This window comes from Haloarcula sp. H-GB5 (genome assembly GCF_054850705.1).
Window position 1 is genome coordinate 115,344 of record NZ_JBTWBG010000003.1, and the last position, 230,686, is coordinate 346,029.

At 60.8% G+C, this 230,686-nt stretch carries 202 protein-coding genes, 1 rRNA gene and 5 pseudogenes (2 of these 208 only partly in view); 98 read left to right on the forward strand and 110 right to left on the reverse strand.

What is annotated here, in order from left to right; translation table 11 throughout:
* The 5 genes from ACYJ11_RS16000 to ACYJ11_RS16020 all read left to right on the forward strand — a co-directional run.
* Nucleotides 1-1,088, forward strand: the 3' portion of a protein-coding gene (locus ACYJ11_RS16000; RefSeq protein WP_461648516.1) for an archaea-specific SMC-related protein. It extends 703 nt beyond the left edge of the window; only the last 1,088 of its 1,791 coding nucleotides appear in the window; the start codon falls outside the window, past its left edge; it ends in the stop codon at nucleotides 1,086-1,088.
* A gap of 157 nt (nucleotides 1,089-1,245) precedes the next feature.
* The gene (locus ACYJ11_RS16005; RefSeq protein WP_461648517.1) at nucleotides 1,246-2,070 is read left to right on the forward strand and encodes a hypothetical protein; all 825 of its coding nucleotides are present in this window, start codon (nucleotides 1,246-1,248) and stop codon (nucleotides 2,068-2,070) included.
* Nucleotides 2,071-2,475: 405 nt separating this feature from the next.
* The gene (gene nadE, locus ACYJ11_RS16010) at nucleotides 2,476-3,324 is read left to right on the forward strand and encodes an NAD(+) synthase (RefSeq protein WP_461648518.1); all 849 of its coding nucleotides are present in this window, start codon (nucleotides 2,476-2,478) and stop codon (nucleotides 3,322-3,324) included.
* A 143-nt stretch (nucleotides 3,325-3,467) separates the two neighbouring features.
* On the forward strand, nucleotides 3,468-3,665 hold the full coding sequence (locus ACYJ11_RS16015; RefSeq protein ID WP_005533432.1) for a hypothetical protein: 198 nt from the start codon (nucleotides 3,468-3,470) through the stop codon (nucleotides 3,663-3,665).
* A gap of 119 nt (nucleotides 3,666-3,784) precedes the next feature.
* The gene (locus tag ACYJ11_RS16020; protein WP_461648519.1) at nucleotides 3,785-5,119 is read left to right on the forward strand and encodes a 5'-deoxyadenosine deaminase; all 1,335 of its coding nucleotides are present in this window, start codon (nucleotides 3,785-3,787) and stop codon (nucleotides 5,117-5,119) included.
* 28 nt (nucleotides 5,120-5,147) lie between these two features.
* Here the strand turns inward: ACYJ11_RS16020 and phnE are convergent, their stop codons facing one another.
* From phnE to yqeC, 6 genes are all read right to left on the reverse strand, one after another.
* Nucleotides 5,148-6,026, reverse strand: a complete 879-nt coding sequence (gene phnE / locus ACYJ11_RS16025) for a phosphonate ABC transporter, permease protein PhnE (protein WP_461648520.1) — start codon at nucleotides 6,024-6,026, stop codon at nucleotides 5,148-5,150.
* Nucleotides 6,019-6,840 (reverse strand): phosphonate ABC transporter ATP-binding protein, encoded by an 822-nt coding sequence (locus tag ACYJ11_RS16030; RefSeq protein WP_461648521.1) that lies wholly within the window; start codon nucleotides 6,838-6,840, stop codon nucleotides 6,019-6,021. Before ACYJ11_RS16030 ends, phnE begins: the two co-directional genes overlap by 8 nt.
* Nucleotides 6,837-7,712 carry a phosphate/phosphite/phosphonate ABC transporter substrate-binding protein gene (phnD, locus tag ACYJ11_RS16035; protein ID WP_461648522.1) on the reverse strand — a complete coding sequence of 292 codons (876 nt, stop codon included), beginning with the start codon at nucleotides 7,710-7,712 and terminating at the stop codon, nucleotides 6,837-6,839. Before phnD ends, ACYJ11_RS16030 begins: the two co-directional genes overlap by 4 nt.
* 89 nt (nucleotides 7,713-7,801) lie before the next feature.
* Nucleotides 7,802-8,182 carry a Rid family detoxifying hydrolase gene (locus ACYJ11_RS16040; protein WP_461648523.1) on the reverse strand — a complete coding sequence of 127 codons (381 nt, stop codon included), beginning with the start codon at nucleotides 8,180-8,182 and terminating at the stop codon, nucleotides 7,802-7,804.
* A gap of 32 nt (nucleotides 8,183-8,214) precedes the next feature.
* A complete protein-coding gene (locus tag ACYJ11_RS16045) occupies nucleotides 8,215-8,832 on the reverse strand; it encodes a nucleotidyltransferase family protein (RefSeq protein WP_461648524.1) in 618 nt (205 codons plus the stop codon).
* Between the two features lie 46 nt (nucleotides 8,833-8,878).
* Entirely contained in the window at nucleotides 8,879-9,661 is a 783-nt protein-coding gene (yqeC, locus tag ACYJ11_RS16050) for a selenium cofactor biosynthesis protein YqeC (protein ID WP_461648525.1), read from the reverse strand.
* Between the two features lie 94 nt (nucleotides 9,662-9,755).
* Here yqeC and ACYJ11_RS16055 point away from each other — a divergent pair, with 94 nt between their 5' ends.
* Nucleotides 9,756-10,004: a sulfurtransferase TusA family protein gene (locus tag ACYJ11_RS16055; protein ID WP_011222658.1), complete on the forward strand. Its 249-nt coding sequence runs from the start codon at nucleotides 9,756-9,758 to the stop codon at nucleotides 10,002-10,004.
* A gap of 2 nt (nucleotides 10,005-10,006) precedes the next feature.
* Complete coding sequence (gene selD, locus ACYJ11_RS16060) at nucleotides 10,007-11,047, forward strand: selenide, water dikinase SelD (protein ID WP_461648526.1); 1,041 nt, start codon at nucleotides 10,007-10,009, stop codon at nucleotides 11,045-11,047.
* Between the two features lie 17 nt (nucleotides 11,048-11,064).
* Here selD and yqeB read toward each other — a convergent pair whose 3' ends face one another.
* The 9 genes from yqeB to ACYJ11_RS16105 form a co-directional block, all read right to left on the reverse strand.
* Entirely contained in the window at nucleotides 11,065-12,645 is a 1,581-nt protein-coding gene (gene yqeB, locus ACYJ11_RS16065; RefSeq protein ID WP_461648527.1) for a selenium-dependent molybdenum cofactor biosynthesis protein YqeB, read from the reverse strand.
* Nucleotides 12,642-12,887: a hypothetical protein gene (locus ACYJ11_RS16070; RefSeq protein ID WP_461648528.1), complete on the reverse strand. Its 246-nt coding sequence runs from the start codon at nucleotides 12,885-12,887 to the stop codon at nucleotides 12,642-12,644. The genes yqeB and ACYJ11_RS16070 overlap by 4 nt, the downstream gene beginning before the upstream one ends.
* Before the next feature lie 2 nt (nucleotides 12,888-12,889).
* Entirely contained in the window at nucleotides 12,890-13,243 is a 354-nt protein-coding gene (locus ACYJ11_RS16075; RefSeq protein ID WP_461648529.1) for a DsrE family protein, read from the reverse strand.
* On the reverse strand, nucleotides 13,240-13,611 hold the full coding sequence (locus tag ACYJ11_RS16080) for a DsrE/DsrF/TusD sulfur relay family protein (RefSeq protein WP_188978785.1): 372 nt from the start codon (nucleotides 13,609-13,611) through the stop codon (nucleotides 13,240-13,242). The genes ACYJ11_RS16075 and ACYJ11_RS16080 overlap by 4 nt, the downstream gene beginning before the upstream one ends.
* A 103-nt stretch (nucleotides 13,612-13,714) precedes the next feature.
* A complete protein-coding gene (locus ACYJ11_RS16085; protein WP_461648530.1) occupies nucleotides 13,715-16,192 on the reverse strand; it encodes a xanthine dehydrogenase family protein molybdopterin-binding subunit in 2,478 nt (825 codons plus the stop codon).
* Entirely contained in the window at nucleotides 16,189-16,758 is a 570-nt protein-coding gene (locus ACYJ11_RS16090) for a (2Fe-2S)-binding protein (RefSeq protein WP_461648531.1), read from the reverse strand. Before ACYJ11_RS16090 ends, ACYJ11_RS16085 begins: the two co-directional genes overlap by 4 nt.
* A 126-nt stretch (nucleotides 16,759-16,884) precedes the next feature.
* Complete coding sequence (locus tag ACYJ11_RS16095; protein WP_461648532.1) at nucleotides 16,885-19,335, reverse strand: xanthine dehydrogenase family protein molybdopterin-binding subunit; 2,451 nt, start codon at nucleotides 19,333-19,335, stop codon at nucleotides 16,885-16,887.
* On the reverse strand, nucleotides 19,328-19,906 hold the full coding sequence (locus ACYJ11_RS16100) for a (2Fe-2S)-binding protein (RefSeq protein ID WP_461648533.1): 579 nt from the start codon (nucleotides 19,904-19,906) through the stop codon (nucleotides 19,328-19,330). Before ACYJ11_RS16100 ends, ACYJ11_RS16095 begins: the two co-directional genes overlap by 8 nt.
* A 209-nt stretch (nucleotides 19,907-20,115) precedes the next feature.
* Nucleotides 20,116-21,348 (reverse strand): allantoate amidohydrolase, encoded by a 1,233-nt coding sequence (locus tag ACYJ11_RS16105; protein WP_461648534.1) that lies wholly within the window; start codon nucleotides 21,346-21,348, stop codon nucleotides 20,116-20,118.
* A 148-nt stretch (nucleotides 21,349-21,496) separates the two neighbouring features.
* On the opposite strand from ACYJ11_RS16105, the gene ACYJ11_RS16110 reads away from it, so the two are divergent.
* Nucleotides 21,497-23,212: an N-acyl-D-amino-acid deacylase family protein gene (locus tag ACYJ11_RS16110; RefSeq protein WP_461648535.1), complete on the forward strand. Its 1,716-nt coding sequence runs from the start codon at nucleotides 21,497-21,499 to the stop codon at nucleotides 23,210-23,212.
* A 103-nt stretch (nucleotides 23,213-23,315) separates the two neighbouring features.
* On the opposite strand, the gene ACYJ11_RS16115 is transcribed toward ACYJ11_RS16110, so the two are convergent.
* Together ACYJ11_RS16115 and ACYJ11_RS16120 are read right to left on the reverse strand one after the other, a co-directional pair.
* The gene (locus tag ACYJ11_RS16115) at nucleotides 23,316-24,431 is read right to left on the reverse strand and encodes a BMP family ABC transporter substrate-binding protein (RefSeq protein WP_461648536.1); all 1,116 of its coding nucleotides are present in this window, start codon (nucleotides 24,429-24,431) and stop codon (nucleotides 23,316-23,318) included.
* 372 nt (nucleotides 24,432-24,803) lie between these two features.
* Nucleotides 24,804-25,775 (reverse strand): annotated as a pseudogene (locus tag ACYJ11_RS16120) (BMP family ABC transporter substrate-binding protein); the annotation flags it as partial.
* Nucleotides 25,776-26,083: 308 nt separating this feature from the next.
* Between ACYJ11_RS16120 and ACYJ11_RS16125 the strand changes: the two are divergent.
* From ACYJ11_RS16125 to ACYJ11_RS16140, 4 genes are all read left to right on the forward strand, one after another.
* The gene (locus tag ACYJ11_RS16125; RefSeq protein ID WP_461648537.1) at nucleotides 26,084-27,733 is read left to right on the forward strand and encodes an ABC transporter ATP-binding protein; all 1,650 of its coding nucleotides are present in this window, start codon (nucleotides 26,084-26,086) and stop codon (nucleotides 27,731-27,733) included.
* A complete protein-coding gene (locus tag ACYJ11_RS16130) occupies nucleotides 27,733-28,833 on the forward strand; it encodes an ABC transporter permease (RefSeq protein ID WP_461648538.1) in 1,101 nt (366 codons plus the stop codon). Before ACYJ11_RS16125 ends, ACYJ11_RS16130 begins: the two co-directional genes overlap by 1 nt.
* Entirely contained in the window at nucleotides 28,833-29,825 is a 993-nt protein-coding gene (locus tag ACYJ11_RS16135; protein ID WP_461648539.1) for an ABC transporter permease, read from the forward strand. The genes ACYJ11_RS16130 and ACYJ11_RS16135 overlap by 1 nt, the downstream gene beginning before the upstream one ends.
* 99 nt (nucleotides 29,826-29,924) lie before the next feature.
* Entirely contained in the window at nucleotides 29,925-30,959 is a 1,035-nt protein-coding gene (locus ACYJ11_RS16140) for an LLM class flavin-dependent oxidoreductase (protein ID WP_461648540.1), read from the forward strand.
* A 16-nt stretch (nucleotides 30,960-30,975) separates the two neighbouring features.
* Here ACYJ11_RS16140 and ACYJ11_RS16145 read toward each other — a convergent pair whose 3' ends face one another.
* The 3 genes from ACYJ11_RS16145 to ACYJ11_RS16155 form a co-directional block, all read right to left on the reverse strand.
* Nucleotides 30,976-32,382 (reverse strand): uracil-xanthine permease family protein, encoded by a 1,407-nt coding sequence (locus tag ACYJ11_RS16145; RefSeq protein WP_461648541.1) that lies wholly within the window; start codon nucleotides 32,380-32,382, stop codon nucleotides 30,976-30,978.
* A 231-nt stretch (nucleotides 32,383-32,613) separates the two neighbouring features.
* Entirely contained in the window at nucleotides 32,614-33,873 is a 1,260-nt protein-coding gene (gene thrC, locus ACYJ11_RS16150; protein ID WP_461648542.1) for a threonine synthase, read from the reverse strand.
* 160 nt (nucleotides 33,874-34,033) lie between these two features.
* On the reverse strand, nucleotides 34,034-35,377 hold the full coding sequence (locus ACYJ11_RS16155) for a dihydroorotase (protein WP_461648543.1): 1,344 nt from the start codon (nucleotides 35,375-35,377) through the stop codon (nucleotides 34,034-34,036).
* A 142-nt stretch (nucleotides 35,378-35,519) separates the two neighbouring features.
* Here ACYJ11_RS16155 and ACYJ11_RS16160 point away from each other — a divergent pair, with 142 nt between their 5' ends.
* The 3 genes from ACYJ11_RS16160 (at nucleotide 35,520) to ACYJ11_RS16170 (ending at nucleotide 38,984) form a co-directional block, all read left to right on the forward strand.
* Complete coding sequence (locus ACYJ11_RS16160) at nucleotides 35,520-36,818, forward strand: amidohydrolase family protein (RefSeq protein ID WP_461648544.1); 1,299 nt, start codon at nucleotides 35,520-35,522, stop codon at nucleotides 36,816-36,818.
* 303 nt (nucleotides 36,819-37,121) lie between these two features.
* Nucleotides 37,122-38,048, forward strand: coding sequence for a hypothetical protein (locus ACYJ11_RS16165; protein ID WP_461648545.1), 927 nt, complete (start codon nucleotides 37,122-37,124; stop codon nucleotides 38,046-38,048).
* 87 nt (nucleotides 38,049-38,135) lie between these two features.
* A complete protein-coding gene (locus ACYJ11_RS16170; protein WP_461648546.1) occupies nucleotides 38,136-38,984 on the forward strand; it encodes a hypothetical protein in 849 nt (282 codons plus the stop codon).
* A 215-nt stretch (nucleotides 38,985-39,199) separates the two neighbouring features.
* Here the strand turns inward: ACYJ11_RS16170 and ACYJ11_RS16175 are convergent, their stop codons facing one another.
* Nucleotides 39,200-39,970 (reverse strand): hypothetical protein, encoded by a 771-nt coding sequence (locus ACYJ11_RS16175; RefSeq protein ID WP_461648547.1) that lies wholly within the window; start codon nucleotides 39,968-39,970, stop codon nucleotides 39,200-39,202.
* A gap of 106 nt (nucleotides 39,971-40,076) precedes the next feature.
* On the opposite strand from ACYJ11_RS16175, the gene ACYJ11_RS16180 reads away from it, so the two are divergent.
* Nucleotides 40,077-40,550, forward strand: coding sequence for a hypothetical protein (locus ACYJ11_RS16180; protein ID WP_461648548.1), 474 nt, complete (start codon nucleotides 40,077-40,079; stop codon nucleotides 40,548-40,550).
* 60 nt (nucleotides 40,551-40,610) lie between these two features.
* Here ACYJ11_RS16180 and ACYJ11_RS16185 read toward each other — a convergent pair whose 3' ends face one another.
* Nucleotides 40,611-42,446, reverse strand: coding sequence for a bacteriohemerythrin (locus ACYJ11_RS16185; RefSeq protein WP_461648549.1), 1,836 nt, complete (start codon nucleotides 42,444-42,446; stop codon nucleotides 40,611-40,613).
* 102 nt (nucleotides 42,447-42,548) lie between these two features.
* Between ACYJ11_RS16185 and ACYJ11_RS16190 the strand changes: the two genes are divergently transcribed.
* From ACYJ11_RS16190 to ACYJ11_RS16245, 12 genes and pseudogenes are all read left to right on the forward strand, one after another.
* Entirely contained in the window at nucleotides 42,549-42,983 is a 435-nt protein-coding gene (locus tag ACYJ11_RS16190; protein ID WP_461648550.1) for a pyridoxamine 5'-phosphate oxidase family protein, read from the forward strand.
* Between the two features lie 153 nt (nucleotides 42,984-43,136).
* Nucleotides 43,137-43,415 (forward strand): SHOCT domain-containing protein, encoded by a 279-nt coding sequence (locus tag ACYJ11_RS16195; RefSeq protein WP_229775319.1) that lies wholly within the window; start codon nucleotides 43,137-43,139, stop codon nucleotides 43,413-43,415.
* Between the two features lie 142 nt (nucleotides 43,416-43,557).
* A complete protein-coding gene (locus ACYJ11_RS16200; protein WP_421642578.1) occupies nucleotides 43,558-44,175 on the forward strand; it encodes a class I SAM-dependent methyltransferase in 618 nt (205 codons plus the stop codon).
* Between the two features lie 126 nt (nucleotides 44,176-44,301).
* Nucleotides 44,302-44,571: a DUF7571 family protein gene (locus ACYJ11_RS16205; protein ID WP_058991563.1), complete on the forward strand. Its 270-nt coding sequence runs from the start codon at nucleotides 44,302-44,304 to the stop codon at nucleotides 44,569-44,571.
* 306 nt (nucleotides 44,572-44,877) lie between these two features.
* Nucleotides 44,878-45,867, forward strand: a complete 990-nt coding sequence (locus ACYJ11_RS16210; protein WP_461648551.1) for a DMT family transporter — start codon at nucleotides 44,878-44,880, stop codon at nucleotides 45,865-45,867.
* A gap of 53 nt (nucleotides 45,868-45,920) precedes the next feature.
* On the forward strand, nucleotides 45,921-47,381 hold the full coding sequence (locus tag ACYJ11_RS16215) for a carotenoid oxygenase family protein (RefSeq protein ID WP_461648552.1): 1,461 nt from the start codon (nucleotides 45,921-45,923) through the stop codon (nucleotides 47,379-47,381).
* Nucleotides 47,382-47,498: 117 nt separating this feature from the next.
* Nucleotides 47,499-47,699: a DUF7557 family protein gene (locus ACYJ11_RS16220; RefSeq protein ID WP_229775318.1), complete on the forward strand. Its 201-nt coding sequence runs from the start codon at nucleotides 47,499-47,501 to the stop codon at nucleotides 47,697-47,699.
* Nucleotides 47,677-47,850: pseudogene (locus ACYJ11_RS16225) on the forward strand (type II toxin-antitoxin system VapC family toxin); the annotation flags it as partial. The gene ACYJ11_RS16220 and the pseudogene ACYJ11_RS16225, both read left to right, overlap by 23 nt.
* A 231-nt stretch (nucleotides 47,851-48,081) precedes the next feature.
* On the forward strand, nucleotides 48,082-49,062 hold the full coding sequence (locus ACYJ11_RS16230; RefSeq protein WP_461648553.1) for an FAD-dependent oxidoreductase: 981 nt from the start codon (nucleotides 48,082-48,084) through the stop codon (nucleotides 49,060-49,062).
* Nucleotides 49,062-50,177: a FecCD family ABC transporter permease gene (locus ACYJ11_RS16235; protein ID WP_461648554.1), complete on the forward strand. Its 1,116-nt coding sequence runs from the start codon at nucleotides 49,062-49,064 to the stop codon at nucleotides 50,175-50,177. The genes ACYJ11_RS16230 and ACYJ11_RS16235 overlap by 1 nt, the downstream gene beginning before the upstream one ends.
* Nucleotides 50,177-51,109 carry an ABC transporter ATP-binding protein gene (locus ACYJ11_RS16240; protein ID WP_461648555.1) on the forward strand — a complete coding sequence of 311 codons (933 nt, stop codon included), beginning with the start codon at nucleotides 50,177-50,179 and terminating at the stop codon, nucleotides 51,107-51,109. Before ACYJ11_RS16235 ends, ACYJ11_RS16240 begins: the two co-directional genes overlap by 1 nt.
* A 137-nt stretch (nucleotides 51,110-51,246) precedes the next feature.
* Complete coding sequence (locus ACYJ11_RS16245; RefSeq protein ID WP_461648556.1) at nucleotides 51,247-52,452, forward strand: ABC transporter substrate-binding protein; 1,206 nt, start codon at nucleotides 51,247-51,249, stop codon at nucleotides 52,450-52,452.
* Between the two features lie 458 nt (nucleotides 52,453-52,910).
* Here the strand turns inward: ACYJ11_RS16245 and ACYJ11_RS16250 are convergent, their stop codons facing one another.
* Nucleotides 52,911-53,951: a zinc-dependent alcohol dehydrogenase family protein gene (locus tag ACYJ11_RS16250; RefSeq protein ID WP_461648557.1), complete on the reverse strand. Its 1,041-nt coding sequence runs from the start codon at nucleotides 53,949-53,951 to the stop codon at nucleotides 52,911-52,913.
* Between the two features lie 111 nt (nucleotides 53,952-54,062).
* Here ACYJ11_RS16250 and ACYJ11_RS16255 point away from each other — a divergent pair, with 111 nt between their 5' ends.
* Both ACYJ11_RS16255 and ACYJ11_RS16260 read left to right on the forward strand, forming a co-directional pair.
* Complete coding sequence (locus ACYJ11_RS16255; RefSeq protein ID WP_461648558.1) at nucleotides 54,063-54,641, forward strand: NAD(P)/FAD-dependent oxidoreductase; 579 nt, start codon at nucleotides 54,063-54,065, stop codon at nucleotides 54,639-54,641.
* A 218-nt stretch (nucleotides 54,642-54,859) separates the two neighbouring features.
* Complete coding sequence (locus ACYJ11_RS16260) at nucleotides 54,860-55,429, forward strand: hypothetical protein (protein WP_461648559.1); 570 nt, start codon at nucleotides 54,860-54,862, stop codon at nucleotides 55,427-55,429.
* A 92-nt stretch (nucleotides 55,430-55,521) separates the two neighbouring features.
* Here ACYJ11_RS16260 and ACYJ11_RS16265 read toward each other — a convergent pair whose 3' ends face one another.
* A complete protein-coding gene (locus ACYJ11_RS16265; protein ID WP_461648560.1) occupies nucleotides 55,522-56,262 on the reverse strand; it encodes a ThuA domain-containing protein in 741 nt (246 codons plus the stop codon).
* 671 nt (nucleotides 56,263-56,933) lie between these two features.
* Here ACYJ11_RS16265 and ACYJ11_RS16270 point away from each other — a divergent pair.
* Complete coding sequence (locus tag ACYJ11_RS16270) at nucleotides 56,934-58,712, forward strand: L-lactate permease (protein WP_461648561.1); 1,779 nt, start codon at nucleotides 56,934-56,936, stop codon at nucleotides 58,710-58,712.
* Between the two features lie 42 nt (nucleotides 58,713-58,754).
* Nucleotides 58,755-61,799, forward strand: a complete 3,045-nt coding sequence (locus ACYJ11_RS16275; RefSeq protein ID WP_461648562.1) for an FAD-binding and (Fe-S)-binding domain-containing protein — start codon at nucleotides 58,755-58,757, stop codon at nucleotides 61,797-61,799.
* A 29-nt stretch (nucleotides 61,800-61,828) separates the two neighbouring features.
* Here the strand turns inward: ACYJ11_RS16275 and ACYJ11_RS16280 are convergent, their stop codons facing one another.
* The 7 genes from ACYJ11_RS16280 to ACYJ11_RS16310 form a co-directional block, all read right to left on the reverse strand.
* Nucleotides 61,829-62,275, reverse strand: coding sequence for a hypothetical protein (locus tag ACYJ11_RS16280; protein WP_461648563.1), 447 nt, complete (start codon nucleotides 62,273-62,275; stop codon nucleotides 61,829-61,831).
* Complete coding sequence (locus ACYJ11_RS16285) at nucleotides 62,263-64,017, reverse strand: Nramp family divalent metal transporter (RefSeq protein ID WP_461648564.1); 1,755 nt, start codon at nucleotides 64,015-64,017, stop codon at nucleotides 62,263-62,265. The genes ACYJ11_RS16280 and ACYJ11_RS16285 overlap by 13 nt, the downstream gene beginning before the upstream one ends.
* Before the next feature lie 8 nt (nucleotides 64,018-64,025).
* On the reverse strand, nucleotides 64,026-64,598 hold the full coding sequence (locus tag ACYJ11_RS16290) for an ArsR family transcriptional regulator (RefSeq protein WP_461648565.1): 573 nt from the start codon (nucleotides 64,596-64,598) through the stop codon (nucleotides 64,026-64,028).
* A 204-nt stretch (nucleotides 64,599-64,802) separates the two neighbouring features.
* A complete protein-coding gene (locus tag ACYJ11_RS16295; protein WP_461648566.1) occupies nucleotides 64,803-66,149 on the reverse strand; it encodes a metallophosphoesterase in 1,347 nt (448 codons plus the stop codon).
* 124 nt (nucleotides 66,150-66,273) lie between these two features.
* A complete protein-coding gene (locus ACYJ11_RS16300; RefSeq protein WP_461648724.1) occupies nucleotides 66,274-67,278 on the reverse strand; it encodes an alcohol dehydrogenase in 1,005 nt (334 codons plus the stop codon).
* A 117-nt stretch (nucleotides 67,279-67,395) separates the two neighbouring features.
* The gene (locus ACYJ11_RS16305; protein ID WP_461648567.1) at nucleotides 67,396-68,220 is read right to left on the reverse strand and encodes a M48 family metallopeptidase; all 825 of its coding nucleotides are present in this window, start codon (nucleotides 68,218-68,220) and stop codon (nucleotides 67,396-67,398) included.
* 82 nt (nucleotides 68,221-68,302) lie between these two features.
* Nucleotides 68,303-68,977, reverse strand: a complete 675-nt coding sequence (locus ACYJ11_RS16310) for a class I SAM-dependent methyltransferase (RefSeq protein ID WP_461648568.1) — start codon at nucleotides 68,975-68,977, stop codon at nucleotides 68,303-68,305.
* Nucleotides 68,978-69,077: 100 nt separating this feature from the next.
* On the opposite strand from ACYJ11_RS16310, the gene ACYJ11_RS16315 reads away from it, so the two are divergent.
* The 6 genes from ACYJ11_RS16315 (at nucleotide 69,078) to ACYJ11_RS16340 (ending at nucleotide 73,930) form a co-directional block, all read left to right on the forward strand.
* Nucleotides 69,078-69,698, forward strand: a complete 621-nt coding sequence (locus ACYJ11_RS16315; RefSeq protein ID WP_461648569.1) for a hypothetical protein — start codon at nucleotides 69,078-69,080, stop codon at nucleotides 69,696-69,698.
* A 156-nt stretch (nucleotides 69,699-69,854) separates the two neighbouring features.
* On the forward strand, nucleotides 69,855-70,646 hold the full coding sequence (locus ACYJ11_RS16320) for an aldo/keto reductase (protein ID WP_461648725.1): 792 nt from the start codon (nucleotides 69,855-69,857) through the stop codon (nucleotides 70,644-70,646).
* A gap of 146 nt (nucleotides 70,647-70,792) precedes the next feature.
* A complete protein-coding gene (locus ACYJ11_RS16325; protein ID WP_461648570.1) occupies nucleotides 70,793-71,791 on the forward strand; it encodes a DMT family transporter in 999 nt (332 codons plus the stop codon).
* A 54-nt stretch (nucleotides 71,792-71,845) separates the two neighbouring features.
* Nucleotides 71,846-72,592, forward strand: coding sequence for an NAD(P)-binding oxidoreductase (locus ACYJ11_RS16330; protein ID WP_461648571.1), 747 nt, complete (start codon nucleotides 71,846-71,848; stop codon nucleotides 72,590-72,592).
* A gap of 48 nt (nucleotides 72,593-72,640) precedes the next feature.
* Nucleotides 72,641-73,564 carry an LLM class oxidoreductase gene (locus ACYJ11_RS16335; RefSeq protein WP_461648572.1) on the forward strand — a complete coding sequence of 308 codons (924 nt, stop codon included), beginning with the start codon at nucleotides 72,641-72,643 and terminating at the stop codon, nucleotides 73,562-73,564.
* A gap of 60 nt (nucleotides 73,565-73,624) precedes the next feature.
* On the forward strand, nucleotides 73,625-73,930 hold the full coding sequence (locus tag ACYJ11_RS16340) for a hypothetical protein (protein ID WP_461648573.1): 306 nt from the start codon (nucleotides 73,625-73,627) through the stop codon (nucleotides 73,928-73,930).
* Nucleotides 73,931-73,973: 43 nt separating this feature from the next.
* Here ACYJ11_RS16340 and ACYJ11_RS16345 read toward each other — a convergent pair whose 3' ends face one another.
* Nucleotides 73,974-74,345, reverse strand: coding sequence for a cupin domain-containing protein (locus ACYJ11_RS16345; protein ID WP_461648574.1), 372 nt, complete (start codon nucleotides 74,343-74,345; stop codon nucleotides 73,974-73,976).
* A 211-nt stretch (nucleotides 74,346-74,556) separates the two neighbouring features.
* Nucleotides 74,557-75,159 (reverse strand): class I SAM-dependent methyltransferase, encoded by a 603-nt coding sequence (locus ACYJ11_RS16350; protein WP_461648575.1) that lies wholly within the window; start codon nucleotides 75,157-75,159, stop codon nucleotides 74,557-74,559.
* A gap of 134 nt (nucleotides 75,160-75,293) precedes the next feature.
* Here ACYJ11_RS16350 and ACYJ11_RS16355 point away from each other — a divergent pair, with 134 nt between their 5' ends.
* The 3 genes from ACYJ11_RS16355 to ACYJ11_RS16365 all read left to right on the forward strand — a co-directional run bounded on the left by ACYJ11_RS16355 (nucleotide 75,294) and on the right by ACYJ11_RS16365 (nucleotide 77,674).
* The gene (locus ACYJ11_RS16355) at nucleotides 75,294-76,139 is read left to right on the forward strand and encodes a DUF726 domain-containing protein (RefSeq protein ID WP_461648576.1); all 846 of its coding nucleotides are present in this window, start codon (nucleotides 75,294-75,296) and stop codon (nucleotides 76,137-76,139) included.
* A 105-nt stretch (nucleotides 76,140-76,244) separates the two neighbouring features.
* Nucleotides 76,245-76,490: a hypothetical protein gene (locus tag ACYJ11_RS16360; protein ID WP_188978670.1), complete on the forward strand. Its 246-nt coding sequence runs from the start codon at nucleotides 76,245-76,247 to the stop codon at nucleotides 76,488-76,490.
* Between the two features lie 512 nt (nucleotides 76,491-77,002).
* The gene (locus ACYJ11_RS16365; protein ID WP_461648577.1) at nucleotides 77,003-77,674 is read left to right on the forward strand and encodes an AIM24 family protein; all 672 of its coding nucleotides are present in this window, start codon (nucleotides 77,003-77,005) and stop codon (nucleotides 77,672-77,674) included.
* Here ACYJ11_RS16365 and ACYJ11_RS16370 read toward each other — a convergent pair.
* The 3 genes from ACYJ11_RS16370 to ACYJ11_RS16380 form a co-directional block, all read right to left on the reverse strand.
* Entirely contained in the window at nucleotides 77,671-78,354 is a 684-nt protein-coding gene (locus tag ACYJ11_RS16370) for a class I SAM-dependent methyltransferase (RefSeq protein ID WP_461648578.1), read from the reverse strand. The two genes, ACYJ11_RS16365 and ACYJ11_RS16370, sit on opposite strands and share 4 nt — an antisense overlap.
* Before the next feature lie 76 nt (nucleotides 78,355-78,430).
* Nucleotides 78,431-79,900, reverse strand: a complete 1,470-nt coding sequence (locus tag ACYJ11_RS16375; RefSeq protein ID WP_188978666.1) for an MATE family efflux transporter — start codon at nucleotides 79,898-79,900, stop codon at nucleotides 78,431-78,433.
* Nucleotides 79,900-80,499 (reverse strand): TetR/AcrR family transcriptional regulator, encoded by a 600-nt coding sequence (locus tag ACYJ11_RS16380; protein WP_170098884.1) that lies wholly within the window; start codon nucleotides 80,497-80,499, stop codon nucleotides 79,900-79,902. Before ACYJ11_RS16380 ends, ACYJ11_RS16375 begins: the two co-directional genes overlap by 1 nt.
* A gap of 177 nt (nucleotides 80,500-80,676) precedes the next feature.
* Between ACYJ11_RS16380 and ACYJ11_RS16385 the strand changes: the two genes are divergently transcribed.
* Nucleotides 80,677-81,267: a TetR/AcrR family transcriptional regulator gene (locus ACYJ11_RS16385; protein ID WP_461648579.1), complete on the forward strand. Its 591-nt coding sequence runs from the start codon at nucleotides 80,677-80,679 to the stop codon at nucleotides 81,265-81,267.
* Nucleotides 81,268-81,581: 314 nt separating this feature from the next.
* On the opposite strand, the gene ACYJ11_RS16390 is transcribed toward ACYJ11_RS16385, so the two are convergent.
* Nucleotides 81,582-81,974: a DUF5684 domain-containing protein gene (locus ACYJ11_RS16390; RefSeq protein WP_461648580.1), complete on the reverse strand. Its 393-nt coding sequence runs from the start codon at nucleotides 81,972-81,974 to the stop codon at nucleotides 81,582-81,584.
* Nucleotides 81,975-82,100: 126 nt separating this feature from the next.
* A complete protein-coding gene (locus ACYJ11_RS16395) occupies nucleotides 82,101-82,379 on the reverse strand; it encodes a PRC-barrel domain-containing protein (protein WP_170098562.1) in 279 nt (92 codons plus the stop codon).
* Between the two features lie 335 nt (nucleotides 82,380-82,714).
* Between ACYJ11_RS16395 and ACYJ11_RS16400 the strand changes: the two genes are divergently transcribed.
* Nucleotides 82,715-84,400, forward strand: coding sequence for a BGTF surface domain-containing protein (locus ACYJ11_RS16400; RefSeq protein ID WP_461648581.1), 1,686 nt, complete (start codon nucleotides 82,715-82,717; stop codon nucleotides 84,398-84,400).
* A 188-nt stretch (nucleotides 84,401-84,588) separates the two neighbouring features.
* Here the strand turns inward: ACYJ11_RS16400 and ACYJ11_RS16405 are convergent, their stop codons facing one another.
* Nucleotides 84,589-85,200: an ArsR/SmtB family transcription factor gene (locus ACYJ11_RS16405; protein ID WP_170098563.1), complete on the reverse strand. Its 612-nt coding sequence runs from the start codon at nucleotides 85,198-85,200 to the stop codon at nucleotides 84,589-84,591.
* 64 nt (nucleotides 85,201-85,264) lie between these two features.
* Nucleotides 85,265-86,566 (reverse strand): S8 family serine peptidase, encoded by a 1,302-nt coding sequence (locus ACYJ11_RS16410; protein ID WP_461648582.1) that lies wholly within the window; start codon nucleotides 86,564-86,566, stop codon nucleotides 85,265-85,267.
* 566 nt (nucleotides 86,567-87,132) lie between these two features.
* Between ACYJ11_RS16410 and ACYJ11_RS16415 the strand changes: the two genes are divergently transcribed.
* Nucleotides 87,133-87,984: a CPBP family glutamic-type intramembrane protease gene (locus ACYJ11_RS16415; RefSeq protein ID WP_461648583.1), complete on the forward strand. Its 852-nt coding sequence runs from the start codon at nucleotides 87,133-87,135 to the stop codon at nucleotides 87,982-87,984.
* A gap of 128 nt (nucleotides 87,985-88,112) precedes the next feature.
* Nucleotides 88,113-88,844 (forward strand): creatininase family protein, encoded by a 732-nt coding sequence (locus tag ACYJ11_RS16420; protein WP_461648584.1) that lies wholly within the window; start codon nucleotides 88,113-88,115, stop codon nucleotides 88,842-88,844.
* A gap of 240 nt (nucleotides 88,845-89,084) precedes the next feature.
* Here the strand turns inward: ACYJ11_RS16420 and fdhF are convergent, their stop codons facing one another.
* Together fdhF and ACYJ11_RS16430 are read right to left on the reverse strand one after the other, a co-directional pair.
* Nucleotides 89,085-92,396: a formate dehydrogenase subunit alpha gene (fdhF, locus tag ACYJ11_RS16425; RefSeq protein ID WP_461648585.1), complete on the reverse strand. Its 3,312-nt coding sequence runs from the start codon at nucleotides 92,394-92,396 to the stop codon at nucleotides 89,085-89,087.
* Complete coding sequence (locus ACYJ11_RS16430; RefSeq protein ID WP_461648586.1) at nucleotides 92,393-93,916, reverse strand: NADH-ubiquinone oxidoreductase-F iron-sulfur binding region domain-containing protein; 1,524 nt, start codon at nucleotides 93,914-93,916, stop codon at nucleotides 92,393-92,395. Before ACYJ11_RS16430 ends, fdhF begins: the two co-directional genes overlap by 4 nt.
* A 167-nt stretch (nucleotides 93,917-94,083) precedes the next feature.
* Here ACYJ11_RS16430 and ACYJ11_RS16435 point away from each other — a divergent pair, with 167 nt between their 5' ends.
* On the forward strand, nucleotides 94,084-94,353 hold the full coding sequence (locus ACYJ11_RS16435) for a hypothetical protein (protein ID WP_461648726.1): 270 nt from the start codon (nucleotides 94,084-94,086) through the stop codon (nucleotides 94,351-94,353).
* Between the two features lie 21 nt (nucleotides 94,354-94,374).
* On the opposite strand, the gene ACYJ11_RS16440 is transcribed toward ACYJ11_RS16435, so the two are convergent.
* Entirely contained in the window at nucleotides 94,375-94,755 is a 381-nt protein-coding gene (locus ACYJ11_RS16440) for a Rid family detoxifying hydrolase (RefSeq protein ID WP_188978646.1), read from the reverse strand.
* A 90-nt stretch (nucleotides 94,756-94,845) separates the two neighbouring features.
* Complete coding sequence (locus ACYJ11_RS16445; RefSeq protein ID WP_004966000.1) at nucleotides 94,846-95,256, reverse strand: EamA family transporter; 411 nt, start codon at nucleotides 95,254-95,256, stop codon at nucleotides 94,846-94,848.
* A 172-nt stretch (nucleotides 95,257-95,428) separates the two neighbouring features.
* Here ACYJ11_RS16445 and ACYJ11_RS16450 point away from each other — a divergent pair, with 172 nt between their 5' ends.
* Both ACYJ11_RS16450 and ACYJ11_RS16455 read left to right on the forward strand, forming a co-directional pair.
* Nucleotides 95,429-96,676 (forward strand): NAD-binding protein, encoded by a 1,248-nt coding sequence (locus tag ACYJ11_RS16450; RefSeq protein ID WP_461648587.1) that lies wholly within the window; start codon nucleotides 95,429-95,431, stop codon nucleotides 96,674-96,676.
* Nucleotides 96,677-96,776: 100 nt separating this feature from the next.
* Complete coding sequence (locus ACYJ11_RS16455; RefSeq protein ID WP_461648588.1) at nucleotides 96,777-98,633, forward strand: BCCT family transporter; 1,857 nt, start codon at nucleotides 96,777-96,779, stop codon at nucleotides 98,631-98,633.
* A 20-nt stretch (nucleotides 98,634-98,653) separates the two neighbouring features.
* Here ACYJ11_RS16455 and ACYJ11_RS16460 read toward each other — a convergent pair whose 3' ends face one another.
* Together ACYJ11_RS16460 and ACYJ11_RS16465 are read right to left on the reverse strand one after the other, a co-directional pair.
* Nucleotides 98,654-99,226, reverse strand: a complete 573-nt coding sequence (locus tag ACYJ11_RS16460; protein WP_461648589.1) for an anthranilate synthase component II — start codon at nucleotides 99,224-99,226, stop codon at nucleotides 98,654-98,656.
* On the reverse strand, nucleotides 99,223-100,734 hold the full coding sequence (locus tag ACYJ11_RS16465; RefSeq protein WP_461648590.1) for an anthranilate synthase component I family protein: 1,512 nt from the start codon (nucleotides 100,732-100,734) through the stop codon (nucleotides 99,223-99,225). Before ACYJ11_RS16465 ends, ACYJ11_RS16460 begins: the two co-directional genes overlap by 4 nt.
* A gap of 317 nt (nucleotides 100,735-101,051) precedes the next feature.
* Between ACYJ11_RS16465 and ACYJ11_RS16470 the strand changes: the two genes are divergently transcribed.
* Entirely contained in the window at nucleotides 101,052-101,945 is an 894-nt protein-coding gene (locus ACYJ11_RS16470) for a bifunctional methylenetetrahydrofolate dehydrogenase/methenyltetrahydrofolate cyclohydrolase (RefSeq protein ID WP_461648591.1), read from the forward strand.
* Between the two features lie 42 nt (nucleotides 101,946-101,987).
* Here ACYJ11_RS16470 and ACYJ11_RS16475 read toward each other — a convergent pair whose 3' ends face one another.
* Nucleotides 101,988-102,188 carry a hypothetical protein gene (locus ACYJ11_RS16475; protein WP_188978636.1) on the reverse strand — a complete coding sequence of 67 codons (201 nt, stop codon included), beginning with the start codon at nucleotides 102,186-102,188 and terminating at the stop codon, nucleotides 101,988-101,990.
* Nucleotides 102,189-102,339: 151 nt separating this feature from the next.
* Here ACYJ11_RS16475 and epsC point away from each other — a divergent pair, with 151 nt between their 5' ends.
* Nucleotides 102,340-103,203, forward strand: coding sequence for a serine O-acetyltransferase EpsC (gene epsC / locus ACYJ11_RS16480; RefSeq protein WP_188978634.1), 864 nt, complete (start codon nucleotides 102,340-102,342; stop codon nucleotides 103,201-103,203).
* A gap of 195 nt (nucleotides 103,204-103,398) precedes the next feature.
* Here the strand turns inward: epsC and ACYJ11_RS16485 are convergent, their stop codons facing one another.
* The 12 genes from ACYJ11_RS16485 to ACYJ11_RS16540 form a co-directional block, all read right to left on the reverse strand.
* On the reverse strand, nucleotides 103,399-104,703 hold the full coding sequence (locus ACYJ11_RS16485; RefSeq protein ID WP_188978632.1) for a dicarboxylate/amino acid:cation symporter: 1,305 nt from the start codon (nucleotides 104,701-104,703) through the stop codon (nucleotides 103,399-103,401).
* A 304-nt stretch (nucleotides 104,704-105,007) separates the two neighbouring features.
* Nucleotides 105,008-105,940 (reverse strand): DMT family transporter, encoded by a 933-nt coding sequence (locus tag ACYJ11_RS16490; protein WP_461648592.1) that lies wholly within the window; start codon nucleotides 105,938-105,940, stop codon nucleotides 105,008-105,010.
* Nucleotides 105,941-106,279: 339 nt separating this feature from the next.
* Nucleotides 106,280-106,909 (reverse strand): HAD family hydrolase, encoded by a 630-nt coding sequence (locus tag ACYJ11_RS16495; protein WP_461648593.1) that lies wholly within the window; start codon nucleotides 106,907-106,909, stop codon nucleotides 106,280-106,282.
* Nucleotide 106,910: 1 nt separating this feature from the next.
* Nucleotides 106,911-107,285, reverse strand: coding sequence for a Rid family detoxifying hydrolase (locus ACYJ11_RS16500; protein ID WP_461648594.1), 375 nt, complete (start codon nucleotides 107,283-107,285; stop codon nucleotides 106,911-106,913).
* Nucleotides 107,286-107,295: 10 nt separating this feature from the next.
* On the reverse strand, nucleotides 107,296-108,138 hold the full coding sequence (locus ACYJ11_RS16505) for an SDR family NAD(P)-dependent oxidoreductase (RefSeq protein WP_461648595.1): 843 nt from the start codon (nucleotides 108,136-108,138) through the stop codon (nucleotides 107,296-107,298).
* Nucleotides 108,139-108,187: 49 nt separating this feature from the next.
* The gene (locus ACYJ11_RS16510; protein ID WP_461648596.1) at nucleotides 108,188-109,357 is read right to left on the reverse strand and encodes a mandelate racemase/muconate lactonizing enzyme family protein; all 1,170 of its coding nucleotides are present in this window, start codon (nucleotides 109,355-109,357) and stop codon (nucleotides 108,188-108,190) included.
* Nucleotides 109,358-109,484: 127 nt separating this feature from the next.
* The gene (locus tag ACYJ11_RS16515) at nucleotides 109,485-110,633 is read right to left on the reverse strand and encodes a hypothetical protein (RefSeq protein ID WP_461648597.1); all 1,149 of its coding nucleotides are present in this window, start codon (nucleotides 110,631-110,633) and stop codon (nucleotides 109,485-109,487) included.
* Nucleotides 110,634-110,673: 40 nt separating this feature from the next.
* On the reverse strand, nucleotides 110,674-111,519 hold the full coding sequence (locus tag ACYJ11_RS16520) for a carbohydrate ABC transporter permease (protein ID WP_461648598.1): 846 nt from the start codon (nucleotides 111,517-111,519) through the stop codon (nucleotides 110,674-110,676).
* On the reverse strand, nucleotides 111,516-112,454 hold the full coding sequence (locus ACYJ11_RS16525; RefSeq protein WP_461648599.1) for a carbohydrate ABC transporter permease: 939 nt from the start codon (nucleotides 112,452-112,454) through the stop codon (nucleotides 111,516-111,518). The genes ACYJ11_RS16520 and ACYJ11_RS16525 overlap by 4 nt, the downstream gene beginning before the upstream one ends.
* Before the next feature lie 9 nt (nucleotides 112,455-112,463).
* Complete coding sequence (locus tag ACYJ11_RS16530) at nucleotides 112,464-113,822, reverse strand: ABC transporter substrate-binding protein (RefSeq protein WP_461648727.1); 1,359 nt, start codon at nucleotides 113,820-113,822, stop codon at nucleotides 112,464-112,466.
* 55 nt (nucleotides 113,823-113,877) lie between these two features.
* Entirely contained in the window at nucleotides 113,878-114,678 is an 801-nt protein-coding gene (locus tag ACYJ11_RS16535) for a creatininase family protein (protein WP_461648600.1), read from the reverse strand.
* A gap of 1 nt (nucleotide 114,679) precedes the next feature.
* Nucleotides 114,680-115,777, reverse strand: a complete 1,098-nt coding sequence (locus ACYJ11_RS16540; RefSeq protein ID WP_461648601.1) for an ABC transporter ATP-binding protein — start codon at nucleotides 115,775-115,777, stop codon at nucleotides 114,680-114,682.
* Between the two features lie 529 nt (nucleotides 115,778-116,306).
* Here ACYJ11_RS16540 and ACYJ11_RS16545 point away from each other — a divergent pair.
* Both ACYJ11_RS16545 and ACYJ11_RS16550 read left to right on the forward strand, forming a co-directional pair.
* Nucleotides 116,307-117,089 carry an IclR family transcriptional regulator gene (locus ACYJ11_RS16545; protein ID WP_005532992.1) on the forward strand — a complete coding sequence of 261 codons (783 nt, stop codon included), beginning with the start codon at nucleotides 116,307-116,309 and terminating at the stop codon, nucleotides 117,087-117,089.
* A gap of 551 nt (nucleotides 117,090-117,640) precedes the next feature.
* Nucleotides 117,641-117,877: pseudogene (locus ACYJ11_RS16550) on the forward strand (MFS transporter); the annotation flags it as partial.
* Between the two features lie 186 nt (nucleotides 117,878-118,063).
* Here the strand turns inward: ACYJ11_RS16550 and ACYJ11_RS16555 are convergent.
* Complete coding sequence (locus ACYJ11_RS16555; RefSeq protein WP_461648602.1) at nucleotides 118,064-118,231, reverse strand: hypothetical protein; 168 nt, start codon at nucleotides 118,229-118,231, stop codon at nucleotides 118,064-118,066.
* 407 nt (nucleotides 118,232-118,638) lie between these two features.
* On the opposite strand from ACYJ11_RS16555, the gene ACYJ11_RS16560 reads away from it, so the two are divergent.
* Nucleotides 118,639-119,292: a helix-turn-helix domain-containing protein gene (locus tag ACYJ11_RS16560; protein WP_461648603.1), complete on the forward strand. Its 654-nt coding sequence runs from the start codon at nucleotides 118,639-118,641 to the stop codon at nucleotides 119,290-119,292.
* Nucleotides 119,293-119,463: 171 nt separating this feature from the next.
* On the opposite strand, the gene ACYJ11_RS16565 is transcribed toward ACYJ11_RS16560, so the two are convergent.
* Complete coding sequence (locus ACYJ11_RS16565) at nucleotides 119,464-119,739, reverse strand: hypothetical protein (RefSeq protein WP_461648604.1); 276 nt, start codon at nucleotides 119,737-119,739, stop codon at nucleotides 119,464-119,466.
* Between the two features lie 251 nt (nucleotides 119,740-119,990).
* Here ACYJ11_RS16565 and ACYJ11_RS16570 point away from each other — a divergent pair, with 251 nt between their 5' ends.
* The gene (locus ACYJ11_RS16570) at nucleotides 119,991-120,488 is read left to right on the forward strand and encodes a dihydrofolate reductase (protein WP_461648605.1); all 498 of its coding nucleotides are present in this window, start codon (nucleotides 119,991-119,993) and stop codon (nucleotides 120,486-120,488) included.
* Between the two features lie 235 nt (nucleotides 120,489-120,723).
* Complete coding sequence (locus tag ACYJ11_RS16575; protein WP_461648606.1) at nucleotides 120,724-122,100, forward strand: aminomethyltransferase family protein; 1,377 nt, start codon at nucleotides 120,724-120,726, stop codon at nucleotides 122,098-122,100.
* A gap of 296 nt (nucleotides 122,101-122,396) precedes the next feature.
* Here the strand turns inward: ACYJ11_RS16575 and ACYJ11_RS16580 are convergent, their stop codons facing one another.
* The 3 genes from ACYJ11_RS16580 to ACYJ11_RS16590 form a co-directional block, all read right to left on the reverse strand.
* Complete coding sequence (locus ACYJ11_RS16580) at nucleotides 122,397-123,257, reverse strand: methylenetetrahydrofolate reductase (protein WP_461648607.1); 861 nt, start codon at nucleotides 123,255-123,257, stop codon at nucleotides 122,397-122,399.
* Nucleotides 123,258-123,335: 78 nt separating this feature from the next.
* Nucleotides 123,336-124,523, reverse strand: a complete 1,188-nt coding sequence (locus ACYJ11_RS16585) for a hypothetical protein (protein ID WP_461648608.1) — start codon at nucleotides 124,521-124,523, stop codon at nucleotides 123,336-123,338.
* 138 nt (nucleotides 124,524-124,661) lie between these two features.
* Nucleotides 124,662-125,618 carry a succinylglutamate desuccinylase/aspartoacylase family protein gene (locus ACYJ11_RS16590; RefSeq protein WP_461648609.1) on the reverse strand — a complete coding sequence of 319 codons (957 nt, stop codon included), beginning with the start codon at nucleotides 125,616-125,618 and terminating at the stop codon, nucleotides 124,662-124,664.
* 361 nt (nucleotides 125,619-125,979) lie between these two features.
* Here ACYJ11_RS16590 and ACYJ11_RS16595 point away from each other — a divergent pair, with 361 nt between their 5' ends.
* The 4 genes from ACYJ11_RS16595 to ACYJ11_RS16610 all read left to right on the forward strand — a co-directional run bounded on the left by ACYJ11_RS16595 (nucleotide 125,980) and on the right by ACYJ11_RS16610 (nucleotide 133,171).
* Nucleotides 125,980-128,550 (forward strand): GcvT family protein, encoded by a 2,571-nt coding sequence (locus tag ACYJ11_RS16595; RefSeq protein WP_461648610.1) that lies wholly within the window; start codon nucleotides 125,980-125,982, stop codon nucleotides 128,548-128,550.
* A 216-nt stretch (nucleotides 128,551-128,766) separates the two neighbouring features.
* Nucleotides 128,767-131,319, forward strand: a complete 2,553-nt coding sequence (locus tag ACYJ11_RS16600; RefSeq protein ID WP_461648611.1) for a GcvT family protein — start codon at nucleotides 128,767-128,769, stop codon at nucleotides 131,317-131,319.
* 55 nt (nucleotides 131,320-131,374) lie between these two features.
* Nucleotides 131,375-132,637 (forward strand): threonine ammonia-lyase, encoded by a 1,263-nt coding sequence (gene ilvA / locus ACYJ11_RS16605; protein ID WP_461648612.1) that lies wholly within the window; start codon nucleotides 131,375-131,377, stop codon nucleotides 132,635-132,637.
* A gap of 90 nt (nucleotides 132,638-132,727) precedes the next feature.
* Nucleotides 132,728-133,171: a universal stress protein gene (locus ACYJ11_RS16610; RefSeq protein WP_461648613.1), complete on the forward strand. Its 444-nt coding sequence runs from the start codon at nucleotides 132,728-132,730 to the stop codon at nucleotides 133,169-133,171.
* Nucleotides 133,172-133,177: 6 nt separating this feature from the next.
* On the opposite strand, the gene ACYJ11_RS16615 is transcribed toward ACYJ11_RS16610, so the two are convergent.
* Complete coding sequence (locus ACYJ11_RS16615; protein WP_461648614.1) at nucleotides 133,178-133,339, reverse strand: hypothetical protein; 162 nt, start codon at nucleotides 133,337-133,339, stop codon at nucleotides 133,178-133,180.
* Between the two features lie 407 nt (nucleotides 133,340-133,746).
* Here ACYJ11_RS16615 and ACYJ11_RS16620 point away from each other — a divergent pair, with 407 nt between their 5' ends.
* Nucleotides 133,747-135,507, forward strand: coding sequence for a BCCT family transporter (locus ACYJ11_RS16620; RefSeq protein WP_188978587.1), 1,761 nt, complete (start codon nucleotides 133,747-133,749; stop codon nucleotides 135,505-135,507).
* Nucleotides 135,508-135,585: 78 nt separating this feature from the next.
* Here ACYJ11_RS16620 and ACYJ11_RS16625 read toward each other — a convergent pair whose 3' ends face one another.
* Nucleotides 135,586-136,194 carry a hypothetical protein gene (locus ACYJ11_RS16625; protein WP_461648615.1) on the reverse strand — a complete coding sequence of 203 codons (609 nt, stop codon included), beginning with the start codon at nucleotides 136,192-136,194 and terminating at the stop codon, nucleotides 135,586-135,588.
* 105 nt (nucleotides 136,195-136,299) lie between these two features.
* On the opposite strand from ACYJ11_RS16625, the gene ACYJ11_RS16630 reads away from it, so the two are divergent.
* A complete protein-coding gene (locus ACYJ11_RS16630; protein ID WP_461648616.1) occupies nucleotides 136,300-136,731 on the forward strand; it encodes a hypothetical protein in 432 nt (143 codons plus the stop codon).
* 111 nt (nucleotides 136,732-136,842) lie between these two features.
* Here the strand turns inward: ACYJ11_RS16630 and ACYJ11_RS16635 are convergent, their stop codons facing one another.
* Both ACYJ11_RS16635 and folP read right to left on the reverse strand, forming a co-directional pair.
* Entirely contained in the window at nucleotides 136,843-137,076 is a 234-nt protein-coding gene (locus ACYJ11_RS16635; RefSeq protein ID WP_461648617.1) for a hypothetical protein, read from the reverse strand.
* Between the two features lie 25 nt (nucleotides 137,077-137,101).
* Nucleotides 137,102-139,501 (reverse strand): dihydropteroate synthase, encoded by a 2,400-nt coding sequence (folP, locus tag ACYJ11_RS16640; protein ID WP_461648618.1) that lies wholly within the window; start codon nucleotides 139,499-139,501, stop codon nucleotides 137,102-137,104.
* Between the two features lie 315 nt (nucleotides 139,502-139,816).
* Between folP and ACYJ11_RS16645 the strand changes: the two genes are divergently transcribed.
* On the forward strand, nucleotides 139,817-141,562 hold the full coding sequence (locus ACYJ11_RS16645; protein ID WP_461648619.1) for a formate--tetrahydrofolate ligase: 1,746 nt from the start codon (nucleotides 139,817-139,819) through the stop codon (nucleotides 141,560-141,562).
* Between the two features lie 85 nt (nucleotides 141,563-141,647).
* Here ACYJ11_RS16645 and ACYJ11_RS16650 read toward each other — a convergent pair whose 3' ends face one another.
* Nucleotides 141,648-142,241: a cyclodeaminase/cyclohydrolase family protein gene (locus tag ACYJ11_RS16650; RefSeq protein ID WP_461648620.1), complete on the reverse strand. Its 594-nt coding sequence runs from the start codon at nucleotides 142,239-142,241 to the stop codon at nucleotides 141,648-141,650.
* Nucleotides 142,242-142,393: 152 nt separating this feature from the next.
* Between ACYJ11_RS16650 and ACYJ11_RS16655 the strand changes: the two genes are divergently transcribed.
* The gene (locus ACYJ11_RS16655) at nucleotides 142,394-142,774 is read left to right on the forward strand and encodes a cupin domain-containing protein (protein WP_461648621.1); all 381 of its coding nucleotides are present in this window, start codon (nucleotides 142,394-142,396) and stop codon (nucleotides 142,772-142,774) included.
* A gap of 262 nt (nucleotides 142,775-143,036) precedes the next feature.
* Here ACYJ11_RS16655 and folE read toward each other — a convergent pair whose 3' ends face one another.
* The 3 genes from folE to ACYJ11_RS16670 all read right to left on the reverse strand — a co-directional run bounded on the left by folE (nucleotide 143,037) and on the right by ACYJ11_RS16670 (nucleotide 145,621).
* Nucleotides 143,037-143,654 carry a GTP cyclohydrolase I gene (folE, locus tag ACYJ11_RS16660; RefSeq protein ID WP_005533039.1) on the reverse strand — a complete coding sequence of 206 codons (618 nt, stop codon included), beginning with the start codon at nucleotides 143,652-143,654 and terminating at the stop codon, nucleotides 143,037-143,039.
* Between the two features lie 216 nt (nucleotides 143,655-143,870).
* Nucleotides 143,871-145,181: a hypothetical protein gene (locus tag ACYJ11_RS16665; protein WP_461648622.1), complete on the reverse strand. Its 1,311-nt coding sequence runs from the start codon at nucleotides 145,179-145,181 to the stop codon at nucleotides 143,871-143,873.
* A complete protein-coding gene (locus tag ACYJ11_RS16670) occupies nucleotides 145,178-145,621 on the reverse strand; it encodes a hypothetical protein (protein WP_461648623.1) in 444 nt (147 codons plus the stop codon). Before ACYJ11_RS16670 ends, ACYJ11_RS16665 begins: the two co-directional genes overlap by 4 nt.
* Nucleotides 145,622-146,176: 555 nt before the next feature.
* On the opposite strand from ACYJ11_RS16670, the gene rdfA reads away from it, so the two are divergent.
* Entirely contained in the window at nucleotides 146,177-146,773 is a 597-nt protein-coding gene (gene rdfA / locus ACYJ11_RS16675) for a rod-determining factor RdfA (RefSeq protein ID WP_461648624.1), read from the forward strand.
* Nucleotides 146,774-146,811: 38 nt separating this feature from the next.
* Here the strand turns inward: rdfA and ACYJ11_RS16680 are convergent, their stop codons facing one another.
* Nucleotides 146,812-148,770, reverse strand: coding sequence for an archaea-specific SMC-related protein (locus ACYJ11_RS16680; protein ID WP_461648625.1), 1,959 nt, complete (start codon nucleotides 148,768-148,770; stop codon nucleotides 146,812-146,814).
* Between the two features lie 244 nt (nucleotides 148,771-149,014).
* Here ACYJ11_RS16680 and ACYJ11_RS16685 point away from each other — a divergent pair, with 244 nt between their 5' ends.
* Genes ACYJ11_RS16685 through ACYJ11_RS16705 form a run of 5 tightly spaced genes read left to right on the forward strand, consistent with a single transcriptional unit; the run spans nucleotide 149,015 to nucleotide 153,038 of the window.
* Nucleotides 149,015-150,154 (forward strand): PTS fructose transporter subunit IIC, encoded by a 1,140-nt coding sequence (locus ACYJ11_RS16685; protein ID WP_461648626.1) that lies wholly within the window; start codon nucleotides 149,015-149,017, stop codon nucleotides 150,152-150,154.
* Nucleotides 150,155-150,168: 14 nt separating this feature from the next.
* Nucleotides 150,169-150,645 (forward strand): PTS sugar transporter subunit IIA, encoded by a 477-nt coding sequence (locus tag ACYJ11_RS16690; RefSeq protein ID WP_461648627.1) that lies wholly within the window; start codon nucleotides 150,169-150,171, stop codon nucleotides 150,643-150,645.
* Nucleotides 150,642-150,929, forward strand: coding sequence for an HPr family phosphocarrier protein (locus ACYJ11_RS16695; protein ID WP_461648628.1), 288 nt, complete (start codon nucleotides 150,642-150,644; stop codon nucleotides 150,927-150,929). Before ACYJ11_RS16690 ends, ACYJ11_RS16695 begins: the two co-directional genes overlap by 4 nt.
* A complete protein-coding gene (gene ptsP, locus ACYJ11_RS16700) occupies nucleotides 150,922-152,607 on the forward strand; it encodes a phosphoenolpyruvate--protein phosphotransferase (protein ID WP_461648629.1) in 1,686 nt (561 codons plus the stop codon). The genes ACYJ11_RS16695 and ptsP overlap by 8 nt, the downstream gene beginning before the upstream one ends.
* A complete protein-coding gene (locus tag ACYJ11_RS16705) occupies nucleotides 152,604-153,038 on the forward strand; it encodes a PTS fructose transporter subunit IIB (RefSeq protein WP_461648630.1) in 435 nt (144 codons plus the stop codon). Before ptsP ends, ACYJ11_RS16705 begins: the two co-directional genes overlap by 4 nt.
* Before the next feature lie 96 nt (nucleotides 153,039-153,134).
* On the opposite strand, the gene ACYJ11_RS16710 is transcribed toward ACYJ11_RS16705, so the two are convergent.
* Nucleotides 153,135-155,006: a heparinase II/III family protein gene (locus ACYJ11_RS16710; RefSeq protein WP_461648631.1), complete on the reverse strand. Its 1,872-nt coding sequence runs from the start codon at nucleotides 155,004-155,006 to the stop codon at nucleotides 153,135-153,137.
* Nucleotides 154,999-156,249, reverse strand: coding sequence for a glycosyltransferase family 4 protein (locus ACYJ11_RS16715; protein ID WP_188978570.1), 1,251 nt, complete (start codon nucleotides 156,247-156,249; stop codon nucleotides 154,999-155,001). The genes ACYJ11_RS16710 and ACYJ11_RS16715 overlap by 8 nt, the downstream gene beginning before the upstream one ends.
* A gap of 468 nt (nucleotides 156,250-156,717) precedes the next feature.
* Between ACYJ11_RS16715 and ACYJ11_RS16720 the strand changes: the two genes are divergently transcribed.
* Together ACYJ11_RS16720 and ACYJ11_RS16725 are read left to right on the forward strand one after the other, a co-directional pair.
* Nucleotides 156,718-156,939, forward strand: coding sequence for a hypothetical protein (locus tag ACYJ11_RS16720; RefSeq protein WP_461648632.1), 222 nt, complete (start codon nucleotides 156,718-156,720; stop codon nucleotides 156,937-156,939).
* Nucleotides 156,940-157,369: 430 nt separating this feature from the next.
* On the forward strand, nucleotides 157,370-158,332 hold the full coding sequence (locus ACYJ11_RS16725; RefSeq protein ID WP_461648633.1) for a DUF1616 domain-containing protein: 963 nt from the start codon (nucleotides 157,370-157,372) through the stop codon (nucleotides 158,330-158,332).
* A gap of 188 nt (nucleotides 158,333-158,520) precedes the next feature.
* Here the strand turns inward: ACYJ11_RS16725 and ACYJ11_RS16730 are convergent, their stop codons facing one another.
* The gene (locus tag ACYJ11_RS16730; protein WP_461648634.1) at nucleotides 158,521-158,823 is read right to left on the reverse strand and encodes a hypothetical protein; all 303 of its coding nucleotides are present in this window, start codon (nucleotides 158,821-158,823) and stop codon (nucleotides 158,521-158,523) included.
* A gap of 439 nt (nucleotides 158,824-159,262) precedes the next feature.
* On the opposite strand from ACYJ11_RS16730, the gene ACYJ11_RS16735 reads away from it, so the two are divergent.
* Nucleotides 159,263-161,080, forward strand: coding sequence for a hypothetical protein (locus ACYJ11_RS16735; RefSeq protein ID WP_461648635.1), 1,818 nt, complete (start codon nucleotides 159,263-159,265; stop codon nucleotides 161,078-161,080).
* Here ACYJ11_RS16735 and ACYJ11_RS16740 read toward each other — a convergent pair.
* The 4 genes from ACYJ11_RS16740 to ACYJ11_RS16755 form a co-directional block, all read right to left on the reverse strand.
* A complete protein-coding gene (locus tag ACYJ11_RS16740) occupies nucleotides 161,067-161,267 on the reverse strand; it encodes a hypothetical protein (protein WP_461648636.1) in 201 nt (66 codons plus the stop codon). The genes ACYJ11_RS16735 and ACYJ11_RS16740 overlap by 14 nt on opposite strands.
* Entirely contained in the window at nucleotides 161,264-161,554 is a 291-nt protein-coding gene (locus ACYJ11_RS16745) for a hypothetical protein (protein ID WP_461648637.1), read from the reverse strand. The genes ACYJ11_RS16740 and ACYJ11_RS16745 overlap by 4 nt, the downstream gene beginning before the upstream one ends.
* A 426-nt stretch (nucleotides 161,555-161,980) precedes the next feature.
* A complete protein-coding gene (locus ACYJ11_RS16750; protein WP_461648638.1) occupies nucleotides 161,981-164,992 on the reverse strand; it encodes an Ig-like domain-containing protein in 3,012 nt (1,003 codons plus the stop codon).
* A complete protein-coding gene (locus tag ACYJ11_RS16755; RefSeq protein WP_461648639.1) occupies nucleotides 164,989-165,210 on the reverse strand; it encodes a hypothetical protein in 222 nt (73 codons plus the stop codon). The genes ACYJ11_RS16750 and ACYJ11_RS16755 overlap by 4 nt, the downstream gene beginning before the upstream one ends.
* A gap of 386 nt (nucleotides 165,211-165,596) precedes the next feature.
* Here ACYJ11_RS16755 and ACYJ11_RS16760 point away from each other — a divergent pair, with 386 nt between their 5' ends.
* A complete protein-coding gene (locus tag ACYJ11_RS16760) occupies nucleotides 165,597-166,997 on the forward strand; it encodes a sulfatase (RefSeq protein ID WP_461648640.1) in 1,401 nt (466 codons plus the stop codon).
* Nucleotides 166,998-167,757: 760 nt separating this feature from the next.
* Here the strand turns inward: ACYJ11_RS16760 and ACYJ11_RS16765 are convergent.
* From ACYJ11_RS16765 to ACYJ11_RS16785, 5 genes are all read right to left on the reverse strand, one after another.
* Nucleotides 167,758-169,011 carry a glycosyltransferase gene (locus ACYJ11_RS16765; protein ID WP_461648641.1) on the reverse strand — a complete coding sequence of 418 codons (1,254 nt, stop codon included), beginning with the start codon at nucleotides 169,009-169,011 and terminating at the stop codon, nucleotides 167,758-167,760.
* A 50-nt stretch (nucleotides 169,012-169,061) separates the two neighbouring features.
* On the reverse strand, nucleotides 169,062-170,471 hold the full coding sequence (locus ACYJ11_RS16770) for a sulfatase (protein WP_461648642.1): 1,410 nt from the start codon (nucleotides 170,469-170,471) through the stop codon (nucleotides 169,062-169,064).
* A gap of 66 nt (nucleotides 170,472-170,537) precedes the next feature.
* Nucleotides 170,538-171,479 carry a glycosyltransferase family 2 protein gene (locus ACYJ11_RS16775; RefSeq protein ID WP_229775303.1) on the reverse strand — a complete coding sequence of 314 codons (942 nt, stop codon included), beginning with the start codon at nucleotides 171,477-171,479 and terminating at the stop codon, nucleotides 170,538-170,540.
* A 90-nt stretch (nucleotides 171,480-171,569) separates the two neighbouring features.
* Nucleotides 171,570-173,084, reverse strand: coding sequence for a hypothetical protein (locus tag ACYJ11_RS16780; RefSeq protein ID WP_461648643.1), 1,515 nt, complete (start codon nucleotides 173,082-173,084; stop codon nucleotides 171,570-171,572).
* A gap of 104 nt (nucleotides 173,085-173,188) precedes the next feature.
* Nucleotides 173,189-174,418 carry a glycosyltransferase family 4 protein gene (locus ACYJ11_RS16785; RefSeq protein WP_461648644.1) on the reverse strand — a complete coding sequence of 410 codons (1,230 nt, stop codon included), beginning with the start codon at nucleotides 174,416-174,418 and terminating at the stop codon, nucleotides 173,189-173,191.
* A gap of 187 nt (nucleotides 174,419-174,605) precedes the next feature.
* On the opposite strand from ACYJ11_RS16785, the gene ACYJ11_RS16790 reads away from it, so the two are divergent.
* Nucleotides 174,606-174,803 (forward strand): hypothetical protein, encoded by a 198-nt coding sequence (locus ACYJ11_RS16790; protein WP_461648645.1) that lies wholly within the window; start codon nucleotides 174,606-174,608, stop codon nucleotides 174,801-174,803.
* A gap of 669 nt (nucleotides 174,804-175,472) precedes the next feature.
* Nucleotides 175,473-176,654 (forward strand): glycosyltransferase, encoded by a 1,182-nt coding sequence (locus ACYJ11_RS16795; RefSeq protein WP_461648646.1) that lies wholly within the window; start codon nucleotides 175,473-175,475, stop codon nucleotides 176,652-176,654.
* 41 nt (nucleotides 176,655-176,695) lie between these two features.
* Here ACYJ11_RS16795 and ACYJ11_RS16800 read toward each other — a convergent pair whose 3' ends face one another.
* Nucleotides 176,696-178,198, reverse strand: coding sequence for a lipopolysaccharide biosynthesis protein (locus ACYJ11_RS16800; protein ID WP_461648647.1), 1,503 nt, complete (start codon nucleotides 178,196-178,198; stop codon nucleotides 176,696-176,698).
* Nucleotides 178,199-178,429: 231 nt separating this feature from the next.
* On the opposite strand from ACYJ11_RS16800, the pseudogene ACYJ11_RS16805 reads away from it, so the two are divergent.
* Nucleotides 178,430-178,603 (forward strand): annotated as a pseudogene (locus ACYJ11_RS16805) (IS5/IS1182 family transposase); the annotation flags it as partial.
* Between the two features lie 57 nt (nucleotides 178,604-178,660).
* Here ACYJ11_RS16805 and ACYJ11_RS16810 read toward each other — a convergent pair.
* The 4 genes and pseudogenes from ACYJ11_RS16810 to ACYJ11_RS16825 all read right to left on the reverse strand — a co-directional run.
* Nucleotides 178,661-178,924, reverse strand: a pseudogene (locus ACYJ11_RS16810) (DUF1616 domain-containing protein); the annotation flags it as partial.
* Nucleotides 178,925-179,140: 216 nt separating this feature from the next.
* Nucleotides 179,141-180,256 (reverse strand): non-hydrolyzing UDP-N-acetylglucosamine 2-epimerase, encoded by a 1,116-nt coding sequence (gene wecB / locus ACYJ11_RS16815; protein WP_461648648.1) that lies wholly within the window; start codon nucleotides 180,254-180,256, stop codon nucleotides 179,141-179,143.
* Nucleotides 180,257-180,408: 152 nt separating this feature from the next.
* The gene (locus tag ACYJ11_RS16820; RefSeq protein WP_461648649.1) at nucleotides 180,409-181,689 is read right to left on the reverse strand and encodes a nucleotide sugar dehydrogenase; all 1,281 of its coding nucleotides are present in this window, start codon (nucleotides 181,687-181,689) and stop codon (nucleotides 180,409-180,411) included.
* Between the two features lie 216 nt (nucleotides 181,690-181,905).
* Nucleotides 181,906-183,222: a glycosyltransferase family 2 protein gene (locus ACYJ11_RS16825; protein WP_461648650.1), complete on the reverse strand. Its 1,317-nt coding sequence runs from the start codon at nucleotides 183,220-183,222 to the stop codon at nucleotides 181,906-181,908.
* Nucleotides 183,223-183,572: 350 nt separating this feature from the next.
* Between ACYJ11_RS16825 and ACYJ11_RS16830 the strand changes: the two genes are divergently transcribed.
* The 3 genes from ACYJ11_RS16830 (at nucleotide 183,573) to ACYJ11_RS16840 (ending at nucleotide 187,896) form a co-directional block, all read left to right on the forward strand.
* Entirely contained in the window at nucleotides 183,573-184,502 is a 930-nt protein-coding gene (locus tag ACYJ11_RS16830) for an NAD-dependent epimerase/dehydratase family protein (RefSeq protein WP_461648651.1), read from the forward strand.
* 582 nt (nucleotides 184,503-185,084) lie between these two features.
* Nucleotides 185,085-186,419, forward strand: coding sequence for a glycerate kinase type-2 family protein (locus ACYJ11_RS16835; RefSeq protein WP_461648652.1), 1,335 nt, complete (start codon nucleotides 185,085-185,087; stop codon nucleotides 186,417-186,419).
* Between the two features lie 127 nt (nucleotides 186,420-186,546).
* Complete coding sequence (locus ACYJ11_RS16840; RefSeq protein ID WP_461648653.1) at nucleotides 186,547-187,896, forward strand: nickel pincer cofactor-dependent isomerase, group 22; 1,350 nt, start codon at nucleotides 186,547-186,549, stop codon at nucleotides 187,894-187,896.
* Nucleotides 187,897-188,101: 205 nt separating this feature from the next.
* On the opposite strand, the gene ACYJ11_RS16845 is transcribed toward ACYJ11_RS16840, so the two are convergent.
* Nucleotides 188,102-190,282, reverse strand: coding sequence for an LUD domain-containing protein (locus ACYJ11_RS16845; protein WP_461648654.1), 2,181 nt, complete (start codon nucleotides 190,280-190,282; stop codon nucleotides 188,102-188,104).
* A 2-nt stretch (nucleotides 190,283-190,284) separates the two neighbouring features.
* The gene (locus tag ACYJ11_RS16850) at nucleotides 190,285-190,806 is read right to left on the reverse strand and encodes an LUD domain-containing protein (RefSeq protein ID WP_461648655.1); all 522 of its coding nucleotides are present in this window, start codon (nucleotides 190,804-190,806) and stop codon (nucleotides 190,285-190,287) included.
* 451 nt (nucleotides 190,807-191,257) lie between these two features.
* On the opposite strand from ACYJ11_RS16850, the gene ACYJ11_RS16855 reads away from it, so the two are divergent.
* On the forward strand, nucleotides 191,258-192,262 hold the full coding sequence (locus tag ACYJ11_RS16855) for a HEAT repeat domain-containing protein (protein ID WP_461648656.1): 1,005 nt from the start codon (nucleotides 191,258-191,260) through the stop codon (nucleotides 192,260-192,262).
* A 602-nt stretch (nucleotides 192,263-192,864) separates the two neighbouring features.
* Here the strand turns inward: ACYJ11_RS16855 and ACYJ11_RS16860 are convergent.
* The 3 genes from ACYJ11_RS16860 to ACYJ11_RS16870 all read right to left on the reverse strand — a co-directional run bounded on the left by ACYJ11_RS16860 (nucleotide 192,865) and on the right by ACYJ11_RS16870 (nucleotide 195,099).
* Nucleotides 192,865-193,632, reverse strand: coding sequence for an IclR family transcriptional regulator (locus ACYJ11_RS16860; RefSeq protein WP_461648657.1), 768 nt, complete (start codon nucleotides 193,630-193,632; stop codon nucleotides 192,865-192,867).
* A 211-nt stretch (nucleotides 193,633-193,843) separates the two neighbouring features.
* On the reverse strand, nucleotides 193,844-194,068 hold the full coding sequence (locus tag ACYJ11_RS16865; protein ID WP_461648658.1) for a hypothetical protein: 225 nt from the start codon (nucleotides 194,066-194,068) through the stop codon (nucleotides 193,844-193,846).
* A complete protein-coding gene (locus ACYJ11_RS16870; RefSeq protein WP_461648659.1) occupies nucleotides 194,065-195,099 on the reverse strand; it encodes a galactitol-1-phosphate 5-dehydrogenase in 1,035 nt (344 codons plus the stop codon). The genes ACYJ11_RS16865 and ACYJ11_RS16870 overlap by 4 nt, the downstream gene beginning before the upstream one ends.
* A gap of 342 nt (nucleotides 195,100-195,441) precedes the next feature.
* On the opposite strand from ACYJ11_RS16870, the gene ACYJ11_RS16875 reads away from it, so the two are divergent.
* From ACYJ11_RS16875 to ACYJ11_RS16900, 6 genes are all read left to right on the forward strand, one after another.
* Nucleotides 195,442-196,884: an ABC transporter substrate-binding protein gene (locus ACYJ11_RS16875; protein WP_461648660.1), complete on the forward strand. Its 1,443-nt coding sequence runs from the start codon at nucleotides 195,442-195,444 to the stop codon at nucleotides 196,882-196,884.
* Nucleotides 196,885-196,920: 36 nt separating this feature from the next.
* Nucleotides 196,921-197,853 carry a carbohydrate ABC transporter permease gene (locus ACYJ11_RS16880; RefSeq protein WP_461648661.1) on the forward strand — a complete coding sequence of 311 codons (933 nt, stop codon included), beginning with the start codon at nucleotides 196,921-196,923 and terminating at the stop codon, nucleotides 197,851-197,853.
* Complete coding sequence (locus ACYJ11_RS16885) at nucleotides 197,853-198,731, forward strand: carbohydrate ABC transporter permease (protein ID WP_421642472.1); 879 nt, start codon at nucleotides 197,853-197,855, stop codon at nucleotides 198,729-198,731. Before ACYJ11_RS16880 ends, ACYJ11_RS16885 begins: the two co-directional genes overlap by 1 nt.
* A 91-nt stretch (nucleotides 198,732-198,822) precedes the next feature.
* Nucleotides 198,823-199,983, forward strand: a complete 1,161-nt coding sequence (locus ACYJ11_RS16890; protein ID WP_461648662.1) for an ABC transporter ATP-binding protein — start codon at nucleotides 198,823-198,825, stop codon at nucleotides 199,981-199,983.
* 58 nt (nucleotides 199,984-200,041) lie between these two features.
* The gene (locus tag ACYJ11_RS16895; RefSeq protein WP_461648663.1) at nucleotides 200,042-200,695 is read left to right on the forward strand and encodes a class II aldolase/adducin family protein; all 654 of its coding nucleotides are present in this window, start codon (nucleotides 200,042-200,044) and stop codon (nucleotides 200,693-200,695) included.
* 25 nt (nucleotides 200,696-200,720) lie between these two features.
* Nucleotides 200,721-202,196, forward strand: coding sequence for a rhamnulokinase (locus tag ACYJ11_RS16900; protein WP_461648664.1), 1,476 nt, complete (start codon nucleotides 200,721-200,723; stop codon nucleotides 202,194-202,196).
* 5 nt (nucleotides 202,197-202,201) lie between these two features.
* On the opposite strand, the gene ACYJ11_RS16905 is transcribed toward ACYJ11_RS16900, so the two are convergent.
* Entirely contained in the window at nucleotides 202,202-202,975 is a 774-nt protein-coding gene (locus ACYJ11_RS16905; protein WP_461648665.1) for an SDR family NAD(P)-dependent oxidoreductase, read from the reverse strand.
* A gap of 119 nt (nucleotides 202,976-203,094) precedes the next feature.
* Between ACYJ11_RS16905 and dgoD the strand changes: the two genes are divergently transcribed.
* The 3 genes from dgoD to ACYJ11_RS16920 all read left to right on the forward strand — a co-directional run bounded on the left by dgoD (nucleotide 203,095) and on the right by ACYJ11_RS16920 (nucleotide 206,804).
* Nucleotides 203,095-204,246: a galactonate dehydratase gene (dgoD, locus tag ACYJ11_RS16910; RefSeq protein WP_170098651.1), complete on the forward strand. Its 1,152-nt coding sequence runs from the start codon at nucleotides 203,095-203,097 to the stop codon at nucleotides 204,244-204,246.
* Nucleotides 204,247-204,313: 67 nt separating this feature from the next.
* Nucleotides 204,314-205,345, forward strand: a complete 1,032-nt coding sequence (locus tag ACYJ11_RS16915) for an NAD(P)-dependent alcohol dehydrogenase (RefSeq protein ID WP_461648666.1) — start codon at nucleotides 204,314-204,316, stop codon at nucleotides 205,343-205,345.
* Nucleotides 205,346-205,775: 430 nt separating this feature from the next.
* On the forward strand, nucleotides 205,776-206,804 hold the full coding sequence (locus ACYJ11_RS16920; protein WP_461648667.1) for an LLM class flavin-dependent oxidoreductase: 1,029 nt from the start codon (nucleotides 205,776-205,778) through the stop codon (nucleotides 206,802-206,804).
* A gap of 286 nt (nucleotides 206,805-207,090) precedes the next feature.
* Here the strand turns inward: ACYJ11_RS16920 and ACYJ11_RS16925 are convergent, their stop codons facing one another.
* The 3 genes from ACYJ11_RS16925 to ACYJ11_RS16935 all read right to left on the reverse strand — a co-directional run bounded on the left by ACYJ11_RS16925 (nucleotide 207,091) and on the right by ACYJ11_RS16935 (nucleotide 211,875).
* A complete protein-coding gene (locus ACYJ11_RS16925; protein WP_461648668.1) occupies nucleotides 207,091-209,496 on the reverse strand; it encodes a DUF2309 domain-containing protein in 2,406 nt (801 codons plus the stop codon).
* Nucleotides 209,486-210,973, reverse strand: a complete 1,488-nt coding sequence (locus ACYJ11_RS16930; RefSeq protein ID WP_461648669.1) for a proton-conducting transporter transmembrane domain-containing protein — start codon at nucleotides 210,971-210,973, stop codon at nucleotides 209,486-209,488. Before ACYJ11_RS16930 ends, ACYJ11_RS16925 begins: the two co-directional genes overlap by 11 nt.
* A 428-nt stretch (nucleotides 210,974-211,401) precedes the next feature.
* Nucleotides 211,402-211,875: an Lrp/AsnC family transcriptional regulator gene (locus ACYJ11_RS16935; protein ID WP_004594717.1), complete on the reverse strand. Its 474-nt coding sequence runs from the start codon at nucleotides 211,873-211,875 to the stop codon at nucleotides 211,402-211,404.
* Nucleotides 211,876-212,381: 506 nt separating this feature from the next.
* Between ACYJ11_RS16935 and ACYJ11_RS16940 the strand changes: the two genes are divergently transcribed.
* The 3 genes from ACYJ11_RS16940 (at nucleotide 212,382) to ACYJ11_RS16950 (ending at nucleotide 216,230) form a co-directional block, all read left to right on the forward strand.
* Nucleotides 212,382-213,422, forward strand: a complete 1,041-nt coding sequence (locus tag ACYJ11_RS16940; protein WP_461648728.1) for an ABC transporter substrate-binding protein — start codon at nucleotides 212,382-212,384, stop codon at nucleotides 213,420-213,422.
* Nucleotides 213,419-214,600 (forward strand): ABC transporter substrate-binding protein, encoded by a 1,182-nt coding sequence (locus ACYJ11_RS16945; protein ID WP_461648670.1) that lies wholly within the window; start codon nucleotides 213,419-213,421, stop codon nucleotides 214,598-214,600. Before ACYJ11_RS16940 ends, ACYJ11_RS16945 begins: the two co-directional genes overlap by 4 nt.
* 250 nt (nucleotides 214,601-214,850) lie before the next feature.
* The gene (locus ACYJ11_RS16950) at nucleotides 214,851-216,230 is read left to right on the forward strand and encodes a sugar porter family MFS transporter (protein WP_188978484.1); all 1,380 of its coding nucleotides are present in this window, start codon (nucleotides 214,851-214,853) and stop codon (nucleotides 216,228-216,230) included.
* 42 nt (nucleotides 216,231-216,272) lie between these two features.
* Here the strand turns inward: ACYJ11_RS16950 and ACYJ11_RS16955 are convergent, their stop codons facing one another.
* Together ACYJ11_RS16955 and ACYJ11_RS16960 are read right to left on the reverse strand one after the other, a co-directional pair.
* Nucleotides 216,273-217,148 carry a fructosamine kinase family protein gene (locus ACYJ11_RS16955; protein ID WP_461648671.1) on the reverse strand — a complete coding sequence of 292 codons (876 nt, stop codon included), beginning with the start codon at nucleotides 217,146-217,148 and terminating at the stop codon, nucleotides 216,273-216,275.
* A 120-nt stretch (nucleotides 217,149-217,268) separates the two neighbouring features.
* Nucleotides 217,269-217,622, reverse strand: a complete 354-nt coding sequence (locus ACYJ11_RS16960; RefSeq protein WP_461648672.1) for an ArsR/SmtB family transcription factor — start codon at nucleotides 217,620-217,622, stop codon at nucleotides 217,269-217,271.
* A 136-nt stretch (nucleotides 217,623-217,758) separates the two neighbouring features.
* Here ACYJ11_RS16960 and ACYJ11_RS16965 point away from each other — a divergent pair, with 136 nt between their 5' ends.
* Nucleotides 217,759-218,262, forward strand: a complete 504-nt coding sequence (locus tag ACYJ11_RS16965; protein ID WP_461648673.1) for a GbsR/MarR family transcriptional regulator — start codon at nucleotides 217,759-217,761, stop codon at nucleotides 218,260-218,262.
* A gap of 8 nt (nucleotides 218,263-218,270) precedes the next feature.
* On the opposite strand, the gene ACYJ11_RS16970 is transcribed toward ACYJ11_RS16965, so the two are convergent.
* The 6 genes from ACYJ11_RS16970 to ACYJ11_RS16995 form a co-directional block, all read right to left on the reverse strand.
* Complete coding sequence (locus tag ACYJ11_RS16970) at nucleotides 218,271-218,822, reverse strand: hypothetical protein (RefSeq protein ID WP_461648674.1); 552 nt, start codon at nucleotides 218,820-218,822, stop codon at nucleotides 218,271-218,273.
* 385 nt (nucleotides 218,823-219,207) lie between these two features.
* Nucleotides 219,208-219,861, reverse strand: coding sequence for a hypothetical protein (locus tag ACYJ11_RS16975; protein ID WP_461648675.1), 654 nt, complete (start codon nucleotides 219,859-219,861; stop codon nucleotides 219,208-219,210).
* A 70-nt stretch (nucleotides 219,862-219,931) separates the two neighbouring features.
* A complete protein-coding gene (locus tag ACYJ11_RS16980; protein ID WP_461648676.1) occupies nucleotides 219,932-220,807 on the reverse strand; it encodes a hypothetical protein in 876 nt (291 codons plus the stop codon).
* Between the two features lie 103 nt (nucleotides 220,808-220,910).
* The gene (locus tag ACYJ11_RS16985) at nucleotides 220,911-221,144 is read right to left on the reverse strand and encodes a DUF2249 domain-containing protein (protein ID WP_005533117.1); all 234 of its coding nucleotides are present in this window, start codon (nucleotides 221,142-221,144) and stop codon (nucleotides 220,911-220,913) included.
* A 168-nt stretch (nucleotides 221,145-221,312) separates the two neighbouring features.
* Nucleotides 221,313-222,746 (reverse strand): hypothetical protein, encoded by a 1,434-nt coding sequence (locus ACYJ11_RS16990; protein ID WP_461648677.1) that lies wholly within the window; start codon nucleotides 222,744-222,746, stop codon nucleotides 221,313-221,315.
* Complete coding sequence (locus ACYJ11_RS16995; RefSeq protein ID WP_461648678.1) at nucleotides 222,739-223,488, reverse strand: ABC transporter ATP-binding protein; 750 nt, start codon at nucleotides 223,486-223,488, stop codon at nucleotides 222,739-222,741. Before ACYJ11_RS16995 ends, ACYJ11_RS16990 begins: the two co-directional genes overlap by 8 nt.
* Before the next feature lie 367 nt (nucleotides 223,489-223,855).
* On the opposite strand from ACYJ11_RS16995, the gene ACYJ11_RS17000 reads away from it, so the two are divergent.
* From ACYJ11_RS17000 to rrf, 3 genes are all read left to right on the forward strand, one after another.
* Nucleotides 223,856-225,181 (forward strand): hypothetical protein, encoded by a 1,326-nt coding sequence (locus ACYJ11_RS17000; RefSeq protein WP_461648679.1) that lies wholly within the window; start codon nucleotides 223,856-223,858, stop codon nucleotides 225,179-225,181.
* 241 nt (nucleotides 225,182-225,422) lie between these two features.
* Nucleotides 225,423-226,040, forward strand: coding sequence for a nitroreductase family protein (locus tag ACYJ11_RS17005; RefSeq protein WP_461648680.1), 618 nt, complete (start codon nucleotides 225,423-225,425; stop codon nucleotides 226,038-226,040).
* Between the two features lie 220 nt (nucleotides 226,041-226,260).
* A 5S ribosomal RNA gene (gene rrf, locus ACYJ11_RS17010) occupies nucleotides 226,261-226,383 on the forward strand.
* 202 nt (nucleotides 226,384-226,585) lie between these two features.
* On the opposite strand, the gene ACYJ11_RS17015 is transcribed toward rrf, so the two are convergent.
* From ACYJ11_RS17015 to ACYJ11_RS17025, 3 genes are read right to left on the reverse strand one after another with little or no spacing between them, the layout of a single operon-like run.
* A complete protein-coding gene (locus ACYJ11_RS17015; protein WP_461648681.1) occupies nucleotides 226,586-227,245 on the reverse strand; it encodes a cytochrome C biogenesis protein in 660 nt (219 codons plus the stop codon).
* Between the two features lies 1 nt (nucleotide 227,246).
* A complete protein-coding gene (locus ACYJ11_RS17020; protein ID WP_461648682.1) occupies nucleotides 227,247-227,774 on the reverse strand; it encodes a TlpA family protein disulfide reductase in 528 nt (175 codons plus the stop codon).
* On the reverse strand, nucleotides 227,771-228,448 hold the full coding sequence (locus ACYJ11_RS17025) for an SCO family protein (RefSeq protein WP_461648683.1): 678 nt from the start codon (nucleotides 228,446-228,448) through the stop codon (nucleotides 227,771-227,773). The genes ACYJ11_RS17020 and ACYJ11_RS17025 overlap by 4 nt, the downstream gene beginning before the upstream one ends.
* A gap of 443 nt (nucleotides 228,449-228,891) precedes the next feature.
* Here ACYJ11_RS17025 and fmdA point away from each other — a divergent pair, with 443 nt between their 5' ends.
* Together fmdA and ACYJ11_RS17035 are read left to right on the forward strand one after the other, a co-directional pair.
* Entirely contained in the window at nucleotides 228,892-230,163 is a 1,272-nt protein-coding gene (fmdA, locus tag ACYJ11_RS17030; RefSeq protein WP_461648684.1) for a formamidase, read from the forward strand.
* Between the two features lie 34 nt (nucleotides 230,164-230,197).
* Nucleotides 230,198-230,686, forward strand: the start of a protein-coding gene (locus ACYJ11_RS17035) for a TCP-1/cpn60 chaperonin family protein (protein ID WP_461648685.1). It continues 1,128 nt past the right edge of the window; 489 of the gene's 1,617 nt are visible here — the first part of the coding sequence; the start codon lies at nucleotides 230,198-230,200; the stop codon falls past the right edge of the window.

The window sequence follows — 230,686 nt, forward strand, 5'->3', positions numbered from 1 at the left end:
ACGCTCTCGATGCTCTCGAAATTCCGGAGTACGATGCTGTTGAAGACAAGCTCTCTGAGGCACGGGAGAGACTCTCACAAGTAGAGCGAGACGCCGAAGTACTGCAGTCCGTCTACTCCGCCACCGAGATGGTACTCAGCGAGGACCGGATTGACCTGCTTACCGAGGTGAAGCGCGATATCGACGAGGACACTGTCACCTGCTGGACCTGCGGCAGTGAGACCACACGAGCAGATTTGGCCGACCAACTGGACGCACTCGGCAGCGAACTCACGACACTTCGTGCCCAGAAGGAGACCTACCGAGATACCGTCGAGGAACTTGAAACACAGCGCGAGGAAATCAGTCAGGCTCGCCGGCGCAAGACCGATTTAGAGGAAGACATCGCTGAGTTGGAGGCGACGCTGGCCGACCGGAGACAGAGCCTCGACGCAGCCAGAAACAGGCTCGAACAAGCGCAGGCCGACGTGGAGCGGCTTTCCGACCGCGTTGATGCGACCGTGGCGGAACTTTCGGACGTCGAAAGTGAGATCAAGTACCGCGAGGCCGAACTCGAAGACACCGCCGACGAACTGGCGCAACTTGAAACGAGAGCGGCCCGTGTCGACACGCTCGAAACCGACCTCGAATCCCTCCGTGACGATCTCGCCGAACTTCGGAACCGGAAAGACCGGATCAAGCGTGAGGCACGGGATGCGTTCGACACGGCGATGCAGGACATTCTCTCCCGATTCGGGACGGGGTTCGAAACGGCTCGACTCACCGCTGACTTTGATATCGTGGTCGCCCGCGACGGTCAGGAAGCAAGCTTAGATGCCCTCAGCGAGGGGGAACTCGAACTCATCGGCTTTGTGGCAGCGCTGGCCGGCCGCCAGTCGTTCGATGTTGGCGACGCTGTCCCGCTCTTGCTTGTTGACGGTTTAGGCGGCCTCGATGACGACAATCTGCACACCCTTATCGAGTACTTACAGCAGGGAACTGAGTATCTGGTATTTACTGCGTACCCGGAATACACTGCATTCGACGGACGCGAGATCGACCCGGCTCAGTGGACTGTTGCAAACGAGAAAGCGGCCTCGGCTGACTGACCTCCTCTCAAACCGTACTCCCAGTATTGACGGCGAGTCCTTCGTACGACTGCAGATCTCTGTTGTCTGAGATCTGAACAGAATTTCATAGGTGTAATTCCAATTTTAGGACAATTATACGAAGGTATTATTAGTGATCTGGCTTCTTTCCAATCAGATGGCGAGCATACGAGTCAAAGACTGGACGAAAGAAAAACTGAGAAAGATACGGAACGCGGAGTCACATTCGTCGTACGATTCGGTCGTCAAAACACTACTAAAAGACCGTAAAATTGCGAAGTACGCGGACGACGCGTCCAATACCTCGATAGATGAGTCCGTCCAGTCACAGGATGCCGACATCGACAAGGCGTTCGACGATCTGACTGTGCTGGCGGAACTGACTGGGAGCCACGACGACGTGTTGTTCCTGTGGTGTCCAAACTGCGGGAACGAACTCGTCCATCTCACAGTCGATCAGCCGCTTGGCATCTCCGTGTTTGAGATGGAGTGCCAGCGATGTCTTACCCATCTCGACAGCCAGGCCATCGTCGCTATCGAACTGCGGTATCCAATCGAACAAAAGATGATTGAGGGACAACTCCAGGCGGACCTCAAATCCTGTGTGATGGACTACTGGGATCGAACACTGGAGGCGGCAGCTACTGAGTCGGTCGAAACAGAGCCTTCTGCCGCCCGTCTCGTGTGGCAGTTCGACCAGTACCACAAGCAGTTCGACTGGGACTGGCCGACTGATGTCCCGACTGTCAGCTTCGTCCCCGGCGTCACGTATTACAACACGGTGACTGACGAGCGAATCGAAGCTGTCGAAGCTGTCTCAGAGAGCCGGAATACGATGGATTCCTACAAAATCAGACGCCACACTGCAGACGGCGGTGTCATCTTGGACCAGCTTGACAGCAGTACGATCGTCGACTGGATTGTCAATCGTGAACTGGTCGTCACTGAGCAGTCCATGGGAACGACCAAACTCGCGACATAACGAATCGCGATGCCAACTGTCCTGGCTTATTGCTGGTGACGCGGTCTGACCTTCGGAACATGATTTGCTGGGTGCCGAGATAAGCGGCCAAGTAGCTCTCTGAAAGTGTCTTTCTGCCCGACTACGATTCTAAAGAATAGACAATATACTGTGTATAGCGAAATATATTTCATATTATCTGCCCGAATAGGGTTGACATTGATTATATACTCCCGAGATAATTTTGAATAACCATTGGTAATGTATAAGGTGTATCGAGGCTACCGAAGACACCCATGACGTTTGTCGACAACAGTTATACCGCACCAGTGACCTACGTAACAGTATGATTAGGCCGGTTGTGTGCACGCGTTTGGTTAGTCGCATCTCCGAGCGTGCCGTGGGTAGCGGGGGAGGAGAGAAGCTGTGAGTAAAGCGACGCACCCTCACACGCTCAAACTCCCGCGTGAGGAACACGGATTGGCGACGTCGACGGCAGCGACCAGACGGATACAGAGACTCCTTCCGGTGTTTCTGGAGAACAAGATCACGGAGGCGGAGGCCAACGGACTGGTCGTTCCACTCGACGGCAGCATCGAATCGACAGTTGCGGCGGCGCTGGCCGTCGACGGCATCGGGGCCGACTACGTGACTGGATTGGTGATGCCGGTACAGCTAAGCGACGAGGGGCCTGCTCGGACGGCTGAAACCGTTGCGTCGCTACTCGACATCGACTGCCACCGGCTCAATCTGCAGCCAGTACTGACGGCGTTCCAGCGAGTCGTCGGTGAGACCGGTGGGCCGACCGACGACCTCGTGGCGATGCAAAACGCCGGCGAACGCTTCCGGATGGCGTGTAAGTACTACGTCGCAAACACCAGGAACGAACTCGTCGTCGGGACCGTTTCCCGGACTGATCGACTGCTGGGCTCCGTTGCGAAACACGGCGAGAACGGCGTTGACCTGTCGCTGTTTGGCGACCTCTATAGAACTGAGATCGAGGCTCTAGCTGATGCACTTGCAGTTCCATCGGATCTCCTCGACCAGTCATCACACCCAATGGAGCACACTGGTGCAACTGATGCGGCGGAACTGGGTATCGACCAGCGGGACCTCGACAGCATCCTCCACTTCGCGATTGATAGGGGCTGTTCCGCGTCGACAGTGGCCGACAAAGTCGCTGTAGGCGAACCTGTGGTTGAGCGAACGATTCAGTGGTGTGCCAGTACGCGCCACAAGCGACACACGCCACCAAAGCCATCGATGGATAACTGACACTTTCGGCTGTTCGTCTGTGGGATATTCGCCACCCCGGCGGCGCAAATCTCTCGCAACGGGTATGGCCAACGGTATGAGACAAGCCGTGGTGTTTCTGTGAGCAAAGCAGTTAACAGCCAGACTCCGCGATTCTCACATCCATGCAGGCCGACCCTCAGGAGATAATCGACATCGGCGACAGGCTACTGTCGGAGTACCCCGAACTGTTTACCGAGCAGTACGAGACAAACACCCGTCTCGTTCAGCGACTTGCCAGCGTGGATTCGTTTCGTACCCAAACGCGACTCACCAGATACATCACCCGGGAAAAACGGACACGGAACGGACCGCAAAGATGAGGCTACTGCGAAGCACACGCGCCACACGGAGTGCCACACGTCTGTGGCGGTATTGCCTGCGCTCGGCGGCCGTCCCGATATGAGGACCTTCTTTATGTAGAGACCGTCTTGCAGGACGTATGCTACTCACTGGGACTGTCGTTGCGGATTCCGAGACCGTCCTGCAGGACGGGGCGGTCGTCGTCTCCGGGGACCGTATCGAGGCTGTGGGTCCACGTGCCGAACTCGAATCGCAGTATGCCGACCACGAACACCAGTCCTACGACGTACTGTTGCCGGGACTCGTCGGCGGCCATATCCACTCTGTGCAGAGCCTCGGCCGTGGCATCGCCGACGATACGGAACTACTCGATTGGCTATTCGACTATATTCTGCCGATGGAAGCCTCCCTGACCGCCGAGGAGATGGAAGTCGCGGCGAAACTGGGCTATCTGGAGATGATCGAAAGCGGGACCACGACCTGTATCGACCACCTCTCGGTCGCTCACGCGGACCGCGCCTTTGAGGCGGCAGGCGAAATCGGCATACGGGGCGTGCTCGGGAAGGTGCTGATGGACCAGCGCTCGCCCGACGGCCTGCTAGAGGACACACAGGCCGCACTGGACGAATCTGAGCGGCTGATTCAGCAGTATCACGGTGCCTACAACGACCGGATCCGGTATGCTGTCACACCCCGTTTTGCTGTCTCCTGTAGCGAGGCCTGTCTCCGGGGAGTGCGCGACCTTGCGGACAAGTACGACGGTGTCCGCATCCACACCCACGCCAGTGAGAACCAGAGCGAGATCGAGACGGTCAAAGAGGATACTGGGATGCGCAACATCCACTGGCTCGACGAGGTGGGTCTCACTGGGGAGGATGTCGTCCTCGCGCACTGTGTCTGGACCGACGAGAGCGAGCGCGAAGTCCTCGCAGAGACGGGGACCCACGTCACCCACTGCCCGTCCTCGAACATGAAACTCGCCAGCGGTATCGCACCGATCTGGGACTACCGTGACCGCGGCATCAACGTCGCAATCGGCAACGACGGACCGCCCTGTAACAACACGCTCGACGCCTTTACCGAGATGCGACAGGCAAGTCTCCTCCAGAAGGTCGACCAGCTGGACCCGACGGTGACACCGGCAGCCGAAATCTTCGAGATGGCGACCCGCAACGGTGCTAAGGCCGCTGGCTTTGAGGAACTCGGCGCAATCCGTGAGGGATGGCGCGCTGACATCGTCGGCCTCGATACGGACCTCACCCGGGCGACGCCGCTGCACGACGTGCTCTCGCATCTGGTGTTTGCGGCCCACGGCGACGACGTTCGCTTCACGATGGTCGACGGGAACGTCCTCATGGAACACGGCGAGGTAACCACCATCGATGCCGAGGCCGTCCGCTCTCAGGCCTCGACGATGGGCCTTGAGATGGACCTCGAAGACGCACGCAAGTCCGCACAGGAACAGAAGCCCTGACGCGAACCTGCTGTCTCTCGCCTGACCGTCAGCCGAGCCGCGTCCGCAACCGAGATCCGAGCCAATCGCTCGTGACGACCAGCGCAAACACGGCGAGGATGGCGGTCGAGAGTTTCCCGTACTGCAACCGTTGAATGGTGATGACGAGATAGTACCCGACCCCGCCTGCACCCACGAACCCGAGGATGGCGGCCGACCGGATGGTACACTCCCAGCGGTACAGTGTGTACGAGGCGATTGTAGGCGTCACCTGCGGGACCATCCCGTGACAGACCGCCTGCAGGCGTGTTGCGCCACTTCCGGCAACTGCCTCGGTCGTCATCGGGTCCGTGTCTTCAAGGAAATCGGCGTACAGTTTTCCCAGGACACCGGCGTTGTGAACTGCAAGCGCGAGCACACCCGCAAACGGGCCGAGGCCGATAGCGGTAACGAACAGGAACCCCCAGACGATACCGGGGACGGAGCGCAGAAAGCTGAGCACGGTTCGGCTGGCGTGATAGAGACCGCGTCCGACGGCGATACGGCCGGCTGAAGCGTTTCTGTACAGCGGGCCACGATGGGTGACAGTGGCGGCACTGGTCAGACCGAGTGGGACGGCGAGCGCGACGGCAAGCGTGGTTCCGACGACGCTGATAGCCAGGGTTTCGACGACAGCCCACAGCAGGCCGTCTCGAAGGCTTCGTCCCAGCAGGTATTCACGGCTAGTCTCCGGTGGGATGCCCTCGGCGACGAACGCGGCCATCTGCTCACGAGCACCGGCGGCGAGCAGGGCCACCGGGTCCACTTCGGCGATCCACGCCGCGGCCGCCAGGATGACACAGCCGCCGAGTAGTGTCGTGAGCTGGCGTTTCGATGGTCCGGAGGCAGCACGCTGGGTAGCGTCTGAACCGCCATATTTCTCAGACATACCGTGGAACCGGGACATCGCTCTCTTTCTCCGTTCCCGTTCGTTCGGTGTCGGTACCCGGCGTGGATGCCCCCGCCGCAAAGAGCGCATCCAGTTGGCCGTCGGTCACCGCCGGTGCGGGCATATCGAACTTGACTCGGCCATCCGCCATGCCGACGATTCGGTCGAAGTGCTCCAGCGCCAGGTCGACCTCGTGGAGAACGGTGACCAGCAGTTCCCCGTCGAGGGCGGCGTCGAGTACGTCGATAACGTTCCGGCGGGAGCTGGGGTCGAGGTTCGCTGTCGGCTCGTCGGCCAACACGACCTCGGCATCCTGCATGAGGGCCCGTGCGAAGGCGACCCGCTGGCGTTCGCCGGCACTCAACGATTTCACGGGGACATCGGCCTGGTCGGCCAACCCGACGGTATCGAGTCGTTCGAGGGCTGGCTCTGGATGCTGGGGCAGCAGTGGCTCGATGAAGCCATGGAGCCAGGACAGGGCTCCAAGGCGCCCAGTGAGGACGTTCGACAGTGCGGTCCGCCGGTCCACGAGCGTCTCCCCCTGATACGCAAGCGTCGCGGTCGAACCCGTAATGCTGCTCCCGTCGAAGCGCACTGTCCCGACATCAGGCTGTAACGCGCCAGCTGCCAGCCTGAGAAGCGTGGTCTTGCCGGCGCCCGACGGACCGATGACGGCGACCCGTTCACCAGCAGCCAGACTGAGTGAGACATCTCGTACCGCGACTTTCCCGCCGAATCGCTTGGTGACACTGTCGAACACAAGTCCCTGTCCTGATTGTTTGCTCTCTGGCTGCGCCGTGTGCTTGTTCCTCACCCGTCGCCTCCCCGTTCGATGCCAGCCATCTCGACGGCCGTTTCCAGCGAGGTGAACGCGTCGTGGCTCACCCCGACGTACTGGTCGACAGCCTGCTGGTCGAGAATGTCCGTTCGCCCTTTCGAATCGAGGGTCGTGAACGCCGTCTGCACAGCGTCCGCTGTCGTTGCCTCTAGCGACGGGGCAACGGCCCACGGGTAATCAGGGAAACCGGGGGTCCGCCAGAGCTCTTGTACCCCATCAACAGCGTCCTCTGCGCGTAGTCTGTCGTAGATGCGGGCGTTCAGCGCCCCGACGACACCGCTCGTCCGGCCGACTGTTTCTGCCGTTGCGTCGTGGGCACCGACGTGTGTGACCTGTGCGAACGCGTCGGTGTGTAGGCTGTATTCCGTCTGAAGGTGGTACGTCGGCATCACGGTCCCACTGGTCGAGAGTGGGTCGCCAAACACCAGTTCGGTCTCGCTTGCGGCCTCGACTACAGCTGCCATCTCTGTCAGGTCACTGCCTGACGGGGCGATGAACGCAGAGTGCCACTCCGTCTGTCCGTTCCGTGACCCGACGGCGACTGGCTTTGCGCCTGCTCGATGATGCGCCAGAATGTACGACACACCGCCGTAGTAGGCAATATCGACTTGCCCCGCGACCATCGCCTGTACCATACCGGCATAGTCAGCCGCTGTGCGTAGCTCAGTCTCGACGTCGAGTTCTGTCGCCAGATACGTCGCGAGTTCGGTGTTCTGTTCAATGGCGGTATCCGGGTCCACGTCGGGCACGACACCGACCGTCAGCGTCGGCGTCGCCGTCCTTCCGAGACAGCCCGACAGCGAGAGCGCTGCCGCTGTACCCAGGAATTCACGCCTCGTAGGTCGCATTACGCTGTGATGCGAGTCGCCGGGCTTGAAAGTTGTGTGCGCCACATCCCGGCTGTGTGGCCCACGACAGCAGTGCGTGTCTGTCGGCCTCAGTCGCTCGTTGCGATTGCTTCGATTTCGACTCCCACGCCCTTTGGCAGGTTTGCGACCTCGACTGCGCTCCGGGCCGGCGGCTCTTCGTCGAAAAAGCCGGCATAGGTGTCGTTCATCGACTCGAAATCGTCGATGTCGTCCAGATAGACGGTCACTTTCAAGACGTCACTCATCTCCAGCCCCTCAGCTGCTAGTACCGCTTCGACGTTCGATAGCGCCTGTTCCGCCTGCGTCGCTATCGGTTCGTCGTCCAGCAGGTCGCCGTCGGGCGTCATCGGAATCTGGCCCGCGGTGAACACGAGCGAGCCGTTTGTCGTCGCCTGGCTGTACGCGCCAACCGCATCGGGTGCATCGGTCGTGCTGATGGTCCGTTTCATCAGCCGAGTGTTCCGCCATCAGTGTCTTAAATTTACAGGCTGTCGCGGCGGTCCGCGAACTCGGTGAGATCAGAGTCGGTGTCGATATCCCAGTGGACACCGGGGTCCTCAACCTCGATGAACGCTGTCTGCTCGGTGGTCTCGATGATATCTCGACCGCCTCGGTCGCCGGAGACTGAGGCGAGCGCATCGAAATGGCAGTCGTCGAAAAGCACCGGATTACCCCGCGTCCCCTCGTGTTCGGGAACGACAATTGTTGCCGATTCTGTACGGTACGTTTCGATAAGCGCCTCGATAGTTTCGACGCGTACGAACGGCATATCGCCCAGCAGGAACAGGGCGGCGTCCCAGTCAGATTCCTGTGCATAGTCGACTCCATGTCGAACCGACGCACTCTGGCCGGTTGCGTACTCGTCGTTATGCTGAACCGAGAGCGAGAGACCCTCCAGCGCCTCAGCGACGGCCACGCCCTCGTATCCGAGAACGGCGACAACGTCCGATAGCGATGACTCACAGGCGGTTTCGGCTACGTGTCGAACGACTGCCGTCCCGCCGACAGTCGCTAGCAGTTTGTTACCCGACTCGTACCGCGAACTCTGCCCAGCGGCGAGGATAACGCCGCCGATTTTAGTCCGGCGCTGGCTGCTCATGCTTCCCCTCGTCTCGCAACAATACCGGCCGTTTCCCCGGATTCAGTCATCGCTGGTCCTCCTCTTGCACATCCGCTGTTGAGACCACCTCACAGACATCCGACGCAAACGATGTAATGACGCCCCGAGAACACCGCTCTGTCTGTGAAAGCGCGTGGGTGAGCACATCCGTAGCGATACGCCGCTGTGGTTCGGTATCCGCCTTGTTGACTAGCGGTATCACAGATGCCTCGGCTGGTGCGTTTCGGAGGCCGCCGTCGGGATGTGTGAGCACTGTTCCGACAGCTGTCGCAGTGATCGTGTCGCCCACACGAAGGCCGGTGATATCCGCGACCCGCTTCGGTCGATGGACCACGTCCGTCGTCAGCGCTTCACCGACTGCGGCAACCGAGGCAACCGGGACGACGTGGCTGGCTGTACTCGGAACGACTGGTTCCCCATCGCTAGGCGCTTTGAACTCCCGCTTACGTGCGCCGTCAGCCTTGATAAGGAGCCAGTCGAACAGTCCGGCATCGGATAGCTCTTCCACCACACTCGTCTCGAACCCGCGAACTTTCCGGTCGACTCGCGCCGGATCGGCTACCTCCTCGCGAGCAACGGCAACTGGCGGGTCGTGGGCTTCGAGGTCGGCCCGCCACTCGTCCGGGCCCGTGAGCGTCAGCGGCAGGTCAGGCGGCGGTGGCATCGCTGTCGTTGTCGTGTAACCCACGTCGTACCCCTGGTCAGTTCCCTCGACCGTCAACTGTCCCATCGCGGTTTTCTTCCCGCCGGCCCCGACAAAGGCGACAGCGGCGCTGGAACCCAGGCCCAGCGCAGCAGCTAGATCCATATGGTCGCTCCGCCCAAGACACACAAATAGCTTCCCGGGGCAACGACGTGTGGCGGCGATAGCGTTTTTGTGACCTAGTAACACACGTATCGGTATGGCCCGTGTAGACGTTCGTGGTGAAATCTGCCCCCGGCCGGCGCTTATCGTCCGGCAGGCGCTTTCGGACCTCGATACCGGCGAGACACTCGTCGTTCGAGGCGATTACCCGCCGGCCGAAGAGAACCTTCGGCGGATGTGTACGACGCACGGCATCGACGTGACGACCGCGGAGACCGCTGGCGAGTCTGACGAGTTCGAACTCGAACTCCGGGTGACCGAGATGGCGTCGCTATCGGAGGCTTGAGTGTGGGAACCGACGTGGCGACTGACGATGACGACGAGACGACTCGCCTGACGGAGTACACTGAACTCCACGGCTGTTCCTGTAAAGTCGGCCAGAGCGAGCTTGATTCGCTGCTCGCTGATGCCGACCTCTCCGGTGAGAGTGACGCGTTGCTGTTCGGCATTGGCGAGGACGCCGCTGCGCGGAAACTTACCGACGACCTCGCGCTGGTCTCGACGGTGGATTTCTTCACACCCATCGTCGACGACCCGTACGACTTCGGCCGTATCGCCGCCTGTAACGCGGCTAGCGATGCCTTCGCCACGGGTGCGGTCGAGAACGTCGATTGCCTGGTCGTCCTCGGGCTTCCGCGAGAGCTAACTGAGAGCGCAGCGCCGATCCTCGCCGGTATGGCCGACGCGCTGGACGCGATGGACGGCGTCATTGCCGGTGGCCACACCATCATGAGTCCGTGGCCCTTCGCCGGCGGCGCTATCTCGGCGACATCGCGTCCCGACGCTTTGCTCACTTCGCAAGGGGCTAGCGTCGGCGACCGACTCTACCTGACCAAACCGCTCGGCACACAGCCGGCGATGGGGGCGACCCGCGTGACCGACAACCAGTTCGTCGAGACGGTCACCGACGCCACTGAGCGCCCGCTCGACCAAATCGAGTCGGAGGCCATCGCGTGGATGACGACACCGAACCGGGACGCGGCGCTCGCGTGCCGCGAACACGCGACAGCCGCCACCGATATTACCGGCTTCGGCCTCGCCGGCCAGAGCCGCGTGGTGGCCGCCCGCTCCAATGTCGGTATCGAACTGACGCACCTCCCGGTCATCGCGGGAACGCCCGCCCTCTCGACGCTTTTCGGATACGGACTGACTGAGGGTGAGAGCGCAGAGACCAGCGGGGGCCTGTTCGTCTCCGTCCCGCCGGCTTCGGCTGACGCCGTCGAATCGGCATTCGACAACGCCGGCGTGTTCTATCGGGCTGTCGGCCGTGTTACGGCCGGACGCGGTGTCACGATCGACGACCCGGCCATCGAAGAAGTTCGTCGCTAACGTCGGTTAGGTGCTTTCTACCGCAACCGGAGCACTGCCTCTAGCACGCCACCGCCGAGACACAACGCTTTGTCGGAGATTTTCGTTGGGTCGACAGACTCGCCACGAGGGTCGACATCGCCGAGTTTGGTGCTCTCACTGACGCCGAGGCCGCCGTGAACTAGGCCGCGAACCAGTCCGTCTATCTCGGTTTCGACCGGCCTGTCACCGACAGTGCCGACCACGTCGCCGGCTGTGACACTATCGCCGATGGCGACCGCCGGGGTCCACTCGCCATCGGTCGGGGCACGAAGCACCCGCTCGTGGGTGTAGCCGCGCCGCTCGCCGGGCTCGCCGTCGTACTCGCTCGCTGTCCCCTCGTAGAACACCCGGCCGAGCTCGTGCCCGCGGTCGGTCTCGACGACCGCGTCCACGTCGTCGCCGGCCTCGAAACCGGGCCCCATCCCGACCACCACGTCGGCATCTCCCCGACGCGTGCCGGTGTCGAACGCCCCTTTCGCCATGATGGCGTCGACGAGGACTGCGGCGTCGAGTTCGTCGGCGACGGTCGCCTCGGGGTCGACGAGTACCGGCACGACATCGTCGGCGAGCAGTCCGAGCGCCTCGTCGATGTCCGCCGCTGCCCGGCCAGTGACTCCTTCAACCGTCACCTCGTTTCTGTACAATGCAGAACCGAAGGCGACTGCCCGCCGGACCACCGTTGGCTGATCGACCTCTGTGACGATGACCGAGAAGCCGGCCTGCTGCAGACGATAGACGACGCCGCTACCGAGGTCGCCGCCGCCGCGAACGACGACCACGTCGTCGAGGTTCAGCCGTGTCGCCCGCTCACCGGTTGCGTCGTGTCGGTCCATGGTGACCTCGGACAGAATCGAGAGCGCGACGGCGGCCGGCCCGCTCCCGCCGAGGTCGAGTCCTACCGGCGTCCGGACTCGGCTGAGGTCCCGACGGGCGTAGCCCGACTCGGCGAGCGAATCGAGGACGTGGTCGGCTTTCGTCTTGCTTGCGACGAGTCCAATGTAGCCAGCCGCACCGTCCAGCGCTGCAGCGACAGCGTCTTGGTCGAACGTCCCGCTCCGCGTCGCGACGGCCACCGCTGTCTCAGTTCCCATCGGCAGATCACCGAGCGCGTCGCCGTAATCGCCGTGAATCACGTCGGTGTCGTCGGGGAACTGCGCCGGGTCGGCGTACGCCTCGCGGTCGTCGACCACGGTAACGGCGTAGCCCAGTCGCTCCGCCAGTGGGGCCAATTCGGCGCTGATGTGGCCGCCGCCGGCGATGTAGAGCTGTGCCTGCCCGCGGACGCGGTCGATGAACACGTCCATCTCGCCGCCACAGACCATGCCCGTGTTGCCGCCGCGTTCGAGTTCGTACGTCCGGACGCCAGAATCGTCGGCCCCGGCGAGCACCGACCGGGCGTCCTGGACGGCGAGATGCTCGACCGTGCCGCCGCCGATAGTCCCGTACTCGTCGTCAGCCGTGACGACCATCTTGTCCCCCACGTCCCGCGGTGCGCTGCCGTCCTTGCGGACGATAGTCAGGAGCGCCGCCGGCTCTCCTTGGGCAGCCAGCTCGTCGAGTCGTTCGAACAGGCTCATACGAAGCTCTTCACCTCTCGTTCGACGAGCCGCTCGACGACGGCATCGTAGGATATCTTGTCGATATCCGGCGGTAGCGAGACGCCACGCACGTCCACGTCCCTCGCAACTGCTGAGACGGGTGCGTCGATATCCGGTGTGAGGTAGACGCCGTCCTGAATCAGAACGACGTGTGCTTCGGGATCCCCGGCGGCGGTACGCAGTCCGATTTCGGCCATCGGTTTGTCGATCAGATACAGCATTGTCAGAAATCCAGTGTTCGGTCGGCGTCGCGAATACGGGCGGTGACACGGTCGTTCGACCAGACCATCACGTCGTCGGCGATTTCGGCTTCGTCAACGTCGCGCTCTGCCATCGCCGCCCCGTCCGCAACCATCTGTCCGCCCTGTTCTGCCAAGTCGGCGACGTGTCCGCTCATGTTGAGCGCGTCGCGGTCGACAGCATCTCGGGCGCCGTACACGCCGTCCTGCGTGAATATCACGGTCACGTTGTGCATATCGAAACCGGCTGCGACCCCACGGGCCGCTCGCAGCCCTTCCGGGATGTGGACTCGGCCGTACGGCGCGCGGGTGAGCAGGACGACGACATCTCGCTTCATAGCGAAACCACCCGGTCGGCCTCGCCGATGATGTCCGCTAGGTCCGGGAGCAGCCCGACTTCGACGCCCTCAGGGTAGTCGGCTGGTGCGTCGATTCCGCGTGCGTCGACACAGAGCCCACAGCAGATGACTTCCGCGCCGTCCGCGATGAGTTCCTGGAACTTCGCGGTCGGCATCTCGTCGTACAGCCCGTTGTCCGAACAGCCGGGCAGGGTCTGGTCCGCGACGGGGACGAGCGCGCCGTCGAGGTAGTGGAAGTAGCTCACCTCGTGCCCCTGATCCAGCGCCGCCCGCCCCAGCTCGTAGGCGGTGCGCCACCGCTCACTGTCGAAGGGACCCCCTGTCAGCAGAAAGCCGATGTACGCCATACTGTCGAAATTTTCCCGAACAGCTCTTAATAGTTTGCTCGACACAACCGAAAACACTCCGTGTGTGATATTAACCAGAACAAAACTGCTCGAAACCAACCAGTCAATCGGCAGTAGACTGCTCGTCAAGTGCCGCCTTCACGTCCTCTGCAGTGAACGGTAGTTCGGTCAGCCGAACGCCAACGGCGTCGCGGATGGCGTTCGAGAGCGCCGGCGGCACGCCGTTCGTCGGGAGTTCCGCGATAGACTTCGCGCCGAACGGACCCGTTGGCTCGTGCGTCTCAACGAGAACCGTCTCCATTTCGGGGTGGTCCGTCGTCCGCGGCATCCCGTACTGGCGAAAGCCCAGTACCTCCGGGTTCCCCTCCTCGTCGAAGGTCAGGTCGCCGCTCGTGGCGTATTCGAGGCTCATGTGCTCGCCGCCCTCTATCTGGCCTTCGACCAACGCAGGATTGATAGCGACGCCACAGTCCGCCGCAAACACCAGCTTGTTGAGTTCGTACTCGCCGGTCTCCGTATCGACAGTCACGTCGACGAACTGCGCGCCGTATGGCGGTGGGCTCTCGTCGGTCGAGTGGTTGCCGTCTCCGAGGATGTGTTCGCGCTCGTCGTCGCCGTACGTCGCCTTGTAGCCGATTTCCTCCAGCGAGACGAGGTTCCCGGTCAGCTCGCTATACACGCCGCCGTCGCCGGTGTCGAGCGCTTCCGGCGGCTCATCGAGCAGTTTCGACCCCCACTCCAGCAACCGCTCTTTGGCGTCCTCGGCGGCGTTCTTTACCGCGCGGCCGCTGATGTATGTCGTCGAGGAGGCGTACGCGCCGTAGTCGAACGGCGTCAGGTCGGTGTCGGCGGCGATGACGACGACATCTTCCGGCGTACAACCGAGTACCTCGGCGGCAATCTGGGAGAACATCGTGTCCGCGCCGGTCCCGGTGTCGACGCCGCCGACCTGCAGGTAGAAGCTCCCGTCCTCGTTCATTTGCACCTGTGCCGCACCGAGTTCCTTCCCCGCAACGCCGCTGCCTTGGGCGATGAGCGCCATTCCGACCCCGCGCTTGCGGTGGTCTTCGTCGGGCTGTTCGAGATCGTGGTAACCGATGGCTTCCTTCCCGCGTTCGACGCATTCGCGGATACCACACGAGCGAATCTTCCGGGTGAACCGGTCACCGTCTTTCAGAATCGCGACGCTCCGGTCGAGGTCACCCTCGCGGACCACGTTCTGCAGTCGGAACTCGATTGGGTCGAGACCGAGGCGGCGGGCTACCTCGTCCATGTGCGCTTCGACGGCGAAATGTCCCTGTGGCGCGCCGTAGCCCCGCATAGCCGCCCCCATTGGGAGGTTCGTGTGGACCACATCTCCGGAAAAGCGGACGTTCGGAACCCGGGGATAGAGGGGAAGCGGCTTCGTTCCGACGTTGTTCGCGACGGTCATGCCGTGGGTGCCGTAGGCCCCCGAGTTCGACAGCGTGTAGAGGTCCATTGCCTCGATGTCGCCGTCGTCCGTCACTGCGGTCTGCATCTGCATCTGCATCGGATGTCGAAAGCGAAGCGCGGTGAACTCTTCCTGACGACTCATCTCTAGTTTGACCGGCCGGTCGGCCGCCAAGTGCAGCGCGAACGTTATCGGCTCGATGGCCATCTCCTGTTTCGACCCGAATCCCGCGCCGATACGCGGTTTCTTCACCCGCACGTCGCGGATGGGCACGTCGAACAGGTGCGCTATCTGGCGGCGAGTGTGAAAGGGGACCTGCGTCGCCGTGATGAACGTGTGCCGGTCGTCCTCGTCCGTGTAGGCGATGGTCGTGTGCGGTTCCGGGACGCAGTGGGACTGGTACGGCGTTTCCCACTCCGTCTCGATGACGTGTCGCTCCTCGTCGTCGCTCGTCTGTTCAAATTCCGCGTCCACGTCACCGAGTTCCCCCTCGAAGTGTGATTCGAGGTTTCGGCTGTAGTCCGCGCCCGACTGCTTGTTCTCCACGTCGTCGGCCTCGAACAGTTGTGGCGCGTCCTCGTCGAGAGCTTCTTCCGGATCGAAGACGGCGTCCAGTTCCCGGTACTCGATCTCGATTTTCCGTGCGGCGCGGTCGGCCGTTTCCGGGTCGTCAGCCGCCACAGCGGCGACCGGGTCGCCGACGAAACGGACGTGTTCGCGCAACACCTTCAGATCCCACGGGCTCGGCTCGGGGTAGGACTGGCCCGAACTGGAGTACAGTTTGTCCGGAACCACGTCGTCGAACGGCGTGATGACGGCATTGACGCCATCCATCGCCTCGGCGGCGCTCGTGTCGACCGATTCGACGTAGCCGTGGGCGATGTCGCTGCGAACCACCTTCCCGTGGGCGAGGTCCGGGAATCGGTCACGGTAGTCCGCCGTGTAGCGGGCTTGCCCGGTGACGATTTTCCGTGCGTCGTCTTTCTCTTCGTCCACGGTAATGGCGTCGCGCTCGGATTTGGGCTTGCGGTCGGGTTCGCGTGCCACATCCGCCTCTGCCTCCCGCTCGCTTTCGGCTGGGTCCGATTCATTCCTCTCTGTCTCCTCTGGTTGCTTGCTCGTCTCCCGCACCCGGTCGGAATCGCTCACTGATTGCCCTCCATGCAGCCGCAGTCGTTGACTGAACACTCGGTCACAGCGGCGGCCCCGCCGTCGTTATCGACTGCTTGCCCACCGTCGGCGGCGACGGCTGTGTCGCTGTTCATCCGTTCGGCGGCGTCTAGCACTGCTTCAACGATTTTCTTATACCCAGTACACCGACAGAGATTGTCCGACAGGGCTTCCCGGACCTCCTGTTCGGTCGGGTCCGAATTCTCCGCCAGGAGCGCCGTTGAGCGCATAATCATCCCCGGAATACAAAACCCACACTGCAGCGCGGTGTTGTCGACGAAGGCCTGTTGCACCGGATGCAGGTCGTCCTGTTCGCCCAGGCCTTCGATTGTCCTGACGGATGCGTCCCGTACTTTCGTCACTGGTTCGACGCAAGACTTCACTGGCTCGCCGTCGACGTGCACCGTACAGAAGCCGCACGCGCCAGTGTCGCATCCCCGCTTCGCGCCGGTGTACCCGTTCCGTCGAAGGACATCGAGAAGCGAATCGGATTTCGACGCGTCAACAGTCCGTTCCACATCGTTAATTTCCAGTTCGATTTCCATATGGCTCATCAGCTCGCTGGCTATGTCAGGTACATGACGAACAGAACGGTAAATAGCTATCGCGGATTTGTGATATGGCACGCCGACACACCGGCACTGTAGCCGTGACTGTCCACGCGCTCCGATTCAGATTTCACGTCCGTCCAGTTTTGACCTGATTTTCTCGGCGGTGATGGGCATCTCCCGGATGCGGACGCCGACGGCATCCCGGACGGCGTTTGACAGTGCCGGCGGGACTGTGTTCGTCGGGACTTCGGCGACCGATTTTGCGCCAAACGGACCGGTCGGTTCGTGTGTCTCGACCAGAATCGACTCGATGGGCGGCGTCTCGGTCGCCGACGGCAGTCCGTACTCGTCGAAGTCAGCTATCTCCGCCCGTCCCTCGTCATCGAGTGTGATACCCTCGCTGACGGCCATCTCGTAGCTCATGTGGTTCGCCCCCTCGATCTGCCCCTCGGCCATGCCGGGGTTGATGGCGACGCCGCAGTCGACCGCGACGACCAGTTCGTGGACCTCGAACTCGCCGGTTGTCTCGTCGACCGTTACGTCAGCGAACTGGGCAGCGAACGGCGGGGGACTCTCCTCGGTGCAGTGGGTCCCCTTCCCCAGGATGTGTTCGCGCTCGTCGTCGCCGTACGCGGCCTCATAGCCGATGTCTTCGAGCGTGACCGAATCGCCGCTGGTCTCGCTGTACACCGTTCCGTCGCCGGTTTCCAGATCACCGACCGGCTCGTCTAATAGCTTTGCTCCCCAGTCGAGAATCCGCGCCTTTGCGTCTTCTGCAGCCTTCTTGACCGCCATGCCGCTGATGTACGTCGTCGAGGAGGCGTATGCGCCGTAGTCGAAGGGCGTTACATCCGTATCGGAGGATTTGACGATTATGTCGTCCTCGTCACAGCCCAGTACTTCGGCGGCGATCTGGAGGAACGCCGTGTCAGCGCCTGTCCCAATGTCGACGCCGCCGACCTGCAGGTGGAAGCTCCCGTCCTCGTTCATCATTATCTGGGCGGCCCCAAGTTCGTCGCCGGCGACGCCGGTCCCCTGTGCGGACAGCGCCATCCCGATGCCGCGGTGCAGGTGGTCCTCGTCGGGCTGTTCGAGGTCGTCGTAGCCGATGGCGTCCTTTCCGCGCTCGATGCACTCGTCGAGGCCACACGAGCGGATACGGCGGTTCGCCCCCTCCCCGCCCATCATCCCCGCGATCTCGTCGAGGTCGCCGACTTCCATGTGGTGTCGCCGCCGGAATTCGATGGGATCGAGACCAAGGTCGCGAGCGACCTCATCGAGATGTCCCTCCAGTGCGAGCGTGCCCTGTGGCGCGCCGTACCCCCGCATCGCACCGGTCTGTGGCGTGTTCGTGTGGACGATATCGGCCTCGAAGCGGGCGTTGGGAACCTTCGAGTACAGCGGCATCGGCTTGCTCCCGACGTTGCCCGCGACAGTCATGCCGTGGCTGCCGTACGCGCCGGTGTTCGACAGCGCGTAGATGTCGATGGCCTCGATGTCGCCGTCGTCGGTGACGGCTGTCCTCGCTTTGACCTTCATCGGATGGCGCGAGCGCATCGCGTAGAATTCCTCCTCGCGGCTGGCCTCGTACAGGACCGGGCGGTCGGTGGCGAGCGAGAGCGCGAGCGGAATCGGCTCGACGACCATCGCCTGTTTCCCGCCGAAACCGCCGCCAACGCGGGGCTTGGTCACACGGATGTCGCGGATCGGGATATCGAACAGGTGGGCAAGCTGTCTCCGGGTGTGGTTGGGCACCTGCGTGCTGGTAATGAGGACGTGGCGGTCGTCCTCGTTCGTGTAGGCCAGCGACGTGTGTTTCTCGACGTTGGCGTGGGACTGCCGGATCGTCTCCCATTCGGTCTCGTGGACGTGAGTGTCGCCGTCGAGCGCCGCGTCCACGTCGCCCAGTTCGCCCCCGATGTGGGCCATCCGGTTGCGGTCGTAGTCGTGGCCGACGATCTCGTTCTCGACCTCGCTGCCCTCGAACAACTGCGGCGCGTCTTCGTCGAAGGCGTCCTCCGGGTCGGTGACGTAGTCGTACTCCTCGTACGACACCTCGATGGCCTCGACAGCGGCGGTCGCGGTCGCCCGGTCTTCGGCTGCGACGGCGGCAATCGGGTCGCCGATGTAGCGGACGTGCTTGTTCAGCACGTGCATGTCCCACGGGCTCGGTTCGGGATAGGACTGCCCGGCGCTGGTGTATTTTGCGTCCGGCACTGCGTCGGATTCGGGTGTCAGGACCGTGTCGACGCCATCCATCGCCTCGGCCGCGCTCGTGTTGATGTCGGTAACGCGGCCGTGTGGGATGTCGCTCCGGACGACTGCCGCGTACGCGAGGTCGGGATACCGTTCCTCGTAGTCGGCGGTGTACTTCGCTTGCCCGGTGACGAGCTTTCTGTCGTCGTACTTCTCCGTCCGGTGGGAGACGCTGTCGCGTTCATCGGGGGCCTTGTCGTTGTTCTCAGGCTCGTCCCATTCGAGCGGGTGTTCCTCGGAGCGTCCGTCTTCGACAGTCTCTGACTGCGAGGCCGTACCCCCATCGGCCTTGGGTGTCTCGTCATCGTTACTCATCGCAGCCACCTCCACAACAACTGGTCGACTCGTCCCCATGCGGCGGCACAGTGACCGAGTGGCCGCCGTCCGCGGCGACCGACTGCTCGCCCCGCATTCGTTCTGCCGCGTCGAGCACCGCTTCAACGGGCTTCTGATAGCCGGTGCAGCGACAGACGTTGTCGTCCAGCGCCTCCCGGACCTCCCGCTCGGTCGGGTCGGGGTTCGAATCCAGCAGTGCCACCGCCTGGATCACCATCCCCGGGATACAGAACCCGCACTGGACGGCGAAGTTGTCCACGAACGCCTGCTGGACCGGGTGCAGGTCGTCCTGCGTCCCGAGCGCTGCGACGGTTTGTATCTCACTCCCGTCGGCGTCTGTCGCCTCCATCCCGCAAGCCATCCGAACTTCACCGTCGACGAACACCTTCGATGCGCCGCAGGTTCCGCCGTCGCAGCCACATTTCACGCCGATGTAGCCGTGCTGTCTCAATACCGTCGCCAGGTCGTCCGCCGACCCGGCTTCGACTGTCGTCCGCTCGCCGTTGATCGTGAGTTCGATATCCACAGCGTTCCCTCCAGTTTCCGGCATGCGATACGCACACACGCCTCTTAGTGAACAACTGTACAGCACTCTCTGATATATGTATGCTTCACAGGTGTCTGATCGCAATGTTGCCAGCGAAAGTCACGGGCACGTCCCACCACACGACAACCGGCTGACACAGCCACGACAGACGTACCAGTCGATGTGTGGCGTGTGCCAAATCTGTGACAGATACTCCCTGCGAACGAGCCTGGTTACTCGGCGGCTTTCTCCTGCACCGCGTTCAGCAGTACCTCAGTCCCGGTGACGATGTCGTCCCACTCAGTGAACTCGCTTTCCCGATGGCTGATCCCGTCGACGCTCGGGACGAAAATCATGCTCGTGGGGGCTATCTTGTTAAGATAGTTCGCGTCGTGGCCCGCGCCGCTGACCAGCCGTGTGTACTCACAGCCGACCGTCTCGGCGGCTTCGACAACCGTGTCTATGCAGTCCTGATCGAACGGGTCCGCGTCGACTCGCATTATCTCCTCGATCTCGTATTCGAGCCCTTCGCGCTCGGCTGCGTGGGCAACCTCTTCCCTGATCTGTTCGACGGCTGCATCGACCACGGCGTCGTCGTACGAGCGGAAATCGAGCGTGAACTCCACCGTCTCGGGGATGACGTTGATAGCGTTTGGCCACACGTCGACACTGCCGACCGTCCCGACGAGGTCCGTTCCTTCTGTCGCTGTGATCCGACGGACCGCGCGCGTTACGTCCGCCGTCGCCACGAAGGCGTCGTGACGCATATCCATCGGCGTCGGCCCGGCATGGTTCGCTTGGCCCTCGAAGGTGACGTTCAGCCAGGAAAAGCCGAACACGCCTTCGACAGCGGCGACTGGGATGTCCTGCTGTTCGAGAAACGGCCCCTGCTCGACGTGCATCTCGAAGTAGCAGTGGATGTCGTCGGCTTCGCAGGGAACATCCCCCTTGTAGCCGATGCGTTCGAGTTCGTCGCCGAACCGCCTGTCCTCCTTGTCCTCGCGCTCGTACGCGTAGTCGAGGTCGAAAATATCACAGTAGACACCGCTGCCGAGCATATCCGGCTGAAAACGGACGCCCTCCTCGTTGCTCCAGGCGACGACCTCCAGCGGTCGTTCGGTCGTCACGCCGGCGTCGTTGAACGCCTCGATCACTTCCAATCCACCAAGGACGCCGATAACGCCGTCGTACCGACCGCCGTTGTACTGGCTGTCGATGTGTGACCCGAACAGCACCGGCGCGGCGTCGCCCTCTGTCCCGTCTCGGCGACCGAAGATATTGCCCATCGTGTCGATACGGACCTCCAGCCCGGCCTCGCGGAACCACTCGACCAGTGTGTCGCGGGCTGCCTTGTTCTCGTCGGACAGGCTCGGCCTGTTGACGCCGCCCCGTTCCGTCGCGCCGATCTTGTTGAACGTATCGAAACGCCGTCTGAACCGCTCGCTATCGAGACTGACGGATGGCATTGGGTAGCTGTTCCGCGGTGTCGTCTTGAAGATTGCGTCGGGGTAGCGCCACACAGGCTGACAGACATGTGTGGCACGCGCTCGCCCGCTGTCACACACGGTTGAGACCACCGAAAGAGCCAAACGACCGTTCCGCGAGTCGGCAGACATGACTGAGCCGAGTGCCGCGTCCATCGCGTTCAGAGACGCGCGGGTGCTGGACGGGAGCGGTCGTCCGCCGTTCACTGCGAGCGTGCGTGTCGCTGACGGTCGAATCGATGCCATCAGCGAGGCCCCGCTCGACGCCGACCGCGTTATCGATCTCGACGGGTCGTATCTCGCGCCGGGATTCATCGATATGCATGCGCATTCGGAGCTGCGGCTTTTCGAGAATCCCAGTGCCAAGGAGAAACTGACGCAGGGAATCACGACGGAAGTCCTCGGCCAGGACGGGGTCAGCGTCGCCCCGGTGCCGCCGAACCTCACTGACGAGTGGGCGGAACGGGTCAAATCACTCGATGGCACGCTCGGCGAAACGTGGCCGTGGCACACCGTTTCCGGCTATCTCGAGGCGCTTGAATCCGCTGACCCAGCTGTCAACTGCGCGTACTACGCCCCACACGGCAACATCAGGTCGATGCTGGCCGGGTTCGAGGACCGCCCACTCAGCGGCGAACACGTCGTCGCCGCCGGGCCAGTCACCGGTCAACGACTGGACAGACCAACGTCCGACCACGACACAGCGCCCGGTGAACTCGACGCGATCCGACAGGAACTCGAAGTAGCGCTGGAAGAAGGCGCGTTCGGTATGTCGAAGGGAATGATATATCCGCCGAGTTCGTACGCTCGCGACGATGAACTGGTGGCGCTTGCGGACACCCTCGCCAAGCGCGACTCGTTCATGATCTCGCACGTCTGGAACGAGACGGATCGCGTGGTCGAATCCATCGACCGGTACCTCGACATCTGTCAGCGTGGCGGCTGTCACGCCCACGTCTCGCACCTCAAAGTTGGCGGTCAACAGAACTGGGGAGATTCCGAGGCCGTGCTCGACCTGTTCGACGACGCCGTCGACAGGGGGCAACGGGTCACCTTCGACCAGTATCCGTACACAGCCGGGTCGACGATGCTCACCGCGCTGTTGCCGCCGTGGGCACGGCAGGGCGACTCGGAAGCCATCCGTCACCGCCTCAACTCCGCAGCGGTTCGCGACCGCATCGCCACTGACATTTCTCAGCCGGGCGACTGGGAGAACCTCGCGTACGCCGCCGGATCGTGGGACAATATCCTCATCACGCGGACGGGGAGTGGCCGCTATCAGGGCGACACCATCGCGGACATCGCCGCCGAGATGGGCCGCGAGCCGGTCGACGCGATGTGTGAACTGCTCGTCGCGGAGGAACTGGACGTGACGATGGCCGACTTCGTGATGGCCGAGGAAGACATCGAGCGGTTTCTCGCGGACGACCGCGGCACGTTCTGTACGGACGGCATCTTCGGCGGAAAGCCCCATCCGCGGGCTATCGGCGCGTTCAGCCGCATTCTCGAACGCTACGTCCGAGAACGGAACGTGCTCTCGCCGGAACTGCTGGCGTACAAAGCCGCAGGCAACCCGGCTGATATCCTCGGCCTCAGGGACCGCGGCTACGTCCACGAGGGATACATCGCGGACCTCGTGACCTTCGACCTCAATTCGGTGTCGGCGAACGCGACCTACGAGAACCCGTTCCAGTTCTCCGACGGGATGGAGTACGTCCTCGTCGGCGGCGAGATAGCTGTTCGGGACGGCGAACTGACCGGCGAGCGAAACGGCGACGTGCTTCGCTCGTACGAGGAGTGGGGCGGTGCGACCCGTCCCGAACTGGACCGCGCTGCCACCGGCTGATTGGCTGATCTGCCCGCTCTGACCAACTATTCGGGGACTCTCCGACTGCTCGCTACCGGCGGGACAGTATCGGGGCGGAAACGAACGGCGAACCTGGGCCGCTCTACTTCGATATTTCGGCGTCGACGGCGTCGACGAAACTGTTCATCTCTTGGAACAGGAACTCGTCGCTCTTGTCCTCGAACATCGAACCGGCCCAGACGTCGAGTTCGCCGTTGACGATTTTCTCTTCCGTCTCGGCGACGGTGTCCTTGACCTCCTGCGGGACCTCCGGCCCCCACTCGTCGAGCGTTGGGAGGTTCGTCTCCATGCCGCCCCAGAAGGCATCGGATTCCCAGGTCCCGTCCCGAACCGCCGAAATGGTCGGGTCGTACACCTCTTCCCAGTTCCACACCGGGGAGATGAGGTAGTTGTCGCCGCCGAACTTGCCCATCGGCGCGTTGTAGCCGGAGGCCCACACGTCTGCCTCGTTTGCAGCCTTGACCGGTGCAGGGGAGTCCTGCTCCTGTGAGATAACGTCACAGCCATCATCAATGAGTGAGTTGGCTGCCTGCTTCGAGGTCGGTGGGTCGAACCACGCGTTGACCCACCGGATTTTGAACGTCGCGTCCGGGTTCACCGACCGCGCGCCGAGTGCCATGGCGTTGATCGAGCGGATAACTTCGGGGATTGGGAAGGCGGCGACGTAGCCAATCGTGTTGTTCTCGGTCACCATCCCAGCTGCCTGGCCGGCGAGATACCGGGGCTGGTAGATCCGACCCATGTACCGGCCCATGTTCTCCCGGGTCCGATAGCCGGTCGCGTGCTCGAAGTACGTGTCTGGGTACTGTTCCGCAATGTTGAACAGCGGGTCCTGGTAGTTGAACGTCGTCCCGAAGACGATGTCGGCGTCACCCTGTGCGTACTGCTCGAACACGCGTTCCGAGTCCTCCGGCGCGACAGCTTCCGTGTACTCGGTTTCCAGCCAGTCGTACTTTTTGTCGACCGCCTTTCGTCCCTCGTCGTGGGCGTGGGACCACCCGAGGTCGCCCACCTCTGAGATGTACACCCAGGCAGCGGTGACGGAGTTGGACCCGGAGCCACTCTCGCCGGTCGTCGTGCCGTCAGCCGTGTTTGTGTCGTCGCTCCCGCCACTACAGCCGGCTAGTGCGGTTACTCCTGTCGCCCCAAGCGCACCCAGCATCTCCCGCCGCGATATCGTTCGGTTGGTATTCACCATTACTGAACTGGGTAGAGGTAGCGGAAACTCCTACTTAAGCGATACCATTCTTGACCTTGCAGCGAAGGAATACATTGGAACAAAATTGGTCGAAATTCCCATTTATATCTCAATAATACTACGAACGTTGTTATATTCTCCCGGGAGCCACAGCAACACACAGGCGATTACTGTAGTCGAAGACCGGTGGCGGGGTCAGCTCGGGACCTCGCCCTCGACGGCGTCGACGTAGCTACTCATCTCCTGGAAGAGGAACTCGTCGCCCTCGCCCTCAAACGCCGAACCGGTCCAGACATCGAGGTCGCCGTCGAGCATCGCCGACCGCGCCTCCGAAACGGTGTCTTTTGCTTCCTGGGGGACTTCAGGCCCCCAGTCGTCCAGACTACAGATGCCCGACTCGATGCCTCCCCAGTACGCGTCGGATTCCCAGGTGCCGTCCCTGACAGATTCGATAGTCGGCCCATAGAACTCCTCCCAGTGCCAGATCGGCGACGTGAGATAGTTCTCGCCGGCAATGTCGCCCATCGGCGCGTCGTAGCCGGTCGCCCAGATACCCGCATCGGCGGCTGCACGGAGTGCGGCGGGGGAGTCCTGATGCTGGGCCATCACGTCGACATCCTCGTCCAGCAGGGCGTTCGCCGCCTCGCTCTCGGTCGGCGGGTCGAACCAGGAGTTCGTCCATCTGACTTTCAGCGTCGCGCTGTCGTTGACAGACGCGGCCCCGAGCGCGTAGGCGTTGATGCCACGGATGACTTCCGGGATCGGGAAGGCCGCTACGTATCCTAGCGTGTCTGTCTCCGTTACGGTCCCGGCTGCTTGCCCGGCGAGGTACCGGGGCTGATAGATCCGCCCCATGTATCGCCCCATGTTCTCCATCGTCAGGTAGCCGGTGTTGTGTTCGAAGTACGTATCGGGGTACTGCTCCGCCACCGACGCCATCGGGTCCTGATACTCGAACGTACAGCCGAAGATGATATCGGCGTCTCCCTGCGCGTACTGTTCGAACACCCGCTCGGAATCAGCGGGGGCGACAGCCTCTGTGTACTCCGTCTCCAGCCAGTCGTACTCCGCTGCGACCGCCTTCCGCCCTTCGTTGTGGGCCCAGGACCAACCGAGGTCGCCGACCTCCGAATTGTACACCCAGGCAGCGGTGACGGAATCCGTTCCGGACCCGCCATCACTGCCGGTCGCAGTACCGTCGGCAGCCCCGCCATCGGCGGTGTCGGTGGCCGCCTCGCCACCACTCCCGTCACCACCACTACAACCCGCGAGCCCGGTAATTCCTGCTGCCCCAAGTGCTGTCAGTAGCTCCCGTCTCGATTTGGTATGTTTCTTGTCAACCATTAACTAACCGGGTAGTCATTGCAGAAACAATAACTTAAATAGTTCTGTTCACGCAGCTTTCTCTATAATATTGTCCAAATATATGCTATAGATGTGGGTCAATATCATAACTTATGGCAACTACTTGGATCATATGTCCATACTATTGTTGGTGTAGACAGACGGAACCCAGATCGCCAACGGACGCTAGCACACGACAACTGATACTTGGCAAATGTCCGCCATTTCCCGTTCTGGACGGCGAATATAGCTACCTTTGAAAACAATTATGCCACTACATTGTTGATACCCGCTCAAGATCAGAGAGCATGTCCGAAGACACCACGCTCAGGATGGAGGGGATTCTGAAGGAGTTCCCCGGGGTCGTCGCCAACGACCACGTCGACCTCTCCGTCGAGCGCGGGGAAATACACGGCCTCCTCGGTGAAAACGGTGCGGGAAAAAGTACGCTGATGAAGATTCTGTACGGGCTCTACTCGCAGGACGACGGCGAGATCTATCTCGACGGCGAGCGACTCGACCTCGGGTCGCCACAGGACGCCATCGACGCCGGTATCGGGATGGTTCACCAGCACTTCATGCTGATACCGCGCCTGACCGTCGCGGAGAACGTTGTACTCGGCGAACGTGAACCGGCCACAGCGTTTCGCAGCGATGCGGCGGATAGCTGGCTTCCGGCGGCGGTCCGGAACAACAGCCTCGTCCAGTCGCTCGCCGGCCAGTTCTCGCTCGGTCTCGATGTGCCCGAACAGCGGATTCAGGATCTAGCGGACCAGTACGGATTCGACATCGACGTGAGCGCGAAGATCTGGGAGCTCGATGTCGGCCAGCAACAGCGCGTCGAGATACTCAAAGCGCTGTACCGGGATGTCGACCTCCTGATTCTCGACGAACCGACGGCGGTCCTCACACCGACGGAAGCCGAGCGGCTCTTCGACTCGCTCGAACGGCTGACAGACGAGGGGCTTTCGATAATTTTCATTACGCACAAGCTCACCGAGGTCGACGCTATCGTCGACCGGGTAACGGTACTCCGGGAGGGGCAAAACGTCGGCACCGCCGAGGTGTCGTCAGTCTCCCGGGCGGACCTCGCGGAGATGATGGTCGGCCGTGAGGTGCTGTTCGACATCGACAGAGAAGCGGTCGACCTTGGTGAGCCAGTCCTGCGCGCACGCGGAGTCGAGGCCACAGACAACCGAAATATCGAAGCCCTTTCGGGCATCGACCTGACGGTTCGGCAAGGCGAAATCGTCGGTATCGCGGGCGTAAGCGGCAACGGCCAGAAGGAACTCGCCGAGGTCATGGCCGGCATCCGAGACGTGACTGCCGGCGAGCTCGTCGTCAACGGCGAGGACATCACCGGCGCGAAACCGAAGACGTTTGTCGATAGCGGCGTCTCGTTCGTCCCCGAGGACCGGCTTCAGTACGGCTGTGCCGAGGACCTCTCGGTGATGCACAACGCCACGATGAAGGATTTCAGGGACGGCCGGTTCGGCGACCGACCGTTCCTTGACTACGGGGAACTCCGTGAATATGCAGAGACGCTGGTCGAGGAGTTCGATGTCCGCGGTGTCAGCGACGTGACCGAGACCAAGGCCGGCGACCTCTCCGGAGGGAACCTCCAGAAGCTCATTCTGGCGCGGGAAATCTACCGCAACCCGGACCTGCTCATCGCGAATCAACCGACCCGCGGTGTCGATGTCGGAGCGATCGAGTTCATCAGGGAGACGCTGCTCGAACAGCGGAAAGCGGGAACCGGCATAATCCTCCTCTCGGAAGACCTCGACGAGATATTCGACCTGAGCGACAGGATTCTCGTCGTGTACGAGGGCGAGTTCGTTTACGAGACGACACCGGCCGAAGCCGACCGGGAACGGATCGGGCTGGAGATGACTGGTGGTGGCGAGACGGCTGCATCGCCGGTCAAGTCTGGGGCCACCCAGGGGAGTGAGAGCTGATGAACGTCGCAGTAACCGTCGACGCACGCGAGGACAGTCCGGCCTGGCTGGCCTACGGGACGCCCGTGTTCACGGTTCTCGCTGCGCTGGCAGTGAGCGCCATCGCACTGGTCGTCCTCGACGTGAACCCTGTCGCGGCGTACAGGACGATGTTCGTCGAGACGCTCGTGACCGAGTTCGGTCTCAGCGAGACGCTGACGAAGGCGATCCCGCTGATTCTTACGGGCCTGGCAGTGTATCTCCCACTGAAAGCGGGCCTGTTCAACATCGGTGCCGAGGGGCAACTCGTTGCCGGCGCGCTCGCGGGGACGTGGATCGGGCTGAACGTCTCGCTGCCGGGGCTCGCACTGGTCCCGCTGATGTTCGTCGCCGCAGCCGTGGCCGGCGGTATCTGGGCTGGTATCCCGGCGTACCTGCGTGCGAAGTGGGACGTCAACGAGATCATCACGTCGCTCCTGCTGACGTTCGTCGCGCTCGAAATCCAGAGCTACTTGCTCCGCGGACCGATGCAGGGCGGAGCCGGAAACTTCCCGCAGTCGGACCGGTTCTCTGAGGCCGCGACGATTCCGGAACTGTTCGGCGGCGTCCACGCTGGGCTGCTCGCTGCCCTCTGCATGGTGATAGCGACGTACGTCCTGATGACGAAAACCCGGCTCGGGTTCGAAATCACGTTCGTCGGCTCGAACGACGAGGCCGCCCAGCAGGCGGGTATGAGCAAGTTCTACGTGTACCTCCTCGTGTTCGTGGTCGGGGGCGCGTTCGCGGCCATGGGCGGCATCAGCGAGATCGCTGGCGCGCAAGGTCGATACCGCGCGGGGTTCGAACCCGGATACGGCTTCACGGCCATTCCGATCGCATTACTTGGTCGCAACAGCGCGTTTAAAGTGATGCTCGCGGGCCTGTTCTTCGCCGTCCTGTTCGTCGGCGGATCGAGTATGGAAGTGGCGTTCGGCGTGCCCGCGGCGTTGGTCGAGATCATTCAGGCGCTGGTCATTCTCTTCCTGATTACGGCGGAGTTCTTCAAGAGCTACCGTGTCGGTATCGATCTAAAACGCGGGCCAGCGGAGACACCAGCCCAGCCACAGCGAGGTGACGACTGATGGTGAGCTTCATCGCCGGCCTGCTCGATGCGACCGTTCAGGCGGCGACGGTGCTACTCCTCGCTGGGATGGGTGAACTAATCAGCGAGCGGGCGGGCGTCCTCAACCTCGGCGTCGAGGGGATGATGCTCGTCGGCGCACTCGGCGGATTCATTACGACCGTCCTCACGGGGAGCCACTGGCTTGGATTCGGCGTCGGCATCCTCCTTGGAATGGTGCTGGCGCTGGTCCACGCCTTCCTCTGTATCACGCTGAAGTCGAACCAGGTCATCAGCGGCGTCATGCTGACGCTGCTTGGGACCGGACTCACGACGTTTTTCGGCTCCGGCTGGGTCGAAGAGTCGATCAGCGGCTTCCCGCAGATAACGTTCCCGCTCGTCGGCCAGTACCTCGTCGGGATCCCGGTCATCGGCGAGGCCCTCTTCCGGAGCACGGCGACGGACTACCTCGCGCTCGGCTTGCTGGTCGTGGTCTGGTACTTCCTGTACCACTCGAACCTCGGTCTGGAGATGATAGCCGTCGGTGAGGACCCTGAGATGGCGGACACGATGGGCGTGTCCGTGTTCAGACTGCGGTATCTTGCGGTGCTCATCGGCGGCGGGTTCGCTGGCGCGGCCGGGGCTCACCTCTCGCTGGCCTTCTCGCAACTCTGGGTCCCCGGCATGACTGCGGGCCGGGGCTGGATCGCCGTCGCACTGGTCATCTTCGCACAGTGGCGGCCCCGCCGGATGCTGGTTGGAGCCTACCTGTTCGGCCTGCTGGATGCGCTGCGCATTCGCTCGCAGTCCATCTCACTGACGCTGGGCCCGGATGCGCCTCTTGCTGGGGTTATCAACCCAATCGTCGAGTTCCTCATGACACCACAGATCATGGGGACGTACCCGTACTTGGCGACGATTATCGTGCTGGCGTACGCCGTCATCCGGACAAAGGGCGACCAGCTCGCGGTCCCCTCGGCGCTGTTGCAGTCCTACAGCCGGGAGACGGACTGAACCGTCCGCGCCGCGTGACAATACCGGCGGCCACACCTTCCACAGACCGTGTGTGTGGCCAAATCTATTTATCCGTATTCGGAGAACCCAACATGTCTCATGAGCGCCAATCAGGTCTTCGAGAGAGGCGACCGTGTCGGTATCTACTTACAGGACAAACACTCGCTGGAAGCGAACGTAGACCTCGTGCAGTACGCGGAGGAGCAGGGTATCGATGAGATCTGGCAGGCCGAATCGCGCCTCGCACGCGACGCCGTTTCCCCGCTCGGTGCGTACGCCGCAGTCACCGATGACATCAAACTCGGTACCGGCGTCATCAACAACTGGACGCGCAACGCGGCGCTGATAGCACAGTCGATGAGCACGCTGGAGGAACTCGCCGGGCCGGACCGAATCATGTGCGGCATCGGGGCCTGGTGGGACCCGCTGGCCGAGAAAGTCGGTATCGACCGCAGCGGCGCACTGCGGGCGATGCGTGAGTGCGTCGAAGTAACTCAGGATCTGCTGGACATGGAGAACGTCACCTACGACGGTGAGTTCGTCCAGATGCGGGACGTGGAACTGGACGTGGTCCACGGCGACGACGGGCCCCGAACCGTCCCGGTGTACGTCGGTGGGACCGGGTTCAAGATGCTGGAACTCACCGGCCACTTCGCCGACGGGGCGCTGCTGAACTACCTCGTCAGCCCGGAGTACAACGAGAAGGCCCTCGACGCACTGGCAACCGGTGCGGAGCGCGGTGATCGCTCGCTTGACGACATCGACCGGCCACAACTGGTCGTCTGCTCGATGGATCACGACGAAGAGAAGGCGCTGGACAACGCCCGCGAACTCATCACACAGTACCTCGGGCAACAGCCCCACATCATGAAAGCCAGCGGCGTCAGTCAGGACCTCATCGACGAGGTGGGCGAGACCATCGGCGGGTGGCCGGCCGACAAGGACGACATCAAGGAGGGGATGCATCTCATCCCGGACGACGTGGTTCACAAACTCACCGCCAGCGGCACGCCCGAACAGTGCCGCGAGAAGGTCCGAGAGTACGCAGAGACGGGCTGTCAGTGTCCGATCCTCTATCCGCTTGGCGACGACCGGCGGCTGATGATTGACGAGTTCGCGGACGGCTACCTGTAGTCTGTCGGCTCGACTCTCAATCGTCGTCGACCGGTGGCGCGCCTGCTCCGGATTCGGTCGGACTCGGTTCTAGCCCGGCGGTGTACTCGGTCGGTCCCGTTCCGACGCTCCCGCCGGGGAACACGACGTTGAGAACGAGGGCGGCCATCCCGCCGGTGACGAGTGCGGACCCGAACAGCGTCTGTACCTCGGACGGGAAGTTCTGGAGGATTTCGGGGCGGAACGCGACGCCGAGGCCGAGCGCCATCGACATCGCGAGGATGGTCGAATTGCGGTGGTCTAGTTCGACGTTTTGCGTGATGAGTCGTGCACCGGAGGAGAATATCATCGCGAACAGGATGAGCGCACCGCCGCCCAGCACGGCGTCAGGCATTGCTGAGACGACTGCCCCGACTTTCGGGACGAACCCGAGTGCGAGCAGCACAACGCCGCCGATGCCGGCGACGTAGCGACTGGCGACCCCGGTGAAGTTCACTAGACCGACGTTCTGCGAGAACGACGTGTTCGGGAGCGCGTTGAACACCGCGCCGAAGACGCTCATCACGCCGTCGGCGAGGAGACCGCCGCGGACTTCTTCGCGGGTAGCGTCCCGACCGGTTGCGGATACCGTCCCCGAGATATCCCCGATAGTCTCCATGCCAGTGATGATGTAGAGGAAGGCCACGGTGACGACGGCGCTTGGCTCGAAGGCGAGGCCGTATTTGAGCGGGACTGGGACCGTCACCCACCCGGCGGAGGCAACAGCCGAGAGGTCGACAACACCCAGCGCGAGTGCGGCGAGGTAGCCGACGATGATGCCCACGAACACGCTGATGACGCGGAGAAAGCCCTCGAAGAACTGGTTCAATCCGACAGTGACGACTAGAACGAGCCCGGCGAGGCCGAGGTTGACGAAGGAGCCGTATCCCTCCGCTGACGGGCCGGCCGAGGCCCCTGCGGCGTAGTTCATTCCCGTGGGGATGAGCGTCAGTCCGATGAGCATCACGACGATGCCGGTGACCAGTGGCGGGAAGAACCGCCGGAACCGGTCGAACGAAATCCCCATGACGATTTCGACCGGCGCAGCGAGCAGTGACGCGCCGAAGACGGCGGCGATACCGAACTGATTGCCGATGCCGATGAGTGGGCCGAGAAACGCGAAACTAGTCCCCATGACGACCGGGAGCCGCGCGCCGACGGGGCCGACCGGGTACGCCTGAACGATGGTCGCGACGCCGGCGACGATGAGTGCCATCTGGACGAGAAACGTCGTCTCTCCTGTGACCGAACCGATAGCCCCAGCGAGGATGAGCGGGGGCGCGACGTTGCCCAGAAACATCGCGAGGACGTGCTGGATGCCGAGTGGGATCGCTTTCCCCAGCGGCGGTTTGTCTTCGATGTCGTACAGTACGACTGACTGCTGTTCTGCCTCTGGACCGCTCATGGGAGGCCATCCATCCCCCTATCTTTTCAATCCACCTACTAGATTCCTTATACCAATATATGTGTTTAACTCTGTCCGAGATACCTATCCGTATGTCTCATTAAAATCTGATACTCGTTGGATGTGCGACCGGCTATGGTTTCAAACTGCAACAGCCTGACTCGACAGTGTGTCGAAACTGATCGCAAAAAGACAGTGTGCTGGCCCGTGTCGCGCAAATGTCCGATAGCGTCAGTCGTCGGCTGCGGCTTCCTCGGCCGTGCCGTACAGACCTTCGACCTCCGTGATTTCGGGGTCGATTCGATCCACTCCACCGGTCGCCCTCTCGGCGCTTTTCGTGTCCTTCAGGCCGAAGCCGGTAGACACTACGACGACGGTTTCGTCCTGCTCGATGATCCCCTGATCGAGCGCGGTCTGAACGCCGGCAATAGGTGCTGCTCCAGCCGGCTCGGAATAGATGCCCTCGGTGCCGCCAAGCAGCTTCTCGGCCTCCAGAATCTCGTCGTCGGAGACCAGCACGCTCGTCCCCCCGCTCTGTTCCAGCGCGCGGGAGGCTTTGATCGTGTTCCGCGGCCGACCGACCGCGATTGAGTCAGCCAGCGTTTCGGCGATATCGTCGATGTCTTTGTGATCGTGAAAGGCGTCGTGGATGGCCGACGCCCCCTCGGCCTGCACGCCGAGCATCTTCGGGTGGTCGTCGACGTAGCCGAGATCGTAAAACTCCTTGAACCCTTTCCAGGCCCCGGCGATAGTACAGCCATCACCCATCGAGAACACGACCCAGTCCGGGACGTGTCCGCGAGCGATAGACTGGTCGGCGAGTTCGTGGCCGACGGTGCGCTTGCCCTCGACCTGGAACGGATTGATCGCCGCGTTGCGGTTGTACCAGCCGTACTTTTCGGTGACTTCGACGCTGAGGTCGTAGGCTTCGTCGTAGCTGCCGTTGACAGCCAGAACGTCCGCACCGTAGACGAGCGGCTGTGCGAGCTTCCCCGTCGGGGCGTCGCCGGGGACGAAAATACGGCAGTCCATCCCCCCGCGGGCGGCATACCCTGACAGCGACGCGGCGGCGTTCCCGGTCGAGGCGCAGGTGATGATGTCGCGACCGGCGTGTCTGGCTTTCGTGACAGCGATAGCGCTGGCGCGGTCCTTGAAACAGCCGGTCGGATTACGTCCGTCGTCTTTGACCAGTGTCTCGACGCCCAGCGCGTCGCTGAGATTCGGCGCGTCGAAGAGGTCCGTCCCGCCCTCGTTGAGCGTCACGACATCAGCGTCCGTTGCGACTGGCAGGAACGCCTCGTATTTCCACTGACTCGCAATCGGTCCGCCGAGGTCGCCGTCGAACGCGTCGTCGATAGCGTCGTAGTCGTACGTTACTTCGAGAATTCCCTTCACGCCCTCGTGTTCGGGACAGGTGTAGATTATCTGTCTCGGGTCGTACTCCGCTCCACAGAGTGTGCACTCGAGGGTCGTCACTTGCGTCATGCCCATACTACATTCTGAGTACAACCGGGTATAAAACCGTACTGCGGCTTTAGCTCGATTGTGAGGTGACCCTCCTCTGTCGTGGCTGCCACACCTTCACACACAGACAGCACACGCCACACATCTATTTGTGGTTTAACTATCAGATCAACGGCTGTGAAAACTGCTACAGCGGGCGATCTAGGAACTGGCCACGGCCAGCCGCCGATTGGACCTCGTGATCCTTTGCGACAATCTCCCCGCCGGCAATGACCGTGTTCACGCGCGCGCTCCAGTCCTGTCCTTCGTATGGCGTCCAGCCACCGATGAACGTGTGGTCGTCGGCGGTGACCTCGTACTCCTCGGTCTGGACGAGCATCACGTCCGCATCCGTTCCGACCTGCAGCGACCCTTTCCGTGGATAGATTCCGGCGTTCCGTGCCGGAGCTGTACACACGAGTTCGCGGAGCCGCGGCCAGGATATCCGATCCTCGTGGACGCCCTCGCTGATGAGGAACTCGACCATCGTTTCGACGCCCGGGAGGCCGGCGTAGGGTTTCCAGATGTCCTCCCAGCCGGCTTCCCGTGTCTCACGGTAGGTTGGGAAGTGATCCGTGCCGATGAGGTCGATCGTCCCGTCCTGCACTGCATCCCAGAGCCGCTCCCGTTCAGCGTCCGATTTGAGGCTGGGATTGACTTTCAGGTACGGGCCCTTGTCGGCAACGTCACCCTTCGAGAAGGCCAGATACTGCGGACAGGTTTCGAGCGTGACCGGAACGTTGGCTCGTGACTTGAAGCGCCCGGCCTCGCGTGCGCCGCTCCCGCTAGAGATGTGGACGACGTGTAGCGGACAGTCGGCGTATTCCGCGAAGTAGCCCGCGCGGGATATCGCGTCAAGTTCGGCTTCGAGCGGTCGTGAGTCCATGTACACGTTGGGCTCGTCGCCGTCGATAGTCGACCGCGCGTCGTCAAGCAGTCCCTGAGTCTCGCAGTGAACGCGAACCGTCCCCCCGGCATTGCCGACACGCCGCATGAGCGCCGCGATCGATGCGTCACTCGCGAGGTACGGGTCTGCGGTAAATGTCTTGAAATCCGCTGTTCCGGCGTCCATGATGCCAGCTACGTCGATGTCGGGATCTTGAATATTACCTGCGACGAGGCCGAAATCGACGTGTGCGAGCGCCGAGCACGTCTCTGCTTTCTCCTGCAGTGCGTCGGGAGTTGTGACGGGCGTCTGCGTCGGTAGCTCGATGACCGTCGTCACCCCACCGGCGACCGCACTCGCGGTCTGGGACGCGAAATCGATCCCATCCGGAAACAGTTCGTCGTCGTGCATGTGGGTGTGTACGTCGATAGCGCCCGGGAGCGCGACCATACCGTCTGCGTCGATGACGGTGTCTGGGTCACTGGGGGCTGGGATCGAGGCTGCCGGACCAACGGCGTCTATTGCCCCGCCAGAAATCGCGATTTCACCGCGCTGGACACCCGATGCCATCACCACCTGTGTGTCTTTGATGTGAATATCTGTCATACCAGTACGGCCAGGGCGAACGACGAAAACAGTTGGTGTGTGAGACGCCACATCCGTCGCACACCGTGGTTGTGATAGAGTGGCTGGTAAGGCCGTTCTGGGGCGGAGTAGCTTTTAGTCGGTTGACGGTTTCCCCCAACCTGTGATACTGAATGCAGGGACGCTCATCACGATGGACGATGAGCGCACGGTCCGGTCGGAGGTACACGTCGTGGTCGAGGACGGTGAAATCGTCGCTATCGAGGACGGCTACGCGTCCGGTCCTGACGCGATCGACGCCACTGACGAAGTCGTCATCCCGGGACTGGTAAACTGCCACACCCACATGTACGCGCTCCCGATTCGCGGCGCGCCGCTCGCTGCGTCACCCGAGAGTTTCTACGAATCGCTCGTCGACATCTGGTGGAACGTCGACGAGGCGTTTACCGAGCGCGACGCTCGCCTGTCCGCGCTGGGGTCCTGCGCCGAAATGCTTCAGAGTGGCGTCACCACCTTCTGTGACAACTACTCCGGACCGAACACGCTGCCGGGCGGACTCGACGCCGTTGCCGAGGGGGTGGCACAGACGCCAATCCGTGGGATGATTACTTTCGAGACGACAGCCAGAAACTCCGAATCTCAGGCCAGAGACGGAATCGCTGAGAATCAGCGATTCATCGACGAAGCGGAAGACCGGTACGACACCGTATCCGGCCACTACTGCCTCCACACACTGTTTACCAACACCGAAGACATCGTCGAGGAGTGCGTCGACCGGGCTATCGACGACGACCGCCCGATCCAGATACACCTCGAAGAGGGACTGGTCGACGTGCACGAATCCATCGCCGACTACGGGAAACGACCGGTTCCAGCGCTCCAAGACATGGGCTTTTTCGACGCCGAGGTCATCGCAGCCCACTGCGTCCATTCCACTGAGTCCGAAATCGAAATCCTCGCAGATAACGATGTCAGCGTCGCCCACAACCCCTATTCAAACATCAACAACGCCGTCGGTATCGCCGATGTCGAAACGATGCAAGCCCACGAGATGACGATCGGACTCGGTGACGACGGATGGGACCCGGATATGTTCGAGACTATGCGCTCGGCCGTCGGTATCCACAAACTCAAGCAACGCAACCCCAGCGGCTTCGACATGGCGACTGCCCTCGAATGGGCGACAATCGGCAGTGCAGCGGTGCTGGGGATGGACGACGCTGTCGGCAGCATTGAGGTCGGCAAACGCGGTGATTTCGTCACGCTGGATCTGGGGCCGAATCCGGTGTTGGACGGGAGCGCGCCCTACTACGTCGTCAGCGCCGCAAGCCGTGCGGACGTAACCCGGACGATTATCGATGGGCAACCTGTGTACGACCAGAATTCGGGTGTCACCGGAGTTGACGATTCGGACATGACCGCTGTCGGCGATGCGAGTGCCGAACTTTGGGATCGGTTGTAGGTCAGTTTCCCACAGGTCTCCTCCTCATCCGTGGCAATGGGGCTGTACAAATAACACCCTAAGTGCGTAAATTTTCTTTGCCGGCAACCCCCCACTGCACCCTCTTCAGACAGGATCTAAAATTACGACCTAAGTGTGTATAATATTGGTTGAAATTCTGATATCGGCGGTAATGTACACATTCTGTACACACACTAATACGACTGCAGCGTAGCCGAGGGGCCAAATTTGTCTATCCCGTATCTTGTAGCAAATATTTCTGGTTCCCATATGTAATAGTGGGTCTGTGTTCGTGGGTGTGGTATGGTAGTTAGTGACGCCTTTGAGACGTTCACGCAGGTACTCGAATGCCTGGATTCGTCCGACACTGAGGTCAAATCGGTCTCAGTCAGGGGCCAGACGACCGCGGATAACGACGAAATCAGTGCCGACCTGACGCTCGCAACGCCGGTATTCGGTGGCGTATCGATACACGATGACGTCTCTGTTGGTGCTGAAGAGTTCGATGTGACTGATAAGCGGATTGAGATTGATGTGACGGTTACCGTCCCTGTCGGAACTGACATACCGGTACCATCAGACGATCAGGGGGACGCGTCCAATGAACTGGCAGAGAGCCTCTCGCAATCGGATTCCGTGCCAGCATACAAGGACCCCGAGGCACTTCAGGCGGCCTACGAGGCCTGCGATACGTTCCCGGAGATGACCGAAGCGCTTGACGCCGACGTAACCTCCGAAACTGTGCGTCGGTATATGGTGGAGTACGATATCCACGACCCGACTGACACGACGCCACAGGCAGGCGGACTCAGCCTTGCCGACGTGCAGACGGATTCCGAGACCGACACCGACGCAGGCTCCTCGGCCGAATCGGATTCTTCTGACGACAGGGCGGGTGACAACAGCCAACCCGACGAAGCGGACGGACTGGGGGCCAGATCTGTCGCTGACCTGCTCGCCGAGGCGGACTCGCAGGACAGCGACGACAATCTCGTTGCGGATGGACTCGGTATCTCTCAGGACGTGACTGTGGCCGACCTCGCACAAACTGTTACCCAGTCCACTTCTCTGGACGAGGTGACCCAGCGTCTCGATTTGAACCAGACACACGCCCGGAGGCTACTGTCGGAGTTAGATCTCCTCGACCTCGTCACCCATCGGCTGGCAGCCACCCAGATACGTGTCTCGAACGCGGAAATAAAGCGCCGTATTACTGCTGTCAGTCATTAAGTGCTCTCTACGTGGTGGTCGTGCGCGAAGACAATCCTTCATTATAAAAGGAAACTGTTTTTGTAGCCCGGTTTGAATGTGTGACAAATGGCAACTATACGCGTACGTGATTGGACGAAAGAACAGATAGAGAAAATACGTGATACGGAGTCTCACTCCTCGCACGATTCGGTTATTAAGTCGCTACTGAAAGACCGAAAGCTGGCCAAATACGCCGACGATGCCCCAGAGGCCATACCGGAGCCTGAATCCGACTCCCTGACGAACGATCCTGACACCCCGTTCGATGACCTGACTGTACTCGGCGAGCTGTCCGGTGCGGATAACGGGGTGTTGTTTCTCTGGTGTCCCAGTTGCGGGAACGAACTGGCCCACCTGACCGCTGATAACCCACTCGGCCTGTCCGTGTTCGAGATCGAATGCCAACGCTGTCTCACCCATCTCGACCGACACGCCATCGTTGCCATCGAAATCGGCTATCCGATCGAGCAGAAACTGGTCGAGGACTGTCTGCAAGACGACCTCAAGGAATGCGTCGTCGACTACTGGGACCGCACACTCGACGACGCTGCTGTGGGAGCACTTGACGACGATCTCGACCCAGCGCATCTCGTCTGGCAGTTCGACCAGTATCTCCGGCAGTTCTCGTGGGAGTGGCCTGCAGATGTCCCTGTTGTCGGCTTTGCCACGGGCGAAACCTATCGTAACACCACCACTGACCAGTACCTCGACGTTATCGAACCGGTCTCGGAGAACCGGAACGCGATGGATTCGTTCAAGATACGGCGGTACGCCGGCGACCCAGAGACTCACGACGGTGAGACGGAAATTCTCGACAGTACGACTGTCGTCGATCACATTGTTAACCGGCGACTGCTGATCGAAGCACGCACTGACTCGGCTTCACTGCCAGAGTCGACCGAACCAACGACGTGAGCAGTACAGCCAGTCCGTATAGTTCTCTACTCTCTCCCATCCGTAGCTCTTACCGGGTTTATAAATACATAATTGACTAAGATAGGGGCAATTATATTGTAATAGATGGGAAAATACGACAGGTATATATCTATGAGAAAATCTGGTAGCGGATATCCGACATCTGAACATATAATTCCCGTATCTTACTACACTGCAAAAATAGGCGCTACGTATTAGCTCGTCTCGGCTGTCGGACGAGAACATCGCAGGCAGACAACGCTCTCTGCGACCCAGTTCACATCTGCCGAGCCACAGTGCGGGCAGCGGTGGTGGTCGGTGTCGTACTCCGTCGTCCCGCGGGGAGTGGCGAGGAAGCCATCGTCGATCACCTGCTCGATGAGACTTGGGAACCGCTGGCGTTTGACGACGGCCCGCTGTGCGAGGAAGCTCCCGGGGTCGCCCGGGTCCGCGCCGTGGAGGTCTTCCCAGGGAATAGCGATTTCGCCGTTCGCGGGGCCACGGGCGACCTGCTGGAGAAGCGTCGCAGCAGCCTCGAACAGCGGCGTCGTCCCCCACGCCTGCGGGCTGTCAACGGCACTACCGGCGTCGTTGTATGCCGCCTCAGCCTCGCGGTACGCCGACTCGACTCCGTCGAGTCCCCCGACAGCTCGGAAGTCTGCAACGAATTCCTTGAGACAGGCGTGTTGAACTGGGTGTTCGAGCCCGTTGGTCAAATCCTTGGCCACGGCGACGCCCTCGACGCCGCGACGGGTAGCGCGCGTATCTTTTCCAGCGACGCGGTAACAGACCGCACTCGTCGCGAGGTACTGGAGCCCGTCACCGACCCAGCCCTTCTCGTCGGCCGCGAACGGCTCGATACCCTCTCGTGGGTCCGCAAGAACACGCCACCCTGCCCGCGTGTATTCGTCGCCTGCTCGCCGATACTCACGGTCAGCAATGGCGGCGATCGCCGCCGCTCGGTGTCCCGCATCCTGTGTGCGCATGCATTTTTTATGAAGTACGGCCTTACAGCCTTTCTCACCCAACAGATCGGTATCATTGTTGACTCGAACCGTCAGACAGAATACGGGTCCGCCCTCTCTGTGTTGCATGGAGTTGGTACCCCTCGTTACGGCGCTTACAGTGTCACTCCGGTTCGTTATCGGCGTGGCCGCCGGTGTCGTCGCGACGGCTGTGATGGACCTGGTGATGGCCAGACTACCGGAAGGCGAAACACCACCGTTCATTGCCTCCGGTGTATTGACCGGCAGTGCCCCGCAGAACGCCCCCGGACGGCTCGCGAGCGTGGTCCACTACATCGCCGGCTGGCTGACTGGCCCGCTGTTCGTCTGGGTACTTTTCACCAGCGAAGGGCTGCTGAGCGGGCCATCGATACTCGCGGCGGTCCTCGCTGCCGTTGTCCTGTACACGCTGATGATCGGTTTCTTCGTCTTCGTCGTGCTCCCGCGATCCCGACTGCCGTCGGCCCGGATTCCGGATATCCGACGTGACTGGGCTATCTCGGCAGCTGCGTATCTGCTCGTTCTCGTGCCGCTCGTGGCACTCGGGTTTCGGTTCGTCTGACTCGGCCTAGCCGCGATACCGTTTGATTACGCGACAATCGAGTCTGCTTACCGCCAGCGCTCACTCGGCGAGCGACAGTTTGCCGTCTGGGCCAACCTCACCGACTTCGCCGGTATGGTACCAGTCGTCCCGGAGCGTCTGTGTGCCAGTCCGCTCGTCGTTGAGGAACCCGCCAAGGACGGTCGGCCCGCGGACCAGTAGTTCCCTGTTTTCGGAGACGCCGATCTCAACACCTGGCATCGGGTCGCCGATGGACTCCTCGACGTAGGAATCCGCCGGGTTCAGTGCGCCGACACCGGTTGTTCCGACGGAGCCGTACAGCTCGCATACCGGAACGCCCAGCCCCCGGAAGAAATACAGCAGATGATCGTCGAGCTGTCCTGTCCCAGACAGCGCGTAAGTGAGGTTTGACAACCCCATTTCCTGCCGCAGCGGCTTGTACACGAGCCGATTGGCGGCTCTGTATTTCAGCGGCGTTCCCCGTCCCTCGACGATCCCCTCCCCGTAGGACGCCACCCGACCGCCAACCTTCCGTTTCATCCAGCCCATGTCGCCGAGACGGTCCTGGATCTCCCCGTAGAGCTGCTGGTACATCTTCGGGACACCGACGAGCACATCCGGCTCAACAGCCGCGAGTTGGTCGACGAACTCCTCGGCTCCGAGGTAGGCGACGGCGCTCCCGGTCGCCCAGAGATAGTACGTCGAGACGCGCTGATAGATATGCGCAAGCGGGAGCGAACACGTCCCGGTCGCCCCAGGGCCGGTGGGAAGTCCCTCCCGCAGGCTCTCTGCTGCCGCCAGCAGATTTCGGTGTGTCAGCGCACAGCCGGCCTTCTCTGCGGGGGAAGCCACGTCGAACGCGACTGTCGCTACCTCGTCACCGTCAGTCTGCAGGCCGGGGAGCACTCTGGCCTCAGCAGTCGGGAGGCCCTCGAAATCAAGCACGGTTTCGACGGCCATCGCGAGGTCTTCTGCTACGTCTCCCGCTGCCACGAGGCCGGTCGCGCCGGTCCGCTCGATAATCTGGGCTGCCCGGTCGTCGCTTGCAGACGGGTAAAGCGCGACCGGGACCAGTCCGGCGAAGTGACAGGCCAGGTCGAGGACGGACCACTCGTACTGGGACTGCGCCCTGATTGCTAGTCGGTCTCCGGGGCGCAGTTCCGTCGAGAGGAGCCCGCCCGCGACTGCCTTCGCTCGCTCTGCCAGTTCTTCGAAACTCCGTTCGACGAACTCGCCGTCATCCCGTACGAGCGCTGCGGTCCGCTCTCCGTGGTCCGAAACGATGTCCTCGAACCAGGCTGCTACTGACCCGTCCGGGACCGAAATCGAGCCGCCGTCGTAGATGTCGCTGTCGAGGCGCACGCCGGCGGCTTCGCTCTGGCGGTCAACTGGAACGGGGTCGTCCGAAGCCGTGCGGTCCTGATAAAGTTGCCCAGGTTCGTACTCGTAGTCGTCGCTGACCTCGGTCTGGAAGTAGTCCGCGTAATTCTGGTCTTCGTCGCCAGCGGCGATGTGTGCATCGAGCCAGTCCCGGGCAACTGTCAGGACCTCCATCGTGACGTACTCCCCGTTCTCGTGTTTCTCGCGGAGTTCTCGCACCTTGTCGGCGAACTCCTCGTGCATCTCACGGTGGTTGTAGAAACAGTCACTGCAGTCCATGGCGTAGCCACAGTTCTGCATGAACTCCTCTTCGTCACCGAAGTGGTACTCTGTGTAGCGTTCCAGTTCCCGGAGAATGTCGCCGACCTCCTCCTCGGAATGCCCCTCGTTCATCGCCGTATGGAGGTCGTTCAGTAGCCCGAACAGGCGCTTGTGCTGTTCGTCGAACCGCTCGATGTTTGTGCTGTACCGTTCGTCATCCCACTCGGCGAACTCCCCCGTCGAATCTGTGCCCATACCAGTTCTGTTACCCATTATTTGAAAAGTAACTCTCACGTTCTCACCGAGTGAAAATGCGGTCTGCTTCCCAAGTAGTTACCAGGTAACGTTGCATTCGGGATGCGAGAATTAAATGACGAAGCGGTCGTCGATGTCCTTACTGACAACGGAATCGGTGTGCTAGCGCTGTCCAGCCCGACAGGCGCGGCTCCATACCCATTCCCGGTCGCGTTCGGGTACGACCCGGCGACGGATAGTCTGGCGTTTCATCTCTCGGAGAGCGATGACAGTCAAAAACACCGCTATCTCACGGCGGACAGCACCGTCGGGTTCACGGTGTACGAGGAGACCGAACCGAAAACCGTCTGGCGAAGTGTGGTAGTCACGGGTGAGCTAGTAGAGGCGACCTACGACGAGGTAGAGCCAGCCCTTGCCTCGCTGGCCAGCAACACACAGTTCGCCCCCAACCCAGTCAGCTGGGACGACACATCGACCACGACACCGTACGAACTTCGAATCGACGACTGGGACGGACGTGAATTCCGAGTCGGATGAAACCGGTGCCACAAGCCACTCGCAGTGGCGTCCATCGAACCCCTTGTAGCGCTGTGTTCGCTGCTCTCCATCGTGGTTTGCGTTCTCAGTCTGCGGGAACCAGCGACCGTAATTATGCCGTGAGGGCCGTATCTACAAACAGAGGTGTCCCAGATGCTTTCGCCAACAACTGCGCTACTCCAGCACGGACCGATGGGGCCCCACGGTGGGGCAACGGGTATGGGCATGGCCCCCGGCGGCTGGTGGCTACTGCTCGTAGCGTTCACCATCGCTGTTGTGGCGGTCGGTGCTTTGCTGTACGTGCAGCTACAGGGCGAGGCGACCGCCGAGCCGGATTCGCTGGAGACGCTCAAACAACAGTACGCCTCGGGCGAGATCGACGAGACGGAGCTTGAAACGCGGGCTGACCGATTGCTCCAGTACGAGTCATAGCCCGACACTGGCAGTTCTATCCGCTGACAGTCTGAGAGGAGCGTCACCTGCAGAACTGTACACTGTGATTTCCCGCGTGCGCTCACCGATTGTCCGGCACGCACTTCGTGGTGCATTTATTCTGCAACGGTGTACGGTGGGTATGGACCCGGACGACGTTCGCGACGACTGGGCCTCCCGTTCCGGGAAGTTCTCGCCGGCGTACTACGCTGAGATCGGACCGAACGAGGTGAGCGAGACGCTGGCCAACGTGCTCGACCACTACGTCCACGACGATGCCCGGATCATCGAACTGGGCTGTGGCTCGGGCCGCCATCTGGCACACCTGCAGACTAACGGATACGGGAATCTCACTGGTATCGACATCAATGAGGAATCCTTCGACGTGATGGCCGAGCACTACCCGCGGCTCGCGGATTCGGGGACGTTCCACACCGGTGCCCTCGAAGACATCGTCACCGAGTTCGAAGACGACGCCTTCGATGTCGTCTACTCGGTCGAGACGCTCCAGCACATCCACCCCGATGACGCGTGGGTGTTCGAAGAGATTGCCCGTATCGCCAGCGACCTCCTCGTCATCGCTGAAAACGAGGGCAACAGCCCCGAACGCGGACGTGAAGACACAGACGTGAGTTACGTCAACGACGAGTTCCCGCTGTATCACCGCAACTGGAAGCAGGTGTTCTCGGAACTCGGGTTCGCGCAGCTAATCCGCGAACCCACGTCCCGGGACACCATTCGCGTGTTCCGCGCACCCTAGCCCACCACCTGTCTCTGTCACTTCTCGGTGGTGCCGTCATCGAACAGCTAGCCGTCGGTACATTCACAATCGATAACCGGGCAGCAACTATTTGTGTCACGGTATCATGGGTCAAGTTGGATCGCTATGCAACTGTGCCAAAACTGTCAGGCGGCTATCGACGAGTACATCTTGGACAAACAACTCGAACCCCTGCGAGACCTCACAGTCGACGACTTCAATCTCTGTGCGGACTGCGTGACAGTCGTCGCGGACGCCTGTGTGGAGTGTGACGGCGCGGTGTACGTTCCCCGGTCTGAAACTGCTGTCCCTGACTGCTGTCCGGCGTGCCGGTCCGAGCACATCGACGAAACCGGGACCGACCCGGGCTGGCATTTCGACACGATGTCGACCTGACTCGGGTCATACACTTGGATGCTGGCCGGGAGCAGTCGCCCAGGGCTGCCGACGTGGGCATCATTCTCGTTTTTGACGCTATTGGCAGTGAGCTGATAGACTGTTCGGCGACCGAATGAGAACTCCGTGGTATGTAGTCGAGGAGAACAATACGTCTTGGCACAAGTGGCATCGATAGCACCGCGGACACACACTCTTTTCAGGAATTTTTGAACGGCAGACGTGGCCGTAGAGGCCGTGCGTGTGCGTCACAGTGGCGATAGAAGCTTCATACTCCTCCAGCACATATAGTTGATCTCTACTGGAATGACACGCTCGACACGACATATTGGCTTGCTGTTTGCTGCGCTTGCACTCATCTGGGGACTTTCCTTTGTGGCGATCAAGACTGGTCTCGAAAGCGTCCCGCCGGTGCTGCTGGCAGCTGTCCGACACGATATTGCTGCAGTCGTCCTGCTTGGCTATGCCCTCTGGCGCGGCCGGTCACTGCGCCCACAGACCCGCGATGACTGGTCGCTGATTCTCATCGGCGGCACTGTCCTCATCGGCGCACACTTCGCGCTCCTGTTTCTCGGCCAGCAGTACGTCCCGAGTTCCTTCGGCGCAATCCTGCTCAGTCTCACGCCGGTTGTGACGCCGGCGTTCGCATCGACGCTGATACCGAGCTACAGGGCTCGACCGCACGAACTCATCGGCACTGTCTGTGGATTCATCGGCGTGGTTATCATCGCGAACCCCACACCGGGAGCAGTCGGCGGCCGACTGCTCGGCGTCGCCCTGCTCATCAGTTCGGCTGTCGCCTTCGCCGTCGGTGCAGTTCTGACCGAACGCTACACCAGTTCGCTTCCACTCGTGAGCCTGCAGGCCTGGATGACGCTGCTCGGTGCGGGCATCCTGCACGCCGTCAGTGCAGGGCTGCCCTCGGAGCAGCTCGGAACCGTCACGGTTGGTCTCGAACAGATCGCGGCAATCGCGTATCTCGGTATCGTCGCCAGCGCAATCGGGTTCCTCCTCTACTTCCGCCTGATCAGCACGGTCGGGGCCGCTGAAACCAGCCTGGTTTCCTACGTGGTTCCGGCAGTGACGGCTATCAGCGGCTGGCTCCTGCTCGGGGAGACACTCGGTCCAGTGACCGTCGCCGGCTTCGCTGTCATCGTGGTCGGCTTCGCGTGGGTGAAAGCCGACGTGCTCCGGTCGCTACGCCGCCGCCGGACAAACTCGCCGTCGTACCGACCGTACGGGCCACAGGACGACTGCGTCGTCGTCAGCGGGAACGCGTACACGACTCGGGAGTGATACCCTGATATCATGGGCGTCAGGGCTTAGCCCCTGTCACCCATTGTAACGGTATGTCTTCTCACCCCGGGTTCCACTCGCTCCACGACGAGACGGCGGCATCCATCTCCGTGACCGGTGACCTCCCGGACTGGCTCCGTGGCAGTCTCATCCGGAACGGACCCGGCGCGTTCTCCCTTCCGAACGGTAGCAGTGTCGACCACTGGTTCGACGGCTTCGCGATGCTGTACCGGTTCACTTTCGACCCCGACAGTGACGCCGTACACTATCGGAACCGCTTCCTCAGGACGGACGCGTATGAGGCGGCGACGGGCGGTGAGTTCGAGGGGGGCTTCGCGACCGGCGAGACGACGCTTCGCTCGCGGCTGGCGACGTTTCTGACTGACCCCTACGACAACACGAACATCACCGCCGAACGGTTCGGTGGCGAGTACCTCGCCCTGACCGAATCGCCCCGGAAGGTGCGTTTCGACCCGAACACACTCGAAACGACAGGCCACCTCGAACACGACGACGATGTGCCGACAGGGCAACTCTCCTGTGCCCACCTCAAACGCGACCCGACGAGTGGCGTCCTCGTAAACGTCGACACGGCGTTCGGACGGACCAGCCAGTACCACGTCAGTGCTATGTCGCCCGATGGGACCCGGCGACACGTCGGGAGCGTCGACACCGACCAGCCGGCGTACATGCACAGTTTCGCGCTGACGCCCCGGTACGTCGTCTTGACCGAGTTCCCGCTTCGACTCGACCCGCGACGGTTTCTCAAACCCGGGCGACAGGCACCCTTCATCGAGCAGTTCGAGTGGGAACCAGACCGCGGGACCCGAATCATCGTCATGGACCGCACTACTGGAACCGTCGTCGCTGAACCGGTTATCGACGCCGTGTTCGGCTTCCACCACGTCAACGCGTTCGAACGAGCCGGCGGCAGGGAACTGGTGTTCGACCTCGAAACAGTACCAGACGCGACGACCATCGACTCGCTGTATCTGGACAACCTCCGTGCAGGCGAGATGGGCGCTATCGTCGGCCGCATTGAGCGGTTCACCCTTGACCTCGGTACCGAGAGCGGTGTAACTCGCTACGGCGATGCCGATGTGACGGTCTCACGCGAGATGCTGTACCCTGACGGCAGCGCGCTCCCGACTGTCTCACCGGCTCGGTGGTGTCGCCCGCACCGCTACGTCTACGCGATGGGGATGGACACACCAGTCACCGAGTGGGCCCGTCGCGTTCTGAAACTCGACACGGACACGGGTGCTGTCGAGACATTCGACGATGGCGGGGACTACTTCGGTGAGCCGGTGTTTGTCCCCGCACCCGACGGCGACGCCGAAGACGACGGCGTGGTGGTAGTCGTCGCGCTGGACGCGGACGACGACCGGTCCCGGCTACTCGTCCTCGACGGTCAGACGTTCGAGGAGCGCGCCAGCGCATCGCTCCCCCACGCAGCTCCGTTCGATTTCCACGGTCGATACTTCCCCGAGCTTCGAGCGGCGGCCGGTAACTGAGTCTGTGGGCGTTTAGTTCTGCCCTCGCTGCGGATCGCCGTTCGAGAAATAACCCTATTCGTGGGCAGGAACGGGCAGTGCAAACCCTGATGTCCGAGAAATTCATTAGAAATTCATATGAGTCGAACGTCCATTCCCATCGACACTGATACGAAAGACAGACTGGACGAAGCGAAACGAGATGACGAAACGTGGGACGAGTTCTTACTCCGAATCGTTGCATCGACTGGCGACGGGATGTCTCCGGGGACACTGTCAGATGAAGAAGCCGAGGAAGCAATGGAGATTGTACGGGAAGGCCGCTCGTCTCCAAGATGAACTTCTGACAGATGGAGAGCGACTGGCAACAGCCATTATGCTCATCGCGGCCACCGCTCGCTCAACAGGTGACGAACTTGTTGTCGCGGATAGCGACTTTGAGACTGCCATTCTTCAGACTGTGATGGATGTCACGAATCTTCGTAACTGAGCCGTCGGAACGCTTCTCAATACGCGTCTTCACTTTCCAAACTCGCCCGAGCAATCGGTGCCGTTCTGACAGAAATAACGAACCACTTACATGATGTTCGGTCTGCCTAAACTTCGAAAACGCTTTATCCATTTAGGCTGGCCTAAATAGTATGTTGAACGACTCGATGGACACCACTGAACCGTCACACCTGCTGTCGGTGCCACGGACACTGAACGGAGCGTCGTGAGTATGGTGGCAGTGGGGAACCGAACGGGGACGACGTTCGACCGTGATGTCATCATCGTTGGCGGCGGTCCGGCCGGTTGTGCGGCGGGTGTGTTCACGGCCAGAGCGGACCTCGATACGGCCATCTACGACCGCGGCCGCTCGTCGCTCAAACGCTGTGCCTACCTCGAAAACTACCTCGGTTTCCCGGCCGGTATCGACATTGAGACGCTGTACGACCGCATTCAGGACCACGCCGAAACCGCCGGCTGTACCATCGTCTCCGAGCTGGTCGACTCGCTCGACAGAACCGATGATGGGGAGGGGTTTGTCGTCGAGACGCAGGATGGGGAGACGGCCACAACTCGCCGCGTTATCGCCGCGACCCGCTACGACGGCGAGTATATGCGGGGTCTGGACGACGATGCGGCGATGTTCGAGACGGACGAACACGACGGCGAGGAACGCGAAACCTTCGACCGCGGGTATGCCGACGCGGACGGAACAACACCGGTTCCGGGTCTCTACGTTGCGTCACCGTCCGAAGCGGCGGATATGCAAGCGATTATTGCGGCCGGCCGGGGCGCACGAGTCGCACGTCGGGTGATTGCGGACGCGAGAATTGACGACGGGTGGTGGGAGGCTGTCGCTGACGGCGTGGACTGGGTCCGTCGCGAAGCCGAGCTAGACGATGAATGGACTGAACGAGCAACCTGGGTCGAATATTTCGACGACCGGTACGCTGAGGACGCGCCCGTCGAGCCGGACTCGGATCGGTTCCAGCGGGTCCGTGAGGCGGTCATCGACGAACGGCGCTCGTCGTATCTCACGTCCGACGAGATAGCTGATCGAACAGAAACAGGGCAAGAAGCACTGGCAGGCTATCTGGACCCCGCGGCGGTCGTTTCGGGGCTCGATCAGACCGCTGTTCTCGATGCGATGGATGACAAAACGATCCGGAACTACCTCGGCACGAGCGACGGATGCGCGGAGGTGAGCGAGTAATGGCCAGCGAGACACGCGGAGCCACCGATGCATGGTCGCAAGCCAGAGCCTGGCTCGACACTCTCGACGGGTCCCTGTTCGGGTTGTGTGTTGCGAGCGTTGCCGTCGCCTTCGGGGCTGGTCTGCTTCAGGTGAGCTTCGGAGCGTACTCGATGACGATCCTCGAGGCGTGGCAGGCCGTGTTCGACCCGAAAGTGTGGTTCAGTGTGCAGGCATGGCAGTCGTTTTTCTTCGGGACCGAACTCCCTGAACTACCGAAACGGACGCTCATCGTCTGGAACATCCGGATGCCGCGGGTAATCGTCGCCGTACTTGCGGGGATATGTCTCGCCGTCTCCGGGGCGATATTCCAGGCTGTGACGCGAAACGAACTGGCGAGTCCGTTCGTGCTGGGCGTGAGCTCCGGGGCGGGACTGGCCGTACTGCTGACTCTCGTTCTGTTCAGCAGTCTCGCCCCGTTCCTCCCGCTGTTTGCTGCGGTCGGTGGCTCCATCGCCTTCTTACTCGTGTACATGATCGCGTGGAAGGGAGGCACGAGTCCGGTTAGACTGGTCCTGGCCGGTGTCATCGTCAACATGGTGTTTACTTCCCTCCAACGGGGACTGTTCTTCTTCGCCGACGATCTCGGCGTTGTCCAGTCAGCACTGGCCTGGATTACCGGGTCGCTCACGGGCGTCGGCTGGGAGGAGTTCCGCATCGCTATCATCCCGACGCTTGCGGCGACGCTACTCGCGCTGGCCGGTGCACGACAACTGAACCTCCTCCTGCTCGGCGAAGAGACCGCGAGCTCGCTCGGGATGAGCGTCGAGCGGGTCCGGTTCATGCTGTCCGCGGTCGCCATTTTGGCGGCCAGCACGGCGATCTCCGTTGCGGGGATCATCGGGTTCTTCGGCCTCGTAGTTCCACACATCGTTCGCCTCATCGTCGGGAGCGACTACCGCCGACTCCTCATCGGCTGCGTGTTCGTCGGTCCGGCGCTGATGGTCGTCGCGGACGTTGGTGCACGGCTGGCCCTGAATCCCGCGCAGGTTCCGGTCGGCGTCGTCACCGGCGTCGTCGGTGGCCCGTACTTCCTCTACCTGATGCGGCGACAGGAACAGATGGGTGAGATCTAATGTCACAGAACAACACTAACTCGGATGGTATCGCTACGGCCAACGACACCGCTGCTGGGTCCCAGTCCGGTCGCCGGGACCGGCCGCTGGTCGGCGACGATGTGGTGCTTTCGTACTCGGGGACGGATGACCCGGTCATCGACGGTGAATCGATCACCGCCGAACCCGGGGCCGTGACTGCACTCATCGGCCCGAACGGGTCGGGCAAGAGCACGCTGCTGAAAGGCCTCGCCAATCAGCTCGAACCGGACGCGGGATCGGTACTGTTGGACGGGCAAGACATCCAGACGATGGAGACCAAAGCGATCGCTCGAAAGCTCGGCCTGCTCTCTCAGGAAAGTACGTCGCCAAACAGCATCTCGGTCGAGGATCTGGTGTATCACGGTCGGTACCCACACCGGGGGTTCTTCGACAGCGTCACCGAGGAAGACGAGGCAGCCGTCGAACGGGCGATTGACTTGGCCGGCTGTGGACACATCCGTGAACGTGAGGTCGGTAGCCTCAGTGGCGGCCAGAAACAGCTCGTCTGGATCGCTATGGTTCTCGCACAGGACACCGACGTGCTGTTGCTCGATGAACCGACGACGTTCCTTGACCTGCACCACCAGCTTGAGGTGATGGAAATAATCGAAACGCTCCGCGATGAGAGCGAGATTACCATCGTGGTCGTCCTGCACGACATCGAGCAGGCGGCTCGCCTCGCCGACCGGATGGTCGCCCTCAAAGACGGCGAGATACAGGCTCGGGGACCACCCGAAGCTGTCGTGACGGAGCAACTCCTCGCGGACGTTTTCGAAATCGAGGCGGAGGTCTCGGCCACGCCACACGGACCGCGTGTGAACCCAATCCGTGCCCGCCACGATGGCGATGAACACACTACTGGTGACGATACTGCCGAACCGGACCGCGCCGAGGAAGTCGTGGCCGAATAGGGGCCGTAAGACCACCGCGAAATCGCGCTCTGCCCCACGAACTCTTGATACAGACGCCCGATTCAGCGCTTGATACTGGCTTGTTCCGGGTCAGTGAACCGGAACATCTATATAATTTTTAGGCTAGCCTAAAAATAATGGCTGACGACACTACTGACAGCGAGTCACCGACGCGGAGAGAGTACGTCAAGTACGGGGGAACGGTTCTCAGCGCTGGGCTACTTGCGGGATGCACCAGTGACGCTGAGGGGGAAGCCGGGGCCACACGGACGGAGTCCGGGTCGGAGACAGACACACCCACTGGGAACGGTTCGTACTCCGTGTCGATGTCGCCGATGGGAGCGGTGACGTTCGACTCGCCGCCGGAGACCGTCTTTACGCGGCTCACACACCACGCCGACATGGCGTTCGCCCTGGGTCGCGGGGACACTGTCACGGCAATGCACGCACCGGACTATTACAGTGGGCTGTGGAATCAGTTCGTCGAACGGCTGCCGGGGGTGTCGCTGGATTGGACCGGGCTCTATTCCTCGTGGGAACCGAGCAAGGAGAAACTGTACGAACTGGATAGCGATATCCATCTCGCTGACCCGGCCTGGATCGCCAAACAGGACAACTGGGGCCGGGAGGACTTCGAGGAGATCGCTACCAACGTCTCGCCTTGGTTCGGCAATTCATTGAGTGACCGACACGCCGAACCGCCGTCCGGATGGACGGACTACGAGTACTACTCTCTCTGGGAACAGTTCGAACTCGTCGCCGAAGCGTTTCAGGAACAGGCTCGCTACGAGGCGCTCGCGGCTATCCACGATGAAATGCGCTCGACCATCGACGGGAACCTGCCGCCCGAGTCGGAACGCCCGTCGGCAGTGATGCTCGCCGCGGCTGACATAGACGAGATCTATGCGTACACACTCGACAATCCCGGGTTCCTGACCGCGCATACTCGCCCATTCGGCGCACGGGACGCCTTCGAGGGGTCGGTCGAGACGAACTCAGTGGTCGACTTCGAAACGCTACTCGAGGCTGACCCGGACGTAATCCTGCACCTCGGTGGGTTCGAACCGAGTACGAGCCTTCCGGAACGGCGGGACGCGTTCAAATCCCACCCAGTTGGGTCGGAAATCACGGCCGTACAGAACAACCGGATCTATCCGCAGGGAGCGAGGTACCAGGGACCGATCCTCCATCTCTTCCAACTGGAGATGACCGCAAAGCAACTGTATCCCGACCAGTTCGGCGAGTGGCCGACGTACACTGAGGGTCCGTATCCTGAAATCCCGACCGAGGAACAACTGTTCGACCGCCAGCGGGTCGCAGACATCGTCAACGGAGAAATCTAACCACTGTCTGCCCACTCTCACAATAGGTTACGTAGCAGTATTGAGATATCAAGCTCTATATCTGGATGAACGATCCAATCCTATAGCAGTCATTGCTCGTATATATGGTATATAAGGGTATAACAGTCTGTTTGTCCAGAAAGAATTTATACTACCATGCCATCAACTCACATATGTTAGTACACGAAGGGAACACGCACTCTTACACCACTGGCTCCGACCGATATTGCCGTCACTGCAACGACGTTGCGCTAGCGTACGACCCGTCAGCTGACCGGCCTCGTTGTCGGTCGTGCGGAAAGCTAGTATAGCAGCACCTGTAGATTATAACTGGCTCTTCACAGGACGGCGCACTGAACGCTCCAGCGCTTGGTCCGTACAGATTGCTTCAGCACCAGTCGCATAACGTATAGCGAGTTCTTTCGCGGTTTGCGTGGGTGACAGCCAGCGCAGACCGACTACAGCTTGACGAGAACTTTGATCGCTTCGCGCTCGTCCATTGCCCGATAGCCCTCGGGTACGCCGTCGAGGTCGACGGTTTTCGTGAATATCGGTGACGGATCGAGTGTGCCCTGCAACACGTCGGCCAAGAGTTCGTCGGCGTAGGAACGAACCGGTGCGACGCCGCCGTTGAGCGCGATGTTGTCGCCGAACAGCGAGAACACATCCAGTCCGGAGTCGTCGACGCCATGCGGGACACCGACGTAGCCGACAGTCCCGCCCGGCCGACAGACGTCGATAGCGGTCTCCATCGCCGAGGCCGCACCGACACATTCCAGAACGTGGTTTGCACCGCCGTTCGTCAGGTCGTCTGCGGCGTCCACGGCCTCTTGGCCGCGAGCGGCGATGGTCTCTGTCGCACCAAACGACTCTGCGAGTTCGAGACGATCCTCGTGATGTCCCATCGCGATAATGCGTTCCGCCCCAAGACGGCGGGCCGCGAGCACGCCACACAGTCCGACGGCACCATCGCCGACAACGATACAGGTGTCGCCTTCACCGACACCGGCACTCACCGCCGCGTGGTGGCCGGTTCCCATCACATCTGTCAGCGGGAGAATCGCCTCGAGCGTATCCTCGTCGTTGGCGTGACGGTCAGGAACGCGGACGAGCGTGCCGTCGGCTTCCGTCGCTCGGACGTACTCGCCCTGGCCGCCGCCGTTGTCGCCGCCCCAAGAGTCGCCGTTGACACAGGATGTGTGCAATCCTTTCCGGCAGAACTCACACCGGCCGCAGCTGATGACGAACGGGGCGAACACCCGGTCACCGGGCTCGACTGAGCGCACGTCGTCGCCGACTTCCTCGACGATACCCATCGGTTCGTGGCCGACGCGGGACCCCCCCTCACGGTCGCTCTGGCCGCGATAGAACCACAGATCGGAGCCACAGACAGCGGTGTGGGTCACGCGTACGATCGCGTCGGTGGGCGATTCGATTTCCGGCCGCGGGACCTCTTCGACGGTGATCTCACCGGGGCCGCGATAGATGGCTGCGCGCATATGATCGCTTCGGGGCGGCTGTGGAAAACCGTTCTCATGCCTTTGCCACATCCGACTGACTGTTTTATTGGATGGAAACAATTACCAGCGATGGAATATAATTGCAGAAACATGACGGATGTTCTCATCGTCGGGGGCGGCCCCGCCGGCCTGAGCGCGGCACTGTTTGCACAGAAAAACGGGCTGGAAACGACAGTCTTCGACACTGATGGGACCTGGATGCACAAAGCTCACCTGTTCAACTACCTCGGGGTCGGCTCTCAGGATGGGTCTGCGTTCATGGAGACAGCCCGGTCGCAGGTGGATAGCTTCGGCGTCGACCGAAAACAGGGCACAGAAGTGACCGACGTGGAGCAAACCGACGGCGGGTTCGAGGTTGTAACCGAGGATGACACGTACGAAGCCTCCTATCTCATCCTCGCGACCGGGGCTAACCGTGACCTCGCTGAGACACTGGGCTGTGACATGACTGATGAAGATGTCGTTGACGTGGATGTGACGATGGAGACGAGTGTCGACCACGCCTACGCGACGGGTGGGATGGTCCGAGCCGAGGAGTGGCAGGCCGTCATCTCCGCCGGCGACGGCGCGGCGGCGGCCCTGAACATTCTCACGAAGGAGAAAGGGGAGCACTTCCACGACTTCGATACGCCCGCTGACGCGGATGCGCTGTTCGGTCCCGAGGAGTAGATCCCGAACCGGCTCTGGAAGCGCCTATCCTATTGCTAACCACTAAACACGGTTTTACTGGCCACTGAGTGGCGAGTACAGGCTGGGTCCGCTGTCGGAGCGTTCTGGCCGGTCGATGCTAAGCAGGTACGTAATTCGAAGCGTCAGTGCCCTTTTCGCGTCACTGTGACCGTTTCGGCGTTCGAAAGCCGGCTGACTGTATTATCGTCTGATTCACTATGGCATCACAGCCGAATCTGTTCTCTGTGAAGGAGTTCGCGTTCACCCTCCGGTTCACTGCAGGGGCCGACCCGGTAATGGACCTGTTTCACGAGTACCCGACGCTACGACTCCGGAACGGCATGTGTACCGTGACCGAAAACGCTATGTGGCGTATCGACCACGTAGACGGTCCCGCTGACGCCATCTCTGCGCTCGATGAGGTGTTTCTCGACGAAGAACGCTGTAACGAGTGTCTCGACGAGCACCGCTGTTCCGGGACGCGGGAATACCAGGTTCTTGACCGGCGACCGGCCGCCAGAACTGTATATACGTATCACGCACACATCGACCGGTGTTGTGCAGTACCTGCTATCGTCACCGACTACATCGGGGACGGTGTCGTCTTCCAATCGGAACGCACCAGCGGTACGTATCGGTGGCGGGTGTTGTCGCCGGTCGAAACGTCGCTCGATCCGTTGGTCGATCGTCTCGAATCAACACTCCGTACTGGGGTACAGCTCGATGTTGACCATCTGGGAAACGGTGAACGACGGCGGCACAAGACACAGCCCGTGTTCCCACAGTGACTGTGTAGGGTCCACGGCAGTGCGTATTCGTTGTAATAGAATGTAAAACCCAACTCGATTAACTACGATGCCGCTAAACCACCACGCCGAAATCAGTGGACCGACCGCTCGTCGCTTTCGTCAATAGCCTCAATCGGGTCGGCGTTGCCAAACGATGGCTCCGGACCGTCCCCAGCAGCGGCCCACTCACAGGCATTGGCGAGGACCTGCTGGACCGCGTCGTTGTGGTAAATCGGATAGGTCTCGTGGCCCGGGCGGAAATAGAATATTCGGCCCGAACCACGGCGGTAGCAACACCCTGACCGGAACACCTCGCCGCCTTCAAACCAAGAGTTGAACACGAGCGTGTCCGGCGCGGGGATGTCGAAGCGCTCGCCGTACATCTCGGTCTCCGGGAGTTCGATGTACTCGTCCATACCATCGGCGATGGGATGGCCTGGTTCGACGACCCACAACCGCTCGGTTTCGGCGGCTTCGCGCCATTTCAGACTGCAGGTCGTCCCCATCAATTCGCGGAAAATCTTCGAGTAATGGCCCGAATGGAGGACAATAAGCCCCATCCCGTCGAGGACCCGGTCTTTCACCCGGGCGACCACCTCGTCGGCGACCTGATCGTGGGCGGCGTGGCCCCACCAAGTCAGAACGTCAGTTTCTGCCAGTACCTCTTCAGTGAGGCCGTGTTCGGGCTCCTGAAGCGTCGCGGTTTCCGTGTCGAAGCCGCGCTCCTCCAGTGCCGAGGCGATCGCGCCGTGAATCCCGTCGGGATACAGGTCTGCCACCGCTTCGTGTTCCTGCTCGTGGACGTATTCGTTCCAGACTGTGACGCGTGTCATACTCGTGGTTTCAACTTCCGCCGTAACGGCGTTCGCCAAGCGGCAATCCGTACGACGAGAGAGTGCGACACGTTTTCCTATCCGGGGGTGTTTGCCGGGTATTCATTCACAATACCCTCATCTGTCTCAGATACCCTTTTGTGTGATGTAGCTCCGAATGGTCCGGCTTGGTCCACCGCGCGCCAGCGTCGCTGCACAGTGGCTATGACAGCCGCAACGCTGAACGCCGATACGCCCCGATATCCAGCCGTATCCACAAGGCCGTGAATACTGCCCTGACACTGTGGAATACAGACGACTGTAACCCTCTTCAGTGGGAGTACAGTCGAGTGAAATCGCCGCGTAAAGAACTGCTATACCGGTTACACACGACTGTATCCCGTTCCGTTGGTTCGTACAAAATAATCCCTGATTTTTGTTGTATCAACGCTTCTCGCTCCCGTCCAGCCGTTATTCTGGGCAGATGATAATGTAAACAGTAGATAGGTATAAATACTCCCTGCCAGACGACGTGACTGATGCACCCTACCAGAAACCGCCGTATCGGATGGTTTCGAGCGATAGAGCCACGTACCGAGGTGGTTACGAAATGAGAGCACGACACCGTTTCCCGGAGCGGATCATCGGTGAAAGTGCGACCTGTCCGGACAGGACCTCAGAGGTGAGTCCCGATGTCTGAGCACACACTGGTGCTTATGGCACTGCTCCCGCTGGCGACGATTGCGGTCTTGATGGTCGGGCTGTACCAGCCGGCAACACGGACAATGCCTATTGCGTGGGCGGTGGCGGCTATCGCCGCCTTCATCGGTTGGCAGATGTCCCCTCGGCTGATCGCCGCCGCATCGATACGCGGTGCGCTGACAGCGACCAGAATCCTTGTCATCGTCTTCGGGGCGATACTCCTGCTGTACACGCTGAAACAGTCCGGCGCGTTCGAGGTCATCAACGCAGGGTTCTCGTCGATCAGCGACGACCGGCGTGTGCAGGTCATTCTGCTCGTGTTCCTCATGGGATCGTTCATCGAGGGCGCGGCCGGCTTCGGGACGCCTGCGGCCATCGTCGGCCCGCTGCTGGTCGGCCTGGGCTTCCCGCCGCTTGCCGCTGTTGTCGTCGCCCTCACGGGGAACATCCTCGCCATCACCTTCGGGGCGGTCGGAACACCGCTGATCATCGGGCTGCGTGACGTGGTGTTCGCAGAGGGTACGGGCGCCTCACAGCAGGTGCTGCAACAGGGTGGCTTTGAGAGCGTCGGTGCGTACGTCGCCCAGATTGGTCTGTGGGCGGCGCTCATCCATGCTATCGTCGGCATCGCCATCCCGTTCATCGGCGTGGCGATGATGACGCGTTTCTTCGGCGAAGAGCGGTCCATCAAGCCGGCGCTCGAAGTCCTGCCGCTGTGCCTCTTCGCGTGGGCTTCCTTCGCAATCCCATACGTCGCGACTGCGTACTTCCTCGGTCCGACGTTCCCGGCACTGCTGGGTGCGATGGTCGGGCTGCTCGTCGTCACGACGACGCTCCGGGCCGGCTACTTCCTCCCTGACGACGAATGGGACTTTGGTCCGGAGGACCAGTGGCCGGACCACTGGATCGGTAGCATCGAGCCCGGAGAGGGTGTCGGAACCGGGTCCAGCGGGAGCCGCGAGGGCACGGTTGCGGCCGACGGCGGCACGGCATCGTTCGCCGAATCCCATTCGCAGGATATGTCGCTGGGTATGGCCTGGCTGCCGTACCTCCTCGTCGCCGCGTTGCTCGTCGTGACCCGCGTTGTCACTCCGGTTCAGGACTTCCTGGCAACCAACGGCGTTCTCATGTGGAACAACATCCTTGGCACGCCGTTCTCGGAGGGCGTCGAGATGTTCTACCTCCCGGGGAGCCTCTTCGTGCTGGTTGCCGTGATTACCTACGCGCTTCACGGGATGTCCACCGACGAAATCAAGGCCTCGTGGAGCGAGGCGCTCCGAAACATTGCGCCGGCTGTTGTGGCGCTGTGGTTCGCTGTCGCGACGGTCATGATCATGCAACGGACCGGCAGTACCGTCGTGCTGGAGGCCGCGCCGATCAACTCCGGAATGCTCGGCTTGCTGTCAGAGATCACGGCGAGTGGGACCGGCCAGATGTTCCCGTTCTTCTCGGGCTTCATCGGCGCGTTCGGTGCCTTCATCGCCGGTTCGAACACGGTCAGCGATATCCTGTTCGGCCTGTTCCAGTTCCAGGCCGCCCAGCAGATCGGTGCCCCGACCCAGATTGTCGTTGCCGCACAGGCGGTCGGCGGCGCAATCGGCAACCTCATCGCCATTCACAACGTGGTCGCCGCCCTCACGGTGGTCGGCCTCATCGGCGAGGAGGGACGCGTCATCCGCCTCGAACTGATTCCGGTGCTGTACTACGGCGTGTTCACGGGCATACTGACGCTTATCCTGGCCTACGTCGTGGCCCCGGCCGCGTTCTAACCCGACTCACCTACCCACCTACCCTCCACCTACTCCCTATTCATGGCATACGATTCCCGACTCCCCGAGCAACGTGACCCGGCGACAGACCCGAACGCGAACTACGACTATCAGGGCGACAACATCAATCGGCCAGATCTCGTGTCGGCTCTGGAGCGCCGTGTAGACGGTGATGTACGCTTCGACACGTACACCCGTGAGCTGTTTGCTACCGACGCGAGCGCGTACGAGCAGCTCCCGATCGGCGTCGTTTCTCCGGTCTCGACCGAGGACGTGGTCGCGGTGATGGAGTACTGCGCCGAGGAGGGCATTCCAGTCCTCCCACGGGGCGGCGGGACTAGCCTCGCCGGACAAGCCGTCAACGAGGCGGTCGTCCTCGATTTCAAACGGCACATGGACCAGGCGCTGTCGGTCGACCCCGAGGCCAGGCAGGCCCGCGCCCAAGCTGGCATCACCATTGCTCGCCTCAACGACCGGCTCGAACCTCACGGGCTGAAGTTCGCGCCGGACCCGGCCTGGGGCGACAAGAGCGTTCTCGGCGGTGCAATCGGGAACAATACGACCGGTGCACACTCGCTGAAATACGGGAAAACAGACGCCTATATCGAGGAGTGTGAGGTCGTCCTCGCGGACGGAACCCGGACGACATTCGGCTGGGTAGACGTTGATGATCTCGAAGCGCGAGCGGCCGAAGCCGGCCCGGACGCCGACCTCGAAACCCGGATTTACGCCGAAGTCTCGAAAATCCTCTCAGAAGACGCCGCGGAGATTGACGACAAATATCCGGAGCTCAAACGAAACGTCTCCGGGTACAATCTGGACGAACTGGTTGATACCGCCAGGGAGCGCGGCGAAGTCAACCTCGCACGCCTGCTCGCCGGGAGCGAGGGAACGTTGGCCGTCGTGACGGAGGCGACGGTTTCGCTCGAACCTGTTCCCGAGGCCACGGCTGTCGCCATGCTGACCTACGACGACATCATCTCGGCGATGCGGGACGTCGCTCCGATTCTCGATCACGACCCCTCGGCCGTCGAAGTGATGGACGACGTGCTTCTGGACCTCGCCGCGGAGACGCCGGAGTTCGCCGACGTCGTCGGCATGCTCCCCGAGGAGACGGACTCGACGCTCCTCGTCGAGTTCTACGCCGAATCGGCCGAGGAGGGCGCTCAGAAGGTCGCCGATCTGCTCGCCGACCGACTCCCAGGATACGACGCCAGAGAGTCCCCGAGCGAGGGGGCGGCGTCGCTCACTGATGCCCCCGTCCACGCCGTCGACGCGCTGGAGGCTTACGACGCAGACCGGCAGGCGAAGTTCTGGAAGATGCGCAAGGCCGGGCTGCCGATACTCCTGTCGCGGACGGGCGACGACAAGCACTGGCCGTTCGTCGAAGACACGGCTATCCCGGCTGAGAACCTCCCGGAGTACATCGCCGACATCCGGGAGTTGTTCGACGAGCACGACACCTTCGCCTCCTACTACGCCCACGCCGGCCCCGGCGTCCTGCATATCAGACCGCTGTTGAACCTGAAATCCGGGGACGGCATCGAGACGATGGAAACCATCTCCGACGCTATTACGGATCTCGTCGTCCAGTACGACGGGTCCGTGTCGGGCGAACACGGCGACGGTCGCGCCCGAACCCAGTGGAACCGCAAGCTCTACGGCGACGACCTCTGGGAGACGTTCCGCGACCTGAAGTCGGCGTTCGACCCCGACTGGCGGCTGAACCCGGGGAACATCTGTGGCGAGCATGACCCGGCCGAGAGCCTCCGGTACGACCCGGAATACGAATTCAACGCTGGCTTCGAACCGACACTCGACTGGGACAACGAGAACGGGTTCCAGGGGATGGTCGAACTCTGTCACGGCTGTGCGGGCTGTACCGGCCATCAGGAAACGACTGGCGGCGTCATGTGTCCGACCTACCGCGCGGCCGAAGAGGAAATCACGAGCACTCGCGGCCGGGCGAACATGCTCCGGTCGGCGATGGACGGTGATCTCCCGGATAATCCCTTTGAGGAGGAGTTCGTCACGGAGGTTCTCGACCTCTGTATCGGCTGTAAAGGCTGTAAAAAGGACTGCCCGAGCGGCGTCGACATGGCGAAGCTCAAGGCCGAGGTGGTTCACGAGCACCACCAGCGCGAGGGCATCTCGTTGCGGGACCGACTGTTCGCCAACGTCGAGACCGTGCTTTCGCTTGGAAGTACGTTCGCTCCAGTGTCGAACTGGCTGATGGACCTGCCGGGGTCGGGACTGCTCATGGAGAAAACGGTCGGTATCACGGAAGAGCGGACGCTACCCGGCTTCCACCGGACCACGTTCCGGGACTGGTGGGCCGACCGCGGCGGCGCAATGGTCGCGGCGAGCAAAGCTGACCGGAAGGCGCTCTTGCTTGCCGACCCCTACACAAACTATAGCCACCCGGATGTCGGGAAAGCGGCTGTAGAAGTGCTGGAGGCGGCGGGCGTCCACATCGTCGTGCCCGACGATGTGACAGACAGCGGCCGTCCTGCGTTCTCGAAGAGTATGCTAAACCACGCTCGTGAGACAGCTCAGGCGAACGTGGACGCGCTCGCACCGCGAATCCGCGACGGCTGGGACGTGGTCACCATCGAACCCTCGGACGCGGTCATGTATCAGGTCGACTACTGTGACCTGCTCTCCGGCGATGATGTCGATACCGTCGCGGAGAACACGTACGGCATCTGCGAGTATCTCGACACGTACCGGCTGGGAGAGACGATCCCCTTCGACGAGCCGGGCGACTCGCTGGCGTACCACGGCCACTGTCACCAGAAGGCGACGAAGAAGGACCACCACGCCGTCGGCGTCCTCCGTCGGGCCGGCTACGAAGTCGACCCGCTCGATTCGGGCTGTTGTGGCATGGCCGGGAGTTTCGGCTACGAGGCCGAACACTACTCGATGAGCGAGGGCATCGCGGACCTCCTGCTGGGACAGATAGATGACTCCCCTGCTGAGCAAGTCGTCGCACCCGGCGCGTCCTGCCGGTCCCAGATCGACGATTTCGGCGATGGCGAGACTGAGCCGCCACATCCCATCGAGATGGTCGCGGCGGCGATACGGTAATCGGGTCGGGCGACACCTCCCGGCAGTGGTCAGAACCCAAATCCGTCTCTTTGTCTGACCGTGACGTCGTGTCCGTCAACTGTTGACCGAAGCGCCTGTGTGAACGGTTCGGGGTCGAACTGGCCGTGGACGCGAACCGTCGTCGCGGAGTCTGTCCGGGGCTGTGCGGTGATTTTCGGCCGACCGACTCGACCACCAGTGTGGACATCCACGCTGTCGAGCGTGTCGTATGACTGTGTCTCGACCTGTTCGGCCATCTCGATGGCCGCGGGGACGCCCTCCTCGACCACCCGTGAGGCGAATGTGGCGGCCCGCTGATCCGGCGACCCGAACAACAGGTCGACAGGTGTCAGATAGTCGTATTCCACGAAGTACGCCCGCTCCGTACAGAACAACACGTCGACCAGCCGGAGCGGGTACGAGCCACGCATCGTGTAATGCAAGTGGACGCGGAGTTCGTCGGTCACGAGAACCACCCTTTCGCAGTGGCGGCGTCAGCGACTGTTCCGTCCGCTGCAACCTTCGCACGTCCTACCCGATACATCGTGTACACCTGGACGAGCAGGAAGACCGCCCAGAGGGCGTACCCGCCCGGTGCACTGCCGAGTACGGTCGTTTGGACGGCGAACGCCCGTAATCCCAGCCGTGTCGTCAGCCCCGTTCCGATCAAGAGGACACTGAAGTAGCCGAAAAACGCGGCGGCGACCCACATTGCGGCGATCCGACCCCAGCCCGGCATCGTGTGCTCTGGCAGCCGGACCGTGTTGACGAGCTGGACGATGATGATGTACGGCCACATCAACAGCCCGGACATCGCCGCTCCGACGACTAGGAGCCCGAAAGGATCGGATATTGATATCGGAAGGGTGAGAATGAGCACGCCCCAGCCACAGAAGACGGTCAGCAATCCCCAGAACAGTCGCGGCAGGCTCCAGCCCGCCTCCCGCCCGTACAGCTCGTAGATGATGTCGGAGCTGTTCCGGACGAACGATTCGATGATTGCGTATTCAGTCGTGAACAGGGCGAGAAACAGCGTGACGTAGATGACACCCGTCGTGAACCCGCCGACCGACGGTGCAATCTCGATGAGCCACATATCGACCGCGTCGCTCGTCGCGCCCGGTGCCTGCGACACCGCGATGACGACCAGCATCGTCGTGACGAGGAGAAGTCCCAGCAGGAATGTCAACAGGTGTTCGAGCTGTGTCACGCGCCACCAGCCGCGCCAACGCTTGAGGTTTTGTGTGTCAGGAGTGAAGGTGAACCCGTCCTCGTGGACCGTCTCGGGGTCGTCACCGGCAAAGGGGTTCTTGATCCGGCCCTGATACCGGCCCATCCCATATCCTTTTTCCCGTATCCAGAGGCTCTGTGAGAGGTTGAGGTAGCCGCCCGCGCCGGCGTAGGCTAGCGCCCCGACCAGCACGGCGATGGTTCCGACCGGCGAGTAGTCACCAACCTCCGTCAGACTTCCCGGGACGCCGACCAGCACGTCCACCGACCCAATGAGAACGAACAGCAGCAGTGAAAACGCAATAGACAGCGCCACCAGAACGAGCTGGAGGCTCTCGACGACGTTGTACATCAGCGGTGTCACCTGATAGGTCACCCAGATGAACACCATGAGCCCGATGCCGAACAGTCGCCAGCCGACGATGTCGACACCGCCGAAGTCATACGTTCCGAGTCCAAGACCCTGTGCGCCGATCTGCGCGGCGCTCGCAGCCCACCCCGGCCAGCCGAGACTGATGAACCCGCCGACCAGCATAGCCAGCGGGAGGACCGGATGGACCCGTTCGAACGCTCGAAACACGCTCTCACCGGTCGCCAGTGTCCACCGCTGTATCTCCGTGTTGATGACAAAGTGGAGACAGACAGCCGTGAGGAACAGCCAGTACAGTCCCCACCCGTAACTGGCGACCAGATTCGGCCAGAACAGGGTCTCACCGCTACCGAGCGACGCCCCCAGCATGATCGCGCTGGGACCGACAACGTGGCGGAGTTTCGGCACTTTCGGCAACGAGAGTTCTCTGAACCGCCCGCCCGACCCCGTGTCCGGATGGGCATCGCTCTCCGGTGCTACCTCGAGGTTGTCGTACGCGACCGGGGTGTACGATGAGATCGGATACCGCTGCTCTTTGCGAGAGGCGTACACCTCTGCTGTCTCTGACTCCGTCTCTTCCGCTACCTCCGACTGTTCCGTCGGCTTTTCCTCTGGCATCGATGAACTCACCCACCGACGTAGTGCCAGACGTGCTCGTGGTCGGCAGCCAGATCGACCTGCGGGAGGTCCTCGAGGGCGGGCCCGATAGCGTCCCACCACTCGTCAGCGGTCTTGTAGCCCGCCGGGTGCTCCTGAAACACCTCGGTGATGAGTTTCCCGGCATCGGTATCAGGGTTCTCACGAAGATAATCGTACGCGGCCCGTAGCGCCGCACGCCGGTCGTCGAGTACGTCCCCCGTCCCCGGCAGGTCAGCGTCGGCGATACTGTGCTCGACCGGGGGCTCTCGTTCCTGTTGCGAGTCCGCGTCCGAGCCGACGAGCTGGGAGAACGGGATCCACCAGACCCGACTCCGTGCCCCGACCTTTCGCGTTTCCAGATCCCCTCGTTCCACGAGTACATCGAGCTTGTTATGTGCCGTCTTCCGTGAACAGCCGAGTGCGTCCATCACATCGGTTGCCGTCAACGGCTTCGCTTGGTCTGCCCGATCTTGAAACACCGAGAGCACTCGCTCCGGTGTGAACTCTGCCGTGGACGGTGGTGACCCGTCAGCCCGACCATCGTCCGCGGTATTGCTCATACGTAGCCATTACAGTCGTATGTAATAGACTTTTCTGCACTACTCTCCGTTTCGGGAGCAAACGCTTTCCTTCCGTCTGACGCTCGATAGACATCAATCACACACGAAGGCACGAAAATACCCTCTCAGCGGACACATCAGCAACGGGATGCCGAAAACTCTCTTTCTATTGGTCCCCTCAGCCAGCGACCGCGCTCTGTTGTATCAGTCTAATTCTCGCTCAGCCGGTTCCGGTGCAGGCACCGACTGCTCGGTTTCCACGACCGCACGCTCTGGCAGTTCGATGTCGGGTTTTCGACCGACCGTCAGCAGGCGCTCGGTAAGTGTCAACTCTTCTGGACTAGGGCTCGGTTTCTGGACTTCTTCGTAGTCGACGACTACTTGCCGGTCTTCGGCCGTAATGCGCACTGCACAGAGCTGGTAGGAGGGATAAAACACTGGGGGTAGCAGCCCGATGACACCGTCCCGCCGGTGGAGCCGTTTGAGCCAGGTCCCGGTGTTGACGACCAGGCCACCGTCGACTGACTGCACACTCGGCCGGTGCGTGTGACCGTAGCAGAAGACGACCACGTCGTCTTCCTGTTCGAATACTTCCTGCGCGGCTTCCGTGTACGTCGTCTGGGTGTCGACCGTAAGGTCGGTCTCGAAGACGCCAAAGCGGTTGATCGTCTTCTTGATATCCCGCCGCAGGAGATACAACGGGATGCCCACGAGCAACAGGAGTCCGGCCAGCGACGCGTTCACCACCAGCAATACCCAGATGGCGGTCCCGACAGTGCCGAACTGACCAAGAAACGATGTCGTCGTTTCCACCGGTGCGGACCAGACACCGAGCAGATTCAGCGCCGCCAGAATCGCCAGAATCGCGCTGATGTTGAACAGCAAGAGGAACGGGACCAGTGCGTACCGCAGCAAGGGGTTCATCTCTCGATAAAAGTACTTCGAGAGCATCCACACCGGGACCCGTTCCGTCGGCGTCACCGCCTGCACGTCCTTGAGCCAGTTGTACCGGCCCCGGTCCGAGAGCTGGCCGGCTCGACTCGTCACGAGCGTGTTGTAGTAGTAGCCAAGCGGCGTCACGTTGGTGTCGCCCCAATCCTCGATGCGGTTGTTGGGGTCCTGCTGATTGCCGTGTTCGAAGTGGATGGCCGCGTCTCCAACCGGGCGGGTAATCGATTTCGACTGGACGAGAGTGACGTTGTATGCCGCGAACCGCTCCACGTACTCGTCGTAGGCCGCGAGTTCGTGGTCGTGGTTCCCCGGAATCAGGGTGATTTCGATGTTCTCGCCGGTCTTTCGCAACTGCTCGAACAGCGTCGGGTAGGTTTCTTCGAGGGCGTCGAACTTCTCCAGTCCCGACATCCCGGTAAACTCCCACAGCCCGAACGCGTCACCGTTAATGAGCAACTCGGCGTCCTCGTCGGTGGTTTCTAACCGAGCCAGAAAATCGAGCAGTTCGTCGAGGAACTCTACCTCCTCTAGCTGCTCGTCGCCGCCGATGTGAAGATCGCTGATGACATAGTAGACGCGGTCCTCGGCGGGGCCGTCCATTGAATACGGGTTCTTGACCCACAGACAAAGGCGTTGCTCTCCGTGGTATCAAAGCGGGAGAGTGTAGTTTCGACTGTGACTGTCACTTACAGACAGGCTTTTGCCGGTATCGTGGCCGGCCCGACTACAGTTCGAGCACGGCTCGGAACCGCGCTTCGTTCTCGATCATCTGGCCGTAGGCTTCGTCAACGTCTTCGAGCGGGTACGTCTCTATCTCCGGCGCGATATCGCGGAGCGAACTGAACTCCAGCGTGTCCTGTGAGTCGCGTGCGTGTCCGGAGGCCCAGCCCTCGACAGCGCCACGGTTCTGGACGAGCTGCTGTGCGCTCACTTCAACTGGCTCGCCGGGGACGCCGACGACGACGACAGAGCCATCGACACCGATGCCGCTGACGATGGAACTGATGGCGTCACTCGACGGTGCTGTCGCCAACACGACGTCGGCCCCACCGAGTTCCTGCAGTCGCTGACCGGCATCTGTCTCCGCCGCGTTGATGAAGTGATCGGCTCCCAGCTCTTTCGCCAGCGATTCCTTCTCCGGCGTTCGGGAAATGGCGGCTGTCTCGAAGCCGGCCGCGTGAGCGTACTGGATGCCGAGGTGACCGAGGCCGCCGACGCCCTGTACGGCGACCAGATCCCCGACGTTCGCATCGCTGTTCCGTAGCGCGTTGAACGTCGTCACGCCCGCACAGAGCAACGGCGCTGCGGCCGCCGCATCAAGTGACTCCGGAATCTTCGCGAGCGCTTCCGACGGAGCGGTCATGTACTCGGCGTACCCGCCGTCGTAGCTCAGTCCGGTGATTTCGCCGTTCTCACACTGGAGGAAGTTCCCCTGTCGACACTGGTCACACGTCGAACAGTGGCCGCCATGCCAGCCGACGCCGACTCTGTCACCCACCTCCCAGGCGTCGACAGCGTCGCCGACGGCGTCCACATGGCCTGCCACCTCATGGCCGGGGACCCGCGGATAGGAGACGACCGGGTTGGTCCCTTCTTTCGCGTACACGTCGCTGTGACAGATGCCACAGGCGTCGACCGAGATCCGTACCTCACCGGGGTCCGGCTCGGGGACCTCTCGTTCGACGACTTCGAAGTCTGCCCCTGCCTCAGGCACGACCGCCGCTTGCATTGTGTCTGACATACCGATACTTCCGGCTCGACGCGGATAAGCGGCCAGTTAGCAGAGAGCTGTACGGGGTGTCTGTTGGGACATATCTGTACAGAGCGGGTCGAAACGACTTTCGATTCAGGACCGGAGCCGCTGGATGCGCTTCTCCGTCGGTGGGTGGGTCGAGAACAGCTTCTCGAACAGCCCCTTGTCGGCGTTGAAAATACAGAGGGCGTTCATGCTATCATCGACTGCTGATTCCCGCCCCTCCGCACCGCGTGAGATTTTCTCCAGCGCTCGGGCCAGCGGCTCGCCGGTACCGATAGCTCGGCGAGCGTCAGCGTCGGCGACGTACTCACGATACCGCGAGATAGCCAGCACGAACACCATGACCAGCGCGTTCGCGAGCGAGGAAGCAACCATTGCCATGAGCCACGAGCCGATGTTCCGTTCGCCGCCGAACAGCACCGCGAAGTAGGCGACGTAGCCGACGAGCATCCCGATGGACTGCCCGACGACCATCGTGATGACGTCCCGGTTCTTGATGTGGGCCAGTTCGTGCGCGACGACTCCCTCCAGTTCGTCATCCTCCAGAAGCTGCATCAGTTCGCTCGACACGACGACGACACCTGCACCCTTCCGGCCGACCGCAAAGGCATTGGGCACGCCCATGTCCATCACCATCAGTCGCGGCTCCTCGATATTCATATCTCTGCAGAGTCGCCGAACCATCTGGTGAACGTAGCCGAACCGCTGATCGTCCGGCATATCCTCCGCACCGCGGAGTGCCAGCCACTTCCCGAGTTTGTACTGGATCGCCGGAACGACGAGGATTCCGACGAGGAGCACCGGGACGAGCGGCAGGCCTAACAGCACCGACAGGGCCGTGCCGGCGAACACGTAGAACGCGAACAGAATCGCGCCGACGACAAGCATCCGCACCTGTAATCCGAAGTCTGCCATACAGGGTCAACTCCGTCCGGCCGTATAAACCGTCTGGCCGACGATGCCGCTCGCGTCACTGGATTTCGTGCCGGATACGGGCTCAGGGCTTGCGGAGCGCGTAACTCCATCTCCCATGGGTTTCGAGCGTGAGATACGCCAGCCGCCAGTCGCTCTCCGAACAGAACTGGTGGACGGCAGGGATGACGCCGTTCACGATTTTGTAGTCGTCGCCCGTGATGTACCCGTCATCTGCGACTGCCCGCTGGCTCTCTCTGAGTTCGGCCAGCGTGGCCTCGTACTCGTGGGAACTGTTGATGTACACCCAGTCGAGCGAGCCAGTGTCGGTCTCACGGAGCACGGTAATCGGCTCAGCGTCCCGCAGACGAACAGTGTCTCCCTGCCCGCTGAAGCGTCGCTTGACAGCCTGTCGATCTTCGTCGCTTTCCCACCGGTCGACCAGAGAGAGCGTTTCCGGCCGCGTGATCCTGTTGATTGACTCGGCGAACGACCCGTCTCCAGTACCGAACTCGGCGACAGTCCCGCTGGTTGGCAACTGTTCGAGGAGATGCGTCCGATGGGGAAGGACTTGCACGTGTTCAAGCTCTGCTGCCGGGAGCGACTCCGGGACAGCTTGCTTCCGGTCTAGAATGGTCGCCGCTGCGGCTCCCTCTGTCGTGTCGGGCGGAAACGCGGTCTGATAGAGTCCGGTAATTAGCGGGTAGAGGCGGTCCGGACAGGACTCGGTGATAGCGCGTTTCGCCCGCGATAATGACATCTTATTGCCACGATACAACAACGGAGAGTAAAAACATGCCGACTCCGGTTCTCATTGGGGAGGCGAAAACCTATCCGCTTGGGTCCGAAACGACATCAGCATGTCTTTGTCCCGTTTTGTTGGACGGTTCCGGCCCTACTCTGTCCCGATCTGTCTGTTTACTGCGGTAGTTGCCGCCGTGCTGTTTGTGCCAGCACTGGTTCTCGGGGGCCCGACCGGACGCACATATGCCCTGACCGTGGCGGTTCTCATCGTCGCGATTTCGTCGGTCCTTCCGTATGCCGCCGCCGTCGGCGTTCTAACTGTTCCGTTCTTTTACACCGGACTCGGCAGCTATGCAGCCCCATCGGTCCTGCCAGCAGATGGGGAGCCGCTCGCACTGACTGGAGTACTCCGGCACGTCGTCGCCGGGATCTCGTATGTCGTCGCAGCCACCGCCGTCGGCGCTGTCGGCATCGGTCTCGATTTCGCGGCTTCGAGTGGTTCGGAGCCGTTTCCGGCGGTGGGCCTCCCGTCGTTTCCAGCACTCGGGTTTCCACCGTTCTTGTTGCTCGGCGGGGTAGTCATCGCCGGTGTCTACGTCATCGCTCAACTGTGGCGGTACGAGAAACCGATTCGGGAGCTGGGTTTGAAGACAGTTTCTGGGACGGTTGTCCTTGGCGCGTTCCTCGCTGTGTCGCCTTTGATTGCGCTCTGGATTTTCGGGTCATACGGCTTCTGACTGTCTCTGTCCTGCTACTGATCGCTAGCGTCTCTGCAGACCATCCGATAGTCGGCGCTACCCGCCGCCTCCCAAACGGCTTAAAGTCACAAGCTCTGGTATCCGATAATGACTCAGAAACAGTCCTCGACAGATGGTGGTCCACGAGCGAGCGGTATGCCGATGCTCGGTCTCGGTACCTGGCAGAATGAAGACGCAGAACAGTGTGCCGAGAGCGTTCGGACGGCACTGGAAGCCGGCTACCGACATATCGACACCGCACAGGCCTACGACAACGAAAGCGCCGTCGGTGACGGTATCGCCGCGGCTGACGTCGACCGCGACGATATCTTCCTGGCGACGAAGGTGTGGATCTCGAATCTCTCACACGACGACGTGATCGAGACGACCGAGGAGAGCCTCGACAAACTCGGCGTCGATTCGGTGGACCTGCTGTACGTCCACTGGGCGGCGGGCGAGTACGAGCCCGAGGAGACGCTCCCGGCGTTCGACAAACTCGTCGACCGCGGCCTGATCGACAACGTCGGCGTCTCGAACTTCGAACCGCACCACGTCGAAACGGCGATGGACGTGCTCGATGCTCCGGTGTTCGCAAATCAGGTCGAGACGCACCCGTTCCTCCAGCAGTCGGAACTCCGCGAGCACGCGGCCGAACAGGACTACGAACTGGTCGCGTACTCCCCGCTGGCACGCGGTGAGGTGTTCGGTCACGATGTCATCGAAGCCATCGCCGACGACCACGACGCGAGCGAAGCGCAGGTCAGCCTCGCATGGCTCCGCGAGAAGGGCGTGACGGCGATCCCGAAAGCCACGAGTGAAGCCCACATCACCGATAACCTGGCGAGCCTCGACCTGTCCCTGACGGACGCCGAAATCGACCGTATCGACGGGATCGAGACCGTCGACCGACGCGTCGATCCGGACTGGTCGCCCGCCGCCTGGGACTGAGTCGCTTTCGAGCTTTCCCGGTGGGATTTGCCGATACGACTGTCGGTCCGTGACACCACGTCTCCCACAGCCCTCTTCACATTTCGACCCGTTGAACAGGTAATGAGATATTTTCGCTCTAACTGGTGGTCAAACTGACTTGGCCTATGTTGCCCTCCACGTTCACTGATCGTCCCTCACTCCCGGCTCGGTACCGAGACAGCGCGCTGTTTGTCCTGCTCGCAATGTTATTCGGTGGTTCGTTCGTCGCCATCAAAACCGGGCTCCGTGAGCTTCCACCGGTGCTGTTTGCCGGTCTCCGGTTCGACCTTGCGGCGGTGACGCTGCTTGGCTACATCGTCGTTACTCGGCCCCGGTCGACGTGGCTACCCCGGACTCGCGGCGACTTTTTGGGCATCGGGATGGCGGCGCTGTTCCTCATCGCGCTCAACAACGGGCTGTTGTTCCTCGGTCAGGGCACGACCACGCCCGCAGCGGCGTCCGTGATGTACGGTCTGAACCCAATACTCGCCCCTGTGTTCGCCTGGTGGCTGCTGGGCGACCGCCTATCGTGGCTCGGTGCGGTCGGTATCGGTATCGCACTGAGCGGCGTTATCATCATCGTGCAGCCGTCTCCGTCGACGTTCACCGACGCGAGCGCTATCGGGCAACTGCTGGTCCTCGGCGCGGCCGCGGCCGTCGCACTCGGCAGTGTACTCCTCCAGCGTGTCGGCCCGCAGATGGACAGTACGCCACTGACTGCCTGGGCGATGGCCGTCGGTGCGGTTCTCCTCCACGTCGCGAGCCTGCTGGTCGGGGAGCCACCAACAGCCGTGATCGGCATCGGCCCTGAAACGATTGCCAGCATCATCGCTGTGGGCATCCCGTCCACGGCGGTCGCGTACGCCATCTACTTCGGCCTCATCAATCGCATCGGCCCGGTTCGTGCGAACTTGGTCGCGTACGTCGTGCCGATTTTCGCCGCGCTCATGGGCTGGGTACTGCTCGGCTCGTCGGTGTCACTGTGGACGCTCGTCGGCTTCCTCGTCGTCGTTGCGGGCTTCGCTCTCATCGAGCGTGTGACCATCCGCATGGAACTGCGTCGGCTCTATCGACGGTTCAACCAGCCATCGTCGTCCCAGCAGACGCCCCCGTGTGATGACTGAGCCAGTCGCGACATAGGCCCGGCCAATCATGTACTGGCAGCCCCATGCTATCTTATGGACCCTTCTGACGTGGAGACTGTGTTTGTCGCCGGAGCCAGCGGCGGGACCGGGCGAGCGACGCTCCGACTGCTCAGTTCGCGCGTGCCGACGGTCCGGGCACTGACCAGCACACCGGCAAAAACAGACGACCTCCAGGCGGCCGGCGCTGACGAGGTTGTCGTCGACGACCTGTTGAATCCGACTGCGTTGACAGAGGCGTTGTCAGATGTCGATGTCGTCCTGAGCGCCGTCGGCTCGAATATCACGGACGTCTGGTCTCGGGACAAGTACGTCGACGGCGCGGGGACGATCAACCTACTCGATGCGGCTGTCGACGCCGGCGTCGAGGCGTTCGTCATGGAATCCGCTATCGGCGTCGGTGACGAGCCAGCCAGTCCGCTCGCAGCGGCCTTCGACGTCGTCATCCAGCCGATACAGCGGGCTAAAGCAGAAGCCGAGGCCGCGATCCGCGAGGCTCCGGTTCGGCATACGATTCTCCGACCGGGCGTCCTCACGAACGGGCCGCGGACTGACACCGTCTCCGTCGCCGAGCCCGGTGCGAAACTCTGGGGGAGTGTTTCGCGGGCTGACGTGGCCCGACTGATGATTGCCTCACCTGTCACGCCGGCGGCCGAGGATCGGACCCTGGAAGTCGTTGCTAAGCCATCGTTCCCGAACCGAGCGCTGGATATCGATTGGCAACTCCCGCGAAACGAGCGGGCAGGAACCGTGTCGGTCGATACCCCGGACGACGGTCCGTAGCGGCAGTCCATCCGTGCGCAAATACGGCTCCAGCGTGAAAGGATCCTGATGACTGCTGTGGACCACGCGAACGCCGGCTATCGGCAACTGTACGGGGAGGATGGCCTCTCGTTCGGTCTCGGATTTCCGCTCACAGGCGAGCAGGAATCGACGCCGGATATCGACACGGAACTCCGGTTCGCAAGCCACGCCGAGGATGTCGGATTCGACGCGCTCTGGGCGCGCGACGTCCCGACGTACTGGCCGCGGTTCGGGGACGCCGGCGGGGCCTTCGACCCGTGGTCGCTGCTGTCCCACGTCGCCGCCCACACCGAGTCAGTCGCACTCGGTACTGCAAGCATCGTTCTCCCGTTGCGCCATCCCATCCACGTGGCGAAGTCGGCCGCAACCGTCGACCGGCTCTCCGACGGCAGACTCGTGCTGGGTGTCGCCTCCGGTGACCGCGACCCGGAGTATCCGGCGTTCGATGTCGACCCCGAGAACCGGGGGCAACTCGTTCGCGAAAGCGTCGACGCGCTCCGCGCGCTCTGGCGAGAGGAGTACCCGACCCTCGATGGCTCCTGGGGCCAGATTGACGGAGAACTGGATGTGCTCCCAAAGCCGACGACAGACACGCTCCCGCTCTTTCCGACCGGGAACGCCAGACAGTCGACAGAGTGGATCGCCGAGAACGGCGACGGCTGGATTTTCTATCACCTCCCCGAGTCGACGCTTGAGTCGTACCTCGACACGTGGAGGAGTCACGCTCCCGAGAAACCGTTCACGATTGCCCTTCAAGTCGAGTTCGCTGCTGATCCCACAGCCGAACCCGAACCGCTCCATCAGGGGTATCGGGCCGGTGTCGAGTGGTTCCGGGAGTACTTCCGACGGCTCGAAGACTACGGCCTTGATCACGTCATCGTCGGCCTACGCGCCGCGGAGCCAGCGGCGGCGATGACGACCTTCGCCAACGAAATCATCGACGAGCTGTGACGGTCGGTGGGAAGATGTTCGCACGGACAGCTTTCGGTGCGGCTGAGCTATTAGATACCGATGACCGACCGGCAGGCGGCCCTCCGCGCTTTAGCTGGGGAGCTTACCGATTACGAGCCGATCACCGACGCGTTTCTCGCAAAAAGCTTCACGGACCAGTTACTCATCGTCGACGTCCGGGACGGCGCATCCCTCCCCGCTGCCGTCACCGACAAGCTAGCTGACCGCGACCTGCGCCCGGCCGAGAGCGTGTACGGTGACAACGAGACACCCCACTCCGCCGTCGGTAACGTGGGCGATGCGACACGCCACCATTTCGTCGACGTGCGAACCCGCGGCTCACACCGCTCGTACGTCGTCGAGTGACTCCGGTCCTGTTGCCTGGGTGGGAGACGAACCCGGCCGGACGTTAGGGGTCGAACTTGCCCTTTTTGAGCCCTTTCCGGACCGGTTCGTGTTCCGCATCGGTCGGCGGCGGTGCGGTCACCAGTAACGTCTCTAGTCGACTGTCCGCGCCCGCTTTGACACCGCGGTCGGTGTTGGCCTCGACGACCACCACGTCGCCCGGCTTGACCGTTCGCTTCGTCTCCCCATCACGGACGACACCGGTCCCGGACTGGACGTGTATCGCGACGTCGCTCGCAGGTGCGTGTACCGGAATAAACTGTCCGGGTTCGAAATAGCCACAGACGACTTTCATCCGGTCGCTGCGGAACACTTCGACAGCCGAGAACTGGTCGTCGTCGTATTCCCGGACGGCGTCGAAATCGGTCGCTGTCATCGCTCAGTCCCTCCAAGTTGCGGTATCAACGACCGTGGGCGCATCGTCACACTAAGTCGATACAATTCGCGCCAACTGAGCGGTCCTACTTCTCCTCGCTGTTGATTCATACGAGTGAGTTTGCCCGCACCACGGAAAGTGCCGGTCCCGAACGGCTTCGTCCGCAGTGAGACCGTGCCCTGTGGTCGACGGGGATAGCTCGCTTCCCAACTCACTCTGCGATGTTGGGATACGACTGGTGGTTACCCTGCGACTTTCTGGCGACCAGTTGGGCGGTTGCGGCGGTTGTGCCGTCCGTCGTCGTGGTCCGCTCGTCGTAATGCAATACTGTCAGCCCGAGCCCGGCTCTGAGCAGTTCGTTTGAGGCAAACCGGTACCGGTCCCCGGAGGGGCCGCCGTCCACGTCGTCGGTCGTCCTGAGGTGGTGCTGGATGAACAGACAGCCGCCGTCGGCCAGCGCCTCGATGATATCGGGGAGGCGGTCAACGGGGCGATAGAAGCTGATCGTAATGAGGTCGTACGTCGACGTTGGGTACGCAAACGAGTCGAGGTCCGCCTGTATCCAATCGATGTCGTCTTCGACACCCGCTGCGCGTGCGTTCTCGCGGGCAATCTGAAGTCCCGCACGCGACTGGTCGACTGCATCGACGTGGTATCCGGCCGCTGCGACCGGCAGTGCGTTCCGCCCAGTCCCGGTTGCGACGTCAAGCGCTCGACCCGGCGGGAAGGTCGGCAGGTATCGTTCTAACACCGGATGTGGGTCCGGACGCTGTGGGTACGTGCCCGCTCGGTATCGCTCGTCCCAGGTCGTCATACCTGCGTTAACCGCCCGCCGAGATATGAAGGCTATGGGCTGTGACACCGCTCTTGCGTTGCTTCCCGTTTCCGAGCGTGACAATCTCAATTGACTTATGCCTTCGCCTGTGACCCACATACAAGCTACAAGCTATGGCCAGTCAAACCGGTGTGACCAGACGGCGGCTGCTCATCGGTCTTGGAAGCGGCCTCGGTCTGCTTGGGGGTGGTGGTGCCTACGTGTACTGGTCGTTGCAGGGCGACTCTGGCGGGTACACCGCACCGGACTCACACCCTGTCGTTACCACGCGTGGGCTCCTCAACACAGCCGAGGGGCCAGCCTTCGAGACTAGTGGTACGTGGGCGTTCGACGATGCGTCGGCGGTGTTCCTGTTCGTCCACGGATTCAGTACCGACGCCGAGAGGGCGCGCGACAACGCCTATACGGCTCAGGTAGCGCTTGACGGAACACGGCCCACACCGGTCGTCGCGTACAGTTGGGAGTCCGACGTCGAATGGGAGCAGGCGAAGACCAACGCCGCGGCGAACAGTACTCCCCTCGCCCAGTGGTTAGTCGAGTGGGCCGAAACCGACGGGCGACCCGTCCACTTGCTCGCGCATTCGCTCGGCGCACGGGTTACCGGTGAAACACTTCGCGTGCTTGCAGAGCAAGGGGCGACAGACGCGCTTGCCTCGGTGTCACTGCTCGGTGGCGCTATTCCCTACGATAGTGTGATTCCGGGTGGCAGATACGGCGACGCTATCGGGGCTGTTGACGCCCCGGTGTCGAACTTCTACAGCCACAACGACAAGGTCCTCTCGTGGGTGTACCGAGCGTCGGACCGGACCCACGCCGTCGGCCACGCTGGGACTCGTGATGCGGGGCCGCTTCCCGACGGCTATCAAGACGTGAACGTCTCTGATCTCGTTGCCGATCACTACTCGTACTTCGAACCAGGTGAGGGCTGTCTGGCGCGTGTCGTCGCCGAAATCGAGTGACGTGGCTCTGTTTTCTGCTGCTAATAGAATTATATACGGCGGAAGTGTTGTGCTCCCTATGGGAACCGCTGGCAGGCCAACGGCTGCGACACGCTGGAGCGAGATATGACCCTCTTCACTGCCGTTGTCGTCTTCGTGGTGGGATTGCTCTCGGGTATCGTCGTCCGGTGGGTCGCCGGTCTCGCTGCCGCGTTCGCGCTCGTTCTGGTACTGTTGGGAGCGACCACACCGGATATCGGTCTGATAAACTTCGTACTCGAACAGTACTACCAGGGTAACGAACTGCTGTTTCTCGCCGGACTGTTGTTCGGGCTGGACGCTGAACATACGAGAGATGCCGTTGAGGGTTGACGCCTCGCTCTCGGAGTCGTATTGAACTGCAATCTACCGGTTGAATACCTACCGCAGACGATTGCCTTCCGTCGATTGCGTGTGACATCGTCGTTGTCCCGGACAGGACGCGGCTACGCTTCTGGATACCACAGATATACGAATGGTGGATATCGCTATCGCACATGAGTGAGTCGGTGGGCGTTCTGAGTAGTGTCTCGACCATCGAAGCCATAGACGGCGGAAAGCCCGAAGAAATTCGACCCACACATAGCGACCGGGGTACGTCCCGGGCAGTGTCGTGTACGACTCCGCTGTCCGGATGTCTGGCGGGGAACGGCGCTATCTCAAAACCAAAGCCGGCGTCACCTAACATATAGCTATTTGGAATAGCTATTCGACTATATCGATATCTCGCTTCCTCTCTATCACCAGCTGTATGGCCAAAGCAATGTGTGGGTCCGTCGCACAAACTGTGTTTTAATCCTTCACGAAGTCTATGACGGTGGCCTCTCGAGTATCTCGATGTACCTATGGACTTACAGGAATTTGTCCGCTCCAACGCCCCCGAGGACGGTGGCGATGGCTTCCAGAAAGAGAACAACAGGCTGCTCGACATCCCGCTCGACGGAACGGTGATGGTCAAAGCCGGGTCGATGGTCGCATACACCGGCGAGGTCACGTTCACTGGCAAGTCCTCGGCGGAAGGCGGCATCACGGGCTTTGTCAAGGAGGCCGTGAGCGGCGAAGGGACGCCAGTCATGGAGGCTGAAGGAAACGGCCATCTCTACGTGGCCGAGAACGGCAAGAAGGTACAGGTGCTGACTCTCGCTGACGGGGAATCGATATCGGTCAACGGCACTGACGTGCTCGCGTTCGAATCAAGCATCGACTACGAAATCAACACCGTTGGCAGTCTCTCCGGTATGGCCGCCGGTGGGCTGACGAACGTCTACCTCACCGGCCCCGGCGAAGTCGCACTGACGACACACGGCGACCCGCTGGTGATGACGCCGCCGGTGTTCACCGACCCGGATGCCACCGTTGCGTGGAGTTCGAACCTCTCACCGTCTATCGAGGTGAACAAGACGTTCGAGATCGGCCAGACCTCCGGTGAGTCGATACAGATGGAGTTCACCGGCGACGACGGGTTCGTCGTCATCCAGCCGAACGAGGAAGGGTCTGTCACACAGAGCCAGAGTTAATCGCCGCTGAGTTGTCGCGGCGGAGACACCGAGCGCTTTCGGAGCCGTCCCCGAACGAACGGACGGATCGGTGTGACGCCGAGGTTGAGTCGCTCGATTTCGACGACGTCGAACGACCGGTCCGCGACGAGTCGCGTCCCCGTCTGCCGGGTGAGATGACAACCGCCGGCAAGGCGTTTCCAGAGCGGTGCGAGCGCTGACTGTAGCCCAGCGCGCCATCCGTCGTCGATGACGTGCTCGAAGAAACGCAGTTCGCCGCCGGGTTTGAGCACGCGGGCAACCTCACTCATCGCGGACTCGATGTCCGGAATCGTACAGAACACCATCGAGGCGACGACGACGTCGAAGGCTTCGTCGTCGTACGGGAGAGCTTCCGCCGGTGACGACTGGATATGGATCGGCGTGGTCTGTGCGTTCGCCTTTTCTGTTGCCTGCCGCCGCATGTGCGGGTCCGGCTCGACAGCGTGAAACTCCGTTGAGGCGGTCGCCACGCTATCGAAATACCGAAACATCGCGCCGGTTCCAGCGCCGAGGTCCAGCACCGTTCCATCCAGATCCGCTACCAGATACTCACGATGTGGCCGTAGGAGGGTCCGTTCGATGAGCGTCGTTGCCGGATCGTAGATAGCTGCAAACAGCGGCGACGAGGGATTCTGACTGGCGTTCGGCTCTGTGGGCATAGCAGTAGTACCGGTGGCTCCCCTGAAAGCATTGGTTCACTCGAATGGTATCACACGCGCTCGCCACCCACTGCTGTCAGTCACCATCCGCCGACATCTCGACGCCCGCTTCGTCAATATCGACTTTGGCTTCGGTGAGGTTGCTGTCTCGCCACGTCCCGCGTCGATACCAGCCGTAGGCAATGAGCGCCCCTGCGACGTTCGAGATGGCGAACGATATCCAGATTCCGGTTTCGCCGAGCGGCACAGCGGCGAACCACGCAATCGGGAAGCGGATGATCCCGAGCATCAACACCGAGATTGCCGCGGCGGTGAGCGTTTTCCCGGCACCACGGAAGCTCCCGGTGTAGGCTCGCATGATGCCGATGAAGCCGAAGGAAAGCGCGACGTAACGGAGGAACTGCGTCGTGATTTCGACAACCTCGGGGTCCGTCGTGAACAGGTCGGCTATCGGTGCAGCGGTGAACCAGACGAGGACTCCAGCCAGGGTGAGTACGCCGAAAAGCACCTTCGCCGCGAGGCCGGCCGCTTTCGCTGCTCGGTCCGGTTTGTCGGCCCCCATGTTCTGACCGGTCATCGTCTCGACGCCACGCGCAACTGCGATGGCTGGCAGGAAGACGACCGAGAACACGCGCGTGCCGATCCCGTAGGCGGCGACGACTGTGTCCGGGAACATCGCGACGATGACCAGCAGCAGATTCATCGACAGTGCACGGCCCGTCCCCTCGACGGAGGCGGGCAGGCCAATGCGAACGAGACGGCGGAGATACGACAGGTCTGGAGCCATATCGCGGAGGTGAATCTGGACGCCGCGGTTCCCTCGGAACATGATCGCCAGCCCGACGATCAGCGCCAGCGCCCGCGAAAAGACGGTCGCGATGGCGGCCCCTTCGATCCCGAGTTCGGGGAACGAGACTGTCCCGACGAGCGGCGCGTTCTCGACGACCGTCCAGCCAAATATCAGGAACGGGTCGATGATGATGTTGAGGACTACTGAGCCGAACATGACGAGCATCGGCGTGATCGTGTCACCGTAGCCCCGCATGAGCGCGACGAAGACGAAGAAGCCGAACATGAACAGTAGGCCGAGCGAGATGACCTCCATGTAGCTGGTCGCCATGGGCAGGACATCTTCTGACGCGCCCATCAGGCTGAGAAACGTATCGACGCCGAGATAGCCCGCAATGCCGAGAACGAACGAGACGATGACGGCGAACGTCACCGTCTGTGAGGCGGCGTACTCGGCGTCGCGCTCCTCGCCCGCACCGGTAAACTGCGCGACGAGGACGCTACCGGCGACCGATATCCCCATTCCGAGCGAAATGAGGAGGAATACCATTGGGAACGCGAAGCTGATTGCCGCCAGCGCATCCGTGCTGTACTGGCCGAGCCAGAACGTGTCCGCGAGGTTGTACGCGGTCTGGAAGAGATTTGTGATGACAATCGGCATCGAGAGGAAGAACAGCGGCTTCCCGATGCCACCCGACGTGAGGTCGAACTCTTCGGGACCCTTGAACAGAGCACCAACGCGACTTCGAATCCCCATCAGCGGGTCGCCTCCACTGGCGTGTCCGTCAGGAGATGGGTCTCAGCGTATCGCGTAATCGTTTCGTTGAATCTGTCTATCGAACGGTCTGTGGCGACGTGTCGGGTATGGGCTCCTGTGATCGCCGTCACGAGGAACTCCGCTGCGACGGCCGGCTCGACCGCGCTATCGAACTCCCCGGTTTCGACGCCGGCCGCGATAATTTCCCGCAACTGGTCAAAGAGAGCAGCATCGAACTTGGCCAGTTGTGTCCGGAAAGCGTCGTTGTACGGGGCCTGTGCCTTTATTTCGAGTAACGCTGTTCTGAACTCCTGGCCGGGCGTCCGTCGCCCATCGGTGAGCACTGTATCCAACAGCGAATCGAGTTCTTCCCGCGGCGTGTTCCCCTCTACTCCCGCTATTTTTGCAGTGTATCGTTCGTACAAGAAGTCCAGAAACTCCGCAAAGAGGTTCTCTTTACTGTCGTAGTAGTAGTGAATAGACGCTTTGCTCCGGTCTGCCTCGTCAGCGATGTCCTTGACCGTGAGCGCGGCGTACCCGTGCTGGCAGAGGGCGCGGTACGTCGCCTCGAGAATTTCGGTAGCTGTATCGTCATCCATGGCGGCTGTGACAAAACTTACTAACCGATTAGTCAAAAACGCTTTGAAGTCCACAATCTGGGCTACCGACGATAATTAGATCTATTCGGCCGAATTTAGACTAACTAACTAATAATTCAGTCCGTAATAGCATACAGGTCACAATGGTTATCCAACCATGGGCGAAACTGTTAGCCAATGGGTGGACCATCGGACCGCACCTTCTCGGAACAGACCGAGGAGATAATGCAGGCAACCTACCGGGCGTTGCGCGAACACGGGTACGCTGATCTCACAATAAAACGAATCGCGGACGAGTACGGCAAATCGACGGCTGCAGTGCACTACTACTACGACACGAAGGACGACCTTCTTGCGGCCTTTCTCGATTATCTGCTGGAGCGGTTCGTCGATTCGATTCACGACGTCGAGACAACGGACCCCGAAGCCCGACTGGAAATATTACTCGATGAACTGCTCGTCAAACCACAGGAAAACCCCGATCTCTCGGTCGCCTTGCTAGAGATGCGGAGTCAAGCACCGTACAAGGAGGCGTTCAGCGACCGATTCCGCCAGAACGACGAGTACATTCGCTATCTGCTCAAGGCGGTCATCAATCACGGGATCGACGAGAGTGTATTCACCGACGTCGATGCGGATCACGTTACTCGTTCGCTGCTGACGATCATCGACGGTGCCCGAACCCGTGCCGTAATGCTGGACGACACCGAGGAACTCGAAACGGCCCGGCAGACGGCGAGTGAGTACGTTGACGCGATGTTACAGTAATCGTCCAGTGGTCGACTACCTTGTAAATTCAGGCCGTTCCGATAACACCAACTGTGGGTTGTCTGAACCTGGGTCCCACAGCCAACACAACCTATTAATCGGAGTCCAACCACCGCCACAATAGCCGGGACGTTTGCGAGTACCTGCAAGGCGAACAGTCTGACTCAAGTAAACTCCTAGAATGCTGGCGCTGTCTCACCTTTGAAGTGGGGATACAGCGGCTTCGGGCCGTGGTTGTGGTGATGAATCAACTCCCGATGTTCGGCTCGTCTACGTCTCGAAGGTTGGCCCGTGTCGCTGCGCGCCGCCCACTCTCAGACGAGACTACCGGACTGGCGGTATTGGTAATCGCCAAAGCCCAGCAGTGGGAAAAAGAGGGGTCCAATGAACGTGAGTCCAAGCCCGAACCCGATACCCCGACCGAACGTTCTAGCTACGCCAGCGTGAATCTTGTACAACACGTAAATGTTCAGTATAGGGATCAGCAACAACACTAGCCACCACCACGCATTACCGCCGATCTGGAGCATGACGTAGAGGTTGTATATCGGAACGATAGCCTTCCAACCTGCGCGGTCGGCTTTCTCGAACACCATCCACATCCCAGCGATCTGAATACCGGCAATTAACAGGTTGAACAGGAGCAGTACCATATTACCTGCGCCGCTGTTCTGGAGGGGAGCAGCTATCACTGCAAGCGGGGCCATATCGGTATCTAGCCTGCATACTTTCAAAAGAATGACAACTTATCGCCGCGGTGGAACCGAACTCTGCCGCTGCAAACGCACAGCTGGCAATTGCATCTCGACCGGCCCGTTTGAACAGCCGACGAGTTACGAGTCCACAGTATCGCCGCCTGTAACACTCTGTTCTGCAGGCGGCTGAATGGTCAGGTGGTCCCGCATCGATTCGATGAGGGACGCCGGCAATCGAATGTCGCCGTCGGAATCCCGCTCAACGCCGAATATTTCCTGAACCTCGCTGCTAATGACAATTGTCTGAAGTTCGCCCGTCGCTGTATCGATCGTAATGTTTTGCAGTGTGCCGACTTCGCGGCCATCGGTACTCACGACCCGGACATTGGAGAGCTGGTTTGCGAGGACCGTTCGCATACTGGTCAATAATCCCGAAATTACCATAAAATTACTGCATCTTCCTGCGGTATATCGTCTCTTACTACAAACTGGGTGCGTACATGGATGCCATGTGGTCGGCGCCGAAACGGTGTCACAGATATAACCGGTACATTATGACGGACTCGCCGGCGCACTGATCGGATCAACATTACCGGGTTCAAGACGGCTTTAAGCTATCGCTGATGCTTTTTCAGTCCCGGCGTAACCGCTGACTGTATGCCAGCGAATTGCCCTCCATCTGCGACGCGGTACTGTTGGCAGCATCGCTCTCAAACGCACGGACAGTTGCCTGCACCAGAGGAGGTGATTCTGTGAGCGTTCGGTCGGTGGCACTGGCCGCAGTGCTTATCGCCGCAGCGGCGACGGGTCCGGGGCTTGCCGCTGCGGAGCAGCAGGCCACGGTCTCAGAGGACAGCCTCCCGCTGCACGCCGACGAACAACAGGTGGTCACTGGGGAGACCACACTGGAACCTGGGACGGAGATGACGGTCACAATCGTGTCAGAGAACTCGTCGAACCCATTCGTTTACCGAAGGGAACCCATAGTACAGCCCAATGGGACGTTCGCCGCCCAGTTCGATTTGTCGCGCCCTCCAGCGAACACATCCTACAACCTGTCCGGGTATGTCGACGGCGATATGCTGTTTAACCGTACTGAGACCATCGCCCCGTGCGACGGCAACTGCACTAGCTCGGAGGTTGGCGCTACGGAGCAGCAAGCCACGGTCTCAGAGGACAGCCTCCCGCTGCACGCCGACGAACAACAGGTGGTCACTGGAGAGACCACGCTGGACCCCGGGACGGAGATGACGGTCGAAATCATCTCAGAAAACTCGTCGAACCCGTTCCTTTACCAAAGTGAGGTCATAGTACAGCCCAATGGGACGTTCGTCGCCCAGTTTGATCTGTCGCGCCCCCCAGCGAACACATCCTACGAACTGTCCGCTCATGTTGACGGCGACACACTGTTTGAACGTACTGAGACCGTCGCCCAGTGTGACGGAAACTGTACTGATCCGGTACCTGAGATAGTGACCCCGGAACCGACTGATGATGGCGAAAACGTCGTCGAGGTCTCCCAGGGCGACACCACAATAATTCCGGTCTCAATGACTGATGGAGGAACCAAAACGCTCTCCATTGGCAGCGAGGCGACTAACTACCGGATCAACGCGACCGTCAGTGACGATGACGGTGACGGCGAGGTGACAGTCCTCTTCGATACTGCGGTGGCCGGCACGGACGGAGCGACGCTCAGAGTGCCGGATCCCGATGACTCGCTGACCGTGACCGAATCGGAGCCGGACCTCTCGTCCACGCTCGCCGCCGGTACGTACTCGTACCGCATGTTCGATGGGCAGTCGACTGACGGGAGACCGACTGTCGGAACGATCGTCATCGAAGCCAACGGGACGACAAGCGAGCAATTCGAGGTCGGGGAGTCGGCCGACTTTGGGCTGGAGGAATCAGTAGTCACAGGGCGGCAGGGAGAGACTGCTCGAATTCAGATAGCTCTCGCGACCGCTGACGCGGCCACCATTTCTATCGGGAGCCCGGACGTTAACTACGAGATCAATGCGACCGTTCATGACGGGAACGGCGATGATAGTGTCGCCCTCCTGTTTGATACCACGGCGGCCGGCCACGACGAACCCACCCTCGAAACCGCCGCGGACGCCGATGCCGTGTCAGTCGAATCCGGTTCGGAGGTCGCCCTCGATTCGCAACTCGCTGCGGGCACCTACGAGCTGTCGCTGTACCGTGGGACTGAGGTGGCCGAGGGGCAGCCCGATACGGTCGGCTCGTTGCGCATCACAGATGTGACTCCAACGTCCACAGACGCGTCTTCCAACGATGTCGATTCAGTTACCGGCGAAACGCCGGCCGCGCAGCAGTCACAGGCTGGGGACTTCGGGGTTGGTGTCGGCGCTCTCGCTGTCGGCGGGGTGCTCGCCATCGTTGGCGTAGGCATCGGTCTTCGGTCCGTGATGGACTGACGCCGCGACAGTGGGCTATACCCACGGTTTTTGAAACCATCTCGGGCTTGGCGATCGGTCTACCCCCGTCTGAGACCTGATCTCGCTGCCTTACCCACGGCTGTCACGTTGCGATCTGAGATCGTGTGGGTTTTGTCCTCAAATTGCCACGGCAGAGCGGCCCTTCCTATGACAGCGGTTCGCCAGAGTCACTCGTCAGTCAGTAGCGCAGCGATACCGAGAACGGTGATGCAGAGACAGAAAAACAGCACGCCCGGCTCGACGACTTCGAACACGAACCATGCGAGCGTGCTGGTTCCACTGACCGGCCCTGCATGCGGACTCGCAGGAGCCAAGACCTCGGATCCGGCGGTTGCGTCCGCCAGTCTCTCTGCGCCCCACTGGACGAAGAGACTCGCAAAGCCGATGAGTCCTATCCCCGTAATAACGTTGCTCATCGATTGCTGGATGCGCGGCGCAAGGTCGTGGTCGCCGACCAGCACAATTGGGTCGCTCGCCGGGCCGTACACGGTCATCTCGTTGCCCTTCGAGGAGTACACCGTCTCGACCGGCTCGATGAGGTCTGCGTCTTTGAGGTTCGAAACGTGGTAGTGGACGTTCTGGACCGACGTGTCACATCGGTCCGCTATCTCGGACGGCGTTCCGGGCTCGTCGTACAGCGTACGGAACAGGGACCGACTGGTGTCCGAGGCGAGCGCATCGAGCACGTCGTCGGTTTCGTTCTCCGCAACATCGAGTACCCGCGGCGATTCGTCCGCTGTCCCGGTCCGCTCTTGTATCGTTTCGATGAGACTCGACATAGCGTCACTGTCGGATATATGATACGGGACCCATCAAAGCCCTGTGGCTGGCTTAAAACTAGATTTAACCGTCGGTGCGGTTCTGTGCACTCCGGACTGCATGGACTGGACGGACCGCCCCGTGGCCGGTCTCGTTGTTGAGTCCCGGCCGCCCCACGTCTCTCGTGGTCTGTTCCAGCAGGCGTTCTGTTTCGCGGGGCGATAGCGACTCGTTCGCCTCTAGCATCAGGGCCGCGGTTCCACCGACGTACGGGACTGCAGCCGAAGAGCCGACGAAGCCGTCAGGTGTGGCAGCGGCGAACTGCCTGTCCGGGGCCACGATGTCAACACCGGTCCGTCCATCGACTGTCGGGCCACGGGAACTGAACGGTTCGAGCTGCTTGACACGGCTGTTGTATGCCCCGACAGTAATAACTCCGCGGGCCGTCCCTGGAGCGACAATGCTGTTTCGAGCTGATGTGTGCTGGAGGTCGTGTGTCGGTGAGACAAGCCGTAACCGTGCACCAGTCGGCGACGCGGGCCCACGAATCACGAGATAGTAGTCGCCGGGCCTGACGTCGGCAACGATTCGCTCGTTTGGTACATCGTCACCGCGATAGGGCTGTGAGCGGGCGACAAGTCGGGAGTCGGTTCCGTTCGTTCGATACAGTTCGACTGTGTACTCCTCGTCTGTATGGCCCCGGTCCCACGAGAGCCAGACCGCGATTTCGGTCCCGCCCCGGATGTAATTCTGCCTGCTCCTGTTGGTAAACTCGATTGTCCGGTTTTGGACGGTTTCGGTGGTGTACTGTCCTGACCAGTGGGATTGTGCGAGATTCCCGGCTGGGGCGACGAACACTGACCCACTCTCCGTCGCTCGCGTCGCACTCCGGGCGACTGGCCCGGTTCCATCGCCCGGCTGTCCGTAGAAGGAAACGGGTGCGACGATCACGTCGACGTTTTCCCGGACTAGCCAGTCGACTGCCTGTCTGTAACTGTCGACGCTGTCGACCCGGGCGAGATAGAGGGCGGCGTCCGGTGCGGTCCGTGACACGACGGCGGCCGTCGCGGTTCCATGTGTTTCCCGGGTGTCGTCTACGGACCCACCGCCGAATCTTCGTGTTTCGGTGATCTGTCCGCCAATCATCTCCGAATCAGTATCGAATCCGGTCGGATCGACGATGCCGACCGAGACGTTCGAACCTGTAACCCCGGCCGCGTGGAGACGTTCGAACCGGCCGGCTGATCCGTCTGACACTGAGACTGATGCGGTATCGGCCCTATTCGAGCGGGGGTCCGTCGGCCCCGTCACTGCGAGGAGTGCGATGCTACCGGTTAGTAACACGATTGCGACGACGGCCAGTAACAGTATAGTCCGATCACGCACTGTTGACCACCTGCCGCGATACGACCACCGGAACGTAGAGCGACGGGCTCTCAACGAACACTGGGTGAGTATCGAACGCTGTACCGAGATGTTCGGCTACTCGGGCACACGCAGCGCGGAATACGTCGTCCGTGAAAACCGACACACGTACATTCACATAGGAACAGTCTACCCAGCGGACACGTCGTTTCATCGTTACTTTCAGTCTGTGTGGTGTGGCAAGATCCGACTGTCGGACCAACGTACTCTGATTCGAGCAATCGACAACGGGGAGGACGGGTTGTGCCCGTTGTCGTGTGGACAACCGGACCGGGATGGATTCCGATTCGGGGAAACCGGCGGCACATGGGGAGGGCGCTGGCAGCCGGGAACCGTCTCAGGCGGTCGCCGGCGTTTGAACCGTCGGACGGGAGCATACTAAAACTATCAAAGACTAAAAACTGGTTTTAAATCTCAATGCATCTGGGTTGTAGCCAACTCACACATCTCGGTACGCGTCGCCGACGGGTTTGTACCGGACTGCGAGATGAAAGATAATTTTGGGTCGCCCATCGGATTCCAACTGGATGTTGCGCCCTGACATTGGCCTGCCGAGATTCAGCGGCGGGCCGTTGGTTCCCGTTGTAACGTACCTCCTGGTAATTGTTGTCCTCTCCGGACTGGTGACCATCTCCCCCGGCGCATCGCCGCCGCCCGTCCTGGGAATGATCTGGGGTGTCTTCCTCGTCGCACTCACGGTTGGGACGCTCAGAATAGAGACCGTCTCACCGCGTTCTCTGCTCCCGTCTGTTCGCACACTGGGCCCCGTGATCGGGGTGGTCACCGTGTTCTGGGGCCTATACAACCTTGTTGCGGTCGCTCTCGCGATGGGTGGCATCTCCGGGTTCGAAGCCTCGCTGTCGAGAACCGCTGCCCACCCGCTGCTGTATCTCGCGGCGCTTTTCAGTTCACTTCTGTTCACTGCGATCCCGGAAGAGTTCCTCTTCCGTACGTACCTCCAGCAGAAATTCACGCGGTTGGCCGGTGAGACGACTCGTCGCGCAGTGCTGTCCGGTATCAGTCTTGCCGCGGTCCTGTTCGCCCTGTTCCATCTCCCGCGGTGGTTTCTCGCATCGGGGCACGGCGTTAGCTCCGGGCTGGCAGTCAGGCTCCTCGGACTGGCGCTCATGGGTCTTGCCTACGGGAGTGTGTACGCGCTCTCGGGGAACCTCTGGCTCGTCGCGCTGTTCCATGCATCGATGAATCACCCGCCGTTCCTCGTCAAGGTGACCGTCCCATCTGAGCTACATCTGGTGGTCAGCGTGCTCAAATACACTGTGATGGTTACGCTGGTCTACCTGACCGTTCGGGTGGTAGAACCTGTTGAGACGCCGCTTATCTGGTCACAAGGTAACAACCACGCCTCAACCGGGGACTGACTACTCTCTCTGTCTGTGAGGATGGGCCGGATCGTACGTACGTGTCCGATTCTGTGGCTAAGTGGAAACCAACGGTGACAGGTGGGGAGAAACTGGGCTTTATTTTCGCTTCGGACAGAGACGTACCCATGGATCTACAGACGGAAACTTGGACTGATATGGCGGACGTGGAGACGAATCTGGCGCTCCTTCCCGTCGGGAGCACGGAGCAACATGGGCCACACGCGCCGCTCGGAACGGACACGCTCGACGCCGAGGCGGTCGCCGAACGTGGTGCCGAACGCTACGACGACCCCGTCGTCGTCGCACCGCCGGTCCCCGTCGGCGTCGCCGAGGAGCACCGGGCTTTTTCCGGGACGCTGTGGACCTCCGAATCGACGTTTCGGTCCTACGTCCGTGACATCGTCGGTAGTCTCGCCAGCCACAGCTGGGACCATGTGGTGCTGGTCAATGGCCACGGCGGTAACATCGACGCGTTGCGTGAAGTGTCGGGCACGATAACCAGACACGACGAGGCTTTCGCCGTCCCGTTCACGTGGTTCAACGCGGTTGGCGACCACAGCGCCGACATGGGCCACGGCGGGCCGCTGGAGACTTCGCTCCTCCAGCACACGAACCCTGAGACTGTCCACGAGGACCGACTGGACGAGGCCGCTGACGGTGGCAGCGACAGCTGGGGGGAGTGGCAAAGCGGTGTCAATCTCGCGTTCGATTCCGACGAGTTCACCGAGAACGGCGTCGTCGGCGACCCACGCGAGGGAAGTGCCGAACGCGGGGAGACGCTGCTGGAGCTGGCGACCGAGTCGCTTGTTGACCTCCTTGATGAAATCGCTGACCGACCGGCTGGGCCTCGTGAGTGAGAGTTGAGGCGAAAGCAGATAGTTTCTATTGAGACCACAGTATTTGACTACCTTTCGAGATTGTTTGCGTCTATTCCTTCAGTAAATATACTTATATGATTTGAAATGGGCTGAACAACAGTCAAAGATGAGAGTTAAGACTAAATAACAATTACTTATACTTGTCTATGACGTAACTGTCTGGCTCTGTTATGACACTGCTTGCGATTCCGTGTACTGGCTGGAAGCGGCCGCGCCGACTCAGTCGTCGCCAGCGCCTCGCTTCCGGATCTGTTTCCCACCAGCGTCTGGCGTCCGGAGCACCTGTTCGTCTGTCTCCGGCCCCAGCACTTCCACACGGACGCTCGACACTTTGTACTCGGGGATGCCGGCGGTCGGGTCGAACGTCTCGCCGGTGAGTTTGTTGACCGCGCCGGCGGCGAAGTGCATCGGAATGAACAGCGTCCCCGGGCCGACGCGCTCGGTCACTTGCGCCTTGACAACGATGTCGCCCCGGCGGGACTCGACGCGGACGTACTCCTCATCGGCGATGCCGAGCTTCTCGGCCGTCTCGGGATGGACCTCGACGAAGCTCTCGCCCACGTGGCTCATCAGTCCCTCGACGCGGCGGGTGATCTGACCCGTGTGCCAGTGATACAGCACGCGCCCCGAAGTGAGCGTCAGCGGATACTCCTCGTCGGGAATCTCGCCGGGGTGTCCGCCATCGGCGGGAACGAAGCGGGCCTTCCCGTCTTCGAAATTGAAGTTCCCCTCCTCGTAGTCGTAGAGGTACGGTGTGCCCGCGTGGTCCTCGTCCCAGCAGGGCCACTGCAGGCCGTGCTCCTCGCCGGATTCGAGTCGGTCGTAGGTGACACCGCCGTAGATGGGCGCGAGCGAGTTGATTTCATCCATGACTTCTCGTGGGTGGTCGTAGTCCCAGTCGTAGCCGAGTCGGCGGGCCAACGCCTGCGTGATCTCCCAGTCCTGGCGGGCCTTGCCCGGCGGCTCGGACGTGGGGCGGACCCGCTGGATGCGCCGCTCCGTATTGGTGAACGTGCCATGCTTCTCCGGCGAAGTGGCCGCAGGGAGCACCACGTCGGCGTACTCCGCTGTCTCGGTCATGAAGATGTCCTGGACGACGAGGAACTCCATGTCTTCCAGCGCCTCGGCGGCGTGCTGGATGTCTGGCTCTGAAAGGGCCGGGTTCTCGCCGACGACGTACATCCCGCGGAGGTTCCCCGCGTGGGCCTCGGCGAGCATCTCCGGCACTTTGAGTCCGGGTTCCTCGGGCGGTCGCTCGCCCCACGCGTCGGCGAACTTCTCGCCGACCTCGTCGTCTGCCGGGTTCTGATAGCCCGGCAGGCTTCCCGGAAGCGTCCCCATGTCGCCACCGCCGCCCTGCACGTTGTTCTGCCCGCGGAACGGCGAGAGGCCGGCACCGGGCTTGCCGACCTGCCCGAGGACGAGCGCGAGGTCGGCCATCGCGATGAGGTTCTCCGTGCCGTGGCTCTGCTGGGTCATGCCCATCGCCCAGCCGAACACGACGCTGTCAGCCTCGGCGAGCGTCTCGGCGGCCGAGGCGAGTTCTTCGGGCGACACGCCCGCCAGTTCCTCGACTTTCTCGGGCGTGAAGGCCTGGACCTTCTCCCTGACTTCCTCGAAGTTCTTCGTGTTGCGCTCGATGAAGTCCTCGTCGTGGAGGTCGTGCTCGATGATGTACCGAATCAGGCCGTTGAGCCAGGCCACGTCGTAGCCGGGGTTGGTCCGGGTGTACTGGTCGGCGTGTTCGGCGATGCCGACCTTCCGCGGGTCGAACACGACGAGGTCGGCTCCGTCCCGGACGTTCTGCTTGATTCGCGTGGCAAGCACCGGATGTGACTCCGTCGTGTTGGAGCCGCTGATGAGGTAGGCGTCGGCCTCGCCGATGTCCTCGTTGATGCGGTTGGTCATCGCACCATAGCCGAGCGTCTGCTGGAGCGCCGCCACCGTTGAGGAGTGACAGAGCCGGGCGCAGTTGTCGATGTTCTTCGTGCCCAGCACCTGTCGGGCAAACTTCTGGACGAGGTACGCCTCCTCGTTACTGCCCTTCGAAGAGGCGAGACAGCCAAGCGAGTCGATGCCGTGGGCGTCCTGAATCTCTGTGAAGCGCTCGGCGACATAGTCAAGTGCCTCGTCCCAAGTGGTCGGTTCGAGTTCGCCGTCGTCGTTTCGGATTAGCGGTTCAGTAATCCGCTGTTCGCTGTTGGCGAACTCGTGACCGAACTTCCCTTTCACGCAGGTCGAGAAGTTATTCGCGGGCGCGTCGTCGGGGTCGTCGACCGGAACGACGCCGAGCGAGTCGCCGTCTTTGCCCCACATCTCGAACCGACAGCCGACGGCACAGAACCCGCAGGTCGTCTCCTGCTTGTCGATCTTCGAGAGCCGGTAGTCACTGACTACGCTGGCGATGTCGAACAGCCGGCCTTCGGGCATCGTGTTCGCCGCGATGCTCTCGGCGGTGTGTTCGCCGGCGAGGAACGCCTTCTTCCCGTAGTCCTTTGCGATGTCGCCGGCTCGACGCTTGGCTTGCGACGCGAATCTGGCGAGGCCTTGCTTCCCCTTCGCCGCTCTCGGGTCGTTGGGCTCGAACCCGCGATTCGGGGCGGTGGTGTCGTCGATGGTCTCGGCGTCCTCGTGTTCGATGACTTTCCCGATGGAGTTTCGCTGTGTAAAGCCCGGGAGCGGGAGCGTCGCCGCGCCGTCGATACCTTTCTCGGTCAGCGAGCCGGTGGGGCAGACGGTAGCGCAGTGGCCACAGGAGACACACTCCGAGTCGTGCATGGTCTCGGCATCGGACTGGAAGCCGATGCGAGTGTCCTCGCCGTGGCCCTCGATTCGGAGGACGCCTTCCACCTGCACGTCGTTGCAGGCGTCGACACAGCGGTTACAGAGGATGCACTTGTTGCGGTCGATCTGGATGAACGAGGAGGTGTCGTCGATGGGTTCGTACTGGTCGCGCTCGTCGAAGACGCCGTAGCGGGGGTGGTCGACGCCCTCGCTGATAGCGGCGTCCTGCAGTTCACAGCGGCCGTTGCCGTTGCAGGTGGTACACCGGAGGTTGTGGTTCGAGAGGACGAGGTCGAGGTTGACGCTGCGGGCTTCCTCGGCATCGGGCGTGTCCGTCGAGACGGAGAGGCCGTCTTCAGCGGGGAACGAACACGACGGGACGAGGCCGTGTTCCTCGGTCTCGACCATACAGGTGCGACACTCGCTGCGTGGGCCAATCTCGTCGCTACAGTCCCCGTCGCGGTCGTAGTAACACAGCGCCGGAACATCGGCGTCGCTTTCGACGCCCTCGGCACCGGGGTCGACGCTAACGATATGATCGTCGAGGTCCTGTAAGGCGTCGATGATAGTCGACCCCGGGGCGACTGTGACCCGCTCGCCGTCGACGGTCAGCGTTGTCGGGTCGTCCGTGTCGGTCCCCACGTCAGGGTCGTTGGCGGTGCCGGTCTCGAACTCGCTGGTGACTGGCGTCTCCGGCTGTGGGTCGTCTAGGTCTGGAACTCGTGGAATCGATCTGTCTGTGCTCATAGTTTCTCCGTACAGGTACCGCTTGGACAGCGGCCGTTCGTGTGGGCGCGGAACTCGGGTTCGAACTCGTCGATAGCTGTGGTCACCGGCCGCGGCGCGTGTGCGCCGGTCTGGCAGTTACTCGACTGGCGCATCACCCGGGACAATTCGCGTATCTTGTCGCTCTCGAACGAGCCGTCGTATATATCGCGTAGGAGTTCAGCGAGCTGTTTCGTCCCCTCGCGACCGGGGACGCATCGGCCGCTGTTCTCCATCGACGCGAACCGGGCCCGCTTTCCGACCGTCTCGACGGCACATCGGTCGGTGTCGAACAGTTCGACGACGCCGTCGGTACCGAGACCGGCTGCTCGAAGCGATTGGGCGGTCGGTGTCATGTCGAGGCTGCGCGTGACACCGCCGAGGACGCCGCCGACGCAGGCCATTTTGAACGACCCGTCCATCTCGATCGCCTCGCGGGCCGCCGCGAGGCTTGCGTTAGACCCGAGTTCGACGGTCGCCGAGTCCACAACGTCGCCGGTGACAGCGACGATTCGCGTTCCGGGGTCCGCCGCGTCAGCGTCGACGCTATTGGGCTCGGCGACGGCCCGCTGAACCTGCGCGAACGTTCGCGGGGTGTGGATGACTGTCGGGCGGCCGTACAGGCCACGTTTGGCCGGTGCGGGCGGCTGGAGTCGCGGCTCGATGCGGTCGGCTCCTTCCAGTGCTTCGAGCGCCGCCGTCGGTTCGCCGGCGCGGAACTCGTCCGGACCGGCCACCAGTTGCGGCACGACGGGCAGGGTGTCGACGGCTGCGTCTATCGCCTTGCGAAGGTCCGCTTGCAGGTCTGTCTGCGACTCGCTCACATAGATGACAGCATCGCCGGCGTCCACGTGCTCGGCGACCGCCGCAATCCCGTCGAGGACTGCCATCGGTGCGCCAGAGAGGAGCGTGTCGTCGCCCGTTGGGAGGTCGGTGGCGTCGTTGGCGTTGCAGACGACCACCGGGTCACCGTCGGTTGTACTGGCCGTTTCCCACGTCTCGGCGACCGGTTCGTCAGCGGCGGCGTCCCCGCGGCCCCGGCCCAGCAGCCCGGCTGCTGCTGCAGCGTCGGCAGTCTGCTCAGGCGAGACGAACGACCAGTCGGCCGGTTCGAGCGGGGCCACCCAGCCGCAGGGACCCAGTACGTCGCGGCGACCGATCGAGAGCGGTCCGCGCTCCGGGACGGGAAGCGACGCCGTCTCGGGGTCGTGTTCAGCGACGGCGTCTGCGTCGGCTGTCGGTACTGTCCCAGCTTCTAGTTCGTCGACGAGGTCACGGACGGTCGCCGGTGACGGGTCGCCGTAGAAGGCTGTCCGCCCGTTACTCGTAATCATCACCAGTGGTGTGGTCGCTGTGATGCCTGTCGGCCCCGTCCTGACGACCGGGACTGAGTCCGCCGCTGCCCGTGCCGCGGAGCGGACCCGGTCCCCGCGCTGTGACCGTCCGTCCGTCGACACCCGGACGACGGTCGAATGAGCGAGGGCCGTGGTTTCCTGTGGCATACTCTGTGCGTCGTGCTGAACGATTAAAAACCCCGGCCGAGTGGTCCCGGTTGCAGTGGGATCCGCTCCCCCACAAAAGATCACTTATTTATGGACTGATGGGTGAGCGCTGGCCGGCTCGTTCCGTCGAAACAATGAGGCAGCGGGACGTTACCACAATCGAAACGATGAACCCACGATTCGAGGAAGTCAAGAGGGGGGCGTCGGCCGCGATAACCGAGGACGACCTGCGCTCGGTGTATACAGGCATCATCCACGAAGACGGCCGCCACGAGTACTACTTCGGCAACGACACCGAGGAGGCCGCTGAACTCCGCGAGGCGGCGGCCATACAGCTCGGAATGTTGCTTCGCGTCCTCGCGGACCGCTCGGACAGTAGCGTCGACGAATTGACGGCCCTCGCTGCGGAGCGGGCCGAACAGATGGAGCTACGGTAGGAGACGGAACGGCTGCCTTCGCTAGTCGGTGGTGGCGATAGCTTCGATTTCGACCGCTGCACCTTTCGGGACCGCACCCACGCCGACGGCGCTCCGCGCCGGTGGGTCAGCTTCGAAGAACTCGCTGTAGGCCTCGTTGAACGCGTCGAAGTCGTCGATGTCGTCGAGGTAGACAGTCGTCTTTAGCACATCGTCGAGCGAGAGCCCGTCGGACTCCAGAATCGCCTCGACGTTGTGGAGACACTGTCGCGTCTGGTCGGCGACTGGTTCGTCGTCGAGCAGCTCGCCGTCTGTCGTTAGCGGGAGCTGTCCGGCGGTGATGAGGAGGTCGCCGTTCGACGTGGCCTGACTGTACGCGCCGACCGCGGCCGGAGCTTCATCGGTGCCGATCACGCGCTTCATGATCGAAGTCACCCAGCCTCGCTGTATAAATCCCAGCCGTAGCGGGTCATACTCACACAACGTTCTCGAAAGCCAACCAGTTGTGTCCAGTCACTGATTGATGACGACAATTGCTATCAGCGCCAGCCCGATGCCGGCGGCTTTCGTCAGCGTCATCGACTCCCCGAACGCGATGACGCCGATGACTGCGGCAGTGATAAAGTACATTCCACCGATAGTGGACACGATCGACGTGGGGCCCACAGTCACACCGACGAACGTCGAGACCACGCCGACGGCCGCCGCGACGCCCGCCGCGCCGGCGAACATCATTCCCCGGTTTGTGACGACGAACGATGCGTCTGAGACGACGACGTATATCCCGGTGACGACCGTCGCGGCTGCATACGACACGAACGCTGCGGTTTCCGGGTCCATTGTACTCGACGCGACGTTCCCAAACGCGATCCAGAACCCCCAGGCTATCATCGTTCCCAGTCCGAACAGGACGGCGGCGTTCATCCGTCCGGCCTCCGCGTGAATCGGTTCCAGTTCTTTCTGAGCGCTCTTGGCGAACAGCGACATCTGGCATCGTGCAATCGACGCATTGATCCGATCGTACGGGCCCCGCTGTCTTGAGTTCGGTGTCCGCTCGCCGCGTGTTTTTTATATCGACTCCGACAAGAGTGTGACAATGGCTAACGTCCCGGGAGACTCGTCGGAACGGACACTCGAGGACGTGTTCTATCCTGCCGACAGGATTCCGTTCGTCGAGTGGGACGAGCTATCCGGTGCGAAGCCGACGGTCGTCTTGACCGGCGTGGTCGCACTCTTGGCGTTCGTGACCGGCCTTTCGAATCTCAGCCAGGCGTCGCTTGCACTCAATGGTCCACTGACCGCAGTGGTTGACCTTCCGTTACCTTTCGTCCGATTTGGCGGAGTGCTGTTCGCGTTCGTTCTCGGTATCGTGACGGTCGGGCTCCAGCGACGCAAACGGCTCGCCTGGCGTGTGGCAGCCGTCGTCTTTCTCGGTCTGGCACTGCTGCCACTTGCCACCTTTCAGCCCACGGATATCCCCCTGCTGGTGATGACGCTGGTCACGTACCCGTTGGTAGTCCGAAACCGACACCGGTTCGACCAGTCGCTCGACCTCTCGCCGATCCAGATCGCGTCGCTGTCGGCGATTTTCGGCGTCGTTCTCTACGGAACCGTGGGTGCGTACGGACTTCGGGGCCAGTTCCTCGAACTCGACAGCTGGAGTGATGCCGTGTACTACGTCGTCGTCACCATTGCCACGGTCGGCTACGGCGATATCACACCTGTGACGGCGGAGGCACGGTGGTTTTCGCTCTCGATCATCCTGTTCGGGACCGGCGCGTTCACTGTCGCCGTGGGCGCGCTCATCGGGCCGGCTATCGAATCCAGAATGGCAACAGCGTTCGGAGTCATGACTGCATCAGAACTCACACTCCTCGAGGACCACGTCGTGGTTCTGGGGTACGGAGACGTTACGGCATCGCTGCTTGAGGAACTGGGCGACGAGACGGAGGTCGTCGTCGTCACGCCCGACGAAGAAACGGTCGCGTCGCTGCAGGGCGAGGGCGTGAATCTGCTCACCGGTGACCCTACCGACGAAGACATCCTCAGGGACGCACGCGTTGGGGCTGCAAACGGGGTTGTGGTGGGGAGCAACGACGACGCACGCGACGTGCTGGCCGTCATCGCGACGAAAAACGTTAATCCGGACATCCGCACAGTCGCGGCGGCGACTGACCAGAAGCACGTCGAAAAGTTCCGCGCGGTCGGAGCGGACGAGGTTATCAACCCCCGCTCTATCGGCGGCCGGCTCCTCGGGCAGTCGGTACTAGGTCGCGGGCCGACCGAGTCGCTACTAACCGAAATCGAGACCGACGACGGGAGCGACCCTGCTGACTCCGAGTGACCCGCCCACCTTTAGCGACGCCGCTCTCGACCGCTATAGTCGCCAGTTTCAGTGGCGTTCTGGGATAGTAATATATGTATTCGATACTGAATATCAACGTATGTCCACCTCGGACGCCAGTGGCATTGCGGAGATCGTCGGCCGGCTACTGGTGCCACTGTGCGCCGCGTCCGGGGCGCTCGTACTCGCGGGATTCTTTTTTCCGACGCTCGTTGGCGAAGCCGTGACCGGGCCGGCATGGCTGACTGTCGCGCTCGTGTTTTTCAGCTCGGGGCTGTGTTACATCGCGCTGCTTCCGTACTCCGAAGATACTACCGCGCCAGCCGCGGCCGACGTCTTCCTGCGTGTCCGACAGACTGATGTCCGGCAGGCCGTTCGGGGATTTCTCACCCAGCACGAACCGGCTGTCCTCGTGTTCCCGGTGCTCGTGTTCGCTGGGTTCTTCGGGCTACAGGTGGCGTTCCCGACACGGACGACGGGCACTGTCGATGCTGCAGCGGCCACGGTGCTGCGTACCGGTGGTCCGCTGTTTCTCGCTGCCGTCTTCCTCGCTGTCTGTTACTGCCTGTTCCTGCTGGTGGGGCCGTGGGGCGACATCAAACTCGGCGGTCCGGACACGGAGCCCAGCTACACGTACCCGACCTATTTCACGCTTGTTTTCACCGCCGGCATCGCGGCCGGACTGGTGTTCTGGGGACCCACGGAGGCTCTGTTTCATTACGATCAGCCGCCGCCGTACATCGGGGCTGCCGCCGGGTCGCCGGACGCTATCACCGGCGCGCTGGTGTACACCCTCTTTCACTGGGGTGTCTCTGCTTGGAGCGCGTACGCCGTCATCGGCGTCCCGATAGCGTACTTCGCGTTCACACGGGGCGCGCCGCTCCGAGTCTCGACGGTGCTGGCACCGATTCTCGGCGTTGACGGGCTAGATTCGGCTTGGGCCAAACTAGTCGATACACTTGCTGTCTTCGCCACTGTCGGCGGTATCGCCACTTCGGTCGCGCTCGTGAGCGAGCAGTTCCTCGCTGGCATCAATTACCAGTGGGGGGTGGCGGCCGGTGAAGTCGGACCGGTCCTGTTCGTCGGCGGACTGACGCTGATATTCGTCGTCTCCAGTGCGACCGGGATTCACCGCGGTATCCGTCGCATCGCCGGTCTGAACATCGTCCTGTTCGGCCTGTTCGCGCTCCTCGTCGTCGCCGTCGGGCCACGGTCGTTCATCCTCCAGCGCGGGACGCAGGCACTCGGGACATACGTGGTAGAGTTCGTGCCGCTGAGCCTTCACACCGGCGGGCAGTGGGTCGCGGAGTGGACCGTCTGGAACTGGTCGTGGTGGTTCTCCTGGGCTCCCTTCGCCGGGCTGTTCATCGCCGCCCTCTCCCGCGGTCGCCGGGTCAGGACCGTCGTGTTCACGAGCGTCGTTGCAACCTCGGCGGCGACGATGGTCTGGTTCCTCTTGCTCGGTGGCACGTCGCTGTTCGTCCAGCAGACGGGCCGGGCCGATATTCTCGCCGCTATCGCACAACGCGGTGGTTCGGAGGCTGTCGCCGGGTTCCCGCTGCTGTCATCGTTGCCGCTGGGAAAGCTCCTCATGTTCCTGTTTCTCGCGCTCATCATCGTGTTCATGACCACGTCGGCGGACACCTCGACGCTCGTTGTTTCAGTTCTGGCGACGCGACGGGAAATCGCGCCGTCGGCGACGCATATCGTCTTCTGGGGCATTTTCCAGGGCGCGGTGGCCGTTTCAGTGTTGCTCCTCGGAGGTGCTGAGACGTTACAGGCACTGGCCGTCCTGACAGGTGGCCCATTCGCCGTGATATCGCTCGTCGCGGTCGGCGGGCTGACCGTGACCTGGTACCGGAACGAGCGGGACCATACGTCACTCGTCAGGCGCGCCGTCAGGAAACTGCCGGACATCCAGACCCATCACGATGTGGACCCACCAGAAGAAAAGTAGGCCCTACTCGCGCGGTGTGGTCAGGCCTCGGCGATCCCGGTACAGAAGTTCTCGACCAGCTGTCTCCCGGCGTTGGTGAGAATGCTCTCCGGATGGAACTGGACGCCGATGTGTGGTTTTTCGGCGTGCTGGACGCCCATCACGACCCCCTGCTCGTCGTTGGTGTGGGCCGTTTCCTCTAACTCGTCCGGGAGCGCGGTCGCCTCGACGGCCAGCGAGTGGTACCGCCCCACTTCGAACGGATCGTCGACCCCGTCGTACAGCTCCGTCCCGTCGTGGCGGACTTCCGAGGGCTTCCCGTGGACCACGCTCGGTGCGTGGCCGACAGGGGTCCCGTGGGCTGCACAGAGCGCCTGATGGCCCAGACAGACGCCAAGCGCCGGGTACTCCGTCTCGGCGAAAACGTCGATCGATACGCCGGCCTCCGCTGGCGTTCCGGGGCCAGGAGAGACGACGATGCCGTCCGGGTCGAGTTCGCGGATGTCCGCCACGTCGATAGCGTCGTTCCGGCGAACCGTGACATCGTCGAACTCGCCGACGTACTGGACCAGATTGTATGCGAAGGAGTCGTAGTTGTCGATGATGAGTATCATCGGATTCCCTCCATCGGTTCGGTCCCCGATTCGACCGTGAACGACCCCTGTTCGCCCAAGGCTTCGTCGACAGCAGTGACCAGCGCACGGGCCTTGTCCAGTGTCTCCCGGTACTCCGCCTCTGGAACGGAGTCGTGTACGATACCGCTCCCGACGCGGAGCCGGTATTCGCCGTCGTAGTGGACTAGCGTCCTGATGGTGATGTTTAGTGTCGCCCGGTCGTCGAAGCCAAACACCCCGATACTGCCGGTGTAGGGCCCTCGACGCGTCGTCTCCACCTCGTCGATAATCCCCATCGTCCGCGGTTTCGGCGCACCAGTGATGGTGCCGCCGGGGAACACCGCGGCGACTGCGTCGGCGATGCTCACGTCGTCGCGCAACTCCCCTTCGATGAGAGAGACGAGGTGCATCACCTCCGAATAGCGGTCGACGCGGCGGTACTCGGCGACATCGACGGACCCGTACTCGCTGACCTTTCCGAGGTCGTTGCGTTCGAGGTCGACCAGCATCGCGTGTTCGGCTCGCTCCTTCTCGTCGCTGCAGAGGTCCGCCTCTAGTTCCTCGTCTTCCGCCGGTGTATCACCTCGCGGCCGCGTCCCGGCAATCGGTTCCGTGAGCAACTGGTCGCCATCGACATCCAGCAAGAGTTCCGGGCTGGCGCTGATGAGGTCGACGCCGGGGAACTCAAGCAGGGCCGAGTACGGGGCCGGATTCACCCGACGGACGGCGTCGAATGTGTCGACCGGGTGGACGGCCGCCGGGGCGGTCAGCCGGTGTGAGACGTTCGTCTGGAACGTGTCGCCGTCCCTGACGTACTGTTTTATTTGCCGGACGCGGTCAGCAAACGCCGCTTCGCCGCACTCGCTCTCGAACGTGGCCTGCGTCGCAGCAGTCGGCTGGGTTTCGATGTGTCGCTCGCCGTGGACGGCGTCCTTTGCCAGTTCGCGGGCCAGCTCCCGGCCGCGTTCGAATGCCGCTTCAGGTGACCCATCAACGATGGGGCACGCCGTCACGTGCAGTTCGACCTCTCCATCGTGTGGCTCCTCCCACGCGGCGACGCAGTCGAATACACCCAACTGGAGCCGTGGAAGGCCATCCGAAATGGTCGTCTCCGGGATGTCTTCCAGTTCCCGTGCTACGTCGTAGGAAAGCCAGCCGAACGCGCCACACGGGTATGGAACCGTACAGTCGCCCCGTTCCAGGTGTTCGCGGTCGAGTAGCTCGTCGATAGTTTCGATACTCGGACTCCCGCCGTCCTGTGCGGGCGTCGCCCCCGCAACGACCTCGATTTGCTCGACCGGATCGACGCCGAAGTACCCCCAGCCGGATTGCCCGCCGGTCGTTTCGAGATAGAAGCCGTCTGTGTTCCCGTCGCGGGCGCGGCGATACGCTTCGAACGGGTCGGCAACGGTGACGCGCGCCTCGACCGGCACACGGGTGCCGTCTGCTGCTGCCCTCGCAGTTTCGATGAACGATTCTTTGTCGGTGCTGAACCGGATATCAGTCATAGTGCAGTTGCTCCCGGACGAGAGGCCCATGCCTCTCGGTGTGGTTGTGTAGACCAAGCATGGGTCATGACAAAAACTTTCGGTCCCTTGCCCCTGAAGCCGATATACTGTCGAATTGTCTACCGCTTGTGGTTGCTCACTGGACGAATAGCCGGTGGGATTTCAACGGTTGGACTATTCCACATCACCCACTATACCTGCGGGGTTTGAGACGGCTATCGAACGCTTGCCCGGCCCCGACAGCCGACCGTCCAGCAGCGGTTCCCGGTCTGGACGCATGATCGGGGACTCCCGGGCTGATGGCGAACACAGCAATAATGACTACAATAATCGACGGTAACGAGATCGGCGACCAGATCACCGACGGCGTCGCGGCCTGTACAGACACACTCATCAGCGAGGGCGTCACACCGGGGCTGGCGACGGTGCTGATGAGCGATGACGGCGCGAGTGAGACGTACGTCTCGATGAAACAACAGGCCTGTGAGGAGATCGGCATCGAGGGGTTCCATTACGAAATCAGCGCGGACGAACCGGCCGAGACGCTGTTTGGGACCATCGACGAACTGAACGCGGACCCGGCTGTTCACGGAATCCTCGTCCAGATGCCGGTCCCCGACCACGTGAACAAGCGTGACGTGCTGGATCGCATCGACCCGATGAAAGATGTCGATGGGTTCCACCCCGAAAACGTGGGCCGGCTCGTCGCGGGGAACGCGCGATACAAACCTTGCACGCCCCACGGAATACAGAAAATACTGGCCGAAACTGGTGTCGAGACGGCGGGGAAAGACGCCGTCGTGGTCGGCCGCTCGGACATCGTCGGCAAACCGATGGCGAACCTGCTTATCCAGTACGGGACGGGTGGCAACGCGACGACGACTGTGTGTCACTCGCGAACTGACGATCTTGCCGAAAAGACTCGTAACGCCGACATCGTGATCGCTGCCGCCGGGGTGCCGGAAATGATAGACGGGTCGATGCTCTCGGAGGGCACGACGGTCATCGACGTCGGAATTAACCGGGTCGACGCTGACACGGACAAGGGGTACGAACTCGTCGGGGACGTGGATTTCGAGAGCGCCAAAGCAAAAGCGGACGCCATCACCCCAGTCCCTGGCGGTGTTGGCCCGCTCACCATTGCGATGCTGATGTACAACACGGTGAAAGCGGCTAGCCTGCAGTCCGGCGTCGATATTACACTCCCGTAGGTCGGGACTGCTGCCCGTTCGCAGAACTACCCGCGTGGGCTGTTACACTGTTTCGACTTCGCCACACTCCGGGCACGTAATCAGGAGTTCACCCGCCGGGTTCTGTCCCCCTTCGATGACGTTGTGTCCGCTGGCACACTGTTCGTGCATGTACACCTCGTGGCTGTCGTGTTCACGCAGCCAGATGTGGCCGTCCTCCGGTGCTGAAACGATGCCGTGACAGAAGTAGCACTCGCCGTTCATACTGACTCGATGACAAGCCAGTATCAAATAGCTACCTCTCACTGTGAGATTCTGCTCGTTTTCAGGGCTACTCTGCTCGCGAGAACACAACATGTGGTCGAAAAGACAACTGTTGTTTCAATACTAAGATGCTTCGGCCCGATAATCCGATATGGACTACTGTTACACAGGCGACACACACGAGAGACTGTTCGCGGCGTATCAGGCTGACGAAGCGCCGTTCCCTACCCAGACTCAGATGGAATTCCCGCGGCGAGAACACCGCCGAGCGGAGGTCGACATCCTCAAGCGACTGTTCTTTCCGACCTGCTGGAACGCTGCCGCACTGGTCCGGGACGAACTCGCTGTTCTGGATCAGCTTGATACCCTCGGCGGGCTCTTCTATTCGGGTATCAGACCGTACTCGGGGTCGGACCCGGCAGAGACAGTCGCCACGGTCATCGACCAACTCCCGACTGTTCGCGCTCGACTCAAAAAAGACGTCGAGGCCGCGTTCAAAGGCGACCCGGCGGCGAAGACGTACATGGAGATCATCCGGTCCTATCCGGGGTTTATGGCGATACTCGTCCAACGAGTCGCACACACCCTCTACGAAGCTGGGGCGTCCGAGTACGCTCGCGAACTCACCGAATACGCCAAGACTGAGACCGGCATCGACATCCACCCCGGCGCCGAAATTGGCGACCACTTCTTCATCGACCACGGAACCGGTGTCGTCATTGGCGAAACCACCACTGTCGGGGAGTGGGTCCGTCTCTATCAGGACGTGACGCTTGGCGCACTACACTTCGAAGCCGACGAGAGCGACGAACACAGACTCAAGAAGGGATACAAACGGCATCCGGATATCGGCGATCACGTCGTCATCGGCGCGGGCACGAAAGTCTTGGGCGCTATTAGTGTCGGCGACCACGTTAGCATCGGAGCGAACTCCTGGGTCACCGACGACGTTCCGGACGATACGAAAGTGTACGTCACGGACCACCCGACGCAGGAACGGAAACGAACGAAATAACGTTGAAACTGGTACTGCGCGGTTTCTGAGACTGTAGCGATCCGACGAATTGGCCGGAAAAACGCTTCTAACTGGTGTGATCGTCCCAGATCCCCTCATACTGGCGTTATCAGTCCAGCCACGAGACGTGGTTCTGTTCTTATAGATTAGAATAACAACTGTACCAGCATTAGGGTCTGTTTCTACCGCTGCCCTCTAGTCATCACCGGGAACGAACTCGGCGACTCCGCTCAGATTTCGTGACCAGACGCCCTCACCAAGGTCGAGTCCGTCGTTCCACTTCCCTACAACGGTCGAAACCGCGAGGTCGCCAGTAACGTTGTTCATCGTCGCAATCCGTCCGAGGATCGGGTCAACGCCGGCGACGAACCCAACGACCTCCAGCGGGAGGCCGACCTGCGTGAGAATTACAGTGAGCATGACAATGCCCGCTCCCGGAACGCCAGCGGTGCCGATGCTGATGAGGACAGCCACGATCAACACGAAAACCTGTTCAGTAAGCACCAGTGGCTGTCCGACGACGTTCGCGGCGAACATCACGGTGATTGCCTGCCGAATCGCGGCCCCGTCCATGTTCGCCGTTGCCCCGACTGGAAGTGTGAACGAATACACGCGTTCGGCGATCTGCAGGTCTTCGTCCGCATTACGCATCGTGACGGGGAGCGTTCCGCTCGACGACCGAGTCGCGAACGCAGTCACCATCGCATCTCTTGCCCCGCTGAGGAACGCAATCGGGGAGACATCGGCAACCACGCCCATCAGGAAAACGAGATAAGTGAAGCCGATGTGAATGACGATTGCAATAGTGACTGCCAACACGAGCTCGCCCAGTGAGGAGAACAGGCCGATACCTTCAGTGCCGATGCCGGACGCCATCAGCGCGAACACGCCGAGTACACCGAATTCAAGGACCCCTCGAACGATGACGAACATCGCTTCAGCACCCACTTCGAAGGCCTCGAACACTGAATCGACACTCTCTGCGAGCGCGTCCTGCTGGGCGCGGACGTATGTCAGCGCGATTCCGAAGACGATGACGAAAAACACCGTCGCCAGCAGATTCCCCTCTGCGAGCGCCGCGACGGGATTGTTCGGCACGATTCCGAGAACCACATCCAGCAACGACGGCGGTGCTTGCGATTGCGCTTCACCGCCGCCGAATTCGAGCCCACGGCCCGGCTGGAGAACGTTTGCAACCGCGAGACCAATAATACCTGCGAGAGTCGTCGTCAGGGCGTAGAGACCGACTGTCGCACCGCCGATCTTTCCGAGCTTTGCGGGCGAAAGCTGCCGAATCCCGGTCAGCAGTGTGAAGACGATAATCGGGATGACCAGCATATTGAGCAGACGAAGGAAGAGGTCGCCCACTGGTCTGACTACAGCCATCTGTTCCCCGAATGCGATACCGGCACCTGCGCCCAGTACGAAGGCGACAAAGATGCGCCAGATGAGCGGGATAGATCGATACCGGCTCCATAGCGTGCGAATGGGTTGTATCATATTACACAGCAACGGGTAGTCTTATAAAAACCCGTTAGCCCCGCCAGTATGTGCACGCGGCTATGATGCGGTCTGCTCTTACAAGATTCCGTTTGGAGCCGGGTTTATTATCAAATGCCAAGTACTGCCCGTGATCCCCTGAAAAGATAGCAAAATAGCGGTTGCAATTCAGTTGTCTCCAGAAGCGCGACGCCGTTGCCACTCCGGTCTGGCGGTCATTCTTACCGCCTTTCGATCCACTGTCGATTTCTTTGAATCCGGCAGCATCGGCCACCAACTGATAGCCTGCAGGCTCTGTTCCCGATCAGTCAGCCGGTGGACTGGTTTTCGGCTCGACGACCCGACGCAGTTCCGCTCGCAACGCCGTCCACTTCGCCGCGATGAATCCCAGCAGGATACACGCGAACCCACCGACAGTGGCGAGCGTGACCTGCTGGTCGAGCACGAGCCAGCCGGCAAGCGCGGCGAACAGCGGAATCACGTACTCGATGAAGCTCATCTCGATAGGACCCAGCTGGTCAAGTAGCCGGAAGTACAGCAGGAAGCCGCCGATACCGGCGACGACAGCCAAATACAACAGCGCCGCAACCGCAGACGGTGTCCACGATGCGTCTGCAAACGACTGTCCGGGGAGCGCGAGCACGGTAACATGGAGGACAACGGCCCCGATAGCCATCAACCATGCTTGCGTGGCCAGAAACGATATCGACGGGCTGGTGTCGTGCGTCACGACGGCCGGGACGGCAAACGCCAGCGCTGCCGCAAACACGAGCCCGATTCCAATAGTACTGCTGATGAGATTCGCTGGGTCAGGATCAGCAATGACGACAACGCCGACGAACCCGAGTACTACGCCGACGCCAGTATTCGCGGTGAACGTGTCATCGCTGGATGCGAGCTTCGTGAGCGCGGGCGTCACGACGGGAACGAGACCGAGCAGGACGGCGGCGACGGCTCCGGTGACGTACTGTTGCCCGGTGAACAGGAATACGTGATGCACGCCAATCATAAGTGTCCCACCAGCGAGGACATACACGTAGTCATCGCGGGTCTGTGGCCGTTCTAGTGAACCTGTGATGGCCAACGCGGCAAACAGGAGGACGGAGGCGATGTCAAAGCGGACGGCAGCGAACGGTACCGGCGGCAGGTCGGCGAGGCCGACATCTGTCGCCATGAATGCAGTACCCCAGATTGCAGCCAGGAGGAGAAAGCAACCTGTCGTTCTATAGCGACTCATTCAGTTGTCGATCACCGCCCGACGCTAAAATGGCCGTCGAATCCGGTTACAAATTGCTAGACGTTGCCACTGCGCCAGCGACCACCTGACGTGGTGTTGATGATCGGGCTGCATTTGTCCGTGTAATCCACGGTCGGGATCAGTACACCAGTGAGTAACGTCGATAGCGATCCAGTTCCCACATTGAAAGCCAGGCCTTCCTAAGAACAGATATTTGGATATACTCTATGCTATATGGACTAGTATATTAGGTTTATGATAACATATATTGCAAAAGCAAGTGAAGAAGGGACACATTTGAGCGTATATATCTCCATCAGTTGGTATTGGGATACACTATTAGAATGTAGTCCGTACCTCTCTTATATTCGCACTTTCGATTATTGTATCCGCTGCATCGATTGCTGTTTCAGGAACGCGCTCATCCGGGTCGAACAACACCGCGGTATCTGCCTCGACGAACGCCTCCGTATCTGTGTGTGAGTCGCCGATATAGGTGATCGATGGGGGGTTCTGCTGTATTCGAATCTTTCTCAGTAATTCTCCCTTCTCGTCTGGACCGACACCGACATCGATACCCGAAACACGTCCATCCTCGAACCGAAGCCAGTTTCCACGAATAAACGCCGGTTCGTACGGTTCGAACTGTGTCGCAAGGTTTGCCACGCCGGCACTGAGGATGCCGAATCGGACATCCGTTCCCTGGAGGTGTTTGAGGAGGTCGACAGCACCTGCTTTCGGCTTGACAGCACTGGTCGCGCGCTCGATGTCCGACTTGGTGACATCGTTCGCACGCCACACATCGACCGCTCCTCGACACCACTCTGCAAACGTAATTTCTCCAGCCTCGAACCGGTCCATCAGCGTCTCAGCTTCCGGCGTCGTTCCATAGAGGGTGTGCAATAGCTCGAACCCACCGCGCTGTCGAGTGAGCGTCCCGTCGAGGTCGAACACTACCAGATGCGACATGCTACCGTTCTGCAATAACTTCTATCTCAACCTCGATATCCACTGGCAACCTAACGACTTCCACGGCGCTGCGAGCGGGATAGGGGGGAGACATGAGTTCACCGTACACCTCATTCACCTCGTCGTAGTACCGCATATCCTTCACGAACACCGTCGATTTCACCACATCGTCGAGCGAAGCGCCACCGGCCTGCAGTACGGCAGCGACGTTCTGGAGTGTGCGTCGGGTCTGTTCACCAGGTGTGCCCTTGATCACCTCGCCGGTGTCTGGGTCGACTGGCCCCTGTCCGGAAACATAAATACGGTCACCGCTGGCGATTCCTTGCGAGTACGGGCCGATACTATCGGGTGCGTCGTCAGTTGTTAGTTCTTCCATGGATGTTGTCTCAATTTGTTGTCGGCTGATCGTCCGCGTCGTAGACTTCGTTGATGAACGATGTCGGCAGGCTCGTCGTCAATCCGCCGTCGAGTACCAGGTTCTCACCGGTAACAAAGCTCGACATTTCGGAGGCAAGGAACAGCGTCGTATCAGCGACTTCCCGCGGTGTGCCGAACCGACCGAGTGGATACTGGTCGAGCCAGCGCTCCCGGGCGCTCGTTTCACCGGTCCGTTCCTCCGTGTTTTTCATCTCTGCCCGCCTGTTCGCTGTTTCGATGGTCGCCGCTGAAATAACGTTCGAGCGAATCCCGTGCTGCCCGTAGTGGGCAGCGATATTTCGTGAGAGCGCCAGGAGTCCGCTTTTCGCCTCGGAGTAGCCGGAGAGACCGATACCGAACAGGCCGTTGACCGAGCCCATGTGGATTATCGAGCCGCCGCCAGCGGCGACCATTGCTGGCAGTACCTCTTTGCTCAGGAGGAACTGGCTCTTCAGATTCAAGTCGACCATCGATTCGAAGGTCTCCTCGTCACACCGGTGCAACAGGTTGGCGGACTCGTCTGCCCCGCCAGCGTTGTTCACAAGCACGCGGATGTCCCCGAATTCTTCGATGGCCGTGTCGACGAGATTCCGCACTGCCTTCGGGTCTGTAACGTCACACTCGACCGGGACGACGCGGCCCTCGTGTGTGTCGGTTAGCTCCGTCGCAACCGCTTCCACATCCTCGTAGGTGCGCGAGCAGACGACGACGTCGCCACCCGCTTCGGCGAACCGGGCTGCGATTTCGCGCCCGATACCCCGCGACGCGCCAGTCACAATGGCCGGCCGGTCCGCTAATGATAGCTCTACCATGACAGGGCCACCCACGTAAGCTGCCCTCTTGAAAGTTGCTCTTGGCCGCTCATGTGACTCGATACTCCTCGATGGCAGTCATATCCACAGTGATACCGAGGCCGGGTCCCTCAGGGGCTGGGAGGCAGCCGTCGCTGACCTCGAACGGTGCCTCGATGACGTCCGCTTCCCAGCCGTAGTACGTCGAATCCGGGGGCAGTGAAAAGCCCGGGATGCCGGTGACCCCGTGGAGGATCGCCGCAGTCCGAATCCCCAAATCGAACGCACAGTGGTGGGTAAAGGGAACTCCAGCGTCTTCGAGGATAGCGGCCTGCTGTCGAATCCCACTGATGCCGCCGGCCGGGGTCAGGTCGATAACGCCGACATCCATCGCACCAGCTTCCACGAGCGACTGCAGATTATGCGAAATATAAGTGTCCTCGTTCGGCGCGATCGGTTGACGGAGCCGCTGACGGAGCCGAGCTAGCGACGTGTGTGAATCGACCCGAATCGGCTGTTCCATGTACTGTAAGTAGATACCCTCGTCTTCGAGCATCGCGCCGACCCGAACCGCCTGATCGAGCGTCCAGCCCTGGTTCGGGTCGAGTCGGAACTCCAGTTGCCCGTCGACCTCATCGTGCATCGCTTTGATTCGCTCGACGTCCTGTCGCCAGTCCCGCCCAGCCTTCGTTTTGAGGACAGTGAAGCCAGCTTCGAGCGCTTCTCGCGCCTTGATACGGGACTCCTCGGGTGAGAGGATGCCGAGACAGAAGGCAACGGGGACGTCAGCGGGTGCAGTACTGTTGCCATCGACGCTTTGACGGTGTTGCTGAGCCCCCTGTGTCGGTGCTGTCCATCCGCCGAGCAGTTCGTACACCGGTTTATCGAGGGCTTTCCCAACAATATCCCAGCAGGCTGTTTCGACGGCGGCAAAGAACATATCGACGTTCGTGTACTCGACGAACACCTGTCGACGGAGTCGCTCGATTTCGAACGGTGACTGGCCCTGAATCATCGGTCCGACGCCGTCTTCGATAATCGACTCGGTGGCCGATGGTGACAGGAAGACGCGCATCTCGCCCCAGCCGCTGATCCCCTCATCTGTGTCGACACGGACGAGGACGCGTTCCATCGAGTGTAGTTTCCCGTGGTTGGTCACGTACGGCCCGATGCCGAGATGCTCATCCAAGTCAGCCAACGGTACATCTACAGTTACCGCTGACACGCCGGTTATCTCCATGCACTTCTGTCGTTCGGGAACCGATATCAAAGTACCGCTTCCCCCGCTCGTACTGCTGGGTGTAACCGCGTGAGGATATCGCTACGCCGTGGCAGCACCGCTCTTGACGGGATATCACCCGACAATATCAGGCCACTGTCTCGATGGCTGTTTCGACCCACTCCAGTGACTGCTCCGGAAGCAGTCCGTAATTATAGAACGAGAGGCGCGGCACTCCCTTCGAGTCGAGCGTTTCGACGATATCGACCACGGTAGCCTCGTCGTCGATAGCCGGATGGCCCGGCAGGAGACCGACGTGGAGTGGCACGTCATCGATCACTGTCTCAACGGCGTTATAGGCATCTATGACTGCGTCACTTGATGACTCGTAAGCTGGCAGGCAGTAGTAATCGACGTGGTCCGAGAGCGCTTGCAGGTCAGCCCCGACGATCCACTCGCGGCCGGGTTCCGGTGCGCCGACGTAGTAGCCAAGCGGTGTCTTTCCCGCGGCGTCAGCCAGCGAGGCGTACAGTGACGCCAGCGTCCGTTCGCGGACATCGACGTATGCAGCGACAGTACTGTGGTCCGCAAGCCAAGCCTCCGGTGAGCGGTCATGTGACACATCGCCGGCGACGATAGCGTCCAGTGTATTGGCTACTGTTTCGCGTGCCCGTTCAGTATCGACACCCGCGGCTGTCGCATTCTCCTGACAGTGTGGACAGAAACACACTCCGAGTAGGAACTCTCCGAGTACGCCCAACTGCGCGTGAATCTTCTGGTGGTGCCAGCCAAAGCCCGTTCCGTAGAAGTAATCGAACGTTTCCAGTTCGATCCGAGCGAACTCATCGCGGGACGACAGATCCGAGACCAGTGCCGAGAGATACGTCTGGACTGCGGGCTGGGACGGACACAGGCCAAAGATCAGGTCGTCACCGTGTGCAGATTCCAGTGTGTACTCCGGGTTGGCCATCCCGAGCCGGGAGTTGTGGCAGCCGACTGTCCAGGAATTGAGTGTCATCTCCGATAAGCTGGTGGCGACGTCCGCGACCCAGTCCCCGTCCATCCGCTCGTACGGAACCGGTTCGAGGTCCCCGTACTCCGGGCCTGGCTCGAAATACGAACTCGCGCGGGCAAACAGCGTTCGCCGCTCCGGATTGTGTGGCGTAAACGCCTGCACAGTGTGATAGTTCGTCGCGAGGTTCAGCTCGTCGATGCCGATGTCACGCAGTCGCGTCTCTACTTCGGCTGGCCCCTCGTCGAGCAGGTCCCACGGGTACGCCCACATCGCGAATTCCATACGTGAACCACTGTCGCGGTGATAATAAAGGTAGAGGCGGTTACTCCTTGACCGCGCCAGCTGTCATGCCAGCCACGATATACTCCTCCAAGAAGGCGAAGAGGATCAATAGCGGGATAATACCGATGACAGAGACGGTGAGCATCATCCGCCAGTCGGTCTGCAACGCACCGACCATCGAGAAGACACCGCGTGGGATGTTGTACTTCGCACTGTCAGTGAGGAAGGTGAGCACGAACAGCAGCCGATTCCACGCGTAGAGGAACGTGTAGGTGATACTGGCGACAAGCGCTGGCTTCGTCAGCGGGAGTACGATCTTCGTCAGGATCTGCAGTTGGCTCGCACCGTCGATACGGGCTGATTCCTCGAGCGCGACGGGGATGGTCTTGAAGTACCCGTACAGCATCCAGACGTTGAACGGCAGCGTGAACGCCGCTGCTGGAACGATCACAGCCAGATAGGTGTTGAACAGCCCCAGTTGCGTGATAACGTCGAAGAGACCGACGATCAACACGACCGGTGCGAACATCTGAACGACCAGCACGGCGAGGAGGAAGGTTCGCTTCCCCACGAAGTCGTTCCGGGCACACGAGTAGGCGGCTGGTATCGCCAGCAGAAGCGTCAACACGACCGTCCCTACCGAGATGATGAAGCTGTTCCCGACCCAGAGCAACACGTCGGTCTGTGTCCAGACCTGCAGGTACGCCTGGAGGCTGGGGTCGCTGGGGACCAGTGTCGCCGGCGCAGCGAATATCTCCGACTCCGGCTTGAGCGTACTCGAGAACATCGCGTAGAACGGCAACATCATGAGCCCGAGCAGTCCGATCAACACGCCGTAGAGCCGGACTTTGCGGAGACTGCTCCGGTCGTGGCCTGCCATCGTCATAGTTCGTCACCTCCGCGCGTGTAGATGCGCAGGTAGATGATGGCAAAGACGAACAGGAACAGGAACCCGATGACACTGTAGGCGGCTCCGCGCCCGAGATTTCCGTTCTGGAGGCCCACCTGATAGATGTGGATGACGAGCGTCGCCGTCGAACTGATCGGTCCGCCGCCGGTCATCGTCCAGATGACGTCGAAGCTGACGAACGTCCATATCGTCGACAGCAGCGTGGCGATCAGGACGACGCTTTTCAGCTGTGGGAGCGTGATGTACCGGAACTGGTGCCACTTCTCGGCACCGTCGATGGCGGCAGCCTCGTACAACTCCTGTGGTATCGACTGCAACCCCGCAAGGAAGATGATCGCCATGAACGGCGTCCCGATCCAGATATCAGCCACGACGACGCCGAGCCACGCCAGACTCGGGTTTCCGAGGATCCCGATACCCTGTTCGATGATGCCGAGTTTCAGCAATATCGCGTTGAGGTAGCCGAACTGCGGGTGCTCTATCCACCGGAACACCACAGCGGAGATCGCGTAGGGAATCCCCCACGGGATGAGAAACGCCGTGCGGAAGAACTTCCGACCGCGGATGTCTCCCTTGATGTGAACGGCGATAAGCAGCCCCAGCAGTGTCTTGCCCGCGACGCCAACGACGACCCAGCGGCCGGTCTGCCAGAGCAGCCGGTAGAAGATGTCGCTATTGAATATCTCGACGTAGTGTTGCAGTCCAACGAACGTCTCGATGTTGGAGTCGGCGGGTGACTGGTACAGCGACAGCCGGAACGTCTCGATGATCGGATACCCGACGACAGCCAGCAGGAACACCGCTGCGGGAGCGATGAGGAGGTACGCGCGGCTGTTGCGCTGGACGTACGCAAGCCCTCGTTCGAGACGTGAGTCATCGGACGTTTCCGTGTATTCCTCTGCCAGACTCATCCCTGTCTGTCACTCCATAGCATCTTCGAGATCACTCTGGGCATCGTTGAGCGCTTTCTGTGGCGACTTCCGGTCCGCCAGTGCTTCCTGAATCGCCTGGACCATCCGGTCGTTGAACTCGCTGAAATTGCCGAGCTTCGGTCTGGCACGGGCGTACTGCCCCGCCTCGACGAACGGTCCCCAGTTCTTCGATTCCGAGAAGTACGAGCGCTCGCCGACGGCTTCGACGACGGGGAGGAACCCTTTCTGCTTCGAGTACTGGAACCGCCGCTCCTCGTCGAAGTAGAACCGAATCAGGTCCCGGGCGAGGTCCTTGTGTTCGCTCTGACTCAGGATGGCGAGTGTGTCGATAGTGAACAGGCTGTACCGGCCCTCTGGACCACGCGGCACCTGCACGATACCGTAGTCGAAGTCGACCTCACCGTTTTCCTTCGCGGCGGTGATGTTGAGTCCCGTATACACGTGCCCGATGACCATCCCGAGGTCACCGTTCTCGAACAGTTGCCGGATGTCCTGCCGCGTCGAGGAGAGCGGTGACGACTGTGTGACGTTGTGTTCGAGGTGGAGGTCGGTGTACAACGAGAGGGCATCGACAGCCTCACTGGAGTTTACGACCGGCATTCCCTCGTCGTCGATGAGGTCCGCGCCGTGTGACCAGTGGTAGTGGTAGTACTGCGACCCGGTTTCGATCGCGTCGGCCCCCGCAAGGCCCAGTGCAGGGACGCTCGCGTCACTGTCACGGATCTGCGTTGCGGCATCCAGCATATCCTGCCACGAATCGAGCGATGGGTCCTCGGGGTTGAGTCCCGCTGTCTCGAAGACATCTTTGTTGTAGTAGAGACACTTGTTCGAGGCAGCCCACGGCACGCCGTAGTGGGAGCCGTTGTACATCGTCCCTTCGGCCACGCCGTCGTAGAACTGTTCACCGAACTCCCCGTCCATCATGTCGTCAAGTGGCTCCAGCGCGTCCTTACCCACGAGTTGGGGGATCCAGCGCGCCGGCCACCGACTGACATCGGGCGCTTCGCCGCCGTCGACACGGTTGTTCACGGTTTGCCGTGCGTTGTCCCACGTAACGCTGGTGAACTCGACGTCGACGTCGTGCTCGTCTTCGAAGGCTGTGTTGTTCTCCTCGAAGAACTGCTTGATGTTGTCCCCGACGCCCATCGTGAGGAACTGCACGCTCTGCGTACCGCCGTCGCCGCCATCACCGCCGCTCCCACTGTCACCATCTCCACCGTCACCGCCGCTTCCACCGTCGCCGCTACACCCCGCGATGGCGATAGCGCCGCCTGCCCCAAGTGCTTGGAGGAGCCGCCGGCGGTCGATACTATCCTCGACAGACCTGTCGTTGTTATCGGGCTGCATCATTAATGTCACCTATTTCCATGTACATAGTTCTTTGTGTTGTGTCGCTCATTGGTCACGCATTGTGCTCGTGAATCGCACTCATGAGGACCGCGAGTTCTTCGCCGATAACCGAGCGGATTCGTTCACCCGTCTCCGCGCTCGCCTGCTTCGGCGTCCCGATGGCTCCAGACGAGGAATACTCGTCGAACGAGCGATAGACGGCGACATTGCCCCCGTCAAGCAAGTCCTGCCCACCCCATCTGTAGTGTTCGTCCATCGGTTCGCCGTCGCGGACCGCCGGATCGCCAACGAGGTCCGGTCGGAGCGTGAGCATGAGGGACGTCTCGAACTCGCCGCCGTGGGCCATCCCGCCTGTCTCGGTCGTTCGGATCTCCTCGATTCTATCCGATGCCAGCTGGAAGTACGTCGTCCCGAGTACTTCCGCATCCGTGTCGGCCCCCACGGTACTCACGACAGCATCGATGAGAGAACTGTTCCCGCCATGGCCGTTGACGAACAGCACCGCATCGAATCCGTTCTGGATGCCAGCGTGGGCGATATCCTCGAGTGTAGCCCGCAGATGTGCGAATTCGAGAGATAGAGTCCCACCGAACGACAGGTGGTGTGGTGAGAACCCACTCCAGACTGGCGGTGTCACGACGACAGGAACGTCGTCCAGTCGCTCGATAGCAGTGTCGACCATCGCCTCAACCAGAAGTGTGTCGGTGACGACCGGGAGGTGGTCCCCGTGCTGTTCGACGCTTCCAACGGGAATAACGAGGACAGAGCCCGACTGTTCGCCGACTCCACGGATCTGACTCGCAGTCATTCCAGCCCACTCGCTCTCTTTCCGACCGATAGTATCGTACAACATATTACACTGATTCTGTCCGCTGTGGCTGATTCAGTTCCACTCGCTCGCCATCGGGACCAAACAGATGCATATCCTCTGTATGAAACCCGAGCGCGATTTCGTCGCCCCGCTCCGGACGGTATTCGCTATCGACCCGGGCTACGACTTCGCTCGATCCGCCTGCAGTCTCCAGATAGAGGAAGTTGTCAGAGCCCATGGGCTCTACGACATCGACGACTGTCTCGATGTACTCCCCAGCGTCTCCGGCGACGAAATCCTCCGGCCGTACGCCCAGCGTGTACTCCCCGTCCGGAATATCAAGGTCGACCGTGAACTCGACAGTCGCCGAGTGCAGCGTCGCGCGCCCACCGCTGTTAGTCACACTCACTTCGAAGAAGTTCATCGACGGTGATCCGATGAACCCCGCAACGAATTTGTTGTTGGGCTTATCGTAGCAGCGTTCCGGTGGCGCAACCTGCTGGAGTTCGCCTTGATTGAGGATCACGATCCGGTCGGCCATCGTCATCGCTTCCGTCTGATCGTGCGTGACGTAAATTGTCGTCACGTCCAGTTCCTCCTGGATCCGCTGGATCTCCGTGCGCATCTGGGTTCGCAGCTTCGCGTCGAGGTTCGACAGCGGTTCATCCATCAGAAACACCTCCGGGTCACGGACGATAGCCCGCCCAAGCGCGACGCGCTGTTGCTGGCCACCCGAGAGTTGCTTCGGGAGGTCATCCATGAGATCTGAAATCTCCAGTAGTTCGGCGGCTTCAGTCACGCGTTGCTCGATCTGATCATCGTACTCGCCTGATAGCTCCAGCCCGAAGGACATGTTCTCCCGCACGGTCATATGCGGATACAGGGCGTAACTCTGGAACACCATCGCAATGTTCCGGTCCTGTGGGCGAACGTCGTTGACTACGGCCCCACCGATGGCGATCTCGCCGTCGGTGACTGTTTCGAGGCCGGCGATCATCCGAAGCGTGGTCGACTTCCCGCACCCGGATGGTCCGACAACGACGACGAACTCCCCATCCTCGACGGCCAGAGAAAGGTCTTCGACTGCAAGGACGTTGTCGTCGTATACCTTGCTGACGTTTGATAGTGTAACTTCGCTCATACCGAGTAGAAGAAGCATCGCAATCATCATTAATAAATGTTGGTAGTACTGGCACAGCCGGGCAGACCAATCACATCGAAACCCGCAGGGCGACTGTCGGGTAACGCCCGGTATGACTGTGCAGCTAGCGGTTCTGAACTGAGGATAAAAATCAAACCGATAGGTACGATCCCATACCGTGTTGCAGAATACGGAGCAGAGACCTACTACTTTGTAGAAAACGGGCTATCAGGGCGCCTCCAATCTCTTTCAATGAGATTGAAAGTCGCTCGTCGAGCTCTCGCAAGACACACGAATGACTCAAACCGACGCTAGAGTGCCTGTGACTGCTGATTCTGGTGTCGGATACTGGACTCCACAGATTCATGTGGTATGTTGTCACCCAACTCGAAGTGCGAGATTGACGAAAATAACATCCGTACCCTTGTTAGGACGGGGCAGCTCAGACTACAACGCCTGCTTCCAACGTGATTGGAAACATTTTGTCTCTTGGAGGAATCTATTTTACTCTGCAGAAAAAAGCGCACCCATGCCCTCACAGAACAACAAAACAATCAGCGCGGTTGAGACGACGCTGGATATCCTTGCTGCCCTCGGAAAACTCGAACCAATCGGTCTTTCAGATCTTGCGTCTCATCTTGACATCCCTACAAGTACCGTCTTTATTCATCTCAATACCCTTGTCCAGCGGGACTACGTTGTCAAGGAATCCGGGCAGTATCGCCGGTCGTTCCGCTTTCTGGAGCTCGGTGGCAGTGTTCGGCAACGACTAGATATCGGCCGATTGCTTCGCAATAAAGTTGAAGAACTCAGCAGAGAAACCGGCGAGATTGCCGGTGCCGGCATCGAGGAGAACGGACAGCGGGTCATCCTCTACAGGAGTTCGGGCGGAAAAGCTGCGGGCGACGAAATCCCGATCGGTAATCATACCGAGATGCACTGGACATCGCTGGGCAAGGTTATTCTGGCGCATCTTCCAGTGGAGAAACGAAACGAAATCGTTGCCGACCATGGGCTTCCGAAGGGGACTGATACCACGTTGTCATCCCGGTCCGATCTCGAAGCGGCCCTCGAGCGAATCCGTGACCAGGGCTATGCGATAGACGACGAAGAGCATCTCAGGGGCGTTCGAGGTGTTGCTGTTCCGATATTCAACGACGAACAGGAAGTCATGGTCTCGCTTGGTATCACTGGCCCCAGAGATAGATTCACCTCTAGGTATATGGCAAACCTGTTAGAGATGCTTCGATATACGAAAAACGAAATCGAAGTTCGAAGCCAGTACTACGAATACAGTACGATAGATGGATAGCCTGGAATACGATATTGAAGCGCTAGATACCACAAATAAAACAGAGAAGTACCGTCGATCTAGCTGAGGCTTTGAATCTAAAATTCGGCTAGTAGTTGTTGAATCTCGCAGGTTTCACGCCTCAATCACGCGACCCGATTACAGTTCAGCCAAATACGGATCAGGTTCTGTCTAGGTGGCGGCCCAATAAGAAAAATAAAGCGTAAATAAGAACGTATCGGCCCAGAGTCAATCCCTTGTATCTATAATTTGGAAACATGGATTTGTTCTTTGCCCTGTTTGTATGCTGGTGTCGTGCGGATTCTACACTCATAGTACGCCGCGCTTGGTAGCACTGCACCGGCCGCTTCAGGTCATGTGGTTTCAATACGCCCTGTTATCTCATCTGTACATAGTGAGTCTCCGTCGGTACTGCTCCACACAGCACAGTTCTTCCCGTGTGGTTCGGGAACCGCCTGCCACACGGTCGCTACTCGAAGTGACCGAGTTTTTCACTGCCAGTTCCGATACCAGCACTATACTGCGATGACAAAACACGCCCCGCCGACAGAATGACACCACAGGCTACTGATTCCGATATTTCGGATACCGCTGCTGAGACATCTGTCCGCACAGCCAACTTGACGTGGTGGCTCGTGGCTGGTGCGAGCCTGATTTAGATGGGACTGGCAGCCTACGAGATCGTTCCCGCAAGCGTCACACCGCTTATTCAGGACTCGATACAGGTCGGTCCAACAGCTGCCGGTCTCTTGGTTGGAGTCATGTTCGGGACCGCTGTCGTCGTCACAGCCTCGAGAACCCAGCAAAAATACAGTCGCTGGAAACGGATCACTCTCGGCAGCACAGGCACAAGCGGTCGCCGACGAGTACGACGTTCCTGTTGACGCTGTCGAAGCGGTCGCGGATAAACTGACAGACTAACCTCGATCAGTCAGACGGATTTCAAATAGACTATACAATGCTACGCGGCTGAATTACTTGTTGTAACTCTCCGGAATCAGCACGACGCCGTGGAAGTCGAAGAGGTCGGAAACAGCCGCCTCGATACGACTGAAATTCGGTGGTAGTGCAACTGCTGGTAAATAGAAATCGTAGCTTGAGAACTTACTATCGGCGGTGGAATGGTTTTGTGGTTTACTCATATCAATACAATATACTGGGTACAGCCTTCTAAGCTCATCGTGGGATAATTACGGGTGTTTATTACGGATAATTATAAACGATTGTTAATTCAGATTCCGAGAGAGACGTGTGCTGTTCGCCGAATTGAGTATTTCAATGAGACAAGTGTTCTAAGTTGTTTCACGTCTCTTCGTCGCTCCGACTGTATCCGTCGAATCGGTCTCATTAGTGAAAATACAGTTGGCTAAAACGACAGGCACTATCTGCGACTGCAGTCAGCTTTTTATTTTACCCTCGTGAGTGCACCTGTGTATGTAAACATTGACGTGGAGACCCCGCATACATACAGCAGTTCACAGATGATGACGCTCCGTTGTCGAACTAGTATTCGTCTTTGACGCCTCGATTGTAATCTCCGTCCCACAAAATGTCAATAACAACGAAAATACACATCGAACACGAACGCCTCGCTCTGGTTCCAACGTTACAGAACCTCGAAGACATAGCGATCCGTGTCATCACGCAGGGGAATACCGATCCGGGCTCCACTGTGTTTCCGTTCCTCATCGAGTATCGGGACAGAGACCGACTCGAAGAGATGCTCGATGCTGATCCGACAGTCCAGAGCTACGAACTCGTCGACTGGACCGACCAGACGGGTATATACTACATCGAACACACTCCAGAAACGAAACTCATCAGTTCTGTCGTCACGGATGTCAACGGATTTCTCGTCCATACAGAGACGAAGGGCAACGGGTGGCTCGTCCGACTCTTGCTCCCTGACCGCGAAGCGCTCAATACGATCTGGGAGTATGCCAACGAGAACGACATCTCGCTTGATATCATCGAAATCTACGGAAACACGGACACCGGCGGTGAGTCATCGTACGGGTTGACCGATGAACAGCGGATCGCGCTGACAACCGCATACGAAAACGGCTATTTCGGAGAACCCAGAGATATTTCCTTGAACGAAGTCGCCGATGAAATCGGACTGTCCTCGACAGCAATGAGCGGCCGGCTCCGGCGGGGAATGCGAAACCTCATTGCAGCAACAATAATTGACAGAGAGGAATGAGTTCACAGATCAACCACTGGAAGCGCTCGGAAGGCACTTCCAATCTTTTGCCGATTTAAGCCAACTCCCATGACATCGAACCGCGTTTGAAAGTGGATTCTAGAGTATGTGCATAAAATCGTCCAAAGGAGAGTCACCGGGACAGATGTTGGTCCTATCTGATGGTGGTGTTCACTCGGATCGTCCGCCCGAATCTTTTTGCCGGTAGACCGGTCGTAATGCTGTCGCGTCTTTGTTGTATCCCAACCAGACGCTCAACGCTGTTGCAGCGAAGACCAGATACACGGGGAACAGAAGAATGAGTGCGTATCCAGCAAACACCAGTGTCAGGATGTCTAGCCAGTACAGCGTCGCGATCCCGGCAAGTCCACCGACTGCGCTCGCGATGATTCCCAGGCGAAACGCCTGAGCGGCGGCGGGACCGGGCGACAGGTGAATCGTATCCATACGGCATTTTATATGGCTGAACCTCATAAGTCGCGCGCGAGATACGCTATCAAGGTCCGGGCTGGAATTGGTACAGCGACATCCCACTGATTCAGATCCAAACGGCAGGATTACAGTACCCGAACACGACCTGCTGTCGCTTGGAACCGTGTCCTCAGATCGGGCAGCAGGGCTGATACGTCAGTTTCGTGCGGTGGCCTCGCTCATCGGTGGGACGGACTTATTACCAGCAGCCCGACAAAGGGGTACGTATGAAACTCTCGCTGATTGCCGCCGTCGCGGCTAACGGCGTGATCGGTGCTGGCGGCGATATTCCGTGGCAGTATCCCGAGGATCTAAAACATTTCAAACGGACGACCATCGATCATCCCGTGATTATGGGGCGGCGGACCTTCGAGAGCATCCGCCGTGATCTCGACGGCCCACTGCCGGAGCGAGTAAACATTGTTCTGACTACGACGCCGCATCACCTTCCTGACAGCGTCACAGCTGTCACCTCGACGACGGCGGCGTTGACCGAAGCGGCCGACAGCGGCGCATCTACGACCTACGTCATTGGTGGCGCTACTGTGTACGAGCAGTTTCTCCCACAGGCCGACGAGCTAATCCTCACCGAGCTAACGGCAGCTTTCGACGGCGATACGGCCTTCCCGACGGTCGACTGGTCGCGCTGGTCCGAGACGGACCGAACGACACACAGCGACTTCGACATCGTCACATACACCCGAACCAGCAGTGACTCGGAATGACGTCTGTCCGAACAGTCACAGCAGCCGCTCGGTCGTGTTCTGTGCCGGTCGTTTCGTACTACAGCTACCAGTCTCATCCGAGTAACACGACACGTATTCTGCTGAATATTCATGCTATGGGCTGCTAAACAACGGTTCAGCGTATCGTCGCTGTCCGCAACGTTTCCCCCGTATATAAACACCAGAAGCAAGTAACAATTCCCTTTATTAGTATTTCACATCTTCTTTCATAGGCATGACCGGTAACGAGGAACATCCTAACCATCCCAGTGTCGACCAGTCAGACCGGACCGTCCCCCGTAACCTCCGCCAGACTGGTGACCCCAACATCGAGATGTTGGTGTCGACGCGCGTTCGAAAGTCCCCCTTCTTCCACAAGTCCTTCAACGAAGAGGGTGCCTGGCGGGCAACCGTCTACAACCGCCTCTATCACCCGCGCGGCCTCATCGAGCCAGAGGACGGCGGTGTGATGAAGGAGTACGATGCACTGACAAACACCGTCACCCTCTGGGATGTCGCCGTAGAGCGACAGATTCGGGTCAAAGGGCCCGACGCCGAGGCGCTGACGAACTACGTGGTCACTCGGGACGTGACGGGCATGGACGCCATGGACGGGAAATACGTCATCCTCTGCAACGAAGACGGTGGCGTCCTGAACGACCCAGTGTTGCTCCGTCCCGAGGAAGACGAGTTCTGGTTCTCTATCTCGGACTCGACGCTGATGCAGTGGCTGCAGGGCGTCAACGTCGACAACGACTTCGACGTCGAAATCGACGAAATCGACGTCGCGCCGATGCAGATCCAGGGCCCGAGGGCGCTCGACGTGATGGTCGATGTCGTCGGCGACGAAGTCAAAGACGTGCCCTACTACGGGCTGATGGAGGCCGAGATCGACGGCTGTGACGTACTTATCAGCCAGACCGGCTTCTCGGGCGAGAAGGGCTTCGAAATCTACGTCAAAGACGCGATGGAAAACGCCGAACGGGTCTGGGACCCCGTCATGGAGTCCGTCAAAGACCACGACGGTCGCCAGATCGCACCCGGTCACCACCGCCGGATCGCCGCCGGCATCATGTCCTGGGGGCAGGACCTCGATCACGAGACCTCGCCGTTCCAAGTCAACCTGGGCTATCACGTCCCTGACGACAAGGAGGCCGACTACATCGGCAAAGAGGTTCTCGAAGAACAGAAAGAACAGATCGAGAACGGCAACTATCCGTTCGAACACAAACTCATCGGCCTGAAGATCGCTGGCGAACCGATCCGTGACTACGCCCCCGACTTCTGGCTCATCTCCGACCCGGACACGGGCGAGGAATGTGGCTACCTCACCTCTCCATGGTGGAACCCGGACTTGGAGACCAACATCGGCATGGGCTTTGTCCCGGCTGAGAAGATTCAGGAAGTCACTGACACGCCGCTCAACGACGAGATATACGATGAGGAGCTGGACTTAGAGTTCCAGGTCCATCTCCCCGATGAGTACGCCGACGAACCCGGCGAACCGGTGTTCGCCACCGCCGCAAAGGTGCCGTTCAAGGAGTCCGTCAACCCGAGCGCCCGTGAGCAGGCGAAGCTCAACGCCCGGAAAGAGGCCGAAAGCGACGACTAATCCTCACTCCTGCTGTCCCAGCAACGCACCCCCTCTTTCGTTCGCTGCTGTTTTACGGTCCCGATTGCCGCTTTCGGCTTTCACTGATACAGTTGTAGCCCTATGCCGCTCTCTCCTATAGTTGCGCGGCCGTATAGGCGCTGCTGCCCGGAAACTATCAATTCACGTTTTGTGCTGCACTGCGCTAGGGATCTCTGGCCACAGTATTGCTCGCTGGCAGTCTCTGGCAGTGAGACGGTCGAAAACAGGCTACTTGTAGCTGGGTGTCCCGAGTCTGGACAGTAAGCAGATCGGTGTCAGGAGTCGAGACGATCGTGCCGCCATTTCTCCGTGTCGGGCGTCTGATTGAAGGTGTAGATGTGGACGCCGCGGATGTTGTACTCGTCGTCCCCGACGTAGGGCGCGAGGCCATCGATGAGTTCATCGGGTTCGTAGGTCCCGCGGGAGCCGACCAGTTGCTTGACGAACCCGAGGATGCCCGTCGTCTTCCTGAGGAACTTTATCGAGTCGCCGACGCCGACTTTCTGAGATATCTGCATCAGGCGCTGGTAGTTCATCACGCCCGGGATACCGACTTCGACCGGGAGTTCGATACCGCGAGCACGGATGTCTTCCACCCACTCTAACACGGCGTCCGGGTCGTAACACAACTGCGTGACGATGTACGTCGCGTACGGTGCTTTCTGTGTCATCGACTCCGCCAGCGTTTCGTCGTCGATGAAGTCGTGACCCTCGGGGTAGCCCGTGATTCCTACTTCCTCAAAGGAGTACGCGGTCTCTGCGAGCGCTTCAAGCATGTCGAGCGCTGACTCGTACTCACCGGCCGGTTCCTCCCGGTCACCACCGGGAACGAAGATGTCCGTGATGCCTGCCTGCTCCAGTCGCTCGGCGATCGATTCGAGTTGCGCCTGGTCTTCCACGTAGCGGGCTGCAATGTGTGGTACAACGTCGTACCCCATTGCAGCGGCTTCTTCCGTTTTTTCGACGGTCTTCTCGATGCCGAGTTGTGGCGAGGTCGTGATCGCGATAGTCGCGTCGTCGGGGAGGTGGGTAATCTCCTCGTCGAAGCTCTCGAACGGCATCAGTTCGAACCGGGCGCTCGTCAGCAGCGTCCGGACACCCTGACTGTCTGAGACAGCACGTGTTCCGAGGGCCATGAGTTGCCAGAGATAAGGCGTACCTGTACTTTTCTCTGTGGGTGGGGCATCGAACCCGTTTATAAGATATCGCTTCTATCACGCGCTGTGAGGCGCACACTGCTGGATCCGACTGGCAACAGTCCCGTAGGAGACAGCGTGGTCCGGTTCGTCTGCGAGCCGGCACAGGACGAGATCTAACAGATTGAGTTCCTCCAGTAGGTCCCGAGTCTGGCCACGGTCGAGACTCAGGCGTCGCTGGACCTCGTACACCGTGTCTGATTCGACGACTGCGTCCGCAACGTCTTGCAGTTGGACAGCAGCCGGGAGTCCAATCCCGTCGGTGACCAGTTGCTCGTCGGGGAGCTCTCCGACCGACTCTTCGACGGACGTGGCTGATTCTGCTGAGACAGGCTCGGCCACAGTGACCTGCTCGCCTTCATCCATGGCTCCGGACTGGTTCGTGTCCTCGTCCGAGGCACCTGATTCGGTCGACGGTTCTTCCTCGTCATCACTGGAGGTGTCGTACGTGTTCGGGACGTGGATGTCCGCTTCTATCATGTACCGTCGGACTGTCTCGGAGGAGACGTCCATCTGGATCTGCTCGGCGATTTCTCTGAAGTTGTCGCACTCGTCGTACAGTGCTTGTAGGTAGTCGGTGTCCTCGTACGGTGGCACGGAGTCGTCGCGGACGGCGGCGAACGGGTCGGATCCAGAGTCGTTCCCGCGACCAGACTGAGTAGCCGCACCGTCTGACTGTGGATCTTCCTGTGAACTGTCGCCCCCCTCACTAACAGGTTCTGAATCCGCGATATCAGTATCGGTGAGTGAGGGCCCACCGTCGGTACCAGCCGAACTCACTGCACTAGCTGTCGCTGTGTCGCTAGAGTCACCCTGGTCAGGCTCACAGTCGACGCTGGCTGCCTCGTCTGGCGTACCTGTGGCGTCGATCGTCAGCTGTACCGTCAGGAGCAAGCCGTCGTCAGTGACCGTAGCTGAGGCATCACCTATCGACAGTGCGGCACCAGCGGTCGACTGGAGTTCTGTGGCCGACGGTGAGAACGTGACTTCGAGGTCCCCACTCCCGGTTAGCCTCGCTGTCTCCGGCGTGAGATCCTCGTCAGCGCCGCCGCCGGAACGCAGCGAGACCGGCATCGCCACCGTCACATCAAGGACTGCATCACCGGTGTCGGCCGGCGAGGCTTCGACGGTCTTGATAGACCGTCCGCGGGATTCGTACGCATCGATGACCTCCGCGAGCGCCGTGAAAGCGGTGTGAAGTCCCATGTCATTGAGTGACTATGACACGTTATGGTGTAGAGATAGGTGTGGAATACCGAACCCATTTATAAACTCCCACAAAACTGCGGCTGGCGACACACATCTGAAACAGTGCCCGCGGGCAGCTTCGCGGATACATCTCGGTTATTGTGGTGTTGCGATGCCTGCGAGACGTTCTCCTTTCACGACGACAGACTCCCTGGCAAGCGAGAATATCACTCCTCGTTCTGTCGCTGAAACGACCTGTTGTTGCTCGAACGAGGAAGGTTCGTAGACAGTTCCCAGTCGCTCCCCGGCGTCGACGGTGTCGCCGACGGCGATGTCCGGCCGACACTCGAACAGTCCCGATCCCGATGCAGTGACCGGCTCCGCATCGTTTCGAAGTACCGTCTGTGTCGCCTTCGACTCCGGCTCAGCCGGGAGGACTGCCTGCTTGCGCAGGAGGTTCTGTATCCCGTCGACACCGGCCGCAACCGCGTCCTGTGCTATCCGGCGGCTGTTCGATAGTTCTGCAGTAATAACTGGAATCCCAGCTTCTGCAGCCGCAGCACGGAACGTCCCGCCAGAGCCGTCGTCGCCTGTGTCCTCGAACCCGTCGATAAGCCTGTAGGAGGTCCCGAACGCTTCGGCGAGGTGCTCGGCGGCCGGGTCGCCCGCCCGACATCTGACGTGTTCCAGCATATCTGCCGTGCCGGTGTGGAGGTCCACCGCTGCGTCCGCATCCTTCACGAGTTCCCACAGCCGAGCGGCAAACTGCTCCTGTAGGCTTCCACGCTCGTCGCCCGGCCACACGCGGTTCAGGTTCGGGTTCATTACGTCGTACTCGCCGGGGGTCATGTACGACCGATGGTCGAATGCGAGCTGGTTCACTACCGGGACGACGAGTACCGTCCCAGCGATGGCCGCGTCGGTAAGACGGGCGTGCAGTCGCCGTAGCGCGGCTGGGCCGTTGAGTTCGATACCGTGTTGCGCCGCCTGAATGTACACTGTCGGTCCGGTGCCGCCGACGTACTGGTGGACAGTCACGGACACGTCTCGTCCTGACGGGAGTCTCCCGAGCCGTCGGTCAGTCGTCGTGTGCGTGACGGCGGTATAGTCCATAGCAGTATCTGGCGGTGCGCAGACAAAAAACGCTAGGAGCAGGAGCGCCGCTGTGCCGCATGAAACGATGCTGTGATGCTCTTTCGGAATAGCAGCACTGCCCGATACAGCGGTGTGAAAGCATCGTGTTGAAACCGCTATAGGCATCTGTTAACACATAAACTGACAGTACAATCAGACAGTTGCGAGAAATTAGACGGATTCGAATAGAACTGACAATCACCACAGGGGGCCCCAAATCTATTAACAATGGTACTCCTGTTATTCTGAAACACTATGTGATAATGCGATGTCAGTTTGAAAAGGAGGCGGACCAGGCGGTAACTATATTGCCACGCCATAGCACGTTCTACGCAGAGTTATGGAGCCTACCGATAGCCTGCCGACCGAGGCCGATACCGTCATCGTCGGTGCTGGAATCGTCGGCTGTAACATCGCCTATCAGCTGACAGAACTCGGGCGCAAGGACGTGGTCGTGGTCGATCAGGGGCCGATGCCGACCACGGGTGGATCGTCGACGCACGCCCCCGGAATCATGTTTCAGACCGCGGAACCGAAGGTCCTCAGCCAATTTGCGGACTACAGCCGGCGGCTGTACTCGGACCTCGAAGGCGCGGACGGACATCAGGCATACAACGAAACGGGCGGCATCGAAGTCGCACGCAGCGAGGAGCGCATGGACTTCCTCCAGCGCCGCGTCGAGTATGCCAAGGCCTGGGGTATCGAGGACCCACAGTTGCTCTCCCCCGAGGAAGTCACCGAACACCTCCCGCTAGTGGATGCCGACCAGATCAAGGGTGGCTACTATTCGCCAACAGACGGGCAGGTCTCGGGCGTCATCGCCTGCGACGCGCTGGCCAGGGAAGCGATGGACAGGGGTGCGAAGTTCGTCCCACACACGCGCACTGAGGATGTCGAGACCGAGAACGGCTCGGTACAGGCCGTCGTCACCGAGAACGGCACTGTCGAGTGCAACGAGGTCGTCGTCGCGACGAACATCTGGGCCCGCCAGCTCGGCGAGAAACTCGACGTGCATCTGCCGGTAACGCCGGTCGAGCACCAGTACACGATGACGGAGTCCCTCGATGAACTGGCCGATAGCGCGGTCGATATCACCGACCATCCGCTGTTCGAGAACTACGAGAACGTCTCCGGGGAGAAGGCAAAACGGCTTCTCGTCGGGCCAGACCGACCGATTCTCCGTGACCAGGACAACGCGATGTACTACCGGAACCACGGGGACTCCTACGGTATCGGCTCGTACAACCACGACCCCATCGTGCCCGACCCGCAGGACCTCGGCGGGAACGACCCCGACGGCGAGCAGGGGTCGGTCCACGAGTTCACCGACTACCACATGAACAACGCGACCCATCCGGACCGGCCGGACAAGCCCCCTCGCCAGGCCAGCGACGAACTGCTCCCCGCGACGGCCGGCAAGGAGCTCGAACACAAGTACAACGGCATGTTCGCGGAGTCGCCCAACGGCCTCCCCGTGATGGGGCCCGTCCAGGAGTACGACGGTCTCTGGACGGCGGCGGCCATCTGGGTCACGCACGCCGGCGGTGCTGGCAAGGCGCTGGCCGAGTGGATGGAACACGGCGTTCCGCGGCTCCCCGACGGCCCGATCGATCTCGCACACTGCGACGTGAACCGCTTCGACGAGCACGAGGGGAGCTGGGACTTCGCCCGGGATATCGGCGGCGAGGAGTACCGCATCGTCTACAATATCATGCACCCAAAGTGGGTCTGGACCGACAAACAACGGGACATCCGCCGAACCCCGATGTACCACACCCACAAGAAGTACGACGCCGAACTGTGGGCCGAAGCCGGGTGGGAGGAACCACACTGGTTCGACTCCAACGCCGACCTGCTGGCGGAGTACGGCGACCGGATTCCCGACCGCGAAGGCTGGGAGGCGAAGTACTGGTCACCAATCGAGGGGGCCGAGGCGTTGAACGTGCGTAACAACGTCGGCCTCCACGACATGACCTCCTTCAACAAGATGGAGGTCATCGGGACCGACGCCGGTGAGTTCGTCCAGTACCTCTGTACGAACGACATGGACATCGACGTGGGCGACGTGAAGTACACGCTGATGTGTAACGAGGGCGGTGGCGTCCGAGCCGACATCACGGTCACGCGAACCGGTGAGGACCGCTACCTTCTGCTGACCACAGGTCGTGAGGTCGGGAACAATCACGTCGCGTGGGTGCGCGAACAGTCCCCCGACGACGTGGTCGTCAACGACGTGACATCCAGCCTCGCGGCGATGGTCTGTACCGGCCCGAACGCCCGGAAAGTCCTCTCGAAGGTCACCGACATCGACCTCTCCGACGACGCCTTCCCGTTCTTCACGAGCCAGCAGTTCTTCGTCAAGAACATCCCCGTGACTGCACTCCGCGTCTCCTATGCGGGCGAACTCGGCTGGGAGTTCTACACGCCCTCGGAGTACGGCGAGCGCCTCTGGGAGCATATCATGGAGGCCGGCGAGGAGTACGGCATTCGCCCGTACGGCAACGGCGCGCTGAATTCGCTTCGTATCGAGAAGGGGTTCCGGCTCTGGGGGAAGGATCTCCACACGGAGCACAACCCGTACGAGGCCGGCCTCGGCTGGGCTGTCGACCTCGAAACCGACTTCATCGGCAAGGAGGCGGTCGCGGCGGCCGCCGACGGCGACAACATCAACCACAAGGTGGCGTGTCTGACCCTTGACGACGAGGACGCCGTCGTGCTGGACAACAAGCCAGTCCTCGACGGTGACGAGACCATCGGCTACCTCCACAGCGCCGAGTACGGCTACACCGTCGGCGCTTGTGTCGCCTACACGTACCTCCCACCCGAGTACGCCGAACCGGGGACGAGCGTCGAGATCCTCTACGAAGGGCAGCGATACGACGCGACTGTCCGCGAGGAACCGCTCGTCTGAGAGCGGTCTCCGACCCGCGGCTGGTTCTATCGCAATTGTAACACGCTGTGGTTCAGTCCCGCATCGTCGTGTACGCTCCCTGCCCGACGGAGAGCAGACGTTACAATACCGTCGAAATGATGGTTTCTGGACGCTCTAAACAGGTATCTCTTCTACAAGCGGGTCTGCTCACCGGTGTATTTAAGATTGTGACAGAAACAGTCCCAAACGAGATACATGAGCACAGAGACTCCCCCGTCTCGGGCGGATACTGTCGTTATCGGTGCCGGTGCCGTCGGGTGTAGCGTCGCGTATCACCTGACGGAACTCGGCGCGGAGGACGTTGTCGTCATCGACCAGGGACCGCTCCCGGTCACCGGCGGCTCGTCGGTCCACGCGCCCGGCATCATGTTCCAGACATCGCCGTCGAAGATACAGACGAAGACCGCGCACTACACCAGTCGGCTCCTCTCCGACGCCGGTGTCTACGACGAGGTCGGTGGCATCGAAGTGGCCCGCAGCGAGGAGCGCATGGACTTCCTTCGCCGGCGCGTCGAGTGGGCGACGTCCTACGGGCTGCCGGAACCGCAGTTGCTCTCGCCTGAGGAGGTCACAGAGCACCTCCCGCTGGTCGACGAAGACGAAATCCTCGGCGGCTACTATTCGCCGACAGACGGGCGCGTCGACGGTATTGGCGCGCTCCAGTGGTACATGGAGCACTCCTCGGCGTCGTTCTACGGGAACACGGAGGTCACGGATCTAGACGTTTCGGGGGGCGAGATCAACGCTATCGAGACCGATCAGGGCCGGATCGACTGTGAGCGAGCGGTCATCGCGACGAACAACTGGGGCTACCAGACCGGTCAACTGGCCGGACTCGACCTCCCGATTGCCCCGGTTGAACACCAGTACGTGGTCACCGAACCGATGGACGAACTCGCCGATGTCGAATCCTCTGTCGGCGACAACACGACTGGGCTGGACGTTCCGGGGGACCGCTCTATCGCGGAGTACATGAGCGAAGGGCCACACCAGCCTGTCGGCCGCGATCAGGACCACTCGCTGTACTTCCGAACCCACGGCGATGCCCTCGGAATGGGGTCGTACAACCACGAGACGCTCTCGGTCGACCCCGAGGCGATGGGAAAAAACACCGAGGAACACCAGGCGTCGGTCAGGGGATTCACGAAGGAGCACTGGGAGACGCCGACCCACCGTGGACGGGACAAGTCCGCCAAGCAGGCCTTCGACGAGCTGCTGCCAGCGACGCAGGACGTAGAATACGAGGCCACCGAGAACGGTATCTTCGTGTTCACGCCTGACGGGATGCCGGCCGTCGGCGAAACGGCGCAGGTCGACGGTCTCTGGACAGGGCTGGCTATCTGGTGGACCCACTCAGGCGGCTACGGACGTATCCTTGCCGAGTGGATGGAGAACGGCACTCCTCGGTTGCCGTCCGGTCCGGTCGATACTGGCGGCATCCACGTCCGACGGTTCGAACCCCACGCGGGCGAGAAGAACTACTTCGTCGACCGCGGGGCCAAACGGTACGAGCAGGTGTACAGCATTGTCGAGCCCCGGTGGCAACCCGACAACCACCGGAAGCTCCGGACGAGCCCGTTCTACCACCAGCAGAAGGAACTCGGCGCGGAGTTCTACCAGAGCGGCGGCTGGGAGACGCCACAGTGGTACGAGTCGAACGCCGACCTCGTCGAGAAGTACGAGGACCGGATTCCCGACCAGGACGGCTGGCAGGGCATCAATCGCTCGAAGATCGAGGCCGCCGAGCATCTCCACACCCGTGACAAGGTGTCGATGTTCGACATGACGACGTTCAGTTCGATCATGGTCGAGGGCGAGGGGAGCCAGGCGTTCCTCCAGCGGGTCTGTAGCAACGACATGGACCTCGATGTCGGGCAGGTACGGTACTCGCTGCTGCTGAACGAGGGTGGCGGCATCCTCGCGGACATCACTGTCGTTAAACTCGACGACGAGGAGTTCATGGTGACGACCGGTGGTGGGAACTCCCCCGGTATCCACGGCGGCCACCTCGAAGACGAAGCGCCTGCGACGGTGTCGGTCCACGTCGAGGAGGGCGCGAAGTCAACGATCGGCCTCTGGGGACCGAACGCGCGGCTCCTCCTCCAGCGATGTACTGACGCAGACGTGACCAACGATGGCTTCCCGTACTTCCGCGCCAAGCAGATGTACGTCGGGGACGTGCCGGTCATCGCTTTGCGAGTTTCGTACGTCGGTGAACTCGGCTGGGAGCTGTGGGCTCCGACGGAGTACGGCCAGCGACTTTGGGAGACGCTGCAGGACGCCGGAGATGATCTCGGCGTCCGACCGATGGGCGGCGGCGCGCTCAGTTCCATGCGGTTAGAGAAAGGCTACCGCCTCTGGGGGACGGACATCGACACGGACTCGAACCCCTTCGAGGCCGGGCTGCCCTTCGCCGTCGACATGGACACTGAGTTCATCGGTAAAGCGGCTCTGGAGACTGCACGCGAGGAAGGTATCGACAGCAAAATCACGCCGCTCACGCTCGACGACTCGACGGATATCATGCTGGGTGGGCGACCAGTGCTCAAAGACGGCGACGCGATCGGCTACGTGCAGGCCGGGAACTACGGCTACAGTCTCGGCGAGTCAATCGCGTACACGTACGTTCCGACCGAACACGCCGAAGCCGGAACGTCGGTTCAGATACAGTGCGAGGGCGAGACCTACGACGCGACGGTACGTGACGAGCCACTGTTCGATCCGATCCGAGACCGAATCATCAGATAACGGGATAGCGCAATGACCCACCAACTTTGACGTAAGGCCCGAGACGATACCAACTATGACACAAACAGAATCGGACACGCTCCCCGTCACATACGCAGACATCGAACGAGCCCGCGAACGACTGGACGACGACACGGTCGTCAAGAAGACGCCAGTCGAACGGAGTACGTCGCTCGGCGAGTTCGTCGACGCCGAGGTGTACCTGAAGATGGAACATCTCCAGTGGACAGGATCGTTCAAGACCAGAGGCGCGTACAACAAGATCTCGCAGGACGTCGCCGACGGCGTGGAGTCCTTCGTCGCCGCCAGCGCCGGGAACCACGCGCAGGGCGTCGCCCTCGCCGCGACGAAATGTGGGGCGGAGGCGACGATCTTCATGCCGGAGAACGCGCCACAGGCCAAGATCGACGCGACGAGGGCCTATGGTGGGAGCGTCGAACTGGTCGGCAACGACTTTCAGGAGACGATGTCACACGCCAAAGCGGTCGTTGAGGAGACCGACGCCGAGTTCGTTCACGCCTATGACGATCTGGACATAATCGCCGGCCAGGGGACCCTCGGCACGGAGATGTACCACGACTGCCCCGATGTCGACACGGTCATCGTCCCCATCGGCGGCGGTGGGCTCATCAGTGGCGTCTCGACGGCGATCAAACACCTCTCGCCGGAGACGCGCGTCGTTGGCGTTCAGGCAACCGGCGCGGAGACAGTGCACGAAAGCCTCGACAAGGGGATTCCGGTCGTGCTCGACGAGGTAGATACAATCGCCGATGGCATCGCCACCGGCGGCATCTCGGAGACCACGCTCGACATCATCGAGGCAAACGTCGACGAGGTTGTGACGGTTTCGGATACCGATATCGCGCAGGCGATTCTCCTGTTGATGGAACGGGCCAAACAGGTCGTGGAAGGTGCCGGAGCCGCCTCTGTCGCCGCCGTTCTGAGCGACGGCCTCGACGTATCGGGTGAAACGGTGATGCCGCTGCTGTGTGGCGGGAACCTCGACATGACACAGATGCGTGAGGTTCTCATCCATGCACTCACGGAGCGTCAGCAACTCCTTCAGCTTCGGGTTCGAATCGACGACCAGCCGGGTGTGATGGAGGAAATATCGGGCGTTATCGCCCGGCAAGGGGCCAATATCCACGACGTCCGGCACGAACGGTCCGTCGAGAATCTCGAGATCGGGGAAGCGTATCTCGTGTTCAACGTCGAGACGAGCGGTGCCGAGCACGCTCAGGGTATCATCGCGGCGATACGCGATGCGGGCTATCCTGTCGACAACGTTGCACGAGAGGCAAAAAGCGGCGCAGTATAACCGGAATCGGCGTCCAGACCGACGGATCAACGCCGAGAGCGGGGAAACCTATAACAGGTGTGTGTGGGAATTACACATGAGTCAGGTAGCATGTACGACAATATACTCGTCCCGTATGACGGCAGCGACGAGGCACGGAGAGGGGCAGAACACGGCATCGAACTCGCCGCTGCGCTCGACGCGACAGTCCATGCATTGTACGTAATCGACCTGCCGGGCACGCCGCGCGCACTCGCACTCAGAGACGACGAGGAAGAGATGCGTGAGGAGTATCGGGCCTACGGGGAGGAGGTGCTGGCGAATCTCGGGAACGTCGCCAAAGAGCACGGCGTCAACTACGAGACGCATTTCAAAACCGGCGCGCCAAGCGAGGAAATCGTTGAGTTTGCCGAAGACGAAGGCATGGATGCGATCGTCCTGGGATCGGCATTCCGCGGGAAACTCGGGAACCTGCTCGGTGGGACGACAGATAAAGTGGTCCGGACGTCGAGCGTTCCGGTCATCAGCCAGCGAATGAGCGTCAACGACATTTGACACCCGCTACGCGTCTGTCAGTCGCGTCTCACGTATGTAGATTACTAGGCTGGCGCTGAGGAAACTGAACCCTGCGAGCCGGAAGTCGCCGACTGTCATTCCGATCAGGCCGACGCCCATCAGCAGTGCTGCCACCGCGGCTGCCCCTGTCGCCAGTAGCCGTGCCATACTGGCTGTATGTCGGAATCCGAAATAAATACGCGCGTCCCACGCTGGGAGGGTACCGAACAAGTAAACAGTGACCGGGAAACCACAATATGTTATATTCCATAACTATTTGGCAGGTAACAACAGTACAACGCTTCATTCGGTCATATATTGGGGTCTAAGGTGAAGTTTTATTAGAGTTGCATTACTGCATAAGTATGAGACTGAGTAGCACATAAAATCCGTCGACTGTGGGCACGCCGTGCCCGCCCGGACGAGCACAGTAAGTCAAACAGGATACGAACGCTGCAGACGCGCTACGCCGGGATGTCGCTGGCATGACGGTGGCGGCGGACTACGACAGCACAAGACTGCGACTACGACAATGAGACAACACAGACCAGTATCGCGTTCGAGAGGGGTAACGTATGGCAGACAGTGACGAGCAGACCGGCGAAATGTCGGACGGGCTTCAGGTCGAGTTGTTCCACCCGGAGTCCGACCGCGAGCCAGGTGATACGAACATCCAGGCGGCCGGCTTCGACATCCATCCAGTAGTATTCCCGGTGGCGCTAGTGATAATTGCGCTGTTCATCGCGGTGACGATACTGCTGGGAGACACTGCAGCCTCGGCGTACACGTGGCTGTTCAACACTATCGGAGACACCTTCGGCTGGTTCTACCTGCTGGCGGTGAACGTGTTCATCATCACACTGCTGTACTTCGCGTTCAGCAAGTACGGAAATATCAGAATCGGCGGCGTCGAGGCCGAAAAGGAGTTCAGCGACTTCTCCTGGATGGCAATGTTGTTCAGTGCCGGGATGGGCATCGGCCTCATGTTCTTCAGCGTCTCGGAACCGCTGTACTACTTCCAGAACCCCCCGAGCTTCTTCGGGGCTGAAGCCGGAACCGGCGCGGCGGCGTCCGCCGCGATGGCACAGACGTTCTTCCACTGGGGGTTTCACCCGTGGGCGGTGTACGGCCTGGTGGGACTCGGCCTCGCGTTCTTCTCGTTCAACCGCGGGCTCCCGCTCACCTTCCGGTCAATATTCTGGCCCCTGCTGGGCGAGCGGATTTACGGCTGGCCGGGCCACATCATCGACCTCGTGACGGTGTTTGCGACGCTGTTCGGGCTGTCAACCTCGCTGGGACTCGGTGTCGCACAGGTCAACACGGGGCTCTCCTACGTGGGCGGTGACATGCTCGGTGCGGTGAGTATCCCGACCGGGACCTTGCCCCAAGTCGTGCTCATCGCCGGGATCACGCTAATCGCGACCCTCTCGGTCGCGGCGGGCCTCGACGGCGGAGTCAAGCGACTGAGTACGCTGAATCTCTACCTGATGTTCGCACTGCTCGGGTTCCTCGTCATCGTGGGCCCGACGGTGTACATCTTCGGGACGTGGACTGAGGGGCTCGGCGCGTACTTCGGGAACATCCTCGCGCTCGGGTTCTTCACCGGCACGCTCAACGAAGCGGCGAACGGGACCCCCACCGCCTGGACCGTGTTCTACTGGGGCTGGTGGATCGCGTGGTCGCCGTTCGTCGGGATGTTCATCGCGCGCATTTCGAAGGGTCGGTCCGTCCGGGAGTTCGTTCTGGGCGTCCTGTTCCTTCCGTCGCTGTTCTCGACGCTCTGGCTGTCGGTGTTCGGCGGCAGCGCGATGTTCAATTCACTGATGGGGAACGGACAGGCGCTGGCGACGTATAACGAAGTTGGCCAGACCGTCGCGATGTTCGCCCTACTGGAGCAGTTCCCGCTGGGCGTGGTGAGTGGACTGCTGGCGACGTTGCTGGTCATCACGTTCTTCGTCACGTCGTCTGACTCGGGATCACTGGTGATCGACCACCTGACTTCAGGCGGGAAACACGACGTTCCGCGAGCGCAGCGGATCTTCTGGGCCCTCACTGAGGGGCTGGTCGCGTCCATCCTGCTTATCGGTGGCGGGCTGACCGCGCTCCAGACGGCCGCAATCACCACAGGACTCCCGTTCGCGCTCATCCTGTGTCTGATGTGTTACACGGTGTATCTGGGGCTCGATAACGAGTACCAGATACTCGAATCCGAAGAGTTCGCAGAGACGATTCAGGATCTCTCTGAACGGGACGACGTGGACGTCGTGACCTCTGGCGACGAGATGGTGACGGATATCTCCGACCCGGGAGACGACACGGCGACAGGCACCGACTGAATCGCTCTCGTTTTGGCGTTTTCCGACGCGACCGGTGGTATCAGACGTTATCGCCAACAGCGGGTGAAACCGTTCACGCTACCGGCCACCCAGTTCTGTTTCGACCGTCCGTTCAGAGTGTATCCAGAGCCGGGCGGAGCCCCCGATTCCGAACGCGGCGATGGCGAGGCTGGACACGATACTGCCGGCGGGTGAAAGCAGGACCCACGAAACAGCACTGAGAGTGGCTCCGATGAGCAGCCCCAACACCGGTTGGCGGCTGCGCAGAATGTCGGTGAGGAGCGTGCCGACAACGAGAAACCCGAAGCTTGTGAGAACCAAGACGAACGCGCTACTAATGAGAACCGCGATACGGACGAATACCCCGCCAGCGACGCTGAGGCGGGCCAGCGTCGTTGCCCCGTAGAGGCCGACAATAGCGACGATCACGTATCCAGCGATGCCGTAGAGGACAGCCATCGCCGGGCTGTCCAAAATCGCGTTGATAGACTCGTCGACGTAGTTCCGCCGTAGCCGGAGTACCAATGCGCCGCCCATGAGCACGAGAACGAACGAGACGAGCCCGCGGATCGGCCTAGACAGTTCGGTGCCAACGCCGGGCGCCACCTGTCCCACAACGGGATTCCAAATGGTTGCCGCCAGTCCCGGGACGGTCGTCGCGACACTGACAGCTGCGTCAAAACTCATACTCCACATACCGCGGGTCGCCGTGAAAACCTATCGACCGCACACTACCGGGTCAGCGCCGGCACTGCCCGGAAATTTAAGCCGTCAGAAAACTACTATAATACTGTGTCTGGATGGCTCGCAGTTCTGCTCTCGAAGCTTGTCTGGGTCGGCAAGCGGGTCGCCGCACCACTTCGGCGGAGCGACGGGCCGAACAAGTTCAGGCTGTCGAGCATGGATACGGCAACGACGACGTACGACGGTGACACCGGATGGGCAAGACGGCCGCCGGCGACTGTCGAATGTCCGCGATGCGAGTCGGAGATCTTCCAGCACAACGCGCGTGACAGCATCGACTGTCCGCGGTGTATCGGCGAGTACAGCCACGACGAGTTCGCCGACCTGAAGCTCCTGTATCTCACGTGCCCAGTCTGTCGAAGCCGAATGGAACACGGTCAGCGACATCCCGAGCGGTTCGACATCCCCGAGTGGGCGACCTGTACGGACTGTCGGTACCACTGGGAGTTCGAACACTCCTACGACCCTGGTGCCGATTGAGACATGATTACACCGATCACACAGCGGCCGTTCGGCGTGCTGTGCGTTGTTTCGAAACGACTACGAAATCAATAGCGTATCCAGTTCCAACACGCCAGTGGGATTCTGCCGTCAGTAATACTTCCAGTCGTCCTCACGGCTCCCCTGCACGACGCCGTCGTCCTCCTCACTGTCCGCCTCTTCTCGCTCATCGGGCCAGCGGATTCCGTCTCCGACGAGGCTCTTGTACGCGAAGGCACCCAGACCGACAAGTATCAGCAGGAGAACGACGGTTCCAGCGGCTGCTGCCACCTGCCCGACGGACTCGAGCAGACCCGAGCCGAGCTGAACCGGAAACTGTACCATACAGGTTCTTCGGGCTGCACAGGTATCACTGTTGTCGAAGGTTGGATGGCCGAGCTGCCGTCGCTGAAACCGTCCTGAGTACGGCGTTGTTTTCGGAGATATCGTGGACCCTGACTGCGTCAGCCCCACGTTCGGCGGCCAGCGCTGTCGTTGCCAGCGTCGGCGGCAGCCTGTCCGCTCCTGCGCCGCTCATGTCGGCAAACATCGACTTCCGGGAGTGCCCGACCAGCACCGGACAGCCGAGCGCGTGGAACTCGTGGAGGCGGTCGACGAGTTCGAACGATTCACCGGCGTTCTTCCCGAACCCACAGCCGGGGTCGACGATGATCTGCTCGCGGTCGATACCGGCCTGCTCGGCGAGCAGTATCTGTTCCGTGAGGTCTCGAAGTACGTCATCGACGACATCGTCGTAGGTCACAGTTCGACCCGGGTCCACTGGCGCAGACAGACTATGCATCAGGATGACGGACGCGTCGTGGTCGGCAACCACGAACCGCATCTCGGGGTCCGACAGTCCCGACACGTCGTTGACGATATCGGCACCGGCCTCCAGCGCTGCGTTAGCGACGGCGGCCTTTCGGGTATCCACGGAGACAGTCGTGTCGAGTGAGGACACGGCCTCGATAACGGGCACCACGCGGTCGATCTCTGTTTCGACGGGCACTGGGTCAGCCCCGGGACGCGTGCTCTCACCGCCGATGTCGACGATATCTGCCCCGGATTCGATCATCTGTTTCGCGTGATTGACCGCGAGGTCGCGGCGGTTGTACTCGCCGCCGTCGTAGAAACTGTTCGGCGTGACGTTGAGAATCCCCATCACGGCCGCTGATTCAGAGTCTAACGGCGGCGGGAACGACCTCTCAGACAGCCTTGCTTTGAGTTGTGTCGCAAGCCGACCAAGCCCCAGCCCCGCCGAAGCCAGCCGGTCGATGAGCTGTCGGAACTGTCGTCGCGTCCCCGACAGTGTCGTATCGACGAGCTTCTCTGGCATGCCAACAGTCGAACAGGTACAGGTGCCGCCGCAGTCCTCGAACTCCTGTTTGACGACGCCTGCCTGGTCGCGCCGCAACGTGACCGAAAGCACCTGCTGACGGATTTCCGGATTACTTTCGGCTCCAGCAGTTTCCCCTGTCGACGCCAGCGTGAGGTTCTCTTTGGGAACGACCAACCGGCTCCATCGGTCCCGAGCTTCGGCGACTGCGTAGAGCGACCCGGCTACGAGCACGAAGTCGTCCGGGCCGGCCGCAGCTATCGCCCGCTCGGTGGCCTCGGGAACGGATTCGACCTGCTGTATCTGGGACGCCTGCCCCTCGAACGCCGCAGCGAGCGACGCGGTGCTTGCGGCCCGGTCAAGCTTGGGCCGAGTGGCAAACGCGGTCTCGGCGGCCGGAAGCGTCGCAATCATCCGTTCGTACTCCTTGTCCTTCATCGCGGCAAAGACCACGTGGAGATCATCGTACTCGTATCGCTCGATGAGTGTTGTCAGCGTCTCCATCGCGCCGGGGTTGTGGGAGCCATCGAGGACCACCATCGGGTCGATCGACCGAATTTCGAACCGGCCCGGCAGCGTCGCGGCCCGCAGTCCCTCGGATACGGTTTCTGTGTCCACATCGATGAGTTGTCGGGCCAGCGTCGCAGCAACGCCGGCGTTCTCCGCCTGATGCTGGCCAAGCAGCTTGAGGTTCGATTCGAGGGCCCAGTCCGGCCCAGTGAGTGCGATCCGGTTCTCGACGGCGGAGCGCATGCCGTTCTCGATGGCGGTGACATCGGCGTCGTCGCCGCCCACGGTGATGGTATCGGTAGTCTCCTGAACCGCGTCGAGAGCGGCCCCGGTCGTTCCCGTCACGAGCGGAGCGTCCCGCGGCGCGACCTGTGCTTTGTCGCGAGCGATCTCCTCGATCGTGTCGCCAAGCAGGTCGGTATGTTCCAGACTGATGCTGGTGACGGCGCTTGCGACGGGATCGACCGCGCTCGTGGCGTCGTAGCGGCCACCGATGCCCACTTCCAGCACCGCGACATCGACATCCTCGACATCGAAATGATAGAGCGCCAGGGCGGTGAGTACCTCGAAATGCGTCGGTTTGTCGTCCTCGGCAGCCAGCTGGTCGATACAGGGCGCTATCTGTTCGACGAACTCTGTCACTCGCTCTTTCGGTACCCGACCGCCGTTGACAGTAATCTGCTCCCGGAAGCCGTTCAACCCTGGCGAGGTGAACAGGCCGACATCTAGCCCGGCAGCTCTGAGCACACTCTCGGTCATCCGGGCGGTGCTTCCCTTTCCGTTCGACCCGGCGATCTGCACGCTGTCGAAACTGTCGTCCGGGTCACCGAGATGTGAGAGCATCCGCGCCGTCGTATCGGTCCCCAACTTGGGCCGACGACGCTGTAGCGACTGCAGGTAGTCCGCCGACTCGTGGTACTGCATACCATAATTGGTCACCGGTGGCCTGATTAATGTATCGCCAGGGCGAATCTGGCTTACTCGCGCGTTCCGCTGTAATGCTACCAGCTCAGGTGAAAAACCCTAATACTGAACCTTAGGCCGTAACCGAGTCATCTCCTACGACCCGCCTTCGTGGCGGCTACCGTCCGGCCTGCACTTGGGGCTGAGAACCAATCTCGTAAACCGAGATACATGATGTGGCCTCCGGGAGATGTAACGACATCTCGAACACATCCTATCCCGGTAGTGTCAGGTTCACTAACATTATTACGACGGTGCAGGGAAGGGCTAGCCGAGATGTCTTCACAGGATGAGCAATCCGCGGCCGAAGAGACGCAGGAGCCGATTCCTACGGACTACGATATCGCCCAATCGACCGACATGGAGCCGATCTGGGAACTGGTCGAGCCGTGGGGACTTGGCCTCGACGACCTCCAGTACTTCGGCGAATACACCGCGAAAGTCAAACAACACGCCATCGAGCGCCTCCGCGAACAGGCCGAGAACAAGGAACAGAACCTCGTTCTGGTAACCGGGATGACGCCGACGCCGAAAGGCGAGGGGAAGACGGTAACGACTGTCGGCCTCGGGCAGACGCTCAACCACGTCGGCGAGGAAGCGATGATCGCCATCCGGGAACCGTCGCTTGGCCCAGTGTTCGGCGTCAAAGGCGGCGCAGCAGGTGGGGGTCGGTCGCAGGTCCTTCCGATGGAGGACATCAACCTCCATTTCACCGGCGACCTCCACGCACTCACCTCCGCGCACAACCTCATCGCTGCAATGCTCGACGCGAAGATCTCGCAGGGCGACGACCTTGACATCGACATCAACAACGTCTCCTGGCCGCGCGCGATCGACATGAACGACCGCGCGCTCCGGGAGACGGTCGTCGGTCTCGGCGGAAAAACCGGTGGGACGCCGCGGGAGGATAGCTTCATCCTGACGGCGGCATCCGAGCTGATGGCGGTCCTCTGTCTGGCCAGTGATATCGGGGATTTGAAAGAGCGCGTCAGCCGCATCATCGTCGCCTACGACGAGGACGGTGACCCGGTGACCGTCGATGACATCGAGGCAACCGGCCCAGCAACCATGCTTCTCCGGGATGCGATCAAGCCGAATGTCGTCCAGACCATCGAAGGGACGCCGGCGCTGGTCCACGGCGGGCCGTTCGCGAACATCGCCCACGGGACGAACTCGCTGGTCGCCGACAAGACCGCCTTCGGCATGGGCGACTACCTCGTCACCGAGGCCGGCTTTGGCTCCGACCTCGGGGCCGAGAAGTTCATGGACGTGGTCTGTCGCAAAGGCGATATGACGCCGAACGCCGTCGTGCTGGTGGCGTCGGTTCGCGCGCTCAAGTACCACGGACTGGACCAGTGGCCCGTCGACTACGACGAGATTGACGAGGCTGGCGTCGAAGCGGTCGAAGCCGGCTTCTCGAACCTCGACAAGCACGCGCGGAACCTCCAGAAGTTCGGCGTCCCGGTCGTCGTCTCCGTCAACCGCTTCCCGGACGACACCGACGAAGAGATCCAGGCCGTGCTGGACCACTGTCACGACGAACTCAGCGTCAGAGCGGCCGAGTCGAACGTGTTCTCCGACGGCAGCGAGGGCGGCGTCGACCTCGCGGAGAACGTCATCGAGGCGACCGAGGAGAGCAACGAGGAGGACTTCCGGATGCTGTACGAAGACGAGGACAGCATCAAGGAGAAGATCCACACTGTAGCGACCGAGATCTACGGCGCTGACGACGTGAAATACACCGGGGGCGCGCTCGACGATATCGAGCAGATGAACGAACTCGACTTCGACGACTACCCGGTCGTCATGTCCAAGACCTTCCACTCGCTGAGCGACGACGCGAGCCAGAAGGGTGCGCCGGAGGGTTGGGAACTCGAAATCAGTGAAGTGTACCCGTCCGCTGGCGCAGGCTTCCTCGTCGCACTTACGGCCGACGCGCTCACGATGCCCGGCCTGCCGGCCCGTCCAGCTGCGGCCGACATGGACATCGACGAAGACGGCAACATCTCTGGCCTGTTTTGACGGACTGGTCCTGCGTTCCAGCGTTCGCGTTTCGCCGCCTCGACTTCCGGTGGACGCCGCCCAGCGTTCGACAAAGGGACGACGCTCACCGCTTTGCGTTTGTGACCGCTTTGTTGAGCGCCGCTTCGCCGGCCGCTTCTGCCTCGTCTGCCCGCTGTTTCATCGCTGCCACGAATGATTCGTCGTCTATCATGTCGAGATTGGCCCGGACAGTCGAGACGGACGCCTGTAGCGCCGCTGCCGCGAGCAGCGCCCCGACAGTTGCGTCCGGGACTGCGACCGGCGTCCCCTTCACAGTCACCGTACGGGCGTGCTCGACGACGTCGAGACAAACCTCGGCTGTCTCCAGCGGCACCTCAGTCGAGCGTTTCGAGACCTCTTGAATCCGGGCGTCATCCCCGGATTCAAAGGCGGCCCCGATCGCGTCGACCGCTGCCGCGTCCTCGTCAGCGAGGGCGAGCAGCCGCTCCCGGTTATCGGCCAGAGCGTCCGCTAGAGCCGATAGCTCACCGGACTCCACATCGGACCCGTCTGTGCCGACAGTGTGGATACAGACCATCTCACAGAGCGCCGCGCCCATCGCACCGCCGACGGCCGCGACTGCACCGCCGCTCGGGGTCACCTGGCCCGACGCGACGTCGTCGAGAAACTCGCCGATCGGTTGGGTCGCGAACGTCATCTGTCGGACCCAATTCCGGTCGTTTCTGGTGATTGACTGCCCATACTGCACCATTCTCGGCCCACTCGCCTAATGATTTCTCTGGAGATATTCGGCCTTCGCGTGGTCCATCCCGTCACAAAGGCTCTGACTGGACTCTGTTAAGACGTTGTGTGGCGTCTTCGTTCGAAATCATCCAGCCAGCGACAGTACCGACTGAGCAGTTCAACACCTGCGATACTGAGGTCCAGAAGCTCACGGGCCCACTCGGCTGTGAGGAGATGCAGGTGAATCAGGTCGTCGTCGAACCGGACTCCGTGACGACGCCGCATACACACGACGGCCAAGAAGAAGTGTTCGTCACGACGACTGGCGGCCAGATATCTATCGAAGGCGACGTTCACGAGATATCAGAGGGTGGTGTCATCCGTATCCACCCAGACACGGTCCGGAATCTCTGTAACCACACCGATGAAACACACATCTGGCTCGCCTTCGGTGCGCCGCCGGTTGGAACCGTCGACAACTTCGGGGACTACGTTGTCGAGGAGTGAGGCGAGTCGGCCAGTCGCTTCCCCGTCTTCGAGGATGCACCACCACCGAGGACGTGGCCCATCGCCATCTTTTCAAACCGATCGACGAGTACAGGCCAGGGTCTGTGGCTAGACCGCATGCACTCATCCTATATGATTACAAATACGTTGAGTTTTGCGCCACGCACTGGTTACACAGGCACCATACGCGATCGGAGACGCAGTAGCAGGTAGAATTCCTGTTTATGAATACCTTCCTGAGATGCGGGTCACCTATCAGTGACTACTGGTCGTGTCGTCGAATCGACTCCCTGAACTGCGTGCGGTCCGCTTCGCTGATCGTTCCGACGTGCTCTCTGGTCGTCGTCTCAGTCTCCGTCTCGATTCCCCGCATGACTTCGCACATGTGCGTTGCGGTCACCTCGACGACGACGCCGTGCGCGTCGAGTTCATCCGCCAGACCGACCGCAATATCCCGCGTGAGTGTCTCCTGTGTCGTCAGTTGGCGTGACTGCCACCGGACGTACCGGATGAGCTTTGACAGTCCCACCATCTCCTCCCCGGGTCTGTACGCAACGTGAGCAACGCCCTGAAAGGGGAGCAGGTGATGTTCGCACATGCTGTGAAGCGGAATTCCGGTTTTGACGATGAGACCGTCGGTCTCCGCATCGAAGGTCCGCATTACCGGTCCGGACTCGGACCGAGAGCCTTCAGTCAGGGTCTCGAACATTTCCGGGACACGCCGGCTCCACGTATCCGATAGCCCCGCCGAATCGGGGTCACGGCCAGCGGCCTCGAGCAGGAGGCGAGCACCACGTCGCGCCTTCTCTTCGTCAAAGCCATCTGTCGGTTGGGTTGCAGTATCGTGCTGGTGTGCAGGTTCCTGTTCCCGGGAATCCATTACAAGCAAACAGGGGGACTCGACGTACAAAGTCTCTGTTCCCCATCAGTTTACTACTCGAATAACAGTGGTAACATTGTGATTTCGCACCACAAAGTATCACTGATCGTGAATATGGTGTGTTACAAAAAACGTCCAATGAGTCCTCCTGTGAGGCGGGAACCGTGTTTTTGTTGACCGGCGGACCAGCCACAACGTCGCTTTCGTAATGCTGTTTCAGCCAGATTCCAGCGTCTGGACGGTCTGTTGGGTCGCCGCCGATGCTGAACGGGCGAGTGCTGTCGCGTGCCAGTAGTCCGCAACGTTTCTATCGAGAGTGGAAGCCGAGATCTCTCCCTGATGGTGCGTTAACCCACGGTCAGCTGCCATGACCTTGTGGCCGGCATCGACGAGAACCGTCCGGACCAGTTCCGGCTGCGAACTCGATTCGAGGGCCGCAGTGAGCGCCTCGTACGCGGTTTCCCTAATGTCTCGAACCGTTTTTCCGTCGGATGGACGAACGAGTTCGCCCGTTTCCCGCCGACTCTGAATGCGGTCGATTGCTCGGAGCCGGGCCAGTTGACTGTTCGCATCGACAACGGCACTCGCGGGGCCGACGGCATCCGCAAAGCGGCTAATCCCGCTCTCCACCTCCCATCGTAGCTCGTCGAAAACTATCTTCCCCGGGGTGCGGTCGTCAGCGTTCGTTTCCGTTGATAGGTTCGATTGCGTGTCGCGGATGTCCGCCAGCAGTGTTTTTGCTGCGGCGGTCAGTGTTTGTCTGACCGTGCCGACATTGGCTGGAAGCGAAGCAGTGAACTGCGCCCGTAGATGACGAGCGTCGCTGAGATACGCTTGGGCTGACTCGGCCGTCTCGCCCCATTCGGCGACAGACAGCAGCTCCGACTCCTCCCTTGGCCTGATATCCGTGTCAGTGGCCCGCTGCAGTCTCGCTTCGATCCGGGCGTGGACCAGCGCCGCGCGCACCGGGTCCGCCCCGACGTATTCGTGCTCCTGCAGGGTTTCGCGGGCCGCAGACAGGGTCTTGTCGTATTCGTTCCGGAGGGGAGCGGCGGTGAGACCACGGTCGGCGACGCCCCACCCCGAAGCGGCGTAGCGGGCGTTTTCGCGTGCTCGCCGCAACGACCGGAGCGCCATCAAGCCAGTTCGGGCCGTCCGTGCATCATCGAGGCTGTCCGAAGCGTCGCTGGCGGCATCAGTCAGGTGCTGGCGGATGTGACCGTTCGGGATTTCTTCCGGTCCGAGCGGAGTCGGAAGCGTCGCCAGAAGTGACCGAACCCGCTCTCGTGCGACATCGAAATGACTCGTTGCGATGTCGACTGGGACCGAGGGGGAGACAGGGGCTTCTCGCTCCCCATGGCGCGGGATATCGGGTAGGTTGTAGGTATCGATAGTTGCCTCGCCTCCCCCGCCCACACTGTCGAGACTGCTACAGCCAGCAATGGCAGTGGCTCCAGCTATGGCGAGCACACCACGACGGGTCAGCCGAGTGGATTTGCAGCTTGTCTCAGATATCTCGTCTGTCATGCCTGCTCACCATCGGACTGGGTGCGTCGGTCATTGCTCAGTGCTGCCTCGCTCCCGCCCTCACTTTCCCCTTCGGCACCGGCTCGCTGTCTTTCGCAACTGTTGCCGCCAATTGAGGAGGAATAGCTGGAGATGTCGTCTGCGTTGACTGTGTCGGGAATCCGGATGACCCAAACCGCGTATATTTTATTGCCCGCTGTGCAGGGCTCGTCGTAAGGTCGGCTCACCCGACCGTAGTCGGTCGTGATGTTATCAGCCGCCCACCGGATCTGACAGAGCGTTAGTCGAAAACACTCCTCGATTGTCACAGTCTGGACGTAGACGGTTTCTGTATCGAAATCAGTCCCATCGAGGAAGGACCGTATTTCCGATCGGTCCGCGTTTTCGACGACGCTGATCCGGTCAGCCCTGGCCGCCGTATCGATAATCTCGGATTCCATTGGACGAGAATGTGAGCTTTCGGTCGGCCGACCGTCTTCATCATCGAGCCAGACTGGCTGACGATCGGTATCAACGCGTGTGACGACTGCATCCGGGTCAGATACCGATCCTGCGCTGGAGGCACTCGAACCGTCGTTTCTGGAAGCAGTGTGTGTTGATTCGCCGCCACCCTCGAAAACCCCGCTACAGCCAGCTAGCACTGTCGCCAGCCCGCAGACGCTGTGGAGGAGAGTGCGTCGAGTAAAGGGGACCATCGTCTGATTTCCCGCTTGTAATGTCAGGTATAAAATTCTCGTGGTTGCTCAGATCGAAGCAGACCGCTCAGGGATCGGTCCACATACGAACTTCGATACCAGAGGGTACTGATACACACGTATATACCTGTTGTACACATTCATATCGGGAGATATTAGTCTGTATCTCGCAGATATGTGGTCGGATTCGCCCATCTGAACAGTAGACACCGCCACAGATAGACACCGGCACGGAACGGTGAACAGACCTCCCGATATCGCAACAAAACGGCTAAACCGGGTCGACGTGTTCTGGCGATAATGGGGTCAGCGCAGTCGAAAGTCGCACAGTTGATCGAAACGTATGAACTGTCGTCGATGGGTGCGGAGCTGGAACGCGCTTGGCTCGGAGAGAATGTGCAGCGACAGAGTCTCCGTGACCTCGCAGATCGGTTCAACCAGGCCCTGCTCGTGGCTGCAATCCGCGATGCGGGTATGGATGTTATCGACGGCGAACCGGCGAACTTCTACCGACTGCTGACGGATGACGACGTCAGTGCAGGCAAGCGAATCGAAGCGCGGAACCGGCTTGAGCGGGCCGGTATCGACATCAATACGCTGGAAGACCAGTTTGTTACGTACCAGGCGATTCGATACTACCTTACAGAGGTTCGTGGCGCGAGCTACGAATCTGAGTCAGAAACTGCACAGGTCGAGCAAGAGCGTGGAACTATCGACCGCCTCCGCAGTCGCGTCGAGACAATCGTCCGGGATACGGTCGACCGACTGAACACAGCAGACAAGCTCACTTTGGGCGACTATCGAGTGTTCGTGAGCATCGATATCCGCTGTCAGGACTGCGGGACGCGCTACAGTATTAGCGACCTTCTCGACCGCGGCGGCTGTAACTGTGAGTGAGTGTTCAAAAGGTCCGCTCTTTGGTAGCCACAACCGGGTCAGATATCGGTAATCCGGTTGTACTTATCCGGAAGCGCCTGCGCATCCTCAGGGAGCAACGCGACGACGAGATAGGAGGGGTACTCCGCGAAGTACTCGACGAGCGAGGCGATGCGCGCCGAGTCGATGGCTTCGAGGGAGTCGAGCAGCATGAACGGAACATCCTCGTACACATCGTGGACGAGGTAGCCGGCGAGTGCGAACACGAGTCCGGTCACTTCTCGCTCGCTCTCACTCAGATGGGCAACCGTGTCTTCGTAGACAGTTCCACCCTCGGTACTTCTGACGACGTGGAGCGTGAACGTCGATCCCGTGACACTGTCGTCGCTGTTATGGACCGGGTCATCGGGTGTATCGGTCCGTTCGAGCCAGATACGTTCGATGTTACCATAGCTCAGAATGTCGAGCAGGTCGTCCATCTTCTCGTTGAACTGGTCGGTCGCCTCAGCTTCGAGGCGGTCGATACGTGACCGGAGGTCGATCAGTTCGTCCACCACCTCTTCCCGTTGGGCAGCCAGTTCGTCGTTCCGGCGGATCTCTGACTCGATGTCGGCAATCTCTTCGCTCACCTCGTCTCGTTCCGATTCGAGTCGATCCAGTTCCAACTCCAGTTCGTTCGCTTTCGTATGGAGTTCGAGCACCTCGTCGAACTCTTCCGTCCGGAGCGACGTGACCTGCTCCTCAAGTTCCTCAACGCGGGCGGAGAGGTTATTGCGTCGCTCTCGGAGGTCGACAACAGTCGTCTGCCGGCGCTCAATTTCGGTGTCGACCTCGTCAATCGTTGCGGTGAGCTCCTGCGCTCGTGTGCGTGTCTCCGCAATTTCATCACGTTGGTCGGTCAGTTCGTCGAGTTCGTCTTCGATATCGTCGATCTCTGTAACTGTTTCTTGAAGGTGGTCACGCATGCTCTGGAGCGTCGACTCGATACGGTCCGGCTTCACTCGCGAGCCACAGGTCCAGCAGGTCGTCTTGGACCCCTGATAAAGCTGGTCCGTGATGTCTCCCACGCTCTCGGGCTTTGCGTCGATAGCATCGGTTATCTCCCGGTGTTCGCCAGCCAGCAGTTCCTCGTTGAACCCGATGACGTTCTGTAGTCGCGTGGTGTATTCTGAGAGCTCCCGCTTTCGCTCCCGGAGCCGCTCGATGTCCGATTCGAGCGTTTCGAGTCGTTCATCCGGCGATTCCGGAAGTCCGGACCGTTCGACCGCGAGGCTACCCCGCTCGTCGCGCAGTGCCGAGATACTCTCCTGTTCTGACTGGATATCGTTTCGCACGCGTTTCAGTTCGGATCGAGTCGCCTGAAGTTCATCGAGGGCCGTTTCGAGTTCGTCCCTGTTTTCCTGGGTCGTCTGGAAATCTACGTCCCGCTCGTCGATTCGTTCCTCCACGTGCTGGAGTTCGTCTCTGGTCTCAGCGATCTCGTCGCGCAGATCTGCCTGTTGCCGTTCGAGATCTGGAAGATCGCGCTTGAGCGAGGCGATACGATCGAGTTCCTCGTCGATTTCTTCCTTACGCTGTTCGGCCGCACGTATCTGTCGGTGAATAGACGCCACGTCGACGGGCCGCATAATGATCTCCCGGAGGTCCTCCCCCCGTTCAACGGCTCGCCTGGCCTCGTTGTCTTCGAGCAGGAACGCGAACAGGTCCGCAACTGTTGGGTCAGTAAGCAGTCCGAGGCCCGACCCGACAATACCGTCATCGGTTCTGGTCAGTGTCCGGGAGTACGTCTCCTCCCCCAGTGAGAGTTCGACGTGCCCCTGATCGGCGTCACCTTTGACACTCGCCCACTCACTTCCGTGAGCAGCCATCACCGCCTGTAGAAACGATGTCCGATTAGTCGCGTTCCGGCCTCGGAGCACAGTCACCCCTGGTGGCACCTCGACTGTCGTCTCGTCGATCCCCCCGATCTTCTCGACGGTGACGGTCGCCACCTCCCCGGATACCGAGAGTGAACCCATATCTCGGTGTGTGCGAGTGACGGACATAAGCACTATGGCGCGTGTGGCACCACACACCTCGATTTCTATGCCAATGGTTACCCGCGGCTAACAAGCATATGTCTGTTATTCCATCGGATTCGCGGACCTAGTTCCATGCAGAAACAATCGCCTAAATCCAGATAGCAAACAATTTCGGTAAATAACACGCTCAAACGTGTACCTTTATATCACACAATGGGCGTAGCTGTCGGTGTCGTTGACCATGACAGAGCAAGACCGGGCCGAAAGTGCACTTCGCGCTCACGTAACCTCCGTCAAGGAGGACCTGATGACGGGCGTATCGTTCATGATCCCCTTCGTAACTATCGGGGGTATCTTCCTCGCCGTCGCGTACGCGATAGGGGACACACAGACAGTGTTCGAGAACACCGGCTCGGCAGGCTGGTTCCTCGCACAGATCGGCGTTGCTGGACTGACGATTATGGTTCCCATCCTCGGAGGCTACATCGCGTACGCCATTGCTGACCGACCGGGACTCGCTCCGGGGTTCCTGCTGGCGTACATTCTCCAGCAGGGAAACGTCGTCGCCGAAGCGGCGACAGTAATCGGCATCTCCGGCGGCGAGGCCGGTGCCGGCTACCTCGGCGCAATCGTCGCTGGGCTGCTGGCTGGGTACGTCGCGCGCTTCTTCAAGAACCTCGACGTCCCCGAGTTCATCCAGCCGATGATGCCGGTACTGCTCATCCCCGTCGCGACGATGGCGGTTCTGACGCCAATCATGCTGTTCGTGCTGGGCGTCCCCGTCGCACTCGCTAACGAGGGGCTAACCTCGTTCCTGCAGTCGATGCAGGGCGGCCAGGCCATCGTCGTCGGCCTCATCCTCGGCGGGATGATGGCCTTCGACATGGGTGGCCCAGTCAACAAGGTCGCCTACGTGTTCGCGACCGGGCTCATCACCGAGGAGATCTACGCGCCGATGGCCGCGGTAATGATCGGCGGCATGATTCCGCCGATCGGCCTCGCGCTCTCGAACTTCATCGCCCCGCACAAGTACGCTGCGGAGATGTACGAGAACGGGAAAAGCGGTATCGTACTCGGTCTATCGTTCATCACTGAGGGTGCGATTCCGTACGCAGCCGCCGATCCGCTCCGCGTAATCCCGGCTATCGTGGCCGGTAGCGCTGTGGGCGGTGCGACCTCGATGGCCCTCGGCGTCACGATGCCCGCACCCCACGGCGGTATCTTCGTCGTCCTGCTGTCAAACCAGCCACTCGCATTCCTGGGCAGCATCCTCCTGGGCTCACTCGTGACGGCCGTCGTCGCGACGGTGATCAAACCGGACTTCGAAGACCGTATCGACGCTGAGGCGGAGACGAGCACTACGCAACCGACGGACGACTAACGACAGTGATTACAATGACAGATGCAATCGCAGCGGACGATATCGAAGAACTGATTCCGGCCAACCACATCTCGCTGTCCGAGCCACCAGCCGAGAAGGCAGCGTGTATCGAGTCCCTGCTCGACCTACTAGTCGACGGTGGCAGGGTCGAGGACCGCGAACGCGCACTCGACGCGCTGCTAGAACGCGAATCAGAGACCACGACGGGCGTCGGCATGGGTATCGGCATCCCGCACGCGAAAACCAGCGCTGTGAGCCGCCCGTCGCTGGCGTTTGTCCGCTCCGAGGAAGGCGTCGACTTCGGCTCGATGGACGGCGAGCCCGCGACGCTCATATTCATGATTCTCGTGCCGGAAGCCGGCGGCGAAGAGCACCTCAACATCCTCAGCTCCCTCTCGCGAGCCCTGATGCACGACGACGTTCGGGACCGGCTCCACGAAGCAGAGGACGAGGCGACCGTTCAGGACGCGCTCCGGGAGGCCATCGCATGACGGTCGAGCGTACTGTCACGATTGTTCCGGAGGCGGGCCTACACGCTCGACCGGCGTCGGCGTTCGTCCAAGCTGTGAATGACCACGAGGCTGAAGTCTCGGCCGGTCGCCCGGACGGTGACCTCGTTCAGGCGGCGAGTATGATCGCCGTCACCAGCCTCGGAGTCGGACAGGGTGACGACATCGAACTGGTCGCTGACGGCCCGGATGCAGAGGCAGTGCTTGACGAACTGGAGCGGATACTGACAACACCGGAGGCGGAACTGGACACTGACGATGGCTGAACGCACACTCCACGGGACCGGTGCAACGCCGCGCTCCGGCGTTGGGACGGTTGTCTGGTACGGCCGAGACATCTCGCTCCCAGACCCGGACGGCGTGGAAGTCGATCCCGAGACGGAGGTCCAGCAGTTCGCCAATGCCGTCGACACCGCCCGCGCTGAACTGGAATCTGAGCGCGAGGCGACCGCCGAACGCGTCGGCGAAGACGAGGCCGCGGTGTTCGACGCACATATCCAGTTCCTCGAAGACCCGACCATCGAGGACGCAGTCGAGACAATGATCGCCGATGGAATCCCCGCACCGAATGCCGTCGATGCCGCGTTCGGCGAACACATCGAACAGTTCGAGGGGATGGACGGCCGAATGGCCGAGCGAGCGGACGACCTCCGCGATGTCCGTGACCGACTCCTCCGTCTGCTGACGGACGGGGAACGGGTCGATCTCGATGATCTACCCGATGGAAGTATCGTCCTCTCCGAGCGGTTGACCCCCAGCGATACGGCGCAACTCGACCCGGAACGCGTCGCCGGGTTCGCCACGGTAACCGGCGGCCGGACGTCCCACGCGGCGATTTTCGCCCGTTCGCTGGCCTTGCCGGCCGTCGTTGGAGTCGGCGACGCGCTCGAATCTGTTGAGGGCGAAACAGAGGTCGTGGTCGACGGCGACAGCGGCGAGGTGCTACTCAGTCCTGACGACACCGAGCGAGCTGCCGCAGTAAGCGACTCGGGAGCCGCTGTCGTTGATGAGTCCGTCGAGACAATCGACGGGCGGCACATCGAAGTGGCGGCGAACGTCGGCCAGCCGGCAGAACTGGAGCCCGCAGCACAGCGGGGGGCTGACGGCGTCGGTCTCTACCGAACCGAGTTTCTCTTCCTCGACCGGGAGACGCCACCGTCGGAAGACGAGCAGTACGAAGCCATCCGCGAGGCACTCGACACGTTCCCAGATGGGCGCGTTGTCGTCCGGACGTTAGATATCGGTGGCGACAAGCGCATTCCCTATCTCGACCTGCCGGAAGAAGAGAACCCGTTCCTCGGTGAGCGGGGAATCCGACGCTCGCTCGACCCCGATTCGGACCTGTTCGCCACGCAACTCCGTGCGCTCCTGCGCGCTGCTGCGGACGGCGCTGGAGACCTCGCAATCATGTTCCCGCTGGTCGCAACGGTCGAGGAACTCGACGCTGCACTCGACGCACTGGACGCAGCGGCGGCCGATGTTGAATGTCACGACGCCGATGCCGTTGATATCGAAGTCGGCGTCATGATAGAAACGCCGAGCGCCGCCTTCGTGGCCGGCGAACTCGCGGCACGAGTCGATTTCCTCTCTATCGGGACGAACGACCTCACGCAGTACGTGATGGCCGCTGACCGTGAGAACGAGCGTGTCGGTGACTTACACGACCCCACGCACCCGGGCGTCCTCCGGGCGATCCACCAGACAGTTACCGCAGCCCACGCCGAAGACGTCTGGGTGGGGATGTGCGGCGAGATGGCTGGTGACCCCGATTTGACGGAACTGCTTGTCGGTCTCGGTCTCGACGAACTCAGCATGAGCGCCGTGACGATCCCTGAAGTCAAGACGGCCGTCAGCGAAACCGAGTACAGTACCGCGAGCGAGCGCGGGGACCGCGCCCGACTCGCCGCAACGCGAAGCGAAGTCCATACCACACTAGATACATGAAACTCGTCGCAGTCACCTCCTGTCCGACTGGTATCGCACACAGTCAGATGGCAGCTGAGAACCTCGAACAGACGGCAGAAGAACAGGGCCACGATATCAAGGTAGAAGTTCAGGGAGCAATGGGCGCAGAGAACGAACTCTCTGACGGGGACATTGAAGCCGCCGATGCCGCCATCATCGCCTCCGACACGTCGGTCAGTCAGGACCGATTCAGCAGTGTCCCGCTGATCGACGGAACCGTCAAGGATGCGGTTAACGACGCTGAAGGCATGATTGCTAATGCGATCGCGGCCGCTGACGGCGACGCATCGGACACTAAGTCCGATGTAAATGGACCTGAGCCCACGAGTACCGAATCCAATCAGCAGCGCCGGCGCGGCGGCGACCGCTCGAAGAGCCTCGTTGCACGGCTGAAGCGTCTATTCAATTGAAGTCCGTGTCCTCACTGGGAAGTGACGACCCCAGGTGATGGACCGAACCCGTCTCCCGTCGTCAAGCCGACCGTCTCGGTAGCGGTCCCGGCTGGCTTACCTGTCCCCATCCGACCGGCTGGGCGCTCTGTGGCCACCGGCCGACGGGACGAGGAAGTACCCCAAGGCCGTCGTTCCCGACTCCGGCCTAGCCTCCAGTTCTAGCTTCTGTCGCTCTTCTGCGACGCCAAACTCCGGGAAGTACTCGGTCGTCGTCGTCCGAACGTCACTGACGCCGAGCGGATGGACGCTGAGCAGAGTCGAGTCGTCGTCACCGCCAGTCGCCCGCACCGTCCCCGAATCCCCGACCGTGACTGCGACCTCCGGATGGAAGTGGAGCCGAGAGACGCTCGGCTCGGTCTCCGTGTCGGCCCCCCGGAGTTCGTCCCGGACCAGCCACCAGTCGTCGCTAGCGAGAATCGTCCTGTCGTGTCGGTACGACGCTGGTGCGGTGGCGGCTGTCTCGTAGTGTCCTCTGAACAGGGTCGGGTCCGACCCCCCGTAGTCGACCGTCGGTTCCGTCCGCGCGCCCATGAGGTACTTGCCACCGATTTCGATAGGCTCCGCCTCACCGACCTGAACAGTGTTGTGGCCGGCGACACTTCGGGCATACTGCCGCCGCTCGTTGTCGGCGTAATCGTACACACCCGTATCTGTGAGCACGCGCTGTCCGCCGACCCAGAGCAGGATGCTCAGCATGTCGTTGTGGGAATGCCCGGGCAGATGGGAAGGCCCCACAGGCCCACCGTCTACCAGTAACCGCCCGCAGTCGGTGTCGAGCCAGTAATACCCCGTCTCAGCGCCCATGGGACTTTGTGACGGAACGGCCCGGTCATCGGCAGTAAACCCGACGCTCTCGGCATATCCCAAGCAGTCCATCAACGGGAGCGATTGCCCGAAGACGGCATCGTTGTACAACGGGAGCCGCCCGTCCGGTGGTGAGAGGTATCGCAGGTATGCCACAGCCTGTTCCGTCATCGCTGTCAACCAGGCTGGGGCCGTTCGCTCGCTGGCCGCCAGTAACGAGCAGGCCGTCACGTACCGCGTCGTCACAATCGCATGGTACATCGGCGACCGCTCGTAGTGGCCGCCGTCGGGGAGGAACTGTTTGGCTCCAGTACGGCCGAGTATCGAGCGCCCCGTACAGAACCAGGATTCGTCGGTGTCAGGGAACAACAATCCAGCCATGAGCAGTGCGAGCCCGTTCTCAACGAGGTGGTTGCCGCCGACGTCACCTTCCACGTGGTTGGCAAGGAAGAGCGAATTTCGGTATATCTCCCTGACAAGTGCTTCGCTCAGTCCTTCAGGAACGCCTTCCTGAGAACCGCCGGTTCGCCACGCTAGGTACCGCGCCAGCGTCTGTGTCCGAAGCGAGACTGCCCATGGCGTCCACGCACTGCGAAGGTAGCCGGGTCGGCCGATGTCGATGCTGTCGGTCCAGTCCCGTATCCACTGGTCGAACACCGCGACGACCTCCTCCGGAGCCGCCTGCGGGTCTTCGAATCCCAGCACTGCCCACCGCAGCGGTTCGAACGCGTACAGTTTCAGCGGCCAGAGCAACGGATAACTGTCGGCCCCGTGGTCGTACCAGTCGGGGTGGGCCGGCGAATCGGACTGGACCGTCCGGTTGAGAAACGTCACCTCGCCGTCGGCCGCCCGGCGGCTCCGCCGCTGGAACGATCGGACGGTCGAGTCGGAGAGTGCCCCCCGGAGCACGTCGAGGTCCGCTTCAAGTGGGGCTGTCGCGACAGATAGCCGCTCGGGAACCGCGTTGTCGTAGCGCTCGTCGAAATCGACCGGGAGCCGGGCGAGCACGGTGTTACGGGCCGTCCGTTCGGCCATCCCGAAGATCTGAGCCGGCTCCATCCGCGTGAGCGTGTGACCGTACAGTCTGGCCATCGACGGAAGCACGCGGATCGGCTTAGTCATCATCGGGACTCGGGGCCGCGCGTGGTGCCTGTCGTTCACTAGCCGTCAGCGCCCGGAGTTCTTCGCTGAGTCGGCCCGCGATGGCCTCGCGGTCGTATTCCTCTGTTACGAGCCTGTAGCCGTCCCGACCCATCGACGTCCGCTGCTCAGGGTTTTCGAGGAGGGTGTCGATTGCCGCCGCGATGCGTTCCGGATCGGGCTCAGTGTGTATGCCCGCCGCGGTCTCCGTGACGAACCGTTCGATTTCTCCCCGTCCGGTGACTACGACCGGCAGCGAGCACGCCAGGTACTCGTAAAGCTTCGTGGGCATCGCGTAATCGAGCTCCGGACTGTCCTTTATCGGCGCCAAGCCGACGGTCGCATCGTTGAGAATCTCCGGGATCCGCTCACGGTCCACTAGTCCGCCGAATTCCACGCTGTCTTCGAGGTCGAGGTGCTCCGTCACCGATTCGAGTCGGGACACCTCGTCCCCATCGCCGACCAGCAGGAGTTCGGCGTCGTCGTTCGACACGTGTTGCATCGCCCGAATACACGGTTCGAGTGCCTGTGCGCTCCCGATGTTCCCCGTGTACACGATTCTATCTTCTGCATCGCCAGCCCCAGTCTCCGGTGTAAACCGGTCGGTGTCGACGCCGTTCGGAATGACACGAACCCGGTCCCGGAGTTCGCCGCCGTACGCGTCGGTGACGGCATCGCCGAGCGTTTCTGTCGTCACGGTAATCCGGTCGGCGGTGTGTAACGCGACCGACTGGAACGCACGTCCGGCTTTCACCAGCGGGCTGTTCGCTGTGATGTATCCCAGAGCAATCGAGTTCTCAATCCACAGGTCGCGTACATCGACGATCCACGGCTTCCCGATGGCGACGGCCACGATCCCGGGGAGCCCAGTGGTAATCGGCGGTGTCGAAGTCATGACGACGTCGTACTGCCGGACATTGACCACCAGCCAGAGCGCCGCGTGAAGCGCGAAGACGAGATAGTACGGCAGTCGACGGAGCAGAGAGGGGTTCTCCGTCTGGGGTTGCCACGTCCACAGACGGTGGACGACCACTCCGTCGTCGTGTTCGGTCCGCTTGCGCTCCCACGTCCGATCGAAGTTTCCCGGGGGATAACACGGGAGCGGTGCCAGAACTGTCGTGCCGATTTCGTTGTCGAGGTTGACGGCCGTGTCGCGGATTCTCGACGCATTCCCCCCTTTTTCCGGCGGGTACCGCTGGGAGACGATGACGAAGTCAGTGGTCATCGGAGCCACGTGCGTGCCGCGACTGTCCCTCCTGGACGATTCTCACACGACGATGACGTGTCGGTTGCCCTGTCGCTGTTCATTGGATCACTGCATCGTATTCCTGACAGGGATATTAGTATGCGTCTGATACTCCACTGTCGGTTCGGGGACGGGCCAATTATGCGTTCTCTTGTCCCGAGACCATTTCACGTCGACCGTGTGTCCCGGAACGTGCGTCCCGTTTTAGTGTCAAGACTGACTTCAGAATCTAACCAGACACCACCTCGTCTGGTTGGTATAATCTCTCCTTTCCGCACAGTACTGTATTATTACTTTATCATATTTGATTCGCTCGTATGGCAAACCAGCACGGATGAAGCCTTATGTGGTAACTACTTTACCCACATAAGTAGCTAAAAGCTACCTACTTTGTCGACACAGTGTAAGAACGGCTAATTAGCATATACCTACTTCAAACGTATGTGTATGTTCGATAAGCACAACGCGGTTGACGACGATAGATATGAATCGGGCCTTTCAGACACTCTAAACGCAGATAGACGTGGTAAAGTACACCTTAACAGGCGGAGTTTCTTCCAGTTCGGGTTGTCAGCGGTAACTGCAGCCGTCGGTGTCGGCAGCCTAGGTGTGAGCATCTCCGGTAAAGAGACCAACACCCACATGACGGATTTCAGCGAGTACGTGTAGCGAGTCCAGACCGGCATCCGAGTCTGTCGAGAGGGCCCGCATTGGGGGCCCGTTTCGGTCCGAACCGCTGATATCGCCTCAATCCCGGAGAGTCGGCCGCGCGATGCGAGAGCGGGTCGTGGTCGACAGTGTCAACCTCATCAACGCCGACCGCTGGACCCGCAACAGCTTCGAGGTCGTCGAACGTTAACAGAACGTGCTTGTTAATTTTCTCGCTGATACGTATTTCTCCGCTGGTTTCAGACTAGTTGTCAAACTACAGCAAACTAGGAACTGGTTCGCAATAGTGTCAACTTGTGTGCCATCAACTGCGTGTCGCGTACCTGTTCGCATGGCCTCCGAAAATCGCACAGTGGATTTGACAATCCCGCGTCAAACGATCGAGGTTAGCGGACATTTACTTTTGAGATGGGGCCCCGTCTGGCCGGTAATGGCCGACCGTCTGGTAGACAGACCGGGGTTTCTTGGCAGTGACCTCATCCTCATAGCGATACTGGGGTTGTCGATTACTGTACGGGGAGCCCTCGGTATCGAGACAGTATCGAGCGTGCTTCTCGGAGTGTCGGCGATACTCTTCGCACCGGGCTACGCGATAATCGCGCTCCTGTTCCCGAAGAGCGCGTCTCCAGGAAGCAGGACGTGGGCGAACGGAGAGATAACCATCGTCGAGCGGATGGTTCTCGGAATCGGAGTGAGCATCTTCCTCGTGCCGCTTCTCGGGATAGGGCTGGGCTACACACCGCTCGGGATGCAACCGACATTCTTCGTCACCCTCGTCGGTTCGGTGACGCTCCTCTTTACCGCGCTCGCGGCCGTCCGTAGGCAGACAATCCCGCCGTCGGAGCGATTTGACCCACGCGTACTCCACTGGACGTCTTCCCAACTCAAAGGGGTTCGTGACGAGTCCGTTGTTACCGTTCTTCTCGTCGTGGGACTGGTCATAGCGATGGCTGGCATCGGGGTGACAGCCGCGACCACCGACCCCGGTGAGGAGTTTACGGCCTTCTCCGTGACGACGGCTGACCCCACTGACTCGACCAGCGTCGCCGGTGACTACCCCGACGAAATCCTCCTCGAAGAAGACACGCAACTCCAAGTCGGCATCACCAACCGCGAGGGCGAGCAGACATCCTACACCGTCGTCGTCCTGCTGGAGTCCTTCGATGGCAAAGAGCGACAGAGTTCGTCGGAACTCGACCGGTACAGCGTCACGATTGTGGACGGTGGATCTGTCCAGCGGGCCCACACGGTCATCCCGGACCGCGTCGGCGAGGACCTCCGATTGACCTACCTCCTGTACAAAGAGGAGGTGTCGGCTGACACCGAACTGAACGCTGACTCGGCGTACCGGTCGGTCCATATCTGGGTGGACGTTCCCAGCGAGGGTGCCTGAGAAGCTTACCTCGTCGGTGGAGAGCAGACTTCTCTTCAGCACACGGCCGCCGACAGCGATGTGGGTGCTGAGAATAGAGTCGAAACGATAGTCGACAGAACGACATCCCTAGCAGAGCAGTTTAGGGGACAGACGCACCGAACGGTCCCCGTACCAGAGAGATGGAGGACAGCATCAGTTTGCGGTCACTAGACGATTGCCACAATGCGCTGGAAAAGAATCCAGCCGACCACGAGCCATCCGAGTCGCTGTAGCCACCGGACCCGCCGCCACCACGTGACACCCCGCTCACCCGGCGAAAATATCTCCCCGACGACGTGGAGCCAGACGAAACCAGCGAGGACGTAGGTCTGGACCGTAAAGAGGTCGAACTGTCTGAGCAGGAAGGGTGAAACGAGTAAGAAGCTGAGCACGCTGACGGCGAACAGACGAAACCGCCGTTCGTTTTCCGCTGCTGCAACTGCCTGCGGACCGTTTTGCAAGAAGCTCATTGTTTCCGCTTTTTTCGATCAGAATATAGTTAATCGCATCTTATGTTCTGAACCACGCCGAGTCGAGCGGAAAGCGGAGAGAATCCGTGACGCCGGGGCTCTCGAGACGGTTTCGAGCGACCGTATGATGTGAAACAGCGTTAGAATATTCTCACCACTGCTCTCGTCGGAGTTCCCGGCGTGTGAGCCGGTGTCTCGGTGACCGTCGGCGCCACTACGTTCAGATAATGCGAGCTATAACAATGGGTCCCAGCGCGGACTCTATTCCTATGGACGGCGGGCGCGTGTACGACGCGGACGACCGGGTCGGTGGTACAGATAGCGACATCGGCACCCTGCGGTCGGGTCATCGAGTGTCGGCGGCGAATGGGGTAGTTAAGCGGGTGGGTCGCAGCCTGGAGTGCAGTAGACCCTTCGGACGACGGTGCGGTGAACGGAGATGAGCAACAAGACACCGCGATGGCTGGCTCTGGTCGGACTGGTCTGTCTGCTCGGTGCAGTCGCAGTCGTCTATCTCGTGCCCGAGGCCAACCAGTACGAACTCTCGCTGTACGACGCCTACCCGCTGTACTTCTGGGCGTTGCTCATTGGGTCGATGTTTCTGGGGACGATGGTCATCCTCGCTGACGCACGCCAATCCGAGGGTCGGTCGTGGCTGTTCGGACTCGCACTCGTCCTTCTCGCGGACACCATCCTCCTCCTGTTGCCGTACCTCCGTGGCTACAAGCTCTGGGGACGCGGTGACACGCTCAGCCACATAGGTTTCGCCCGTGACATCGTGGCAGATGGCGACATCGGGGCAAACATCTACCCACCTATCCACCTCCTCATGGTGGCTATCTCGGAGGCGGCGGGAATCGAACTCGCGGTGACGACGCTCTTTCTCCCATTCGTGTTCTCGGTGGTGTACCTCGGCGGAATGTTCTATCTCCTCCGGACGCTGTTTGGCGACCGGACACAGGTCCTCTACGGTCTCGTGTTCGTGTTACTGCCGATACTCGGCCCCGCGCACACCATGCTACGACCGTTCGACATGAGTCTCGCGCTTGTTCCGCTCGTTTTGTACCTGTTTGTCAAGAGCCAGCGATCGCCAACCACCGCAGTCCGAGCAGTGTTCGTCTTCGCGCTCGTTGGTTTCGTCTTCTATCACCCACTGACTGCACTCTTTGGGATCATTCTGTTCTTCCTCTACGTGGGTGGGCGGTACGCGCCGCGAGTACGTGAGCAGTTCGCTTCACCGACGAACTTCGTCTCGCTGTCCGTCGCCGTCTTCGCTATCTGGTACACGAACTATGCAGGGATCATCCTCAGGTTCAACAGGCTCTACGAGACGCTGTTTGGGTCCAGCGGCGGGAGTGCGCCGATATCCGGGTACACACAGACGGCTCAGGAGGCATCCCCGGCGCTCATCGACTTAGTTCGCGTTGCCTTCTTCAAGTACGGTATCGAAGGCGTGCTGTTCGGGCTCGGGTTCGCCTTCATCGGCCTCCTGTTATTACTTATCCGACAGGGTGACTACGCCATCACGACGTACGACACGATGCTCGCCGGCTCGATGGCCCTGTTCAGTCTGGGCGGTCTCGCATTCCTCGTCCTTCCCCTCATCGTCCCGCACGAACGGCCGTTCCAGATAGCGAAGATCACTGCAGTCATCCTCAGTGGACAGCTGTTTTTGATGACGTGGGATGTCGTCGGCTGGCAGCGTCACACCTCCCTGTTCGAGACTGGGTTCCGGGCCACGACTGCCGTCGTTTTGCTCCTCGTCATCTCGCTATCAGTGTTCACTCTCTATCCCGCACCGCTCCAATCTGAGAGCAACGAGCAGGTTACCGAGATGGAACTGTCGGGCACGAAGTGGATGACCGAACACGGGACGGCGACCAACCGGTTCCTTGAGTTCGACATGCGATACTACCGCTTCTACCATGCTCAGTATGGCATCGGCACGCACCCCTTCGAGGGCGGGTCGAGCGCGATGGCACCGCCTCCGCACTTCAATTACACCGAGTACGGGACGCTCGGGCAGAGTTATGAGACGGATCAGTACATGCTTATCACTCGGAAAGGGCGCATCGTCTACCCACAGGGCTTCCCCGATTACTCCGGTCTGTGGCGATACGATCCCGCGGATTTCGAGCAGATCGAACGGGACACTACGATCCACCGAACCTACGACAACGGCGACGTGCAGCTGTACTATGTGGATGGTGTCGGGAACATGACGACAGAAGCGACCGGCCCGGTTACTGCGGGCTGAACCGCAGTCCGGAAAGCGAAATTTCCGTCTCGTCGACGGCCACACTGCTCGGCATCGCCCCGGCGGTCTCGATGGCGACCGACCCGGACGGAATCGGTCGGTGTCGACGCCGTTGGGAACGATCTCCGTCTTCTCCGCCAGCGAGTCGCCGTAGGTCTCGACGCGAGTCACCCAGCGTCTCGGTCATGACGGCGATTCTATCGCTATCTGGAGGGCGAGCGCTGGAATCGTCGACTTGGACTTGATGTAGCCGAGCGAGATGGAGGTGTCTATCCAGAGGTCGCGGACGTCGACCAGCCACGGCTTCCCGAGTAAACTGGCAAGCAGTCCGGGGGCACCGGTCGATATCGCGTCGTCGTCACGGCGTCGTACCGGCGGACGTTGAGCAGTAGCCGCAGCATCGCGTGGACCTCGAAAAGGAGATAGTAGGCCAGTCGCCGGACAGTCCCGGGATTCGCGACCTGCGGTTGCCACGTCAAAGACAGTGGACGGTTACTTCCTCACGGGATTCGGTCGATCGTCGCTCGACGGACCGGTCGAACGACCAGAGCGGGTACGTCGGCGGCAGGGTCAGCACCGTCACAAACCATTGGTGTCGACGAAGTTCGACGCCATGTCACCGATACGTGCGGCGTTCCCTCCTTGTCGGGCGGGTACCGCTGTGTGACGAAGACGACGCGCTTTCCCTTGTCCATCATGACGGTGTATGCGAACTGGAGATAGCTGGTACGCTAGTACCCACAGTCGTGTACGTGGTGGTCATTCGGTCTGGAGTAGGACGCAAGGGAATTATGAAGTTCATACTGGTCCAGTTGTACCGGCATCGGGGAGTGACTGAAGTGAAATGCATGACGTCGGGTAGAACAGGGACCGTTTCCGTGGGTTCTTCCAGAGGGCCGCCTACAGTTGCTGTGACGCGTGGCCGACGAGATTCTGCGTGTCGTTGACCGTCAGCGTCATCTCGTCAACGTTCCCGCGAACGCGGAGCACGTGCGTGTAGTTGGCGTCGCTCCCACTGACGCCGGTACTCTCAGTGGCGACGACGGAGCCATTCCGTCGGAGCGTAGAGATGACCTTGTCGAGGTTCCCATCGCTGTCGGCGACAGCCCACTCGATCTGATACTGGTGCCAACCGGTGCTACTCTGGTCGATCACGTCGAACTGCTCGATGGTCGGTGCCTCGTTACTTGTCGTCGAAGTCTGGAAGCCAACCGGATTCCCAGTGACCGAGTCGGGGTCAGTGGCGACGGCTCTGAACTCGTGGTCGGTGTCGGCCTCGAGACCCGAGATGTCCGTCGTGAACTCACCGGTAGCCGAGACGGTCTGACGCCCGTCGGCGGTCCACGTATTGGACCCGACCGGGCGCCACTCGAATCCGACCGTGGCGTCACTGGCCCCGCTGAGACTCGTTACGTCGCCGACGAGCGTCGCAGTCGACTCCGTCACGTTCCGTGCATCGACGGTGGAGATGGCAAGCGGGTTGTCAACGGTGACGTCGACGGACGCCGTCGCCGCGTTGTTCGCACTGTCCGTCGCTCGCGCAGTCAGCGTGTGGCTGCCGTCGGCGAGCGTTGTCGTGTCGAGACTGGTCTCGTAGTAGCCGGTGTCTGCGTTGTAGCTCGTGGCGGTCCAGTCACCGCCGTCCACGCGGTACTCGACCGCTAGCGATCCGGTACTGTCCGCTTCATCGCCCGCAGCGACCTGTAGTCCGACCGTCTCTGTCACCGTCCCTCCGTCGGAAGGTGTTGCCCATGAGATAGTGGGTGCGGCGTCAGGTTCCACCATCTCGGCGGTGGCCCCGCCGGTGGCGACGCTGATGGTGTCCGTCTCGACCAGTCCAGGGTCGAACGAGCCGAGTCCGACCCACCCGCTTTTGAGACTCGAGTCGGAGAGTTCGACATCCCAGCCAGACGGCTCGCTCTCGCTGGCCGGCCACACCTTCGCCTGTATAGTCGTGCCCGTTGCGCGGAACCGGCGGTAGAAGAAGGTATCCTCGGCAGGTGTACCGAACCGCTGAAGCGTCGTCGAATTACCGTTGACGTACTTGCCCACTCGGAAAGCGTCGTTACGGTCCTCTATCTCGATCCAGTAGCCGTTCTCGTTCCCCTCGGACCCGGAGCCACGAAGGAAGAGGCGTGCGTGGAAGCCGCGATTCGTCTCAGGATTGATTGTCGGGACCCGGAAGCGGTCAACGACTTCGACATCGGCGTGCGTTCCCGCCGCGTCACAGGAGATGGCAAAGCGGTCCCGGGTCCCAGCAGTATTCTCGAACGCGAGGGCGTGCCCGCCGACGAAGCTGTCGCCGGAAGAGACGGTCCAGTCGTCGGTCGTACTGATCCACTGGGGCGTCCAGTCGGCAAAGAGCGCGCCGGCAACGACATCAACCGTGGCTGTGGACTTATCCCCGTCGCTGTCTGTTGCCCGTGCTGTCAGCGTGTGACTGCCGTTCGACAGCGTCGATGCGTCGAGACTGGCCTCAAAGTAGGTGGTGTCGCTGTTGTAGTCGGTGCTCACCCAGCTGTTGCCGTCGACGTTGTACTCCACGGTCACGGCGTCGGGGCTGTCTTCATGGTCGCTGGCGGCTATTTGGAGGGTCACGCTCCCGTCTAAAACTGTGCCGTCGCTCGGAGACTGCCACGCGACGCTGGGGCCGCTAGAGCCGGCACTCGCCGTGTTGATGCCGACGTCGTCTTTCGTCGGGACAGACGGCGCGAACGGTTCTTTGCCCGGCTCGTCCGTCCCGATGCTGAGGCCGCCGGTGTCACCGAGTCCGGCGTTGTTCGCCCGTCGGACGGTCCCGATAGAACCATCGGCGTTTGGCGCACTGAATACCGCCGCGTCCGAATCGTGGACCGACAGGCGGTCGATGGAGACGTGGGTCAATGCACCGTCGGCGTCGTCGCGCAGGACCGAGTCACGGCCCGGATCCCGGGCTGCGTTGTGGATGGCAACCATGTCGCCTTGTAGTTGCAGCGGATAGTTCCGGGCCTCTACTGCGTGTCGGTTGCAGTTGTGGAACTCAACGTTGTCGAGAACGAGCGTCGGTGTCTCCGACTGGTTGTTGGAGATGCGACGGGCCATCGCGCGGCCGTGGAAGTCACCCGAAGCGGTGAGGTTGTCTTCCAGCCACTGCGAGTACGACTCCATGTAGGAGTTTCGCAGTTCTATCCTGTTGCCGGCAGAAATCTTGAACACACCCGTCCCGAGCGAGCGCCCCCAGCAGTTCTTAAGAACTACGTTCCCAGCGCCCGCGTGGATGTCGACGACTTCGCCGGATCCACGGCGGAACAGACAGCTGTCGACGGTGATGGTGTCTCCCGACGGCGGTTGGAGCGCGAGGTGGTGACTTACCCGGTCGCCACCAGAGTCGTTCTCCAGGGCGATAGCAGTTTCTTCGATAGTGCAGCGCTCGAGACGGCCGTCGCCGTTTTCGATTCGGATGCCCATGGTGTACTGTCCACGGACCCAGACATTCGAGAAGTTGAACGTGCCCGCTCCCTCACACTTCGCTCCGATACCACCGTTCCCGTTAGATACGAGGTTACCGAGATTTTCGTAGTTCCCCTCGAGTTTCACGTTATCGACCGAGACGGTGCCGTGATTTACGCCTTCAGACCACTCGAAAATAGTGCAGTTCTGACTGTCCGAAACGTGCTCTGACACGCCGATTACCGATTGCTCGGGTCCGTCACCGGTAATCGAGATACCGCTCGGCTCGCGGCCTCCAAAAGCGGTGAACCGTCCAATGTCGTCACCGATGTAGTAGATGTTGGCGGGGATGTAAACAGTCCCGCCGGCCCCAGCCGCGTCGGCAGCGTTTATTATCGCGTGCAGGTTCTTCCGGGCAGCCGAGAGACTCGGGTCGTCGGGATTCGGTACGGCACCGTGGTCTTCGATGTTTTCGACGCTCATTGGCTGTATACGCTGGAGTTCGTCGCGTGCGTCTGCTCGGTGCTACTGCTGGCCGTGGCGCCCGTAAGTCCGCCGGTACTGAGCGCCGTGGCGATTGCGGCTGCGCCGAGCTGGAGGTTACTTCGTCGGTTAAGTAGTTCTTTCTCTCGGTCTATCGTGTCCTCGATAGCTGGAATGTCCGCGGACGACTGCTCGTTGTGTGCCAAATTGCGTGTCATGCGATCCGTAGTCTCTTCCTACTCATTTTAAGTATTGTTACCACAATATATTCACAACTTGATGTCTTTATCACATGGAAATCAGAGAGTGCGGTACAGTCAGTTTGAGTTACCTTAATTTTGTGATGGAAAAACCCAGCTCAGGCGTATGTTATATTGGACATTACGATTACGACGCACCGAATCGTGCATCTGTTAATATGGCCTTACCCGCATCTGGGCGTCTGGAGCAGGCAGAGTTCCTGTCGCGAGATGACTATCGGTTGGCCCGGAACGACCGGAAAATGTACGTCACTACCTGCTTATCGGGCGCGTCGCTGTGGGTACGTCGATCTGCATATCTATAGTAAGAGACTACTGAAGTGTCGCTAAAGCAAGATTTCGATATGGTGAATCCAAACGTTCTCCTCGTGGTGATGGACGCGACCCGAGCCGACCACACGTCCGTCCACGGGTATGAAAGAGACACAACACCGAACCTCGTGGAACTAGCGGCAGACGGTTATCAGTTCGACAACGCCTTTTCGGCTGCTCCATGGACCCCACCCTCGCACGGTTCGATATTCGGCGGTGTCCATCCGACGACTCACGGCTTTCTCGACATCGGGATGCCGTACCGACCACCTCACCCGCCGCTCGCCGAACGCCTCCAAGAAGAGGGGTACTACACCTTCGGCGCAGTCCAGAACTCTAACATCACCAGTGAGACCGAACTGACGAGAGGTTTCGAGGACTACTGTGATCTCTATCGACTGCCGTTCGTCCCAGAGACGTTCGAGGAACTTCGCTCGTACTACCTCGACCTCGTTCCCGGGTACGTCCGCATGGCGTGGGAGATGCGCGTCGGTGACCGGAAACCCGGGGAGTATCTCACGAGCGAGTATATAAAGACCCGGATTCGACGTTCCGCCGGTACACAATCGTTTTTTGGGTTCATCAACCTACTCGCACCACACACGAAGTACGCTCCCCCGAAGTCCTATCGGAGAGAGTTCAACCGTGGACCCCATCCCGACACTGACGACGAACTCGTGACCGAGATGTCCCACAACGGTGGCTACCGGTACATGGCGGGTGAGGTAGAGCCCAGCGAAGCCGACTGGGCGGCCCTCACGGACCTGTATGATGGGGAGATCGCGTTCGCCGACGCGATACTCGGGAAACTACTGGACACACTGAAGAAGGCCGGTGTGTACGACGAGACGCTCGTGATTGTCACAGGCGACCATGGCGAACACTTCGGCGAGCACGAACTGGCGTACCATCAGTTCAGCCTCTTCGACGAGTTGCTTCACGTCCCGTTAGTGGTAAAGCCGCCGGGGACGAGTACGGGTCATCGCGTCGAGGACATGGTTTCACTCGTCGATATCTATCCCACCGTTCTCTCGGAACTAGAGTTAGACGTCCCGAAGACCATCGAGGGACAGAACCTGTTCGATGACCGGGACCGTGAGGCTGTGTTTGCCGAGTTCGGTGACCCGGTGACTGGAATCTCAACGCTTAAGAACCATACCGCAGACCCCGATGAGGAACTACTCGCAGAACTGGACCACGCGCTCCAGTGTGCCCGGACCACTGACGAAAAATACCTCCGCGTCCACGGCGGCGAGGACAAAGTGTACGACGTCGGGTCCGGCTACCCAAAGGACACGCTCAAACATACCGGTCGACACGAGAGACTCGCCCAACTGGTATCAGAACGACTCGGTGACGACTTGGGTGTAGAGACGGTGGACCCGGAAGACCCGAAGATAGTCGAGAACCTCAAAGCGCTCGGATATCGGTAGTGCCGTCTAGATACGCAACCGACGTTCGCCGCTCGACCTGCAGCGACTCCTTGCTCGATAGCATCTACTTACTGGGAATACCTAAATACTAACACAATTTCGTCGTCCACTGACGACCGATGAAGCATCAGAATACTACGTATAAAGCGAGGGACCGGGGTGAGGGGCTTCGCGAGGATGCCGCCGCTCACGACAAGTTCCATCAACAGACTACTCCTACCCATTTCTCCCCTGAAGTTGCGAAATATGTACTGACGCAGTGCGTTACACGAGCGAACATGAGACAAATCAGGCCGGTTCGGCATCGGCTATACCGAAGAGACTGTTCGAGTTACTCGACCAGTATATACTCGGCGGGAAGAACGTACTCAATGTCGGCCGTGGCAACGGCCAGTTTTCAGCCCTCAATGGCCGGCCAGGGCTCTCCAGAAGCGACAACTATCGCCAGACAGCAACCGGCCGCCTGAAGATATCGTCTGCCTGCCGGCTGGAGAACAGCAGACTACAGGTACTTTGTCGGGCAATACGACGAAGTCCACGCCGAGCGGTTCACACTCTCCTACGGGTCAAAGAGATTTGTAAACAGACCATCGGCTAGCAGGACTATCCACTCTCGGTCCGTGCTGGTCTGTACGCGGCGTAGAAAGTTGCGACGTGCTTCTCCGCGTTCCGGGTCACGACGGAGTATTCGCTCGACATCGTCGGTTGAGTCGAAAAGCACTGACCCGTGGTGCCAACCGAATCCAGGCACACGATCCACTCACACAGAGACAACGTGTTCTCGGAGGAACTGCTCGTAGTCATCGATGATCGACGCCGGGGCGAACTCGCCGGCCCGGTGTTCGATTACCGACGAGTCGACCGGGTTCTCTAGCGTCTCCTCAACGGCCCGCGCGAGTGCGTTCGCGTCACCGACCGGGACCAATGGCCCGTACTCCCCGTCTGCCAGTATCTCGCGTGGCCCGGCTGGGCAGTCCGTCGCGACTATCGGACAGCCACAAGCGAACGCCTCTATCATGACGGTTGGGAGCCCCTCGTACCGCGAGGAGAGCAAGTAGACGTCGGCCTGTCGCATGTACCGGTACGGGTTCTCCACGTAGCCCGGCAGGGAAAGGGCGTCTTCGATGCCGTGCTGTTCGGCCAGTTCGCGTATCTTGTCGGTCTGTGACCCCTTTCCGGCGACGACTCCCCGAACCTGGGGGTTGCGCACGTGAACCTGTTCGAAGGCGGCCAGCCACGTCTCAAGATCCTTCTGTCGCTCGTGACGGCCGACGAACAGGACAACCGGCACGTCTTCGTCCTCTATCCACGGGTGGTCGACCGGCTCGCGGGCGCGCGCTCGAATCGTCTCTACATCGACAGGGTTGTACAGCACCGAAACGTCGTCGGGGTCGATGGGCGTATGTTCCGCGAGACTCTCTGCGACGCCACCCGAGACGGCAACGACCTGTTCGGCCGACGGGTACAGCCGTTCGGCCAGTCGCCGGACAACGCGAGCCTTTGGACTCGGGTCTGGCTGAACCCGGAACGCCTTGTGGTGTGTCGGGAAAATCGGCACCTCGGCGTCAACGAAGCGCCGGGCGGCGAGACAGACAACGCTGACGTGGGCCAGATGGGGGAAGAGTGCGGCGGGTTGTTCACGGTCCAGATACTCCACGAGAGCTGGGACATGCGAGGCGACACCAAGACCTGTCACGGTGTCTGGCCCGAACTCCACCACGTCGACCTGTGGGGAGAGTTCCGACTGTAACTCCCCGGTGGCACGCGAGAGCAACAGTTCCACGTCGTAACCGCGTTCGGCGAGTCCGTTGATGATTGTGACGGTGACCTGTTCGGCGCCGCCGAGCGAGAGGTCCGGGATGAAAAACGCGAGGTGTGAACCCAGCTCGGCGGCCGTCACTGGCGTCGACTCGCTCGTCGGTTCGATGGCACCCGTGTCGTCGCCCGACGGCACTGTCGCTCGCTCGCCTTCGGTTGTCGAAGCCTGCTCGCCGGGCGGTTTGCTGGAGGTCATTCGTTCTCACCTCGTCTGGTCGAGAGTTGGTTAGTTGGCTACTACCGGCGTCACTCGACGACGTAACCTAAGTCTGCGAGCTGGCTTTTTACATCGTCGTCGAACTCACGATGGTCACCGGAGTCAAGGGGTTGTCCGTGCTCGTCCATCCACACATCAAACGTCGTTTCGAACCGCTCGACTACGCCGGGGTAGTCATCGCTCACATCCTCACTCTCGTCGGGCAATCGGTACAGCATCGACCCGTCAGTGCCGGTGACGAACTTCCACTCGTCAGTACGAAGCATCGTGACCATCCCGGCCAGTACGTGTTCGTGCTCGTAGTCGGGTTCGAACTCCCGGACGGCAGAGAGCGTCTTCTCTCTGGTCTCGTCGCCGCGCTGGGCGACCACCGTCTCTCGGGGCCCCTCAGTGAGTTCCGCTCCGTGCATCCCGTCGGTGTCGACGTCGAGTTCTGAGAGGATCATCTGCATTACGTCCGCGTGCTGTGCGTTCGCCATTGCCGCGTCAACGACAGCTTCCGACCCCCGGACTGCCAGCGGGACCTGAACGAGTGCGTCGTGAAGGACAAGTTTGTGAGAATAAAGGCCGAGTTCTCCCAGCAAATCGCCGTGGTCGGCGGTAATCACGACTATCGTGTCGTCACCGAGGCCGAGGTTGTCGACGTACGAGAGTAGTCCGGCGACGAGAGCGTCGACCTGTGCCACCTGTGCGTCGTACATATTATCGAGAGCCGTCGCCGCCTCGGGGTCATCGATAGGTCCCTCGGCGATTCGCTCGTAGACATCCCTGGAGTTCGAGAGAGCCAGTTCGGCCGCCTCGTCGGCCGACATCGGTAGGTCGTCGGCGAACGTCTCCCGGTACTTCGGAGAGGGGAAGTACGGGTGGTGCAAGCCGTAGTAGTGGGCGGCAAGGAAGAATGGGTCGTCGCCCTCGGCACCATCCTGCAGGCGGTCTTTCACGATCTCGTTGAGCAGGTAGTCCGGATTGTGTCGCTGTCGTTCGAGCGTGAATCCCCCGGAGAAAGTTCGAAGGTTCCGCACGAACGAGAGCGACCCGCGAACACCGGCCTCTCTGGCGAGCTCGGTACCGTTGACGAAGTCGAACCGGTCGAACCCGCGGTGTGTCCCCGTGCTCTCCGAAAAAAAGGGGTTCGCGGAGACGCCGATGGTCTCGAACCCGGCCTCGGAAAGTCGCTCGGCGACAGTCGGAATCGAGTCGGGGAGCACCTCGTTGCGGCTCCCCAACCCGTGCATCGAGGGGTACGTGCCGGTCATCATCGATGCGACGGAGGGCTGGGACCAGAGGGCGTGAGAGAAGCAAGACCCAGCGTACCCGTCGTCCCGTCGTCCGATTCGCTCAAGTGTCGGGGTCGTCTCTCTGTCGTAGCCACCGATGGAGGTCCGGTCCCCCCGAACGCTGTCGAAAGTCAGCCAGACGAAGTTAGTGGCACCCATCATATCCACTCACCGCTGTTTCCATCATTAGTATGGGTTTGCTACCCGAGGTCGCTCCGCCAATACCAGTCATCCGAGCAGAGACGCCACCTTCGAGATCTGTTTCCGGACGACTGTCACTGGCTTGTAGGTCCACTTCCCGCCGAGGGAGGGTAGCAGGTGCGGGTACAGTGGGCGATACAGCGGATTTGCCGCGAACCCGCGCCAGAAGTACTTGCGCGCTTCCTCGTACTCGTCGGCACGGACGGCGGTCCGCGCGAGGTTCAGTCGCAGTGATGCGAGGAACGCCCGCCGGTAGTACCAGCCGTACTCCGCTGCCAGCGGTTCGTGTTTTTCCACGAACATCGGATAAGTGACATCGCGCTGGGTCTGGAAGTCTCTGGTGATGCGGTCGGCGTGGCCGACGCGCCGATAGGTAAGTATCTCCGGAATCGGCTTAAACTCGCAGTACTGGGCGATGCGAAAGAGCCACTCGCGGTCTTGCCAGGACGGGAACCGTTCGTCGGGCAAGCCGGCCTCGTCGATGACAGACGACCGGACCATGATAGAGGAGAACTGGCCGAACTCCTTGCCCTCGAGCAGGTCGGTTACCACGTCCCCCTCAACAGACGGGATCATCTTCGTCGTGCCGTCTGCGCCCTCTGTCTGCTTGCCGTTGTAGACGAGGCCGACGTTCTCGCCGCCGGTCAGGAACGCATTGACACCCCGTGCGATTTTCTCCTCGTGCCACCAGTCGTCGTCGTCTAGGAAGGCGATGAACTCACCAGTGGCCGACCGAATCCCGTTATTCCGGGCGACGTTCGCCCCCCGATTCTCGTTGTGACGGATGAACGTCACGGACTCGAGGTTCTCGAAGGGAATCCCCTCCTCGTCTATTGTCTCGGTGATGGGAATGGACGAACCGTCGTCGACGACGAACAACTCGATGTTGTCGTAGGTCTGTTCGGCGACGCTCCGAAGAGCATCTTCGAGGTACTCGTCTCGACCGTAGGTCGGCACCACCACACTCACTAGCGGCCAGGTGTCTCGGTTGGGGGGTTCGGTCAAGGCAGTCATCCTTCCGTCGTCTGTCGCGGTGGCAACCAATTAAGTAATAGACGGCTACTTGGTCCGCAGTTGACGGCGATCGCTCACCGGTAGCGGGTTGATTCCGACGGCGTTTCTGGACGGGACGTTCGGCTCCATGGGCGCAGCCCGTTGATGCTGTGAGCCTATCTCGATACGACCGGTCGAGCCGATACCGCTCGTGTGCTGCTGATAGAGCGTATCGACGACGCCACGAGACGACGGGCAGTCGAAGACGAGTCCCTGAACTCTGTCGGTTATCATGGTGCCGATGTCGAACTCGAAGTACGACTGTGGATCGGTCGATTCCCGCCAGACGTACGACTCGTCAGAGCCGTTCAGGTTGACATTTCGAATCCGTATCGGGCCGTTTCGACCCCCGCGTAACCGCCAGTGTTTCCCGTTTCGGAGGTTCACTGCCCGCCGGAGCATGTTTCGGGCCTCGACGTTCTCTAGTACGTACGTGGTCCCGTTCCCCGGCCCCGAAATCTGTTTGAGGAAGCCACGTCCGTGGCGCTCCTGTTCTATCGCGCCCTGATTCATCGCCGACTCGAGTTCCGGTGTGTGGGCCTGATAGAAGACGTTCGAGAGGTGGACCTCCTGCATCCCTTTCTCCTTGATAAGGGTATCACCGATACCCGTGGCAAAGCAATTCTGGATGAGTGCGGATCCGAAGCCGTCGGACCTGCTGAAGTCGATGACGTTCCCCGAAATCAGTTCGAACCGCGAGTTCGTTACAGTCAACCGTCGGCCGGCTGGGACCGTCGGTCCGAGAGCGTGGCCGAGGGCGCTCCCGTCGGCCTGGTTGACACGTCCGATGCCGATGTTGCGGAACGTACTCTGGTCGACGGTGAGTCTAAAGTCGCTCGAACCGCTCGCCGTCAGCCCGAGCGCCTGGATATTCCGGAGACGGAAGTTCTGAAGCGTGAAGTTCGCGGTCGTATCGCCTTCGATGTCGATACCCCACTGGCGCGTCCCACTGTCGAAGGCCATGTTCTGGTAGTTGCCATCGTAGGTGAGATCGCGCCAGACGACGTCTCCGTGGTCGGTTCCGCCCACGTAACTAATCTCGTTACCACCACCCTGTTCCAGCGTGTCTTTCTGGAAGACGAGGAAGGTCAGGTCCGGGCCTTCGCCGACGAACCCGAGTCCAGCCGCGCCCAGTTCGGCCCCGGCCTTTCCGGGGTTCAGGAACTCGGGTTCGTCTCTCTTCCCGACGTACCACTTGCCCGGCGGGAGGTACACCGTGCTGGTGTCCGCCGCGGTGGATGCACGGTGGATGGCTGCGACGTTCTCCTCCGCGGCCTCCGGCGTGTCTACACCAACGGTTCCGCCGTGGTCGGCGATACTCTCGGTACCGTCGGGTGGGCCGCGGAACTGCGGCGGGTTCGACGGTTCCACGCTAGTCGGTCGCTCTTCAGTTGGTGGTTCCTGTCGGAAGGGTTGATTCTGGGAGAGATACCACCCGGTGAGCACCGTGCCCCCGGCCGTCCCTGTGAGGCCGAGAAGTTCTCGACGGCTGAGCTTACGTTGCTGTTCGTCGTCAGTCACGAATTGATCCTGAAGAGATATTCACAGTTCGTCCCACACCGTGGAACCGCCAGCAGGTATCGAACACATTTAGTCACCTCTGAATTTATTCATGGGTGGCTTTGTTAGTCAGTGCTTACCGACTGACGTGAGGTGGATGCTGCCATCGGTTGTCCGAGTAGCCGTCTGTACGTTTCGACGACCGTCGAAGTGACGGCGTCCGGAGAGAACCGTTCCTCGATGAAGCTTCGAGTCTCGTATCCCTCCCCGTCGAGGGCGTCGGCGATACCGTTTGCAAGTGCGCTGCCGTTGCCGGGTGGGACGAGGACGCCCCGTCCGTCGCCCAGGAGTTCGGGAATGCCGCCGACGTTACTCCCGACGGCGGTGGTGTCACAGGCCATCCCCTCAAGTAAGGCGATGGGGTAGTCCGAGGGGCCGTCAGTGGTAGTAAACGGCATCGCGATAACGTCGGCGTTCGCGAGCAGGTTCGGCATGTCGTCGATGATGCCGAGCATCTCGGTGTCGTCGGCCAAACCCTCTTGCTCGAGCATGGACCAGACTTCCTCCCGGCGCTCGTTCTGGCCGGGGATGTGGCGTTCGGTGGTGACGATAGCCTGAAAGTCCCGTCCCTCCGCGCGCAGTTCTCCGAGCGCGCGCACTAGGTGTCGAATTCCCTTCGTCGGGTGGAGATTACCGACGAACAGCACTGTCGGCTTGTCGTCTGCCAGTTCCACGCTGGTCGGCTTCGCCAGATCCGGACGGTACGTCTCCGTGTCGATGATGGGCGGGACGAACGTCGTCGGTTCGACGCCGTGACGCTGGAGCGACGACTCAACATTCCGGGTCATCGCGAAGACGTGGCCGACGCTGTTGAGCGTCAATCGCGCCGGCAGCGGCGAGGAGAGTTTCTTGTCGATACGGTTCAGCTTCTCTTCGGGGATGGGACAGTAGAGCGTGTGTACGACTGGGATGTCCAGTATCCCACCGACGGCCGCTGCGACAGATGCCAGCACGGAGAACCCCGAGTGGCTGTGGATGACGTCGATCTCATGACTCCGGCAGTACGAGAGGAGTTCGCGTGCGGAGTCATAGAATGTCTGGACGCCGTCAAGCAGTCCCGGGTGCTGTGCCGTCGCGTCGAAGATGCGATGGCGTGCCCAGTCAGGCAGTTCCACGTCGTCCGGTCGTTCACTATCCCAGTTCCGGGGTGCGATAGTCACGATGTGGATGTTGTGGCCCTCGTCGGCGAGACTCTCGGATAACTGAATCGCGGTGTTGACCGAGCCGCCGATGTAGACACTCCCGCTTGACGGGGCAAGCTGATTCCCGAACATACAGATATCCACCGATTGCATCCTTCTCTCCACAGGATGGCTCTCACGTATAAAGATATACAGCAGCTACCGGACTGTGACGATTTGGTGCCCGAATATCTACCCCCGACGCAGACTGGCAATCGGTTCATACTTTGCCCACCCCACGGCTAGGCAGTAGCTTCTGAGGTGGGTGAGGGACGATTGTCGTCGCGGTCGTTGTCTCGATATGGTCGAGACAGCCAAAGCGAGACAGGTGAGTCGAGTAGCATTCTCGCTGCTGTTTCCTGAGCTTGGCTTCGATGTTGCCGCCAACGGTACGTATCCGAGCGAAGACTCGCTGGAAGTCCCTACTCGGATTGCCTTCGGCAACGAGTTCGCAAACGCTGGCGCGAAGCGTACCAACTTGCTTGCGGTGACGACGTAGACGTCAGGGCCGGGTCACGGAATCCACTCGCTCGAGCACTGGTGTACCACTTTCGTGGGCTCGACACGGAGGCGATCGAGCTGATCGTCGACTGCATCCGCGACGCCATGTTCAACGAAGCAGCCCGCAACCGCCGGTTCACACGACCCCTCAACGTTTTGATCGACATTCACGACCATTTCTGTTAGGTGACCACTCGTGACATCACTAATCCACTTGCAGAAGCCTACCGTCGCTGCTGGGGCATCGAAACGTCTTACCGGAAAGTGACGTATTTACTCGCTAAAACGCCGTCATAGACGTTCTCTGTGCGGTTGTTCTACTTTCTGTTTGCTGTGGTGCTCTACAACCTGTGAATGTTGCCGAACCTGCTGCTCCGGCAGTTTTTCGACCCTATTCGGAGCGGATAGCATCCCACGTGGCAGCTGACCCGGGCTGTCTCCCGAGTCAGTACACCACTGGCTACTGGCAAACTGCCAGAACACTCCTTGTGGTTCTTGACCTGCAGACACCATCTTCACTTTTTTGAAGGAGGTTAATTCTGGGAGGTACCGATAGCTAACTCGCACTCAACAGTTCTCGCAGCTGAATCAGCAACTACTGATCGAGCCACGGAATAGGTATCTGCCACATAATTTTTGTAACCCACGCTGACTCTCCACGCGTTCGATGTACTCAGTGCTAGCCGGGACGACAAACCATCCAGACTCTATCAATCCGTATCAGGGGCTGTTCAACTACCGCAGTCTTCGCGCGCTCGCACAGTCAGGACCGTCGGTTGACGCTGTCGCACCGCGGCCGTTCGCCCCGCCCGTCGGGCCGTACTCCTCTTACTCGTCTATCTCCTCGGTCGAGGACTGGGGGTCGTACTCGGTTCATCACCCTCGAATCTGGTATCTCATCCCCAAACGGGCCTTCTACAGCGTGGCCGGCGTGTCCTACGCCAACCGTATCCCGGAGTACGTCTCGAAGACGTTCGACCGTCCGGACGTAATTCACGCCTGCCACCTCTACCCCGATGGCTACGGTTTGCTTCCCTACGCCCGTGCCAACGACGTGCCGCTGTTCGTGGTCTGTCATGGGAGCAGACTCAACTCCATGGGTGACCATCCGCCGGGAGTCGAACCGAGGGTTCGAGAGACGTTAGACGCGGCAACGGGCGTCCTCTGTGTGAGTGACGCCCTCGCCGAGAAAGCCAGCCGTTACACCGACGCGTCGAAAGTCGAGACGGTCCCAATCGGTGCCGACCCCGCGAACTTCCCGGTTGACCAGCGCGAGCGGTTGCGCGAGGAACTTGACATCGCCCTCGATGCGACTGTCGTGCTGTTCGTCGGCCAGTTCTACGAGCGAAAGGGCATCGGTGAGATAACTGATCTCCTCCCTGACCTGAACCTCAACGACACCGTGTTCGTCTTTGTCGGACAGGGCGGGTCCATGGAAGAGGAACTGCGCGTAGCACTCACTGAGAGCGACTTCTCCGCCCGGCACATCTACACCGGCATCACCACGCTGGCCCTCCGGCGGTGGTTCGCGCTTGCCGACCTCTACTTCCTGCCGAGTCACTCCGAAGGACGGCCAACCGCGATATACGAGGCCATGGCGAGTAAGACAGCCGTGCTCGGTACCGAAGTCGGTGGCGTCCCCGAACAGGTCGTCGACGGCGAGACTGGGCGACTGATTCCACCGAAAGACGTCGGGGCCATCGAGTCTGCCCTCCAGGAGTTGACCGCCGACCGCGAAGTGCTCTGGGAGATGGGCAAAGCCGGGTGTCGGCGACTGCGCGAGAAGAACTGGACGTGGGCCGACCACGCCGAGCGTATCAAGGAAGTCCACCGCGCGGCCATCGAGTAACTCTTCGACTCGAGCCGATAATGATAGTCGCAGGGGTTCTCTCAGCTCAGCGACGAGAACATCGAGCGGAGATTTTCTTCTATCGCCCACTCGAAGCGCGTCGCGAACAGGGCCACGAGCGCCATGTAAACAATAGCGCCCGTGGTCACGAGCGTCGCAAACTCCAGCACGCCGGCTTCAAGCGGGAGCTGCTGGTCGAGCCAGACGACCGCAACGAACATCCCACCGCTACAGACGAGCGGATAGAACAGTTGCTTCACGAACCGCTTGTAAGATCCCTGGATAGTCTTGACGATAATATAGGTGTCTATCGGCAATATCGGGAAGATGTATATTCCCGTGATAAGCAACCCCGTGCCCTCGATTCCGAATCTGTTCGTCACCGGGATTATCAACAGGGCTATGAGCCCCACTCTGAGTAACGCCAGTTTCGTCAGATAGTCGGGGCGGCCGACGGCCTTCCACACCGGCCCCATCGTCTTCCCGACTGCGCGCATGAGACCGTACGCGGTCAGAATCTGCATGGCGGTCACCATCGGCAGCCACTGTTCGCCCATGAAAGTCTCGACGAACGTCGGAGCGATGGCGGCGATTCCGAACGCTGCCGGGAAGGTCAGAAAAGCCGTCATCTGCAGTGTCCGGTAGTAGGCCTCCCGCATAGCGGCGATGTCATCCTGTAACGTCGAGAACGCAGGGAAAGTGACACTCGAGATGACCTGCGATATTTCGGTCGCGGGCGCGTTCGACATCCGATAGGCCGTCTGGTAAAACCCCAGCGCTGTCGAGGTGAGTAACCACCCGACGACGACGTCGTCACCTTCTGTGTACAGGAAATAGAGGATGGTGTTGCTCGTTATCCATTTCCCGTAGTCGATGAGTTCTTTCGCCCGGTCGAGTTCGAATGACGGCCACGGCCGGTAGTCGTGTGCGTAGTACGAGAAGACGAACTTTGCGAAACGGGAGGCGACGAGTCCTGCGATGAGCGCCCAGACGGTCGGAGAGACGAGTGCCCACCCGAGGGAGACGACGAACCGCGACACCGACCCGCTCATCCGATAGGCAAACTCCTTGTGGAAGTTGAGGTTCTTCTTGAAGTAGACGATAGCCGGGTTCCGCAGGGCCGAAAACAGCGGTGTTATCGCCACGACCCGAACGACGTCGGTCGCCCGGGGTTCGCTGAAGACGGAGCCGATGAGTGGCGCAACGGCAAGTAGCACCACCGCGATGACGGCACCCCGGACCAACTGGAGTACCCACATCGTGTTCATGTACTCGTCGACATTCTTCTCTTTGTTCTGGATGACCGCCGCGTTGAGTCCCAACTTTGAGAACTTCCGGAGACCGCTGAGGACGAGCAGGGCGATGCCCATCAGCCCGAAATCGGCCGGATCAAGCAGATTCGCGAGGATGATGACGAGGAGTATCTGCAGGCCCCGAGAGAGTACGTTCATAGCACCCATCCACGCCCCACTTTTGACTGTCTGTTCGAGTGTATCGCCCTTCGGTAACATCCGGACGAGGAACTTACGCAGTCGATCTTTCATCTATTACCCCTCCCACAGTAATTCACTGGAGACTGGTTGTCACATATCACCGGTTCTGTATCGATATATCCGAATCGTATCATACGATTCTTGCCTTGTTTCTGTTCGGGCCACCTACCCTATCAGTAGCCGTGTCCTATACCACAGGCACAGCGTTTCTAATTAGTTGACTTCACACCGCGGAGCCTGTCATAGAAATCCATCCAAGGGAGGCCGCAGGGATTGAAAACTGTGTCCAGTAGCACCAAGATCCTGCAAAACGCAGCTTCGGTTAACGAGTTCTTGAATACAGCGGCTACCGAAACAGTTCCGCTGTTTGAGCATCTTGAGTTTGATTTCCTGCTGGAGTACGATGTGTTCGTCTCCGCTCCGCCGACATGGCCGCGTACCCGATTCCGGTGCCCGGAGAGGACTGAAACGCTCCGCCGGTAATACCTCCAGCCGCCGGCCCGCCGCAACAAACGCGAGTCGCACGGTCATGGTCCCGATAGAGAGCTGAAACAGACTGGTGGTCACGCCGAACGACAGCAGGACTAACCCAAGCCACATCAGCGGAACCAGACAGACACTGGTCCCGACCGAGAGAACGAACCGCTCATCGGGTGATATTCGCCCTCCTCGGTCCTCGAACAGCCCCGCCTCAGATGCACGGCGTGGGAAAAGAAGAGAAACTAGAGCATACCCCGGCGCGACAAGCACCGCTCCCAGCCCCAGAACAGCCTGCATGGACGGCTGTCCGGCGTATCCTTGAGCAGCGTCGAGGTGTCAGAGGCCGAGGAGTGCGACCAGCAACAGATCGGCCAGGAGTGCATCCGCTTCGATGCCTGCGTCTGCGTCAGTTGCCATTGTCGGCTGGAGAGGGCGGAGTAATAAAATAAAACAGTTACTACTAGCATGGGCAACCGGTAGTACCACTCTCGAAAGCCTGGTCCGAGAGCCCGCTTACTCCGTCGCCGTGACCGCCTCACCGACAGCGAGTTTCGGAATGGCATCGAGGATCTGGACTGCGGCGTTTCCGTCCCCGAACGGCGTCGTCCAGTCGCCGGCTTTACCACGCATTTGCGCTGCCGCCGCGACGATGCCGCTTGGCTCCCGACCGGCGACGCAGTTCGCACCGACAAACGCCGTCTCGGGCCGTTCAGTCCCATACCGGAGCGTTACACACGGCGTCCCGAGGATGCTCGTCTCCTCCTGAACCCCGCCGGAATCGGTGAACACTACGTCCGCCGTACTCTCCAGACGGAGGAAATCGAAGAATCCCAGCGGCTCGACGAGCCGGACCCGGTCCGGGACCGCGATACCGAATTCTTCGAGGCGGTCCTCCGCCCGGGGGTGTATCGGGTAGATGACCTCCCGGTCTGCTTGAGCGCTCGCCCGAGAGACGCCGCTGAGAATTCGCTCGAACGCGTCACGGTCGTCGACCGTCTCTGCGCGGTGGGCGGTTAGGAGGTCGAACTGCCCCTCGGTAACGCCGAGTTCGCCCAGAATCCGGCTTTCGCTCGCGGCTCTGTCGTCGTAGGTCTGGACCGCATCCACGACCGTGTTCCCGGTAACCGTGATGCGGTCCTCCGGAATACCCTCGTTCCGGAGTAGCGCCGCTGTCTCCTCGGTCGGTGGGAAGAGGTGGTCGGAGATGTGGTCGATGATGACCCGGTTGGTTTCCTCGGGCATGTCGTCGTCGAAGCTCCGAAGCCCGGCCTCAACGTGGGCCACATCCATGTCCATCTTGCTTCCAGCAAGTGCACCCGCGAGCGTCGAGTTCGTATCCCCCTGAACGAACACGACCGCCGGTTCGACGTCGTGGAGTTCCGCCTCGATACCGGCGAGCATAGCTCCGGTCTGGGCCCCGTGGTCATCGGAGCCGACCTCAAGATTTGTATCCGGCGGCGACAGCCCGAGCTGTCGGAAGAAGACCGCATCCAGCGAGTCTGAGTAATGCTGCCCGGTGTGGATTACGTGCGTGTCGATGCCGCGCCGGTGACACTCCTGGATTACAGGTGCCAGCTTGATTATTTCTGGACGCGTTCCGAGAACGAAGCCGACGGTGCTTGCAGTCATTGTAGTCCCCGGTTTCGCAAATCGAGCAGCCGATACCGGTCGCATCCAGTCGATTCCATACCGGTTCCGTGAGCGACCAACAGAATTGTTATAAACTTCCTACGGCGTCGGCTTCGCGCTCCATTGTATTGCCTGTCGGAGACGTGCTTGGCTCAGATTGTCCGGACATCGAATCCGTAGTCGGCCCACCGTTTCGCGTCGATAACGTCGACCGGGTCGACCACGGTCTGTCCAGACATCTTCGAACCGATAGCCTCCGGATCAAGGTCGGCGAATTCATCGTGTGCCGCTCCGAATATCACCGCATGAGCGCCGTCGACTGCCGCTTCGAGCGAAGCGAGTTGCAGCCTCGAATCCGTTGCTCGTGGGTCATGGATAGTAACCGAACTCTCGCCCCACCCGCCGTCCATGGCCGTGCGCTCCTCTGTCGTGACGTCTCCAAGCAGGTTAGCGATTTTCAGACCGGGGCTGTTCCGGGTGTCGCTGACGTTCCCCTTGTACGTGATTCCGAGGACGGCCACGGTCTTGCCGTGTAGTGTGCCGATGGCGTCCTCAAGCATCCTGACGACGTGTTCCGGCATGCGGTCGTTGACCTGGCTTGCCACGTCGAGTAGTTCTGTCGCACCTGTACCGTCGCTCAGGAAGTGCGGATCGACGGGGAGACAGTGTCCGCCGACGCCGGGTCCCGGGTCCAGAATATCGACCCGTGGATGGTTGTTCGCGAGATCGATAGCTGACCGTACATCGACGCCGTAGTTCTCGGCCAGTAGTGCAAGCGTGTTCGCGTACGCGATGCTGACGTTCCGCTTCGCGTTCTGTGCGAGTTTCACGAATTCGGCGGTCGTCGGGTCAGCGGCGACGTGGATCTCCCCGCTGGTGAGCGGCTCGTAGAGGGTCTCGATGGCACTGACAGACGCCTCGTCGACGCCGCCAACGATTCGGTCGTTCGTCCGGAGTTCGCTGAGCGTATTCCCAGGCATCACCGTTTCCGGTGTGTATCCTAACTCCACGTCGTCTCCGACATCGAGCCCTCCTCGAGAGAGAATCGGAGCAAGGACGCCGGTAGTCGTTCCCGGCGGGACTGTCGATTCAAGAACCACGGTGTCGCCTGGCCTAAGCACGCCCGCCACATTCCGCCCGGCGTCTTTCACGTAAGATAGGTCCGCTTCGCCGTTCATCTCGTCGTACGGCGTCGGCACACAGATTAGGTGTACATCGGCCGGTTGCGGCTGGCGACTCAGTGCCAAGTTCCCCTCAAGTGCGTCCTGCACGTACGTTTCGAAGTCCGGTTCACTGACTGTCGGTTCGCCCTCGCTGAGACGCTCAAGCACGTCTTTATCGACATCGAAACCGATGACCTCGGTGCCGTTGTTCGCGAAATGTGCCGCCGTCGCGAGCCCGATGTATCCGAGCCCGTGGACGCAGACAGTCACGTTTCCGAGGCCTCCTGTGGTTCCCCGAGTGATTCACCGCGCTGCCCTCGTTCCAGACAGTCGGGTTTGGGTTCGTGTCCCATTGGCCTACGAATGATATACGGTACTCTTTGTTATGCAGAAGTTGTGTGCAGTCAGCGACCACAGAGGTCCGGTAAACCCTGCCTGACGGACAGTGAGGAAAGGGTAATAGCTGGCCTGCCCTCGCGTCACCGACTACCGGTACAGTTCTAGAGAGTGGAGAATGATTCCAGTGAAGGAGGCGAGGATACCAGTGATGGTGAAGGTAGTGCTCGCCAGCGCGTGCCCAAGCGGGAAGGTCCCACTCTGGAGATAGTTGAACATGGTAAGGTACGTGAACACGAACCCGACGAGAACGAAGCAGACGCCGGGGACGCCGAGCAACATAATCGGGTGTTCCCGCTCAACTGTTCGGATAATGTTCCCGACGAGCGTGAGTCCGTGTTCGACCGGACCGAGGTTGTTGGACGCCTCCACGTCGTAATCTATCGTCGTCGGCACCTCCGCGATCTGATAACCGTTCGAGTGGGCGTGATACAGGATGTTCGTGCTCGCGCCCATCCGATCGCCGATTGAGCTGTCCGAAGCCAGCGAGCTTATAGCCGCCTGGCTGTACGCCCGGAAGCCGCTCTGTGTATCACGTATCCGATTGGTCGGCGTGAAGATTCCGAGGCTGAGGTTGGTCATGAAATTGACCGTAAACAGCCCGAATCGCCTGTACAGCGGCATCTCGGTCTCGGCGGATTCATCGAACCGGTTCCCGATGACGATCTCCGCGTCCGATTCCCGCTGTCGTTCGATCAATTCCGGGATGTCGCTCGGGTCGTGTTGGCCGTCGGCATCAAGGACAACCAGATAGTCGGTGTCGCTCCGGTCGGCCTGCTCGAAGATGCTCTTGAGCGCCCCGCCGTACCCAACGTTGTGCTCGTGTTCGTACACCGTCGCACCGGCCGTCTGCGCGGCCTCAACGGTTTCGTCAGTGCTCCCGTCATCAACTACCAGGACGGTATCGGCGAACTCTCTGGCCGACTCAACCACGCTTCCGATCGTTCCCGCTTCGTTGTACGCCGGGATTCCGACCATGACGGTCGGCTCCGGGTCAGTGACCGGTTCGACGCGGGCGTCGATAGTGAACTTCTCGGTACTGTTCAGCGCCTCGCGGCTCGCCGGGAGATTGACCGACCCTTTACCCCCGCCGTGGTACACGAGACCCGGATATCCCGCCTGCTTAGCGTACCGCCGCAGTCGCTCGCGGGGAGCATCGCTTTTGGGCTGGCTACCAGACGGGTCGACTACCTCTGCATCGAGCCAGCGGGCGAAAGCGAGCGCCTGCGGGTCAGCATCGACGGCCGCCGTAACGATTGCCTGGTGTGCACGCGAGTGTATGCGGAGGATTTCGGCCGCTATCCACTCGGCGTTTGAATCGGTCGCGACCAGTCCCACTGCGGGCAAGTTCTTCGAAACCTCGCGGATACCGTCGTTCGTGGGCGATTGCTGGACTCTGTCAGACATTTCAGCCCCACTCCCGAACCGCTCTCGATGGCGGGCGCTCGGTGTGGTCGTCCACGAGCTCCGGTACGCGTGTTGGCATCATTGTGTCGGGTAGTGGACTCCGTTGTGCTCCGCTGTGTACGAGTTGACATATTGTTATTCCCAGCTTTCCGAAGGCAGCGCTATTCTACGCCATCCACAGTGAGCAGGTAACAAAGATTACTACCGCTCGGAGCAGGCTGGTGTCTCCCCGAAGTAGCCACAACACGACTCAGACTGGTAAACAGCCCCTGTGACACGTTTCACTGTCCTGGACGACGGCCGTATGCGTACGAATAACTTAAACTATGAAAACCACGTCTCCGAATGATATGTCTACGGAAACTGTCAGCGGCCGCCGGGTGCTGGTCACCGGAGGCGGTGGATTCATCGGGAGCCATCTCGCGTCGGCACTGGCTGCGGACAACCACGTGCGAGTTCTCGACGACTTCTCGACGGGGCGGCGGGCGAACCTCCCCGACGATGTGACCGTCATCAAGGGCGACGTTCGGGACAGGGCGACGCTTGACACGGCGATGGAGGGCATCGACATCGTGTTCCACGAGGCGGCGATGGTCAGCGTCCCAGAGTCAATCGAGCAGCCGGTCGACTGCCACGAACTGAACGGTACGGCGACCGTCGACGTGTTCGACTGCGCTCGACGGCAGGACACGCGGGTGGTGTTCGCGTCCAGCGCAGCCGTGTACGGTACCCCCGACGACGTACCCATCGGAGAAGACACGCCGACTGAACCAAACAGTCCCTACGGCTTCGAGAAACATCTGGGGGAGCAGTACGCACGGTTTTACACCGAGCAATACGGTCTGCCGACGGTGCCGCTACGGTACTTCAACGTCTACGGTCCGCGCGGTCTCGACGGAGAGTACGCCGGCGTCATTGGCACGTTCGTCCGTCAGGCTCAGGCCGGCGAGCCGCTCACAGTCGAGGGCGACGGGACACAGACGAGGGACTTCGTCCACGTCGACGATGTCGTACGTGCGAATCTGCTCGCAGCTACGACGGACGCCGTCGGCCGACCGTTCAACGTCGGAACCGGACGGAGCGTCACGATAAACGAACTCGCCGAAACGGTCCGAGATGTCGTCGGTTCGGACATCGCGATCGAGCACGTCCCCGGTCGCGCGAACGATATCCAACAGAGCGAAGCGGACCTCGGTGACGCAGGCGAACTGCTCGGGTACGAACCGACGCTCTCCCTCCGCGAAGGTCTGGAAGCGACGCTCGACGCCGAACGGACGTGAGTCGCTTTTTTTCGGTTGCACCTGTCTCGCAAGAGCGTCGCGAGAAACCCAGGCGCACCCCGACCGTTCCCGAGTGCAATCCCTCGGTAGGAGTTTGCTTACGATATCTTTCCGAGAAGAGGTGGTACCAGCGATGGAATAGCATCCAGCTAGCCACATATAAGACGAGCCCTAACACGCTCGCATATCCAAACCGGTCCTTCGATCCACGGGACACACTCACTGTTGTCCGAGAGATCCGATCGATTAGCCGGATATTGGCCTGTTTCGGAGCGAAAGTCGGCCGAGAGGCTGCGTTCCACAGATTTCGAATCACAGTAATCCTCACTGTAGAGTGGCTATCCCCACATATGTTTGTCTATATTTAAAACATAGATTCAAGTACTGGCTAGAGACTACTAGCCGTTTATATCCACATCCATATACGAACGATATCATCGTATCCGGGTATCGAACACTGTTATCCGCAGCCTCGCGTTCGATTACCCGAGATAGAAGGCTCGATGGCAGCAGGGGAGGTTCGGGAAACAGGTGAACTCGCGTCTGAGCCAGACTTTTATTCATCCCCATGAAAGCGGTCGTATGATTTGCAACCGGGCCGCACTGGCTGCCAGCGATGCACACGAGGTCGCACTCGATTGTATCGAAGCCGCCGTGGACGCAGCCGCGCCTGCAGCCGCCACTAAATCGGCCGTCGGCCGCGATAGCCAGACACTGACGGTCGGCGGGACGACCTATGATCTTGACGAGTACAGCGAGGTCATCGTCGTCGGCGGCGGGAAAGCCGCGGGCGGTGTTACCCGGGCGCTCGAATCCATTCTCGGAGATACCCTCAGAGGTGGTCACGTGGTTGTTACGCAGGCTATCGACACCGAAATCGTCCGGAGTTCTGTCGGGAACCATCCATTACCGTCGGACCGTAACGTTGCGGCGACGACCGAAATGCTAGAAATAGTTGACGAAGCCGACGAGGACACGCTCGTCCTGTTTGTTTTGACTGGTGGAGCCAGTGCGCTGCTATCGGCTCCGGCCGGGGACCTGACACTGGACGACCTCCAGACAACGACCGACAGACTTCTCAGCGGCGGTGTCCCGATAGCGGAGATCAACGCGGTCCGGAAGCACCTCTCAGACCTGAAAGGTGGGCAGATAGCACGGCGCGCGGCTCCTGCCACCGTCGCCGGAATACTGATCAGCGACGTTGTGGGAAACGACCTCTCAACCATCGGTAGCGGTCCGTCAGTGCCGGACGAAACCACGTACGGAGACGCGCTTGATGTGTTCGAACGATACGACCTTACGCCGCCGCCAGCCGTTCACGACCATCTCAAAGCGGGGCAGGATGGTCGACTATCGGAGACACCGTTTCCCGATGATTCGGTCTTTGACCGTGTTACGAACCACCTTATCGGGGACAACGCAACCGCGCTTGACGCCGCCGCTACTGTCGCACGGGGGGCCGGCTACAAACCGCTCGTACTCACGTCTCGGCTGCGCGGCGAAGCCCGCGAGGTAGCGAAACCACTCGTCGCTATCGCCGAGGAGGCTACAGCGACGGGAACGCCAGTCGAACCACCAGCCGTGCTCCTTGCCGGTGGCGAGTCGACCGTCACCGTAACCGAGGATGGCGGCCAGGGCGGCCCAAATCAGGAACTTGTTCTCTCCGGCGCACTGGCCCACGACGGCGACGCAATCATCGCTGCCGTCGACACTGATGGAGAAGACGGGAGCTCCGACGCAGCCGGGGCTATCGCTGACGGAGCTTTCATCGATGACCGCAAACAAGCCCGCGATGCGCTGCTTGCAAACGATGCTGGCTCGTACCTCTCTGAAATCGGGGCGACAGTCGAAACCGGACCGACCGGAACGAACGTCAACGACGTGGTCGTACTCGTTATTCCAGACCCGAGCGAGTGATCCCGGCTCCCGATACACGGTGGCTATTCTCAGGTGATACTACCGGACTGCCGAATCACGATCGAGGTGGCAGCCACCGTTCGATCCGTGGATCACGTTTATCAACGGACAGGCTGATATGTCGCGCATGAACGCATCCGATCAACAGATCGCCGCGGACGCCCTTTCTGTCCCGGAAGAGACAATCATCGATGCCTGTGGCGACCCGCCACTCCCAGAACTCGGCATCATCGAACAGAACTGGGAGACGGACCCGATTGCACCCGATGCCGTCGCAACACACGCAGCCCGTGCGGTCGAATCACTGTCATTTGCCGACGTGCCTGCGGGCGGCGAGGTCGCGCTCGGAGTCGGAAGTCGCGGTATCGCCAACTTGCCCACTATCGTCGCCGGCGTCGTGGAAGCAGTGTCTGACGCCGGCTACGAGCCGTTCGTCTTCCCGGCGATGGGAAGCCACGGTGGCGCTACCGGCGAGGGCCAGCGAACGATGCTGAACGAACTGGGCGTGACTGAGTCGGCAATCGGCTGCGAAATCCGGTCGACGATGGACGTGGTCGAGGTCGGACGGACACCCGACCGGGACGTGCCGGTCGTCGCCGACGACACCGCTGTGGCGGCAGATGCAATCATCCCCATCAACCGCGTCAAGCCACACACAGACTTCGACGGGCCTGTCGAAAGCGGGCTCTCGAAGATGCTCGTCATCGGCATGGGCAAGCAACGCGGCGCACAGATCGCTCACAAGTGGGCCGTCGACTGGTCGTTCCGACGGATGATTCCAGAGATTACTGGCCAGTTGCTCGACGAATTGCCCATCGTCGGCGGCGTCGCAATCGTCGAGGACCAACACGACGAGACGACGCTGATAGAGGGCGTACCGCCAAGTGGCTTCCTCGATCGTGAAGAGGAGCTGTTAGAGACCGCCTACGAACTGATGCCCAAGCTCCCGTTCGACGATCTCGATCTCGTGATATTCGACCGTCAGGGCAAGGAGATAAGCGGTCAGGGACTCGATACCAACGTTATCGGTCGCCGACCGTTCTCGATAAACGAGCCGGCTCCCGAGACGCCGGACATCAAGCGTATCTTCACACGCGGGCTGACGGAGAAGACCCACGGAAACGCGATGGGCGTCGGCTCTGCGGATGTCGTCCACGAAGATGTCGTCGCAGAACTTGACGCACAAACGTCGCTTATCAATGCGCTCACCGCGAGCACGATTCGCGGAGTGAAACTGCCGCCAGTGGTCGAAACCGACCGTGCCGGCATCGTCGCCGCGCTGTCGACAATAGGGGTTGTCGATACCGATACCGTTCGCATGCTCCGTGCAGCCGACACGATGCACCTCCACCAACTCTACGCGTCGCCAGCGCTGATCCAGGCCGCACGCGAACGCGACGACCTCCGTGTGGTCGAAGAGCCGTCGCCGATCGAGTTTGATAACGGACAGCTCGTCGCACCGACGCTCCGCGAGTAGCTGTCGATACCGGGGCTGTACTGCAGAGCGTGGACCTGACAAGCTATAGTGCGTCGTCGCGACACTCACGCGGTGTCTCAGACCGCGAAGTCTAAGCGACACACACCCGACACACGGAAGGATATAAAGACCGATAAATAACGGGCGTACATGCGTTAGGTATCGTGGTGACCGAGCGCACGCAAATCGCAAGCCGAAGCGGTCGTTACGTCGCCAGTAGCTCGATCGGATGACGGGGCTGTCGTTCCAGCAGGGCGTCGATCTGTTCAAGACAGGAAGTGCCGCTGGCGACGACGGGGCGGTCCTGCACACCGTCGTCTCGTAGTTGTGTCCGGAGCCGGTCGCCGACATCCATGCTCAGTTCGTAGTAGTCGGACTTGTACCCGAAGCTCCCGGCCATGCCGCAACACTCCACGTCGGACGTGACCACGTCGTAGCCACAGTCTTCGAGGACAGCGACGGTATGGGCTTCGAGCCCGAGCGTCCGCTGCTGGCAGTGGCTGTGGTACGCGATTTCGGCTCCCTCGACGGTCGTGAGTGAATCGATAGACGCCCCGTTGTCGAGTAGCCCGAACACGTATTCGAACACCTCGTAGCTGTTCTCCGCGATGTCCGTGAACGCCGCCTCGTCGATGAGCCGCTCGTACTCGCGCGTGAACATCGCGTGGTCGCTCGGTTCGATAACGACCACATCGCGGCCGTCTTCAATGTGGGGGCTGAGCGTCTCCGTGACTCGTTCCGCATGGTCGGTCGCCGTCGCGATCATCCCCTGGGATAGCGGCGCGCGGCCGCTGGATGGTGCCGGTGGAACAACCACATCGACACCCAGCGATTCGAGTACCTTCACGGCGGCTTTGCCGCGCTCGACCTGCACGTGGTTCGTGTACAGGTCCGGATACAGTACCGCTCGGCGTTCGGGTTCGGCCACCTGCGAGTCGCGGGAAGCGGCCCAGTCGACGAGCGTCTCCCGCTCGAACGTCGGGAGGTCCCGACGCGGATCGATGCCCAGAATCCGGTCCATAGCTCGGCGGGAGAGCGTCGTCCCGGCGAGCCAGTTCGACACCGGTGCGGTGGCACTGCCGAGTTTTGCGACGGTCTCGAAGTTGCCGAAGAAGCGCTTTTGCAGTGGCGCACCGTCGTCCTCCTCGTCTGGCGTGAGTCCATCGACGAGCCACTCTCCGGGGGTATCCTTGTCGCGGTTGATCCGATCCCGAACAACGGTGTTGATCCAGGGGATGTCGATACCGACCGGACAGGCGTTCACACACCGCGTACACCCGGTACAGAGGTCGTTGAACTCCTCGGCCACGTCCAGCCCCTCGATGCCGGCTTCCCACCCGGTCGCAATGCCACCTGAATACGTTTCGCCGCCGAAGGCGTGGCCGCCGACGCTCTGGAAGTTTGCACACGAGTTCGAACAGGCGGAACACCGGATGCAGTACAGCGTCTCCCGGAGGTGATCGTCGTCCCGCATTTCCAGTCGCCCGTTGTCGATGAGTACGAGGTGGAAATCGCGGTCGGATTCGAACGCCGACAGCGGCGTCTCGTCGTCGGTGAAATCGACGACCGGCGTGTCCACTGGTGGAGTCAGCAGCGAGACGTACGACGTGATGTCCTGACCGGTGCCCGACCGACCGATGAGTTCGATGAACGGGTGGAGGTCTCTAACCGTCGGGATGACCTTTTCCACGCCGGCCACGGCGACGTGCGTGTCCGTCGCAGCCACGGTCTTGCGGGCATTCCCCTCGCTAGTGACCAGCGCCATCGTCCCGGTGTCAGCCGTAATGAAGTTCGCACCAGTGATTCCGACTTCCGCGTCGATGATCTGCTCGCCCAGCTTTTTCCGGGCGAAGCGGGTCAGTTCCTCGGCAGTCTCCAGCGGTTCGTCGGGATCGAATCGCTCGTTGAACAGCTCCGCGATACTCTCGCGTGACTTGTGGATCGCCGGGGCGACGATGTGGGAGGGGGCTTCGTCAGCGACCTGCAACACCCACTCGCCCAGGTCCGTCTCGACCACGTCCACGCCGTCGGCTTCGAGCGCGTCGTTGACCTCGATCTCCTCGCTGGTCATCGACTTGCTCTTGACGACCCGGTCAGCCGCTCGCTCGTCGACGACGTTGCGGATGTAGTCGTTCGCGTCGGCGGCGTCGTCGGCGATGTACACCGTTCCCCCGTTCGCTTCGACTGTTTCCGTCAGCTGATCGAGAAGATCTGGAAGTTCCTCGATGGCGTCCTCCTTGATACTCCGGGCCGCTTGCTTGAGCGCCTCGTAGTCTTCCAGGTCCGCGACAGAATCGTAGCGCCCGGCGTTGAACCCCTGCGTGTTCTCCGCGACTACCGCACCCTCGGTCCGCATCAGCTCGCGGATTTCGTCGGCGGTTGCCATCGTCACACACCCTCCTCTACGATGATGACGTGGACCTCTCTGGGTCCGTGTGCGCCCTTGACGAGCGCGCCCATATCGGCTGTGGCGCTCGGTCCTGTGGCGATAATCGCACTCCCACCGGTTTCGTTGAACCGTTCGTCCAGTTCTGCCACTGCTGCGTCCATATCGGGCTGGATGTCTTCCTCGCGAAGAATAGCGACATGGCGCTCGACAAACAGACTCACGAGTTCGCTGGCCTCTTCAGTCATCGAGAGGACGAGCGAACCGTAGTCGCCGATGCCGAGTTCAGCACCGGTTACGCCAGTGGTCGCCTCGCGAAGCGCGACCGGGGTGGGGTCGACCGTGACAGGCGTCTCCGTGAGCGAAAACGCCTCGTCCCCAACCGTTTCGTCGAGCGCGATCCCGACTGCAGGCTCCGTGACTGCCTCCGTAACAGCAGCTTCGAGTTCGGACTCGGCAGTGCTGGAAACTGTCACACCCAATGCTTCGAGAGCGCCCTCGAACGACGCGCGTTTGCTTTCCATCTATACGCGAACCGAAAACCTACATCATCATTTAGTTTTTGTCTGAAACGGACGTAAGTCCGACAAATCTGGTGGACTGTCGCGTACACCCAGCTATTCTGGGTATCGTTTTACTAGATTAGTAGATAGTTACTGCACTTACTTATACTGCCACTTACACGGTGTGACAGATTAGTAGAGTGATACTGAAGATGGTCTTAACAGGGGTGGCGTCGATGAACTTGACACCTATCACTAGCAATGGATATAGATCCGTCACTCAATATATCCAAACATCGTTACTCTCCGACGATATCGCTCATGAATAGAGGCGTCTATCGTAGATACAATATCATATAGCGCGTCAGACGCGGTATAGCAGCTTCACCGGTGAGCGGTTGTTATCAGATCGGGCAATAGCCGGGAGGCAAGGGGTTTTGTGGGTTCTCCGAGAAACGCCGACAACGGATCGATGGACGACCAACCCGGTACACCTCAAAATTCGGATATTGTGACATTACTCGAACAAGGAGAGGAAGCTGACGCACTGACAGCACTTGAGCGGCTTTCGACGGCCGGAGCGGCTGACCAACAGGCGTGCTTGCGGTCACTCAAAGCGGCCGCCGACGACCAGCCGGAACTGTTCGACGGCGTACTGACGTCGCTCACCGAGTTTTTGCAGAACAGCGAGCGACCAACACGGCTCACGACAGCGAAATTGTTCGTCACGGTCAGCAAAAGCACGCCGGACAGCGTGGTTCCGGTTGTCCCGACGCTTGCCGAACGACTGGCGGATGAGTCGGAGTTCTACTACGTTCGCGCCCGGTGTGCAGAGGCGCTGGGCTACGTCGCCGTCGACCATCCCGATGCCGTCGTCTCGCCTGAGGTCGTGGCAGATCTGCACATCGGCCTGAAGTTCGGCAAACCAGAAGTAACGGAGAAATTGGCGAAGGCTCTGGCCCACGTCGCCCTGGGTAGTCCCGACAGGCTCCGCTATCAGGTCGACTCGCTCGCCGAGCATCTTCGAGCGGACAGTGAGCTGGTTCGATATCACCTGAGCACTGCGCTCGTCGTTATCGGCTCTGCGTGCCCCGAACAGCTTACAGACGCCAGGGAAGCACTCGTCTCGTGTCTCGAAGACGAAAGCAGATACGTCCGTGGGCGGGCAGCCGAAGCGCTGGGGTTGCTTGCCGGCACTGATAGCATGGAGGCGTTCCCGCAAGCACACCTCGAAAGGCTCGCAGTGGACGAGGCGTTTGTTGCAGAGCGAGCCCAGTTCGCTCTCTCCCAGTATCACGGGGCAGAACCTGCTGGGGGCTTCGTGGGAATAGCCGCGAGAGATGCAATCCGCACGCAGACAGCCGACATCGTCTCGGAAATCCGGACGCCGGAAGGCGATGGCGGGTGTCCACACTGCGGGCTTTCGCTCCCCGAATCCGGCCCCCCGCTGTGCCCGGGCTGTGGTACCCCATTGTGAGGAGACGGTCGGTTTTCCTGCAGTTTACGCAGAAATCGCATGTCGCAGTCTCTGGCAGGGCCACGGTTGCAGTAGGTTATCTGGTGCTGCGTCGTCTCGTAGCGGTACACATCAGATATATCTACTTCCGTGGGAGACCGGACGTCGCCAGTGGACAGACCGACTTGAATAAGACAGATATATATCTAGCATTTCTATACTCAACTTCGGGAGATATGTCTTGAGTCTACTTGATTATAGGTTTATATCTGATGAGGGGCGGAGTTAGGGACCAATAGCCGCTGTTGTAGCTGGTTCGGCTGTCCTCACATAGCACCTTGCTATTCAAACCGGCTGTATGTTCTGCTATAGAGAACAGTATGCGATTGACAGAGTAGCACTCACACGGTGGTGCTTGATTTCACAGTCAGTGCAAGGGAGGATAAAGTAAGCCATGACCCCTTGGAGAGATTGCGTCTGACGCCGAGGTGACCGCGAACGATCCTTTCAACGCATGAATATCAGGCCTCGCCGGTAGCGGTGTGTAGCAGTGAGGTCGTTTGTCCACTTCGATGGCAGCCACAGATAGAATAACAGTGGTACGTCCGTTATTCCAGAACCTCTTAATTCGATGTAAGGGCCACCTGAATAGATTTTGTCGTGCTGAGGACTTGCCCGGTGATATCTTCCCTAAGGTATCGGCCGTTCAGGCGTTCAACAGGGCCAGCGATCCCCAGCGCAGCGACTCGATTGCCACTGACATCAGGGAGCGGGGCGGCAACACCGATGATCCCTTCGTACTGTTCTCCTCTGCAGAACGCTATGCCGTCGTCGCGGATTCGGCGCAGTTCCTCGGCGAGTTCGTCCTGATCTACCATGGTGGCGTCGGTCGGCGCGATAAGTTCCGTTTCATCGAGAATCGATTCGACGCGGTCACTCGGAAGCGACGCCAGCAATGCCTTTCCCATGGCGTTGACGTGGAGTGGCAACCGTTCGCCCGCGTGAAACGGGACTGACCAGCCGTCCTCAGGTTCGGAGATCGACACCGGGACACCGGACGTTTCTTCGAGGACAAACAGCGTCGTTGTCTCCCCTGTCGCCGTCGCGAGGTTGTCCAGTTGCTGCTCCGCTGCCTGATAGAAACTGAGCCCGTCACGCGTTCGTTCACCGAGGGCCAGCGGGCGGAGCGATGCCTCATACTTCTCTGCGCGCTTGACCACGTATCCAGCCGCACGCAACGTCGAGAGATGGTTGTGAGCGACGCTCTTGGACACCCCGACGGTATTGGCAACATCTGTCACGCCGATGGGTCCCGTCGCGTCGACAAGCGCTTCGAGGATAGCAACGGACGTTTGGGTTGCTTCGACCGCATACTGTGGTTCGTCAGTCATTGGGTATCGTTTCAACTCGCGCTGTAAAAAGTCTGTTCACTAGAGCAGAACAGTCGTGGCCTTGTGAGCTAGTAACATGAATTATTCTACATTATTTATTACCCTGAGTGGAATTGCTACGAGGTCTAAATGCCGAAATTTATTCGTTCTGCTCTACAGAACAGATGTGTTCAGCTCGCAGCTAACTCACGAACGCGTAGAAACATTCGCTTCAGGGCGGCCAGGCTACTCCAGGTGCATCAGAGTCGTGGACGGTTCGGCGGAGCGCGGACACGACAGCGGCTGGGTCCGCAGTCTGCCAGACGCTACGTCCCATCACGAGACCGCGGGCCAGGAGGTCTTCGAACCCGTCGATTGCGCCCATTCCGAGATCGTGGTCAAGCGCCACGACGACCACGTTTCCGGACGCAGTATCGAGGAGGTCGTACTCGCTCACTCGGAGTCCCCTGGAACGACTACTTTCTTCAGTCCCTCAGCGTTGCCCATCCGCTCAAACGCTGTCGGGAGGTCGTCAAGCCCGATACGTTCGGTGATGAGCGTCTCTGCGTCGATGCGTTCGTGTCTGAGCAGTGTTATCGCTCGCTCGAAGTCCTCGGTCGTCAGGGAGAACGAACCCCGGTAGTCGACCTCGTCGAAGAAGACATCGAACGGACTGACTTCCATCGTCGCTTCCTGATCCGGGACACCGAAGATGAGTGTCGAGCCGCCGGGCGCGGTCACAGCGTTGGCCTGCTTGATTGTCGGGACGAGCCCGATGGCCTCAGCGCCGACGTCGACCGGTCCACCGGCCGCCGCCGGGATCGCTTCCTCGGGATCTTCTTCATTGGGGTCGATGACGGCATCTGCGCCGAGGTCGGCGGCCAGTTCTCGCCGTTCGTCATCGAGTTCGGAAACCACGATTGGGGCAGCGCCCGCGTTGCGGAACGCTTGCAAGAGTAGCAAGCCGATCGGGCCAGCGCCGATAATACCGACACTGTCCCCCGGTTTGATGTCAGTCTGTTCGACGCCGTGAACACAGCAGGCGAGCGGCTCGGCGAGCGCGGCCCGCTCGAAGGACATATCACCGATATCTTCGACGTTGATGGCCGGGACGCGGACGTAGTCGGCGAAGGCACCGTCGAGAATGGTGTCACCGGCACCACCGATGCTCGTGTTGTTCTCACAGAGGTGCGTCTCCCCCCTCTTGCAGTACGAACAGGCGTTACAGGGGACGGTGGGGTTGATTGCGACGCGGTCACCGACCGCGAAGCGATCGACGTCAGCACCGACTTCCGCGACGGTCCCGGCACCTTCGTGGCCAAGGACCAGCGGTGTCTCAGCTGCGAAGGTGCCGTGATACATATGATAGTCGGTCATGCAGACGCTACAGGCACCCACCTGTACGAGAACCTCGTCATCCGCAGGGTCCGGTCGGTCACGCTCTTCGACAGTAATTTCGCCGACATCAGTCAACGTGCTGGCGCGCATCAGTCGTCCTCCAACGGTCGGCTCGCGGTCGTCACTGCAGCAGTACCTCGGTCGTGAGTTGGTGTGGGTCGGGTCATGGGTGGTCTGGGCCGTAGCCCGTTGTCACTAGTCCAACTGAGCTGGACACACAGCGGACTCGGCTACGATCCGTACTCTCGATGTTTTCGGACCGCGTATTAAAATCTTGCCACGGTTACCCGTACTCCGGAGACAGATGAGTTCGTGGATGGGGGCTTCCGTACTGTGTGCCGTCTGTTCTCGCCCAGTGAGATGGGTATTCTACCTTACAGATGATTACCTTTATTATGCATCGGTATTTCGATAGTGACGAGGCAAACTGGCATGACCAACTCCAACAGGCGGAAGTTCCTGAAAGCGACAGGTGTCGGACTACTCGGCGGCCTCGCTGGCTGCACACGAGGCGGCGATAGCTCGGGCGGTGACGGGAGCGACGGTTCGAGCGATGGAAGCAACGGAAGCGGTGGCAGCGATGGCGGAACCAACACCGACGGTGAACTCGCGATTCCGCTCAGCGAGTACGAGGACGCCGATATCGACTGGCGACAGTTCGAGGGGTCCTCGATCAACATCGGAGCCGTCCAGCACCCCTGGGTTTCAGCCATCAAGCCCGCAGTCCCCGTCTTCGAGGAACTGACCGGAATCGACGTCGTCTGGAACGTCCTGCCCGAACAGCAGTTCCGAACCAAGCGCCAGACGGACGTCAGTACCGGCGCCGGGCAGTTCGACGTCTTCTACATGGATCAGGTCGTCAACCAGTTCCGTGAAGAGGGCTGGATACAGCCGCTCGACCCGTTCTTTGACGACGACAGTCTCTTCGACGAGGACTGGTACGAGCCCGACGATCTCTTCGAGGCGTCGCGCTGGCAGGCCCACGGTGGCGGCTACAGCGACACGTGGACCGGGATGCCGATTACCGTCGAAGTTCAGACGCAGTTCTACCGCAAAGACCTCTACGACAAGCACGATCTGGAGGTTGCAGAGACGCTCGAACAGTTCCGCCAGAACGCCAAGACCATCCACGAGAACGAGTCGGACGTCGTCGGCACCGTCGGCCGTGGCGACAAGGGGTACGGGATGAACATCTACATCCTGAACACGTTCCTACGCGAGTTCGGCTCCTCACTCTGGACCGAGTTCCCGACAGACTCCGGGCTCGATTCCGACGGCGTCATCGACGCCGCGGAGTGGTACGTCAGCCTGCTGCAGGACTACGGTCCCGAAGGGGCTTCGACCCAGACCTGGTCGGACGTGCTCTCGACGATGCAGGAGGGCCGCGCCGGCCACATCGTCTCCGACGCGAACCTGTTCTGGCCCGGACTCACCGGCTCTGACTCCTCAGTTGCGGACAACGTCGGTATCGCGAAGGTGCCCAGCCCGGCCGACGGCCAGTTCTCGCCCAACGCGTTCAACTGGCAGATCTCCACGTCGAAGAACGCCCAGAACTCCGAGCAGGCGTTCCTGTTCATGGTGTGGGCGTCCTCGCAGCCGACCAACACTTGGATGCACGTCGAGGGCGAAGCCGCCTTCTCCGTCCGGCAGTCCGTCTGGGAGAACGACGAGTTCCGTTCTCGCGTCGGCGAGAACTTCGCACAGGTCACGCTCGAATCCCTGCAGGAAGCAGCGCCGGACCCGTTCGACCGGAAATACCCCGAATGGGGCCAGCGGTACTCCGAGGAACTGCAGCGCGCCATCGCCGGCCAGAAGTCCGCCGAGGAGGCGATGACCCAGGCGGCGTCCGTCGCAGAAGACATCTACAGCAATTAAATCTAAGCCACACCTGCGCCACAACACATCCCACAAATGAGTACACCAACGCAAACGGAAACGACACCTCAATCGACCTTCGCCAGGCTGCGGGACCTGTGGAACGACTACCTCCCGTACTGGTTCATGGCACCGATGGTGCTGGTGATGGTGATGATCACCTTCTTCCCCGGTGCCTACGACCTGTATCTCAGCCTGATCGCGGAGCCGACACTCGACGTGTTCGCAGCTGATTTCGTGGGGCTGCGCAACTTCGAGACGGCGTTTACCCGCGGCGGCGCGATCCACTCGTTCGTCATCACGATTACTGTCGTCGTCAGCGCCTTGCTCCTCGAAACTGTTCTCGGGTTCGTCCTGGCCGCGCTCGTCGCCGGCGTCGGCTCCGACCGGGCGAAGTCGTTCTACCGGGTGTTGTTCATCATTCCAATGGCTGTCGCCCCCGTCTCGCTCGCGACCATCGGCCGGATCATGCTGAACAGCGAAATCGGCATCATTCCGTACGTCATAAACACCGGCACACCGTTCGCAGCGCCGAATTTCCTCTCTGAGGTGCCGCTGCTGACGGTCATTCTCCTGGATGCGTGGAACTGGACGCCGTTCATGTTCATTATCTTCTACGCCGGCCTCTCGTCGGTGCCGAAGACGCTCATCGAAGCGTCGCGCGTCGACGGTGCGCCGATGTGGCGGCGCTACGTCCACGTCATCATCCCCTATATGAAGCCGGTCGTGTTCGTTGCGACGCTCATCCGGTTGATCGACCTGTTCCGGACGTTCGGCGTGGTGTACGGGCTCACGGGCGGCGGTCCGGGGACGGCAACCCAGCTCGTGAGCATCAACATCTACGAACAGATGTTCATCAACAACCAGATCACCGTGGCCGCAGCAATCGCCATCGTCTACCTCGTCCTCGTCGTTGCACTGTGTAACGTCATCATTGCGAGGGTCGGCTTCGAAGGGGTGTGGGACTGATGGCGACGACGGATAGCGACTCCGCGACTGCGTCACAGCGACTCGACAAGGACACGCGGGAGACGCTCGTTACGGTGGTTCGACACACTATTCTCCTGACGTGGTCGTTCATCGTGCTGTTCCCGCTGTACTGGCTCGCTTCGATGTCGCTGAAACCGCCCGGAACAGCGAATTCGCTCCCCCCGGACTGGATCTTCCTACCGACGGTGTACAATTACATCCAGCTGATTCAGGACTCGGGGTTCGTCGCGGCGTTCGCCAACAGCCTCGTCATGGTGTCGGCGTCAGTTGTCCTCGTGCTGTTGATCGGCGTTCCCGCCGCCTACGTGCTCTCGCGGTACGACATCCCGATGGAGCGGGACGTGCTCGTGTGGATACTCTCTTCGCGGATGCTCCCACCCATTGCCGTCGTGCTCCCGTTTTTCATCATCTTCAGAGAGCTCAATCTGTTCGACACCCGCGTCGGGATGGTGCTGATGTACGTCAGCATCAACCTCTCGCTCGTCGTCTGGGTGATGAAAGCGTTCTTCGATGGCATCCCCGAGACGCTGGAGGAGGCGGCTCGCGTCGACGGCGCGACCCAGTTCCAGGGCTTCAGGAAGGTCGTCCTGCCGGCGGCCAAGCCCGGCATCTTCTCGGTCGCCATCATCAGCTTCATCTTCGCGTGGATCGAGCTGCTGTTCGGGCTCGTGCTGACAAGCTTCGAGGCCGTGCCGGTGACGCTGTTCGTCTACTCGTTCATCGGCTCGCGCTCGATCGAATGGGGAATGCTCGCGGCCGCCTCGACGGCGATGATCGTTCCGGTCGTCATTTTCCTCATCGCGGTCAACAAGTACCTCGCGGCCGGGCTCAGCTTCGGCGTGGTGATCAAAGAATGACCACGCCGTCCACACCTCGACAGGTATCGCTCGCAAACGACGCCCCTGCGGCGGCGGTAGCTTCACTTAGCCGCACATCGGAGGGAAAATAATGGCAAAGATCACAATCGACGACGTTACGAAGCGATTCGGTGAGGGAGATGAGTCAATCGTCGCGGTCGACGACGTCTCGCTGGACATCCGCGATGGCGAGTTCATCGTCTTCGTCGGTCCGTCCGGGAGCGGGAAGTCCACGCTCATGCGTATTGTCGCAGGGCTGGAAACGCAAACGGAAGGCGACATTCACATCGGCGACGACCTCGTCAATCAACTCGGCCCGCGCGCCCGGGACATCGCGATGGTGTTCCAGAACTACGCGCTGTACCCCAACATGACCGTCGAAGAGAACATGTCCTTCGGGCTGAAGATGTCGACGGACATGTCTGCCGACGAGATTGAAGAAGCCGTCACGTCCGCCGCCGAGATGATGGACATCGACATGCTGTTGAACGACAAGCCCGGCGAACTCTCCGGGGGACAACAACAGCGTGTCGCGCTCGGTCGTGCTATCGTCCGTGACCCGAACGTCTTCCTGATGGACGAGCCACTGTCGAATCTGGACGCCAAACTTCGGGCGGAGATGCGGACCGAGATCAACCGGCTCCAGAACGACCTCGACGTGACGACGCTGTACGTCACCCACGACCAGACAGAGGCGATGACGATGGGCGACCGACTCGTCGTCCTCAACTACGGAGAACTCCAGCAAGTCGGGACGCCGCTGGAATGCTTCTACCGGCCGGCCAACCAGTTCGTCGCCGGCTTCCTCGGTTCGCCGTCGATGAACTTCTTCGAGGGCAACGTCGAAGGCGGAACGCTCCGCGCGGACGGTTTCGACTTCGACCTGACCGAGCGGATGCAGTCCGCTGTTGGCAGTCGAAACGAACTCGTCCTCGGTATCCGGCCAGAGGATATGACGCTTCACGACCGGGCGAACTCGGGCCACGAGTTCGAGGCCGTCGTCGACGTCGTCGAACCGATGGGGAGCATCTCCTACGTCTACCTGCAGGCGCGGTCACAGAGCCACGACCAGACGTTCATCGTCGAGACGGACGGCCAGCGCCCGATCAGCGAGGGGCAACACGTCTACGTCGAGATTCCGGATCGGGACGTACACCTGTTCGACGCCGCCAGCGGCGAGACGATCCACCAGCGCCAGCTCGGTGACGACGCGGAGATGGCGCTCGAAGAGCAAATAAAACCCGCCGAGTGATGGCGATACCCGTCGTCGCCTCACTCGCTGCAACCGACCGGTTGTCGACACACGATATATGACAGAACAAGACAGTTCACACTACGAGACGCGTACCGCTATCTGCGAGTACGGCCGGAGCCTGCTCGAAGACGATCTGACCACCGGGACTGGCGGAAACCTCAGTGCCCGACTCGACGAGAACCACATCGCGATCAGCCCGTCGGGAATCCCCTACGAGGAGATCGAACCCGAAGACATCCCGGTCGTACAGACGGACGGCACTGTCGTCGAGGGCGACATCGAGCCGTCGACGGAGCTTCCGATGCATCTGGCCGTCTACCGCGAGCGACCGGCGGTCGGCGGCGTCGTCCACACCCACTCGCCGTACGCGACGACGTTCGCCTCGCTTGGGGAGGCGATACCGGCATCGCATTACCTCCTCTCGTTCACCGGAACAGAGGTGCCTGTCGCCGAATACGAAACGCACGCGACCGAGAAACTCGGTGAGGCCGCCGTCGACGCGCTGGGCGAGTCGTTCAACGCCACGCTGTTGCGCAACCACGGCGTCCTGACGGCCGACGAGTCGCTGGACGACGCCTACACGGTCGCGCTGATGGTCGAGTACTGCGCCCGCATCCACCACCAGGCCCGGGCCATCGGTGAACCGGAGATCCTCCCGGACGAGGAGATCGACCGATTGGCTGACAAACTCGACAACTACGGGCAGTGACCCCCGTGCCTGATCAGACTGACCCATGAATCACGTCGCTATCGACATCGGCGCGAGCGGCGGGACAGTGTTCCTTGGCGAGGTGACGCAGTCGTCCTTCGCTGTGCGGGAGGTCCACCGGTTCGATAACCGACCCGTCGAACGGAACGGCCGCTACGTCTGGGACGTCGACGCGCTTGTCGACCACATCGATGACGGTCTCCGGGCTGCCGACGACCAGGCCGACAGCCTCGATACGGTCGGTATCGACACGTGGGGGCTTGACTTCGGGCTCCTGGCCGACGGCGAACTACTCCGGGACCCGATCTCCTACCGCGACCCCGAGTCGACGGCCACGCGCGAGCAGGTGTTCGAGACTGTCGGGAAGCGGCGACTGTTCGACGCGACCGGCATCACGAACTGGAACACACCGAACACGCTGTGGCAACTCCACACTATCGCCGAACGCGAGCCCGAACTTCTCGAAGAAAGCGACGGCTTGCTCATGATGCCACAGCTCCTTTCTGCACGGATAGGGGGACAGCCGGCGGGTGATGTGACGATTGCCTCGACCACGCAGATGGTCGATCCCGAGGCGCGGACGTGGGCCACCGACCTGCTCGACGAGCTGTCGGTTCCGACGGATCTACTTCCGGACCTGACCGAACCCGGGCAGCGTCTCGGGACCGTCGACGATACCGTCGTTTCGGGACTGTCTTCGACGCCGGAGATAGTAACGCCGGCGAGTCACGACACGGCGGCGGCCGTCGCCGGCCTCCCGCTAGTCGAGGACGCCGCGTTTCTCAACACCGGGTCGTGGTTCATCCTCGGCGTCGAGCGAGACGAACCAGTACGGACAGACGCCGCCTTCGAGCACGCCGTCTCGAACGAACTCGGCGTCGACGGGACCGTTCGGCTCCTGAAGAACATCAACGGGTTCTTTCTGCTCGAAGAATGCCGCAAAGCGTGGCGCGATGCGGACGATCCAGCCGATTACGATACGTTACTGTCGGCAGCCGAAAAGGCCCCGGCGCGGACCGCACTCGTCGATACGGACGCCGACACCTTCAGCATCGACGAGCCGATGCCCGACCAGATTCGGGCCTACTGTCGACGAACGGACCAGCCCGTTCCGACGGAGCAGGGCGGTATCGTCCGCTGTCTCCTCGACAGTCTGGCGGCGAAGACGGCGCTGGAACTCGACGCGCTCGCGGCAGTCGTCGAGGACCCACCGTCACGTATCGTTCTCAGCGGCGGCGGTGTCAGAAACGAGCTGTTCTGTCAGTTGCTGGCTGACGCCACCGACCGCCCAGTGTCGACTGGCCCAGTCGAGGCGACAGCTGTCGGCAACGTCCTCACGCAGGCCGTCGCCGCCGGGACAGTGCCGGACATCGAAACCGGGCGACAGTTGGTCGAGTCGGCGTTCGAGACAACGACATACGAGCCCCAGGCTGATGGCGAATGGGCCGACGCAAAAGATCGGTTGGCTGCACTGACCGAGAACTCGTCGTCCGAGGCCTGACGCCTTCACCGCGAGGTATAGCCGCCATCCATCACGACGGTCGACCCCGTCATGTACGACGAGGCGTCTGACGCGAGGTATACGACGAGTTCCTTCAGTTCCTCTGGCCGACCGAGCCGACCCATCGGCGTGTTCTCCAGCCACGTCTCCTCCATTTCCGGATTCTCTTCGAGCACTTCGTCGACGAGTTCGGTCCGCATGTACCCGGGCGCGATGGCGTTGACGCGGACGCCCTGATCACCCCACTCGACCGCCAGCGACTGGGTCAGCATCCTGACGCCGGCTTTCGTCGTGTTGTAGCTGGCCTGTTTCTGTGGGACGTTCACGTCGAAGCCCGACATCGAGGAGATGTTGACGATGCGACCCTCGCCCCGGTCGAGCATCTGCTGGCCGACGTGTTTGGCACAGAGGAAGACGCCGTCGAGGTTGACCGATACGACCCGCCGCCAGGACTCGACGCTCGTCTCCTCCGCCGGGGAGTTCTCGACGATGCCGGCATTATTGACCAGGACGTCAATCGGCCCCAAGCGGTCGGTCACGTCCTCGACCATCGCTTCGACCGATGCTTCGTCCGTCACGTCGACTTCCGTCGCGATGACGTTCGTCTCGCCGTCAAGTTCCGAGGCCGTCCGCTCCGCTTTCTCAACGTTCACGTCCGCGATAGCGACGTCGGCCCCCATTTCGGTGAGACCGGTCGCCATCTGTTTGCCCAGACCCTGCGCCGCACCGGTGACGATAGCTGTCTCTCCGTCGAGAGAGAAACTGTCAAGTACACTCATGCGTACGCTTGGTGCTCCGGTAGCCTCCAGCATAAATGTACGGCTATCTCTGCCACACCTTTCCACGGCCGGTATCGGCAGCCAGTCATTACAAGTACTCCCTCGCAGATAACATAGCTATGCAAATCACCGACTTCGAACTGTTCGCCGTGCCGCCGCGGTGGTTGCTTCTAAAACTGGAGACTGACGAGGGGATCGTCGGCTGGGGTGAGCCCATCGTTCAGGGTCGGTTGGAGACGGTCCGTGCCGCTGTTACCGAGCTGATCGAGGCGTATCTCCTCGGGGCCGACCCGCTCCGAACCGAGTATCACTGGCGGAAGCTCTATCAGAGCGGCTACTTCCGCGGCGGCCCAATACTCATGAGCGCGCTTGCGGGTATCGACCACGCACTCTGGGACATCAAGGGGCGACACTACGGTGCCCCGGTGCACGAACTACTCGGCGGGCACGTCCGCGATAAGCTACTCGTGTACCAGTGGCTCGGTGGCGACGACCCCGAGGACGTGGCTGTCGCCGCAAGAGAGGACCGGGAACGCGGCTACAGAGCGTTCAAGTTCAATTTCGCCCGGGAGTTTCGGCCGATCGAGACGCCGAACGCGGTCGATCATGCGGTTGAGCGCGTAGCCGCAATCCGTGACGCCGTCGGTGACGACGCCCTCGTCGGCGTCGACTTCCACGGCCGCGTCTCGAAACCGATGGCTGCGGATCTCGTCGAGCGACTCGAACAGTTCGATCTGATGTTCATCGACCAGCCACTGCTCCCCGAACACGACGACTCGTTTGCCAGTATCGCCGAGCGGACGACTGTCCCGATAGCGACTGGTGAACGGTTCTATTCCCGCTATGACTGCAAGCGCCTCCTCGTCGACGACGGGGTGTCGATACTCCAACCCGACGTGACCCACGTCGGTGGCATCAGCGAGATGCGCAAAGTCGCATCGATGGCGGAAGCGTTCGACGTGGCCGTCGTTCCGCACTGCCCGCTCGGCCCTGTCGCGTTCGCAGCGAGCCTGCAGGTCGGGTTTTGCGCCCAGAACGTCGTGTTGCACGAACAGGACCTCGGTCTACACGACCCGGCGACGAGCCAGCGACTCAAGGTTCTAGAGGACCCGGAGACGTTCCAGTTCGAAGACGGCTACGTCAAACGGCCGACCGGCCCCGGACTCGGTATCGAGATCGACGAGGCTCTCATCCGTGAACTGGCACAGACGGAGGTCAATTGGTACAACCCGGTCTGGCACCACGAGGACGGGAGCGTCGCGGAGTGGTAACTGGACACGGTACGAATGGGGCGACCCACCCTGTGTATTTTTATGGCTCTGTTCCGTGCCACCAGGTATGCGAACTGCTGTACTGGTAGAACCGACTGAGTTCGAGCTGGAGGACCGTCCCAGACCGTCGCCCGGCCCCGACGACGTACTTATTGCCGTGCGAGACGTGGGTATCTGTGGCTCCGACGTCCACTACTACGAACACGGTCGTATCGGAGACTACGTCGTGGAAGACCCGCTCGTCCTCGGGCACGAGAGCGCCGGTGAGGTCGTCGAAGTCGGCGAGAACGTTACTGATCACGAACCGGGGGACCGCGTCGCACTCGAACCCGGCGTTCCGTGCCGTCGCTGTGCCCACTGCAAGCGCGGCGACTATCACCTCTGTGAATCAGTTCAGTTCATGGCGACGCCGCCACACGACGGCGCGTTCACGGAGTACGTCTCGTGGCCGGCCGACTTCGCCTACACGCTCCCGGAGTCCGTCTCTACGGCTGAAGGGGCACTGTGTGAACCGCTTTCGGTCGGAATCCACGCCTGCCGCCGCGGTAGCGTCGGAACCGGAGATACAGTGCTGATAACCGGAGCGGGACCTATCGGGCTGATGGTGCTTGAGGCCGCGCGCGCCGCAGGGGCGACGGACGTAATACTGACCGACGTTGTCGAGGAAAAACTAGAGTTCGCTGAAAAGCGGGGAGCGGACCTGACAGTCGACGTTACCGAAACGGATCTCGATGCGGCGGTCGTCGAGTACACGGACGGCGTCGGTGCTGATGTGGTCGTCGAAGCCTCCGGTGCGGAGCCGTCGATCAAGTCGACAATCGACGTGGTCCGTCGGGGCGGCACAGTCGTTCTGGTGGGTCTGGCCAGCGAAGCGGAGGTCCCAATCGACGTGCTAGAACTCATCGACAACGAGGTCGACGTCCACGGCTCCTTCCGGTACAAGAACACCTACGACGCGGCCGTCGACCTGTTAGCCGACGGCGAAGTCGACGTCGAGGGCATAATCGACTTCGAATCCGAACTCGAAGACATCGACGACGCGTTCCGCCGAGCCATGGAGCCGACTGTGGTCAAGGGCATGATATCACTTGATTCGTAACCGGCACTAAATTGATAAGATTGTCCCGAAAGAAGCGTGATATAATAGCTATACAGATGTTCTTGAGTATTGATAGTAAGTTCAGTAGGTCCGTTGTACGCACGACCCCATGACGCGACCCTGAAAGGATCAATGAGGCGGTGTATTATCTGAATTGATGGCCTGATATCGCTTAAGGCCCACTAATTTGGGATTCCGGAGGGTTTTGGAAGGTACCCGAGAGATAACGCTCCGACTTTCATACTGCCCAGAGATAGCCAGTAGAGGGAAGTAAGGTATTCTGTTTGAGATAGGCTTTCGCAGAACAGTTGGTTTCCTAGATTCCAGCTATACCCGGGCGGGACATTCCATCAGAGTGGTGTGCCCGAGTGAGATACCCAGGCACTGTGAGTAGCCGAACGGTTAAACCTCGCCACCGTTGTGGGCGGATATGGACCTCTCAATCGTCGATCTCTCTCCGGTCCCGAATGACGGAACTGCGACTGACGCGTATGCGAACACCGTCGACGCAGCCCAGCAGGCCGAACGCCTCGGCTATTCCCGGTTCTGGGTGGCGGAACACCACGGGATGGGGGATAAGCTCGCCGGGACAACACCCGAGGTACTGCTCGGCAACCTCGCCGCCGAAACCGACTCGATCCGACTCGGATCGGGGGCAGTCCTGCTCAATCACTACAGTCCATTCAAAGTCGCAGAGCTGTTCGGCGCTCTCGACGCGCTTGCTCCGGGACGAATCGACGCGGGGCTTGGACGAGCCAACGGCTCTCCGGCCGTCGACCGCGCACTTGGGACGGACCGCCGTGTCCGGAACCCCGACGAAGACCACGCCGAAAAAATCGAAGCCGTCGTTTCGCACCTCTACGACGGCTACCCGGATGGACACGCGTACAGTGATATCGAAATCCCTCGTTCAGATGCGGACACACCTGTTCCGTGGGTTCTCGGATCGAGTCCGTCGAGCGCCGCGCTGGCCGGCGAACTCGGCCTGCGCTACTGTTTCGCTGCGTTCATTCGACCGGAGTTGGCCACCCGTTCGTTTGAGGAGTACCGGAACCACTTCGAATCCTCGCAGTTGGCCGGCGGCGTCGACGAGCCACAGGGAATGGTCGCGGTGAACGCGGTCTGTGCCGAGACCGACGAGGAAGCGGCGCGGCTCCGCGCCGTGGCCGAAGCGTCGTTCAAGCGGATGGAGCGAGGGGTCGTTGGCACGACTCCATCTGTCGAGGAAGCAATCGACGAGCTTGGGGCCGTGCCCGAACCGACACCTGCCACACTGGATGCCGGTGAGTGGCCGCGGGCGATTTCCGGCAGTCCAGAGACACTCAATGATCTACTCGAACAGCTGTCTGATCGCGTCGGAGTCGACGAGGTGATGATCCAGCACGTCGTCGGCGACCACGCTGACGCGCTCCGCTCCCACGAGTTGCTCGCAGACGGTGTTGGCCTCACACCGCGCTAGCCCCTTCTACAGGAGAAGGACGAGAACAGATCGCTGTTTTGCAGTCTCCGGGGCAGCGTTCTACCAATAAAACACCCGACTCGAAGTATACTACTTGATTTTCAATCATTTGATCAGCATATACAGAGACATATTATCCCCATTTAGAGAGATTTACGCAGATAGTGCCTTTCGAACGAGTCGTTTGCATTGGTATATCAGTTATATAGTTTCAAATACACAATAGCGGCGGTTTTCGAAAAACTATCGGCCTCCAGCGTTCCGAATACCGCCTGCTCGGACCAGCTTAGTCGTCAGAGACCGCAGGAGCGGTCGGGTCCGCGAGGTCGGTTTCGGACAACTCAGACGCAGGCGACCACTCCAAGTCATGCTCGTACTCCAAGGTGCTGTGGTCTTGCGTGGGGTCGATGACTGTGAGAGAGAGCCAGTTGTTGTCGAGTAGGTTCGCCAGCTCCGGATGATCGGCGAGAACGTCGTTGACGCGGTCGACCGGCGCGTGGATGACCGTCGAGAGGCGGAGCGGCTGGTGGTACGGATCGTCGTCGGTAGCCATGAGCGACTGCAGCGGGAGGCCAGTCATCAGGTCCCCACCGTTGCCCTGGTAAACGCCCACGTTGCCGACGGGGTTGTGAGTCACCTTTGAGCCGCTGCCGTAGACAGCGTTGTCGACCATCGAGAAGTAGTACTGGGTGTTGATCCACTGCGTGACGACCATCGGTCCCGTAAGTATTGCTTCCAGGGCCTCACCGTCGGGATCGGTCGACCAGTCGTACGAGTGAAGGAAGGCGCGACCGTCAAGGTCGACACCGCTCGTCAGTTCGCGGGGGCCGATAACGAAGCCAGCGTTGCCAGCCAGGCCCCATTCGGGACGGGTCTCAGCCCAATCAGCGGCGCGGCGTTCCGTTTCGCTGACCCCCGACGACGCGTCGCCTCCCATCGATTCGGCACGCTCGGCAGTCGCGTTCTCGCGGGCGGTGGCGAGGTCAGCGCGCAACTGGTCGAGGTCGGCGGCGTGGCTCTCGGGCACGTCGCTGTCGTACAGTTCCACTTCGTCGGTCGTCGTGTTGTGTTCGCCGGCGAGGAAGACGGTGTCTTCGGGGATTTCGAAACCGCGGTCGCGGAGCGCGGCCCTGACCTCAGTGTCGTTACAAATCGCCGCCAGCACGCGAGCGTTGGGGCCGCCGGGGTTGCCAGCACAGGCACCACAGTCCAGACTCGAATCGTAGGGGTTGTTGGTCGTCTCACTGGCGTGGCCAGCAAAGACGACGAGTCGACTGAACGTCTCCCAGCCCATCAGGTCGAAGGCCGTCGCGGCGTACTCGACCTTCTCGTCGGTCGTCAGCCCGACGGGCAAGTCTCCGGTATAGGTGTGCTGGTGGTGGACGAGCGGCTCACAGAACTCGTGTTCGTCGGGTGCCGAACTGTCAGCTGCGTTAAATAGATCACGCACGCGTCCGGGGACAAGTGTGCGGGCCGCGAGCGCGAGGCCGTACCCGCTCCCGGCAGTCTCGACGAAGCCGTAGGCCGTGGCGGCGTTGGCCTCCAGCGTCTCGATAATTTCGTCGGCGGTCTCACGAATGCTCCATAAGCGGTCGTGGCTCTCGCGGGTATCGTCATCGGTCGGAACGTCGGTGATGTGGTGCTGGGGGTCGAGAATCGGCGGGCAAGCGTCGACCGACACGTCCGTGTCGTAGCCCTGATACTCCATCGGAATCCCGAAGAAGCCAGCGTACCCGTGGGTATCGTAGTCGCCTGCAGCTTCGATGTGACGGCGGATGATCTCCGAGCGGGTGTCGATACAGAAGACCAGCTGGGCGTCCGGGCGTCCCGAGCTGTCGCCATCAGCGTGTGACCGGCTCTCCGCAGCGATAGTCTCGACGAGGTCGCCGCGGTAGCTCGCTTCCCAGGCACGCAGGAACGCTCCGGCGAGTCCGACAGCCGGGTCCAGGTCGATGCTGTCGTTCGAGGGATCGATGTCGGCATCGACGGCATCTAACAGGGCCAGCCGCGCCGCGAGGTACCCCTCCAGCGAAATCGGGTGCGCCGACTGCCACGCGCCCTCGTCGTCGGCACGCTGTTTGATGAGTCCAGTCCAGCCCGGGAGGGCGGCCAGTTGCTCCTCGAAGATGGGCACCCACTGGCTCTCCGGGTACGACGCAAGCACTGTTTCGATGGTCTCAGTCGGCGTCTCCGGTAGGTCGGTGATGACTCCCTCGTCGGGAATCTCGCCGTCGTGTGCAGCCACGCCGCGGAAGGCGGTGTAGAACCCCGCCTCGCGGTTCGGCATCGACCAGTGGGCGCTCCCTTCGTCGAGGAACGCCGACAGCCACTTCGTCAGTACCTGGTCGACGCGGTCCGTGGCGGTATCGGCATCGCTGTCCGGGGCATCGGTCACTTCGCCCATCCGGTCAAGCAGCGTCTCGGGGTCGTTCTCGTAACCGGCCTCGGAGAGTTCCGCGTCGAGAATCTCCGGGTCTATCTGGCCGCGCTCCAGCGCTGCACGGAACGTCTCTGCGCTGGGGTAGCCACGGCCGCCCAGCAGATCGGCCGCCTGTGTGACCGCTTCACTGAACGGCTGGTCCTCGAACCCCGCGAGGGGGTTAGCCGTCACGAACGAGTGGATGGGCCAGATGGAACCGACAGTGGTGGCTGCGGTGTCGATACTGTCGTGGATAGTGGATTCAGTACTCATTGTAGTCCTCCGTCGTGGTCAACACAGTGTCGGCTGCCGGCTGGCCGGCGTTCAGCAACGCCACGTAGAGACGCTGGCTACGCTCGTGGATTCCGGTCTCGATGCCGATGTAGATGCCGACGAAGACGACGGCGATAATGCCGTGGAGCAGGGTCAGTTCGGTCGTTGCCGGGCTAACAGGCATGAGCCCTGAGACTCCGGTGTAAACAGCCGCGTAAACGACGATGGCCGGGAAGAAGACCACCGGGACAGCCCCGTAGCGGGCCGCCGTCGGAAGCGAGGTCTGCTGGACAGCATTGCGGGCCGCATGGAGCGTCGTGAACACCACGAAGAAGGTCAGCAGAAGCCCGCTGTCGACATGTGTTCCCTTCCCAGTCAACACTGCAAACACCGCGCCGCCGGCGAGCCCGGTCAGCAGGGTAACGACGACGCCAACGATGCTCGCCGTCGTCCCGATCGTGTGTGGTGTTTCATCGCTCGGGTTCGTGTGTTCGACCTGTCCGCCGGCACTGAGGAACTGGTAGGCCTTGTAGAAGCCGTGCAGGATGAGGTGGGTGATAGCAGCCCCGAAGAAGCCGAGGCCGGCCTGCATGATCATGAACCCCATCTGGCCGACCGTCGAACAGCCGAGTTTGCCCTTGATGTCCGTCTGAACCGATTTCAGGAGTTTTCCGCCGATAGCGCTGGCACCACCGACGCCGACGATTGCGAGCATGAGCGCGGGGTCGACGGTGATGACTGGCGCGAAACGAGTCAGCAGAATGCCGCCAGCGTTGACGAACCCGGCATGCATCAGTGCCGAAGCAGGCGTCGGGGCAGTCATCGAGGAGAGGAGCCAGCCGTGGAACGGGACCAGAGCGGACTGAATCATCGCCGCGAGCACGAGTGCGCCTGCGGCGACCAGCCACACCGGGCCACCGAGTGAGTCGGCGGCCGCCGTAATTCCGGAAACCGTTGTCGCACCGGTCGCCCACCACAGTGCCGTCAGCGCGACACCGAGAAGCGTGCTACTGGCGATGAAGTACTTGCGAGCGACCGTCGCGGCCGCCTGTGCCTGGTCCCACCCGCGGACGATACCGATGAGTTTCGCCATCAGTAGCCCCATCGCGAGCCACAGCGCCCCGAACAGGGCGAGATGGTCAGCCGCGACCAGCCCCATCACGACCACGGTGAAGCCGAACACGGTGGTGAAAAAGGGCGTTTTGAGGCGACTGCCAGCCAGATAGCGGCGCGAGTAACTGTGAACGATACCGCTGAAGAAGGTAACGACCACCCACATCAGGACGGTCAGCCCATCAATGGCAACCGCGCCGGGTATCTCCCAGACGAACCCGGTTCGGACCCGGACAGCAAGCACAGCAATGCTCGCGGCAAACATCGACCACACGAGCCATGTGAGTGCGACGGGCACGAGCGGCGAGTCGGCCGTCGTGTCCGGGAGTGATCCAACCGTCTTTGCTGAGTTGTGTCCTGACATCGTTGTTCGTGACCAATCACGGAATGTGATTGACCGGTTCTGGTTGTCTTCACCCCTAGTGCGAACGGACTGGTTATTAAATCCTTCTATACTACCAATTTGTTCCCGAAATAGTATATTATAGAACATTATGTTTTTTCGCTGTCTCTCCGTGGGAACTTACTTTCAGAGTGATTTGCGGGGGCTTCGTGGCCTCTATCGACAAAATCCGTCGACGGCGAGTCCCTGATCACACGCACACACAGTGGGCTATCAGAGAGTCGTCGCGTGCTGAGCGGGGGCGATATTACCAGCCCGTTCGATGAAGCCGCTCGAAAATCAGATCCGTATGGAAACCGAGGCAGTCACTTCGACGACTTGGCCGGCCGTGTCGTCCCTGGGAACGCAGGTGTCCGGGACACGATCCTGCGTCAGCAGCCCGTCCTCAGCTAACTCTCGTTCCCGGAATCGAACTTACCGAAAGGTGTCGTTTCGTGGCTCCGGACGAGTACTTCATCGGCCACCGTCAAGCCCATATCGAGAAGTGCCTGCGCGACGGGGGTGATATCGCTATCCGATTCACCGACGGCCGTCACGAGGAGGTTCTCCTCGCCGGTGACCAGTTCCTGAACCGATACCACACCGTCGATATCGAGGATTTCGGGGATCAGATCGCCTCGCTCGGGGATCGATGCAGTGCAGTAGAGCAACATTCGGAGCGGATAGCCCGCCTGCTGATAGTCGACATCAGCACTGTAGCCTTTGACAATCTCGCTGGACTCGAGATGGTTAATGCGCTTCCGGACGGTGCTGTCGGACGTATCGGTTCGTTCTGCGATGTCCCCGGACGACATATTTCGAGCATCTTCCTGTAATGCGTACAGGATTGCTCTGTCCACGTCGTCGATTTCCTCGTCGGCCATACTAGTGTGTCCACAGCAAGGACACTTTACTGTTGTACGTTCCCCCGATACCGCTATTGTGGCTGTTCCCAGTGGCAAGGAGGGGGCGGTCGCTTTCGACACAACTGTCAACCGATGGCTCAGGGCTGATTCGAAAGGGCGGCACTGATATCGTGATGTTTAGAATCAGTGTTAGTATGGAGTCTCATTGAACGACTAGCAGTTGCGGTGACTGGGCGATGTCTGTCGGAGAGTTCTGTTTTCAGGCGCGCCTAAATTCCGAAGTAGTTATATATTTTTAGGCTGGCCTAACATTTATGTCGAGAGATGACACGAACCACGAGGCTCCGACAAGACGTGACTACGTGAAGTATAGCGGCGTGGTGGTGGGTGGCGGCTTACTAGCGGGCTGTGGAGACCAGTCCGGTTCAGAATCAGTTCCGACCCAGACGGGCACAGGAGGCCAGTCAGCCTCAAAGGCTGAACCGACGGCGGCTGGCGACGGATACGCTGTTACGATGTCGCCCATGGGAACTGTCGAGTTCGAATCGGTTCCTCAGGATGTGTTCACGATACTGGGTCACCACGTGGACATACTGGTCGCACTCGGTCGAGGCGACGCGATCAACGCGATGCACGCGCCCGAATACCACCAATCGCTGTATCGGAAGTTCCTCCACCGACTTGAGGGAGTCTCGGTCGACTGGGAGGGGCTGTACTCTTCGTGGCCACCATCAAAGGAGAAACTGTACGAACTCGATAGCGATATCCATATAGCGGACCCTGCGAAGGTTGCCACAGCTGAGGGATGGGACGACAGTAGCCTCCAGGAGATACGCTCGAACGTTGGCCCGTGGTTCGGGAACACTCTCAGCGGCACTCACCAGAAGCCGCCAGCAGGCTGGGCCGATGCGTACGAATACCAGACGCTCTGGGAAATCTTCGGAAAGATCGCGCAGGTGTTTCGCGAGAGCGACCGATACGAGGCACTCACATCGATCCGCGAATCGATGATGCAGACTATCAGGGCGGGCCTTCCGTCGGAACGTGAGCGGCCGAGTGCGGCCTTGGTCCTGTTCTCCACATCCGACGAGAAAATTTGGGGGTATAAAATGAACCACCCGGGATACTACGCTGCCCACACCCGCCCGCTGGGTGCGACCGATGCACTAGCTGATGCTATCGGTGACGGGTACGGTGACGACGGACGGAACATCACGCTCGACACCGAACTGCTTCTCGAAGCCGATCCGGACGTGCTGCTCGTTCTCGGGCCAATGGCGGGGTCGCACAATCTCGACGATATTCGGTCGCGATTGGAAAACGACGAGGTGACGAGAGAGATCACCGCTGTGCAAGAGGGGCAGATATACGCACAAGGTGCCCGTCGGCAGGGTCCAATCCTGAACCTGTTCCAAACAGAGATGACCGCGAAACAACTGTACCCCGACCAGTTCGGCGAGTGGCCGGGCTACGTCGACGGTGACCCGTACCCCGAAATCCCCGCCGAGGAACAGCTGTTCGACCGCCAGCGGGTCGCTGACATAATCACGGGTGCAGGACAGTGACTGACGCCGAGAAGACGCCGCGTGAATGGCCGACACGTAGGGACTATATCAGGGGTGCTGGGATAATTGCGGGCGGCAGTTTACTTGCCGGGTGCACTGGCGATACTGTCTCAGAACCCACCGCAACCGAGAGTAGAGAGACACCCACGGCGACCGAAACGGAGTCGTATGCCGTCACCATGGAGCCGGTGGGCGACGTTACGTTCCAGACAGTTCCCGAGCGATGGCTCCCCTACGGTGGTGCCTACGCTGATATGGGCGTGGCCCTCGGGCAGGCCGATGGCCTCACAGGTATCGGCGGAGCGGACCGCTACTACACGTACATCTACGATGAGCTTCCCGGTGTTTCCGTCGACCAAGAGACGATTGACGCGAACCCGGAGGTCCGGACGAAAGAGGAGTTTTACGAACTCGACAGCGACGTGCACCTCTACGACCCACAGATGCTCGTCAACTGGTTCGACTGGTCGCAGTCGGACGTTGACGAGATCGCCGAAAACGTCGCCCCGTTCGTGGGGAATCTGATCTTCCGTCGCTCCGATGAATGGCACGACTACCGGTATTACACGCTGTATCAAGCCTTCGAGAAGGTCGCGGAGGTCTTCCAAGAACAGGCCCGGTACGAGGCGTTCAAACAGTTACACGACGAATACATCGCGGACCTGCAGAGTCAGCTCCCGCCAACTGAGGAGCGTCCGAACGTCCTCCTTACGTTCGAGGGCACCGACGAACCGGAGTCGTTCTCGCCCTATCGCCTGAACGACAACGGCACGAGCAAGAAACAGTGGCGTGACCTCGGCGTTACTGATGCGCTTGCCGGCACCGACATCGAGAACCTCAGTACGACCAACCGGGGCGAGTACGACTACGAAACCCTTCTAGCGGTCGATCCAGACGTTATCCTCGTCCGCGGCCACGAGCGAAAATCTGCGACCGAGTTCCGGGAGACCGTCCTGCAGTTCATGCAGGACCACACCGTCGGCAGTCAACTGACCGCGGTACAGAACGGACGCGTGTATCGCGGTGGCTACCTCCGCCAGGGTCCGATTCACAATTTCTTTTTGACCGAACGGGCGGCTCAACAGCTTTATCCCGATATCTTCGGCGACGTGACCTCCGACACCGAACTCTTCGACCGACAGCGAATCGCCAATATCGTCACGGGTGATTTCGAGTGACTGATTCGGGTAGTGCGACGTGCGAGCGACCGACGCGGTGAAACATAGTCAGAAGTAGCGGGACACTCACTCTCATCGGATCACTCAACGGATATCCGGGCGGCAGCGGACGGGAATCGTAGTGGACAAGACCAGTGGCTGAGTGCACCATTTTCCAACACAGCCTGCCACAGGTATCTCTCAGTGGCTCCGCTGTCATGCGAAAAGACTTGGAAAGACTTTTACACAGATTCGAGTCAATTTTACATAGATGTCCACAGCCACCATACGAAACGTCCTCCGCGGTGACGGCGACCGGTTCGTCTACGTCGTCTCCGCGTTAGCCGCGCTGAACGGACTGCTGTTCGGGTTCGACACCGGGATCATCTCGGGCGCGTTCCTGTTCATCCAAGACTCGTTCGTCATGTCGCCGCTCGTCGAGGGGATCATCGTCAGTGGCGCGATGGCCGGGGCCGCAGCCGGTGCGGCCGTCGGCGGCCAGTTGGCCGACCGCCTCGGTCGCCGTCGCCTCATCCTCATCGCGGCTATCGTGTTCTTCGTCGGATCGTTCACGATGGCCGTCGCGCCGACCGTCCCCGTCCTCGTCGCTGGTCGGCTTATCGACGGCGTCGCCATCGGCTTCGCGTCGATTGTCGGCCCGCTGTACATCTCCGAGATCGCGCCGCCGCACATTCGCGGCGGGCTTACCTCGCTCAATCAGCTCATGGTGACCACCGGAATTCTGCTCTCGTATTTCGTCAACTACGCGTTCGCCGACGCGGGTGCGTGGCGCTGGATGCTCGGTGCCGGGATGGTCCCGGCCGTCGTCCTCGCCATCGGCATTCTGAAGATGCCCGAGAGCCCACGCTGGCTCTTCGAGCACGGGCGGAAAGACGAGGCCAGAGCCGTCCTCAAGCGGACGCGATCCAGTGGCGTCGAGCAGGAACTCGACGAGATCGAAGAGACCGTCGAGACACAGTCCGAAGCCGGTGTCCGGGACCTGCTGGCTCCGTGGCTCCGCCCAGCGCTCGTGGTCGGGCTCGGACTCGCCGTGTTCCAGCAGATCACCGGTATCAACGCGGTCATTTACTACGCCCCGACGATTCTCGAATCCACCGGGCTCGGAAGTGTGGCCTCGATCCTTGCGACAGTCGGTATCGGGACGATCAACGTAGTGATGACCATCGTAGCGATCATGCTCGTCGACCGTGTCGGTCGTCGCCGACTGCTCCTCGTCGGTGTCGGGGGGATGGTCGCGACGCTCGCCGTCCTCGGTACTGTGTTCTACCTCCCCGGTCTCGGTGGGGGCCTCGGCATTATCGCCACGATCAGTCTGATGCTGTTCGTGTCCTTCTTCGCGATCGGTCTCGGCCCGGTCTTCTGGCTCCTGATCTCAGAGATATACCCGCTTTCCGTTCGTGGGTCGGCGATGGGTGTCGTCACCGTCGCCAACTGGGGTGCGAATCTCCTCGTGTCGCTGACGTTCCCCGTTCTGACCGACGGCGTCGGAACCTCTGCGACGTTCTGGCTGTTCGGCCTCTGTAGCCTGGTAGGGCTGTTGTTTGTCTACCGCTACGTCCCCGAGACCAAGGGCCGGACACTGGAGGCAATCGAAGACGACCTCCGGCAGAACATCTCGTTGGCTGACTGATCCGGCCATCGGAACGGCGTGCGAATCCACCGCTTTCGCTGTTTACACCCCGAGACGGTCCAACGCGCTATCGAGTCTCGGGAGTCCGTCTTCGCCGAAAAACCGGACGTTCTCAAGCGCGTGGAAAGCGACATACACGTCGCGCCGTTCCCCGAAGTACCCCTCAGGGATGTCGCGGTGACGACGGTATTCATCGAAAAAGGCGTCACCGATCGAGTCCAGTCGGTCGACGTACGCCAAGTCGACTTCAGCGTGGCCGAAATATATCGCTGGATCGAGGACGGCCCGAACGGTTCCGTCAGCCACGACAGCGTTTCCGGGGTGGATGTCGCCGTGCAGCAACGACGGCGTGGTCGGTTCGACGAGACGAGTATTGAGCGTTTCCGCCAGTCGCTGTACTCGATCGAACTCGGTAGCTGGCAAGGTTCCATCGTTCCGTGCAGCCGTTGCGAACGGGAGTAGCCGTCGTTCGCGGAAGAAGTCGATCCACGACTCAGTCCACGGGTTCGACTGACTGAACGGGCCCGAGAGGGTATCGAACGGAAAGCCGAACGCGTCGGCCGAGATGTCGTGGAGAGCCGCGATGTGTCGCGCGAGGTCGCGTTCGGCCCGCTCGTCGAATCGGCCGTCTCCTCGGATGAACGACAGCACGAGCAGTTCCGGTTCGATGTGGAGGACGTCCGGAACGGGGAGCAGCGTGTCACGGTCGAGATACTGAAGCATTGCCGCCTCGATTCCGAGCGGTGAGTCGTCGACTTTCACCGCCACGTCAGGGTGGTCGCGGAACGACACACGGTATACCGACCCGACTTCCCCGCCGTCGAGTGTCATTGCGCTTTGAGCGTCGGCGTCCAGTACGCTCGAAACCCGCTGTAGCGCTGTCGCCGGCATCTGGTCCGCGCCCGTCCCCTCGTCCATATTCGGCGTACGAAAGGGGGTCCAATAGATCTGTTTGTCTGCTCCCTCAGCAGCGAAAACAAAGCCATCCGATCCGGTCTGCAAACCCCAATTACAGCAGTGGTCGAAACAGCTGTGACACTACACGGACCGGTCAGTGCTGTCACCGAACTGCACGACGAGTCGCTCCGTGGCGAGGGCATACACTGTCATCTCCGTTCCCTTCTCCGAGTACCACGTTTCGGCGGGTTCGATAAGGTCAGCGTCACAGAGACGGTCGAGGTGATAGGAGACGCTCTGGAGCGAGCGGTCCACTGCGTCGGCGATATCCGATGCGGTCCGCGGTTCGTTCCTGACCGCCCCCAGTATCTCCTGGGCGGTCTCTGACGAGAGAATCTGAAGGACGTCAGTCGGTTCGGTACCGTTGACTACGACGTTCGTCTGTTCACGGGGTGCATAGTCAACCGGCGGGTGATGGGGGAAGACGCTTGCCATGGGTTGTAGGGATTTCGCTTCTGTTTGTTCGGCTCAATCCGAACAAACCAATCAAACAATTTAATACTTACGGAAGCAATAGCCGGAGATATGACACGGCAGGACACGCGGCAAACAGGGCAGCCAGTTCGGATGCATGAGTGATGATGACAGCGCGGTTGCACGCGAGCGCGTCATCGAATCGATGGAGCAATCGGCCGAGGTGTACGGCCTCAGCCGAAGTGCCGGGCGCATCTACGGCGTGCTGTACTTCGCATCGGGGACCCTCTCCATCCCGGAACTCGTCGAAGAAACTGGCTACGCGAAATCGACGGTGAGTAACGTCACACGGACGCTATCGCGAATCGGACTCATCCACCGCAGGTCGTCTGCAGGCGGTGGCAGACGCGTCCAGTTTGAGGCCGAACGCGAGGTCTGGTTCATCCTGCAGGACGTGTTCCAGCAGTACATCCAGCGGGAAGTCCAGACGACGCTCCGGACCATCCGCCGAGCGGAAGAGCAGGTACCCCCAGATGCTCGCGAGCAAGAGCCCATTCAGAACCTCCGCGAGACGTACGAAGACATAGAAGAGATCGTACAGGTCGCCTCAGAGTACTCGGCTGCCGAACTCCGCGAGGCGCTTGAGACCTACGAACAGTAGTCACCGCGTTACCAGTAGACGGTGTAGGTACACGCATCGTCCCCGTTCCGCCGACACGTATCGCCCGTCTCCTCGATAAAAACGAACGCGTCAACCGGTGCGTACTGCTGGGCAACCCCACGGATGAGGCCACGGTCGAACGGGCACGGATACGGATTTTCACACACCACCTCGCCGGTCCGTTCGTCAACAGATTCGAAGCGGTACTGCCCGATGTCCCCGCCACGGTGATTGCGCTGGTAGGCCTCGTCTATCGACTGGAGCCCCTCCGGAACAGTCTCAAAGTCGTTCGGCCAGTCCGCGACGCTCGGGATCTGTTCGCCCAGCCGGTCGAGGACGTGCGGTTGCAGGTCATCGGCAATCGTCTCGAACGCGTTCAGCCAGGCCTGCTGTGGGTACCACTCGTCAGCCGCCGGTTCGGTGATCCCCTCCACAGCGAGCGCTGCTAGCGCCCGTTCCCGGTACTCGTCTGAGAACTTCCCCATCGCCGCCTCGACTATCGTGAGTACCGTTTGCCCGTTGATTTCGACGGCGGGGTCAAACGCGTCGTAGGATGCCATTCTGTCCAAGCGTTCACAGGGAGAGAAATAAAAACCGACCATACACACGGCAGACGTGACACTTTCAGCCCGTGGAGGGGGAAGCCGACATCAGTGTTCTACTTTACTGCCTGCAGCCTCAGTCTCTATAGCGCTTAGTCTTCATTCTTGTACGGTTCGCCGAGGGCTGACGCCTCCGTACAAATCGTACACAGGAGCCCTTCGCTACGACGCGTCTTGTGACTGTCCGCTACGCTTCAGTACGGTTGTCGGTGACCCACGACGGCCGACTCACTGTCGTCTCGCCCGATTCGAACTCGAAGGAGAGATCGTATGTTTTCGGCGCATCTCCTGTCAGTCTGACCAGAGCAAGTTCTGCATACGTCCCCGCTGGTCTCGTCTGGTCTCACGTAACTGTCGCGGATCGAACGTCAGTCGTGTCGCCAATTGATCGTACTTTCCCCGTGGCCCCATTGATATGGTACGGTTCCACTCCCTCGTACCAGCCGTTTTTCGGCTCGTAAACGGTCGCTCCCTGAGTGGTATCCGCTTCCTGCTTGTACCCGAGAACGTACAGGCTCCTGACGATGACCGACGCTGCTCCCGAGACATCATCCGCCAGATCGGTTGCATTCTGCTTGACGATGAACGTGACAGCCCCCTCAGTCCGGTTCTCCCGGAGGAGTTTCCGGTCAGTATCGCTCTGAATCCACTCTCGTCGGCGGTCGGTACTGCCGCCATCCTCGACAACGATACGTCTGTAGACCGGGTCACCCGGCGACGCCTGAAACTGCTCGGTTCGGACAGCCCCTTCGTTAATGAACAGGTAGCGCCCGCCGTCAGCAGTCACAGCGCCTTCGAATTCGAGCGCTGTCTCACTATCTGCGAGAACCGCTCCAGTCGCCCGATATTCGTCGGATTCCGGCACCGTGAATCGCTCGTCGGCCGGATTCTTCGAGTGGGGGTCAACAGTGGTGAACGGATACACAGCGGCGAAGACGAGCGCGAGACAGCATAGCGCCAGCACACCGTTCAGTAGCCTCGCAGTCCGACGGTCCATATCCCAGTCCCAATACTGACAAACAAAAGCTATTCGGAAACCGCGGTGCGATCACTGATGATCGTTCGGATTATCGCAGCCGGGTGTACGCTACCCAGACGACGACAAGTCCCCCGACGATGATGACGAAGTCAATGGCGAGGTCGAAGAGGACGAACTCAAGCGGCAGCAGGTCGGCGTTCCGGGTAGCGAACAGACCGAGGACCAGAGCCAGCCCGACGAGCAGGACCGTCGGAACCCACACCTGTCGACGGGAGAAACTGACTGCGCCGACAACCGCAAGACACAGTCCAACAAAGCCAGCGAACAACAGAAACGGTATCAGGAACGCGACGCCCAGACCGCCCCTGCTAACGACATCGAGTTGATAGTACTCCCCCTGGTACTGGATGTAGTAGATGCCCTCGTTGAGCGACGGGGCATCGGAGCCGCCCTCGAACTCCGGCGGTGAGTCACCATAGATTGCGACCTCGTGGTCGGAGTCAGCAAGTGTCTGCGATACCACGTCCTGAGCCTGTGGCGACAGCGACTCGAAGTCGTGGACGACGGGACCAGTGCCGAAGAGGAGGTTCTCACAGCCCCTGTCGCCAGTCACAGTCCCCCCGTCGTCCCTGGGACTGCGGTCTGCATCAATACAGTAATACGTTCCATCGACCGCAACGATGGTCGGGCCGGAATCGGGACGGAACTCCGTGGCTGCGTCTAGTTCCGCCCCGGAAACTGCGGCTTCACCGGAGGTATTGTGTACTGTCCTGACCAACTCCTGACCACCATCTGAGAGTTCCCCGTACCGGTAGATATCGCGGTCAGGTTCGGAGATGGAGTACGTGTGCTGAGTCCGGGAGTAGTCATAGATCTGGACGCTAGCGAACAACACGATGCCGATGCCGGCCAGTATTAACAACAGGGCCGGGACCTGATCGCGGGTAGGACGGGCAGCGACCATAGAGGTCGATTCTACATCGCTTTGTAAGTGCTTTGTCGCGCCGGATTACGCTATGACCACCCTCACTCAGCCGGCATAGCCGGCTTTTTACCTCAGTCGCAGGCTACTTCTTTGGAAGGGTCGCGATGAATTCGTTCGGACCGATGCGGTCGACAGTGTAGCCCTCGGCGTCGAACGATTGCCGCTCCGCGGCCATCTGGTGATAGAGCGGCGTCGGCTCGTGGTCGTTGACTATCGTCAGTGCCTCTCCGCTGTCCAGTTCCTCGAACGCATCGAAGATCTTCGGGTGTCGCTTCGGCGGTGGAATCTCTCGAAGATCGAGTTGCTGTTCTGCCATGCGCTCTATCGATCGCTCGCTACCGTGGAGAGCCTTTGTGCGAATATATTCAGGGCAGGACAGCGATAGCGATACTACGGGGCCCGTATTCGGTCACGTCGACCGCGTTACCGATACATTTCGGTGGGTTGTGTTCTGTTCGTCGTCACAGACGACTGTCGTTGCAGTTCACGCCTGATGGTACCGCGTCGACCACTTCGGTAACGACCGACGGTAAAGGCCGACACCGACAGCGCCCAAGACGCCACCAGACACACCGAGCGCGGCAAGCAGGGTCCCGGACAGCGGCGAGATGGCGAACCCGGCGATGAGGATCGGGACTAGCGGAAGGACCATTGCCGCGCCGAAAACAGCGAACAGGGCCGTGTCGAAGAGGAACTCGTTCGGAGAAAGGCCGGTGAGGTACACGGTGGTGCCGAAAATGTAGCAGGCGACGCCGACGAGCAGGACGGCCCCGACGACCGCATCGGCGAACGACCCGCCACGCCAGACGAGTGCGAGTGCGTAGAACGCGAGTCCGACCAGCGGGCCGAGCAGGAGGAACGCCCGGAACTTCCCCGCGAAAACGGCTTTCACAGAGAGTGGGTGGGCGAAATACAGGTTTACGTCGTCAGATTGGGTGAGCCAGTTGTAGGTCGTAAATCCCGAGAGCCCGAGAATCGCACCGAATGAGATACCAGTCGACGGCTGCACACCCGTGATCTGGCCGGCGAAATCGACCAGCGCGGCGGTGACACCGAACAGCACCGCCGCCGAGAAGAGGACTTTCCCGAACCCGCCTGCGCTCCGGTGAATGTCGAGCAGGCTCTTCGTCGCAACCGGGTCACCTATCCGTCGCCACCAGCGGCGAAAGGCCGGTTCGACCGTTCGGGCAGGGCGGGGCGCGGTCGCATCAAAAGTAATTGCACCCAGCAGAAAGACGGCGACGATACCGGTAACTGTCGTGCCGACCCGGAGGGGCGTCTGGGCGAGAAACAGGCCGTACGGGGTGTAAGAGACGATATCGACACCACTTGCCAGTGCTGCACCGACTGCGACAAGCGGGGCCGCGAGTAGCGCCAATCCGGGAACGCCGCGGCCAGCAAGACCGAGGGCCGCAATCGTCGTTCCCATCCCGAAGACGAACGTCAGTGCCAGGGTCGTCCACAGAAGGGAGACAGTCTCGGCGACGAGGAGGGGTCCGGCGGCATCTCGGACTGCAAGTACCGTTCCCAGAGAGATAGGCAGCAGAAACAGCACTGCGTAGTAGACACTGTCCTTGATGACGAACAGTCCCAGCAGCGTGTTCTGCGATAGCGGGAGTGTGCGAGCAGAGAACACCAACAGCGTCACGTCACCGAGGAGGTTCCGGAGGGCATCCCGTCCCACAAAGCCGATCGACCCCGTGTGGAGCCCGAAGACGAACACCAGTGCGTGGAGACCGGCGAATACGGTTTTTGTCTCGGTCCCGGTAACAGCAAGAAGTTTGGCTGCGCCACCAACGAGCAGACAGATGAATACCGGAAACAGGGAGAAGTGACTGCCGCGGAAGAGCCGGCTGTGGAGTCGCCACTCCTCACGGAGCATCTCGACAAACACCCTGCGCGCTCGTCCGTCACTCATGTGTCAGCGGTTTAGCTCCCTGGTCCACTGTTGCGTCGACGTTGTCCAGAAACACGTCGAGGAGCGTTACATCCGCATCGAGTTCCGCCGGCCGGACATCGGCGACGAGGTCGCCGCTGTACATGATACCGACCCGCGAACAGAGTTCGGCAGCGACATCTACGTCGTGCGTAGTGACGACGATCGTGTTGCCGGCATCCCGGTACGAGCGCAGGAAGCGCTTGACCCGCTCCTGAACGATCGGATCGAGATTCGCCAGCGGTTCGTCGATGAACACGACAGCAGGCTCGTGGAAGAACGCGCCAGCGATCATCACTTTCTGCTGTTGGCCCCGCGAGAGGTCCGAGGACAGTGTGTCGAGCTTCTCAGTAAAGCCGAGACGGTCGGCCCATGACTCGGTCTGCGCTGTTACCGCGTCGTCGGGCATATCTCGGATCGCACCGACGAAGTCGAAGTACTCGCGTGGTGTCATGAAACTCGGCGGTGACTCCTTTTCGGGGAGAATCCCCGCTCGTTCGCGGACCGCTGTGGGCTGGGTTGCCGGATCGGCACCGAGTACCACTGCCTGTCCACTATCCGGACTGAGCTGCCCGGTGAGTATCTCCATCGTCGTGGTCTTACCGGCCCCGTTCGGCCCAAGCAGTCCGAAGAACTCACCATCGTCGATGTTGAGCGAGAGGTCCGCTATCGCGGTCACGTCACCGTACGACTTCCGGAGCGACTCGATCTCGATTGCTGTCACGGCGTTCTGCCTCCTATCGTGGTTCTGTCGATATAAGTTGTTATACTGGGTAAGAACATTCCAGATGATCCAAGAGTCGTTTCGTGGATTGTCCGCTGCACACGGGAAACGGTTGAACAAGCACCTGTTTGGCTGGCTTTGCGATCGAGACGACCTGAGCGACCGGATGGGAATGACATGCCTGCCGCCCGGCGCCCACACCGACGCCCCCGAAAGTTGAATACGGCCGGCATAGCGGACGCGATATGTATTGAGCGGTATACTTGTCAGATATGTATCGGCCGAAGTGTCATCTGCTGTTCGTGTTTGTATAATCGTTGTTTGAGTAATCGATATCTCTTAACACATGACAGTATAGACAGATTATATGGCCCCGCATCGACTCCACCACCTTGCCCTCCTCTGTCTGGTCTGTGCGTCGCTCCTCTGTACCGCCATACCCGCTGGCGCAGCGCCGCCGCCGCGGCCGCTGTGTGACGCCTGCGGTGATACGTTTGAATCGACAGCCGAGTCCCACGGTGTATCGGTCACTGTCACCCACAGCAACGCAACCGTCGCCGTCAACAACAACGGAAGCGCGACGTGGGTCGTCCACAATCGTCTGTCTAATTCAGAGGGGGTTGCACGCCTTCAGGCAAACGAGAGCCTCCGGACTGCCATCGCCGACAGAGCGATGTGGGACACCGAACTCCTGAGCGCGAACGTTTCTGGCGATGGCGTCATAACGCTGCGCTACCGCGAGGCTGACTTCGCCGAGCGGTCCGTCGGCGGGACGGTCCGGACTGGCGAGTTCACTGAAGCCTATGGCTATCGAAACCTCGATGGCCTCGGTGCTGACCGGCTTGTCGTCGTCGCTCCTGACGGAATGCGGGTCGGAAGGCCCATCGACGGTGCAACCCTGTCAGACGACGGACAGCGGATGACGCTAACCGAACTCAACGACGGGCGTATCGTGACGTTCGTCCCCCGTGATACGGCCGCTGGGCCGCTGTTGAGTCTACTCGCAGTCGGAACACTGCTCGGTCCCGTGATGGCGATGAAGGCGCTCGCATACATCACCCTCCCCGCAGCGGTGTTTACCCTCTTGATCGGCGCTGCTGCCGGGGGCGTCGCCTGGCTCGATTGGGATCTGGAACGAGTCCGGGACTCCGCGGGCATCGTTTTCGCGGTCGTCGGCGCGCTGGCGGCTGCCCTGTCGCTTCTCGGAACGACGGGCGTTATACGGCTGGGTGGCATAGCGGCGCCACTGTTCGGCGGTGGCACTGCACTGTTCGTCTGTGGAATCGCACTTTCACAGCGGCGTGTCCGTGAGCGCACAAGCTATCGGACGGTCGTCGGCAGCGCAGTAGTCGGCGCAGGCATTGCGCTGGGAGTGACGATAGCGGCAGCGCCGATGGTTGTCGGAGATGGGTTCACGTTCCCGGTGTCAACGCTGTTAGTTCTTGGACCCGCGTTTGTGCTTCTCCCGGCCGGGTACGCAGTCGGTCACGGGAGCCGTCGGTTAGCGATGAAGACGGCCGCCATCGGGTTCGTGCTGTCGATGCTGCCGGTCCTCCCGATACTGCCTGCGCCGTTTGGGCTGGGAGTGCTATTCATTCCCGTGGCAACGGCCAGCGCTGCCGCTGTTGCGATCGCCGGCCTGCCCATCTTCCTTGCCGGCGTCTCGCTCGGCGTCCCTTCGTCTGGTCGCTGATCAGCTCTCTGGGTATAGTCGCAATTCAAACGCGATCCTCGATTCTAATCCGAGTAAACTGCCTCTGATTTATCAATTTGGAATATACGACAGCGGTCGCACCCTGATTTAATCGGCTGTATAGACCTGTGCTATCTCATGCCATGTCACCTGATAATTACCCGAAGATAACATCGATGTCACCTGATTGTACTTATGTTGCCAGTAGTACATAAGCGTGGGAACCGAACGACGATATATAATGTCGCAGGCGAATATCGGCCACAATCTTGACGACGAAGTTGCTGAACACCGTGACCCGGTCCACAACGTCGACCCGCTCTTTGTCAATCGCTGGTCACCGCGTGCGATGACTGGTGACTCGCTCGCTGACGATGACCTCCATTCGTTGTTTGAAGCCGCACGCTGGGCCCCGTCCGCGTTCAATAATCAGCACTGGCGGTTTGTCTACGCCACCCGCGAAGACGACGAGTGGGACGCCTTCCTCGGTCTGCTGAACGAAGCCAACCGCTCCTGGGCACGCGACGCTGGCGCACTCATCGCTGTCTTCTCGAAGGTTACCCTCGACCACAACGATGAACCCGCCGTGACGCGCTCTTTCGATACCGGCGCTGCGTGGCAGAATCTCGCTCTCGAAGGCGCTCGGCGCGACTTGGCTGTTCATCCGATGGCAGGCTTCGACTGGGACCGGATTCACGACACTCTGGGCGTCCCCGAAGATGAATTCGACGCCGAAGCGATGGTCGCTGTCGGTGAGCGCGCCGACCCCGAAACGCTACCTGACGACCTCAAAGAGCGAGAAGAGCCGAGTGGTCGGAAGCCACTAGACGAAATCGTCTTCAACGGCCGGTTTGAGTGAGCGGCTAGCTTCGTTCTGAACGCCGTATAGGTCGCAACGAACGTAGGTACCACTTAGGTACCGCCGATCACGGACGGCATGTTACCACTCCGGAACAGAGCGCCGGAGCGAGTCGCGTCCTCCGTGCTTCGATACTGTATTATTGAGCGGCTGAACTGTGTCCAGGTAGTTCCTGTCTCCAAGTAGCTACGCTTATAAGTGTGGCCACGAGAGGTATCGTATAGGCGGCCACAGCGGTGGGGTTGCCTCCCGTACCCATCCCGAACACGGAAGATAAGCCCACCAGCGTTCCGGGGAGTACTGGAGTGCGCGAGCCTCTGGGAAATCCGGTTCGCCGCCACCATTCATACCTATTCCTACGCGCCGATGAGCGACGCGGCTTCACTGTAGCTTGGCTACGGAGTCGTTGGATTCGCCACGCATCACAGACAGAGTCACCGTTGCGTATCGGAGTGTCCAGACTCGGGCCGCTGCTCTGTCACTGTCGATGCTAGGAATAGCGAACAGGCAGCGTTCGCGAGGAATCATCCGCCGCTCGATTACAATTACACAACGCCCAGTTCGAACACCGCGAGGTAGATCTGGCCACCACCAGCTAAGATCATCACGACGGCTGCGGTCTGGTGTATCCGTTGCAGGTACGTACCGAAGTTTTGCCAGATGCCGATGCCAACGTCCGCGAGAAGTGTCACACCGACAATCGGAAGCGCTACCCCGAGCGCGTACACTGTCAGGACGAGAACGCTTGTGTGGACTGGCAGTGCAAGCGCCTGAGTGACGACACCGAAGAACAGCGGCACGACACAGCCCGCTGCTGCGACTGCGTACACAGCACCGAACACGCCGAATCCAGTTACTGACGCCGTCCGCTGCGGCAGCGGGACGCGGAGTTCGGGCTCGCGGTTCAGGAGCATCACGACGCCGAACACGACCAGACCCAGTCCGATGATTGGTTCGAGCATCGGGAGTGCGTTCTTTAGTGGCTGCCCGAATGCGAGGACAAGCAGCGCGACGAGGGTAAGCGCGACAAGCGCTCCGCCAGCAGCGGCAGTGGCCGGTGGCAGCATACTCACATCCCCGTCGCTTTCGCGCATGTAATAGCCGATGTACCCCGGGAGAAGCGGGAACGCACACGGAGCGAAAAACGTCGTGATGCCAGCGCCCGCAGCGAACACGAGTGTCCCGAGGACGGCAACGCCAGCCATCTTACACCAGCGCGTCGAGTTCGTCTCGAAGCGTTTCGTCTTCGGCAAGCCCGCTGTGGCCGAACTGGACAGTCCCGCTCTCGTCGACAATCGCGATGTACGGAAGTCCGTCGGCTCCGAACGCCGCCAGCAACTCGCTGCCGGGGTCAAGGCCGACAGTCCAGGCACCGCCATTGCGGTTCCACCATTCGCTGATGTCAGCCCTCGTCAGCGTCTTGCTCGGCCGCTCGTTCGTCACAGAGATGAACGACACGTCCGTGTACTCGGACCGAATCGCGTCGAGTATCTCGAGCTGGTCGTCACAGGGCGCACACCACGTGGCGAACAGGTCGACTACCGTGACAGTGCCCGGCGTCGGCACGGCCGTCTCGCCTGCTGACGAGCCGCGTGCATCGAGCGTCTCGACACGAATCGGAAGCTGGTCTGTGTCTCGGGGCTGGATACCCGACAGCCCGTTCTGGGCAACCCAGAGACTCCCACCAGTGAGACCGAGCCCGGCCATCGCCGCAACGACCTGTCGGCGGTTCACGCGTTTCTCACCGTCTTCAGGTCAGCAATGATGGTTTCTTCGTCCGGCGACTTCGAGCGGTAGGCACGCTCGACGAACCCATCGGCGTTGACCAGTAGCGTCAGTGCTGTGTGCGTGAACATGTACATATCCATGTCCTCGGGGTCAGTGCGCTGGAACATTACCCCAAACTGGTCCTGTATGACCTCCTTCGCCCGCTGCTTCGACGCTGGTCGAAGGAACTGCCAGTTCTCGCTATCGGCGTCGACGTTCATCTCGTCGGCATACGCCCCGAGACGGTCTGCGGTATCACGGCCGGGGTCGAAGGTCATCGCGAAAAACGTGACCGCATCGGCGTAGCCGTTGTTCTGTGCGTGGCTCTGAATGTTCCGCTGGGTCGAGATGAGGACAGGACACACAGTCTGGCAGTGGCTGTAGAAGAACGTGAGGAGGGCCGGCGCTTCGATATCGCGCAACCGAACCTCGCGTGATTCGGTCGGCGTGGAGACGCTCACGTCCGGAATCTGCTCGCCCCATGCAGGATACGGAACGTCGCTGCTCTCGAACTCCCGGTCGGGCTCTTCGAGGACAACATCGGGATTCGAATCGCCGAAGCGACCACCACCGAGACACCCGGCAACTCCAACAATTGTTCCAACCGCACCGGTCGATTTGAGAACCGTCCGTCTGCGCATACACGGTGCTTGTGCCCTCGAATATTTGGAGAATCTGGTGTGACTCTCGTAAACCGCCGTTTGCCTGCTTTCGTATGATCTCTGGCAGTGAGTGTGTATCAATGCTGCAGAGCTCCCAGTTTGGGACTCCTTTCACGACCCGGCTGAGTTCCGATGATTCTGCGTGATCAATCGGCCCATGCACCAGCAATATGATGCGTGATAGACCGTAGCAAGATAATCTATAATCAGCAACTATCCACATCTATCATAAACAAAACTAATCGGACATCAAATTGAATCTTCTTGTCGCCTACGTACACTTATACTCCCCATCTATGCATATATGTGGTTATATGGCGGAAACACCCATCTGAATACTGTTGACTATCGGCTGAAACTGTAATTTCTAAACGTCAACCGTCCGAACACTTATGTGTAATCTATCCGATACTGTAGTCGTAATGCCAGAAACGAAGTTCGAGGTAGATGTCGACAGCGCGCCAGACGAACAGCCGGGTTCGAACCCGTTCAATCGGTGGCACCCGGACATCCCGGCGGTTGTCGAAGCAGACCCCGGCGAGAGCATGCGACTGGAAGCGCTCGACTGGACTGGCGGACAGATAACCGATAACGACAACGCCAACGAGGTCCGCGACGTGGATCTCTCGCAAGTGCATTATCTCGCAGGACCCGTTCACGTCAACGGTGCCGAGCCGGGTGACCTCCTGAAAGTCGAGTTCCACGACATGGGGCCGCTCAACGACCGCTCGGAGTTCGGGTTCACTGGCACGTTCTCCCAGCAAAACGGCGGCGGGTTCCTGACCGACCACTTCCCCAAGGCAGCGAAATCCATCTGGGACATCGACGGCTACACGGTCTCCTCGCGCCACATTCCCGATGTCGAGTACGAGGGGAAGATCCATCCTGGCCTCGCAGGGTGTGCGCCCAGCGAGGAACTGCTGGAAGCATGGAACGAGCGCGAACAGGCACTCATCGACAAACACGCCGAGGACCCCGAGTCGATACCGAACCATCCGACCGGGGAAGAAGAGCCAGCCGTGGCGAACCCACCGACGCCTGACGGTGCGCTCATGGGCGAGATAGACCCCGACGAGGCCGAGGAGGCAGCAGAGGTCGCGGCCCGGACCGTTCCGCCCCGGGAACACGGCGGGAACCACGATATCAAGGACCTCTCCATCGGGTCGACGGTATACTTCCCGGTGTACGTCGAGGGGGCGAAGTTCGGCATCGGTGACTTCCACGCCTCACAGGGCGACGGCGAGATATCCTTCTGTGGCGCTATCGAGATGGCCGCCTACGTTGATCTCGAATTCGACCTCGTGAAAGACGGGATGGAGAAATTCGGCGTCGACCACCCGATCTTCGAGCCGGGTCACCGCGGACCGAACTTCGAAGACTACGTCACCTTCTGTGGCTACTCCGTCACTGAGGACGGCGAGCAGAAGTACATCGACTCCCACACCGCGTATCGGCGGGCCTGTCTCCAGGCTATCGATTACCTCAAGCAGTTCGGCTACACCGGCCAGCAGGCGCTGCACATCCTCGGCACCGTTCCGGTTGAAGGGCGACAGAGCGGCGTCGTGGACGTGCCAAACGCCTGTTCGACGCTGGCCCTCCCGACTGGCGCGTTCGACTTCGATGCGTCTCCAGCGGGGATCGAGCACAACAGCACCGACCGCGGTGACCTCTGTGTCACTGACGACCCGCTGTAATGAGGGCTAGAGACAACACGGGCTGTCGACACTAATGTTGAGAGAGACGACTGAAGATGACGGCAGTGCCGAGCCGAACACCACACACACCGCCGCAGGCGAACTCGCCGACGCAATCCGAACGACGCTCGGGCCCAACGGGCTGGACAAGATGGTTGTCGGCGAGAACGGAACGGTCATCGTCACCAACGACGGGTCGAGTATCATAGAGTGGATGGATATCACGCATCCAGTCGGGCAGCTGGTCGAACAGGCCGCGACTGCACAGGACAGTGCCGTCGGGGACGGAACGACGACGGCAGTTGTGCTGGTCGGTGCGCTGCTTGAGGAGGCTGCAACGCTTCGTTCGGACGGGTTTCATCCAACGACAATCATCGATGGCTACGTCAGGGCTGTCGAGGCCGCCCTTGACCAACTTGAGCAGTACGAACGTAGCCTGCACAGCCGGCACGACGACCAACTGACACAGATTGTAAAGACTGCCGTCACGGGCCGATGGGACGATGCTTCGACCGATCGGTTC

Coding starts and splice junctions, on each gene's coding strand:
- ACYJ11_RS16005 (WP_461648517.1), top strand. CDS start 1,246: ATGGCGAGCATACGAGTCAAAGACTGGACGAAAGAAAAACTGAGAAAG.
- ACYJ11_RS16015 (WP_005533432.1), top strand. CDS start 3,468: ATGCAGGCCGACCCTCAGGAGATAATCGACATCGGCGACAGGCTACTG.
- ACYJ11_RS16020 (WP_461648519.1), top strand. CDS start 3,785: ATGCTACTCACTGGGACTGTCGTTGCGGATTCCGAGACCGTCCTGCAG.
- phnE (WP_461648520.1), bottom strand. CDS start 6,026: ATGTCTGAGAAATATGGCGGTTCAGACGCTACCCAGCGTGCTGCCTCC.
- phnD (WP_461648522.1), bottom strand. CDS start 7,712: ATGCGACCTACGAGGCGTGAATTCCTGGGTACAGCGGCAGCGCTCTCG.
- ACYJ11_RS16040 (WP_461648523.1), bottom strand. CDS start 8,182: ATGAAACGGACCATCAGCACGACCGATGCACCCGATGCGGTTGGCGCG.
- ACYJ11_RS16045 (WP_461648524.1), bottom strand. CDS start 8,832: ATGAGCAGCCAGCGCCGGACTAAAATCGGCGGCGTTATCCTCGCCGCT.
- yqeC (WP_461648525.1), bottom strand. CDS start 9,661: ATGGATCTAGCTGCTGCGCTGGGCCTGGGTTCCAGCGCCGCTGTCGCC.
- ACYJ11_RS16055 (WP_011222658.1), top strand. CDS start 9,756: ATGGCCCGTGTAGACGTTCGTGGTGAAATCTGCCCCCGGCCGGCGCTT.
- yqeB (WP_461648527.1), bottom strand. CDS start 12,645: ATGAGCCTGTTCGAACGACTCGACGAGCTGGCTGCCCAAGGAGAGCCG.
- ACYJ11_RS16070 (WP_461648528.1), bottom strand. CDS start 12,887: ATGCTGTATCTGATCGACAAACCGATGGCCGAAATCGGACTGCGTACC.
- ACYJ11_RS16075 (WP_461648529.1), bottom strand. CDS start 13,243: ATGAAGCGAGATGTCGTCGTCCTGCTCACCCGCGCGCCGTACGGCCGA.
- ACYJ11_RS16080 (WP_188978785.1), bottom strand. CDS start 13,611: ATGGCGTACATCGGCTTTCTGCTGACAGGGGGTCCCTTCGACAGTGAG.
- ACYJ11_RS16090 (WP_461648531.1), bottom strand. CDS start 16,758: ATGGAAATCGAACTGGAAATTAACGATGTGGAACGGACTGTTGACGCG.
- ACYJ11_RS16095 (WP_461648532.1), bottom strand. CDS start 19,335: ATGAGTAACGATGACGAGACACCCAAGGCCGATGGGGGTACGGCCTCG.
- ACYJ11_RS16100 (WP_461648533.1), bottom strand. CDS start 19,906: ATGCCGGAAACTGGAGGGAACGCTGTGGATATCGAACTCACGATCAAC.
- ACYJ11_RS16105 (WP_461648534.1), bottom strand. CDS start 21,348: ATGCCATCCGTCAGTCTCGATAGCGAGCGGTTCAGACGGCGTTTCGAT.
- ACYJ11_RS16110 (WP_461648535.1), top strand. CDS start 21,497: ATGACTGAGCCGAGTGCCGCGTCCATCGCGTTCAGAGACGCGCGGGTG.
- ACYJ11_RS16115 (WP_461648536.1), bottom strand. CDS start 24,431: ATGGTGAATACCAACCGAACGATATCGCGGCGGGAGATGCTGGGTGCG.
- ACYJ11_RS16125 (WP_461648537.1), top strand. CDS start 26,084: ATGTCCGAAGACACCACGCTCAGGATGGAGGGGATTCTGAAGGAGTTC.
- ACYJ11_RS16130 (WP_461648538.1), top strand. CDS start 27,733: ATGAACGTCGCAGTAACCGTCGACGCACGCGAGGACAGTCCGGCCTGG.
- ACYJ11_RS16135 (WP_461648539.1), top strand. CDS start 28,833: ATGGTGAGCTTCATCGCCGGCCTGCTCGATGCGACCGTTCAGGCGGCG.
- ACYJ11_RS16140 (WP_461648540.1), top strand. CDS start 29,925: ATGAGCGCCAATCAGGTCTTCGAGAGAGGCGACCGTGTCGGTATCTAC.
- ACYJ11_RS16145 (WP_461648541.1), bottom strand. CDS start 32,382: ATGAGCGGTCCAGAGGCAGAACAGCAGTCAGTCGTACTGTACGACATC.
- thrC (WP_461648542.1), bottom strand. CDS start 33,873: ATGGGCATGACGCAAGTGACGACCCTCGAGTGCACACTCTGTGGAGCG.
- ACYJ11_RS16155 (WP_461648543.1), bottom strand. CDS start 35,377: ATGACAGATATTCACATCAAAGACACACAGGTGGTGATGGCATCGGGT.
- ACYJ11_RS16165 (WP_461648545.1), top strand. CDS start 37,122: ATGGTAGTTAGTGACGCCTTTGAGACGTTCACGCAGGTACTCGAATGC.
- ACYJ11_RS16170 (WP_461648546.1), top strand. CDS start 38,136: ATGGCAACTATACGCGTACGTGATTGGACGAAAGAACAGATAGAGAAA.
- ACYJ11_RS16175 (WP_461648547.1), bottom strand. CDS start 39,970: ATGCGCACACAGGATGCGGGACACCGAGCGGCGGCGATCGCCGCCATT.
- ACYJ11_RS16180 (WP_461648548.1), top strand. CDS start 40,077: ATGGAGTTGGTACCCCTCGTTACGGCGCTTACAGTGTCACTCCGGTTC.
- ACYJ11_RS16185 (WP_461648549.1), bottom strand. CDS start 42,446: ATGGGCACAGATTCGACGGGGGAGTTCGCCGAGTGGGATGACGAACGG.
- ACYJ11_RS16190 (WP_461648550.1), top strand. CDS start 42,549: ATGCGAGAATTAAATGACGAAGCGGTCGTCGATGTCCTTACTGACAAC.
- ACYJ11_RS16195 (WP_229775319.1), top strand. CDS start 43,137: ATGCTTTCGCCAACAACTGCGCTACTCCAGCACGGACCGATGGGGCCC.
- ACYJ11_RS16200 (WP_421642578.1), top strand. CDS start 43,558: ATGGACCCGGACGACGTTCGCGACGACTGGGCCTCCCGTTCCGGGAAG.
- ACYJ11_RS16205 (WP_058991563.1), top strand. CDS start 44,302: ATGCAACTGTGCCAAAACTGTCAGGCGGCTATCGACGAGTACATCTTG.
- ACYJ11_RS16210 (WP_461648551.1), top strand. CDS start 44,878: ATGACACGCTCGACACGACATATTGGCTTGCTGTTTGCTGCGCTTGCA.
- ACYJ11_RS16215 (WP_461648552.1), top strand. CDS start 45,921: ATGTCTTCTCACCCCGGGTTCCACTCGCTCCACGACGAGACGGCGGCA.
- ACYJ11_RS16220 (WP_229775318.1), top strand. CDS start 47,499: ATGAGTCGAACGTCCATTCCCATCGACACTGATACGAAAGACAGACTG.
- ACYJ11_RS16230 (WP_461648553.1), top strand. CDS start 48,082: ATGGTGGCAGTGGGGAACCGAACGGGGACGACGTTCGACCGTGATGTC.
- ACYJ11_RS16235 (WP_461648554.1), top strand. CDS start 49,062: ATGGCCAGCGAGACACGCGGAGCCACCGATGCATGGTCGCAAGCCAGA.
- ACYJ11_RS16240 (WP_461648555.1), top strand. CDS start 50,177: ATGTCACAGAACAACACTAACTCGGATGGTATCGCTACGGCCAACGAC.
- ACYJ11_RS16245 (WP_461648556.1), top strand. CDS start 51,247: ATGGCTGACGACACTACTGACAGCGAGTCACCGACGCGGAGAGAGTAC.
- ACYJ11_RS16250 (WP_461648557.1), bottom strand. CDS start 53,951: ATGCGCGCAGCCATCTATCGCGGCCCCGGTGAGATCACCGTCGAAGAG.
- ACYJ11_RS16255 (WP_461648558.1), top strand. CDS start 54,063: ATGACGGATGTTCTCATCGTCGGGGGCGGCCCCGCCGGCCTGAGCGCG.
- ACYJ11_RS16260 (WP_461648559.1), top strand. CDS start 54,860: ATGGCATCACAGCCGAATCTGTTCTCTGTGAAGGAGTTCGCGTTCACC.
- ACYJ11_RS16265 (WP_461648560.1), bottom strand. CDS start 56,262: ATGACACGCGTCACAGTCTGGAACGAATACGTCCACGAGCAGGAACAC.
- ACYJ11_RS16270 (WP_461648561.1), top strand. CDS start 56,934: ATGTCTGAGCACACACTGGTGCTTATGGCACTGCTCCCGCTGGCGACG.
- ACYJ11_RS16275 (WP_461648562.1), top strand. CDS start 58,755: ATGGCATACGATTCCCGACTCCCCGAGCAACGTGACCCGGCGACAGAC.
- ACYJ11_RS16285 (WP_461648564.1), bottom strand. CDS start 64,017: ATGCCAGAGGAAAAGCCGACGGAACAGTCGGAGGTAGCGGAAGAGACG.
- ACYJ11_RS16290 (WP_461648565.1), bottom strand. CDS start 64,598: ATGAGCAATACCGCGGACGATGGTCGGGCTGACGGGTCACCACCGTCC.
- ACYJ11_RS16295 (WP_461648566.1), bottom strand. CDS start 66,149: ATGGACGGCCCCGCCGAGGACCGCGTCTACTATGTCATCAGCGATCTT.
- ACYJ11_RS16300 (WP_461648724.1), bottom strand. CDS start 67,278: ATGCAAGCGGCGGTCGTGCCTGAGGCAGGGGCAGACTTCGAAGTCGTC.
- ACYJ11_RS16305 (WP_461648567.1), bottom strand. CDS start 68,220: ATGGCAGACTTCGGATTACAGGTGCGGATGCTTGTCGTCGGCGCGATT.
- ACYJ11_RS16310 (WP_461648568.1), bottom strand. CDS start 68,977: ATGTCATTATCGCGGGCGAAACGCGCTATCACCGAGTCCTGTCCGGAC.
- ACYJ11_RS16315 (WP_461648569.1), top strand. CDS start 69,078: ATGTCTTTGTCCCGTTTTGTTGGACGGTTCCGGCCCTACTCTGTCCCG.
- ACYJ11_RS16320 (WP_461648725.1), top strand. CDS start 69,855: ATGCCGATGCTCGGTCTCGGTACCTGGCAGAATGAAGACGCAGAACAG.
- ACYJ11_RS16325 (WP_461648570.1), top strand. CDS start 70,793: ATGTTGCCCTCCACGTTCACTGATCGTCCCTCACTCCCGGCTCGGTAC.
- ACYJ11_RS16330 (WP_461648571.1), top strand. CDS start 71,846: ATGGACCCTTCTGACGTGGAGACTGTGTTTGTCGCCGGAGCCAGCGGC.
- ACYJ11_RS16335 (WP_461648572.1), top strand. CDS start 72,641: ATGACTGCTGTGGACCACGCGAACGCCGGCTATCGGCAACTGTACGGG.
- ACYJ11_RS16340 (WP_461648573.1), top strand. CDS start 73,625: ATGACCGACCGGCAGGCGGCCCTCCGCGCTTTAGCTGGGGAGCTTACC.
- ACYJ11_RS16345 (WP_461648574.1), bottom strand. CDS start 74,345: ATGACAGCGACCGATTTCGACGCCGTCCGGGAATACGACGACGACCAG.
- ACYJ11_RS16350 (WP_461648575.1), bottom strand. CDS start 75,159: ATGACGACCTGGGACGAGCGATACCGAGCGGGCACGTACCCACAGCGT.
- ACYJ11_RS16355 (WP_461648576.1), top strand. CDS start 75,294: ATGGCCAGTCAAACCGGTGTGACCAGACGGCGGCTGCTCATCGGTCTT.
- ACYJ11_RS16360 (WP_188978670.1), top strand. CDS start 76,245: ATGACCCTCTTCACTGCCGTTGTCGTCTTCGTGGTGGGATTGCTCTCG.
- ACYJ11_RS16365 (WP_461648577.1), top strand. CDS start 77,003: ATGGACTTACAGGAATTTGTCCGCTCCAACGCCCCCGAGGACGGTGGC.
- ACYJ11_RS16370 (WP_461648578.1), bottom strand. CDS start 78,354: ATGCCCACAGAGCCGAACGCCAGTCAGAATCCCTCGTCGCCGCTGTTT.
- ACYJ11_RS16375 (WP_188978666.1), bottom strand. CDS start 79,900: ATGGGGATTCGAAGTCGCGTTGGTGCTCTGTTCAAGGGTCCCGAAGAG.
- ACYJ11_RS16380 (WP_170098884.1), bottom strand. CDS start 80,499: ATGGATGACGATACAGCTACCGAAATTCTCGAGGCGACGTACCGCGCC.
- ACYJ11_RS16385 (WP_461648579.1), top strand. CDS start 80,677: ATGGGTGGACCATCGGACCGCACCTTCTCGGAACAGACCGAGGAGATA.
- ACYJ11_RS16390 (WP_461648580.1), bottom strand. CDS start 81,974: ATGGCCCCGCTTGCAGTGATAGCTGCTCCCCTCCAGAACAGCGGCGCA.
- ACYJ11_RS16395 (WP_170098562.1), bottom strand. CDS start 82,379: ATGCGAACGGTCCTCGCAAACCAGCTCTCCAATGTCCGGGTCGTGAGT.
- ACYJ11_RS16405 (WP_170098563.1), bottom strand. CDS start 85,200: ATGTCGAGTCTCATCGAAACGATACAAGAGCGGACCGGGACAGCGGAC.
- ACYJ11_RS16415 (WP_461648583.1), top strand. CDS start 87,133: ATGTTGCGCCCTGACATTGGCCTGCCGAGATTCAGCGGCGGGCCGTTG.
- ACYJ11_RS16420 (WP_461648584.1), top strand. CDS start 88,113: ATGGATCTACAGACGGAAACTTGGACTGATATGGCGGACGTGGAGACG.
- fdhF (WP_461648585.1), bottom strand. CDS start 92,396: ATGAGCACAGACAGATCGATTCCACGAGTTCCAGACCTAGACGACCCA.
- ACYJ11_RS16430 (WP_461648586.1), bottom strand. CDS start 93,916: ATGCCACAGGAAACCACGGCCCTCGCTCATTCGACCGTCGTCCGGGTG.
- ACYJ11_RS16435 (WP_461648726.1), top strand. CDS start 94,084: ATGAACCCACGATTCGAGGAAGTCAAGAGGGGGGCGTCGGCCGCGATA.
- ACYJ11_RS16440 (WP_188978646.1), bottom strand. CDS start 94,755: ATGAAGCGCGTGATCGGCACCGATGAAGCTCCGGCCGCGGTCGGCGCG.
- ACYJ11_RS16445 (WP_004966000.1), bottom strand. CDS start 95,256: ATGAACGCCGCCGTCCTGTTCGGACTGGGAACGATGATAGCCTGGGGG.
- ACYJ11_RS16450 (WP_461648587.1), top strand. CDS start 95,429: ATGGCTAACGTCCCGGGAGACTCGTCGGAACGGACACTCGAGGACGTG.
- ACYJ11_RS16455 (WP_461648588.1), top strand. CDS start 96,777: ATGTCCACCTCGGACGCCAGTGGCATTGCGGAGATCGTCGGCCGGCTA.
- ACYJ11_RS16460 (WP_461648589.1), bottom strand. CDS start 99,226: ATGATACTCATCATCGACAACTACGACTCCTTCGCATACAATCTGGTC.
- ACYJ11_RS16465 (WP_461648590.1), bottom strand. CDS start 100,734: ATGACTGATATCCGGTTCAGCACCGACAAAGAATCGTTCATCGAAACT.
- ACYJ11_RS16470 (WP_461648591.1), top strand. CDS start 101,052: ATGACTACAATAATCGACGGTAACGAGATCGGCGACCAGATCACCGAC.
- ACYJ11_RS16475 (WP_188978636.1), bottom strand. CDS start 102,188: ATGAACGGCGAGTGCTACTTCTGTCACGGCATCGTTTCAGCACCGGAG.
- epsC (WP_188978634.1), top strand. CDS start 102,340: ATGGACTACTGTTACACAGGCGACACACACGAGAGACTGTTCGCGGCG.
- ACYJ11_RS16485 (WP_188978632.1), bottom strand. CDS start 104,703: ATGATACAACCCATTCGCACGCTATGGAGCCGGTATCGATCTATCCCG.
- ACYJ11_RS16490 (WP_461648592.1), bottom strand. CDS start 105,940: ATGAGTCGCTATAGAACGACAGGTTGCTTTCTCCTCCTGGCTGCAATC.
- ACYJ11_RS16495 (WP_461648593.1), bottom strand. CDS start 106,909: ATGTCGCATCTGGTAGTGTTCGACCTCGACGGGACGCTCACTCGACAG.
- ACYJ11_RS16500 (WP_461648594.1), bottom strand. CDS start 107,285: ATGGAAGAACTAACAACTGACGACGCACCCGATAGTATCGGCCCGTAC.
- ACYJ11_RS16505 (WP_461648595.1), bottom strand. CDS start 108,138: ATGGTAGAGCTATCATTAGCGGACCGGCCGGCCATTGTGACTGGCGCG.
- ACYJ11_RS16510 (WP_461648596.1), bottom strand. CDS start 109,357: ATGGAGATAACCGGCGTGTCAGCGGTAACTGTAGATGTACCGTTGGCT.
- ACYJ11_RS16515 (WP_461648597.1), bottom strand. CDS start 110,633: ATGGAATTCGCGATGTGGGCGTACCCGTGGGACCTGCTCGACGAGGGG.
- ACYJ11_RS16520 (WP_461648598.1), bottom strand. CDS start 111,519: ATGACGATGGCAGGCCACGACCGGAGCAGTCTCCGCAAAGTCCGGCTC.
- ACYJ11_RS16525 (WP_461648599.1), bottom strand. CDS start 112,454: ATGAGTCTGGCAGAGGAATACACGGAAACGTCCGATGACTCACGTCTC.
- ACYJ11_RS16530 (WP_461648727.1), bottom strand. CDS start 113,822: ATGCAGCCCGATAACAACGACAGGTCTGTCGAGGATAGTATCGACCGC.
- ACYJ11_RS16535 (WP_461648600.1), bottom strand. CDS start 114,678: ATGTTGTACGATACTATCGGTCGGAAAGAGAGCGAGTGGGCTGGAATG.
- ACYJ11_RS16540 (WP_461648601.1), bottom strand. CDS start 115,777: ATGAGCGAAGTTACACTATCAAACGTCAGCAAGGTATACGACGACAAC.
- ACYJ11_RS16545 (WP_005532992.1), top strand. CDS start 116,307: ATGCCCTCACAGAACAACAAAACAATCAGCGCGGTTGAGACGACGCTG.
- ACYJ11_RS16555 (WP_461648602.1), bottom strand. CDS start 118,231: ATGAGTAAACCACAAAACCATTCCACCGCCGATAGTAAGTTCTCAAGC.
- ACYJ11_RS16560 (WP_461648603.1), top strand. CDS start 118,639: ATGTCAATAACAACGAAAATACACATCGAACACGAACGCCTCGCTCTG.
- ACYJ11_RS16565 (WP_461648604.1), bottom strand. CDS start 119,739: ATGGATACGATTCACCTGTCGCCCGGTCCCGCCGCCGCTCAGGCGTTT.
- ACYJ11_RS16570 (WP_461648605.1), top strand. CDS start 119,991: ATGAAACTCTCGCTGATTGCCGCCGTCGCGGCTAACGGCGTGATCGGT.
- ACYJ11_RS16575 (WP_461648606.1), top strand. CDS start 120,724: ATGACCGGTAACGAGGAACATCCTAACCATCCCAGTGTCGACCAGTCA.
- ACYJ11_RS16580 (WP_461648607.1), bottom strand. CDS start 123,257: ATGGCCCTCGGAACACGTGCTGTCTCAGACAGTCAGGGTGTCCGGACG.
- ACYJ11_RS16585 (WP_461648608.1), bottom strand. CDS start 124,523: ATGGGACTTCACACCGCTTTCACGGCGCTCGCGGAGGTCATCGATGCG.
- ACYJ11_RS16590 (WP_461648609.1), bottom strand. CDS start 125,618: ATGGACTATACCGCCGTCACGCACACGACGACTGACCGACGGCTCGGG.
- ACYJ11_RS16595 (WP_461648610.1), top strand. CDS start 125,980: ATGGAGCCTACCGATAGCCTGCCGACCGAGGCCGATACCGTCATCGTC.
- ACYJ11_RS16600 (WP_461648611.1), top strand. CDS start 128,767: ATGAGCACAGAGACTCCCCCGTCTCGGGCGGATACTGTCGTTATCGGT.
- ilvA (WP_461648612.1), top strand. CDS start 131,375: ATGACACAAACAGAATCGGACACGCTCCCCGTCACATACGCAGACATC.
- ACYJ11_RS16610 (WP_461648613.1), top strand. CDS start 132,728: ATGTACGACAATATACTCGTCCCGTATGACGGCAGCGACGAGGCACGG.
- ACYJ11_RS16615 (WP_461648614.1), bottom strand. CDS start 133,339: ATGGCACGGCTACTGGCGACAGGGGCAGCCGCGGTGGCAGCACTGCTG.
- ACYJ11_RS16620 (WP_188978587.1), top strand. CDS start 133,747: ATGGCAGACAGTGACGAGCAGACCGGCGAAATGTCGGACGGGCTTCAG.
- ACYJ11_RS16625 (WP_461648615.1), bottom strand. CDS start 136,194: ATGAGTTTTGACGCAGCTGTCAGTGTCGCGACGACCGTCCCGGGACTG.
- ACYJ11_RS16635 (WP_461648617.1), bottom strand. CDS start 137,076: ATGGTACAGTTTCCGGTTCAGCTCGGCTCGGGTCTGCTCGAGTCCGTC.
- folP (WP_461648618.1), bottom strand. CDS start 139,501: ATGCAGTACCACGAGTCGGCGGACTACCTGCAGTCGCTACAGCGTCGT.
- ACYJ11_RS16645 (WP_461648619.1), top strand. CDS start 139,817: ATGTCTTCACAGGATGAGCAATCCGCGGCCGAAGAGACGCAGGAGCCG.
- ACYJ11_RS16650 (WP_461648620.1), bottom strand. CDS start 142,241: ATGACGTTCGCGACCCAACCGATCGGCGAGTTTCTCGACGACGTCGCG.
- folE (WP_005533039.1), bottom strand. CDS start 143,654: ATGGATTCCCGGGAACAGGAACCTGCACACCAGCACGATACTGCAACC.
- ACYJ11_RS16665 (WP_461648622.1), bottom strand. CDS start 145,181: ATGACAGACGAGATATCTGAGACAAGCTGCAAATCCACTCGGCTGACC.
- ACYJ11_RS16670 (WP_461648623.1), bottom strand. CDS start 145,621: ATGGAATCCGAGATTATCGATACGGCGGCCAGGGCTGACCGGATCAGC.
- rdfA (WP_461648624.1), top strand. CDS start 146,177: ATGGGGTCAGCGCAGTCGAAAGTCGCACAGTTGATCGAAACGTATGAA.
- ACYJ11_RS16680 (WP_461648625.1), bottom strand. CDS start 148,770: ATGGGTTCACTCTCGGTATCCGGGGAGGTGGCGACCGTCACCGTCGAG.
- ACYJ11_RS16685 (WP_461648626.1), top strand. CDS start 149,015: ATGACAGAGCAAGACCGGGCCGAAAGTGCACTTCGCGCTCACGTAACC.
- ACYJ11_RS16690 (WP_461648627.1), top strand. CDS start 150,169: ATGACAGATGCAATCGCAGCGGACGATATCGAAGAACTGATTCCGGCC.
- ACYJ11_RS16695 (WP_461648628.1), top strand. CDS start 150,642: ATGACGGTCGAGCGTACTGTCACGATTGTTCCGGAGGCGGGCCTACAC.
- ptsP (WP_461648629.1), top strand. CDS start 150,922: ATGGCTGAACGCACACTCCACGGGACCGGTGCAACGCCGCGCTCCGGC.
- ACYJ11_RS16705 (WP_461648630.1), top strand. CDS start 152,604: ATGAAACTCGTCGCAGTCACCTCCTGTCCGACTGGTATCGCACACAGT.
- ACYJ11_RS16710 (WP_461648631.1), bottom strand. CDS start 155,006: ATGACTAAGCCGATCCGCGTGCTTCCGTCGATGGCCAGACTGTACGGT.
- ACYJ11_RS16715 (WP_188978570.1), bottom strand. CDS start 156,249: ATGACCACTGACTTCGTCATCGTCTCCCAGCGGTACCCGCCGGAAAAA.
- ACYJ11_RS16720 (WP_461648632.1), top strand. CDS start 156,718: ATGTTCGATAAGCACAACGCGGTTGACGACGATAGATATGAATCGGGC.
- ACYJ11_RS16725 (WP_461648633.1), top strand. CDS start 157,370: ATGGCCGACCGTCTGGTAGACAGACCGGGGTTTCTTGGCAGTGACCTC.
- ACYJ11_RS16730 (WP_461648634.1), bottom strand. CDS start 158,823: ATGAGCTTCTTGCAAAACGGTCCGCAGGCAGTTGCAGCAGCGGAAAAC.
- ACYJ11_RS16735 (WP_461648635.1), top strand. CDS start 159,263: ATGAGCAACAAGACACCGCGATGGCTGGCTCTGGTCGGACTGGTCTGT.
- ACYJ11_RS16740 (WP_461648636.1), bottom strand. CDS start 161,267: ATGACCGAGACGCTGGGTGACTCGCGTCGAGACCTACGGCGACTCGCT.
- ACYJ11_RS16750 (WP_461648638.1), bottom strand. CDS start 164,992: ATGAGCGTCGAAAACATCGAAGACCACGGTGCCGTACCGAATCCCGAC.
- ACYJ11_RS16755 (WP_461648639.1), bottom strand. CDS start 165,210: ATGACACGCAATTTGGCACACAACGAGCAGTCGTCCGCGGACATTCCA.
- ACYJ11_RS16760 (WP_461648640.1), top strand. CDS start 165,597: ATGGTGAATCCAAACGTTCTCCTCGTGGTGATGGACGCGACCCGAGCC.
- ACYJ11_RS16765 (WP_461648641.1), bottom strand. CDS start 169,011: ATGACCTCCAGCAAACCGCCCGGCGAGCAGGCTTCGACAACCGAAGGC.
- ACYJ11_RS16770 (WP_461648642.1), bottom strand. CDS start 170,471: ATGATGGGTGCCACTAACTTCGTCTGGCTGACTTTCGACAGCGTTCGG.
- ACYJ11_RS16785 (WP_461648644.1), bottom strand. CDS start 174,418: ATGCAATCGGTGGATATCTGTATGTTCGGGAATCAGCTTGCCCCGTCA.
- ACYJ11_RS16790 (WP_461648645.1), top strand. CDS start 174,606: ATGGTCGAGACAGCCAAAGCGAGACAGGTGAGTCGAGTAGCATTCTCG.
- ACYJ11_RS16795 (WP_461648646.1), top strand. CDS start 175,473: ATGTACTCAGTGCTAGCCGGGACGACAAACCATCCAGACTCTATCAAT.
- ACYJ11_RS16800 (WP_461648647.1), bottom strand. CDS start 178,198: ATGAAAGATCGACTGCGTAAGTTCCTCGTCCGGATGTTACCGAAGGGC.
- wecB (WP_461648648.1), bottom strand. CDS start 180,256: ATGACTGCAAGCACCGTCGGCTTCGTTCTCGGAACGCGTCCAGAAATA.
- ACYJ11_RS16825 (WP_461648650.1), bottom strand. CDS start 183,222: ATGTCTGACAGAGTCCAGCAATCGCCCACGAACGACGGTATCCGCGAG.
- ACYJ11_RS16830 (WP_461648651.1), top strand. CDS start 183,573: ATGTCTACGGAAACTGTCAGCGGCCGCCGGGTGCTGGTCACCGGAGGC.
- ACYJ11_RS16835 (WP_461648652.1), top strand. CDS start 185,085: ATGATTTGCAACCGGGCCGCACTGGCTGCCAGCGATGCACACGAGGTC.
- ACYJ11_RS16840 (WP_461648653.1), top strand. CDS start 186,547: ATGAACGCATCCGATCAACAGATCGCCGCGGACGCCCTTTCTGTCCCG.
- ACYJ11_RS16845 (WP_461648654.1), bottom strand. CDS start 190,282: ATGGCAACCGCCGACGAAATCCGCGAGCTGATGCGGACCGAGGGTGCG.
- ACYJ11_RS16850 (WP_461648655.1), bottom strand. CDS start 190,806: ATGGAAAGCAAACGCGCGTCGTTCGAGGGCGCTCTCGAAGCATTGGGT.
- ACYJ11_RS16855 (WP_461648656.1), top strand. CDS start 191,258: ATGGACGACCAACCCGGTACACCTCAAAATTCGGATATTGTGACATTA.
- ACYJ11_RS16860 (WP_461648657.1), bottom strand. CDS start 193,632: ATGACTGACGAACCACAGTATGCGGTCGAAGCAACCCAAACGTCCGTT.
- ACYJ11_RS16870 (WP_461648659.1), bottom strand. CDS start 195,099: ATGCGCGCCAGCACGTTGACTGATGTCGGCGAAATTACTGTCGAAGAG.
- ACYJ11_RS16875 (WP_461648660.1), top strand. CDS start 195,442: ATGACCAACTCCAACAGGCGGAAGTTCCTGAAAGCGACAGGTGTCGGA.
- ACYJ11_RS16880 (WP_461648661.1), top strand. CDS start 196,921: ATGAGTACACCAACGCAAACGGAAACGACACCTCAATCGACCTTCGCC.
- ACYJ11_RS16885 (WP_421642472.1), top strand. CDS start 197,853: ATGGCGACGACGGATAGCGACTCCGCGACTGCGTCACAGCGACTCGAC.
- ACYJ11_RS16890 (WP_461648662.1), top strand. CDS start 198,823: ATGGCAAAGATCACAATCGACGACGTTACGAAGCGATTCGGTGAGGGA.
- ACYJ11_RS16895 (WP_461648663.1), top strand. CDS start 200,042: ATGACAGAACAAGACAGTTCACACTACGAGACGCGTACCGCTATCTGC.
- ACYJ11_RS16900 (WP_461648664.1), top strand. CDS start 200,721: ATGAATCACGTCGCTATCGACATCGGCGCGAGCGGCGGGACAGTGTTC.
- ACYJ11_RS16905 (WP_461648665.1), bottom strand. CDS start 202,975: ATGAGTGTACTTGACAGTTTCTCTCTCGACGGAGAGACAGCTATCGTC.
- dgoD (WP_170098651.1), top strand. CDS start 203,095: ATGCAAATCACCGACTTCGAACTGTTCGCCGTGCCGCCGCGGTGGTTG.
- ACYJ11_RS16915 (WP_461648666.1), top strand. CDS start 204,314: ATGCGAACTGCTGTACTGGTAGAACCGACTGAGTTCGAGCTGGAGGAC.
- ACYJ11_RS16920 (WP_461648667.1), top strand. CDS start 205,776: ATGGACCTCTCAATCGTCGATCTCTCTCCGGTCCCGAATGACGGAACT.
- ACYJ11_RS16925 (WP_461648668.1), bottom strand. CDS start 209,496: ATGAGTACTGAATCCACTATCCACGACAGTATCGACACCGCAGCCACC.
- ACYJ11_RS16930 (WP_461648669.1), bottom strand. CDS start 210,973: ATGTCAGGACACAACTCAGCAAAGACGGTTGGATCACTCCCGGACACG.
- ACYJ11_RS16935 (WP_004594717.1), bottom strand. CDS start 211,875: ATGGCCGACGAGGAAATCGACGACGTGGACAGAGCAATCCTGTACGCA.
- ACYJ11_RS16940 (WP_461648728.1), top strand. CDS start 212,382: ATGGGAACTGTCGAGTTCGAATCGGTTCCTCAGGATGTGTTCACGATA.
- ACYJ11_RS16950 (WP_188978484.1), top strand. CDS start 214,851: ATGTCCACAGCCACCATACGAAACGTCCTCCGCGGTGACGGCGACCGG.
- ACYJ11_RS16955 (WP_461648671.1), bottom strand. CDS start 217,148: ATGGACGAGGGGACGGGCGCGGACCAGATGCCGGCGACAGCGCTACAG.
- ACYJ11_RS16960 (WP_461648672.1), bottom strand. CDS start 217,622: ATGGCAAGCGTCTTCCCCCATCACCCGCCGGTTGACTATGCACCCCGT.
- ACYJ11_RS16965 (WP_461648673.1), top strand. CDS start 217,759: ATGAGTGATGATGACAGCGCGGTTGCACGCGAGCGCGTCATCGAATCG.
- ACYJ11_RS16970 (WP_461648674.1), bottom strand. CDS start 218,822: ATGGCATCCTACGACGCGTTTGACCCCGCCGTCGAAATCAACGGGCAA.
- ACYJ11_RS16975 (WP_461648675.1), bottom strand. CDS start 219,861: ATGGACCGTCGGACTGCGAGGCTACTGAACGGTGTGCTGGCGCTATGC.
- ACYJ11_RS16980 (WP_461648676.1), bottom strand. CDS start 220,807: ATGGTCGCTGCCCGTCCTACCCGCGATCAGGTCCCGGCCCTGTTGTTA.
- ACYJ11_RS16985 (WP_005533117.1), bottom strand. CDS start 221,144: ATGGCAGAACAGCAACTCGATCTTCGAGAGATTCCACCGCCGAAGCGA.
- ACYJ11_RS16990 (WP_461648677.1), bottom strand. CDS start 222,746: ATGAGTGACGGACGAGCGCGCAGGGTGTTTGTCGAGATGCTCCGTGAG.
- ACYJ11_RS17000 (WP_461648679.1), top strand. CDS start 223,856: ATGGCCCCGCATCGACTCCACCACCTTGCCCTCCTCTGTCTGGTCTGT.
- ACYJ11_RS17005 (WP_461648680.1), top strand. CDS start 225,423: ATGTCGCAGGCGAATATCGGCCACAATCTTGACGACGAAGTTGCTGAA.
- ACYJ11_RS17015 (WP_461648681.1), bottom strand. CDS start 227,245: ATGGCTGGCGTTGCCGTCCTCGGGACACTCGTGTTCGCTGCGGGCGCT.
- ACYJ11_RS17025 (WP_461648683.1), bottom strand. CDS start 228,448: ATGCGCAGACGGACGGTTCTCAAATCGACCGGTGCGGTTGGAACAATT.
- fmdA (WP_461648684.1), top strand. CDS start 228,892: ATGCCAGAAACGAAGTTCGAGGTAGATGTCGACAGCGCGCCAGACGAA.